This window comes from Pedobacter montanisoli, assembly GCF_022809115.1.
Classification (GTDB): Bacteria; Bacteroidota; Bacteroidia; order Sphingobacteriales; family Sphingobacteriaceae; genus Pedobacter; species Pedobacter montanisoli.
Genome location: NZ_JALGBH010000001.1, coordinates 1267765 through 1498450, shown reverse-complemented (window position 1 = coordinate 1498450; position 230686 = coordinate 1267765). Strand labels below are relative to the sequence as shown.

Annotated in this window: 214 protein-coding genes and 8 tRNA genes (2 of these 222 running past the window's edge); 78 read left to right on the top strand and 144 right to left on the bottom strand. The window is 36.1% G+C overall.

Annotated elements, in window-relative coordinates; all coding sequences use genetic code 11:
- A protein-coding gene (locus MMF97_RS06665; protein WP_243360787.1) for a DNA topoisomerase IV subunit B crosses the window boundary here: on the bottom strand, positions 1–223 show its 5' portion. The gene continues 1658 nt to the left of window position 1, outside the view; the window shows 223 of its 1881 coding nt (coding positions 1–223); it begins with the start codon at positions 221–223; its stop codon lies beyond the left edge, outside the window.
- A gap of 181 nt (positions 224–404) precedes the next feature.
- Between MMF97_RS06665 and MMF97_RS06660 the strand changes: the two genes are divergently transcribed.
- From MMF97_RS06660 to MMF97_RS06630, 7 genes are all read left to right on the top strand, one after another.
- The gene (locus tag MMF97_RS06660; protein ID WP_243360786.1) at positions 405–1751 is read left to right on the top strand and encodes an APC family permease; all 1347 of its coding nucleotides are present in this window, start codon (positions 405–407) and stop codon (positions 1749–1751) included.
- A gap of 41 nt (positions 1752–1792) precedes the next feature.
- Positions 1793–2953, top strand: a complete 1161-nt coding sequence (locus MMF97_RS06655) for a trans-sulfuration enzyme family protein (protein ID WP_243360784.1) — start codon at positions 1793–1795, stop codon at positions 2951–2953.
- A gap of 35 nt (positions 2954–2988) precedes the next feature.
- The gene (locus MMF97_RS06650; protein WP_243360782.1) at positions 2989–3456 is read left to right on the top strand and encodes a CYTH domain-containing protein; all 468 of its coding nucleotides are present in this window, start codon (positions 2989–2991) and stop codon (positions 3454–3456) included.
- Positions 3457–3893: 437 nt separating this feature from the next.
- Positions 3894–4886: a phosphotransferase gene (locus MMF97_RS06645; RefSeq protein ID WP_243360780.1), complete on the top strand. Its 993-nt coding sequence runs from the start codon at positions 3894–3896 to the stop codon at positions 4884–4886.
- A gap of 312 nt (positions 4887–5198) precedes the next feature.
- Positions 5199–6455, top strand: coding sequence for a DEAD/DEAH box helicase (locus tag MMF97_RS06640; RefSeq protein ID WP_243360778.1), 1257 nt, complete (start codon positions 5199–5201; stop codon positions 6453–6455).
- A gap of 1 nt (position 6456) precedes the next feature.
- The gene (locus MMF97_RS06635) at positions 6457–6867 is read left to right on the top strand and encodes a hypothetical protein (RefSeq protein WP_243360776.1); all 411 of its coding nucleotides are present in this window, start codon (positions 6457–6459) and stop codon (positions 6865–6867) included.
- A complete protein-coding gene (locus MMF97_RS06630) occupies positions 6864–7151 on the top strand; it encodes an FkbM family methyltransferase (RefSeq protein WP_243360774.1) in 288 nt (95 codons plus the stop codon). The genes MMF97_RS06635 and MMF97_RS06630 overlap by 4 nt, the downstream gene beginning before the upstream one ends.
- Before the next feature lie 58 nt (positions 7152–7209).
- Here MMF97_RS06630 and MMF97_RS06625 read toward each other — a convergent pair whose 3' ends face one another.
- Together MMF97_RS06625 and MMF97_RS06620 are read right to left on the bottom strand one after the other, a co-directional pair.
- A complete protein-coding gene (locus tag MMF97_RS06625; protein WP_243360772.1) occupies positions 7210–8403 on the bottom strand; it encodes a metallophosphoesterase in 1194 nt (397 codons plus the stop codon).
- Positions 8336–8830: a cupin domain-containing protein gene (locus MMF97_RS06620; RefSeq protein ID WP_243360770.1), complete on the bottom strand. Its 495-nt coding sequence runs from the start codon at positions 8828–8830 to the stop codon at positions 8336–8338. Before MMF97_RS06620 ends, MMF97_RS06625 begins: the two co-directional genes overlap by 68 nt.
- Before the next feature lie 335 nt (positions 8831–9165).
- On the opposite strand from MMF97_RS06620, the gene mgtE reads away from it, so the two are divergent.
- Positions 9166–10545, top strand: a complete 1380-nt coding sequence (mgtE, locus tag MMF97_RS06615; RefSeq protein WP_243360769.1) for a magnesium transporter — start codon at positions 9166–9168, stop codon at positions 10543–10545.
- Positions 10546–10603: 58 nt separating this feature from the next.
- On the opposite strand, the gene MMF97_RS06610 is transcribed toward mgtE, so the two are convergent.
- The 19 genes from MMF97_RS06610 to rpsU form a co-directional block, all read right to left on the bottom strand.
- Positions 10604–10677 (bottom strand) — tRNA-Ala (locus MMF97_RS06610).
- A gap of 68 nt (positions 10678–10745) precedes the next feature.
- Positions 10746–11060: a DUF3467 domain-containing protein gene (locus MMF97_RS06605; RefSeq protein ID WP_243360767.1), complete on the bottom strand. Its 315-nt coding sequence runs from the start codon at positions 11058–11060 to the stop codon at positions 10746–10748.
- Positions 11061–11165: 105 nt separating this feature from the next.
- The gene (gene rpoC, locus MMF97_RS06600) at positions 11166–15449 is read right to left on the bottom strand and encodes a DNA-directed RNA polymerase subunit beta' (protein ID WP_243360765.1); all 4284 of its coding nucleotides are present in this window, start codon (positions 15447–15449) and stop codon (positions 11166–11168) included.
- A gap of 81 nt (positions 15450–15530) precedes the next feature.
- Positions 15531–19334: a DNA-directed RNA polymerase subunit beta gene (gene rpoB, locus MMF97_RS06595; protein WP_243360763.1), complete on the bottom strand. Its 3804-nt coding sequence runs from the start codon at positions 19332–19334 to the stop codon at positions 15531–15533.
- A gap of 152 nt (positions 19335–19486) precedes the next feature.
- Positions 19487–19864, bottom strand: coding sequence for a 50S ribosomal protein L7/L12 (rplL, locus tag MMF97_RS06590; RefSeq protein WP_113638764.1), 378 nt, complete (start codon positions 19862–19864; stop codon positions 19487–19489).
- 66 nt (positions 19865–19930) lie between these two features.
- The gene (gene rplJ / locus MMF97_RS06585) at positions 19931–20449 is read right to left on the bottom strand and encodes a 50S ribosomal protein L10 (RefSeq protein WP_243360762.1); all 519 of its coding nucleotides are present in this window, start codon (positions 20447–20449) and stop codon (positions 19931–19933) included.
- Positions 20450–20451: 2 nt separating this feature from the next.
- A complete protein-coding gene (rplA, locus tag MMF97_RS06580) occupies positions 20452–21150 on the bottom strand; it encodes a 50S ribosomal protein L1 (RefSeq protein WP_243360760.1) in 699 nt (232 codons plus the stop codon).
- 24 nt (positions 21151–21174) lie between these two features.
- Complete coding sequence (gene rplK / locus MMF97_RS06575; protein WP_243360758.1) at positions 21175–21618, bottom strand: 50S ribosomal protein L11; 444 nt, start codon at positions 21616–21618, stop codon at positions 21175–21177.
- Between the two features lie 140 nt (positions 21619–21758).
- Positions 21759–22301 carry a transcription termination/antitermination protein NusG gene (gene nusG / locus MMF97_RS06570; RefSeq protein ID WP_243360756.1) on the bottom strand — a complete coding sequence of 181 codons (543 nt, stop codon included), beginning with the start codon at positions 22299–22301 and terminating at the stop codon, positions 21759–21761.
- 14 nt (positions 22302–22315) lie between these two features.
- Positions 22316–22504: a preprotein translocase subunit SecE gene (gene secE / locus MMF97_RS06565; protein WP_243360754.1), complete on the bottom strand. Its 189-nt coding sequence runs from the start codon at positions 22502–22504 to the stop codon at positions 22316–22318.
- 17 nt (positions 22505–22521) lie between these two features.
- Positions 22522–22592 (bottom strand) — tRNA-Trp (locus MMF97_RS06560).
- 54 nt (positions 22593–22646) lie between these two features.
- Complete coding sequence (tuf, locus tag MMF97_RS06555; protein ID WP_243360752.1) at positions 22647–23834, bottom strand: elongation factor Tu; 1188 nt, start codon at positions 23832–23834, stop codon at positions 22647–22649.
- A gap of 118 nt (positions 23835–23952) precedes the next feature.
- A tRNA-Thr gene (locus tag MMF97_RS06550) sits at positions 23953–24024 on the bottom strand.
- 77 nt (positions 24025–24101) lie between these two features.
- Positions 24102–24174 (bottom strand) — tRNA-Gly (locus tag MMF97_RS06545).
- A gap of 66 nt (positions 24175–24240) precedes the next feature.
- A tRNA-Tyr gene (locus MMF97_RS06540) sits at positions 24241–24326 on the bottom strand.
- A gap of 36 nt (positions 24327–24362) precedes the next feature.
- Positions 24363–24435, bottom strand: a tRNA-Thr gene (locus MMF97_RS06535).
- A 233-nt stretch (positions 24436–24668) separates the two neighbouring features.
- Positions 24669–25016, bottom strand: a complete 348-nt coding sequence (gene hpf / locus MMF97_RS06530) for a ribosome hibernation-promoting factor, HPF/YfiA family (RefSeq protein ID WP_243360750.1) — start codon at positions 25014–25016, stop codon at positions 24669–24671.
- Between the two features lie 14 nt (positions 25017–25030).
- Positions 25031–25918 carry a tyrosine-type recombinase/integrase gene (locus MMF97_RS06525; protein ID WP_317228599.1) on the bottom strand — a complete coding sequence of 296 codons (888 nt, stop codon included), beginning with the start codon at positions 25916–25918 and terminating at the stop codon, positions 25031–25033.
- 120 nt (positions 25919–26038) lie between these two features.
- Complete coding sequence (gene rpsU / locus MMF97_RS06520; protein WP_243360748.1) at positions 26039–26233, bottom strand: 30S ribosomal protein S21; 195 nt, start codon at positions 26231–26233, stop codon at positions 26039–26041.
- Between the two features lie 259 nt (positions 26234–26492).
- Between rpsU and MMF97_RS06515 the strand changes: the two genes are divergently transcribed.
- Complete coding sequence (locus tag MMF97_RS06515) at positions 26493–26870, top strand: response regulator (RefSeq protein ID WP_243360745.1); 378 nt, start codon at positions 26493–26495, stop codon at positions 26868–26870.
- On the opposite strand, the gene MMF97_RS06510 is transcribed toward MMF97_RS06515, so the two are convergent.
- Together MMF97_RS06510 and MMF97_RS06505 are read right to left on the bottom strand one after the other, a co-directional pair.
- On the bottom strand, positions 26867–27100 hold the full coding sequence (locus MMF97_RS06510; RefSeq protein WP_243360743.1) for a DUF1456 family protein: 234 nt from the start codon (positions 27098–27100) through the stop codon (positions 26867–26869). The genes MMF97_RS06515 and MMF97_RS06510 overlap by 4 nt on opposite strands.
- Before the next feature lie 32 nt (positions 27101–27132).
- Positions 27133–28440: a DEAD/DEAH box helicase gene (locus MMF97_RS06505; RefSeq protein ID WP_243360741.1), complete on the bottom strand. Its 1308-nt coding sequence runs from the start codon at positions 28438–28440 to the stop codon at positions 27133–27135.
- Between the two features lie 218 nt (positions 28441–28658).
- Here MMF97_RS06505 and MMF97_RS06500 point away from each other — a divergent pair, with 218 nt between their 5' ends.
- Positions 28659–29132, top strand: a complete 474-nt coding sequence (locus tag MMF97_RS06500) for a ribonuclease H-like YkuK family protein (protein WP_243360739.1) — start codon at positions 28659–28661, stop codon at positions 29130–29132.
- Positions 29133–29149: 17 nt separating this feature from the next.
- On the opposite strand, the gene MMF97_RS06495 is transcribed toward MMF97_RS06500, so the two are convergent.
- Positions 29150–30103: a TIGR01212 family radical SAM protein gene (locus tag MMF97_RS06495; RefSeq protein WP_243360737.1), complete on the bottom strand. Its 954-nt coding sequence runs from the start codon at positions 30101–30103 to the stop codon at positions 29150–29152.
- A 104-nt stretch (positions 30104–30207) separates the two neighbouring features.
- Between MMF97_RS06495 and MMF97_RS06490 the strand changes: the two genes are divergently transcribed.
- The 4 genes from MMF97_RS06490 to MMF97_RS06475 all read left to right on the top strand — a co-directional run bounded on the left by MMF97_RS06490 (position 30208) and on the right by MMF97_RS06475 (position 34273).
- Entirely contained in the window at positions 30208–31830 is a 1623-nt protein-coding gene (locus tag MMF97_RS06490) for an ABC-F family ATP-binding cassette domain-containing protein (protein WP_243360736.1), read from the top strand.
- 148 nt (positions 31831–31978) lie between these two features.
- Positions 31979–32608, top strand: coding sequence for an ABC transporter ATP-binding protein (locus tag MMF97_RS06485; protein ID WP_243360734.1), 630 nt, complete (start codon positions 31979–31981; stop codon positions 32606–32608).
- Positions 32605–33825: an ABC transporter permease gene (locus tag MMF97_RS06480; protein WP_243360732.1), complete on the top strand. Its 1221-nt coding sequence runs from the start codon at positions 32605–32607 to the stop codon at positions 33823–33825. Before MMF97_RS06485 ends, MMF97_RS06480 begins: the two co-directional genes overlap by 4 nt.
- Before the next feature lie 4 nt (positions 33826–33829).
- Positions 33830–34273, top strand: coding sequence for a hypothetical protein (locus MMF97_RS06475; protein WP_243360729.1), 444 nt, complete (start codon positions 33830–33832; stop codon positions 34271–34273).
- Between the two features lie 70 nt (positions 34274–34343).
- On the opposite strand, the gene MMF97_RS06470 is transcribed toward MMF97_RS06475, so the two are convergent.
- Together MMF97_RS06470 and MMF97_RS06465 are read right to left on the bottom strand one after the other, a co-directional pair.
- Positions 34344–34850 (bottom strand): FKBP-type peptidyl-prolyl cis-trans isomerase, encoded by a 507-nt coding sequence (locus MMF97_RS06470; protein ID WP_243360727.1) that lies wholly within the window; start codon positions 34848–34850, stop codon positions 34344–34346.
- A 10-nt stretch (positions 34851–34860) separates the two neighbouring features.
- Positions 34861–36873: a thioredoxin domain-containing protein gene (locus MMF97_RS06465; protein ID WP_243360726.1), complete on the bottom strand. Its 2013-nt coding sequence runs from the start codon at positions 36871–36873 to the stop codon at positions 34861–34863.
- A 114-nt stretch (positions 36874–36987) separates the two neighbouring features.
- On the opposite strand from MMF97_RS06465, the gene MMF97_RS06460 reads away from it, so the two are divergent.
- A complete protein-coding gene (locus tag MMF97_RS06460; protein ID WP_243360724.1) occupies positions 36988–38085 on the top strand; it encodes a mandelate racemase/muconate lactonizing enzyme family protein in 1098 nt (365 codons plus the stop codon).
- Between the two features lie 110 nt (positions 38086–38195).
- Entirely contained in the window at positions 38196–39677 is a 1482-nt protein-coding gene (locus MMF97_RS06455; RefSeq protein WP_243360722.1) for a glycine--tRNA ligase, read from the top strand.
- Between the two features lie 116 nt (positions 39678–39793).
- On the opposite strand, the gene MMF97_RS06450 is transcribed toward MMF97_RS06455, so the two are convergent.
- Positions 39794–40990 (bottom strand): C40 family peptidase, encoded by a 1197-nt coding sequence (locus tag MMF97_RS06450; RefSeq protein WP_243360721.1) that lies wholly within the window; start codon positions 40988–40990, stop codon positions 39794–39796.
- A gap of 123 nt (positions 40991–41113) precedes the next feature.
- Here MMF97_RS06450 and MMF97_RS06445 point away from each other — a divergent pair, with 123 nt between their 5' ends.
- From MMF97_RS06445 to MMF97_RS06435, 3 genes are all read left to right on the top strand, one after another.
- Positions 41114–42196, top strand: a complete 1083-nt coding sequence (locus MMF97_RS06445; RefSeq protein ID WP_243360719.1) for a calcium:proton antiporter — start codon at positions 41114–41116, stop codon at positions 42194–42196.
- 65 nt (positions 42197–42261) lie between these two features.
- Positions 42262–44190 (top strand): LTA synthase family protein, encoded by a 1929-nt coding sequence (locus MMF97_RS06440; RefSeq protein ID WP_243360717.1) that lies wholly within the window; start codon positions 42262–42264, stop codon positions 44188–44190.
- A complete protein-coding gene (locus MMF97_RS06435) occupies positions 44191–44664 on the top strand; it encodes a GtrA family protein (protein ID WP_243360715.1) in 474 nt (157 codons plus the stop codon).
- Between the two features lie 238 nt (positions 44665–44902).
- Here MMF97_RS06435 and lpxB read toward each other — a convergent pair whose 3' ends face one another.
- From lpxB to surE, 3 genes are read right to left on the bottom strand one after another with little or no spacing between them, the layout of a single operon-like run.
- Positions 44903–46021: a lipid-A-disaccharide synthase gene (gene lpxB / locus MMF97_RS06430; protein WP_243360713.1), complete on the bottom strand. Its 1119-nt coding sequence runs from the start codon at positions 46019–46021 to the stop codon at positions 44903–44905.
- Between the two features lie 10 nt (positions 46022–46031).
- On the bottom strand, positions 46032–46322 hold the full coding sequence (locus MMF97_RS06425) for a stationary phase survival protein SurE (RefSeq protein ID WP_243360712.1): 291 nt from the start codon (positions 46320–46322) through the stop codon (positions 46032–46034).
- Position 46323: 1 nt separating this feature from the next.
- Complete coding sequence (surE, locus tag MMF97_RS06420; RefSeq protein ID WP_243360710.1) at positions 46324–47151, bottom strand: 5'/3'-nucleotidase SurE; 828 nt, start codon at positions 47149–47151, stop codon at positions 46324–46326.
- Positions 47152–47315: 164 nt separating this feature from the next.
- On the opposite strand from surE, the gene MMF97_RS06415 reads away from it, so the two are divergent.
- Positions 47316–50249 (top strand): M16 family metallopeptidase, encoded by a 2934-nt coding sequence (locus MMF97_RS06415; RefSeq protein WP_243360709.1) that lies wholly within the window; start codon positions 47316–47318, stop codon positions 50247–50249.
- A 98-nt stretch (positions 50250–50347) separates the two neighbouring features.
- Positions 50348–52717, top strand: coding sequence for a hypothetical protein (locus MMF97_RS14690; protein WP_243360707.1), 2370 nt, complete (start codon positions 50348–50350; stop codon positions 52715–52717).
- 47 nt (positions 52718–52764) lie between these two features.
- On the opposite strand, the gene acs is transcribed toward MMF97_RS14690, so the two are convergent.
- The gene (acs, locus tag MMF97_RS06405) at positions 52765–54663 is read right to left on the bottom strand and encodes an acetate--CoA ligase (RefSeq protein ID WP_243360705.1); all 1899 of its coding nucleotides are present in this window, start codon (positions 54661–54663) and stop codon (positions 52765–52767) included.
- A 445-nt stretch (positions 54664–55108) separates the two neighbouring features.
- Between acs and MMF97_RS06400 the strand changes: the two genes are divergently transcribed.
- From MMF97_RS06400 to MMF97_RS06365, 8 genes are all read left to right on the top strand, one after another.
- A complete protein-coding gene (locus MMF97_RS06400; RefSeq protein ID WP_243360703.1) occupies positions 55109–55591 on the top strand; it encodes a hypothetical protein in 483 nt (160 codons plus the stop codon).
- 91 nt (positions 55592–55682) lie between these two features.
- Positions 55683–55916, top strand: a complete 234-nt coding sequence (gene rpmB / locus MMF97_RS06395; protein WP_243360702.1) for a 50S ribosomal protein L28 — start codon at positions 55683–55685, stop codon at positions 55914–55916.
- Positions 55917–55957: 41 nt separating this feature from the next.
- Positions 55958–56140 carry a 50S ribosomal protein L33 gene (gene rpmG / locus MMF97_RS06390; protein WP_243360699.1) on the top strand — a complete coding sequence of 61 codons (183 nt, stop codon included), beginning with the start codon at positions 55958–55960 and terminating at the stop codon, positions 56138–56140.
- 70 nt (positions 56141–56210) lie between these two features.
- Positions 56211–56375 carry a DUF4295 domain-containing protein gene (locus MMF97_RS06385; protein WP_243360698.1) on the top strand — a complete coding sequence of 55 codons (165 nt, stop codon included), beginning with the start codon at positions 56211–56213 and terminating at the stop codon, positions 56373–56375.
- A gap of 66 nt (positions 56376–56441) precedes the next feature.
- Entirely contained in the window at positions 56442–57404 is a 963-nt protein-coding gene (gene ftsY / locus MMF97_RS06380; RefSeq protein ID WP_243360696.1) for a signal recognition particle-docking protein FtsY, read from the top strand.
- A 5-nt stretch (positions 57405–57409) separates the two neighbouring features.
- The gene (gene rimO / locus MMF97_RS06375) at positions 57410–58747 is read left to right on the top strand and encodes a 30S ribosomal protein S12 methylthiotransferase RimO (protein WP_243360694.1); all 1338 of its coding nucleotides are present in this window, start codon (positions 57410–57412) and stop codon (positions 58745–58747) included.
- Between the two features lie 143 nt (positions 58748–58890).
- Positions 58891–60477, top strand: a complete 1587-nt coding sequence (gene bshC, locus MMF97_RS06370; protein WP_243360692.1) for a bacillithiol biosynthesis cysteine-adding enzyme BshC — start codon at positions 58891–58893, stop codon at positions 60475–60477.
- An 11-nt stretch (positions 60478–60488) separates the two neighbouring features.
- Positions 60489–61571, top strand: coding sequence for an Ldh family oxidoreductase (locus MMF97_RS06365; RefSeq protein ID WP_243360690.1), 1083 nt, complete (start codon positions 60489–60491; stop codon positions 61569–61571).
- Positions 61572–61624: 53 nt separating this feature from the next.
- On the opposite strand, the gene lepB is transcribed toward MMF97_RS06365, so the two are convergent.
- From lepB to MMF97_RS06340, 5 genes are read right to left on the bottom strand one after another with little or no spacing between them, the layout of a single operon-like run.
- A complete protein-coding gene (lepB, locus tag MMF97_RS06360) occupies positions 61625–63151 on the bottom strand; it encodes a signal peptidase I (protein WP_262916095.1) in 1527 nt (508 codons plus the stop codon).
- Positions 63152–63153: 2 nt separating this feature from the next.
- On the bottom strand, positions 63154–63903 hold the full coding sequence (gene dapB / locus MMF97_RS06355) for a 4-hydroxy-tetrahydrodipicolinate reductase (RefSeq protein WP_243360687.1): 750 nt from the start codon (positions 63901–63903) through the stop codon (positions 63154–63156).
- Positions 63904–63922: 19 nt separating this feature from the next.
- A complete protein-coding gene (locus tag MMF97_RS06350) occupies positions 63923–64603 on the bottom strand; it encodes a DUF5683 domain-containing protein (RefSeq protein ID WP_243360685.1) in 681 nt (226 codons plus the stop codon).
- Complete coding sequence (locus MMF97_RS06345) at positions 64603–65499, bottom strand: ParB/RepB/Spo0J family partition protein (protein ID WP_243360683.1); 897 nt, start codon at positions 65497–65499, stop codon at positions 64603–64605. Before MMF97_RS06345 ends, MMF97_RS06350 begins: the two co-directional genes overlap by 1 nt.
- Before the next feature lie 9 nt (positions 65500–65508).
- Positions 65509–66312, bottom strand: coding sequence for a ParA family protein (locus MMF97_RS06340; protein WP_243360681.1), 804 nt, complete (start codon positions 66310–66312; stop codon positions 65509–65511).
- A 174-nt stretch (positions 66313–66486) separates the two neighbouring features.
- Here MMF97_RS06340 and MMF97_RS06335 point away from each other — a divergent pair, with 174 nt between their 5' ends.
- On the top strand, positions 66487–67008 hold the full coding sequence (locus MMF97_RS06335; RefSeq protein ID WP_243360679.1) for an NADPH-dependent FMN reductase: 522 nt from the start codon (positions 66487–66489) through the stop codon (positions 67006–67008).
- On the opposite strand, the gene MMF97_RS06330 is transcribed toward MMF97_RS06335, so the two are convergent.
- Entirely contained in the window at positions 67005–67457 is a 453-nt protein-coding gene (locus MMF97_RS06330) for a hypothetical protein (protein ID WP_243360677.1), read from the bottom strand. The genes MMF97_RS06335 and MMF97_RS06330 overlap by 4 nt on opposite strands.
- Before the next feature lie 44 nt (positions 67458–67501).
- Between MMF97_RS06330 and MMF97_RS06325 the strand changes: the two genes are divergently transcribed.
- Complete coding sequence (locus MMF97_RS06325; protein WP_243360674.1) at positions 67502–69139, top strand: ABC transporter substrate-binding protein; 1638 nt, start codon at positions 67502–67504, stop codon at positions 69137–69139.
- A gap of 123 nt (positions 69140–69262) precedes the next feature.
- Here the strand turns inward: MMF97_RS06325 and MMF97_RS06320 are convergent, their stop codons facing one another.
- The 9 genes from MMF97_RS06320 to truA all read right to left on the bottom strand — a co-directional run bounded on the left by MMF97_RS06320 (position 69263) and on the right by truA (position 82123).
- Positions 69263–70801 carry a RagB/SusD family nutrient uptake outer membrane protein gene (locus tag MMF97_RS06320; protein ID WP_243360673.1) on the bottom strand — a complete coding sequence of 513 codons (1539 nt, stop codon included), beginning with the start codon at positions 70799–70801 and terminating at the stop codon, positions 69263–69265.
- A 12-nt stretch (positions 70802–70813) separates the two neighbouring features.
- The gene (locus MMF97_RS06315; RefSeq protein ID WP_243360671.1) at positions 70814–74176 is read right to left on the bottom strand and encodes a TonB-dependent receptor; all 3363 of its coding nucleotides are present in this window, start codon (positions 74174–74176) and stop codon (positions 70814–70816) included.
- 351 nt (positions 74177–74527) lie between these two features.
- Positions 74528–75730 carry a FecR family protein gene (locus MMF97_RS06310; RefSeq protein ID WP_243360668.1) on the bottom strand — a complete coding sequence of 401 codons (1203 nt, stop codon included), beginning with the start codon at positions 75728–75730 and terminating at the stop codon, positions 74528–74530.
- A gap of 107 nt (positions 75731–75837) precedes the next feature.
- Positions 75838–76446, bottom strand: coding sequence for an RNA polymerase sigma factor (locus MMF97_RS06305; protein WP_243360667.1), 609 nt, complete (start codon positions 76444–76446; stop codon positions 75838–75840).
- A 300-nt stretch (positions 76447–76746) separates the two neighbouring features.
- On the bottom strand, positions 76747–76959 hold the full coding sequence (locus MMF97_RS06300) for a cysteine-rich CWC family protein (RefSeq protein ID WP_262916094.1): 213 nt from the start codon (positions 76957–76959) through the stop codon (positions 76747–76749).
- Between the two features lie 89 nt (positions 76960–77048).
- On the bottom strand, positions 77049–79427 hold the full coding sequence (locus MMF97_RS06295; protein WP_243360664.1) for a ribonucleoside-diphosphate reductase subunit alpha: 2379 nt from the start codon (positions 79425–79427) through the stop codon (positions 77049–77051).
- Positions 79428–79559: 132 nt separating this feature from the next.
- Complete coding sequence (locus MMF97_RS06290) at positions 79560–80534, bottom strand: ribonucleoside-diphosphate reductase small subunit (protein ID WP_243360662.1); 975 nt, start codon at positions 80532–80534, stop codon at positions 79560–79562.
- A gap of 400 nt (positions 80535–80934) precedes the next feature.
- Positions 80935–81306, bottom strand: a complete 372-nt coding sequence (locus tag MMF97_RS06285) for a septal ring lytic transglycosylase RlpA family protein (RefSeq protein ID WP_243360660.1) — start codon at positions 81304–81306, stop codon at positions 80935–80937.
- 49 nt (positions 81307–81355) lie between these two features.
- The gene (gene truA / locus MMF97_RS06280) at positions 81356–82123 is read right to left on the bottom strand and encodes a tRNA pseudouridine(38-40) synthase TruA (protein ID WP_243360658.1); all 768 of its coding nucleotides are present in this window, start codon (positions 82121–82123) and stop codon (positions 81356–81358) included.
- Between the two features lie 100 nt (positions 82124–82223).
- Between truA and MMF97_RS06275 the strand changes: the two genes are divergently transcribed.
- Positions 82224–82679, top strand: a complete 456-nt coding sequence (locus tag MMF97_RS06275) for a DUF4293 domain-containing protein (RefSeq protein WP_243360656.1) — start codon at positions 82224–82226, stop codon at positions 82677–82679.
- A gap of 239 nt (positions 82680–82918) precedes the next feature.
- Here MMF97_RS06275 and rlmH read toward each other — a convergent pair whose 3' ends face one another.
- Positions 82919–83392: a 23S rRNA (pseudouridine(1915)-N(3))-methyltransferase RlmH gene (gene rlmH, locus MMF97_RS06270; RefSeq protein WP_243360655.1), complete on the bottom strand. Its 474-nt coding sequence runs from the start codon at positions 83390–83392 to the stop codon at positions 82919–82921.
- Positions 83393–83481: 89 nt separating this feature from the next.
- On the opposite strand from rlmH, the gene MMF97_RS06265 reads away from it, so the two are divergent.
- The 3 genes from MMF97_RS06265 (at position 83482) to MMF97_RS06255 (ending at position 86960) form a co-directional block, all read left to right on the top strand.
- Positions 83482–85296, top strand: a complete 1815-nt coding sequence (locus tag MMF97_RS06265) for a MutS-related protein (protein WP_243360653.1) — start codon at positions 83482–83484, stop codon at positions 85294–85296.
- A 72-nt stretch (positions 85297–85368) separates the two neighbouring features.
- A complete protein-coding gene (locus MMF97_RS06260; RefSeq protein ID WP_243360652.1) occupies positions 85369–86703 on the top strand; it encodes a GH1 family beta-glucosidase in 1335 nt (444 codons plus the stop codon).
- 23 nt (positions 86704–86726) lie between these two features.
- Complete coding sequence (locus MMF97_RS06255; protein ID WP_243360650.1) at positions 86727–86960, top strand: DUF2007 domain-containing protein; 234 nt, start codon at positions 86727–86729, stop codon at positions 86958–86960.
- Positions 86961–87008: 48 nt separating this feature from the next.
- Here MMF97_RS06255 and MMF97_RS06250 read toward each other — a convergent pair whose 3' ends face one another.
- The 3 genes from MMF97_RS06250 to MMF97_RS06240 all read right to left on the bottom strand — a co-directional run bounded on the left by MMF97_RS06250 (position 87009) and on the right by MMF97_RS06240 (position 90891).
- On the bottom strand, positions 87009–87533 hold the full coding sequence (locus tag MMF97_RS06250) for a DUF3575 domain-containing protein (RefSeq protein WP_243360649.1): 525 nt from the start codon (positions 87531–87533) through the stop codon (positions 87009–87011).
- Between the two features lie 161 nt (positions 87534–87694).
- The gene (locus MMF97_RS06245) at positions 87695–89974 is read right to left on the bottom strand and encodes an aconitate hydratase (protein WP_243360647.1); all 2280 of its coding nucleotides are present in this window, start codon (positions 89972–89974) and stop codon (positions 87695–87697) included.
- Positions 89975–90273: 299 nt separating this feature from the next.
- Positions 90274–90891: a polysaccharide deacetylase family protein gene (locus MMF97_RS06240; RefSeq protein WP_243360645.1), complete on the bottom strand. Its 618-nt coding sequence runs from the start codon at positions 90889–90891 to the stop codon at positions 90274–90276.
- 85 nt (positions 90892–90976) lie between these two features.
- Between MMF97_RS06240 and MMF97_RS06235 the strand changes: the two genes are divergently transcribed.
- The 4 genes from MMF97_RS06235 (at position 90977) to MMF97_RS06220 (ending at position 95306) form a co-directional block, all read left to right on the top strand.
- Positions 90977–92323 (top strand): TolC family protein, encoded by a 1347-nt coding sequence (locus tag MMF97_RS06235; protein ID WP_243360643.1) that lies wholly within the window; start codon positions 90977–90979, stop codon positions 92321–92323.
- 28 nt (positions 92324–92351) lie between these two features.
- Positions 92352–93713 (top strand): efflux RND transporter periplasmic adaptor subunit, encoded by a 1362-nt coding sequence (locus MMF97_RS06230; RefSeq protein ID WP_243360641.1) that lies wholly within the window; start codon positions 92352–92354, stop codon positions 93711–93713.
- 160 nt (positions 93714–93873) lie between these two features.
- A complete protein-coding gene (locus MMF97_RS06225; RefSeq protein WP_243360640.1) occupies positions 93874–94872 on the top strand; it encodes an NAD(P)H-dependent glycerol-3-phosphate dehydrogenase in 999 nt (332 codons plus the stop codon).
- 74 nt (positions 94873–94946) lie between these two features.
- A complete protein-coding gene (locus MMF97_RS06220; RefSeq protein WP_243360638.1) occupies positions 94947–95306 on the top strand; it encodes a hypothetical protein in 360 nt (119 codons plus the stop codon).
- Between the two features lie 39 nt (positions 95307–95345).
- On the opposite strand, the gene MMF97_RS06215 is transcribed toward MMF97_RS06220, so the two are convergent.
- From MMF97_RS06215 to MMF97_RS06195, 5 genes are all read right to left on the bottom strand, one after another.
- On the bottom strand, positions 95346–97196 hold the full coding sequence (locus tag MMF97_RS06215) for a DEAD/DEAH box helicase (RefSeq protein WP_243360636.1): 1851 nt from the start codon (positions 97194–97196) through the stop codon (positions 95346–95348).
- Positions 97197–97411: 215 nt separating this feature from the next.
- On the bottom strand, positions 97412–97855 hold the full coding sequence (rplI, locus tag MMF97_RS06210; protein WP_243360634.1) for a 50S ribosomal protein L9: 444 nt from the start codon (positions 97853–97855) through the stop codon (positions 97412–97414).
- Between the two features lie 10 nt (positions 97856–97865).
- Complete coding sequence (gene rpsR / locus MMF97_RS06205) at positions 97866–98129, bottom strand: 30S ribosomal protein S18 (RefSeq protein WP_243360632.1); 264 nt, start codon at positions 98127–98129, stop codon at positions 97866–97868.
- Positions 98129–98491, bottom strand: coding sequence for a 30S ribosomal protein S6 (gene rpsF, locus MMF97_RS06200; protein ID WP_243360631.1), 363 nt, complete (start codon positions 98489–98491; stop codon positions 98129–98131). The genes rpsR and rpsF overlap by 1 nt, the downstream gene beginning before the upstream one ends.
- Positions 98492–98590: 99 nt before the next feature.
- Entirely contained in the window at positions 98591–99337 is a 747-nt protein-coding gene (locus MMF97_RS06195) for a DUF3108 domain-containing protein (RefSeq protein WP_243360629.1), read from the bottom strand.
- A gap of 343 nt (positions 99338–99680) precedes the next feature.
- On the opposite strand from MMF97_RS06195, the gene MMF97_RS06190 reads away from it, so the two are divergent.
- Positions 99681–101570, top strand: coding sequence for a DNA polymerase III subunit gamma/tau (locus MMF97_RS06190; protein ID WP_243360627.1), 1890 nt, complete (start codon positions 99681–99683; stop codon positions 101568–101570).
- 9 nt (positions 101571–101579) lie between these two features.
- Here the strand turns inward: MMF97_RS06190 and MMF97_RS06185 are convergent, their stop codons facing one another.
- The 4 genes from MMF97_RS06185 to MMF97_RS06170 all read right to left on the bottom strand — a co-directional run bounded on the left by MMF97_RS06185 (position 101580) and on the right by MMF97_RS06170 (position 106332).
- The gene (locus MMF97_RS06185) at positions 101580–101981 is read right to left on the bottom strand and encodes a hypothetical protein (RefSeq protein ID WP_243360626.1); all 402 of its coding nucleotides are present in this window, start codon (positions 101979–101981) and stop codon (positions 101580–101582) included.
- Positions 101982–102741: 760 nt separating this feature from the next.
- A complete protein-coding gene (locus tag MMF97_RS06180) occupies positions 102742–103086 on the bottom strand; it encodes a hypothetical protein (protein WP_243360625.1) in 345 nt (114 codons plus the stop codon).
- A gap of 11 nt (positions 103087–103097) precedes the next feature.
- Positions 103098–103889: a type II toxin-antitoxin system antitoxin SocA domain-containing protein gene (locus MMF97_RS06175; protein WP_243360622.1), complete on the bottom strand. Its 792-nt coding sequence runs from the start codon at positions 103887–103889 to the stop codon at positions 103098–103100.
- Positions 103890–104112: 223 nt separating this feature from the next.
- Complete coding sequence (locus MMF97_RS06170) at positions 104113–106332, bottom strand: NADP-dependent isocitrate dehydrogenase (RefSeq protein WP_243360620.1); 2220 nt, start codon at positions 106330–106332, stop codon at positions 104113–104115.
- A gap of 291 nt (positions 106333–106623) precedes the next feature.
- Here MMF97_RS06170 and MMF97_RS06165 point away from each other — a divergent pair, with 291 nt between their 5' ends.
- Genes MMF97_RS06165 through MMF97_RS06150 form a run of 4 tightly spaced genes read left to right on the top strand, consistent with a single transcriptional unit; the run spans position 106624 to position 110887 of the window.
- A complete protein-coding gene (locus tag MMF97_RS06165) occupies positions 106624–108171 on the top strand; it encodes a helicase HerA-like domain-containing protein (RefSeq protein WP_243360618.1) in 1548 nt (515 codons plus the stop codon).
- A gap of 52 nt (positions 108172–108223) precedes the next feature.
- Complete coding sequence (locus tag MMF97_RS06160; RefSeq protein WP_243360616.1) at positions 108224–109123, top strand: nucleotidyltransferase family protein; 900 nt, start codon at positions 108224–108226, stop codon at positions 109121–109123.
- A complete protein-coding gene (locus MMF97_RS06155) occupies positions 109114–110184 on the top strand; it encodes a phosphotransferase enzyme family protein (protein ID WP_243360614.1) in 1071 nt (356 codons plus the stop codon). Before MMF97_RS06160 ends, MMF97_RS06155 begins: the two co-directional genes overlap by 10 nt.
- A gap of 7 nt (positions 110185–110191) precedes the next feature.
- Positions 110192–110887 (top strand): TMEM175 family protein, encoded by a 696-nt coding sequence (locus MMF97_RS06150; RefSeq protein WP_243360611.1) that lies wholly within the window; start codon positions 110192–110194, stop codon positions 110885–110887.
- Between the two features lie 78 nt (positions 110888–110965).
- Here the strand turns inward: MMF97_RS06150 and dnaK are convergent, their stop codons facing one another.
- The gene (gene dnaK, locus MMF97_RS06145; protein WP_243360609.1) at positions 110966–112879 is read right to left on the bottom strand and encodes a molecular chaperone DnaK; all 1914 of its coding nucleotides are present in this window, start codon (positions 112877–112879) and stop codon (positions 110966–110968) included.
- Positions 112880–113087: 208 nt separating this feature from the next.
- On the opposite strand from dnaK, the gene MMF97_RS06140 reads away from it, so the two are divergent.
- Entirely contained in the window at positions 113088–113648 is a 561-nt protein-coding gene (locus tag MMF97_RS06140) for a murein L,D-transpeptidase catalytic domain-containing protein (protein ID WP_243360608.1), read from the top strand.
- Here MMF97_RS06140 and MMF97_RS06135 read toward each other — a convergent pair.
- The 32 genes from MMF97_RS06135 to MMF97_RS05980 form a co-directional block, all read right to left on the bottom strand.
- A complete protein-coding gene (locus MMF97_RS06135; RefSeq protein WP_243360606.1) occupies positions 113645–114847 on the bottom strand; it encodes a class I SAM-dependent methyltransferase in 1203 nt (400 codons plus the stop codon). The two genes, MMF97_RS06140 and MMF97_RS06135, sit on opposite strands and share 4 nt — an antisense overlap.
- A gap of 81 nt (positions 114848–114928) precedes the next feature.
- Positions 114929–115456 (bottom strand): 50S ribosomal protein L17, encoded by a 528-nt coding sequence (gene rplQ, locus MMF97_RS06130; protein WP_243360604.1) that lies wholly within the window; start codon positions 115454–115456, stop codon positions 114929–114931.
- Between the two features lie 150 nt (positions 115457–115606).
- Positions 115607–116599: a DNA-directed RNA polymerase subunit alpha gene (locus MMF97_RS06125; protein ID WP_243360602.1), complete on the bottom strand. Its 993-nt coding sequence runs from the start codon at positions 116597–116599 to the stop codon at positions 115607–115609.
- Between the two features lie 77 nt (positions 116600–116676).
- Positions 116677–117285: a 30S ribosomal protein S4 gene (rpsD, locus tag MMF97_RS06120; RefSeq protein ID WP_243360600.1), complete on the bottom strand. Its 609-nt coding sequence runs from the start codon at positions 117283–117285 to the stop codon at positions 116677–116679.
- A gap of 66 nt (positions 117286–117351) precedes the next feature.
- On the bottom strand, positions 117352–117741 hold the full coding sequence (gene rpsK, locus MMF97_RS06115) for a 30S ribosomal protein S11 (RefSeq protein WP_243360598.1): 390 nt from the start codon (positions 117739–117741) through the stop codon (positions 117352–117354).
- Positions 117742–117890: 149 nt separating this feature from the next.
- Positions 117891–118268, bottom strand: a complete 378-nt coding sequence (gene rpsM, locus MMF97_RS06110) for a 30S ribosomal protein S13 (protein ID WP_243360595.1) — start codon at positions 118266–118268, stop codon at positions 117891–117893.
- Positions 118269–118343: 75 nt separating this feature from the next.
- The gene (gene rpmJ / locus MMF97_RS06105; RefSeq protein ID WP_107214554.1) at positions 118344–118460 is read right to left on the bottom strand and encodes a 50S ribosomal protein L36; all 117 of its coding nucleotides are present in this window, start codon (positions 118458–118460) and stop codon (positions 118344–118346) included.
- 1 nt (position 118461) lies between these two features.
- Positions 118462–118680: a translation initiation factor IF-1 gene (infA, locus tag MMF97_RS06100; RefSeq protein ID WP_079643278.1), complete on the bottom strand. Its 219-nt coding sequence runs from the start codon at positions 118678–118680 to the stop codon at positions 118462–118464.
- A gap of 71 nt (positions 118681–118751) precedes the next feature.
- A complete protein-coding gene (map, locus tag MMF97_RS06095) occupies positions 118752–119537 on the bottom strand; it encodes a type I methionyl aminopeptidase (RefSeq protein ID WP_243360593.1) in 786 nt (261 codons plus the stop codon).
- A gap of 7 nt (positions 119538–119544) precedes the next feature.
- Positions 119545–120885, bottom strand: coding sequence for a preprotein translocase subunit SecY (gene secY / locus MMF97_RS06090; RefSeq protein WP_243360592.1), 1341 nt, complete (start codon positions 120883–120885; stop codon positions 119545–119547).
- Between the two features lie 8 nt (positions 120886–120893).
- Positions 120894–121340, bottom strand: a complete 447-nt coding sequence (gene rplO / locus MMF97_RS06085; RefSeq protein ID WP_243360590.1) for a 50S ribosomal protein L15 — start codon at positions 121338–121340, stop codon at positions 120894–120896.
- A 101-nt stretch (positions 121341–121441) separates the two neighbouring features.
- Entirely contained in the window at positions 121442–121621 is a 180-nt protein-coding gene (gene rpmD, locus MMF97_RS06080) for a 50S ribosomal protein L30 (protein ID WP_243360588.1), read from the bottom strand.
- Between the two features lie 4 nt (positions 121622–121625).
- On the bottom strand, positions 121626–122144 hold the full coding sequence (gene rpsE / locus MMF97_RS06075; protein ID WP_243360586.1) for a 30S ribosomal protein S5: 519 nt from the start codon (positions 122142–122144) through the stop codon (positions 121626–121628).
- 17 nt (positions 122145–122161) lie between these two features.
- A complete protein-coding gene (gene rplR / locus MMF97_RS06070; protein WP_243360584.1) occupies positions 122162–122515 on the bottom strand; it encodes a 50S ribosomal protein L18 in 354 nt (117 codons plus the stop codon).
- A gap of 5 nt (positions 122516–122520) precedes the next feature.
- The gene (rplF, locus tag MMF97_RS06065) at positions 122521–123078 is read right to left on the bottom strand and encodes a 50S ribosomal protein L6 (RefSeq protein WP_243360582.1); all 558 of its coding nucleotides are present in this window, start codon (positions 123076–123078) and stop codon (positions 122521–122523) included.
- An 18-nt stretch (positions 123079–123096) separates the two neighbouring features.
- Positions 123097–123495: a 30S ribosomal protein S8 gene (gene rpsH, locus MMF97_RS06060; RefSeq protein ID WP_262916093.1), complete on the bottom strand. Its 399-nt coding sequence runs from the start codon at positions 123493–123495 to the stop codon at positions 123097–123099.
- A gap of 165 nt (positions 123496–123660) precedes the next feature.
- A complete protein-coding gene (gene rpsN, locus MMF97_RS06055; RefSeq protein WP_243360580.1) occupies positions 123661–123930 on the bottom strand; it encodes a 30S ribosomal protein S14 in 270 nt (89 codons plus the stop codon).
- A complete protein-coding gene (rplE, locus tag MMF97_RS06050; RefSeq protein WP_243360578.1) occupies positions 123930–124496 on the bottom strand; it encodes a 50S ribosomal protein L5 in 567 nt (188 codons plus the stop codon). Before rplE ends, rpsN begins: the two co-directional genes overlap by 1 nt.
- Positions 124496–124837 (bottom strand): 50S ribosomal protein L24, encoded by a 342-nt coding sequence (gene rplX, locus MMF97_RS06045; protein ID WP_243360576.1) that lies wholly within the window; start codon positions 124835–124837, stop codon positions 124496–124498. The genes rplE and rplX overlap by 1 nt, the downstream gene beginning before the upstream one ends.
- Before the next feature lies 1 nt (position 124838).
- On the bottom strand, positions 124839–125207 hold the full coding sequence (rplN, locus tag MMF97_RS06040) for a 50S ribosomal protein L14 (protein ID WP_199132375.1): 369 nt from the start codon (positions 125205–125207) through the stop codon (positions 124839–124841).
- Position 125208: 1 nt separating this feature from the next.
- Positions 125209–125463 (bottom strand): 30S ribosomal protein S17, encoded by a 255-nt coding sequence (gene rpsQ / locus MMF97_RS06035; RefSeq protein ID WP_113638059.1) that lies wholly within the window; start codon positions 125461–125463, stop codon positions 125209–125211.
- Between the two features lie 13 nt (positions 125464–125476).
- Positions 125477–125689, bottom strand: a complete 213-nt coding sequence (rpmC, locus tag MMF97_RS06030; protein WP_243360575.1) for a 50S ribosomal protein L29 — start codon at positions 125687–125689, stop codon at positions 125477–125479.
- Between the two features lie 71 nt (positions 125690–125760).
- A complete protein-coding gene (gene rplP / locus MMF97_RS06025; RefSeq protein ID WP_243360573.1) occupies positions 125761–126183 on the bottom strand; it encodes a 50S ribosomal protein L16 in 423 nt (140 codons plus the stop codon).
- 33 nt (positions 126184–126216) lie between these two features.
- Positions 126217–127032, bottom strand: coding sequence for a 30S ribosomal protein S3 (rpsC, locus tag MMF97_RS06020; RefSeq protein WP_243360572.1), 816 nt, complete (start codon positions 127030–127032; stop codon positions 126217–126219).
- A 5-nt stretch (positions 127033–127037) separates the two neighbouring features.
- Complete coding sequence (gene rplV, locus MMF97_RS06015) at positions 127038–127400, bottom strand: 50S ribosomal protein L22 (RefSeq protein WP_243360570.1); 363 nt, start codon at positions 127398–127400, stop codon at positions 127038–127040.
- A 7-nt stretch (positions 127401–127407) separates the two neighbouring features.
- The gene (gene rpsS, locus MMF97_RS06010) at positions 127408–127674 is read right to left on the bottom strand and encodes a 30S ribosomal protein S19 (protein ID WP_097132819.1); all 267 of its coding nucleotides are present in this window, start codon (positions 127672–127674) and stop codon (positions 127408–127410) included.
- Complete coding sequence (gene rplB / locus MMF97_RS06005) at positions 127674–128498, bottom strand: 50S ribosomal protein L2 (protein WP_243360567.1); 825 nt, start codon at positions 128496–128498, stop codon at positions 127674–127676. The genes rpsS and rplB overlap by 1 nt, the downstream gene beginning before the upstream one ends.
- A 24-nt stretch (positions 128499–128522) precedes the next feature.
- Positions 128523–128813, bottom strand: a complete 291-nt coding sequence (gene rplW / locus MMF97_RS06000; RefSeq protein WP_243360566.1) for a 50S ribosomal protein L23 — start codon at positions 128811–128813, stop codon at positions 128523–128525.
- A gap of 1 nt (position 128814) precedes the next feature.
- Entirely contained in the window at positions 128815–129444 is a 630-nt protein-coding gene (rplD, locus tag MMF97_RS05995; RefSeq protein ID WP_243360565.1) for a 50S ribosomal protein L4, read from the bottom strand.
- 4 nt (positions 129445–129448) lie between these two features.
- The gene (gene rplC / locus MMF97_RS05990) at positions 129449–130066 is read right to left on the bottom strand and encodes a 50S ribosomal protein L3 (protein ID WP_243360563.1); all 618 of its coding nucleotides are present in this window, start codon (positions 130064–130066) and stop codon (positions 129449–129451) included.
- A 169-nt stretch (positions 130067–130235) separates the two neighbouring features.
- Positions 130236–130616 (bottom strand): DUF1634 domain-containing protein, encoded by a 381-nt coding sequence (locus tag MMF97_RS05985; RefSeq protein ID WP_243360561.1) that lies wholly within the window; start codon positions 130614–130616, stop codon positions 130236–130238.
- Position 130617: 1 nt separating this feature from the next.
- Complete coding sequence (locus tag MMF97_RS05980) at positions 130618–131460, bottom strand: sulfite exporter TauE/SafE family protein (protein ID WP_243360559.1); 843 nt, start codon at positions 131458–131460, stop codon at positions 130618–130620.
- A gap of 229 nt (positions 131461–131689) precedes the next feature.
- On the opposite strand from MMF97_RS05980, the gene MMF97_RS05975 reads away from it, so the two are divergent.
- Entirely contained in the window at positions 131690–132373 is a 684-nt protein-coding gene (locus MMF97_RS05975) for a hypothetical protein (protein WP_243360558.1), read from the top strand.
- Between the two features lies 1 nt (position 132374).
- On the opposite strand, the gene MMF97_RS05970 is transcribed toward MMF97_RS05975, so the two are convergent.
- The 5 genes from MMF97_RS05970 to rpsL form a co-directional block, all read right to left on the bottom strand.
- Positions 132375–133595 (bottom strand): M14 family metallopeptidase, encoded by a 1221-nt coding sequence (locus MMF97_RS05970; RefSeq protein ID WP_243360556.1) that lies wholly within the window; start codon positions 133593–133595, stop codon positions 132375–132377.
- A gap of 202 nt (positions 133596–133797) precedes the next feature.
- Positions 133798–134103 (bottom strand): 30S ribosomal protein S10, encoded by a 306-nt coding sequence (rpsJ, locus tag MMF97_RS05965; protein ID WP_008244591.1) that lies wholly within the window; start codon positions 134101–134103, stop codon positions 133798–133800.
- 128 nt (positions 134104–134231) lie between these two features.
- On the bottom strand, positions 134232–136355 hold the full coding sequence (fusA, locus tag MMF97_RS05960) for an elongation factor G (protein WP_243360554.1): 2124 nt from the start codon (positions 136353–136355) through the stop codon (positions 134232–134234).
- A 56-nt stretch (positions 136356–136411) separates the two neighbouring features.
- Complete coding sequence (gene rpsG / locus MMF97_RS05955) at positions 136412–136879, bottom strand: 30S ribosomal protein S7 (RefSeq protein ID WP_243360552.1); 468 nt, start codon at positions 136877–136879, stop codon at positions 136412–136414.
- An 18-nt stretch (positions 136880–136897) separates the two neighbouring features.
- Positions 136898–137311, bottom strand: a complete 414-nt coding sequence (gene rpsL, locus MMF97_RS05950) for a 30S ribosomal protein S12 (RefSeq protein WP_109926363.1) — start codon at positions 137309–137311, stop codon at positions 136898–136900.
- A 407-nt stretch (positions 137312–137718) separates the two neighbouring features.
- Between rpsL and MMF97_RS05945 the strand changes: the two genes are divergently transcribed.
- From MMF97_RS05945 to MMF97_RS05935, 3 genes are all read left to right on the top strand, one after another.
- The gene (locus MMF97_RS05945; RefSeq protein ID WP_243360550.1) at positions 137719–139128 is read left to right on the top strand and encodes a sensor histidine kinase; all 1410 of its coding nucleotides are present in this window, start codon (positions 137719–137721) and stop codon (positions 139126–139128) included.
- Between the two features lie 92 nt (positions 139129–139220).
- Entirely contained in the window at positions 139221–139646 is a 426-nt protein-coding gene (locus MMF97_RS05940; protein WP_243360548.1) for a MarR family winged helix-turn-helix transcriptional regulator, read from the top strand.
- An 11-nt stretch (positions 139647–139657) separates the two neighbouring features.
- Positions 139658–140878 (top strand): MFS transporter, encoded by a 1221-nt coding sequence (locus MMF97_RS05935; protein WP_243360546.1) that lies wholly within the window; start codon positions 139658–139660, stop codon positions 140876–140878.
- On the opposite strand, the gene MMF97_RS05930 is transcribed toward MMF97_RS05935, so the two are convergent.
- The 6 genes from MMF97_RS05930 to MMF97_RS05905 form a co-directional block, all read right to left on the bottom strand.
- On the bottom strand, positions 140875–141057 hold the full coding sequence (locus tag MMF97_RS05930; RefSeq protein ID WP_243360544.1) for a hypothetical protein: 183 nt from the start codon (positions 141055–141057) through the stop codon (positions 140875–140877). The genes MMF97_RS05935 and MMF97_RS05930 overlap by 4 nt on opposite strands.
- 3 nt (positions 141058–141060) lie before the next feature.
- The gene (locus MMF97_RS05925) at positions 141061–142170 is read right to left on the bottom strand and encodes an acyloxyacyl hydrolase (protein WP_243360543.1); all 1110 of its coding nucleotides are present in this window, start codon (positions 142168–142170) and stop codon (positions 141061–141063) included.
- 125 nt (positions 142171–142295) lie between these two features.
- On the bottom strand, positions 142296–142529 hold the full coding sequence (locus tag MMF97_RS05920; RefSeq protein WP_243360541.1) for a hypothetical protein: 234 nt from the start codon (positions 142527–142529) through the stop codon (positions 142296–142298).
- Positions 142530–142672: 143 nt separating this feature from the next.
- Entirely contained in the window at positions 142673–144649 is a 1977-nt protein-coding gene (locus MMF97_RS05915; RefSeq protein WP_243360540.1) for a M1 family metallopeptidase, read from the bottom strand.
- Between the two features lie 80 nt (positions 144650–144729).
- Complete coding sequence (locus tag MMF97_RS05910; RefSeq protein WP_243360538.1) at positions 144730–145446, bottom strand: peptidase associated/transthyretin-like domain-containing protein; 717 nt, start codon at positions 145444–145446, stop codon at positions 144730–144732.
- 55 nt (positions 145447–145501) lie between these two features.
- Entirely contained in the window at positions 145502–145852 is a 351-nt protein-coding gene (locus tag MMF97_RS05905) for a Spx/MgsR family RNA polymerase-binding regulatory protein (protein ID WP_243360536.1), read from the bottom strand.
- 125 nt (positions 145853–145977) lie between these two features.
- On the opposite strand from MMF97_RS05905, the gene MMF97_RS05900 reads away from it, so the two are divergent.
- From MMF97_RS05900 to MMF97_RS05890, 3 genes are read left to right on the top strand one after another with little or no spacing between them, the layout of a single operon-like run.
- Entirely contained in the window at positions 145978–149466 is a 3489-nt protein-coding gene (locus MMF97_RS05900; protein ID WP_243360534.1) for a hybrid sensor histidine kinase/response regulator, read from the top strand.
- 22 nt (positions 149467–149488) lie between these two features.
- A complete protein-coding gene (locus MMF97_RS05895) occupies positions 149489–150325 on the top strand; it encodes a CheR family methyltransferase (RefSeq protein WP_243360532.1) in 837 nt (278 codons plus the stop codon).
- 11 nt (positions 150326–150336) lie between these two features.
- On the top strand, positions 150337–151929 hold the full coding sequence (locus tag MMF97_RS05890) for a response regulator (protein WP_243360530.1): 1593 nt from the start codon (positions 150337–150339) through the stop codon (positions 151927–151929).
- Positions 151930–152007: 78 nt separating this feature from the next.
- Here MMF97_RS05890 and pth read toward each other — a convergent pair whose 3' ends face one another.
- The 3 genes from pth to MMF97_RS05875 all read right to left on the bottom strand — a co-directional run bounded on the left by pth (position 152008) and on the right by MMF97_RS05875 (position 154264).
- Positions 152008–152568, bottom strand: a complete 561-nt coding sequence (gene pth / locus MMF97_RS05885) for an aminoacyl-tRNA hydrolase (protein WP_243360528.1) — start codon at positions 152566–152568, stop codon at positions 152008–152010.
- A gap of 88 nt (positions 152569–152656) precedes the next feature.
- The gene (locus MMF97_RS05880; protein WP_243360526.1) at positions 152657–153235 is read right to left on the bottom strand and encodes a 50S ribosomal protein L25/general stress protein Ctc; all 579 of its coding nucleotides are present in this window, start codon (positions 153233–153235) and stop codon (positions 152657–152659) included.
- Between the two features lie 87 nt (positions 153236–153322).
- Entirely contained in the window at positions 153323–154264 is a 942-nt protein-coding gene (locus tag MMF97_RS05875; protein WP_243360524.1) for a ribose-phosphate pyrophosphokinase, read from the bottom strand.
- 365 nt (positions 154265–154629) lie between these two features.
- Between MMF97_RS05875 and MMF97_RS05870 the strand changes: the two genes are divergently transcribed.
- A complete protein-coding gene (locus tag MMF97_RS05870) occupies positions 154630–157728 on the top strand; it encodes a glycosyltransferase family 117 protein (protein ID WP_243360522.1) in 3099 nt (1032 codons plus the stop codon).
- A gap of 284 nt (positions 157729–158012) precedes the next feature.
- Here MMF97_RS05870 and MMF97_RS05865 read toward each other — a convergent pair whose 3' ends face one another.
- The 6 genes from MMF97_RS05865 to MMF97_RS05840 form a co-directional block, all read right to left on the bottom strand.
- Complete coding sequence (locus MMF97_RS05865) at positions 158013–158978, bottom strand: acetyl-CoA carboxylase carboxyltransferase subunit alpha (RefSeq protein ID WP_243360521.1); 966 nt, start codon at positions 158976–158978, stop codon at positions 158013–158015.
- A 119-nt stretch (positions 158979–159097) separates the two neighbouring features.
- On the bottom strand, positions 159098–160678 hold the full coding sequence (locus MMF97_RS05860) for a S10 family peptidase (RefSeq protein ID WP_243360519.1): 1581 nt from the start codon (positions 160676–160678) through the stop codon (positions 159098–159100).
- 101 nt (positions 160679–160779) lie between these two features.
- Entirely contained in the window at positions 160780–162045 is a 1266-nt protein-coding gene (locus MMF97_RS05855; RefSeq protein ID WP_243360516.1) for an alkaline phosphatase family protein, read from the bottom strand.
- A 135-nt stretch (positions 162046–162180) separates the two neighbouring features.
- Positions 162181–163449: a DUF1501 domain-containing protein gene (locus MMF97_RS05850; protein ID WP_243360514.1), complete on the bottom strand. Its 1269-nt coding sequence runs from the start codon at positions 163447–163449 to the stop codon at positions 162181–162183.
- Between the two features lie 8 nt (positions 163450–163457).
- Positions 163458–165422 (bottom strand): DUF1800 domain-containing protein, encoded by a 1965-nt coding sequence (locus MMF97_RS05845; RefSeq protein ID WP_243360512.1) that lies wholly within the window; start codon positions 165420–165422, stop codon positions 163458–163460.
- Positions 165423–165635: 213 nt separating this feature from the next.
- Entirely contained in the window at positions 165636–166556 is a 921-nt protein-coding gene (locus MMF97_RS05840; RefSeq protein WP_243360510.1) for a hypothetical protein, read from the bottom strand.
- 347 nt (positions 166557–166903) lie between these two features.
- Between MMF97_RS05840 and MMF97_RS05835 the strand changes: the two genes are divergently transcribed.
- The 6 genes from MMF97_RS05835 (at position 166904) to MMF97_RS05810 (ending at position 172348) form a co-directional block, all read left to right on the top strand.
- On the top strand, positions 166904–167101 hold the full coding sequence (locus tag MMF97_RS05835; protein ID WP_243360509.1) for a hypothetical protein: 198 nt from the start codon (positions 166904–166906) through the stop codon (positions 167099–167101).
- A 107-nt stretch (positions 167102–167208) separates the two neighbouring features.
- Positions 167209–168897 carry a tetratricopeptide repeat-containing sensor histidine kinase gene (locus tag MMF97_RS05830; RefSeq protein WP_243360506.1) on the top strand — a complete coding sequence of 563 codons (1689 nt, stop codon included), beginning with the start codon at positions 167209–167211 and terminating at the stop codon, positions 168895–168897.
- Positions 168898–168905: 8 nt separating this feature from the next.
- The gene (locus tag MMF97_RS05825) at positions 168906–169571 is read left to right on the top strand and encodes a response regulator transcription factor (protein ID WP_243360504.1); all 666 of its coding nucleotides are present in this window, start codon (positions 168906–168908) and stop codon (positions 169569–169571) included.
- A 194-nt stretch (positions 169572–169765) separates the two neighbouring features.
- Complete coding sequence (locus MMF97_RS05820) at positions 169766–170167, top strand: hypothetical protein (protein ID WP_243360502.1); 402 nt, start codon at positions 169766–169768, stop codon at positions 170165–170167.
- A gap of 2 nt (positions 170168–170169) precedes the next feature.
- The gene (locus MMF97_RS05815; protein WP_243360500.1) at positions 170170–171441 is read left to right on the top strand and encodes a hypothetical protein; all 1272 of its coding nucleotides are present in this window, start codon (positions 170170–170172) and stop codon (positions 171439–171441) included.
- Position 171442: 1 nt separating this feature from the next.
- On the top strand, positions 171443–172348 hold the full coding sequence (locus MMF97_RS05810; RefSeq protein WP_243360498.1) for a hypothetical protein: 906 nt from the start codon (positions 171443–171445) through the stop codon (positions 172346–172348).
- 269 nt (positions 172349–172617) lie between these two features.
- On the opposite strand, the gene MMF97_RS05805 is transcribed toward MMF97_RS05810, so the two are convergent.
- The 6 genes from MMF97_RS05805 to MMF97_RS05780 form a co-directional block, all read right to left on the bottom strand.
- On the bottom strand, positions 172618–173997 hold the full coding sequence (locus MMF97_RS05805; protein ID WP_243360496.1) for a thioredoxin family protein: 1380 nt from the start codon (positions 173995–173997) through the stop codon (positions 172618–172620).
- An 89-nt stretch (positions 173998–174086) separates the two neighbouring features.
- Positions 174087–174434 (bottom strand): hypothetical protein, encoded by a 348-nt coding sequence (locus tag MMF97_RS05800; RefSeq protein ID WP_243360494.1) that lies wholly within the window; start codon positions 174432–174434, stop codon positions 174087–174089.
- Position 174435: 1 nt separating this feature from the next.
- The gene (locus MMF97_RS05795) at positions 174436–174984 is read right to left on the bottom strand and encodes an RNA polymerase sigma factor (RefSeq protein WP_243360492.1); all 549 of its coding nucleotides are present in this window, start codon (positions 174982–174984) and stop codon (positions 174436–174438) included.
- 10 nt (positions 174985–174994) lie between these two features.
- Complete coding sequence (locus MMF97_RS05790) at positions 174995–175336, bottom strand: DUF6249 domain-containing protein (protein WP_243360491.1); 342 nt, start codon at positions 175334–175336, stop codon at positions 174995–174997.
- A 355-nt stretch (positions 175337–175691) separates the two neighbouring features.
- Positions 175692–175765, bottom strand: a tRNA-Asn gene (locus tag MMF97_RS05785).
- A gap of 71 nt (positions 175766–175836) precedes the next feature.
- A tRNA-Asn gene (locus tag MMF97_RS05780) sits at positions 175837–175910 on the bottom strand.
- A gap of 142 nt (positions 175911–176052) precedes the next feature.
- On the opposite strand from MMF97_RS05780, the gene MMF97_RS05775 reads away from it, so the two are divergent.
- Complete coding sequence (locus MMF97_RS05775; RefSeq protein WP_243360489.1) at positions 176053–176976, top strand: PfkB family carbohydrate kinase; 924 nt, start codon at positions 176053–176055, stop codon at positions 176974–176976.
- Here MMF97_RS05775 and MMF97_RS05770 read toward each other — a convergent pair.
- Together MMF97_RS05770 and MMF97_RS05765 are read right to left on the bottom strand one after the other, a co-directional pair.
- Positions 176973–177548 carry a hypothetical protein gene (locus MMF97_RS05770; RefSeq protein WP_243360487.1) on the bottom strand — a complete coding sequence of 192 codons (576 nt, stop codon included), beginning with the start codon at positions 177546–177548 and terminating at the stop codon, positions 176973–176975. The two genes, MMF97_RS05775 and MMF97_RS05770, sit on opposite strands and share 4 nt — an antisense overlap.
- A gap of 4 nt (positions 177549–177552) precedes the next feature.
- The gene (locus tag MMF97_RS05765) at positions 177553–178113 is read right to left on the bottom strand and encodes an RNA polymerase sigma factor (protein WP_243360486.1); all 561 of its coding nucleotides are present in this window, start codon (positions 178111–178113) and stop codon (positions 177553–177555) included.
- Positions 178114–178248: 135 nt separating this feature from the next.
- On the opposite strand from MMF97_RS05765, the gene MMF97_RS05760 reads away from it, so the two are divergent.
- Positions 178249–179688 carry a TlpA family protein disulfide reductase gene (locus MMF97_RS05760; protein WP_243360484.1) on the top strand — a complete coding sequence of 480 codons (1440 nt, stop codon included), beginning with the start codon at positions 178249–178251 and terminating at the stop codon, positions 179686–179688.
- Position 179689: 1 nt separating this feature from the next.
- Here the strand turns inward: MMF97_RS05760 and MMF97_RS05755 are convergent, their stop codons facing one another.
- The 4 genes from MMF97_RS05755 to murB form a co-directional block, all read right to left on the bottom strand.
- Complete coding sequence (locus tag MMF97_RS05755; RefSeq protein ID WP_243360482.1) at positions 179690–179929, bottom strand: cytochrome b5 domain-containing protein; 240 nt, start codon at positions 179927–179929, stop codon at positions 179690–179692.
- Complete coding sequence (locus MMF97_RS05750; protein ID WP_243360480.1) at positions 179922–180605, bottom strand: lycopene cyclase domain-containing protein; 684 nt, start codon at positions 180603–180605, stop codon at positions 179922–179924. The genes MMF97_RS05755 and MMF97_RS05750 overlap by 8 nt, the downstream gene beginning before the upstream one ends.
- 135 nt (positions 180606–180740) lie before the next feature.
- On the bottom strand, positions 180741–181259 hold the full coding sequence (locus tag MMF97_RS05745) for an RNA polymerase sigma factor (RefSeq protein WP_243360478.1): 519 nt from the start codon (positions 181257–181259) through the stop codon (positions 180741–180743).
- 139 nt (positions 181260–181398) lie between these two features.
- Complete coding sequence (murB, locus tag MMF97_RS05740; protein WP_243360476.1) at positions 181399–182412, bottom strand: UDP-N-acetylmuramate dehydrogenase; 1014 nt, start codon at positions 182410–182412, stop codon at positions 181399–181401.
- 260 nt (positions 182413–182672) lie between these two features.
- Between murB and MMF97_RS05735 the strand changes: the two genes are divergently transcribed.
- The 4 genes from MMF97_RS05735 (at position 182673) to MMF97_RS05720 (ending at position 188998) form a co-directional block, all read left to right on the top strand.
- Positions 182673–183302 (top strand): TetR/AcrR family transcriptional regulator, encoded by a 630-nt coding sequence (locus tag MMF97_RS05735; protein ID WP_243360474.1) that lies wholly within the window; start codon positions 182673–182675, stop codon positions 183300–183302.
- Between the two features lie 11 nt (positions 183303–183313).
- The gene (locus tag MMF97_RS05730) at positions 183314–184642 is read left to right on the top strand and encodes a TolC family protein (RefSeq protein ID WP_243360472.1); all 1329 of its coding nucleotides are present in this window, start codon (positions 183314–183316) and stop codon (positions 184640–184642) included.
- Between the two features lie 31 nt (positions 184643–184673).
- Positions 184674–185738 carry an efflux RND transporter periplasmic adaptor subunit gene (locus MMF97_RS05725; protein WP_243360469.1) on the top strand — a complete coding sequence of 355 codons (1065 nt, stop codon included), beginning with the start codon at positions 184674–184676 and terminating at the stop codon, positions 185736–185738.
- Between the two features lie 95 nt (positions 185739–185833).
- A complete protein-coding gene (locus MMF97_RS05720; RefSeq protein WP_243360468.1) occupies positions 185834–188998 on the top strand; it encodes an efflux RND transporter permease subunit in 3165 nt (1054 codons plus the stop codon).
- A gap of 476 nt (positions 188999–189474) precedes the next feature.
- Here MMF97_RS05720 and MMF97_RS05715 read toward each other — a convergent pair whose 3' ends face one another.
- Positions 189475–190665 carry an MFS transporter gene (locus MMF97_RS05715; protein WP_243360466.1) on the bottom strand — a complete coding sequence of 397 codons (1191 nt, stop codon included), beginning with the start codon at positions 190663–190665 and terminating at the stop codon, positions 189475–189477.
- A 121-nt stretch (positions 190666–190786) separates the two neighbouring features.
- On the bottom strand, positions 190787–192193 hold the full coding sequence (gene lpdA / locus MMF97_RS05710; protein WP_243360465.1) for a dihydrolipoyl dehydrogenase: 1407 nt from the start codon (positions 192191–192193) through the stop codon (positions 190787–190789).
- 343 nt (positions 192194–192536) lie between these two features.
- On the opposite strand from lpdA, the gene MMF97_RS05705 reads away from it, so the two are divergent.
- From MMF97_RS05705 to MMF97_RS05690, 4 genes are all read left to right on the top strand, one after another.
- Positions 192537–197348, top strand: a complete 4812-nt coding sequence (locus tag MMF97_RS05705) for a RecQ family ATP-dependent DNA helicase (protein ID WP_243360463.1) — start codon at positions 192537–192539, stop codon at positions 197346–197348.
- Between the two features lie 120 nt (positions 197349–197468).
- Complete coding sequence (locus tag MMF97_RS05700) at positions 197469–199340, top strand: CocE/NonD family hydrolase (protein WP_243360461.1); 1872 nt, start codon at positions 197469–197471, stop codon at positions 199338–199340.
- A 9-nt stretch (positions 199341–199349) separates the two neighbouring features.
- Positions 199350–201014, top strand: a complete 1665-nt coding sequence (locus MMF97_RS05695; RefSeq protein ID WP_243360459.1) for a M1 family metallopeptidase — start codon at positions 199350–199352, stop codon at positions 201012–201014.
- A gap of 58 nt (positions 201015–201072) precedes the next feature.
- A complete protein-coding gene (locus MMF97_RS05690; RefSeq protein WP_243360457.1) occupies positions 201073–201819 on the top strand; it encodes a head GIN domain-containing protein in 747 nt (248 codons plus the stop codon).
- A 205-nt stretch (positions 201820–202024) separates the two neighbouring features.
- Here MMF97_RS05690 and MMF97_RS05685 read toward each other — a convergent pair whose 3' ends face one another.
- The 10 genes from MMF97_RS05685 to MMF97_RS05640 form a co-directional block, all read right to left on the bottom strand.
- On the bottom strand, positions 202025–202903 hold the full coding sequence (locus tag MMF97_RS05685; RefSeq protein ID WP_243360456.1) for a hypothetical protein: 879 nt from the start codon (positions 202901–202903) through the stop codon (positions 202025–202027).
- Between the two features lie 82 nt (positions 202904–202985).
- Positions 202986–203690 (bottom strand): DUF2490 domain-containing protein, encoded by a 705-nt coding sequence (locus MMF97_RS05680; protein ID WP_243360454.1) that lies wholly within the window; start codon positions 203688–203690, stop codon positions 202986–202988.
- 86 nt (positions 203691–203776) lie between these two features.
- Positions 203777–205006 carry a 2-oxoglutarate dehydrogenase complex dihydrolipoyllysine-residue succinyltransferase gene (gene odhB / locus MMF97_RS05675; protein ID WP_243360452.1) on the bottom strand — a complete coding sequence of 410 codons (1230 nt, stop codon included), beginning with the start codon at positions 205004–205006 and terminating at the stop codon, positions 203777–203779.
- A 65-nt stretch (positions 205007–205071) separates the two neighbouring features.
- Positions 205072–207867, bottom strand: a complete 2796-nt coding sequence (locus MMF97_RS05670) for a 2-oxoglutarate dehydrogenase E1 component (protein WP_243360451.1) — start codon at positions 207865–207867, stop codon at positions 205072–205074.
- A 117-nt stretch (positions 207868–207984) separates the two neighbouring features.
- On the bottom strand, positions 207985–209280 hold the full coding sequence (locus MMF97_RS05665; RefSeq protein ID WP_243360449.1) for a DASH family cryptochrome: 1296 nt from the start codon (positions 209278–209280) through the stop codon (positions 207985–207987).
- A gap of 139 nt (positions 209281–209419) precedes the next feature.
- Positions 209420–210325 carry an alpha/beta hydrolase gene (locus MMF97_RS05660; RefSeq protein ID WP_243360448.1) on the bottom strand — a complete coding sequence of 302 codons (906 nt, stop codon included), beginning with the start codon at positions 210323–210325 and terminating at the stop codon, positions 209420–209422.
- Between the two features lie 12 nt (positions 210326–210337).
- Positions 210338–211412 (bottom strand): peptide chain release factor 2 gene (gene prfB / locus MMF97_RS05655; RefSeq protein ID WP_243360446.1). Its coding sequence is split into 2 segments (ribosomal slippage): positions 210338–211351 and positions 211353–211412, totalling 1074 coding nucleotides; the frame shifts between segments, so codons are not numbered across the junction.
- A 67-nt stretch (positions 211413–211479) separates the two neighbouring features.
- A complete protein-coding gene (locus tag MMF97_RS05650) occupies positions 211480–212682 on the bottom strand; it encodes a PepSY-associated TM helix domain-containing protein (protein ID WP_243360444.1) in 1203 nt (400 codons plus the stop codon).
- A gap of 32 nt (positions 212683–212714) precedes the next feature.
- Positions 212715–213335: a hypothetical protein gene (locus MMF97_RS05645; protein ID WP_243360442.1), complete on the bottom strand. Its 621-nt coding sequence runs from the start codon at positions 213333–213335 to the stop codon at positions 212715–212717.
- 70 nt (positions 213336–213405) lie between these two features.
- Positions 213406–214269: a helix-turn-helix domain-containing protein gene (locus tag MMF97_RS05640; protein ID WP_243360440.1), complete on the bottom strand. Its 864-nt coding sequence runs from the start codon at positions 214267–214269 to the stop codon at positions 213406–213408.
- Between the two features lie 134 nt (positions 214270–214403).
- On the opposite strand from MMF97_RS05640, the gene MMF97_RS05635 reads away from it, so the two are divergent.
- Positions 214404–216875, top strand: a complete 2472-nt coding sequence (locus MMF97_RS05635) for a TonB-dependent receptor (RefSeq protein WP_243360438.1) — start codon at positions 214404–214406, stop codon at positions 216873–216875.
- Positions 216876–216924: 49 nt separating this feature from the next.
- Here the strand turns inward: MMF97_RS05635 and MMF97_RS05630 are convergent, their stop codons facing one another.
- The gene (locus MMF97_RS05630) at positions 216925–217422 is read right to left on the bottom strand and encodes a hypothetical protein (RefSeq protein WP_243360436.1); all 498 of its coding nucleotides are present in this window, start codon (positions 217420–217422) and stop codon (positions 216925–216927) included.
- A 125-nt stretch (positions 217423–217547) separates the two neighbouring features.
- Here MMF97_RS05630 and pgi point away from each other — a divergent pair, with 125 nt between their 5' ends.
- The 7 genes from pgi to MMF97_RS05595 all read left to right on the top strand — a co-directional run bounded on the left by pgi (position 217548) and on the right by MMF97_RS05595 (position 223844).
- On the top strand, positions 217548–219197 hold the full coding sequence (gene pgi, locus MMF97_RS05625) for a glucose-6-phosphate isomerase (RefSeq protein WP_243360433.1): 1650 nt from the start codon (positions 217548–217550) through the stop codon (positions 219195–219197).
- A gap of 280 nt (positions 219198–219477) precedes the next feature.
- The gene (locus tag MMF97_RS05620) at positions 219478–220026 is read left to right on the top strand and encodes an RNA polymerase sigma factor (protein WP_243360431.1); all 549 of its coding nucleotides are present in this window, start codon (positions 219478–219480) and stop codon (positions 220024–220026) included.
- Between the two features lie 3 nt (positions 220027–220029).
- Positions 220030–221220: an outer membrane beta-barrel protein gene (locus tag MMF97_RS05615; RefSeq protein WP_243360429.1), complete on the top strand. Its 1191-nt coding sequence runs from the start codon at positions 220030–220032 to the stop codon at positions 221218–221220.
- Entirely contained in the window at positions 221201–221761 is a 561-nt protein-coding gene (locus MMF97_RS05610) for a YceI family protein (protein ID WP_243360428.1), read from the top strand. Before MMF97_RS05615 ends, MMF97_RS05610 begins: the two co-directional genes overlap by 20 nt.
- A gap of 2 nt (positions 221762–221763) precedes the next feature.
- Entirely contained in the window at positions 221764–222699 is a 936-nt protein-coding gene (locus tag MMF97_RS05605) for a DUF5777 family beta-barrel protein (protein WP_243360426.1), read from the top strand.
- A gap of 12 nt (positions 222700–222711) precedes the next feature.
- Entirely contained in the window at positions 222712–223173 is a 462-nt protein-coding gene (locus MMF97_RS05600; protein ID WP_243360424.1) for a QcrA and Rieske domain-containing protein, read from the top strand.
- 137 nt (positions 223174–223310) lie between these two features.
- Positions 223311–223844 carry a DUF4251 domain-containing protein gene (locus tag MMF97_RS05595; protein ID WP_243360423.1) on the top strand — a complete coding sequence of 178 codons (534 nt, stop codon included), beginning with the start codon at positions 223311–223313 and terminating at the stop codon, positions 223842–223844.
- A 4-nt stretch (positions 223845–223848) separates the two neighbouring features.
- Here MMF97_RS05595 and MMF97_RS05590 read toward each other — a convergent pair whose 3' ends face one another.
- Genes MMF97_RS05590 through MMF97_RS05575 form a run of 4 tightly spaced genes read right to left on the bottom strand, consistent with a single transcriptional unit; the run spans position 223849 to position 227848 of the window.
- On the bottom strand, positions 223849–224919 hold the full coding sequence (locus MMF97_RS05590) for a glutaminyl-peptide cyclotransferase (protein WP_243360421.1): 1071 nt from the start codon (positions 224917–224919) through the stop codon (positions 223849–223851).
- Positions 224900–225262, bottom strand: a complete 363-nt coding sequence (locus MMF97_RS05585; RefSeq protein WP_243360420.1) for a YraN family protein — start codon at positions 225260–225262, stop codon at positions 224900–224902. The genes MMF97_RS05590 and MMF97_RS05585 overlap by 20 nt, the downstream gene beginning before the upstream one ends.
- Position 225263: 1 nt before the next feature.
- Entirely contained in the window at positions 225264–227195 is a 1932-nt protein-coding gene (dnaG, locus tag MMF97_RS05580; RefSeq protein ID WP_243360418.1) for a DNA primase, read from the bottom strand.
- Positions 227196–227251: 56 nt separating this feature from the next.
- Positions 227252–227848, bottom strand: coding sequence for an SGNH/GDSL hydrolase family protein (locus MMF97_RS05575; RefSeq protein ID WP_243360416.1), 597 nt, complete (start codon positions 227846–227848; stop codon positions 227252–227254).
- Positions 227849–227947: 99 nt separating this feature from the next.
- Between MMF97_RS05575 and MMF97_RS05570 the strand changes: the two genes are divergently transcribed.
- Complete coding sequence (locus MMF97_RS05570) at positions 227948–228427, top strand: hypothetical protein (RefSeq protein ID WP_243360413.1); 480 nt, start codon at positions 227948–227950, stop codon at positions 228425–228427.
- Positions 228428–228590: 163 nt separating this feature from the next.
- On the opposite strand, the gene MMF97_RS05565 is transcribed toward MMF97_RS05570, so the two are convergent.
- Both MMF97_RS05565 and MMF97_RS05560 read right to left on the bottom strand, forming a co-directional pair.
- Positions 228591–230141 (bottom strand): serine hydrolase, encoded by a 1551-nt coding sequence (locus MMF97_RS05565; RefSeq protein ID WP_243360412.1) that lies wholly within the window; start codon positions 230139–230141, stop codon positions 228591–228593.
- Between the two features lie 118 nt (positions 230142–230259).
- On the bottom strand, positions 230260–230686 hold the 3' end of the coding sequence (locus tag MMF97_RS05560) for a hypothetical protein (protein WP_243360410.1). It continues 518 nt past the right edge of the window; 427 of the gene's 945 nt are visible here — the last part of the coding sequence; its start codon lies off the right edge, out of view; the stop codon is at positions 230260–230262.

Below are 230686 nucleotides of genomic sequence, written 5' to 3'. Positions count from 1 at the left end.
CATTTACTTTATGATCAGATACAGTAATATCTATTGTACGTCCTGCACCCATCATAAACTCATCAATGGAGTTATCCAGAATTTCTTTCAGCAAAACATAGATACCATCATCCTGTGCAGAACCATCTCCCAGCTTGCCTATGTACATACCCGGCCTACGGCGAATATGTTCTTGCCAGTCGAGTGATTTGATACTATCTTCGTTATATGCAGGATTAGCCATTATGTTTTGATTTTATAGTTTGATGAAAAACTAAAGATTTAACCATTATAAGCAAAAATAACTGTTTATTCTGTCTTTTGTTAGCAGAAATATCAACATTTATACATTTTTACCATATAGTGAGGGCTTATGCCAATAATTGTTAAATTGCAGATTGAAACCTAAAACTAAACTATAAATAATGGAAGAAAAGAAGCAACTTTCCCTCTTCGACTTATCGATGATCGTGGTAAGCCTGGTAATAGGCATGGGAATTTTTAGAACCCCTGTTAACGTAGCTGCCAAAGCCCAAATACCCGAGCTGTTCTTTCTAGCATGGATAGTTGGAGGTTTTGTAGCGCTTTGTGGAGCTTTGACTTATGCAGAAATTGGTTCGCGCTACCCCGTAACCGGTGGTTATTATAAGATTTTTTCAGTTTGCTACCACCCTTCCATTGCTTTTGCTATCAACTGTATTATTGTTGTGAGTAATGCAGCTTCGGTAGCAGGCGTTTCGTTAATAGGCGCAGAATATCTCAACAAAGCACTTTTCCCTGTAGAAATGCAAACCAATGATCACCGTATCCTCATCGGTTTAGTGAGCATTATCATATTTTACACCATCAACCTTTTAGGATTGAGAACCAGTTCCAGAACGCAAAACGTACTAACCATTATCAAACTGGTAATGGTCATCACTTTAATTTGTGCCATATTTTTTGGCGGACAAACCCAACAATTGCCATCGGTTTTTAGTACAGAAAGCGGTTTACCTGCTACTTGGAGCGATTATGGAAAGGCGCTCGGAATTTGTTTAATTGCTGTTTCATTTAGCTTTGGGGGCTACCAGCAAACCATCAACTTTGGTGGCGAAGCTAAAGAGGCAAAAACAGTTATTCCTCGTTCAATTTTAGTGGGGTTGGGAATCATCATCACTCTATATATGGCTATTAACTATGCCTATGTGAGAGTAATTGGTTTTGAGCAGCTAAAAACAGCACAAAGTATTGCAGCCATTTTAGCAGGACAGATATTTGGTCCAACCGGCTTTACCATACTTTCGGTATTGATATTCTTGTCTGTACTGGGCTACGTAAATGTAAATCTGTTGAGCAATCCAAGAGCCATGTATGCCATGGGCGAAGAAGGTGCGCTACCCAAAATATTTACTAAAAAAACCAAAAAGAACGATGTGATGGTGGTAAGCTTAACCCTTTTTACCATCTTGTCTATCTTCACCTTATTTTATGCCAAAACCTTCGACAAAATTTTAAACTACACCATTTTTATGGATGGTGCAGGCATGATTTTCTCTGCGGCTACCATTTTTTATCTGCGTAAAAAAACTGCGCATCTGGATAAGAACACCATTTATACGATGAAATTATATCCTTTAATGCCAATCATTTTCATAGCAGCCTATTTATTTGTTGCCATCAGCATTTACAACGATGATCCAAATGCCGCATTAAATGGTATTTATATTTTCTTGGCTTTTGTGGCGATCTATTTTATCAATAAGTTTTTAAATAGGCGTAAAACGACCTAATCCAATTTTAACTTTTGGTTTTTAACTTTTAACTTAACAAAGTGGATATTTCTTACATATTGAACGAACTAGGCGAAGAAAGGGAAAACTATTTCAACGCCATTGCTCCGCCCATTATACAAACAAGCAATTTTAAGTTCGATACAGTAGAAGCTTTTAGACAAGCCCTTTCGGATGAATATCAGGGTAATTTATATTCGAGAGGTTTTAACCCTACCATTGATATACTGAGGAAGAAATTGGCTGCATTAGACGGAGCAGAAGATGCCTTAGTCTTTGGGAGTGGCATTGCCGCTGTAACCATACCTGTACTGGCTTTACTGCAAAATGGCGACGAGGTTGTTTGTGTTGAAAATCCATATAGCTGGACCATAAAACTGTTCAATGATTTTCTCCCGAAATTTGGAATTAAAACCACTTTTGTTGACGGTAGCCATACTGAAGCCATTGAACAGGCAATTAATTCACAAACCAAGTTGATTTACTTAGAATCGCCCAATACGTTTAGTTTTGATGTACAGGATCTGGAAGCCATTGCCAAAATTGCCAAAAAACATGGTATTTATACCATGATTGACAATAGCTACTGCACTCCCTTATATCAGCAGCCCATTAGCTATGGCATTGATCTGGTAGCGCAATCTGCCACTAAATACTTAAGCGGACACAGTGATGTTGTAGCTGGAGTAGTTACGGGTACAAAGAGCTTAATCAAACAAATCTTTGAAAAAGAATACATGAATATAGGCGCTTCTATGTCGCCTCAAAATGCCTGGCTCATCTTACGCGGATTGAGAACCCTTCCTATCAGGTTGGAGCAAAGCAGTTCAACAGCCGAAAAAGTAATTCATTTCTTAAACTCTCATCCTAAAATAGATCAGGTTATTCATCCTTTTAATCCAGATAATGTAACCGTTGAGCTCGCAAAAAAACAGATGAAGAAATGCGGGGGATTGTTCAGTTTTACCTTAAAAGAAAGTAGCCTTAACCAAATTGAAGCTTTTTGCAATGAGCTGAAACATTTCTCTATGGCGGTATCATGGGGCGGCTATGAAAGTTTAATAATTCCAGCTTGTGCCGGGATTAGCAAAGCTGATTTTAATTCTGAAAACCAAAGGCATATCCTGATCAGAGTGTATATTGGTCTGGAAGATTCTGAATATTTAATTAAGGATTTACAACAGGCTTTGGAGAAAATATAAAAAATGAGAGCAAAACAATAAGTTAGCAATAATTTATGGCGATAGAAATAGAACACAAGTATTTGGTAAATCTAGACATTTGGAAAAATATCATTCCAGACAAAAGTGTTGAAATCAGGCAAGCATATTTACAAACTGATCCTGAGAAAACAATTCGTATTAGAACAAAAGACAAGTCAGGTTTCATTACGATTAAAGGTAAGACTGTTGGTGCCAGTAGACTTGAATTCGAATATGAAATACCAATTGCAGACGCAAATGAATTAATCAATGCATTTTGTTCAAATCTAATTGAAAAGACAAGACACATTGTAACTCATGATAGTAACATTTGGGAAGTTGATGAGTTTAAAGGGTTAAACGAAGGACTTATTGTTGCAGAAATAGAATTGACAAGCGAAGACGAAAAATATTCAATACCAAATTGGCTAGACAAAAATGTAACAGACGACCCTAGATATACTAACTCTAATTTAACAATCAAACCTTTTAAGGCCTGGTAAAATAAGCTGTCGCTAAAAAGACAATCTACAATATTTACTTACACCTGAGCTGGTTCTTTTGACCATACTAATTATCAAAAGGACATTTATACATTAATAGATTTATTAAGCAAACCTTAATTAATATGAAAAAGAAAATAAGCTTTAACTTTGGTTTTGCTTTACTCGCATTTCCACTTGGATAGACATTGCTCCGGGAATTTGACTTCGACACTTTCACATTTAGAAAAACAGCGCTAGGTATTCTTTATCTAATTACGTTCATGGTAATGATTTATCTGACATTTAAAAAGAAAACAAAATCAACAGAATAACAACTCGAACCAAGATATTATCAAAAAGGTACTCTTCGACTGAACTTTTATGCTAAAATCCCGTCTCAGATAATACCAAAACATAAGCGGTCATTGTAAAAATGACTTCTAAACAAAGAATTAATGACAGAGAAATTTCCGACAATAAATAGTACGCTTTCACCAAAGGAACTTAGTAAACTTATTCAACAAAAATATGGACTAAGCGATAAAACCAAGTGCAGTATATTTCGACTTGCAATGAACCATTTATACATTGTTCACGATGACGAAGTAAAATACGTTTTTAGAGTTTACACTCATAATTGGCGAAACAAATTAGAAATTGAAGAAGAACTAAGACTTTTACTTCATTTAAAAGAAACCGAACGACAAGTTGCTTTTCCAATTGCGGATAAATCAAAGGAATATATTCAAGAAATTGAAGCACCAGAAGGAAAAAGATTTGGTGTTTTATTCTCATATGCAAAAGGCAAAAAAACAGCCATATTTTCGGATCAAACAAGTTTTTTAATTGGGCAATCGTTAGCAAAAGTTCATCAAGCGACAGAAAATTTTGAACTAAAAAGAATATCTTATCATGCTCAAAACTTACTTAAAGATTCTGTTTTAAGAACACAAGAATTCTTTGGTAAAAACATCAGCGAAATTGACTTTTTAGAGAAACTGTCAGCATTTTTAATGCCTAAAATCGAAAACATTGACAAACAAAAAATCAGGTATGGAAGTGTTCATCTTGATGTTTGGTTTGACAATCTGCATATTGATGGTGAAAAAGAAATAACATTTTTTGACTTCGATTTTTGTGGAAACGGGTATTTATGTTTTGACATTTCTTATTTTCTATTTCAGTTATTTGCTACAAATTTAAACACAGAAGAATATCAAATAAAAGCAGAAAGCTTTTTAAAAGGTTACGAAACCGTAACAGAAATTAGTAGTGAAGAAAGAAAACTTTTACCTTTTGCCTGCTTAGCAATTATGATATATTACATTAGTGTTCAGTGCGATAGATTTGAATATTGGACAAATATTTTCTTAAATGAAGATCATTTAAAAAGAATGGTTGGAAATTTGAAGCGGTGGATTGCTTATAACGAAATTAAAATAGAATAACCAGAGAAAAGCACTCAGATTATGAACAACAACTGAAATAGTGGTATCAAGAAGCCATAAGGAATTTGAAAAAATTAAATGAAATAAATTTAAAAAACAGGGTTATCCAACAATACTTTTTAGCTATAACTAATAAAAACAACTCTCAACAAAATTTTCCATACCTTTACTATTCGAAGCAGAATTTCTTTAATCATTTAAAGCAACTCGCAAGTTAGTCCTTCAAATAAATGATTGTTCTGGCTTCTTCGAATTTTAAAAAGCGGTATATCCTCTTTTTAATTTTGACTTTTAACTTTTTCACTTAACAAAATGTTATTCACACAATTAAATCTAATTGACCCTATATTAAAGGCTGTTGAAGCCGAAGGATATGAAAAGCCAACCCCTATACAGGAAAAAGCCATTCCAAGCATTTTAAAGATCAAAGACCTTTTGGGTTGTGCACAAACTGGAACAGGTAAAACGGCAGCTTTCGCTATTCCCATGTTGCAGATTTTGCACATGAGGCACTTAAAAACCAATAAAAAGGCGATTAAAGCTTTGGTATTGACTCCTACAAGAGAATTAGCTATTCAGATACAGGAAAGCTTCAATGCTTACGGCAAAAATCTTCCTGTTAAAAATACCGTTGTTTATGGTGGTGTTGGACAACAACCGCAGGTAGATGCACTGAAAAAAGGTATTGATATTCTTGTAGCTACACCAGGCAGATTATTAGATCTGATGAATCAAGGTTACATTAGCTTAAATGACATCGAGATTTTTGTATTGGATGAAGCCGACCGTATGTTAGATATGGGTTTTATTCATGATGTTAAAAAAATTGTAGCCAAACTGCCTGCAAAAAGACAAACGCTGTTTTTCTCGGCTACTATGCCTCCAGAAATACAGAAGCTGGCCAACACCATTTTAAAAGATCCTGTTACCGTAGAAGTTACTCCGGTATCTTCTACCGCCGAAACCATTAATCAATCTGTTTATTTTGTAGATAAGCCCGATAAAAAGAAGCTTTTTAAACACCTTTTAACTGAACTTAAGATTGATCATACTTTGGTTTTTACACGTACAAAGCATGGAGCTGACCGTATAGCCAAAGATCTGGCCAGAGAAGGCATTAAGGCTGCGGCCATACATGGCGACAAATCGCAGGGTGCAAGACAAAGAGCATTAACCGATTTCAAAGACAGAAAAATCAATGTATTAGTAGCTACAGATATTGCTGCCCGCGGCATTGATATTGATGACCTCACCCATGTTTTCAATTTTGACCTACCCAATGTTCCTGAAACTTATGTGCATAGAATAGGCAGAACGGGTAGAGCCGGGATAAATGGAAATGCCATTTCTTTTGTTGATGCAGAGGAGAACGAATATCTGATTGCTATTCATAAATTGATTAAAAGAGTAATCCCTATTGTAGAGCAACACCCTTACCCGTTAAGCTGGCAAAAAATGATAGCCCAGAAAGAAGTAAGCAGAAAGCCTCAGAAAGATAGCAAAGGCAACGCAGCCGCGGCAAAAAACAAGCAAAAGAAATTTCACCGCAAAGGACAAAGACATAAATAACATGGGTTTACGGCGTCTCATCAAAAATATAATAAATAAAAATCTACCTAATTCTTTCGAATATTTAAATGAAGCATATTCACAAGAGGGAGAAGATTTAGTTTTAGCCAGAATTTTTGAACATCAACAAAAAGGTTTTTATGTTGATGTTGGGGCGCTCCATCCAAAACGTTTCTCTAACACTTTTAAATTTTATAAACAGGGGTGGAGGGGTATAAATATTGATGCTATGCCAGGAAGCATGTTAGAATTTGATAAAGTACGACCTTTGGATATCAATATTGAAACTCCTATTTCAAATAAAAATGAAACATTAAATTATTATATTTTCAATGAACCCGCTCTGAACACATTTTCAAAGGAATTAGCAGAAGAACGTTCTAATAAAGCTATTTATAAAATAGAAAAGTGATTCCCGTAGTCACTAGAACTTTATCCAGTATTCTTGACGAACACTTACCAAAAGGGCAATCTATTGACTTTCTAACAATTGATGCAGAAGGCTTAGATTTTCAGGTATTAGAGTCTAATAACTGGTCAAAATATTGCCCAAAGATAGTGTTAGTTGAAAATGAATTAAGCATTCAAGAAATTATAAAAGCTGATATAGATGCTTTTATGGAAAAGCAGGGCTATCAATTATATGCTAAAACTGTTAAGACCTATTTTTATAAGCATACACAATTCATCATATAACTTAAAAGCCTTTTAAATTAATTAAAAGGCTTTTTTTATATCCACTTCCTTTAAGGCGTTACTTCAGTTGATTTTTACTCCCTGTTAAATCAAGTTTATACCACTGCTTATTTTCATACAATACAGCCTGATGATCTCCTTCATGCTGGTTCACATCTACAGCCAACACTTTACCATTGTAATAAAAACTAATATTATTTTTTAAAATGGTATGTCCAACAATTATACGTTTTACCTGGTACATCTTTAAAGTCTGAACTACAACGCTTTCTTCTAAAGGAGGTTCCTTAAAATATCCTCTGTACCAAAACAAGCCTATTGTACTGCTAAATATATCCAGTATTTTTTTATCGGTAACCGTATTTTTTAGATCCTTCCATCCTATATAAGGTTTAGATAGCCTGTTTAATTCTGGTACACTTAACTTCAGGTCATTTACTTCTGGTGATAGGCCTCCATGAAGACATAAGTTATCTCCAATTTTTTCAATCAGATTTTTGCTTCTTAACCATCTGCCCAGCTCTGTATTTTCATCATACAGATTATTGTAAGAAACGTTCATCAACTCAGCACTTTTCAGGTATTTTTTATCCAGATATTTAAGATTACCTGCTAAATTCATGATATCATGATTGCCTAAAATGGTATGCACATAGCCTCCTTTGGTCTTTGCTGCATCTTCCAGTTTGTACAATAACCAGAGTGTTGCCGGAACTTCTTTTCCTCTGTCAAATAAATCACCACAAACCACTACATGACCTTTCCCAAACGTCCATTCGTATTTTTCGTTGATAATCTTATTAGCTAGTAACAGATTCCTAAAAGCATCAAATTCACCTTCAATATCAGAAATCACAAACATTTTTTCTGGTTGCTTCCACACAGAGGGTTCATTAGTGATATTCTTTCTTAAATCTACCTGAAAATTCTTATCTGGAAAATCAGAAAACTTAACTTCAATTTTAATATTTCCCTTATTTTTCTGAGCATAAGACCTTACCTGAACAGGTGCATTTACAGATTTATAATCTACTGATTTAACTAGAATACTGTCGCCTTGATAGATCAGATAAGGACCATCAAATTCATTATTATTTTTTTCTATCTTTTGAGCAATCGCATCAATAGTCATTAAGAAGAAAAAAATAAGAGATAAAGGTTTAAGATATGTAGGCATTAAGAATTTAATCTTGTCTTCCGAAATCATCCTGAACTCTAACAATATCATCTTCATCTGAAGGATGATCAGCATCAGTATGTTGCCAAATCTCGGCTACAATTGCCCAATCATCTAAGCCCACCAAACGATGACGCGTACCACAATCTATTTTAACTTGCTCCCCTTCATTTAAAGTTACTTGAGGGCCTGCCTCATCTGTTGGACTCGTTATAATAGCCACCTTGCCTTTTACTACCTGCCAGATTTCAGCTCTGCGATGATGATACTGCCACGATAAACGTGTATAGGGAGCCACAATTAACATCTTAGGGCTTAATTTGCCGCTTATCTTAAGTAAATCAACATCTAGGCCTTTAAAATAAGTATCTGCGAATTTCTGAGCCTGAGCTTCATCAATATAAAAAAAACCACCCCATGGCCGATTTTCTTCATAACCTGTTACCCTAAATCCTTGTGCTTGTAAATTTTCTGAAACTTCTTTAAATAATTGGGACTTCATCATGCAGAAATATTATTTAAAGACTAATATATCATTTTTTTCTCTTACGAAAAAATCCTGACCGTAAAGCTTACGATACTAAAAAAGCTTTTAATATGCTAAATCTGGATGAATCACAGCTTAACACCTTAGGTAAATATCATTAAAATTTAAAGAAAACTATATCAAGATTATAGTGTTTATATGCTTAGCAGTTACGGTTCTCTCTTAACTGTCTTAAGGGTAATTTTGATGTGATTTTGAGTGCTGATTTGTCAAAAAAACAGATCATTAAAACTCAGTACATCTATTTTTCCCTACTAGTTGAGGAAATGATGAGATAAAAACGTTAAGATATGCATCAGGAATTAGAATGGAAAGACTTAGCAAAAAGATTAGATGCTTTACTAGCCGATAAAAATAAGATTAACCTAGAAGAAGAATTAAAAGATGTATTGGAGGGACAGGCGACTGCCAATATAGCTCTTGCTATGGAAGAGTTATCACCTGAACATTCATGTCAGGTGATCGAGGCACTTGATGTTTCTACAGCAACCGAAGTACTCGCAAAACTAGAACCCGAAAGAACAAATAAAATTCTTGAATTACACCCTGAAAGATTACCAGATCTCATTAAATCATTGCCGCCACGTGAAGCTGCTGCAATTATCACGGATATTCCTTCTCAATTGAGAAAGGCACAACAAAAAATAGTAGATGTAGAAGCAGTTGAAGATGCTCAAAACAGGCTCTGCTATCCCAGAGGTTCTGTAGGAAGATTGATGACTACTCAATTTGTGCGTTTGGAGAAAGGCACTTCAATAGCAAAAGCAATAAATATCATTAAAAGTACAGATCCTGCTATAGACATACCTGATGATGTATATGTTGTGGAAGAACTTCAAGATTCTGCCCGTTATCATCTGTTGGGCGTAATTTCCATCAGAGAAATACTGATGAGCAATCCGCATTCAATTATAGATGATGTAATGGCTACAGATGTGATTTCTGTTGCTGCAGTTGTGGATGAAACTGATGCAGCGGCTATTCTTTCAAAATATAAGTTTATGAGTTTGCCAGTAACAGATCAGGATGGTTATCTGGTTGGAGTTGTACCTGCAGATGATCTCATGCCCATCATTGTAAACAGGTTACGTCAGTTATACACTCAGGCCGTAGGTACCGACGCAGAAAATATGGAAAAGCTAAGTCCATTACAGGCAGCAAAGATACGAGTGCCCTGGCTTTTAGGCACAATGCTGATAGAACTTATCGCAGGTATGATCATTTCTCATTTTGATTCTGTACTTCAGAAGATTATCCTGCTTACCTCATTTATGCCAGTAATATCAGCAATATCGGGTAATGTAGGATTACAGGCTGCCGCTATTACCGTTAGAGCATTGGATATGAAGTCAACCAAAAAAAATATCTGGATATCCCTAAAAAAAGAAGGCTTAACAACTTTACTAATGGCCGTTGCCTGTGGTCTGGTGTTAGGTACCATAGGAGCCATATGGGCAAAACATATCCCATTTGGTATTGTAATTGGCATAGCGCTTACCTGCTCTATGCTTACAGCTGGTTTAATGGGTACCGTTATTCCTTCAGTTTCTAAAAAATTAGGCTTTGATCCGGCTACTACGGCAGGCCCATTTGAAACGGCATTTCAGGACATTATAGGTTTTGGTGTGTTTCTTGGCTTAGCTACTTTTCTGCAGCATTGGATAATCTAAAATCTGCTTATACAAATAAAAAAGCGTAAAAGATAATGATTATCCTTTACGCTTTAAGTGGAGATTGCCGGATTCGAACCGGCCACCTCTTGCCTGCCAGGCAAGCGCTCTAGCCAAATGAGCTAAACCCCCATTGCGACGGCAAATCTAAATATTTTTAACAATTTAACAATTGTTTATTGAAAATATTTTAGCCAAGATTAGGCTTGCGCTGTTGGTCCGCCAAAACCCATCGGGAAGCCTGAGTTGTCGTCAAAAGTTTTAATTCTTCCGTTGGCTTGTTCAAACTTATCTATATTATCCTGTAATGCCTGTGCTAAACGTTTGGCATGTTCTGGGGTTAAAATAATTCTCGATTTTACTTTAGCTTTAGGTATTCCCGGCATAACCCTAATAAAATCCAGAACAAATTCTGTATTAGAATGAGTAATAATCGCCAGATTAGAAAAAATACCCTCTGCTATTTCTTCAGATAGTTCTATGTTTAATTGATTGTCATTTTGTTGCTCTTCCATCTCACAAAGCTAATTATTTTATTGAAAAAGGGATTGGCTACACATAAAAAAATCCCTAGCGTTTTCGCTAGGGATTTTGGTCAAACCTTACGGTCTGTTATATGATTAGGCTTCAACTTCTTCTTTAGAAGCCAATAATTTATCATATTCTTCCTGAGAACCTACAATGATGCGCTCGTAGCCACGTAAACCTGTTCCCGAAGGAATTAAGTGACCTACAATTACATTCTCTTTCAGTCCCAGCATACTGTCTTTTTTACCTGCAATAGCAGCTTCGTTCAACACCTTAGTGGTTTCCTGGAATGAAGCAGCAGAGATAAACGACTTAGTACCTAATGAAGCTCTGGTGATACCTTGTAAGATAGAACTTGCCGTAGCTGGTCTTGCATCACGTACTTCAATCTGAGCTAAATCCTGACGTTTTAATTGAGAATTTTCGTCTCTTAATTTACGTAAAGAAATAATTTGACCAGGTTTTACAGTAGTTGAATCGCCAGCTTCAACAACAACTTTCTTATCAAAGATGTCATCATTCTCATCCATAAAGTCCCAACGATCTACCGCATCATTTTCTAAGAAACGGGTATCTCCCGGATCTTCGATATGAACTTTCTGCATCATCTGGTGTACAATTACCTCAAAGTGTTTATCATTGATTTTTACACCTTGTAAACGGTAAACCTCTTGAATACCATTCACTAGATATTCTTGTACAGCAGCAGGTCCTTTAATAGCTAAGATATCCGCAGGAGAAATAGAGCCATCTGATAAAGGCATACCCGCTTTAACAAAGTCATTGTCCTGAACCAGGATATGTTTAGAAAGTGGAACAAGATATTTCTTCATTTCACCATCTCTTGATTCTATCGTAATCTCACGGTTACCACGTTTGATACCACCTAAAGTTACCACACCATCAATCTCAGTAACAACTGCAGGATTTGAAGGGTTACGCGCTTCGAATAGCTCAGTTACACGAGGTAAACCACCCGTAATATCTCGGGTTTTACCAGTAGCACGAGGTATTTTAACTAGCACCTGACCGCTTTGAACGTTTTCACCATCATCAACAGCAATGTGTGCGCCTACAGGAATATTATAAGATCTGATCAGTTCACCTTTTTTATCCAATACCTTGATAGAAGGGTTTTTCGTTTTATCACGGGTATCGATAATTACTTTTTCACGGTGACCAGTTTGTTCGTCAGATTCTTCACGGAAAGTTACACCTTCAATAATTGCATCGAATTCAATCTTACCGGCAAATTCTGAGATGATAACCGCGTTATATGGATCCCAAGAAACAATTTTATCGCCTTTAGCTACTTTATCACCTTCCTTAACAAATAAGAATGCTCCGTAAGGGATGTTGTTATTAACGATAACTTTGTTAGTTCCCGGTTCAACAATTCTGAACTCACCAGAACGACCTAATACTACCTCAACTTCTCCATCTTCAGTTTTAGTTGGTACAGTACGTAAGTTCTCAAATTCTATAACACCATCAAATTTTGCAGTAATTTGAGACTCAGCAGCAATGTTACTTGCAGTACCACCCACGTGGAAAGTACGAAGTGTTAACTGTGTACCCGGCTCACCGATTGACTGTGCAGCAATTACACCAACAGCCTCACCTTTTTGAACACGTTTACCTGTTGCTAAGTTACGACCGTAACATAATGCACAAACACCACGTTTATTTTCACAAGTTAATACCGAACGAATTTCGATACCTTCTAACGGAGATTCTTCAATTGCTTTGGCAATATCCTCGTCAATATCCTGACCTGCACCTACCAATAACTCACCGTTTAATGGGTTATACACATCATGTAATGACGTACGTCCCAAAATACGCTCGTATAAAGGCTCTACAATATCTTCGTTATCTTTCAACGCTGTAGTGTACATACCTCTTAAAGTACCACAATCTACATCGTTCACAATCATATCTTGCGCTACGTCATGCAAACGACGGGTCAAGTAACCCGCATCCGCAGTTTTTAACGCCGTATCCGCCAAACCTTTACGGGCACCGTGGGTAGAGATAAAGTACTCTAATACAGATAAACCTTCTTTAAAGTTTGAAAGGATCGGGTTTTCAATAATATCACCACCTGAACCAGATTTCTGAGGTTTAGCCATTAAGCCCCTCATACCTGCTAACTGACGAATCTGCTCTTTAGAACCACGGGCTCCAGAGTCAAGCATCATGTAAACAGAGTTGAAACCTTGATTATCTGATGATAACTGGTTCATTACAAACGTAGTTAAACGGTTGTTGATACGAGTCCAGATATCGATAATTTGGTTGTAACGCTCGTTGTTGGTAATGAAACCCATATTATAGTTGTTTCTTACCTCTTCAACTTCGTTAGCAGCTTGTTCTAATAAAGTATGTTTTTCAACCGGAATGTTTACGTCTTGTAAGTTGAACGATAAACCTCCGCGGAATGCACTTTGGAAACCTAATTCTTTGATATCATCCAAGAATTTAGATGAACGGGCCATACCAGTCATTTTTACTACTTCACCAATAATATCTCTTAAAGATTTTTTGGTTAATAGTTCATTGATATAACCTACTTCTTCAGGTACTAATTGATTAAATAACACACGACCTACAGTAGTATCAATTAACTTGTTTACGATAGTTCCGTCTGCTTCTTTAACGTTTGCTTTTACCTTGATCCAAGCATGAAGATCAACTTTTTGCTCATTGTAAGCAATAATTACCTCTTCTGCCGAATAGAAGTTCATTCCCTGACCTTTTACTACTCTCTTATCATCTGTTTTACGGCCTTTAGTGATATAGTAAAGACCCAAAACCATGTCTTGAGAAGGTACAGTAATAGGCGTACCGTTAGCAGGGTTTAAGATATTGTGAGCAGCTAACATCAACACTTGGGCTTCCAAAATTGCAGCATTACCCAATGGTAAGTGAACTGCCATCTGGTCACCGTCAAAGTCGGCGTTGAACGCTGTACACACTAACGGGTGTAACTGGATAGCTTTACCCTCAACTAATTTAGGTTGGAAAGCCTGAATACCTAAACGGTGTAATGTAGGTGCACGGTTTAACAATACCGGGTGTCCTTTTAATACGTTTTCAAGGATATCCCAAACAATAGGATCTTTTCTATCAACAATTTTCTTCGCTGATTTTACGGTTTTCACCACACCACGCTCAATCATCTTACGAATGATGAACGGTTTGTAAAGCTCAGCAGCCATATCTTTTGGTAAACCGCACTCGTGTAATTTAAGGTTTGGACCTACAACAATTACCGAACGAGCAGAGTAATCCACACGTTTACCTAATAAGTTTTGACGGAAACGACCTTGTTTACCTTTCAAAATATCTGAAAGTGATTTTAAGGCACGGTTACCTTCAGTTTTAACAGCGTTTACTTTACGTGAGTTATCAAATAACGAATCTACAGCTTCCTGTAACATACGTTTCTCGTTACGTAAAATAACCTCTGGTGCTTTGATTTCGATCAAACGTTTCAAACGGTTGTTACGGATAATCACACGACGATATAAATCGTTCAAATCTGAAGTAGCGAAACGACCACCTTCCAATGGAACTAATGGACGTAACTCTGGTGGAATAACCGGAACAATCTTGATGATCATCCACTCTGGATTATTCTCGATATTTTTTCTTGAACCACGGAAAGCTTCAACAACCTGTAAACGTTTTAACGCTTCATTTTTACGTTGCTGAGAAGTTTCGTTAGCTGCTTGGTGACGTAAATTGTAAGATAAGCTATCTAAATCAATACGTTTCAATAAATCTTCTAACGCCTCTGCACCCATTTTGGCAACAAATTTATTAGGATCTTTATCGTCTAAATATTGATTTTCTTTAGGTAATTTATCCAAGATATCAAGGTACTCTTCTTCAGTTAAGAAATCCATGAACTGGATACCCTGCTCTGCCATTAAACCAGCTTGAATTACTACATAACGTTCGTAGTAAATAATCAAATCTAGTTTTTTGGTTGGCAAGCCTAAAAGATAACCGATTTTGTTAGGTAAAGAACGGAAATACCAGATATGCGCAACGGGAACCACTAAGTTAATGTGTCCCATACGCTCTCTACGTACTTTCTTTTCAGTTACTTCAACACCACAACGGTCACAAACAATACCTTTATAACGGATACGCTTATATTTACCGCAATGACATTCGTAATCTTTTACCGGACCAAAAATACGCTCGCAGAACAAACCATCACGTTCTGGTTTGTAAGTACGGTAGTTAATGGTTTCAGGCTTTAAAACTTCACCGCTAGAACGCTCCAGGATATTCTCTGGAGAAGCCAAGCTAATGGTAATTGAAGTGAAGTTACTTTTTAATTTATTATCCTTTTTGTAAGACATATTCTTTTTTGAGTTTTAAGTAGTAAGTTTTTAGGTGATACGTTGCTTTACTTACAACGTACCACTTATAACTTAAAACTTTTAGTCTAACGTAATATCTAAACCTAAGCCGCGTAACTCGTGTACCAATACGTTGAACGATTCTGGAACACCAGGAGTTGGTAGGTTTTCGCCTTTAACAATGGCTTCGTAAGTTTTGGCTCTTCCAATAACATCATCCGATTTAACGGTTAAGATCTCTTGAAGGATATTAGCAGCACCGAATGCCTCTAATGCCCAAACCTCCATCTCACCAAAACGCTGACCACCAAACTGAGCTTTACCACCCAATGGTTGTTGTGTAATTAATGAGTATGGTCCGATAGAACGGGCGTGCATCTTATCATCAACCATGTGACCTAATTTCAGCATATAAATAATACCTACAGTAGTTGGTTGGTCAAATTTATCACCAGTTAAACCATTGTTTAAGTAAGTTCTACCAGAAGCTGGCAAGCCTGCTTTAGCAATCCAGTCTTCAACCTCATCGCTCTTAGCACCGTCAAAAATTGGAGTAGCAAATTTAACCCCTAATTCTTTACCAGCCCAAGCCAATACGGTTTCGTAGATCTGGCCTAAGTTCATACGTGAAGGTACACCTAGTGGGTTCAACACAATATCAACCGGAGTTCCGTCATCTAAGAAAGGCATATCTTCATCACGTACAATACGGGCAACAATACCCTTATTACCGTGACGACCCGCCATCTTATCACCTACTTTTAACTTACGTTTCTTAGCGATATAAACTTTAGCCATCTGCACAATTCCTGATGGTAACTCATCACCAACACTAATTGCAAATTTTTCACGTTTATATGCACCTAATTCCTCATTAACTCTGATACCGTAGTTATGTAACAAAATCTTGATCTGCTCATTTTTATCCTCATCAGTAGTCCATTTAAATGGATTAATGTGATTGTAATCAATATCAGATAATAATTTTTGCGTAAACTTAGCACCTTTAGCAATAAGCATTTCCTTGTACACATTAAATACACCCTGAGATGTTTTACCGTTTACGATCTGGAACAACTTATCAACTAATTCGTTTTTAAGGTTTTCAGTTATGATGTTATATTTCTTATCTAATTTCTCAATAGCAGCTTTTTCTTCTGCTTTAGAAGTTTTCTTTGCTCTTGAGAACAATTTAGTATCGATAACTACACCTTTGATTGATGGAGGTGTTTTTAAAGATGCATCTTTTACATCACCAGCTTTGTCACCAAAGATTGCACGAAGTAATTTCTCTTCTGGTGAAGGATCTGACTCTCCTTTTGGTGTAATTTTACCGATAAGGATATCGCCTTCTTTAACTTCGGCACCAATACGGATGATACCGTTTTCATCAAGGTCTTTAGTAGCCTCTTCAGAAACGTTAGGGATATCCGGAGTTAACTCCTCTTCGCCACGTTTGGTATCACGCACTTCAAGCTCAAACTCTTCGATGTGTAAAGAGGTAAAGATATCTTCTCTAACAATACGCTCATTAATTACGATCGCATCCTCAAAGTTATATCCTTGCCAAGGCATGAAAGCAACTTTTAAGTTTCTTCCTAATGCCAATTCACCATCTTGAGTTGCATAACCTTCACAAAGTACTTGCCCTTTAGTAACTTTTTGGCCTTTCTTAACAATAGGTTTTAAGTTGATACAAGTATTTTGGTTGGTCTTTTTGAACTTGGTTAATTTATAAGTTCTGCTATCACCTTCAAAAGAAATCAAACGATCTATTTCGTTTCTTTCATATTTAATAGTGATCTCATTTGCATCTACATATTCTACAACACCATTTCCTTCTGCATTGATCAACGTTCTTGAGTCACGGGCTACGCGACCCTCTAAACCTGTACCTACAATTGGAGCTTCAGGACGTAACAATGGTACGGCCTGACGTTGCATGTTCGATCCCATCAACGCACGGTTCGCATCATCATGTTCTAAGAACGGAATTAACGAAGCTGCAATTGAAGTAATCTGGTTAGGTGCAATATCCATCAAGTCTAATTTCTCAGGCTCAATGATCGGGAAGTCACCCTCGTAACGTGCTTTAACACGTGGCGTAGCAAAATTACCTTTTTCATCATACTGAGCGTTAGCCTGAGCAATGGTCTTACCATCTTCATCCTCTGCAGAAAGGTAAATCACATCTTCATTAACTACAACTTTACCATCAACTACTTTTTTGTAAGGCGTTTCGATAAAACCTAAGTTATTGATCTTTGCGTGAACGCAAAGTGATGAAATTAAACCAATGTTTGGTCCCTCCGGAGTTTCGATAGTACACAAACGACCGTAGTGCGTATAGTGAACGTCACGAACCTCGAAACCTGCACGCTCACGAGATAGACCACCTGGGCCTAAAGCCGAAAGACGACGCTTGTGCGTAATCTCTGCCAATGGGTTGGTTTGATCCATGAACTGTGAAAGCTGGTTGGTACCAAAGAAAGAGTTGATCACAGATGATAATGTACGAGCATTGATTAAATCTGTTGGTGTAAACACCTCGTTATCGCGGATGTTCATACGCTCACGGATAGTTCTAGCCATACGAGCTAAACCTACACCAAATTGTGCGTACAACTGCTCACCTACGGTACGTACACGACGGTTAGACAAGTGATCGATATCATCTACCTCTTCTTTAGAGTTGATTAATTTGATCAAATATTTAACAATCGCAATGATATCTGCCTTTGTTAAAACTTTAACATCTTCAGGCGTATCCATTTTTAATTTACGGTTAATGCGGTAACGACCTACATCACCTAAATCATAACGTTTGTCTGAGAAGAACAAACGTTCAATGATACCTCTTGCTGTTTCCTCATCAGGTGGTTCTGCATTACGCAAAGCACGGTAGATGTTCTCCACAGCCTCTTTTTCAGAGTTTGAAGTATCTTTCTGTAAGGTATTATATATAATGGTGTAATCAGCTTGCGATGCACCGTCATCTTTAGATAAGATAATGGTTTTAACACCAGCATCGATGATTAAATCAATATGCTCGTCTTCTAAAATAGTATCCCTATCTAAAATTACTTCGTTACGGTCAATTGAAACTACCTCACCAGTATCTTCATCTACGAAATCCTCAACCCACTTTCTTAAAACTCTGGCAGCTAGTTTACGTCCGATATATTTCTTTAAACCAGATTTGCTCACTTTTACTTCGTCAGCTAAATCAAAAAGTTCCAAGATGTCTTTATCAGAATCGTAACCGATAGCTCTCAATAATGTAGTTACAGGGAATTTTTTCTTACGGTCAATGTAAGCGTACATTACGTTGTTAACGTCTGTAGCAAACTCGATCCAAGAACCTTTAAACGGAATTACACGGGCCGAATAAAGTTTTGTTCCGTTAGTGTGGCGGCTTTGGCCAAAGAACACACCTGGCGATCTGTGTAACTGCGATACAATTACACGTTCTGCTCCGTTAATCACAAAAGTACCTTTAGGAGTCATATAAGGGATGGTTCCTAAGTATACATCTTGGATAATCGTTTCAAAATCTTCGTGTTCTGCATCGTTACAAGAAAGCTTAAGCTTAGCTTTTAACGGTACACTGTACGTTAATCCGCGGTCTATACATTCAGGGATGTCATAACGTGGCGGATCAATAAAATAATCTAAGAACTCTAGAACAAAGATGTTTCTAGAATCTGTAATTGGGAAATTTTCGGCAAAAACCTTAAATAAACCTTCTGTATGACGGTTATCTGAAGTGGTTTCTATCTGAAAAAATTCTCTAAATGATTGCAACTGCACATCCAGAAAATCTGGATAATCGATAATGTGCTTACTACGTGCAAAATTTACTCTTTGGTCTACTTTGTTTGCCAAGGGACTAAATTTTTTAGTTTAAGAATTAAACTATTTTTTGGTTTTAAAAAGGGGACATTCCATCAACCAAACAAATGAAATGTTTATAAACGGGAATAGACTCCGACTTTGCAGTCGGAGTCTTTTCTTAGAGTTTCGCTATAATTAAGTGATTACTTAATCTCAACTACAGCTCCAGCTTCTTCTAATTGTTTTTTAAGAGCTTCTGCTTCGTCTTTAGCAACACCAGCTTTTAATTCTTTAGGTGCACCGTCAACTAGATCTTTAGCTTCTTTTAAACCTAAACCAGTTAAGTCTTTAACTAATTTAACAACTGCTAATTTCTGACCACCAGCATCTTTTAAGATTACATCAAAAGATGTTTTCTCTTCAGCAGCTGGAGCATCGCCACCAGCAGCAGGAGCAGCAACAGCTACAGCTGCAGCAGCAGGCTCGATGCCATACTCGTCTTTTAAAATTTGAGCTAACTCATTAACTTCTTTAACTGTTAAGTTTACTAATTGCTCAGCAAACGCTTTTAAATCTGCCATTTTATTAAGATTTTAAAAATTTACGTAAAAATATTTTGTTTAAATTTTGCGAACTTAAGGTGTTCGTTAACCTCTTTCTTGTAATGTTTTAACAATACCTGCAAGTTTACCACCGCTTGATTGCAATGCCGATAGAACATTTTTAGCTGGCGATTGTAATAGACCAATGATTTCTCCAACAAGCTCTTCTTTAGATTTCAAGCTTACTAAAGCATCTAATTGATTATCTCCAACAAAGATTGCTGTATCAACATAAGCTGCTTTTAAAAGAGGTTTATCAGATGTTTTTCTCAAGGCTTTGATCAGCTTAGCTGGTCCGTTACCTACTTTTGAAAACAATAATGCTGATTGCCCTTTTAAAGCAGGGAAGATCTCTTCTGTATTGCCATCCAATCCTTCGATCGCTAATTTGATCAAAGTATTTTTAGCAACCTTCATCTCGATCCCGCTTTCGAAACATTTGCGGCGGATATTATTTACATTCTCAACAGATAAGTTAGCAGTATCAGCAATATAGAAATTGCCATACTCCTTAATTTTCTCTTGAAGTGTTAAAACTACTTCTTGTTTTTCTTCTCTGTTCATAATTAGATCCCCACTACTGTTTTAGTTTCAATTGCAATGCCAGGACTCATTGTCGAAGAAACGTGAATGCTCTTGAAATAAGTTCCTTTAGCAGCAGATGGTTTTAATTTTGAGATGGTTTGAAGAACCTCCAAAGCATTCTCATATATTTTCTCTGCCGAGAATGATACTTTTCCGATTGAAGCGTGGATGATACCAGTTTTGTCAACTTTAAAATCAATCTTACCACCTTTTACATCAGTTACAGCTTTACCAACTTCGTTAGTTACCGTACCTGATTTAGGGTTTGGCATTAAGTTACGAGGTCCTAAAACACGTCCTAACTTACCTACCTTTGCCATACATGCAGGAGTAGTGATTATAATGTCAACATCTGTCCAACCGCCTTCAATTTTAGCCACATACTCGTCTAAACCTACGTAATCTGCTCCTGCTGCCTTAGCTTCTTCTTCCTTGTCAGGAGTTACCAAAGCCAAAACACGAACAGTCTTACCAGTACCGTGAGGTAAAGTAGCAATACCTCTAACCATTTGATTTGCTTTACGAGGATCAACACCTAAAGCTACATCAATATCAACTGATGCATCAAACTTAGTCATGGTAATTTCTTTCACCAAATCAGCTGCTTCTTTTAAAGAATACAACTTACCGGTTTCTAGTTTAGCGTGTGCTATTTTTTGATTTTTTGTTAACTTAGCCACTGTTGTAAACTGTTTTTTTGTGAATTAATTAGTCCAAGGCGCATCACCGCTAACAGTGATACCCATACTGCGAGCTGTTCCAGCTACCATTCTCATAGCAGCTTCAACGGTAAATGAGTTTAAATCGCTCATTTTATCTTCAGCAATCGCCTTAACTTGATCCCAAGTCACCGACCCTACCTTTTTACGGTTAGGCTCAGCAGAACCACTCTGTAATTTAGTAGCTTCTTTTAATTGAATAGCTACCGGAGGGGTTTTGATGATAAAATCGAAAGACTTGTCAGTATATACAGTAATCACAACCGGCAATACCTTACCAGGCTTATCTTGGGTACGAGCATTAAATTGCTTGCAAAACTCCATAATGTTAACACCTTTAGCACCTAATGCAGGTCCTACCGGTGGTGATGGGTTTGCCGCTCCACCTTTGATTTGTAATTTAACAAGTGCACCGACTTCTTTTGCCATTTTCTAATTTGTTAATTGTAATACTCAATGTTAAATTTGGAAGCATGTAACATTTAAGACTTTTTATTTCTATAAATAAAAAGGACTGCAAAGATATAAATTATCTTGCAGTCCCACAATACTTTCTGAAAATTTTATTTTTATTCTTTTTCTACTTGCATATAGTTAAGTTCAAGTGGTGTCTTTCTACCAAAAATCTTAACCATAACTTTCAATTTCTTCTTCTCTTCGTTCACCTCTTCAATGATACCACTAAAACCATTGAAAGGTCCATCCATTACTTTTACGTTTTCACCAACATAATAAGCAACGCTCATAGTTTCACTTTGCTGGCTCATTTCATCAACCTTACCTAAAATACGGTTAACTTCTGCTTGACGCATTGGTATTGGGTTTCCTGCATTGTCGCCTAAGAAACCGATAACACTATTGATACCTTTAATTACGTGCTCTAATTCTCCATCTAAAGCTGCTTCTATTAAAACATATCCCGGATAATAGTTACGCTCTTTTGCGATCTTTTTACCATCTTTCATTTGGTAATATTTTTCCATAGGGATTAAAACCTGCGGAACCAAATGTGTAATGCCCAAACGATTGATCTCAGCATCGATGTATTGCTTTACCTTCTTTTCCTTACCACTTACAGCTCTAACTACGTACCATTTTAACTGATCGTTCATTTGCCGAAATAAATTTAAATTGATTTATAAAAAGTATCTAACACATAGTGCGAACCTTTATCCATTGCAAAGATAACAAGTGCAATAATTAAAGAGGCAACTAAAACGAGTACTGCAGAGTTTTGTAGCTCACCCCAAGTAGGCCAGGTAACCTTTTGGGTCATTTCTTCGTATGATTCTTTAATAAACTGAACTACTTTCATATTTATTTGATTATTTGCACGGGAACAAGGATTCGAACCCTGATCAAAGGTTTTGGAGACCTCTATTCTACCATTGAACTATTCCCGTGTATAAAAAAGAGCTAGCCTTAACCAGCTCTTTTTGTATGTTTATAGCTTAAGATTAAGCTAAGATTTCAGTTACCTGACCAGCACCTACTGTTCTACCACCTTCACGGATAGCGAAACGTAGACCTTTTTCCATCGCGATAGCGTTGATCAATTTTACTGTAATTGTAACGTTATCACCTGGCATTACCATTTCAGTACCTTCAGCTAGTGAAATTTCACCAGTTACGTCTGTAGTACGGAAATAGAATTGAGGACGGTATTTGTTGAAGAATGGAGTGTGACGACCACCTTCTGCTTTTGATAATACATAAACCTCAGCTTTGAAAGTAGTGTGAGGAGTTACTGAACCTGGTTTACAGATAACCATACCACGACGGATATCAGTTTTTTCAATACCACGTAACAATAAACCTACGTTATCACCAGCCTCACCGTAATCTAAGATTTTACGGAACATTTCAACACCTGTTACTGTAGATTTTAAGTTCTCAGCACCCATACCTAAGATCTCTACTGGATCACCAGAGTTGATCACACCACGCTCGATACGGCCAGTTGCTACTGTACCACGACCAGTGATTGAGAATACGTCCTCAACTGGCATCAAGAATGGAAGGTCTGTTAAACGTGGAGGGATTGGAATGTAGTTATCTACAGCGTCCATAAGCTCCATAATTGAATCTACCCATTTAGGCTCACCGTTTAATGCACCTAAAGCAGATCCTTTAATTACAGGGATATCATCTCCAGGGAATTCGTAGAATGATAATAATTCACGAACTTCCATTTCAACAAGCTCTAATAACTCAGGGTCATCAACCATGTCAACTTTGTTCAAGAAAACTACCAACGCTGGTACACCTACCTGACGAGCTAAAAGGATGTGCTCACGAGTTTGTGGCATAGGACCATCAGTTGCAGCAACTACAATGATAGCTCCGTCCATCTGAGCAGCACCTGTAACCATGTTTTTCACGTAATCCGCGTGACCTGGACAGTCAACGTGCGCATAGTGACGGTTAGCAGTCTGGTATTCTACGTGTGAAGTGTTAATTGTGATACCACGCTCTTTTTCTTCAGGAGCAGAGTCAATTGAGTCAAATGAACGAACTTCTGATAAACCTTTATCAGCTAAAACTTTAGTAATAGCTGCAGTTGTAGTTGTTTTACCGTGGTCAACGTGACCGATTGTACCGATGTTTAAGTGCGGTTTGCTACGGTCAAATTTCTCTTTTGCCATTTTTGTATACTATTAGTAGGTTAAATTTTTTATTTATTATTGTTAAAACACAATCTTAACACAAAAAACCTTGTTTAGTCTGTACATTCTTTACAGATTAACAAAGCTGTTTTTATTGAGCCAAAGATGGGACTTGAACCCACGACCTCTTCCTTACCAAGGAAGTGCTCTACCGCTGAGCTACTTCGGCTTTTTTCTCTTCTAAGCAGCAGCATTTAACCGTGGTTAAACTTACCGCTACAAGTGCCAACTGCCCATCTTTATTTGAGCGGAAGACGAGGTTCGAACTCGCGACCTATAGCTTGGAAGGCTATCGCTCTACCAACTGAGCTACTTCCGCTTTTTGATTTATGATTAAAAAGAGTTCCGGTTATTCTAAAATCGTCAATCTACAATCTAAATCTATTGGTGGGGAGAGAAGGATTCGAACCTTCGAAGTCTTGCGACAACAGAGTTACAGTCTGTCCCATTTGGCCACTCTGGTATCTCCCCCCTTTTACTCCAAAACTAACATCCTGAAATAAAAAGAGCCTCCTATCGGAATCGAACCAATGACCTACTGATTACAAGTCAGTTGCTCTACCAGCTGAGCTAAGGAGGCTTTTATTTTATGTGGCGCAAAGATATAAATAAATTGTTAATTACAAACTTCGCTCACATTTTTTTCACTTTTTTTCTCTTCAGAGAACAAACTCGTTTCTTTTAAAGGCAAAGCCCTTTCGGAAACGGATTGCAAATGTACACAAATATTTTTTTGTTAAAAATTTATTTTAAAAAAAAGTTGATGGATTTTCATCCATCAACCTTGTTTAACCGTATTTAAACAGCATTTATCTAATAATCAGCTATTTGATCTGGGCTCAATATCGCTTTATGTTCACTTAATTTTGATCTGGTTTTATCTTTATGTTTGTTAATCTGTTTTCTTAACGATTCGATTGCTAAATCTGTTGCTTCCTCAAAGCTTTTGCATTGTTCCTTTGCAAACATGGTCATCCCGGGCACTATTAACTTAATTTCGGTAATTTTATTCGCTTCGTCTTCTACGTTTTCCAGCTTTAAATAAACCTCACCTCCTATAATCTGATCAAAAAACAAATCTAATTTGTCTACTTTCTTCTGAATAAACTCTAATAATTTTTTGTCAGCATTGAAATGAATTGATTGAACTCTGATTTTCATTTTTCCTCCCTTTTTTATGCCTTTGGATGGGCTTGTTTATATATAGATTTTAATCGCTCTATTGAATTATGGGTATAAACCTGGGTTGCAGCCAGATTGGCGTGCCCCAGCAACTCCTTTATTGCATTTAAATCTGCTCCCCTGTTTAACAGGCTGGTAGCAAAACTGTGTCTTAAAACATGGGGACTTTTTTTAGATTGTGTGGAAACCAAGCTTAAACATGCATTTACAATCCGGTAAATTAACTGCGGGTAGGCTTTTGCACCTTTGTTGGTTACGATTAACCATTCATGACGAACCGGAAATTCTTGCATGTTTTTAGCTTTATTATAATCTGCTATCGCATTCAATATATTTATATTTAACGGCACAATCCTTTCTTTGTTTCGCTTACCTAATATTTTTACAGTATGGTTATAATGATCTATATCTTGATCTTTTAGCGAGATCAGTTCTGCCAACCTTAAGCCGGTTCCAAAAAGTATTTCAATAACTACTTTATTACGAAACCCTACAAAAGTATCGTCAAAAGCCAGCCCTTGATCTAAAAGCATTTCCATTTTGCCTTCTTCTACAAAAACAGGTAATTTAACAGATTGTTTCGGTGCTTTTAAAAGCTGAACTGGGTTGTGTTCTATCCTATTTTCTCTTAATAAGAATTTATAATACGAACGCAGAGTTGAGAGTTTTCTGGCTACAGTTGATGAAGAGTTCCCTTCATCTATTAAAGTTGCCATATAAGTTCTAATATGCTGCCCTTTTACTTCTAACAAAGAAACAGCAAAAGCATTTGTTATGAAGTCTGCGAACTGGATAAGATCTGTATGATAAGATTGCGAGGTATGAGATGAGTATCTTTTCTCATGTATCAAATATTTTAAAAAATCTTCTACATACATCATCTCTCACGCAGATTTGGTTCAAGAGTGAATATACAAAATTTTTAATCAAAGTCAATAAAAACAAAAAAGCCTTTAGATTTTAAAAATCTAAAGGCTTTTAAAAATTTTATGCTGTAATAATTACGCGTTAACGTCTTTATTCATACCCTGTACATAAATTGCATGTTTAACTTCGGTACGACGAGTTACAGATTTTTTTTCAAACGCCTGACGGCTACGTAGTTCTCTTAAAACTCCTGTTTTTTCGAATTTCTTTTTAAAACGTTTTAACGCTTTATCTAATGATTCACCGTCTTTAATATTAATAATAATCATATCGTTGAAAATACCTCCTCTCGTTTTTTTTATTTTTCTTGGGGCTGCAAATATATAAAAAAGAAATCAAAAATTAAATTAGACAGAAAAAAATTATTGAATATCTTATAGTTACATCCACATTTCTAGGAATTATAGTTTCAGCAAAAAGATTTTGTTTCTCAGAAAGCGTATTTTCAAATTTTAAAAAAATAAATTAAACTGATTTTTTTTTACGTTGTTATTAATACCATGAAACAAACTATATATTTGCTGCCGTATGAAAAAAATACTTGTTGTTGACGACGATGAAGATGTTTTAGAAACGATACAGTTAGTGCTTGAGATTGGAGGATACGATGTTGAACCCCTTGACAATGCCGAACGTATTTTTGAAGCTATAAGCGACTTTGAACCTGACCTGATCTTATTGGATGTAGTTTTAGGTAAAATTGACGGTCGTTCTCTTACACACCAGCTTAAATCCAGCTCAGTGTATAAACATATACCTATACTCCTGATGTCTGCTTTATATAATGAGCAGGAAATTTTAGCTTCTACCGAAACAGCTCCTGATGATTTTTTACCTAAACCCTTTAAACTGGATAATTTCTTAAGTAAGATTGACCGTCTTACGCATCAGGAAAACCACAATTAAACTTGTTTTTCCTCTTTAACCCCGCGTTTATAAATTACCAAACCATTTAAAAAGTTACGTAAAATCTGATCTCCACATTTTTTAAAGTTAGGGTGATCTTCTTTTCTGAAAATATCGCCCAACTCACTTTTGGTAACTTTAAAGTTTACCAGATTACATATTTCAATAATTTGTTCTGAAGTTAAGGAGAGTGCTACTCTCAACTTTTTCATAATCTCGTTATTACTCATCTTACATTAGATAATATATATATGATCTTAATTTAAATAGCCGATTCAATTCTGATCTTTTTTTGCTTGATTTTTTCATCAGCTACAGATCGCAAAACTTCGCCAACCTTATCTCTTTTTACAGCAACATAGGCATCATAATCTTTAACTTCAATCAAACCAATATCATCTTTATTAAGGCTGGCCTTGTTTATCAATAAACCAACAATGTCTATTTTGTTTACTTTATTTTTTTTACCGGCATTAATATAGAGTGTTTTCCAGTAAGGATCTTGCGGCATCCCATAGTGTCCATCCAGATTTTCCTGTTTTATATCAGGTTTCAGATAATCAACCTGCTCATTAGTATCTAAAAAAAGATAAGCATTACCATCAGCCTGCATACGTGCCGTTCTTCCGTTACGGTGTATAAAGGCTTCTTCTGTTTTGGGCATCTGATAATGAATTACATGCTTAATTTCGGGTATATCTATACCTCTTGCCGCAAGGTCTGTAGTGATCAAAACCTGATTGCTCCCATTTCGTACTTTAAGCAGAGCTCTTTCTCTTTCATACTGTTCCATTCCGCCATGAAAAATATCATGCACCAGATTTTTATCAATCAGATAATCGCTTACCTTATTTACTTCATCTCTGTAATTGCAAAATATAATAGTGGTCTGGTTGCCAATCTTGCATAGCAGTTTAAACAACTTTTCATCTTTATCAATCTCATGATGAAAAATAACTTTCTGGTCTAATCTAGAATTTGAATTCTTATCACCTAAAAAATTTAATTCTTTTGGCTCTGAAAGTTTAACAAAATCGGGGATGTGATCAATTCCAGTTGCAGAGGTTAATAAGCTTTGCTTGTTTTCTGGCAATCTTAACAAGATATATGACATGTCGTCTGCAAAACCGTATTCCAAAGATTTATCAAACTCATCAAGCACCAACAAGCGTATATTAAATGCTTTAAAATTACCGCTGCTCAAATGATCCGCTATTCGTCCGGGAGTACCCACAATTACTGCCGGTGCATGAGAAAGATTATTTCGTTCTGTTTTATAAGCATGCCCTCCATAGCAACTGTTGATCTTAAAATCTGTAGTAATTTGCTTAAACACTGTTTCTATCTGTAATGCAAGCTCACGGGTAGGTACCAAGATCAATGCCTGTACGCCTGAAATTCCATGCTGCAATTGCTTAATAAGAGGTAGTAAAAATGCTAATGTTTTGCCACTACCTGTGGGCGAAAGTAAACACACATCATTACCTTTATCAAACACCTCCATTACTTTTAACTGCATGGTGTTTAATTGCTCTATTTTTAATTTGGATAAAATCTGAGGCAAATTCATATTACATCAGCAAAGGTAATGCTTTACTAGCATAAGCTTGCATCTTACGTTTCAAATCGTTGAAGGCAGGAACAGCAAGAACTTCACAGACATATCTTGTTGAAAAACAAGATATTGTTAAAAAATAAACCGCATTAAATTAATATATGTTTAACAACAACCCCTTATTTTTATGATATGCAGGTATAAGATATCATCAATTTTAAACTTATATGATTATGACTTGGAAAAAATTTAGTGGAGAACTTATCCATTCAAGCATTTTAGAAGAAGTAGAACAGGCCATTATTCGTGAAACCCAAAACGGCTACAAATTGAAAGTTTGCATAGGTACAGATTCGCAGGTTAAAAGTAATCACATTGATTTTGCAACCGTGATCGTGTTACTGAGAGAGCACCATGGCGGTTTTATGTATATTAGCCAGGACAAGGCAACCACCAACATGGGCATTAAAGAGCGTATGCTTCTAGAAGTACAAAAATCAATAGAAACAGCTTATTCTATCTGCGATCTGTTAGACATTTATGATGTAGCTCTTGAGGTGCATGCAGACATCAATACAAACCCTATGTTTAAATCAAACAAAGCCTTGAATGATGCAATGGGATATATTTTAAGCATGGGTTTTATTTTTAAAGCAAAACCAGAAGCTTTTGCCAGCTCTACCTGCGCCGACAAAATGGTTCACTAAACTTTAGAAATAATCTTTTAAGTCTTACTTGTATAAGCAGAGCCTTGTACTACACCTCTGCGCTCAATTTCTTTATCTATGTAGGTTTGTATAGCCGATTTGTTTAGACCCCAATTTGGTGCAATTAACAAATCCCAATCAGAAATACCAAATAAACGCTGTATCACAATATCCGGGCGCAGTAAAGGAATAAGCTCACACAACAGATCCGTATATTCTTCGAGCGTAAACAATTTAAAAGGCTCTCTTTTATATTTAACACCCATAATAGAACCCTCTACAATATGCAAGTGATGAAATTTCACAAATTTAATTTGAGGGAAACGATTGATTTCATGGATATAACCTTTCATCATTTCGCGGGTCTCCCACGGAAATCCGAAGATGGTATGGACACACAAATCCAGTTTACTGTCTTTTAGCAGTTCAACCGCAGTTACAAATTCTTCGTGGCTACAGCCTCTGTTTATCTTTTCAAGTGTTTCATTGTAGATCGACTCCATCCCCATTTCCAGATCCACATCATACTTATCTGCATAACTTTCTAACAATGCTACCTTTTCGGCATCAAGGCAATCTGGACGGGTACCAACGGCAAAACCTACCACATCTTCTTTATTTACAGACAAGGCCTCATCGTACATCATTTTTAAATAATGTGCAGGTGCATAAGTATTGGTGTTGGGCTGGAAATAAACAATAAATTTATCTGCACGGTACGAAGTTTTTGCCCGTCTAATGCCTTCTTCCAGTTGTTCTTTTATGGTTGGCAGTTTTCTCGACGGCTCGGGTGTAAAACTATCTACATTACAATAGGTACATCCACCATACCCTTTACTACCATCCCGGTTAGGGCATGTAAAACCTCCGTCAACAATCACTTTAAACACGCGCTGCCCTTTATATTTCTCGCGTAAGTAATTGCCGTAATTCTTATATCCTTTAATTCCGCTATCTACCAGTGTTGCCATTGCTGCAAAAATACAAATGATTTGGCATATAATTATAAGTGGTTTTCTTTAAGGCTTTTATCCCTCAACCTTTTTCCGTACCTTTGCACTTTATTTTTTCAAGCATGATTTCAGTTTCAAATTTATCTTTGCGTTACGGAAAACGCACTCTTTTTGAGGAAGTTAACCTTAAATTTACACATGGCAATTGCTATGGTATTATTGGTGCAAACGGTGCAGGTAAATCTACTTTCCTAAAAATTTTAAGTGGCGATGTTGCCCAGACAGGTGGCTCAGTAGCCATTACACCTGGTGAGCGTATGGCTGTTTTAAAACAAAACCACTACGAATTTGATGAATTTACCGTAATTGAAACCGTAATGATGGGGCATAAACAGCTTTATGATATCATGAAGGAAAAAGATGCCATTTACATGAAAGAGGATTTTACGGAAAAAGATGGTGAACGTGCCGGAGAACTGGAAAATCTTTTTGCAGAAATGGATGGCTGGAACATGGAAAGCAACGCTGCTACCCTATTAAGCAATCTAGGTATTAAAGAAGAATTTCATTATAAAACCGTAAAAGAATTGGACGGTAACCAAAAAGTACGTGTGTTATTGGCACAAGCTTTATTTGGTAACCCAGATATATTAATTCTGGATGAGCCTACCAACGACTTAGATATTGATACCATTGCCTGGTTAGAAAACTTTTTAGCGGATTACCAAAGCATTGTTTTGGTAGTGAGTCACGACCGTCACTTTTTAGATGCGGTATGTACGCATATTGTTGATATTGATTTTGGTAAAATGAGCATTTATACCGGTAACTACACTTTCTGGTATGAAAGTAGCCAATTGGCATTAAAACAACGTGCCGACCAGAATAAGAAACTTGAAGATAAAGTAAAAGAATTACAGGAGTTTATCCGCAGATTTAGCGCTAATGCCAGTAAATCAAAACAGGCAACTTCACGTAAAAAAGCTTTAGAGAAAATAGATATCAGCGAAATTAAAGCTTCTAACCGTAAATATCCTGCCATTATGTTTAACAATGGCGCCAGAGAAGCGGGCGACCAGATTTTACAGGCTGAGAACTTAACCAAAGTAGTAAATGGCGAAACTTTGTTCAAAAACATTACTTTTATGGTTAACAAAGGCGATAAGATTGCCGTTATTTCTCAAAACAGCTTAGCCACTACTGCATTCTATGAAATCTTAAACGGTAATGACAAAGATTACAGTGGCGAATTTAAATTTGGTGTAACCATCAGTTCGGCTGATATTCCAAATGATAACGCTAAGTTTTTTGAAGGTAAAGACGAAAATCTAATAGATTGGTTAAGAGAATATTCAGGTACTGAAGCCGACGAGCAATTTGTGCGTAGCTTTTTAGGCCGTATGTTATTTAGTGGAGAAGAAGTACTTAAAAACGTGAAAGTACTTTCAGGAGGAGAAAAAATGCGTTGTATGTTCTCTAAAATGATGCTGCAACAAGCTAATTTCTTAATGTTTGATGAACCTACCAACCATTTAGATCTAGAATCTATTACAGCATTAAACAATGGCATGAAAGATTTTAAAGGCACCATCTTATTTACCTCACGAGATCATGCCCTAACAGAATCTGTTGCCAATAGAATAATCGAAATTACGCCAAACGGAGTAATCGATAAACTGATGACTTACGATGACTACATCAGCAGTGAAGAGATTGCCAAACAAAGGGCTGAAATGTATAAATAATAAAAAGGCTGTCTAAATTCTTTAGACAGCCTTTTTTCATTAAACCTTATTTTATCGCAGTATTTAAGCACAGAAGTAGCAAATACTTTACACGCCTTACATTTTTTACTTTAACGCAATAAATTATTTTTGTGACAAGGCTAAAAAAATGATCGAAATAAAAGATATAAAGCATCAATACAACAACAATCAGGAGATTGTTTTTAAAGACTGGCAAATCGAAAATAACCAGCAGTGGTTGCTTTTAGGTGAATCGGGCAGTGGAAAAACCACACTCTTACATATCCTAACAGGCATTTTAAAGCCAACACAAGGCAGTGTCAAAATCAATAGTACTGAAATTTACCAGCTCTCGCCTAAAGCCTTAGACCGATTTAGAGGTCAGCATGTAGGCATTGTTTTTCAAAGACCTCATCTCTTAAAAAGCCTTAGCATTACAGAAAATCTTCAGCTTACACAGAGCTTAGCCGGTTTAGAGGTAAACACCAATCGTATAGATGAAGTGCTGTATTCATTAAATATCCTATCTAAAAAAAATAACAAACCCGATCAGTTAAGTCAAGGGCAGTTGCAACGCGCTTCTATTGCCCGTGCCGTATTAAACAAGCCTACCTTGCTCATAGCCGATGAACCGACTTCAAGTTTAGATGATAAAAATGCACAGGCTGTACTTAATCTACTCTTAGAACAATCTCAATTGAATCATACAACTTTGGTTATCGCCACGCATGATCAAAGAATTAAAGAAGCATTTACCAATACTTACAGTTTATCATGAACCCTTTTAAATTAAGCTGGAAAAATTTATGGTCTAAACCCTTAAATGCTACGCTGAATATTCTTTTAATCACGTTCGGAACCTGTATTTTAACCGTACTTCTGCTGGCATCTAATCAAATAGAGCAAAAATTAGAAAACAACTCAAAAGATATAGATCTAGTTGTAGGAGCTAAAGGCAGTCCTTTACAACTTATTCTCAGCAGTATCTATTATATTGATTTTCCTACCGGAAATATTCCTTTGAAAGAAGCAAATGAACTGGCCAGAAATCCATTTGTAAAACGGGCTGTGCCTCTTGCTTTGGGCGATAATTATAATGGTATTCGTATTGTAGGAACTGATACAAACTATATAGGTCTTTACAAACTCAAAATTAAAGAAGGTAAATTCTGGCAACAGGATATGGATGCTACCATTGGTGCTACAGTAGCTAAAGAGCAAAACCTTAAAGTTGGCGATACTTTTTACGGAGGTCACGGACTTACAGAAATGAGTGATCAGCATAAAGAACATGCTTATAAAGTAGTAGGCATTCTGGCTCCTCAAAGAAATGTAACCGATCACCTGATCTTAACCAATGTAGCCAGCATCTGGCATATGCATGATGATGGAGAAGCACATGCTCATGAAGGACATAATCATACTGATTTTAAAAATGAGCAGGAAACAGAAGGTAAAGAAATTACTTCTTTACTTATCCAGTACCGTTCACCTATGTCGGTAGCCATGTTTCCACGTATGGTAAACCAGATGACCAGTTTACAATCTGCCAGCCCGGCTATGGAAAGCACACGTTTATTTTCTTTAATAGGCGTAGGCGTTGATACTTTGCAATGGTTTGCCGTATTGATCATGTTGGTTGCCGGTATAAGTGTATTTGTGAACTTATACAATTCTTTAAAAGAACGCACTTATGATTTGGCTGTAATGCGTACTTTAGGCGCATCAAGATTAAAATTATTTATCATTATTATTTTAGAGGGATTGATCTTAACTGTTATAGGTTCTCTGATTGGACTGGCAGTTGGACATGGAATTTTACAGGTTATAGGTGCTTATCAGGAAAGTAGTCAGGCTCGCTTAACCGGACTGATCTTTTTACCACAAGAGGTTTATCTTTTGTTAATTGGATTAGCCATTGGTATATTCGCTGCCATTATCCCAGCCATACAGGCTTATCGTTCTAACATTTCAAAAATTTTAGCAAAAAACTAATATCATGAAAAAACTCGCTTTTTTATTTTTAGCCTTTATCGGCCTTGGCATACAGGCAAAGGCACAGCACGACCCAAGTGACCAGATTATGTCTACAAACTGGGATGTTATTGGTTCGGTTGATTTTAAAACCGTTAAAGAAACAGAAATGTATGCCATATTTAACAATGAAATAAAAAAATATGCGAACAAACCTTTCGAACTTGAAGGTTATATTGTTCCTATAAAAGACGGCATGAAACAAACTAAATTTATGCTTTCTACCCTACCGATAAACCAATGTTTTTATTGCGGTAAGAACGGCGTACCTATTATGGTACAGGTAGATTTAGTTGAACCGGTAAAGTTTACCTACCAAACGATTAAGGTTAAAGGTATATTAAAACTAAGCACAGCCAATGCCATGGATCAGCCTCCGGTAAGTTTAGTGAGTGGTAAAGTACTTTAGATTAAAGTCCATATCATAAAAAAAGCATCCCTAAAAAGTGATGCTTTTTTTTATTTATAAGTAAATTGAATTAATGTCCAGAATGACCGTCTATACCGTGTGCATGACCGTGACTTAATTCATCTTCTGTTGCTTGTCTTACATTTAGAATTTTACCAGAGAAAATCAGGTTTTTACCTGCCATAGGGTGATTTAAATCTACAGAAATAAATTCTTCGTGAACTCCGGTTACACCTGCACGGAATTGGTTCCCTTGATTATCTTGCAAAGGAATAACATCACCAACATTTGGCAGCTCACCTCCTGCTTCTTTAAACATTGTAATGGGCAGATCAACATGTGCAGCTGGATCTATTTCTCCGTAACCTTCTGATGGCGATAATTCAAAACTATATTCATCACCTGCTTTAAGGCCTGTTAAATGCTCTTCAAATTTAGGCAGCATCATGCCTACTCCATATAAAAACACTAACGGGTTTTCATCGTTTGCTTTTTCTACAAAGACCTGGTTCCCCTCAGGGGTGGTAGTATGCAGCTCATAAGTTAAAGCCACAACGCTGTTTGAACTAATATTCATTCTTTTTGATTTAATTGATATAATTAACCGCCTCTTCTACTGTTTCTACAGGAAGCTGACAGGTCTTATTTCGGCAAATATAGATTTTTGTTTCGTCGCTTTGCTTATCTTTTAACAAAGGAAGTGTAGAATTTGTTCCTCCCATCATAATTTTGTTAGGAATATAAACCTCTGAAAATTCAGCTCTTACCCCCTCAATATCTTTACCTGCAATAGCTATTTCATTAATACCATATATTTCATTTAAAAGCTGTATGCACCAGTTTGAATAGCCCGAACCATAATTTTTTATACGTGGCAGTACAGATTTAACCATGGCCACAGCTTTTTCCGCATATTCAGTTTGGTCAAAATACAAGGCCAGTTTTTGGAGATTTTGTGCCATAACAGAATTAGATGCCGGTATTACATTATCCATAACCTCATGTTTACGTGCAATCAGTGCTTCTTCCATTTTATCAGTATAAAAGAACATTTCGGTTTCATCATCTGAAAAATGCTCCGTCACATAAGCGGTAAACATCAATGCTTTTTGTAACCATTTTTCGTTGAAGTCATATTCATACAGCGCAATCAATGCTTCTATGGTAAAAGCGTAATCATCTAAAAATCCGTTGATACTTACTTTCCCTTGTTTATAATTTCTGTATAATCCACCTTTGTCGGTAACCAAACTCTCCAAAATAAATTCCATTGCGCATTTAGCCCAACCATAATATACCGGGTAATTGAACACGTATGCAGCATCGGTCAGGGCTTTTATCGTCATTGCATTCCAAGCTGTAAGACATTTATCATCTAATCCCGGTCTTACTCTTTTGTTACGAACACTCAGTAGTTTTGCTTTTGCCAGCCCTACTTTATCATTCAGGGTTTCTTCATCTATACCAAATTGCGCCATTATAGCTTCGTCAGCGATCATCCTACGTAGTATATTGGTTTCTTCTTCTTCCCAGTTCCCCTGCTCCGTTACATTAAAATAAGCTGACATGAGTTCAGCATCTTCGCCCACTACTTGATCAAATTCTTTTTTATCCCACACATAAAATTTTCCTTCTATGCCTTCGCTGTCTGCATCCAGTGCCGAGTAGAACAAGCCACTCTCATCCATCATTTCATTAAACAACCAGTCTATGGTTTCAATAGCAATCTGCCTAAAAGGTTTATGTTTAACACATTGATAAGCTTCTGTATAAAGACTTAATAATTGGGCATTATCGTACAACATTTTTTCGAAATGAGGCACATGCCACTTATCGTCAACAGAGTATCGGGCAAAACCACCTGCAAGATGGTCGTAAATACCACCCATCATCATTTTTTCTAAAGTATGCAGGGTAGCATTAAATACAGATTGGTTCTCTGCTAAGAAACTATAACGCAATAAGAAAGCCCAGTTGTTGGGTAAAGGAAATTTAGGGGCTCTGTTATAACCTCCGTCTGTTACATCAAAACTACGCTGCCAAGGGGCTACAATTTCTTCTATTTGAGCAAGTTCAAAAGTGATATCTTCTTTAACTGGAATAATTTTTTCTGCCTGCTGCACGCCTTCTATTAGCTTTTCAGCGTACGACATTGCTTTTCCCGGCTGTTCTTCCCACATTTGAGCCAGGTTTAGTAAAATATTTATCCAGTCGTTCTTTCTAAAATAAGTACCTCCGTAAACAGGTTTCTGATCGGGCAGACAAATGGCATTTAAAGGCCATCCCCCATTACCATTCATAAGCTGAACAGCTAACATATAAACCTGGTCTATATCGGGTCGCTCTTCCCTATCCACTTTTATGCATACAAAATGCTTGTTCATTACCTCAGCCACTTCATAATTTTCAAAACTTTCACGCTCCATTACATGGCACCAATGGCACGCAGAGTAACCTATACTTACAATAATAAGCTTGTTTTCATCTTTAGCTTTTTGTAAAGCTTCTTGCCCCCATTCATACCACTCAACCGGGTTATGAGCATGTTGCAATAGATAAGGAGAAGACGCGTGAATAAGGTTATTGGCCTGTTTTGACATGCAATAAAGGTAGGATTTTATGTTTTAGATAAAAACTTTTGTTATTTTACTTATTTTCTTGATTAATAAACAAAGTCGCAATACCTTTAGGTTTGCCAAATTACAATTTATACGATGAAAATTACGAATACCGAGATTTACCGCTTTAGTATTCCGATGGAGCCTTTTGTAATTGCAACAGGTACCATGGAATTTGCCCAGAATGTTTTTATAAGAGTACACACCGATGCCGGAATTTATGGTGTAGGCGAATGTTCTGCCTTTCCAATGATTGTAGGTGAAACTCAGGAAACCTGTTTAGCCATGGCCAAAGACTTCGCAGGGATCTGGAAAGGGAAAAATCCCTTAGAAATACCAGAACGTATGCAGGATCTACTGGCTTATGCAGATCACAATGCTACCATTAAAAGTGCATTTGATATGGCTTTGTTTGATATTTCAGCAAAGCATGCTCAAAAACCTTTGTACCAGTTTTTAGGAGGCAATAAAAAGGTAATCGAAACCGATATGACCATTGGCATAGATACACCTGAAGGAATGGCCAATACAGCACTCAAATACAAAGAAAATGGCTGCAGGATTATCAAGATTAAATTAGGCAAGAAAGTTCATGAAGATATAGAGCGTGTAAGACAAATTAGAAAGGCCGTAGGCAATGAGCTTACTTTACGCTTAGATGCCAATCAGGGGTGGAGCTTTGATGATGCGGTTTTTGCACTAGGCGAATTAGCTGATCAGGATATTGAATTTTGTGAGCAACCTATGCGTACTTGGTTTGACGATAGATTACCTGAGTTGGCTTTGAACTCGCCCATAAAAATTATGGCTGATGAAAGCTGCTACAACCATCATGATGCCAGAAAACTATTGAATTCAAAATCGTGCGAATACATCAACATCAAGTTTGCCAAATCTGGAGGTATTCTCGAAGCACAAAAAATACATGAAGAAGCCCTGCAACGCGGTGTAAAATGTATGATCGGTAGCATGATGGAAAGCAAAATTGCTTTAACAGCCAACCTACACTTTGCTTTAGCCAGTCCCAATGTCGTATTCTTCGATTTAGATACTTGTTTGCTTGGTCATTTGGTTGATCCAACTACAGGTGGTTTATCTTATGATGGTTATATTTTAGATGTACCCGATACCATTGGAATTGGAGCCGATGCCAAAGAAGATTTTCTTGCAGGTTGCGAAAAATGGGTGATTTAATCTTCATTTTAAGCAGCATATCTCTTTAAATTTTATTGATCAAATTCAAATCATTATTGCTGATCAGGCTAAATATTTAGTATCAGCTTATTTACTATCTTTGTGGCATTATGGCGCAGAAAAATAACGACGAACAATTTAAAAATGTAATCTCACACGCTAAGGAATACGGTTTTGTTTTTCCAAGTAGCGAAATATATGACGGGTTAAGTGCAGTATATGATTATGGTCAGCTTGGGGCTGAACTTAAAAACAACATTAAAACCTATTGGTGGAAAGCCATGGTGCAAATGCATGAAAATATTGTGGGTATTGATGCTGCAATTTTTATGCACCCTAAAGTGTGGAAAGCCAGCGGACACGTAGATGGTTTTAACGATCCGATGATTGACAACAAGGATTCGAAAAAACGCTACCGTGCCGATCAATTATTAGAAGATAAGATTGCCAAATACGAAAAAGATGGCAAAACAGATAAAGCTGCCAAATTACAGGCAGACATGGATGATGCCTTAAAAGCTGAAGACCTGCCTCGTTTAAAAGTATTGATTGAGGAAAATGAGATCGTATGCCCTATTAGCGGCACACGTAACTGGACAGATGTACGCCAGTTCAATCTGATGTTTAACACCCAGTTTGGGGCTATGGCAGAGGGCAGTGATATAGTCTATCTGCGTCCTGAAACGGCACAGGGTATTTTTGTAAATTTCCTGAACGTACAGAAAACCGGTCGCATGAAAATTCCTTTTGGTATTGCGCAAATTGGTAAAGCTTTCAGAAATGAGGTTATTGCTCGCCAGTTCATTATGCGTATGCGCGAATTTGAGCAAATGGAAATGCAGTTCTTTGTTCGCCCTGGAGAAGATAAAAAATGGTTTGAATACTGGAAAGAAGCTCGTTTAAAATGGCACCGAGCCTTAGGTACAGCATCTGAAAAATACCGTTATCATGATCATACCAAATTAGCGCATTATGCCAATGCGGCTACCGATATCGAGTTCGAATTCCCATTTGGATTTAAAGAGGTTGAAGGTATTCACAGCAGAACAGATTTTGACTTAACTCAACATCAGGAATATAGTGGTAAAAAAATGCAGTATTTTGATGCCGAATTGGATGAGAACGGCAAACCTTATGGCAATTATGTTCCTTATGTAATTGAAACTTCTATTGGTTTAGACAGAATGTTCTTATTAACCATGATCAATGCTTTAGTTGAAGAAGACCTGAGTACAGAAGAAAAACAAGATAGCAGAACCGTATTGAAGCTACATCCGGCACTTGCGCCTTACAAAGTAGCTGTTTTCCCGCTTACCAAGAAAGATGGTTTACCTGAAAAAGCCCGTGAAATCATGGATAAGCTGAAAATTGATTTCAACTGTATGTATGAAGAGAAAGATGCTATTGGTAAACGTTACCGCAGGCAAGATGCCGTAGGAACGCCTTTCTGTATCACGGTTGATCACCAGACTTTGGAAGATGATACCGTAACAATACGCCACAGAGACACTATGGAGCAACAGCGTATAGCCATAAAAGACTTACATTTTACAATAGACAGTAAAGTAAACTGGAGAACCTTGTTGGGTTAATCACCATTAACTTACGTCATCTGCAAAAGATGCTGAAACAAGTTCAGCAAGACGTATGGTCAAAAATAAATTAAAGTATTTAAAAAAATCCCTGTGTAAGAAACACAGGGATTTTTTTATTTATACCATTCTTGTTGATCTATTCTTGTAATTTTTGGTGTACCTATTTCAGTAAGCATTCTGCGGGCACTCACTAAAGTTCTGGTCTGGCCTTCATCGTAATTTGGTGCGTCAGGTAAAATACTGCTGATCTTAACCATTCCTGCCGACTGGATAAATTCTCCTTTGCCTATATAAATAGCTGTATGTGTTATTCTTCCTCCATTCATACCTCTCCGCTTTGAAGCAGAAAAGAACATCAGATCGCCCGGCTGTAAATTTTGCAGACATTTATTAACACTGATGGTATCATTTTCCATTACATCTACAGCTTTGCCTACCAAAGCTTGCTGAGAAGCATCTCTTGGTATAATAATTCCATTCAGGAAGAAAGCTGTTTTGGTAAAACCACTGCAATCTACTCCTTTTATAGAAGTACCACCCCATAAATACGGCACACCTATTAAGGTTTCGGCAGCCTGTAAAATATCTGTAGCTTTTGGATTAGGTCGTTTTACCCATTCAATATAATCAGTAGCTTGATTTTTCTGTATATAGGCTTCACGATGATCTGGATAAGCCACTTTGAGAAATGCGCCTTCAGTACCCACTAGCTTTAAAATATCTCCTTTAACCAGATCAGATACTCTTCTTGATTTCAGATCTTTTTCTGCATAACTATGTCCGTAATCATCTGTAAAAACAATTTTCTTTGCTTTCTGCCAGTCATTAAATTCGGTAGCAGTCATACTGGCCACACCACCTCCATCGGTCCAGGCTAAATAACCATCTGGCGATTTTACCAGATAAAATCCACCCTGTTTTTTTAGAACTTGTAGAGGGGTACCCAATAGAGTCTGGGTCATCAGCTCTGCACCATGCACAGGCTGACTGCGATGATTGGCAACAGAAATTGTAGTTACACCGTATATCTTCCCACCTAACTGAGTTCCTGGTAACAACTCTGTTCTTAATTTCGTCTGATTTAAAGCAGCTATCTGTTGTTTAAAAACTTCTAAAGCTTCAGCAGAACTGCTTTCGGCAATAACAGAATCTCTCTTAAACTGAATATTAAAATAAATATCTCTTTTATCTGGTGCATATTGTTTTTGCACTTTTTTAAAAATATCATGATAAGCAGTAGTATCATTTTGGGCAAAAACAGGGTATCCAAAACATACAAGTAATAAAGCTGCGAAAGAAAATGATTTCATAAAATCAAAGCTGGGTAAAAATATGTTAGTAACAAATCGGGTAATTAAATATTTACATTTATGGTAAATGAATTGCTAAATTTAAAAATTGGTTTTTCTATTTTTAAGAGTTAAAACATTTTTATGCTAAAAAAACTCCCTCTTCCCCTCTGGACGATTATCCTTCCTGTATTAGCATGGATTACATATATGCTTCCTCTGGCCGAAGCCGGTGGTTTTGCCATAGCTTTAAAAACCTTACTGCTTATTGGTAGTGTTTTAGCAGCGGTACATCATGCAGAGGTGGTTGCGCATCGTGTTGGCGAACCTTTTGGAACGCTTTTACTGGCGCTGGCGGTAACTGTTATCGAAGTATCTTTAATTGTTTCATTAATGCTTACAGGTGGTCCGGAAACTGCAGCTTTGGCTCGAGATACAGTTTTTGCAGCAGTAATGATCATTTTAACAGGCATGATTGGGATTTGTCTTTTAGTGGGTGGCGTTAAATACCGTGAACAATTATTTACATCAAGCGGTGTAAAAGCAGCTTTGGTAACCTTAATGGCTATTCTGACCCTAACTTTAATTTTACCCAATTATACCACAAGTATCCCTGGCCCTTATTATAATAATGCTCAATTAGTTTTCGTAGCTGTGATATCACTTATTTTATATGGTGCATTTGTAATGGTACAGGCCGTAAGACACCGTGATTTTTTTCTTCCTCCAGACGATGATGGTAATGAAGATCACCATGCTACGCCACCCACAACAAAAGTGGCTTTACTAAGTGGTTTATTATTATTGGTATGTTTGGGTATAGTAGTGCTTTTAGCTAAGGCTTTAGCACCCGATATTGAAAATGCAGTCGTGAATATAGGTGCCCCAAAATCATTGGTGGGTGTAATTATCGCAACGGTTGTATTATTACCTGAAGGTTTAGCGGCTTACCGTGCTGCTAAAAAAAACCGCTTGCAAACCTCTTTAAATTTAGCTTTAGGTTCTGCGCTGGCCAGCATCGGTTTGACCATTCCAGCGGTTGCTATTGTTGCTCTTATTACCGGAATGACCATTACTTTGGGTATCGATATGAAATCTATGGTGTTATTATTACTGGCCCAACTGAGTATCATTATTTCATTTGGCAGTGGTAAAACCAACATTTTACAGGGCATTGTTTTGTTAACCATTTTTGTGGCCTATTTATTTACCATTATTGCGCCATAAAGTATGGCCGCCTTTTGTTTCATTTAAAGCTGGGTTTAATTAAATTTGCGCCCTATTAAAATTAAATGTCCCGTTTACAAGAAAGAACTGCTAACCTCTATCCTGCTTTAATCTACAGGATTTTTTTAGTGTTATTATGCTATACCCTGTGTCGATTGGGTTTTTATTTAAGCAATTATTCCTTATTTAAGCATCTGTCTGCAAAAGAATTAGGTTTTATTTTTTTGGGGGGGCTTAAGTTTGATATTGTTGCTGTTCTTTATATCAATTCCTTATTCATTGTTTTACAGGCACTGCCTTTTAAAATAAAATACCGACAAGGTTACCAGATTTTTTGTAAATGGTTGTTTATCCTTACAAACACTATAGGTTTTATCGCCAATTTCTCTGATTTCGCCTATTACAAATTCACTTTAAAGCGTACAACAGCAAGTGTTTTCTCTCAATTCAGTAATGAACAAAACAAGGCCAAACTTTTGTTCGATTTTTTACTGGATTACTGGTACCTTCTTATTATTCTTATTTTATTCATTTACGGTTTTATCAAACTATATGATCTTGTAAAAGTTAAAAAATGCTACAGTTATCGCTTAAAAACATTCCTTTGGCAGACCTTTGCTTTGGTATTGATTGCCGGATTATTTGTTATAGGCGTTAGAGGCGGTTGGAGACATAGTACAAGACCCATTACATTAAGTAATGCCGGCGATTTTGTAAAAGTACCTGCAGATATGAGCCTGGTGCTTAATACCCCTTTTAGTATCTTAAAAACTTTAAAAGCCGCCAATTTAAAACCTGTACATTATTTCAGCGAAAGCGAATTGGATTCACTCTATAATCCTGTACATCAGCCACAACATAAAGGTGAGTTTAAAAAACTGAATGTTGTTTTTTTAATTATAGAAAGTCTGGGCAAAGAGCATATTGGAGCATTGAATAAAGATTTGCTCAATGGTACATATAAAGGTTATACGCCCTTCATAGATAGCCTGGCAGAGCAGAGTTTTACCTCTTCAAGAACTTATGCCAATGGCCGTAAATCTATTGATGCATTGCCTTCTGTTATTACAGGCATCCCTTCTATAAGAGAGCCTTTTGTACTGTCTAGTTATTCAAACAACAATACCACCAGTATTGCCAAACTTTTAGGAGATGAGGGTTATGAGACTGCCTTTTTCCATGGCGCACCAAATGGCTCTATGGGATTTTCGGCCTATGTTAATTTAGCGGGCATCAAACATTATTACGGTAAAACCGAATACAATAACGATAAAGATTTTGACGGTATCTGGGGTATTTGGGACGAACCTTTTATGCAGTATATGGCTAAGACCATGAATACTTTTAAGCCTCCTTTTTTTACTGCTTTTTTTTCGGTTTCTTCTCATCATCCTTTTAAAGTTCCCGAAAAATATCAGGGAAAATTTAAGAAGGGTCCATTACCGGTGCAGGAGCCTTTGGGTTATACCGACATGGCATTGCGAAAATTCTTTGAAACTGCAAAAAAAATGCCTTGGTTTAACAATACGCTTTTTGTGCTTTGCGCAGATCATGCTACCGTATCTTATTTACCCGAATATCAAACCATACCGGGTTATTTTTCTATTCCTATTCTTTTTTATTACCCGGGCGGCGATTTAAAAGGCAGAACAGATAAACTGATACAGCAGATTGACATTATGCCTACTGTATTAAATTACATGAATTATGATAAGCCGTACTTTGCTTTCGGTTTTGATGCGATAGATAAAACACAGAACAACTTTGTGGTAAACAATAATGATGGCAATTTTAACTTCTATAAAGGCGATTACCTGTTAATTAATGATGGTAAACAATCTCAATCTCTATATAACCTTAAGCAAGACCGTTTGTTAAAAAATAACCTGCTAAACTCAGAACCTGATACGGTTTTAAATATGGAGAAGTACCTCAAAGCTTTTATACAACAATACAATAACCGTATGATTGCCAATAAACTTACTGCCAAATAAATGAGAAAAGCTATTTTAAAGTGTATTGATTTCTTTTATCCGCCTTTTAAGAACTGGTTCAGCTTACACACGTTCAGATATATTGCCAGCGGAGGTTTTACAGCAGTTAGTGGTATTGTAGCCTATTTTATTATTTATAATTACATCCTTCATCAAACAGATATACGAATTGCAGAATACTTGATTACAGCTCCTGTTGCTGCCTTGGCATTAGAGTCTGTTTTTACTTTTTGTCTGGGTTTTGTGCTAAATAAATACCTTGTATTTACACAATCTAATTTAAAAGGGAGAATACAGCTGTTTAGATATGGAACCGTTGTGATTACCAATATATTACTCAATTATGCTTTATTAAAGATATTAGTTGAGGGTTTTGGTTTTTATCCTTCTGTATCAAAAGCTATTATCACCATATTATTAGCCATTTTCAGTTATTTTTCGCAGAAGCATTTTTCCTTTAAAGTGAAGAAATAAAAAAGGGAAAGCCATCCAGCTCTCCCACACACAACTTATTTAATAGCTAAACAAACTTTATTTGTTTTTGCCAAAAATAAGTCCATGTTAAATATTTACCAATACCCAGTACTGGGTATTTTGATTTAAACCAAACCTTATTTTCAGCCTGCCTGTTTATTCAAATTACTGTCGGAAACAGGCTATAACTAAATATGCCGTAATTTAAACAAATTTGTTACAATTCAAAAATCTCAATCTAAATCTTTTTATTTTCTATTAAAAAAAGACGTATCAGTTCAGCTGTTTTTTCTGATGCTCCTGCACTTCCCATTTTCAGTAACAACTCATTATAGTTGTTCAACATAGTAATTCTGCCTTCACCTTCAACAATATCTTTCAGTTCGCTGGTGATATTTGCAGTATTACATTTCTCTTGTATAAGTTCGGTTACCACTTTCCTATCCATAATTAAATTTACAAGTGATATGAATTTAATCTTAACCAAGAGTCTGGCAATGGCTATAGAAATTGATCCTCCTTTGTAAACCACTACCTGCGGAACTTTGAAAAGAGCTGTTTCTAAAGTTGCTGTACCCGAAGCCACTATAGCGGCATGAGCAACATTTAAAAGATTATAAGTATCTGCAAAGACAAGGCTCACCTGTTCATCTTTAATAAACGTCTGGTAATATTCTTTGCTAAAAGTAGGTGCCGCAGCTATAACAAACTGATAATTTTCAAATTGGGGCATAACCGAAAGCATAGGCAATAACAGGCGTTCTATTTCCTGTTTGCGGCTGCCCGGTAATAAAGCAATAATAGGTTTATTGGTAAGTTTATTGCGTTCTATGAAAGTTTGATCTGGTTTAAACCTGCTGATTTCATCTAATAAAGGATTGCCTACATAATCAACTTCCATACCCCATGTTTTGTAAAAATCTACCTCAAAAGGTAAAATACAAAACATCTTATCTACGATCCTTTTAATTTTTAAAACCCGTTTTTGATTCCATGCCCACACTTTAGGCGAGATGTAGTAGCATACTTTTATGCCATGCTGTTTCGCAAACTCTGCAATTTTCAGGTTAAATCCCGGAAAATCAATCAGGATTAAAACATCAGGTTGATAATTCAGTATATCGGCTTTGCATTGTTTCAGGTTTTTAAATATGGTGCGAAGGTTTATCAACACTTCCGTAAATCCCATAAAAGCCATTTCGGCATAGTGCTTTACAAGCGTACCACCTTCGGCAAGCATTTTATCTCCACCAAAAAACCTGAAATCAGCATTTTGATCGGTAGCTTTTAAAGCTTTAATCAAATTAGCGCCATGTAAATCTCCTGAGGCTTCTCCTGCTACCAAATAATACTTCATTTAAAAAAATTTAAGACGCAACGTTGATCTCCTGCATCAGTTTATAAATAAAAAAAGCAAAAGCCCACAGAAAAGTAACGGCCAATATTCCCCTTGCGACATGTTCTTTATTGACTTTAAAAAAATAATTCATCAAAAAAGCATTTACTGCAACACATCCAATGAGTAGTAAATCAGCTTCTTTTAATGCTTTAACATGATGCATTAAATACCAGGCTATACTAACCAACACACAAGGTATGGCAAAGCCAACTCCCAAGCCAATCCATACAGAATTTTTAAGCTTTGCAATCAAGCTCATACTAACCTAAGTTTGTACCGTCGGGTCCTGATATTCTTTCTATTTCCGGCTCTCCATTACCAAGGTCCCAGCTGTTAAGAATAGGTATTACATGATGAGCTGTTAAATCAAATTGTACCGGAACCACACTGGCATAGCCATGATTTAAAGCCCACACATCTGTATCTTCACCTTTATCATAATTTTCGAATACTCCTGTAAGCCAATAATAAGGTCTGTTATAAGGATCTTTTCTTTCATCAAAATCTTCGGCCCATTTAGCGTTAGCCTGCCTGCAGATTTTAATCCCTTTAATCTGATCGCCTTTAGGAAAATTTACATTCAGTAAAGTGGCCTCAGGTAAGCCTTTTTCCAACACCTGTAATGCAATTTGTTTAATAAACTTTTTGCAGTGTGAAAAATCTGCATCAGAATCAAAATCATCTAAAGAGAAACCAATCGATGGAATTTTCTCTATAGCTCCTTCTACCGCAGCAGACATGGTACCCGAATAAATTACATTAATAGAATTATTTAATCCATGGTTAATTCCTGAAACACACAGATCGGGTTTCTTACCTTTGAAAACCTTATTTACTGCTAGTTTAACACAATCAACAGGTGTACCTGAGCATTTATACATTTCCACTCCCTCGTACAAATCAACCTTGCTAAAACGTAAAGGCTTACCAATAGTAATGGCATGTCCCATACCCGATTGCGGACCATCGGGAGCAACTACGGTTACTGTTCCTATTTCCTGCATAACCTCTAACAGGGCTTTAATACCCGTTGCTGTTATACCATCATCGTTTACAACCAATATGGTGGGTTTGCTGTGCTTTTTCATGAAGGTAAAAATACGAGAAATAAATTGAAGCTAATGCCATCTATTTTTAACAGTTTGTGTAACTATTTATTTTGATAAGCATTATATTTGAGCTGTAGCTTTGTTGTTACATACAAAGTCTTATAATTAATATCACCAAATAACTTGAAAAAATCCAAGAACGAATGAAAATTAAACTTTTACTGTTTGTATGCCTATTATTTTTAGGCTCAAATCTGTTAGCCCAAACCTCATATCAATGGAAAACGGCAACCTCTGGCGGTTATACCTATAAATATGTAACTAACGACCCATCTAAAACCCGCTTTTACACTTTAAAAAATGGTTTAACAGTTATTTTATCTCCTAATTATGTTGAGCCAAAAATTGAATTCAGAATGAGTGTTAGGGCCGGAAGTAACACTGACCCAAAAAATGCTACCGGTTTAGCGCATTATCTTGAACATTTGTTATTTAAAGGCACTGATAAATTCGGAACGGTAGATTTCGCTAAAGAAAAACCTTATCTGGATAAAATTGATGCGCTTTATGAGAAATACAATAAAACCACAGACGCTGCTCAACGTAAAGAAATTTATAAAGAAATTGATAAAACATCTGGTGAGGCATCAAATTATTCTATTGCAAACGAATATGATAAAATGATGCAAAGCATAGGTGGTAAATCTACAAATGCCCATACATGGTATGAAGAAACCGTTTATAATGAAGATTTCCCATCTAATGCCGTTGATAAATTTTTAGCTATCCAGGCTGAGCGTTTCCGTCAACCTATTTTCCGTATTTTCCATACAGAGCTTGAAGCCGTTTATGAAGAAAAAAACAGAGGATTAGATAATGACGGTAATAAATTAGATGAGGCCATGATGGATAAATTGTTTCCAACGCATAACTACGGCCAGCAAACTACCATAGGTACTATTGAGCACCTGAAAAACCCTTCGTTAATCGAGATCAAAAAATACTATAACAAGTATTATGTTCCTAATAATATGGCAGCCATTTTCGCAGGTGATTTTAATCCAGATGAAATGATTAAAAAGATAGACAAATCATTTAGCTATATGGTTCCTAAACCTGTTACCTTATATAACCCTGCCCCGGAAAAACCACTTACACAAATACAAAAAGTAGAGGTATATGGTCCAAGTGCAGAAATGGTAGATATCTATTATCGTGGATTTGCGCAAAACACAAAAGAGGCATTAATGCTTTCTTTGATACGCAGCATTCTTACAAATGGCAAAGCAGGTCTAATCGACATCAATCTAAACAAGCAACAAAAGGTATTGAGAGCAAGTGCCGGATATCAACAAATGAAAGACTATGGCGTGTTTAATTTATCTGCACAACCTAAACAAGGCCAATCTTTAGAAGACGCTGCAAAACTTCTTTTAGAGCAGATTGATTTATTAAAACAAGGAAAATTTGATGATGATTTATTAAAAGCTATTGTAGCCAATAAAAAATTAAGTTTCTTACAAGCCTTCGATAACAATAACAGCCGTGCTGAATACCTTTCTACTGAATTCATTATGAATCGTGGTACTGAATGGGAGAAAAGCCTGAACGAAAATAATGACCTTGCTAAAATAACCAAGGCACAGGTAGTTGCTTTTGCCAAAACATTCTTTAAAGACAATTATGTAATTGGCTTTAAACATAAAGGAGAAGACAAAAATGTGATAAAAGTTGAAAAACCGGCCATTACACCTATTAATCCTAACAGTGATTTAAGTTCTCCATTTGTTAAAAACATCATCAATGCCCCGATAAAACCCCTTGCGCCTAAATTCTTGGATTATCAGAAAGATATTTCTTTCGGTAAATCTGGTATAGCAGAAGTAATGACAATCAAAAATACTGAAAATCCAATTTTCAGAATGTCATACAGATTTAATATAGGTGCTAATAACTATAAATTATTACCTTATGCCTCTTCTTACTTAACTTACCTAAGCACCAACAAATATTCTGCAGAACAGTTAAGTAAACAATTTTATGATATAGCATGTTCTTACAGCCTTAATGTAGGTAGCGATGTAACCACTATTAACATTAGCGGCTTACAGGAAAACTTTGAAAAAGCTGTAGGATTGGTAGAGCATATTTTCAATAATATTCAGGTTAATGAAAAAGCGCTTGCTGAGCTAAAAAGTAATATTTTAAAATCAAGAGAAAACAGCAAACTGAATAAAGGTGCAATCATGAATGCATTAACTTCTTACGCTCAGTTTGGATCATTAAACCCTTATAATAATGTTCTGAGCAATGATGAGGTAAAAAACATCAAAGCTGAAGACCTGATCAACCTGCTGAAAAACTTAAATAATTATGAGCATGTAGTTACTTATTACGGGCCAAAAGATCTTAATGCTTTCTCTGCTGATATTGCTAAATTACATACCCTACCAAAAGAATTTACACCTGCTGCTCCTGCTCATCAGTATAAATATACTTCTCAAACCGAGAACCAGGTATATTTTGCTAACTATGACATGGTACAATCAGAAATTCGCTGGTTAAGAAATACAGGTGTATATAATAAAAATGACGGTGGAACCATCGAAGTTTTTAATAGCTATTTTGGTGGTGGAATGGGTTCTATCGTATTCCAAACCATCAGAGAATCTAAAGCCTTAGCTTATTCTACTTTTGCAAGCTATGTAACTCCTGACAGATCAGATAAGGATTATAGTATGATTGCTTATGTAGGTAGCCAGGCCGACAAAATGAACGAAGCAGTTGCGGGTATGAACGAGTTATTGAACACGCTTCCTCGCAATGAAAAAACTTTTGAGGGTGCTAAAACCAATGTGTTAACCGGTTACGAATCTGCAAGAATTGTAAAAGACGCTATCTTTAATTACTATTTCGCTGATAAGAAATTGGGTTATAATTATGATTCAAGAATGGATCGTTATAAAGCTGCAAAGCCAATTACTTTCGACAATATCAATACCTTCCATGAGCAAAAAATTGCGCATAAACCTTATACATATCTGATCGTTGCATCAGATAAACGTGTAAAACAAGAAGATATGCAGAAATTTGGCAAGGTTACGACTTTAACTTTAGAACAGTTATTCGGTTATTAAGCAATAGTCTCATTGTAAAAAATGAGAAAACTGGGAGTATGACCACTCCCAGTTTTTTTATGAGAAAATTTTTAGAATCACTACTTTTAGAGCTATAAATGCGTAAACTATTTTTCTTCCTCTTTCTTTTTATCTTACACAGCTCATTAAAAGCTCAGGATCCTTTACAGCATAATTTTGCATGGTATAAAAAAGCCATTAACAGTGGAAGCTTATTTGTTCACTTTGATAAGAATGTATATGCAGGTAACGAGCAGATTTATTTTACTGCCTATATTCTAAAAGCAAAAGATCTTAACCAGCATCAGGTTTTATCTGTTGCATTGGTAAGAGATGCAGATAGCACAGTTATTAAACAGGAAAAGTTTGTAGCCGGTAATGGTCTGTCATTTGGGCAATTTGCAGTACCTGATTCTATTATTCCGGGTAATTATCACTTAAATGCCTTTACCAATGTTTTGTTGAACAACCAGCCTGAGTTATTTTTTTCTCAGCCTGTTACCATAAAATCTGCTTTAGATCCTAATTTTAAAGTAAACATGCAGTTCCTGTCTAAAGAAAATGGTTTTAACAATGTTTTAGTTTCTGTTCTTTCTGCCAAAAATACATTTCTACCTAAGCCTGCATCAGTTATTTATACGTATAATAACAAAATAAATAAGGCACAGACCAGTCCTTCAGGGCAATTGATCTTAAAAATACCAGAAACTATTAATCAGACAGATCCTAATTTATATGCTAAGGTAAAATACCTGAAAGATAGCACTTTTATCCATATGCCCTTACCTCAACCTAAAGGAAACGCATCGGTTAAATTTTATCCTGAAGGAGGTGATTTAATTGCTGGGCATAAAAATAAAGTGGGCTGGGAAGTTAAAGACCTGCACAAACGCCCTTTATCTACAAAAGCCATTTTATATCAAAATAACATTCCTATAGATACCATTGAGACTAGCGATTATGGAATCGGACATTTTTTTATCGTTCCTGATATAAGCAGCTCTTATCAATTAAAACTTTTGCATTCTGATGTAAAAGACAGTTTATATAAACTACCCGTTCCTTTAAAGAAAGGCTTAAATGTAATCATAAGAAATGCACTTCCTAATGATACTTTGAAATTTGTCGCAAATTCTACACATTCGCAAAAGATCATAATCAGGGTTCATAATTTTAAAGATGTTTTCGCTTATTTTCCTTACCAGGTCAATAAAGGAAGTACTTCTTTTAGTATACCATTAGATGAAGTTCCAAAGGGAATAAAAGCGATTACTATAACCGATAGTCTTGAAAGACCATTAGCCGAACGTTTATTCTTTGCACATTATAATAAAGAAAAGGAAGACATCCACATAGCAACAGATAAACCAAGTTACAATACCAGAGAAAAAATAACCTTAGACTTAGATTTAGCAGAAACAACTTTACCTTCCTTTGCTTCTATTGCATGCGTACAGGAAAACCGGGTAGAAACAAAAAACAAATTAGACATAGAAACCTATGCGTATCTGCAGAATGAGCTTGAAAATTTACCGGTAAGTTTGAACGGAACGGGTTATAAAAACGCTAATTATGCCGAACAGTTCTTGTTAGTTAAGGGATGGCGTAAATATAACTGGGATAAGCTTACTCATATTAAAGCAACAGACACTCTGGTAAAAACAAGTAATATGATTTTAAATGGCAGAGCTACACGCAACAATAAACCCTTAATCAAACCTGTGACACTTGGTACAATGGGTGCTGCTACCCTTAGTATAATTACAACTCAGAACAACGGAAATTTCAGTTTAAACAATGACCAGTTAGTTATGGCTTCGGGCAAGAAACTTTATCTTTTTGTAAATGGAAAAGATAATACGAACTATGACCTTATTATTGATGATGAAATGCTTAATGAAGGTATTCACACCAGTAAAAACTGGAAAAATCAGGACGGCATGTTACCTTCTGCCTTGATCAATAATTCTGAGCTTCTTTTAAAAGCCAATGAAAAAATCATTCAGCTTAAAGAAGTGGTCATAAAAACCAATAAAGACAATACATTTTATGGCGGCGGGCCAAATGCCTGCGGAGATTATGTATGTAGATATAATATTTTAAATTGTAGAAATCATATTGGTGATCCCGCAAACCGCGCTCCCGAGCAAGGTAAAAGCTACATGTTAGATGGGCGTACTACGTTATACACGGGTTGCTCCGTACCTGATAAAAAAACATTTCTTGAAATAAAAGGCATACAGGAAGCCAAAGAGTTTTATGTAAATGACTACAAAGACCCAATGGAACCAGCCTTCTTTTCTACTTTATACTGGAACCACGGTATATTTTTAAAACCTCAGGAAAAACAACAAATCAGCTTTTATGCCGGTGATATTTCCGGAAGATTCAAAGTCATTGTACAAGGAATAAATGCTAAAGGCGTCATTTATAAAGAATACACTTTTACTGTAAATAATAAGAAATAGAAAAGGCCTTTAACAAGGCCCTTTTCTTATTATAATATTTATAAATTTTATTTCAGTTTAGCTGCTGCTGCTGTAATCTCTTCAACTACAGCAGGGTCTAACAAGGTTGAAATATCTCCTAAGTTTGAAGTATCTCCTTCAGCAATTTTCCTTAAAATCCGACGCATAATTTTACCTGAACGGGTTTTTGGTAATCCTGAAACAAACAAAATCTTATCCGGCTTTGCAATAGCCCCTATCACACGACTTACAGTCTGAAGAATATCTTTCTTTGTCAGATCATCATCATGATGATGGTTAGGGTAAATAACAAAAGCATAAATTCCCTGCCCCTTAACATCATGCGGATAGCCTACAACTGCACTTTCTATTACTCCGGCATGCATATTAATGGCATTTTCTACTTCTGCGGTACCAATTCTGTGACCCGAAACATTTAATACATCATCTACCCTTCCGGTAATTCTGTAGTATCCGTCTTCATCACGTAAACAGCCATCTCCTGTAAAATATAAACCAGGATAAGCAGAGAAGTAAGTCTGACGGCAACGTTCATGGTCTCCATAAGTTGTTCTCAACATACCTGGCCAAGGAAACTTAATACATAAATTCCCACTTACATCGTTTCCTTCAATTTCTTTTCCATTCTCATCAACCAATATAGGTTGTACCCCTGGCAAAGGTAAAGTCGCAAAACTTGGTTTGGTTTGGGTCACCGTAGCAATTGGGGAGATCATAATGCCTCCTGTTTCTGTCTGCCACCAGGTATCAACAATCGGAGCCTGTTTATACCCTACTTTTTCATTAAACCAGTGCCATGCCTCCTCATTAATAGGTTCACCAACAGATCCTAAAACTCTCAAAGTACTTAAATCTTTACCCTGTAAAGGTTCTTCTCCAAATCCCATTAAGCTTCTTATCGCTGTCGGAGCGGTGTACAAAATATTAACCTTATGCTTTTCAACAATATCCCAGAAACGTGATGGAGTTGGATATGTTGGTACCCCTTCAAAAAGTAGCGTAGTTGCACCTTGAGATAAAGGTCCATATACAATATACGAATGACCTGTAATCCACCCGATGTCTGCTGTACAGAAATAAACCTCTTCTGGTTGATAGTTAAATACATTGGTAAAAGTATAACCTGCATATACCATATACCCACCGCAGGTATGTACCACACCTTTAGGCTTGCCTGTTGAACCCGATGTATACAAGATAAAAAGCATATCTTCTGCATCCATTTCTTCGGCTTCACATACGGCATCCACATGTTTTACCTCATCTTCCCACCATACATCTCTTCCTTTAAGCATACTTACCGGTGTTCTTACATGTGTAAGCACAATAACTTTCTCAACTGAAGGGCACGCGATCAAAGCATCATCTATCACTTCTTTCAAAGGAATAGGTTTTGCACCACGGTATACGCCATCTGCAGTTATTACCAGTTTACACTGCGCATCATTTATTCTGTCGGCAATAGATTTGGCAGAGAAGCCTCCAAAAACTACAGAATGTACAGCACCAATACGGGCACAAGCCAGTACCGCTATAGCTAACTCAGGCACCATAGGCATGTAAATACATATCCTGTCTCCTTTTTTGGCACCATTCCTTTTCAATACGTTGGCAAATCTGCAAACACGCTCATGCAGCATTTTATAGGTTAAAGTAATGCTTTCTTCTTCAGGATTATTAGGTTCCCATATAATTGCAGGCTTATCTCCATTTTTAGCTAAATGGCGATCCAGACAGTTTTCTGTAATGTTTAATTTAGCCCCTTCAAACCATTTTATATTGGGTTCTTCAAAGTTCCAAGACAGAACTTTATACCAGGGCTTTCTCCATGTAAAATTTTGAGCGATCTCGCCCCAGAATTGCTCCGGGTTTTCAACGCTTTTTTTATAGTTTTCCTGATACTGCTCAAAAGATGTGATCTGCATAATATTAAATCATTGTTTTAGTATCTGCTAAATTAATAATTTAATACTTAAACAATATGCTTTTTACTTTTAAAACAGAATAAAAAACATCCCTTTAGCATAGCCGTTTCGCTATATTGTAAAGGGATGCAAGAAGGTTAATTTCGCCTCTTCGTACTCAAATAAAGAGCACAAGCGTAAAGATGACGAGACTTTAAAAAGAACTTATTCAATTCTTTTTGAAAGCATTAATCCAGATTGTATATCACAAATGTAAGGCATATCGATTCCCTAAAGAATACCCAATTGTGGGTATTTTATCCAAAAAATTGAATGTCTATCACAAAAAATTATAAAATTTCAACAAAAACATCGTGTTAATTTCTCTGAGAATTTAAACCTTTTTATCAGTAAATACATTTCAATATGATTATATTTGATATTCAGGAACTAAAATCATATTAACATGAAGAGAAAAGTATTTTTATTATTTATTGTAGGGCTTAGCATTGCCAACATCAAGACTTTTGCATCTATTAGTTTACAAACAGATTCGGTTAAACCTTATACTGTAATTAATAAATCAGGCAATATAGAAGGCGTTTTAATTAGCAAGAAGAAAAAAGGTGATAATAAGATTTTTCTGATGGTAGGCAGCAGAGAAATTAAAAATAAAAATGAGCATGCTGCTTCGCTTGGCATATCAGGAACAACCGAATCTCAGGAAAGGAAAGACCAGACAGGCCCTATTTTCAATAAGATTGATATCTTAAGTGGCAATTATAGTGACATTAGCGTAGTTAAACAAACCACAACGCAAAACTTATATACCTTAAAAGACGTGGTATTCCCTTTACATCTGAAAATGCGAGATGGTAAAAATTTTATTGAATTTGAAATAAAGGAAAAAGGTACCTGGGATATAAATGTGATTTATAAAAATAATTAATTAATATCTGTTGCTATTTATAATTATTATTCAGATATTTGCACACTCTTAAAAAAATTAAGCGACAATAATTAAATAACAAAATAAAGTCATGTCAAGAGTTTGTGATTTAACCGGAAAGACTGCCATGAAAGGCCATAACGTTTCGCACTCGAACGTTAAAACCAAACGTAAGTTTTATCCGAACCTACAACTTCAGAAGTTTTATATCCCTGAAGAAGATCGTTGGATAACACTAAAGGTATCTACTTCTGCTATTAAAACTATTAATAAAATTGGAGTTTCTGAAGCGATCAATCGTTTCTTGAAAAAAGGATATTTGTAAAAACATTGGCCTGCTAAATAGCGGCTGTAATTATTATTAAAATGGCAAAAAAAGGTAATAGAGTACAAGTTATTTTAGAATGTACAGAGCATAAAGCTAGCGGAATGCCAGGTATGTCTAGATACATTTCTACAAAAAACCGTAAAAACACTACAGAGCGTTTGGAGTTGAAAAAATACAACCCGGTTTTAAAGAAAGTAACCGTACACAAGGAAATAAAATAATTAGATGGTTAAAATGAATAAATAAGTTTTCAATTGATAGCTTTTTATTCAATCATTAATTTTAAACAACATGGCAAAGAAAGTAGTTGCGACCTTAAAAACAGGTACTGGTAAAGAGTATTCAAAAGTGATCACTATGGTTAGATCACCTAAAACTGGCGCATATTCATTTAAAGAATCTATCGTTCATAACGATCACGTTAAAGATGCTATTGCTGCTGCAAACAGCAAATAGGTATAGTCTAAAATAACTTTAGAGCCGTTCCGTTACTTATGGAAGGGCTTTTTTATTTTTAAAATTATGGGTTTATTCGATTTTTTTAAGAAAAAGGAAACTGCTCCTGAAGCACAGGAAGCTTTAGATAAGGGTCTTGAAAAAACAAAAGAAGGTTTCTTTTCAAAACTAACTAAAGCTGTAGCAGGTAAATCAACCGTTGATGATGATGTGCTAGATAATTTAGAGGAAGTACTCGTAACCTCAGATGTAGGTGTTAGTACGACCTTAAAAATTATAGAACGCATTCAGGAGAGAGTGGCTAAAGATAAGTATCTTTCTACTTCCGAATTAAATCACCTATTGCGAGATGAGATACAGCTCCTACTAGCCGAAAATAACAGCAATGATTTCAGAAATTTTGAATATGGCAACCATAAACCTTATGTGATCATGGTTGTTGGTGTTAACGGTGTAGGTAAAACTACCACAATTGGCAAATTGGCTCATAAACTTAAAAAAGAAGGACTTAATGTGGTTCTTGGGGCTGCCGATACTTTCAGGGCTGCTGCCGTGGATCAGATCAAATTATGGGGAGAACGCGTAGATGTACGGGTAGTTGCTCAGGCAATGGGTTCTGATCCTGCTTCAGTTGCGTTTGATACGCTTCAATCGGCTGTAGCCAATCAGGAAGACGTAGTAATTATCGATACAGCCGGCCGCTTGCATAATAAAGTAGGCTTAATGAATGAATTAAGTAAAATCAAAAAAGTGATGCAAAAAGTTGTACCTGATGCTCCACATGAAATTTTACTTGTTCTGGATGGTTCAACGGGTCAAAATGCGTTTGAACAATGCAAGCAATTTACAGAAGCTACTGATGTAAATGCTTTAGCCATTACTAAACTAGACGGAACTGCTAAAGGTGGTGTGGTGATAGGTATTTCAGATCAATTCAAAATACCTGTTAAATATATTGGTGTAGGGGAAAAAATGGACGATTTACAATTATTCGATAAGAAAGATTTTGTGAATTCGTTATTCAAATAATATTCATGATTACTAAAAATAAATCTGCAAAGATAAAAGCAAGTGCTCAACCTAAAATAAACGTAATTACTTTAGGCTGCTCAAAAAATACTTATGATTCTGAAGTGTTAATGGGACAGCTAAAAGGAAACAATCTCAATGTAGAGCACGAATCTGATAAAGTAGGAAAAAATGATATTGTAGTAATTAACACCTGTGGTTTTATTGATAATGCCAAGCAGGAATCTATTGATACCATTTTACAGTACAGCCAGTTAAAAGAACAGGGAAAAGTAGGGAAAGTAATTGTTACAGGTTGTTTGTCTGAACGCTATAAACCAGAATTAGAATCAGAAATTACTAATGTTGATGCTTTTTATGGCACTAATGACCTGCAGAATATACTGCATAATTTAGGAGCAGATTATAAACATGAATTAATTGGAGAACGTTTACTTACTACGCCTTCTCATTTTGCTTATTTTAAAATAGCAGAGGGATGTAATCGTCCCTGCTCTTTTTGCGCCATCCCGCTAATGCGTGGCAAACATTTATCACGCGATATGAATGAGCTGGTAAATGAAGCAAAAATTTTAGCTGCCAATGGCACAAAAGAATTGATTTTAATTGCACAGGATCTAACCTATTATGGCCTAGATCTGTATGGCAAACGCAATTTAGATGAGTTGTTGAGGCGTTTATCTGATGTTAATGGAATAGAATGGATCAGGTTACAATACGCCTATCCTTCGGGTTTTCCGATGGAAATATTAGATGCCATGAACGAGCGTGAGAATATTTGCAAATATTTAGACATGCCTTTGCAACATATTACCGATAATATGTTAAAATCAATGCGAAGAGGCATCACTAAGCAAAAAACCATAGATCTGGTTAACGAGATAAGAGCTAAGGTTCCAAATATAGCTATGCGTACCACATTAATTTGCGGATATCCAGGCGAAACTGAAGTTGATTTCGAAGAAATGTATAACTGGGTAGAACAAACCCGTTTTGATCGCTTGGGTTGCTTCACTTATTCGCATGAAGAAAAAACCCATGCCCACACTTTAATTGATGATGTACCTGAAGAAATAAAACAGGAACGTGTAGATGCCATCATGGAACTGCAACAAGGCATTTCTTATGAGATTAATCAGGAAAAGGTAGGACATACATATAAAGTACTTATTGACAGAAAAGAGGGAGATTTCTTTATAGGCAGAACTGAATTCGATTCGCCAGAAGTAGATAATGAAGTTTTAATAGATGCTGCCACAGGTTATGCAGCAGTAGGTAGCTTTGTAAATGTTAAAGTTGACCGGGCAGAAGATTTTGATCTTTATGGTCATATTATACAATAAGCAATCGTTTTAAATTTCAAGATACTGTAAAAGCCGAAGCAAATGCTTCGGCTTTATTTGTAACTTACCTACCTGTGTACAGAATGTAAAATAACTTGACTTAATTATTTCATTTAGTAATTTCATTTAAATTAGCTGAACATATGAAGGCAAAATATATTGCATATCACGAAACACATTCATTTTCTAATCTTGTAATAGATTATGTTAACGATAACCCTTCTTTAAAGCCTTTTTATAGCTTCAGACCCGATATTGAAGGAATTAAAGAAGCCGTTAATAAAAGAAATTTTAAAGGCAACAGGCAAAAGCTTGTAGAAGTATTGCAAAGTCAGTATGCTAACATCAATATTAAACCTGCGGTTAGCAACAATATCAAACTTTTGCTCAATGAAAATACATTTACAGTAACCACGGGGCATCAGCTCAATTTGTTTACAGGCCCCCTCTATTTTATTTATAAAATTGTAAGTACTATTAATCTGGCACTTGAGTTAAAGATTGCTTATCCTGAAAAGAATTTTGTACCCGTATATTGGATGGCTACAGAAGATCATGATTTTGAGGAGATCAATCATATCAGCGTTGATGAAAAAAATATCAGCTGGATACAACAAACCAATGGTGCTACAGGCAGGCTTAGTACAAAAACGGTTACCGCAGCAGTACAGGCATATAAAGCTTATTTAGGTATAAGTGAAAACGGCAAGAAACTGGCCAGAATAGTTGAAGATGCTTACCTCAAAAACAGCAATTTAGCTGATGCTACAAGATCATTGGTAAACCAGCTTTTTGAAAAATACGGATTGGTAATTATAGATGCTGACCATGCTGTATTCAAACATGAATTTGCGGAAATTATTAAACAGGATATTTTACAGGAGAACAGCTCTGCTTTAGTTGATAAAGCCAGTACCGAATTGGCAAACCTAGGTTATAAAAACCAGGTTAATAGCAGAGACATTAATTTCTTCTACCTTAAAGAAAATCTGAGAGAACGTATTGTCAAAAACGGTGAAAAATACGAGGTTAACCATACGGATATTTCTTTTTCTGAGGATGAATTAATAAACGAAGTCAATACACACCCTGAAAGATTTAGTCCCAACGTAATTATGAGGCCACTCTATCAGGAAGTAATCCTACCTAATATTGCTTATATAGGCGGAGGAGCCGAAGTTGCCTACTGGATGCAGCTGAAAGAAAATTTTGATTTTTATAAAACCGATTTCCCAGTTTTGTTGCTAAGGAATTCTGCATTGCTTATAGATGAACGTAGCATGAGTAATATCCATTCTTTGGGTTTTAATCTTGAAGACATTTTCTTATCTGTAAACAAGCTCCAGGAGAAATGGATTAAAGAAAATAGTCAGGAAAAACTTAGTTTGGCAGACGAAGCGGCAATTATCAATGCAGGTTTCGACCGAATAAAGCTAAATGCATTTAAAATAGATAAAACATTAGAACATTCTGCCGAAGCAGCAAAAATCAAAACCAATAAGCTATTAGCCCAATTGGAAAAGAAAATATATAAAGCTGAGAAACATAAACATGAGGTATCTATAACACAGATTGAAAATCTGAAAAAACGTTTATTTCCTAATGGAGTTTTGCAGGAACGGATAACAAACATCGCTCCTATGTATGTAAATTATGGTGATGACTTTATTTCTACGTTAATAGAAAATTTTGAGCCTCTAGGTGGCGATTTTACGGTTATCATCCCCTAACATTAAGTTAAATGAATTACATCAATTTTACTGAAGATAAACTAAGAACATTTACTTACCATATTTTTAAACATATGGGCTGTTCTAACGAACATGCCAAATTAGCTACAGATGTTTTAATTAGGGCCGATTTGCGAGGCATCGATTCGCATGGTGTTGCCCGTTTGAGTGGTTATGTACGTTTGTGGGAGAAAAAAAGAATTAATACAACACCAAATATAAAGATTGTACACGAAACTGCTACCACTGCTACCATTGACGGTGATGCTGGTTTAGGTTTAGTTGTAGCTCCTTTTGCCATGCGGGTTGCCATTGAAAAAGCAGAAAAATACGGAAGTGGCTGGATTGCTGTTAAAAATTCAAATCACTTTGGCATAGCTGGCTACCACGCCTTAATGGCAGTAGAAAAAGATATGATAGGTATCAGTATGACCAATGCCAGCCCTTTAGTTGCCCCTACTTTTTCTAAAGAACGCATGTTAGGTACCAATCCAATGTGTTATGCTTTTCCTGCTTCTAAATATCCGCCTGTAATTGTTGATATGGCAACCGCTGCTGCTGCAAACGGGAAACTGGAAATTGCACAAAGAGCAAAAAAACACATTCCTTCCGGATGGGTGCAAAACCAAGCAGGAGAACCTTCTGTAAACGCCAGTGAGTTAAAAGAAGGCGGTTCTTTATTGCCATTAGGTAGTGACAAAGACCATGGCAGCCATAAAGGTTATGGTCTTGGTGCAACAGTAGATATTTTATCTGCTGTTTTATCAGGTGCTAATTACGGCCCTTGGGCCCCTCCTTTTGTTGCATTTTTAGAACCTTCAGCTAATCCTGTTGGACAAGGCTTAGGGCATTTTTTTGGTGCTTTAAGTGTAAATGGTTTCCGTCCGGCGCAAGAATTTAAGGATCACATGGACAACTGGATTAAACGCTTCAAAAATGCCGAAACCATTCATCCGGAGCAGCGTGTTATCATACCCGGCGAACCTGAATTTGAATTTGAACAGGAACGTAAAGCAGCTGGTATTCCATTAATAGATGTTGTGGTAAACGACCTTAACCAACTGGCAGAAAAACTGGGTGTAGAAAAGCTTTAAGAAATACACTTAAAACAAGAAAGCATTACCTTAAGGTAATGCTTTCTTGTTTTTTAATGAATGCCTTTCAATATTCTGCTCCACCTTATCTTACTAAAGAAGGAAGCATCGCTATCTATGCTCAACCAAATAAACAAGGCTTTGCCTACAATATGATCTTCAGGTACAAACCCCCAGTATCTTGAATCTGCAGACTGATGGCGATTATCACCCATCATCCAGTAATAGTTCATTTTAAAAGTATAGGAAGTTGCTTTTTTACCATTTAATAGCCAGTCATTACCAATTTTCTGTAATGTATTTCCTTCATAAACTCGTATTGCACGTTCATAAAGTGGCATATTTAAGCTATCCAGACTTACAGTCCATCCCTTTTTAGGAACAATAAAAGGACCAAAATTATCTAAATTCCAGGCACGTTTATCATCATGAGGAAAAATTAGTTTATCGTAATAACCTTTTTCTTCTATATTCTCTTGTATACTCTTTACAAATTCAGATTTCTTTAACTCTGCGATCATATCAGGTGTTCCATCCATTTGGTACATGTTGGGCAGAGCAGTTGGCGCTATTTTAAGACCTAAATCTTCAAATAATTTCAGGTTAATATCTGATGTTTTAAATTCTACTACATAAGAAAACCACCCTGTACCTTTTAGAGGTTCTTTTTTACCATTAACAATGGCCATGCCTCTATCCATACTTATGGTATCACCTGCAATAGCAATACAACGTTTGATAAAGTTTTCTCTTTTATCTACTGGTCTGCTTACCACTGTAAAATGAGATCTGATAGACTGAGGTGTTTCTCCTCTTAACTGCATCTGATAATAATTATCATCAGGTGCTTCAATCATGGCGGTGTCTCCTTCAGGAAAATTAAATACCACTACATCATTGCGCTTAATATCCTGAAAACTAGGCAATCTCCTGTATTTCCATTGTATGCCATCATAATAAGCTTTTGTGCCAATTATAGGCATGGTATGATGGGCAAATGGGAAAGCAACTGGTGTCATCGGAATACGGGCACCATAATTAACTTTACTTACAAATAAAAAGTCGCCCACTAAAAGCGAACGCTCCATAGATCCCGAAGGAATGGTATAAGCTTCAATGAAAAATACCCTGATTATAGTAGCGGCAATAACTGCAAAAACAATTGCATCTACCCACTCTCTGGTTTTAGTTTTTTTAAGTTTATATTTTTTGTTAAATTCTGGTGAGGCAGATTCTCCTAGGTATTCTAATTTTTTATCAAATCCCCATTTAGGAAAAAAATAAAAAGATAGAATTATAGCACCTACATGTTCTCCGAACGTAAATTTACCAAATGACTTAACAAAATCAATTGTTATTCCAATAGCTACAAAAAAGTTAACACCTGGAATAAAAAGTAAGAAAAACCACCAGGCTGGTCTGCCTGAAGCTTCTATCATTATATAATAATTATAAAACGGTATTAAAGATTTCCATCCAGGATAACCTGCTTTTTCAAATAATTTCCAAAGACCAATTTGATATAATATTATAATTGGTGATAAAAATAATAAGGTGATTAAATAAGCATGTAACTCCATTTTTAGTCTATTAATTTAAAATTAAAAACATCGGCTATATTGTAAAAGCCTTGTTTATTTTGCAGCCATTCTGCTGCTATTACTGCTCCTAAGGCAAAGCCTGCCCGGTTATGTGCAGTGTGTTTAATTTCTATATCATCTACTTCCGAACTGTAAAGTACAGAATGCGTACCCGGAACGTTTTCAATGCGATGAGATTCTATCAATAACTGGTCATTCTTTACCACTTCTAATTCCTGACTTCCTATCAGTTCATTAACCCACTCGTTTTTACGCTCCAATTGATCTATAATACCTTCTGCTATGGTCATTGCAGTTCCACTTGGTGCATCCAGTTTTTGGGTATGGTGAATTTCTTCTACCTGTACATCATATTCAGGATACTTATTCATTAACCTGGCTAAAAATTTATTAAGGTGAAAGAACAGATTAACACCCACACTAAAATTAGAGCCATATAATAAAGTATTGTTACTGGCCAGGCAATCATTTTTAATGTTCTGTAGTTCTCCATACCATCCTGTAGTTCCTACTACTATAGGCAAATTTACTTCAAAACATTTATATATATTATTGATTACGGCATCGGGAGTGCTAAAGTCTATGGCAACATCTGCTTTACTTAAATTTTCTTTAGTCAGATCATCCAGGTTATTCACTGTAATTTTAAGCACAATGTCATGACCGCGTTGCATTGCCATACGCTCTATCATTTGCCCCATTTTACCATAACCTAAAAGTGCTATTTTCATGTTTGTTTTAAATTTAGGGTTAAAAACGTAAAGTGAGTTTCATAGCCGGTACAGACTGATATCCATACATGGTAGCCGTGCCTGTTGAAATTACCGACGGAGATATCTTAAAAGACAATGTTTCATCTACACTAAAATACTTTAACCGAGCCGTAATATAAGCATCTAAAACATTTAAACCATATAAACCCACTAATGAAATGAGCACAACTTCTCTGTTCCGCTTATATATATTCTTAGCTACAATTAAAGCATCTGTATTAGGGTAATTCTGTAAATTACCTTCAGGATCGGGTTGGTTATTATGAGATTGTCTGTACTGAAGTTCGCGTAAAAACCGCTTATAGCTATTGTTGTTATCTATGTAGGAACTTACAAGTAAGGTTCCTCCCCCATAAATTGCAGCAATTTTGCCAATAATATATATTTTCTGACCTATCCTTTTAGTCTGTACTCTGCCACTTTTTATATCATCCACAATCAGACCATAATTATAAGCCTGACCTAAGCCCGGAAAAATCAATGAGCGGTAAACAGCTTTTTTACCAGCAATTTTACCTTGATTTACATATTTAGGTGCATTGAGTGTATCTAAAGTTCTTTCATTTTTTATACTATCTGTTACTTTTCCCTTATTCTGCTGGCCTTTTGCATAATAAAAAGTTAAAGTGAGTAAAAAAAATGTGAGCAGGTTTCGCATTACCAGTCTAATAATTCTAAAATTCGGTTAAGATCATTACTATTAACAAAAGGTATTTCTATGCTTCCTTTTCCGTTGTCTTTTACTTTTAACTTAACTTTAGTTGAAAATTTAGAGGATAAATCGTTTTGTAATTTCTGGTATTCAAAAGATACAGGTTCTGGCGTAGTTTGTGGTTTTACAACAACATGATTGATGCCACGAACCATTTCTTCTACTTTACGAACAGAAAGTCCTTTATCAATAATTTCATGGTGAATATAAAGTTGTTTGTCTGTTTCTTCAACACTGATCAAAGCACGGGCATGTCCCATAGAGATTTTTCCATCGCGAATGGAAGCTTGAATTACAGGAGGTAATTTAAGTAAACGCAAATAATTACTTACCGTAGTTCTGTTCTTACCTACACGCTCTCCTAATTGCTCTGCTTTAAGATTACATTCATCTATCATCTGCTGAAAACTTAAAGCCACTTCAATAGCATTAAGATTTTCTCTCTGAATATTTTCAATAAGTGCCATTTCCAGCATCTGCTGGTTATCTGCAGTACGGATATAAGCTGGTATTTCAGTAAGTCCGGCAAGTTTTGAAGCTCTAAATCTTCGTTCTCCAGAAATTAACTGGTATTTATCACCGTTTTTACGAACGGTTATAGGTTGTATAAGTCCTTGTACTTTGATAGAATCAGACAATTCATTTAATGCAACCTGATCAAATTCTGTACGTGGCTGATAAGGATTAGTTTCTATATCCTCTATTTTGATAAAACTGATGCTACCCACAGCAGGAGCCACAGCAACCTCTGCACCGGTTTTGGTGGCATTTACAGTTTCATTATCATCTAAAAGTGCACTTAATCCTTTTCCTAATCCTGTTTTTCGCTGAAATGAAGTCATTTAAATAATTTAAATTGTTGCGGTTTTAATCTCCTCATCTTCTGTTACCAGACCATTTTTACGCACAATTTCTCTGGCAAGATTTAAATAATTGATAGCACCTTTACAGCTTGCATCGTGCATAATTACCGATACGCCATAACTCGGAGCTTCACTTAAACGGGTATTACGTTGTATAATGGTATCAAATACCAAGTCTTGGAAATGCGTTTTTACTTCTTCTACTACCTGGTTAGATAAGCGTAACCTTACATCATACATCGTCAGTAAAATACCTTCAATCTCTAACGAAGTATTTAACCTGTTTTGTACAATTTTAATGGTATTTAACAATTTACCTAATCCTTCTAATGCAAAATACTCGCATTGTACCGGTATGATAACAGAATCAGCTGCAGTTAACGAGTTAATGGTAATTAAACCCAAAGAAGGAGAGCAATCAATAATGATAAAATCATATTGATCTTTTACTTTATCCAACACCGCTTTCATTTTATATTCACGCTCGGCCATGTTGATCATTTCTATTTCAGCTCCTACTAAATCTATATGAGCCGGTAAAAGATCAAGGTTAGGCGTATCTGTTTTGATAATGGCTTCAGTAGCCTCAATACCGTTTATGATACATTCATAAATACTGTTTTTGATGTTGCGGGGATCAAAACCTATTCCTGAAGTAGAGTTGGCCTGTGGATCGGCATCAACCAATAGAGTTCTATATTCTAAAACCGCTAAACTGGCAGCTAAATTAATAGATGAAGTTGTTTTTCCAACTCCTCCTTTTTGGTTGGCTAAAGCTATTATTTTACTCATTTGCTTTTATGAACAAAGCCATGGAAGGCCACGACTTATTTTAAAAATATTTTTTAAAAATGCTATTTTTGTAAGGTATACTGCACATTTTAACAGTTAGCTAAGATACGAAGTAAAACTAAAAATACGCACTTTACCTATAAGTGTTTTTCACATGTTATTAACATTTTTTGCATGAATACCATCATTGTTGGCACCAATCGCCCGAACAGTTTTTCCTTAAAAGTTGCCAATTTTTATCAAAAAGAATTGGCTAAAAAGGGGTTAGAAACCAATCTCTTTAACTTACAGGATTTACCAGATAATTTTATTGCCAACGACCTGTACGGAAAAAAAAGTGCAGAATTTGAGAAAATACAACTTATGGTTACACAAACCGATAAGTTTTTATTTATTATACCAGAGTACAATGGCAGTTATCCGGGTGTACTTAAAGCATTTATAGATGCCTGTGTTTTTCCTGAAAGCTTCTACAATAAAAAAGCATGTTTAACAGGAATCTCATCTGGCAGGTATGGAAATATAAGGGGTGTAGAACACTTTAACGGGGTTTGTGCTTATTTACACCTTAATGTAATGCCATTACGCATTCATATCTCTCAAATTAAGCAGGAACTTAATGAGAATGGCGATTTTTACAAAGAGGATACTTTAAAGTTCGTAAATGAGCAGATGGATAAATTTGTAAGCTATTAGAGTGTAAACTTTATCCACTTATCTCCCTCAAAACCAAAAATAAAATGCCCCGGATGTATCATTTCTGCAATATCTTCGGTTAAAGCAACCGCATCTGCAGGTTTGGCAGCCTGGTAAGCATCTGCCAATAAATAAACTCGGTTATATTTAACTGCAGACCAGTTTTCATCCAATAATGTTGGTACCAGCCGCATCAGTTCCTCAAGCGTTTTTCCTTCCTCATAAAAGATCAGAAAAGCGGCTTCACCTGCACTGGTAGTTAAAGCTGCTCCAGCGCCTTCAGCATAATCCATTAAGGTTAAACCCGGATGAGCAAGTGTGTCTAAAATACAAACCGGAACCTTATCCATAAACTTAATTTTATGCTCAACAATAGCCAAACGCTCTTCTAATTCTTCCCTCAGATTTGAATCAATTTCGCTTTTTATAAGTTTATTTAAACCAGACATGAGATTTTATTTATTAATTTGGCAAAAATACTATTCTAATTCCGATGCGAACAATAAAACCGTACTTATTTTGGCTTTTAAGTGTTGTTCTTTTTATTTCATGTAGCCGAAAAGCAGACCATGACAATAAAAAGGTTTTTAATATCAATCTAGATCAAAATCTTACCTCCTTAGATCCGGCCTTTGCACGTAACCAAAATGCAATATGGATGATCAATCAGGTTTTTAACGGATTGGTACAAATAGATAAAGATTTAAATACTGTTCCTTGCATCGCTAAATCATGGTCAGTTGATGAAGATGGTCTTACCTATACTTTTAATCTACGTAACGATGTGTATTTTCACGATGATCCACTTTTTAAAGACGGAAAAGGAAGAAAGGTAGTCGCCTCAGATTTTGCATACAGTTTTTACCGTTTAATAGATCCTAAAGTTGCTTCTTCTGGTGGTTGGATCTTTAGTGACAAGGTTAAAGATCAAAATAGTTTTACTGCAATTAACGACAGTACTTTTCAGATTAAATTAACCAAACCTTTTCCTGCTTTCCTTAATCTTTTAACTGCCCAATATTGTTCTGTAGTACCCAAAGAAGTGGTAGAGCATTATGGAAAAGATTTCAGGAATCACCCGGTTGGCACCGGCCCTTTTAGGTTTAAATACTGGAAAGAAGATGAAATCTTAGTTTTATTAAAAAACGACAATTACTGGGAAAAAGATTCTGCCAATAACAGACTACCCTTTTTAGACGCTGTAAAAGTTACTTTCATTAGCGATAAGCAAAACGCTTTCATGAATTTCATCAAAAAAGAACTCGACTTTTTTTATAGTGTTGATGGAAGTTACCGGGACGACATTTTAACCAAAAGCGGAAAAATGACCCATAAATATGAAGGTAAATTCCAGCTTTTTAAAGGGTCATATTTGTGTACGGAATATGTGGGTATTTTAGTAGATCCCAACAATGCACTGGTTAAAGGTTCTCCCTTGTCATTAAAAAAAGTACGTCAGGCCATTAACTATGCCATAGATAAACCTAAATTAATTAAATATTTACGAAACAGCATTGGCATACCGGCAACTTCCGGTTTCATACCTGAAGGAATGCCTGGCTTTGACAGCACTAAAGTTAAGGGTTATGTTTACGACTTAAGTAAAGCCGAGCAATTATTAGCTGAAGCAGGTTTTCCGCATGGTAAAGGAATGCCTGTGGTTACGCTTACCACCTCAACTACTTATAAAGATCTCATTGAATTTATACAAGGTGAGCTTACCAATATTGGCATGAAAGTAAAAGTAGATGTAATGCCCGCAGCTGGTTTGCGTGACCTGATGTCAAAAAATGAGGTTGCGTTTTTCAGAGGTTCATGGATATCTGATTATCCAGACGGCGAGAATTACCTTTCTGTTTTTTATTCAAAGAATAAGGTTCCTTTTGGCCCTAATTATACAGGTTATTTCAATAAAGATTTTGACCGCTTATTTGAGCAGAGTTATTATGAAAAGGATACTCAGAAACGATATGATCTCTACCATAAAATGGAAAATATGATTGTGGAAGATGCACCGGTTGTACCTTTGTTATATGACCAGTGCGTAGTAATGGTACAGAACAATATATCTGGTTATCAGATCAATCCTTTAGCTTTAATGATACTGAAAAATGTAAAAAAACAACAGTAAAAAAGAGGCTGTCTGATTTTTTCTTAGTGTCATTCCGTATTTAATACAGAATCCTCTACTCATTAGATCCTGAAACGAGTTCAGGATGACGAATAAGAAAGGTTTTCAAACAGCCTCTCACCATTATGGGTTTTGGTCAGTAGGCTTCATCGCCTTATTGGTATTTAACTCATCTTGAGGTATTTTATATTCCCATAAGTCATTCTTTGAAGCCTTTTCTTTAAACAAGGTAAAGGCAATAGTAAGATAGCTTACAGAACTTACTCTCGGATTATCCATTCCATTTCTGTCCATATCAGAATCCGTTCTCTTCAAATCGTAAAATCTAAATCCTTCTCCCCACAATTCTACTCTACGTTGAAACATAATCTCATCTATAAGAGCTGCCCCTGTCTTAGTAGAAAGTGTATAATTAGCATCCCTGTTTTTAGCCAGAATATAAAGTACCTGTGCTGCGTCTGCATCTCTACCTCCCATTCTTGCCAATGCCTCAGCCTCAATCAATATTAATTCTGCAGTTCTCATCAAAGGAATATCTCCTGCTCTGCTTTTAATATCAGGCACCATGAATTTTCTGTTCATGTATTTAACGTAAGCCGTACCACTTGGCGGATTTCCTGTATTTCCGTCTCTAACACCGAAATATTGTTTGTCACCAGCAGAACCATCCCACCATAACTTTTTCCGGATATCGGTTGAAGTTAGTCGGTTAAACAGAATGGAATTGATCATTTTGGGTTCAACCCTGCTAAAAGAAGAAGCGTAATTACCTGCTATGTAAGAATAAAATGCGCCGTAATTAGGTAACTGATCTCCTAGTTGGTTAATACTCCAAAGCCATTCTTTGTTATCCATTGTGGTAAACTTATCAACGTATTCTGTACCGGTCATCAAAGCTTTACCTGCTCTGGCTTCGCTGGCGTATTTAACAGCATTTGGCCAATCCTGCATGGTTAAGGCCACACGTGCTTTAATGCCTTTTGCCACATTTACATTAATGTGTGTATTAATTGTAGTATTGGCATGCCCCAGTAAAGAAATAGCCAAATCTAAATCTTTATTAATCTGAGTATAAACTGCCTCCACCGATGATCTTGGCTGATCTACTCCATCTGATGAAATTACGATAGGAATACCGGGCTGGGTATTTTGCTTACCAGCTTCATAGCGTTTGCCATACAATTGCACCAAGTTAAAGTGACACCATGCTCTCATAGCAAGGGCTTCGCCTTTAATTGTGTTTTTATCTGTTTCTGCTCCTTCTATCCCGTCTATATTATCAATAATCATGTTAGCATTACTGTTAATACGATAGTAAAGCATATAAGGATATTTAGCCAGCGCACTGGCAGCATTCCTGTGATCTTCCCAACGTAAAGCAGGCTTATGATAAGTATAGGTATTTCCAGACCATACCAGATCTTCTCCCATTGCATCCATATTAATCATCATGGCTGCATGCCCATCCTGCGACTGGTTACTGATTTGAAGATAAAGCAAACGGTACATACCGTTTACAGCTAATTTAGCATTGGTGATGTTTTCAAAAACGGTAGTTTGAGCCACCTGATCTGTTGGGAATGTATTTAAAAATTCTTTTTTGCAGCCAACAGAAGCCATTAAACTTCCGGCCAGCATAAATATATATATCTTATTTTTCATGTTACTCAAAAATTATAGTGTCAAATTAAGGCCAAGAGAGATTATTCTTACCGGAGCGTAGGTGTAAGAGCTGTTACCATTAAACGCCTGAGACGGATCAAATCCTTTACGTTTAGATAACATGAACATATTTTCTCCTGTGAGGTAAACTTTGGTTGGACCAATATTTAATTTTTGGATGAATGATTTTGGCAGATCATAGCTCAGACTTGCCGATCTTAAATATAGATATGATGCATCTACTAACCATTTATTGCTATCGTACATGGTTGTACCAGTTATCCTTTTAGGGATATCGGTAACATCTCCTGGATTTCTCCAAGGATTTAGAGCATCAACATGTAAATTACGCCCATAAGTACCGCTGTACATTAACGATTGATAATCCTTATCCATAGCAACACCACCGATCTGATAAATAAATCTAAAATCTAAGCTGAAGTTCTTATAGGTTAAGGTATTGTTTAAGCTCCCGTAAAAATCTGGTATTGACTGCCCTGAATAATCAAATTTGGCATCTGTCCCGTTTGGTGTTACTATCGTACCATCGGGCATTGTTTTTGCACCAGCCACGGTTGGACTGCTAGCCACATAGAGTTCACTTCCGGTGGCTGGGTCAACACCGTACCATTGCCTTAACCAATAATCATAGCGTGATTTACCTACCATGTATTTTTTGGTTCCATCGATATACTCATCAAAAGGAAGTTTGGCAATAACGTTCTTGAAAGAAGTAAGATTTACGCCTACATTCCATTTAAAGTTAGGGCTTTGTATAGCTACTCCATCCAATTGAATTTCTATCCCACTATTTTCTAAGCGCCCAAAATTTTGATATTGGTAATTCAGACCAGAAGATACTGCCAGTGGAACACTAAAAAGCAGATTATCTGTATGACGTTTAAATACCTCAACGGCACCGTTAATACGATTTTTAAAGAGACCAAATTCAAGCGCTATATCCATATTCTTATTGGTTTCCCAGATCAGGTTTTCGTTACCTAATGTTAAAGACTGTTTTAAACCAGGTTCATTACCATTTTTAAAGCCTGTATCATAAAAAGTTTGGTATAAATAATAGCTTCCCAGATCATCAGAACCTACTAAACCATAAGAAGCTCTCAATTTTAAGTTATTAATCGCTTTTACATCAAAAAACTTCTCGTTACTAATAGTCCAGCCAGCACCTACAGACCAGAAATTACCCCATCTTGAACTTGGCGAGAATCTTGAGGAACCGTCTCTCCTGAAAGAGGTAGAGAAGAAATACTTATTATCAAACGAGTATTCTGCACGGCCAAAATATGATTCTAGATTATAATTGTCTTGGTATGAATAAAGATTAGTTATGGTATTAAAGTTCTTTAATTCAGTAGAGCCACTTACGATTTGTCCTGTAGCACGACCATAACTGTAATCATATCTTTTCTGATAGGTTTCATGGCCAACAAGTACATCAATATTATGCTTGTCTATGCTTTTATTGTAATTTAATAACTGGTTAACGTTAATGGTTCTGGTAGTAGATATTGATCTTACCGAAAGACCTCCATTGGCTACACCATCACCAATTATCGGGTTATCAAAAATGTTGTATCTGTAATTATTCAGATCAATACTGAAGTTCGTCGTAAATTTAAAGCTCTTCAAAAATCTTGCTTCCAGATATGTTTTACCACTAAACAAGGTTCTTTCTGTAAAGTTGTCGTTAAAAGTAGTTTCGGCCAAAACATTTTTACCAGGAGCAATCGCTCTTGTAAGTCCATCATCAAAGATTTTTTCTCCTGTGGCATCCAGTTTATAAGATCCATCGGCATTAAGTTTGTAAACCGGATAGATAGGTGCAAATATCATATCTACATAAAATGGATTTTCCCATGTGCCACTATCTTCATTTCCTATTCTGGTTTTCTGAAAAGTACCGTATAAATTAGCACCGGTTTTTAACCATTCTTTGATCTGGCTGTTTATATTTACCCTGCCGTTAAAACGACTAAAATCTGTTAGTACTGAATAACCCTCATCTTTTAAGTAACCTGCCGAAGCAAAAAAATCACTCTTATCGCTTCCGCCTTTATAGTTCAAATTGTACTCACTACGTAACCCTGTTTTTCTGATGTTCTTTTTCCAGTCCAGAGCGTCGGGATTTAGCAATTTGGCATTAGGATTAATTGTTCCATTTTCCAATACCACCTGATTATCGGGAACATTAAAAGGGTTGTAACCTAAAGCAGCAACAATTTCATTGGTAGCTTTATTTGCCGCTACACTGCCTGTATTACCAGCTGCGAGGTAAGTATTTCGCATTGATTCCCATAGCAAAGGATAATACTGATAAGCGCTAACGGTCTCGTAATCTTGTAATCCTCTTGAGTTTAACCCTTGCGTTACTTTGGCCGTAAGTACAGGCTCTCCCTTTTTACCTTTTTTTGTGGTAATCAATACAATACCATTAGATGCTCTTGAGCCATACAAAGCTGTAGCTGAGGCATCTTTAAGAATAGAAATAGTTTCTATATCATCAGGATTAATGTGATTTAAAGTACCATCAAAAGGTGCTCCATCAACTACGTATAAAGGATCTACTCCTCCATTAATACTTCCGAAACCTCTGATCCTTATAGCAGGTCCTTCGCCAGGTTGCCCACTTCCGGTTGTGGTCTGTATGCCAGGTGCGGCTCCTACCAATGCAGTAGTCACATTAGAAATCTGTCTATTCTCAATTTCTTTTACTGAAATGGTAGAAACAGCATTAGTTAACGATTTCTTTTTTGTTACTCCATAAGCCTGCACTACAATTTCTTCCAGCTCATTGTTCACCTCTTTTAAAACAATGGTTCCCATATTTGCATTAGCAGTAAGCTCTTTGGTTTGGTAGCCCAAAAAAGAAATAACAAGGATATCTCCTTCTGATACATTTTTAAGAGTGAATTCCCCCTGTGTATCTGCTGACGTCCCGATTTTTTTCCCTTTAACACTTACATTGGCGCCGGGTAAAGGCAGACCTTTTTCATCCACTATCTTGCCCTTTATATCAATAGCAGAAAGAGACATAGAACTGTTAATTAATTCCTGTATATCTCCAGTCTTGGTTATCACTATTGTTTTTTCATCTATAGTGTATTTTACCGGCTGATCTTGCAGACAGGCTTTCATCACTTCATCAAGTGAAGCATCTTTAAAGTTCGCATTGATCTTTTTACTGGTATTTAAGATTTTAGGTAGATAGAACACATCATAACCGGTTTGTTTCTTGATTTCATCAAACACCAGACTAATATTTGCACCTTTTTGCTTTAATGTTAGTTTTTGTGCATAGCCGGCTGCGCTAACCTGTATGATGGTAACGATTAATAATAAAGTCGTTAGTTTCATTATAAGCAGGAGTTTAGGTATAAAGCATGTTTTTGGATAATTTTTATTCATTTCGTAATTAGTTGTAGAACAGAGCTTAGCAGCCTACGAAAAGCTTTTCATATCACCCTACCCTAGACCAGGTCCAGGGTAGTTTATTCCGGCAATATTTCCTAAGTTTGTCTGTCTTGTTGTTGGTCAAAAAATAGTTTACACATTTGTTTAATCAGGCAGGACATCTACCGGACTCCGATGGCCGTCGGAGTTTCGGTTTTTTCTACCTACAGACATTTGGTTAAGGATAGTTTCTCTTTTCTTTCATGTTTCATTTAGGTTTGGTTAATATGTTAATCAGTTTATTTATCTTTTTAATTACTCTACAATAATCTCTCTTGATTTAACCGTAAAGCGGAAAGCGCCTGTAAGCTCCATCTTTTTTAATACCTGTGTAATACTGCTGTATTTACTGATTGTACCAGCCAAAGGCTCATTTCTCAAAGCCGGATCTTTATACTGCACATCTACATTGTACCAACGGGCAATTTCTTTCATAGCCATGCCTAACGTTTTATCATTAAAACGGAAATAACCATCTTTCCAAGCCACAGCGTATTCTGCATTTACTTCAGTAACCTGCAAGGCATTATTTTTATTTACCGATTGCTGACCCGGGCTGAGTTGTATGGTTGAAGCAGAAGGCAGACTTACTTTTATACTTCCTTCCAGTAAAGTTGTTTTAATGGTATTATCATCATGATAAGCATTAATATTAAAATGAGTCCCTAATACTTCAACATCTTGCTCTTTTTTATCACCATTTACTGAATGCACACTTACCACAAAAGGAAGGCTTTTATTTTTAGCCACTTCAAAATACGCCTCACCCTTAAGTTGCACATGACGTTGTTTTTTTTTCGAAAAACTGACTGGATATTTTAAACTCGAAGCAGCGTTAAGCCATACAACCGTACCATCGGGTAGCTGTAATTGATATTGACCTCCGCTTGGTGTTTCTATGGTATTATAGCCATCATTTTTTTCTACAGTATTGCCCTGTACATGATGAGCGGTATAAATCAGCTGACCGTTTGTTGTCTTACTAATGGTAACTCCTGCTTGTTTTGCTATGTTTCCATTAGCAGCATCAGTAAGCGAAATGCGACTTCCATCAGCCAGCGTTAAAAAGGCTCTGTTTCCTCCCGGAATGATAACTTGATTTTGGGTAAGCTGTTTAGTATTCGCACGCTTAATCTCTGAACGGTAAAAGAGTAATCCGCTACAACTAATAATCGCTATCATAGCTGCCCACATTACCCTACGGAGCATACGATTACTTTGGGATTGTTTAACGGGTACCGCCTCCAGATAAATCTGCTTGTTGATGTTATGAAGCATTTTATCTTTAGCCAACAGCTTTTCAGATGAAGGCATCCCTTCAGCATATCTTTCAAATGACGGAAAATGATTATACCAGTTATCCAGCTCCTGTTTATCAACTTCAGATGCTTCGCCTTTTGCAAAGCGTTCCATAACCTCTAGAATATGTGCTTTATATTTTTCTTCGTCAAAATTCATATATGCGTATATATAATGTATTCGAAGAAAAGCTTATATGGTTCTATCCAAAATAGAAAATATTCTGAACAAAAACACAAAACACTGATTATCAGAATGATATTTTATCAGAAAGGAGAAATTATTTTTACAAGTACAATTTTAATCAGGAACAGGTTAAACAGGTTATTCTTAAACGTAGTTCTTAAAGTTAAAAGCGCTTTATGAATATGTTTTTTAACCGTACTTACAGAGGTCCCCGTCCGATCAGCAATTTCCTGGTTTGAAAGTTGCTCAAAACGACTCAGAATAAACACCTCCTTACATTTATCAGGAAGCTTATGGGTTGCTAACAATACCTGTTCTTTAATTTGTTTTACTTCTACCTGTTCATGAGGTGTAGAAGAACTACGGAGGTTATGTTCTGCTATTAATCCATCCAGATGTCGATAATACAATTGCTGAGAACGGTAAGCATCTATTACTTTATATTTCAGAGAAGCCTTTAAATAAGCTTCCAATGTAGATTTAGGAAAAAAATCCTGTCTGCGTGTGTACAGGCTTACAAATACGCTTTGCACCACTTCTTCCGCATCTTCACGAGAACGTAAACGTTGATATGCTGCATCCGCCAACATCTCCCAGTACCTATTGTATATTTCAGTAAATGCGGCATGATCGCCCATCCGTAAAAAGGCAATTAACTGGTCTTCGCTATAGCTGTGATAAGCCGACATTCTTGTTTATTAATTAAGACTAATATAAATTATTGTTATATAATCATCAATAAATAGTAAAGAGCGATTTTTTTGACCTTTCTTTAATCAGAAATGATTTGTATGAATATAAGCCTACAGATAATAGGTGGCCTGATACCCCTTAAATATTTGGTCTGGTTTTTTAGAAAGCATATATATAATACAGCCTTCTTATTACAAACCTAACATTCCTAAACACAAAAGAATATACTGTATTGTAACAATTTAGATAATAAAACTTATAAGAAGAGGTTTAATATAAAGATATGCCAGCCACGATCAGCCCTTATAATCTTCATTAAATTCCTCTTTTAAAGAAAATAAACACGCAGCACATAAACAGCCGTCATATAATTCGCTAATGTATTGTGTTTCATTAAGATTTAACGGTACCACACTGCATTGGCATTTAGTATACGCGTTGGCTTTACATACCATAGCTGTACCGCAGCGTTCGCAACTGATTGTTTCATGTTTTTCATGAGCTGACATAATGTAAAAATACAGACAAAAAATAAGGTTTTGCATTTTGTTGCAAAACCTTACATTATAACGATTTGTTAAAATTAATCTTTAAGATATTATCCTGAACAACTGATACATCCTTCTTCCATTGTACAAACCGGACCTGAGATGATTTCCTCAGCTGCGTTTTCAATTACTTCAGGAATAACCGCCTCCATAGCTTTACCAGCCTGGTTCTCTACCGTAAACTTAACTGCCTGTCCGGCTGCTTGTGTACGTAGATAATACATACCGGTTTTTAAACCTTTTTTCCATGCATAGAAGTGCATTGAAGTTAGTTTTGAAGTATTTGGCGAGTTCACGAATAAATTCAATGATTGCGATTGACAGATATAAGCACCTCTATCAGCTGCCATATCTATAATATTACGCATCTTGATCTCCCAAACTGTTTTATACAATTCTTTGATATAATCTGGAATTTCAGGTATATCTTGAATAGAACCGTTAGCTAAGATAATTCTATCTTTCATTTGCGGGCTCCATAAACCTAAAGCTACCAAATCTTTTAATAAATGTTTGTTTACCACAATAAACTCACCGCTTAATACACGACGTGTGTAAATGTTAGAAGTATATGGCTCAAAACATTCATTGTTACCTAAAATTTGTGAAGTTGAAGCTGTAGGCATCGGAGCTACTAACAACGAGTTGTAAACACCTTTTTTCACCACGCGTTTCCTTAAGCTTTCCCAATCCCAACGATTGCTGTCTGGTGTTACATTCCATAAATCAAACTGGAATTGTCCTTTTGATAAAGGAGAACCTTTAAAGGTTTTGTAAGCACCATGTTTCTCTGCTAAATCTGCTGAAGCAGTCATTGCAGCAAAATAAATCGTTTCAAAGATATCTTTATTCAATCTTTTAGCGGCATCGCTTTCAAAAGGATAACGCATTAAAATAAACGCATCAGCTAATCCTTGTACACCTAAACCAACCGGACGGTGACGCAAATTTGAATTCTCTGCTTCTTTAACCGGATAATAGTTATGGTCGATAATTCTATTCAGGTTCAAAGTAGCCTGATAAGTTACATCATATAATTTCTGATGGTCAAATTCTCCATTGATTACAAAGCGAGGTAATGCCAACGAAGCCAGATTACAAACCGCCACCTCGTCTTTAGAAGTGTATTCAATAATTTCAGTACATAAGTTTGAAGACTTAATCGTACCTAAATTTTGCTGGTTAGATTTACTGTTTGCGGCATCTTTATACAACAAATATGGCGTACCTGTCTCAATCTGAGCATCTAAAATAGCAAACCATAACTCTTGTGCTTTAACTGTTTTACGGGCTCTGCCTTCCTGCTCGTATTTAACATATAATTTGTTAAATTCTTCACTATGGCAATCTGCTAAGCCTGGTGCCTCATCTGGAGAGAATAGGCTCCAATCTCCATTTTCTTCTACACGTTGCATAAACAAATCGTTGATCCAAAGTGCATAGAATAAATCACGGGCACGCATTTCTTCTTTACCATGGTTTTTACGCAGGTCTAAGAATTCAAAAATATCAGCATGCCAAGGCTCTAAATAAATAGCAAACGCACCTTTACGTTTACCACCACCCTGATCTACATAGCGGGCAGTGTCATTGAAAACACGTAACATAGGTACAATACCATTACTTGTTCCGTTTGTACCGCCAATATAAGCACCTGTAGCACGGATATTGTGTATGCTTAAACCAATACCACCTGCACTTTGAGAAATCTTAGCCGTTTGTTTCAATGTATCATAAATACCCTCAATACTGTCATCCTGCATAGTTAACAAGAAGCATGAAGACATTTGCGGTTTTGGTGTTGCAGCATTGAACAAAGTAGGTGTTGCATGCGTAAACCAACGCTCACTCATTAAATTATAAGTAGCAATTGCACTATCAATATCTTCTTTATGAATACCAACAGCAACACGCATAAATAAATGTTGAGGACGCTCAACAATTTTACCATTAACTTTTAGTAAATATGATTTTTCTAAAGTTTTAAAACCAAAATAATCGAAGCCGAAGTCTCTGTCATAAATAATGGTACTATCCAAAATTTCTGCATTCTCTTCGATAACTTTCCATACATCGTCAGCAATTAAAGCCGAATCTTTTCCTGTTTTTGGATCCACATAGTTATAAAGCATCTCCATGGTTTTAGAGAAAGACTTTAAGGTATTCTTATGTAAGTTAGAAACAGCAATACGGGATGCCAGCAATGCATAATCAGGATGTTTGGTTGTTAAAGATGCTGCTGTTTCTGCTGCCAGGTTATCCAGTTCAGATGTGGTTACGCCATCATATAAACCTTCAATTACTTTTCTGGCTACATCGATAGGATCTACCAGATCAGCATTAAAACCATAGCACAGCTTCTCTATACGAGCTGTAATTTTATCAAATTTTACCGCTTCTTTGCGGCCGTCTCTTTTTATTACAAACATCCTTTAAAAATTTATGATGCATATTTTAAATAGCGGCATCAGTTTTAAAATATATTATTATAAGTATCGAGATATGAGATTTGAGATAAGAAACTTAACCTATATCTAAAACCTTATACCTTTTGCCTTAATTTAAAAATCTTCATCTAAAGAAAAAGCCTGAGCTTTATCTTCTGAAGCGGTTAACACACCACTTTTTTGGTAATCTCCCACACGTTTCTCAAAGAAATTGGTTTTCCCTTGTAAAGAAATCATTTCCATAAAATCAAACGGATTAGTAGAGTTATAGATTTTTGCATAGCCCAGTTCAGTTAACCATCTATCGGCTACAAATTCTATATACTGGCTCATTAATTTGGCATTCATACCAATTAACGCTACTGGTAAAGCATCGGTAATGAACATTTTTTCAATCTCTACTGCATCTTTAATAAGCGTATGTACTTGTTCCTGACTCAGTTTGTTTTTCAACATACTATATAATAAACAAGCAAACTCACAGTGAGATCCTTCATCTCTCGAAATCAATTCGTTACTAAAAGTTAATCCTGGCATCAGCCCACGCTTTTTAAGCCAGAAAATAGAGCAGAAACTACCGCTAAAGAAAATACCTTCCACTGCTGCGAAAGCAACCAGACGTTCAGCAAAAGAACCGTTCTCTATCCATCTTAAAGCCCATTCTGCTTTTCTCTTTACAGCCGGAACGGTTTCTATGGCGTGGAATAAGCGATCTTTTTCTTCCGGATCTTTAACATAAGTATCTATTAACAAAGCATAGGTTTCTGAGTGGATATTCTCCATCATAATCTGAAATCCGTAATAACAACGGGCTTCAGGAATCTGTACCTCACTCATAAAGTTAACAGCAAGATTCTCATTCACAATACCATCGCTAGCAGCAAAAAATGCTAGAATATGCGAAATGAAATGACGCTCACCGCTGTTCAGATTCTCCCAATGTTTAAGGTCATCAGACAGGTCAATTTCTTCGGCCGTCCAAAAACTTGCTTCAGCTTTTTTATACATTTCCCAAACTGCCGGGTACTTAATGGGTAATAAAACAAAGCGGTCTTTATTTTCTCTTAGTAGTAACTCATCTTGCTCCATATGTATAAATTTTTTAACGTTTAGAAATAGCTATTTTCAGAAAGCGGACATGAAGTTTATTTCATGATCACTTTTATTTACCTTATCGCAGCTTTATAGCGCATCGAAGCAGGCACATTCAACCGGATTTAAAAAGTTTAAATCGCTAAACTTTGTAACCTGTTAATGCCTAAATATTTATAAAATAAATGGGATGCTTTCTATTAAAGAACTCTGCTTAACAAATATAAAACTTACCTTACTGAATAACTTTTAAAGTTGTTAACATGACTCTGGCGAAGTGTTGATTTTAGCGCTTTTTAGAGTGAAGACCTGCGCAAAAAAATACTAATTAATTAATTTTAAGTACTTAGCATTTTTTTTAGGGTGTTAATAATTTTGAGAAGGCAGTTTAAGCATGTTATTTTGTCACATAAGAGATCTCTACCCTGGCATAACCTAAATTGAAAATACCTAGGGCTTTAGCTGCTGCTTTTGAGATATCTAAAGCAAATTTTTTGCTGAAAGGGCCGCGGTCATTAACACGTACTTCTACTGTTTTACCATTATGTAAGTTTTTCACTTTTATGATGGTTCCAAATGGCAGGGTTCGGTGTGCTGCGGTAAATTTAGAAGATCTGTACCGTTCTCCGCTTGTAGTTTTTCTACCTTCAAATTTTTTAGCATAATAAGTAGTAAAAATGGTTTGAACTACTGTATCAGGCTGTTTTGTTTGTATATCCTGGGCATAAGCACCAAAGCTAAACAAACAAAATAAAAGTATTAACCTCATAACATGATATTGGGTAAACGAACAAATATACAAAAAAGGAGATTTGTATCTATATTTCTGCTTCTTCTGTTGAGGGGTAAGCTATGTTAATAAGATATAGTCCACATGCCGGAACCGATTGCCCTGCATTACTCCTGCTTTTGCTTTCTACAATTTTTCTAACTTCATCAATTCCAATATCTCCTTTACCTACCATAATTAAAGTTCCTACAATTGCTCTTACCATATTGCGCAAAAAACGATCGGCTTTTATGGTAAAGACCAATCCTCCATCTGTTTCTTCAAATTTTGCATGCATTAATTTGCAGTTATTGGTAAATGTTTGCGTTTTACTTTTACTGAAACAGGAAAAATCTGTATACTCCATCAAAGTGGCAGCTGCTTCGTTCATCTTAGGCAAATCTAACAACGACCACTTATACAGCCAGGATCTGTTAACCTTAAAAGGATCTTTATTAAAATGGATATAATATTTATAGGTTCTTGAAACCGCATCAAAGCGTGAATTGGCACCTAAATCAACCTCAAAAACATTTTTAACTGCAATACTAAAAGGTAATAAAGCGTTAATGCCCGTAACTGCAGCCTCAGATTTAAACTCAGGGGTTTCTTTCAGATCAAAATGCGCAAAAAATTGTGTCGCGTGTACTCCTGTATCTGTACGCCCGCAACCTACAGTGATTACTTCTTGCCTAAAAAATGTACTTAAAGCCTTATCTAAACAAGATTGTACGGTAATTGCATTGGGCTGTATTTGCCAGCCATGAAAATCAGTTCCATCATAACTGATCTCTATAAAAAACCTTTTGAGTAACACTCTGCAAAGTTAAAAGTTATTTATCTAAAAACATTTTTACATATTAAGCTTGTTAATCAAACAGCTTATTTTGATTACTTTTGAAGAAAAAAGAAACTCTATGATACAAAGAATACAGTCTGTATGGCTTCTTATGGCCGCCATCACACTAGCATGCTTATGCTTTGCTCCTCTTTTTACAGCAATAACTACCGATGCCACTTATGTTGTAATGGTTAAAAGCATAGAAAAACACGTAGGCAATACAACTGAAAGTACAACTAATATTCTGCTCCTTGCCAGTACCGTATTAGCTGGATTAATTAACCTTGTAAACATTTTTAATTATAGGAACCGTACTTTGCAAAAAAGGATTATTTTTCTGAATATTTTTTTAATTGTTGTTCTTTCTTTTTGGTTTTCGCAATTAACCAAACAGATTCCAGGCACTTTAACCAGTATTAATCTAGGGATTGGTATAGGATTGCCTTTAATTGCCATTATTTTTAATTTCTTAGCCATCAGAGGGATTAATCACGATGAAAAATTGATCAGATCTGCTGACAGATTAAGATAACAACTCTATAAAAAAAGGAGGCCTTATATAAAAATAAGGCCTCCTTTTTATTCAATAAAGATTTTATTTCATTAAATACCATAAAACTGCCAGAACTATAACGGTAACATATAATACGGCTTTCATATATTTTCTTTCATTCGCAGTATCAGTTCTAAACCTATACTTACGTTTATAATCGCTTGGTAACATAAAAACGGCTTTTGTTTAAAGATGCTAATTTTTTATAATTTCCATAATTACTCATGGTGATAGGGCTCATTTTTTAAAATGGTAAAAGCTCTATACAACTGTTCTATAAAAAACAATCTTACCATTTGATGAGAGAAAGTCATATCCGATAAAGACAAATTTCCGTTAGCCCGCTGGTAAATGCTTTGGTCAAAACCATAAGGCCCGCCAATAATAAAAACCAGATGCTGAATACTACCTACCATCTGTTTATTCAGGTAATCGGCAAATTTTACAGAAGTATACTTTTTACCTTTCTCATCCAATAGCACTACTGTATCACTATTACTTAATTGCTTTAAGATAAGCTCGGCCTCTTTTGCCTTTTGTTGAGCTTGTGTTAGGTTTTTAGTATTCTTAATATCAGGAATAATAACCAGTGTAAAGTTGATATAGTGCTTTAATCGGGTTAAATATTTCTCCATACCTTCAATCAGGTATTTATCTTCTGTTTTACCAATTGCTATTAAAGTGATCTTCATTAAAATTAATTACAAGTAACAATAAGCCCTTTTAAAAATCAAATTTGAGGTTATTGTTTATCTTTATCCTAAAACAATTCAAATATATAATGTTTAAAACGCAGTCTGAAGTATTAGCCTATTATAAAGAACAGATTAATCAGTGTACACAACAAATCGGATTATTAAAAAAACAAATTAACCGGCATTCTGTAGCCCGTTTAATAGCAATGGGTATAGAAATACTCTTCTTTGTGCTTTTGCTAAGTTCAAAAAATAATACAGTTATTGTATTTTGGAGTATAACGTTATTATTTCCTGTTATTGGGTTTATCCTAATTGTAAAAAAGCAAAATAAGTTAATTAGCCAAGAAGAATATGAAAGGCACCTTAAATGGGTTTTTGAGAATGAAATTAATGTTTTAACCGCTCAAGGTAATGGTTATGGAAATGGGCAGGATTATAATAATGAGCATCATCCTTACAGTTCAGATCTCGATATTTTCGGGCCAGGTTCATTATACCAGCTCATTAACCGTTGTGCAACCCAAAAAGGCAAAGACGAGTTAGCACGGAATCTGGATACAGAAAAAAATAAGCGCGAGATTATAGAAAGGCAAGAAGCTATAGCCGAAATGAATGGTGTCATTAAAAAAACATTTGAATTCAGGGCAAAATTAAAAGAACATGATGGCAATAAGATCAAACTGATCAAGCAAAAGCTCAATCATTCTTTACAGGAGCAGTTACAATTTACTAAAAACATCTACCTGCGCTTCTATTTAAACATCATTCCGTTTCTTTCATTTGGCATCCTACTTATTGCTATCGTATTTGGAGGCAAGTTCTGGTCTTTGCTAAGTCTTATCGCCATTTTAAATGCTTCGCTCATTTTCGGCTTTATGAAGAAAATCAATCAGGTTTATTTTGGTTTCAGCGGCAGCTCAGGCCTCATCAGTAATTATGCTGATGTAATTAACTGGACAGAAGAAAAAGAATGGCAAAGCCCTTATCTGGCTCGATATCTCTCAAGAAAAAACAAATTAAGCGTGCAAATCAAAGATTTATCAAAGATCATTCAGGCTTTTGATGCCCGTCTAAATATGGTAATGGTTATCATCCTGAACTACTTTTTTCTCTGGGATATAAAGTGCTGCATTGATTTACAAAAATGGTGTGATAAAGCTTCGGATAATGTCGTTGAAGGGCTCGAATCAATCAGCCATTGCGAAGAAATCATTGCTTTTGCTACCTTACATTTTAACCATCCTGAATGGAAAACTCCTCAGATTGAGGATGATTTCATCTTTAAAGCTAAAGCTGTAGGTCACCCGCTAATTGCACCTGAAAAATGTATTAAAAACGATTACGAATTTGAAACACATCCAACTACTGATATCATTACCGGTTCTAATATGGCCGGTAAAAGTACTTTTTTGAGAACGATAGGCATCAACATGGTTTTAGCTTATGCAGGTGCAAATGTATGTGCAGGCCAAATGCAAATCAGCATATTTAAAATATTAACCTATATGCGCATAAAAGACAATTTAAATGAGAATACTTCTACTTTTAAAGCAGAGCTTAACCGCTTAAAAATGATTTTGGCTAATGTAATAGAACATGGCAATGCTTTAGTATTGATAGATGAAATGTTAAGAGGAACAAATAGCAAAGACAAATTCTCAGGTTCAAAAGTGTTCATTGAAAAAATGATTACTCTTAAAACCCCTACTCTTTTTGCTACCCACGACTTACAGCTTTCTGAACTTGAAGATCAATATCCGCAATCTGTACGCAATTACCATTTTGATATCCAGATTTCACATGATGAAATGGAATTTGATTATTTAATTAAAAAGGGACCATGTAAAACCTTTAATGCTGCTGTATTGTTAAAACAGATTGGATTAGATTTAAGTTAACTTTCGAAAATTTCACAAATAGTTAACATCACATTAACTTAGTTATGGCAAATTGTCGATCTAAGAATACATATGCATTCATCAGATTTTGGCCCGGATTTTACATGGGGTATAGCAACCGCAGCCACACAAATTGAAGGCGCTGCCAACAATTATGGTAAAGGATTATCCATTTGGGATACTTTTGCAGGAAAACTAGGCAAAATCAAAAACGGCGGAAATCCAAAAATTGCCTGTGACTTTTACCATAAATATTCCGAAGATCTGGCTCTCGTCAAATTACTGGGGTTTAAAGCCTTCAGATTTTCAATAGCCTGGTCGCGTGTTTTACCTTTAGGAAGAGGAAAGATCAACAAAGAAGGTTTAAAGTTTTACCATGATGTAATTGATGCTTGCCTTGCCTTAGACCTTACACCATATGTTACACTATACCATTGGGATTTACCCGAAGCCCTTTCTAAAGAAGGAGGCTGGACTGTTTATTCTATAAACGAAGCTTTTAACGAGTTTGTAAGGCTTTGCGCTGTAGAATACGGCTACAAAGTAAAAAACTGGATTGTGCTGAATGAACCTTTCGGTTATACTTCTTTAGGTTATATGCTGGGCGTGCACGCACCGGGATTAACTGGTCTCGATAATTTTTTGAATGCGGTTAAACATACTGCAATTGCGCAGGCCGAAGGTGGAAAAATATTACGTTCAGAAGTTATCAATGCAAATATTAGCACCACTTTTTCTTGTTCTAAAATAATTCCTTATACCGATAAGCAGGCAGACCTCATGGCTGCAGAGCGGGTAAACTGTCTAATGAACAGGCTTTTTATCGAACCTGCTTTAGGACTGGATTTTCCTACGGCAAATTGGGATATTCTCGAAAAGTTTGCAATTAGTAATTCAATCTGGCGCTACAAAGAAAAAATGGCCTTCGATTTTGATTTCATTGGCTTACAAAATTATTTTCCCTTGGTAATCAAGTACAATACGTTTGTGCCCGTTGTTAATGCCTGGGAAGTAAAAGCCAAAAGCAGGCATAAACCTTATACTGCCATGGGTTGGGAAATTAATGCTGACAGCTTTTATGATATCATTATGCAGTTTGCTTCCTACCCTGCGATAAAGAACATCATCATTACAGAAAATGGCGCTGCGTTTAACGACAAAATGATGAATGGTGCAATTCATGATCAGGAACGTATCAATTACTTTAAAGCTTATTTAGCAGCTTTATTAAAAGCCAAAAAAGACGGAGCCCCTGTAACAGGGTATCTTGTCTGGACTCTTATTGATAACTTTGAATGGGCTGAAGGCTATAAGGCTAAATTCGGATTGGTTCACAATGATTTTAAAACTCAAAAAAGAACCATAAAAAACTCGGGATACTGGTGGCAGAATTTTTTGAAAAAGTAAAATAAAACGTTATTTTAGAATTTATGGGAGCAGATAAAATAATAATATATAAAAATTATGAAAACCCGATTGAAGCGCAGATGACCCTTACCCGTTTGCGGGATGCGGGTTTCGAATGTTTTCTTTCAGGAGAAAATACAGCCTGGTTACGTCCTATGTTAGACGCTTCAATAAGCGGCATACAATTGCATGTATTTGAAAAAGATGTGTCTGAGATTAGCAGATTTTTGCAGGAAGATCTTCCTTTAGAAGATTAAACAAAAAAGGAGGCAATTGCCTCCTTTTTTGTTTAATCTATTGTTTTTTTAAAAACCAAAACCTAATGCAATACCAGTTCTGATACCCATTCCATCAATTCCAGCTTTAAATTCAGGTTCTGTTCCGCTTTTTACCTTATAATTTCCACTGTTATAAGATGGTCCAAAGAATAAGTCTAAAGTAAAGCCACTACCATATACCCATTGGCGACCAATAAGAGCTCCCCCACCTACAGATGAGTAAGAACCTTCATCATCACCACTTTTTACATTATAGTTCTGATATCTTAAATAAGGCGCTGCATATACTCCGCTAATTGCTTTTTGTTTAAAATAGAATCTGTACTCGGGTGTAATCGCTATCCCTGTAAATTTAACATCATCCAGTTTTAAGCCGGTGTAAGCAACACCTAATTGTAGAGAACTATTATCATCTAATTTTCTTTCATAAAAAACAGATCCCACTCTGATAAGTGCACTTAAAGGATTGATTTTGATAGTGTTTTGAGCATCTTGTGCTTTAGCGTTCGTTAAGATCAATAAAGAGAACGCAACTAATAAAAGTTTCTTCATATAATTTGTAATTTCTGGTTAACCGGCAAAGCTACTGATATTTTTAATTAATACAACAAAAAAGAGTAGCTAACACTCTTTAAATCAATAACAAGCCTTATACAAAATAAAAAATCCCTCTCAGTTCAAAACCAAGAGGGATTTATCCAGAAAAATTATTTTTATTTCCCTGCTTTAGCAGCAGCTTCTCTTCTGATGATATTTAAAGCGCCTCCTGCTTTAAACCATTCTATCTGTTGATCATTATAACTATGGTTCACCACAATTGTATCTTCTGAGCCATCAGTGTGGTGCAATACCACATTTAAAGGTTTGTTAGGAGCAAATTCTGTTAAACCGATAATATCAATGATATCATCTTCTTTGATCTTATTGTAATCGTCTTTATCAGCAAAGGTTAATGCTAACATACCTTGTTTTTTAAGGTTAGTTTCGTGAATACGGGCAAAAGATTTTACCAATACCGCACGTACACCTAAATGACGAGGCTCCATAGCTGCATGTTCACGTGAAGATCCCTCTCCATAATTTTCATCACCCACCACAATTGAACCAATACCTACAGCTTTATAAGCACGTTGTGTAGCCGGAACTGCACCGTATTCTCCTGTCAATTGGTTTTTAACGCTGTCTGTTTTATCATTAAAGAAGTTTACAGCTCCAATTAACATGTTATTAGAGATATTATCTAAGTGACCACGGAATTTTAACCAAGGGCCTGCCATTGAAATATGATCGGTAGTACATTTACCTTTAGCTTTAATTAATAATTTTAAGCCTTTAAGATCTGTACCTTCCCATGCTGCAAACGGATCTAATAATTGTAAACGATGTGAAGTTGGAGAAACCAATACCTCTACTTTAGAGCCATCTTCTGCCGGTGCCTGATAACCTGCATCTTCTACGGCATATCCTTTTACAGGTAATTCATCACCTACTGGCGGATCTAATTTTACCTGTTCACCTTTATCGTTAGTTAAAGTATCTGTAATTGGGTTAAAACCTAAATCACCTGCAATTGCTAAAGCCGCCACCAGTTCAGGTGAAGTTACAAAAGCGTAAGTATTAGGATTACCGTCTGCACGTTTAGCGAAGTTGCGGTTAAATGAATGTACAATTGTATTCTTCTCTTGTTTCTCAGCCCCTACACGATCCCACATACCGATACAAGGACCACAGGCATTGGTAAAAATAGTCGCATCTAAATCTTCAAAAGTTTCAAGCAGGCCATCTCTGTTGGCCGTATAACGCACTTGCTCAGAACCTGGGTTAATACCAAATTCTGCTTTTTTACCCAAACCTTTAGCTATAGCTTGTTTAGCAACAGATGCTGCACGTGATAAATCTTCGTAAGAAGAGTTGGTACACGAACCAATTAAACCCCATTCTACTTTAGATGGCCATCCGTTAGCTGCAGCAATCTCTTTCATTTTAGAAATAGGCGTAGCCAGATCAGGTGTAAACGGACCATTCAAATAAGGTTCTAATTCATTAAGGTCAATTTCTATAACCTGATCAAAATATTGCTCTGGGTTTGCATAAACTTCTGGATCGCCTGTTAAGTGACCTTTAATTGCATTTGCCGCATCTGCTACATCTGCACGATTGGTAGCACGCAAGTAACGCTCCATACTATCATCATATCCAAAAGTTGAAGTAGTAGCACCAATCTCTGCTCCCATGTTACAGATTGTGCCTTTACCTGTACAGCTCAGGTTTTTTGCACCCTCTCCAAAATATTCTACAATAGAACCGGTACCACCTTTTACAGTTAAAATACCAGCTACTTTTAAGATCACATCTTTAGCTGAAGTCCAACCGTTTAGTTTACCGGTTAATTTAACACCAATTAGTTTAGGAAATTTAAGTTCCCAAGGTAAGCCAGCCATTACGTCGCAGGCATCTGCACCACCAACGCCAATAGCAACCATACCTAAACCTCCTGCGTTTACCGTATGACTATCTGTACCTATCATCATTCCGCCTGGGAATGCATAATTTTCAAGAACTACCTGGTGTATAATACCTGCACCCGGTTTCCAGAAACCAATTCCGTATTTATTAGATACCGATGATAAAAAATCAAATACTTCGGCACTTTCTGTTTTTGCTCTTGGCAAATCAATATCAGCACCTTCTTTTGCAGTAATCAAGTGATCGCAATGAACAGTAGAAGGAACTGCAACCTTAGGTCTGCCAGCTTGCATAAATTGTAGTAAAGCCATTTGCGCAGTTGCATCCTGCATGGCTACTCTGTCTGGGGCAAAATCTACATAATCCGTTCCTCTTACAAATGCCTTAGTAGCATTTCCGTCCCATAAGTGAGCATATAAAATTTTCTCTGCAAGTGTTAAAGGTTTACCAACTACATTACGAGCCGCATCTACACGACTGCTAAAGTTTGCATAAACCTTTTTAATCATTTCTATATCAAATGCCATTGATCGTCTTTTTATTAAAAGGTTATAAAATCTTATTTCCGAGCGAATTTACAAAAAAAATAGGGCTATGAAGATAATCTTAATCTCATTATATTATTTGGAATAATTCCAAACAACTCTAATGAAAGGCCTACAAGCATAGTAAAGAGCTTATTCTATCTATTTCTTACCCACATCAAATTGTACAAAAACGAACACCTTAGTACAAAAACGGACAGCCATATTTATAACGAATAACATTTACATACAGTTTGAGAATTAATTAACTTTTTGGCATAGCAATAGCTCAAAAGGCAACGTTATAACGTTTCAAACTGATAACCCTTATTGATGAGTGTTTCAATAGCTTTAGGCAATGCATATTCTAACCTGTCCCAGGCTTTCAAACTATCATGAAAAACAATGATGGATCCGTTTCTAACATTTTTAACAACGTTCTGGTAACATTTTTCTGGTGATAGGGAAAGATCAAAATCGCCACTTAGCACATCCCACATTATGATATGGAGTTTGGGTATATGTGATTTAAGTTCTGCGATTTGAGATTTCCTGATTCTGCCATATGGCGGACGAAATAAATGGCTTTGGGTAAACTCCTGACATTTTAAAAAATTTTCCAGGTAAGCCTGGTTATCTGTTTTCCATCCTTTTAAATGATTAAAGGTATGATTACCAACAGCATGCCCCTCTGTTTTTAAACGTTCATAAATATGCGGATGTTTGCTAATATTATCACCAATACAGAAAAAAGTTGCCTTGATGTTAAACCTTTTTAAGGTATTTAATACAAAATCTGTAACATTTGGTATAGGGCCATCGTCAAATGTTAAGTAGATTGTTTTTTTAGTGGTATCTTTATTCCAGACTAAACTTGAATAGTACCATTTTAAAAAGAAAGGTGGCCTGACTAAGTACATGGCATAAAAGTAAAAATTTTAGTGCTGTGCTTTAAAAATTTATGAAAACCTGAGGGTTTTATTTTACATGGTACAACAGTAATTTATGAAAAAAAACAAAAAATTTATTTATCTGGCGCAATTATGTTTATTAACCGGCATGCCTTTATTTGGCTTTATCGGACAATCCAAAGCGCAGGAAGTTATTACCATTCAGCAGGCTATTGACAGTACATTAAAAAACAATTTACAGATCAAACAAGCACAGTTTAATTATGCATTAAGCGATGAAAATTTAAAACAATCCAAAAATGCTTTATTACCTACTTTAAATGCCAGCAGCGGTTTCAATAAAAACTTTGGTAGAAGTATTGACCCTTCAACAAATCAGTACATCAGTCAACAGTTTAACTCACTAAACGGAAATTTATCTGCCGGTGTAGATTTATTTTCAGGATGGCAAAAATTAAATCAGATTAAACAGAATAAGCTGTTATTAGATGTAGATAAAACGAATGTAGATAAAATCAAAAATGATTTAATTCTTCAGGTTGTTACAGCGTATATGCAGGTTTTGTACAACAAAGATCTACTAAAAGTAGCCAAAGATCAGCTTGGTGTGGCTAAACAACAACTCAACCAACAGCAACAATTGCTTGAAGTTGGCAATAAAACTTTAGCTGATATCTCTCAGGCAAAATCTCAGGTTGCAACTTCAGAGCTTAACGTTACAAATGCAGAGAACAATCTGAATATATCTTTCCTTTCATTAACTCAGTTAATGGAAAAACCTGCAAGTTATACTTTTGAAGTTCAGGCTCCTTTGGTAGATCAACTCTCGGTGTTAAATGCTTATTCTGCCACCGAAGTATATAATACTGCCGCAGGTAATTTCCCTGATGTGAAATTAGCTTCTTTTAGAACCCTTGCAGCAGCTAAAGCAATTGATGTTGCCAAAGGTTCATATTTCCCACGCTTATCAATGGGTGGAGGTTTAGGAAGTAATTATTCAAGTAGTTTTACAAGTCAGAGTTTCTCATCCCAAATAAAAGACAACTTTGGTCAATATGTAGGTCTTAGCCTTTCTGTCCCTATTTTCAATGGTTTTAATGCAAGATCAAGTGTTAGAAAAGCAAGAATAAGCTATGAAAACACACGTATACAGGAGCAATTAACCAAAAACAATCTAAGCAAAGTAATCCATCAGGCTGTTGCCGATCTAAAAGCAGCCGAAAGTCGCTATACCTCAACAAAGAATGCATTTGATGCACAAAAAGATGCTTTTTATGTAATAGATCAGCGCTACCAGGTAGGTTTAGTAAATTCTTTGGACTACAGCACGGCATTAACCAATAAAAATAAGGCTGAAATTGACATGATACAGGCTAAATATGATCTGTTGTTTAAGGCTAAGGTTATTGATTATTATTTAGGCAAACAAATAGTATTTTAAACGAAACAAAATATCCATATCATTTAACATGAAATTAAAGCACATTTTGATAGCAATTGGCGCCATACTGGTGTTATTAATTGTACTTAAAGTAACGGGTGTAATAGGCAAAGAGCAGCTCGAAAAAGTTACCGTTGATAAAGTAACAGAGAACAAAATTACTGAAACTGTTACTGCCAGTGGTAAAATACAACCTGAAACAGAAGTAAAATTAAGTTCCGAAGTATCGGGCGAGGTGATTGAGCTTTTAGTAAAAGAAGGCGATGTAGTTAAAAAAGGCCAGTTGCTTTGTAAAGTGCGTCCGGATGTATTACAATCGGGTTACGAAAGAGCAGTTGCCTCATATAATGCACAAAAAGCCAGTGTAGCATCTGCAGAACAGCAGTTAATACAGGCTCAGGCAAATTATGATAACGCCAACGCTACCTATAAACGTAATGTGGAATTATATAACAGAAAAGTGATATCGGCTTCAGAATTTGATGCCGCAAAAGCTGCCTATTTAACTTCAAAATCATCTTTAGCGAGCGCTAAAGAAAATGTTGTGGGCACAAAATTTGGATTAGAGCAAACGGGTGCAAATGTTAAAGAGGCAGGTGCTAATTTAGCTAAGACCACCATTTACGCTCCTGTTAATGGTGTGGTTTCAAAACTATCTATTGAACTTGGTGATCGTATATTAGGTACCGCACAAATGGCTGGAACTGAAATTATGCGTATTTCTAATCTGAGCAATATGGAAGCAAATGTGGATGTTAATGAGAATGATATTAATCGTGTAAGTATTGGCGATAGCGCTACTGTTGAGATTGACGCTTTCAGTGATAAAAAATTCAGAGGTGTAGTAACTGAAATTGCAAGCTCATCAAATGCAGTTGGTTCAGCTACAACATCCGTTGATCAGGTTACCAATTTCTCTGTAAAAGTTAGACTTTCAGCAGATTCATATGAAAAAGTAAAAGGTGGTGCCAAAGATCTTCCCTCTCCTTTCAGACCAGGTTTATCTGCTACCGTAGATATCGAAACTGAAAGCGTAAAAGGCTTGGCCGTTCCTATTCAGGCGGTATTTACAGGCAATGATAAACCTGAAACAAATTCTTCTGGCAATAACAACACCAACTCTAATAACGAAAAGCAGAAAAGCAGATTAACTGATAAGAAAGTAAAACAATATGTATATCTTTTTGATGCCAAAACCAGTACCGTGAAAAAACAGGAAGTAACTACCGGTATTCAAAACGATCAGTTTATTATTGTTAAATCTGGTTTAAAAGCAAATCAGGAAATTGTATCTGGCCCTTACTCGGCAATTCAGAATAAATTAAAAGATGGTGCTAAAGTAGAGAAAACAACAAAAGACAAACTGTTTACTTCAGACAATAAAAAGTAATCTTACTTTATCTTAAATATTTAATTAATTTTGGAAAGGTTTAAATTGACTGTTAACAAATGGTTAATTTAAACCTTTTCGCTTTTTTAAAGTTGTTAATAAGCAGCTTGCTTTAACCAGACAAAAGAAACAAATCTGGTTAAAAGAATTAATTAAAGACATGACTAACAAAATAGCCGTTATAGGTGGTGGCAGCTGGGCCACCGCAATTATAAAAATGCTTTCAGATAATACTTCACCAAAAGAAATTTTTTGGTGGATGCGTGATACTGAAGCCATATCTTACATTAAAAATTTCAAACATAATCCTAAATACTTAAGCGCAGTAGAGATTAGTATTCCTTCTTCAAATGTTTCAGCTGATTTAAATTTTATAGTTGATCATGCAGACTATATCATCCTTAATGTTCCTGCTGCCTTTTTAAGGAGTACTCTTTCTGATTTAAAACCTGAGCAGTTAAAAGGTAAAAAAATCATTTCTGCTATCAAAGGAATGGTACCTGAATATAATCAGATCATTGCTACTTTTCTAAATGAAAATTTTGATGTTCCGTATCATAATATTTTAGTAATCAGCGGGCCTTGCCATGCCGAAGAAGTAGCTCTTGAAAAACTATCCTATCTTACTATTGCAGGAACAGATAAAAAATTGGCTGCTGTTTTCTCTGATTTTTTAAGCAACCGCTATATCAAGACAATTACATCTGATGACATATTCGGAACAGAATACGCAGCAGTACTCAAAAATATTTATGCTGTTGCCAGTGGCATTTGTCATGGCTTAGGTTATGGAGATAATTTTCAAGCTGTTTTAATTTCTAATGCTATCAGAGAAATCAAAGATTTTGTAGATGCTGTACACCCTATTGAAAGAGACATTAAAGAATCTGCTTATCTGGGCGATTTGCTCGTAACAGCTTATTCACAATTTAGCAGGAACCGTACTTTTGGCAATATGATTGGCAAAGGCTATACCGTGAAATCTGCACAGTTAGAAATGAACATGATTGCAGAAGGTTATTATGCTACGCATAGCATGTACCAGATCAACAAAAATTTCGGAGTAAATATGCCTATACTCAGCGCCGTATATAGTATTCTTTATGAAAAAGAAATTCCTCAGCAAAGCATTAAACTTTTAACTGAAAAATTAAGCTAAATTGCTTACAAACTTTTTGTTTTATAGCTTGTTATATAGGGTAAATTAAGGTTTCAATTCTAAAATCTAACCCTATGAAAAGGAAATATTTAATGAGCATCATAGCTGCTGTTATGATTTGCAGTGTTTCTTCTGCCTCTTATGCTCAGGAAAAAAAACAGGAAAAGAAAAAGACAGAGGTAGGTAAGGCTTTACAAAAAACAGGTAATGCGATTGAAAAAGGTGCCAAAGCCGTGGGCGATAAAACTGCAGAAGTAGCTGTAAAAGGAACAGCAAAAGTAGCAGATAAAGTATGGGAAGGCAAAATGGCTCCTGATGGTAGTGATGTTTATATAGACAGTAAAAACAGAAAGTATTATGTAAACAAGAAAGGTGCTAAAATCTATTTAAAATCAAGCCAGATTAAAAACAGACCTAAAAAAGATAACAATTAAAAGAAAATAAAAAAGCGAAGTTAAACTTCGCTTTTTTATTTATGATCTTCTTTTTCTATCGTTACCGCCTTCTCTCCTGCCACCTCCACTTCTCTCTTCACGTTTACGACCTGAAAAATCTCTAAATCCACCTCCGCTGTTACCACCTTCACGTCTTCCACTGCTACGTCTGTCGGTTCTTCTTTCTCCGCTGCCTTCTCTTCTGCGTTCAGATCCAAAACCTCCGCTGCCTCTTCTACGATCTCCACTACCTCTGCTTGTGCTTGGCTCTCCGCTCACTTCAATCCTTACCTCTCTGCCATTGTAGCTAACATCTTTAAAGTTAGTGAACAAGGTATCTACCTGGCTGTTTTCTACTTCAACAAAAGAAAATACGCCTTTTAAGTCTATCTTACCAATGGTTTTACCACTGATTTTACCATTATTGCACACAAAGCCCAATAAATCTCCTCTGGTAAAGTCATCTACAGATCCAACATTAATAAATAAACGGGTATAACCACCATTGTTTTCAAAAGTTCTTGATCCATTACGGCTGTTTCGCTCAAATTTTTCATCTTCTCTGATATTCAGATCAGGAGCATTTTGATAATATTCTAAAAAGCGGTTAAATTCAAGTGAAGCAAATTTCTTGATTACTTCTTCTTTGGTCAGATCAGCAAATTCATCATTAATACGAGACATGTACTTATCAATCTGCTCTTCATTTACCTCTACATTATGTACACGATGAATCAAGCCAAATAACTGTTTTTCACAAACATCAAAACCAGTTGGCAATTCAGCTTTAGTAAACTTTTTACCAATTATTTTCTCAATTTGTCTGATCTTACCGATTTCTTTTGAGTTGATGATACAAATTGAAGTACCGGTTTTTCCTGCACGGGCAGTACGGCCACTTCTATGGGTGTAACTTTCTATCTCATCAGGCAGTGCAAAGTTAATTACGTGTGTTACGTCATTAACATCAATTCCTCTTGCCGCTACATCCGTAGCAATTAAAAGTTGCATACTGCGCTCACGGAAACGCTTCATTACTTTATCACGTTGTTGTTGAGATAAATCTCCATGTAAAGCATCTGCATTATAACCGTCTTTAATTAAGTGTTCGGCAACATCCTGTGTATCCATTTTGGTTTTACAAAAAACCACACCAAAAATATCAGGATTGTAATCAACAATGCGTTTCAAAGCAGCATATTTATCACGGGCTCTTACCACATAATATTCATGCTCAATATTTGCATTACCTGTATTTTTGGTTCCCATGGTTAACTCCGTAGGGTTTTCCATGTAATTTTTGGCTATCCTGCGTACTTCAGGCGGCATAGTTGCCGAAAATAACCAGGTTTTTTTATCATCTGGTGTTGTTGATAAAATGCTGTTGATGTCTTCCTGGAAACCCATGTTTAACATCTCATCAGCCTCATCTAACACCACATAATTTACATTAGAAAAATCGATAGCTTTTCTATCAATAATATCTAACATACGGCCCGGAGTAGCAACTACAATCTGTACTCCGTTTCTGATTTCACGTAATTGCTGTACAATACTGGCTCCGCCGTATACTGCAACCACATGCGCATTGGCTAGGTTTTTAGAGAAATTTCTAATATCGTTAGCTATCTGCAAGCAAAGTTCACGCGTAGGGCATAAAATCAATGCCTGCGGTTTATTAACTTTAAAATTGATTAATTCTAACAGCGGCAATCCGAAAGCGGCTGTTTTTCCTGTTCCTGTTTGGGCCAAACCAACAAAATCGTTACTACCCTCTAACAGTACAGGAATGGCTTGTTCCTGAATCGGCGTTGGGTTTTCGAAACCTAACGCTTTAACGGCATTAACGACATCATCACTTATCCCCAATTTACTAAATGGGTTCGTCATTCTATTTTTTTGAAATTAAGGTGCAAAGGTACGGTTATTTTTCCAGATTTTAAGCGCAACCCATAAATAAAAACAAGATATAGTTTATTGATTATGAATTATTTAGCAAAAAGCCCTCCCCAGACTAAATACACCGCAATTCACCTTGCTCTTTATAAAAAACAAAAAGCCCTTCAGAATATTTCCTGAAGGGCTCTCATGTATATTAAACTGAATTACTCAGCAACAACCTCAAAAGGTACTTTAACTTTAACTTCTTTGTGTAAGTTTAAGTTAGCTACATATTCACCTAAAGTTTTAGGCTCAGTTTCAAAAGTGATACGACGACGATCTACTTCAAAACCTTTAGCTTTTAAAGCGTCAGAAATCATAATAGTGTTTACTGCACCAAAAATCTTTCCTGTTTCACCTGCTTTAGCACCAATAGTTAATTTTACCTCCGCTAATTGTGTAGCAATAGCTTCAGCATCTTTCTTAACTTTCTCCTGTTTGAAAGCTGCTTGTTTCAAGTTTTCTGCTAATACTTTTTTTGCAGATGGAGTTGCTAAAATAGCAAAACCTTGCGGGATTAAATAGTTACGACCATAACCAGGCTTCACCGTAACGATATCATCTTTCTCACCTAGTGATTTGATATCTTGTTTTAAAATAACTTCCATTGCTCAACTCCTATTTTAATTGGTCTGTAACAAAAGGTAATAAACCGATATGACGAGCACGTTTTACAGCTTGAGCCACTTTACGTTGGAACTTTAAAGAAGTACCGGTTAAGCGACGAGGTAAAATTTTACCTTGCTCATTAACAAACTTTAATAAAAAGTTTGCGTCTTTATAATCAATGTATTTGATACCGTTCTTTTTAAAACGGCAATATTTTTTTCTGTTATCGTCCACTTTTGGAGCAGTAACATATTGAATTTGTTCTTTTGCCATTATGCTGTAGCCTCCTCTTTCTTAGGTTTTTTGTTAAAGGCCCCACTACGTTTTTTCTCGTTGTAGGCAACCGCATGACGATCTAATTTTACAGTTAAGAAACGTAAAACACGCTCATCGCGTTTTAATTCTAGCTCTAACTTACTTATTAATTCACCACCAGTTTTGTATTCTGTAAGGTGAAAATATCCATTAACTTTTTTGTCAATCGGATATGCTAATTTTCTCAAACCCCAATTATCTTCTGCGATAATTTCGGCTCCGCCATCAGTAAGAATGCTTTTAAATTTAGCAAGTGCTTCTTTTGCAGCATCTTCTGACAACAACGGGGTAAGAACGATAACAGTTTCGTACTGATTCATTGTTGTTATTTAATTGATTTTTAATTTATTATCCGCCACTTAAAACGGGTTGCAAATTTAGATAATAATTTTCTATTTAACAAGCACTTAAAACAAGTTTTAGTACAATTTAACTTTAAACCTGTACTTTCCGTTAAAATATTCTTTCATCTTTAACACCTCCAGATCATTTTCATGCAGCCAGAACAAAGCATAATTGCCCTTTCCATAATCAATTTTTAAAATCCAGCATTTAGCTTTAATTCCTTGCCCAATAGTAAGATCTTCCTTAGCATATACCTCATAAGTATGATAAGAAGGACTTTGCTCATTTGGATCAAAAAAAGCAATATTAAACTTCTGACCAACTTTGGTAATAGGCAATAACGGATAGGTTTCCATATCTTGTTCCCAGCTTATTACAGGAATAGTAAGATTAACAGGTACACGCTTTAACGCCCCATTATGCGCAACAGTATCTGCAGGTTTCATTTGTGCACCTTCAAAATTGTATGCCACTACTCCTTTGCCATAAACTTGCGCAACATGATAAATTGGCGCTAATGTTTCAAGATCACAATAATTAACTGTATGTATTAACAGACTATCTTTATGATATCGTATAAAATCAAATTTTACTGCTTCTTTGCCATGAAACATGGCTTTTGAAGTTTTCCGCTTCCAGATTTCACTATTACCTATACGATTAAAGTTCGTATCTGTGAGATAAACCAGATACTCTGTCTCTCCGTATTTTAAACGATTTATTTTTAATTGTTTGTTTTGAGCATTAACGGGTGTAATCCTTTCCTGAGCATGGCTTAAATAGCTACAAATAATCAGGGCTAAAAAGAGGTATTTTTTCATTTGTTGTGATTTTAATTATTAGATCAACAAAGAAAACTCCAGTTACAATAAATTTAGAGAAAATAAATTGAGCAGATGATCTTGGTTAAACTATAAAGATAGGTTAGGAAACCTCCTACAAATTTCGAAAATTCAGCTATTTTTTTCATCCTGAGCGCTCTTGCTTTGAAGCGGCAAAGGTAGAAATATATTCCTGCTTATAAAACTATTTGTTGTATCTGATTGTTTTAAAGCGAGAAACATTTCTTCCTTGAGTCAAAGAGTAAGCTTACTCAAAAATTATTTTTCAACAGATTTCCGTTATTTTTAGCTTCCCGCTAAATTTTCCTTATTTTCGTGCCTGATGGAAAATTTTATTGTTTCGGCCAGAAAATACAGACCAGCTACATTTGAAACCGTAGTTGGCCAGCAACATATTACCGGAACTCTTAAAAATGCTATCAAAAACAATCAATTGGCTCAAGCCTTTTTATTTTGTGGACCTCGTGGAGTAGGCAAAACTACCTGCGCAAGGATTTTAGCAAAAACCATAAACTGTACCAATTTAACTCCTGAACAGGAAGCTTGCGGTACCTGCGAATCATGTGTTTCTTTTCAAAGTGGGCATTCTTTTAATTTCCATGAATTGGATGCGGCTTCTAATAACTCGGTTGACGATATTAGAAGTTTGATAGAGCAAGTACGCATACCGCCTCAGGCAGGTAAGTTTAAAACGTATATCATAGATGAGGTGCATATGCTTTCTGCAAGTGCATTTAATGCTTTTCTAAAAACCTTAGAAGAACCGCCTTCATATGCTATTTTTATTTTAGCTACTACCGAAAAGCATAAAATACTCCCTACTATCTTATCCCGTTGTCAGATATTTGATTTTAATCGCATTCAGGTTGATGATATTTCAGGACATCTGGCTAAGATTGCGGGTCGTGAAAACATCAGTTTTGACAATGATGGTTTACATATCATTGCACAAAAAGCTGATGGAGGCTTACGTGATGCCCTCTCTATGTTTGATCAGATTGTAAGTTATACTAACCGTAACGTTACCTACAAATCTGTAATCGATAACCTTAATATTTTAGATTACGACTATTATTTCAAACTGACAGATTACCTGATCAAAGGCGATGTAAGCAATACTTTGCTATTATTCAACGAGATCTTAAATAATGGTTTTGATGGAAATAATTTCATTAACGGATTAGCCAGCCATTTTAGGAACCTATTGGTAGCCAAAGACAAGCAGACCATCAGCCTGTTGGAAGTTAGCGAAACCATCAAACAAAATTACCTTGCACAAAGTAACAGCATTGAGCTGGGTTTTGTGTTAACAGCACTTAATTTGGCCAATCAATGCGATCTGAACTACAAAAACAGTAAAAATCAGCGTTTACAGGTGGAGCTTGCGCTCATCAAAATGTGCCACATTCCTTCGGTCATACAATTAGCGAATACGATTAAAGCAACTGACGAAGATCAGGATAAAAAAAAAACTTTAATTAAATCGCCGGAACCTGTTGTACATGATCTTATCACTAATACCAAACCGATAACCCCAAATCATACTGAGCAGCCCGGGCCCAAAAAAAATACAGATAATACCTCTGTCGAAAAAAACAAAACACAGGATTTACCCAATCCTATCTCTTTAAACAAAACTGTACCTGTTGAAGAGAGAGAAAAGCCTGAACCTGTGAATTATCTTTCGTCTATAGATATCAGTCATATACCCGTAAGCAATTCTATTAAGCTTAGCACAGGCACAAATACCAAAGCCACCGCACTAGTTCCTTCTTTAACAGATTTAGACCGAGCAGTAAACGGACAAGAAGTAAATGAACCTCAGTATATATATGGAACAGATCGCGAACACTTTACGGAAGAGCAGTTTTATTTTTACTGGGAGCAACTAAGTATTAAGGCTAAAAATGAAGATAAGATTAACCTCTTCACTTTATTAAGCTCAAATAAGCCTTTAATTGAAGGTACTGAAATCACCATATTGGTAGAAAATCTTGCTTTGGAAGGCACCTTTCATGATGAAAAAATTGATTTATTAAACTTTCTAAGAGCCAGCCTAAAAAATTTCGATCTGCAAATCCAAGCCAAAAGGATTGCAAGCAAGCAAAGCAACAGGATTTATACTAATAAAGATAAGTACAATTACATGGTAGAAAAAAATCCGCAACTTGAAGAATTGCGCCGCAGATTTAACTTAGACCTCTTGCCTTAAGGCTAATTTCTATTGAGTATCTTTTTTAGGATAACCTTCTTCATCTAGGTCATCTCTCAGGTCTTCATCTGTTCGGCCTAAAATTTTATCTTCCATGTTTAAATTTACACTTTCGCCTGTTTCATCTATATGCATAGCGTTCTCCTCCAACTCATCATGTATTAAAGCATCATTATCATCATATTCATCTCCTACATAAGGATTGGCTTCATCGTAGCTTGAATCGTCATTTACCGCTCCTGTTGAAACCGTATCATAATCTAAGGGATGTCGATATGTATCATCAGTACTTTCAGTATCGTACTCAAAACTTTGCTTCTCTTCATTAAAAGCCAGATTATCTATATCCTGCGATGCGCGAAGCTCATCATGCAATTTATCTTTTGCATCTTTGTTTGCTTTGTTATCCATGTCTCTACTCTTTTCGTTTAAAACGACTTAAAGCATTCTTTTGTTTTTAAAAGATATTAAGTTAAATTAACTAAAAATATAGTTTAATGAAACGCTTATATCCATACTTAATTATAATAGCCACAAGTGTATTTTATATAGCGTTTATCCCGTATATTTTTGGTGATAACGATTTAATAAAAATTAAAGGTAGTCTTCTCAAGACAAACAGCTATACCCGATTCGAAAAAAATAACAACAAGGATTCTACCAAATATGCTTGTTTAAGTTTCATATTAAAGAACAGTAATAAGTACTATCTCTTAAAATTAGATATCACTAATGTATATCAAGGTTTCAATATTTTGCAGGGTGTTAATTCAGATATGCATTACGCAGGTATAATTTACGTCTGGATCAAAAAATCAGATTTTAATAAGGTAAAGCCAAAAGTGTACCGCATTAGTGCAGATGACAAGATTGTTTATGAACGTATAAACAAACCTTTTAACTTTTCGGTATTCATATTTATTTACATCATTGCTCTTCTTCTAGGTTTTATCATTTCAAGACTTATCTTACTAAAACAAAACTATAAAAACACAAAAAAAGTCCGGTCATTTTAATTTACCCGAACTAGACAAAGCTGCATTAAAGATTTTATATAATAAATCAATTAAGGCAGGTATGAACAAAAAGCAAATAGAAGATTTATTAATCGTATATGTAAATGTTAAAATCCTGTGTAGTTTTAATGCTTTTTCTATTGTTTCATTTTTCCCTATCTGAAATGATCTGTTATTCTTCTCTTGTCTTCACTTTCCTTATCGTTCTTATGATACAATTCAATGAACGTAATTTTCTTTTCCTCAGGAAAATGAGCATAAATTAATCTCAATCCCGAATTTATCCCTTTTCCTTTTAACGCCTTACAAGCTATTTTCTTAACCTTTATGATACAGGTTTCTAAACCTAAGTTATCGATACGAAAACTAAATGGAGGTCTTTCATCCGGAGTAACTTCCAACACTTGTTTTACGACCTCTAAATCATCATTTAGTGTTCTGTATTTTTTTAAAAGGTATTTCAGATCTTTTTTAAACTCGATTAATTCGTTAAAGGTCATTACGCTTCAATTTAATCACCATAGTTTCTTACAGAAAAAGGAGCATCCCTATAAAAAGCCAATTCATAATTTATTTCCTCTCCTTCTTTTGAAGCCAGCCAAGGCATATCCTTATGAGAATAGTCGCTGATCGAAGCAGCAGACCAGTCGCTCATCTGTTCAACAACCTTATCGATGACTTCCTTTTCACTTGCCAGTAGGTCAGTCAAATCAGCTTTCTCTAATGGCAAATAACGTGTTTGGATAAAATCATGGTACTTTGTTTTTACCTTTTGTAATTGTCCATCCTCAATCATTTGTAAAATAATAGCATCTAAATTTTGTGGCACAGGTCCATAAGGCAGTTTTCGATATTTAGCCCCGGTTAGATGTTCTTCATACAATTCATAATAATTGAAATCAGAAAAATAGAGCAATTTGTAAAGAACCGTTTCACCAACATTGGGCTTGCCTGCACATCGTTCAAGGATATATAACAAAACATTTTTAAACTTATTGATCTGTAAGGTTGGCACGGAAACACGTTCTTCTACTTCTTTCTTTACTTTCTTTTCTTCTTGTACACCAACAACTTCCTTTATAAGAAAATCCTTAGACATAAAATCATCAACTGAAAATTTCAAGATCATTGACAGTTTTTGCAATTCAAGAACATCAAGACTTCTGTTTCCCAACTCAATTTGAGCTAAAACCGGACGGGAAACTTCAATGCTCTTGGCCAAATCTTCCTGAGACAAGCCTTTCGCTTTACGAAGGGCAGCTATTCTCTGACCAATTACGCTTTTCGACAATTCTAAACTCATATTCACTTCTGTTTCGGTATTATTCTACAAAGATAACATTTGCTTCAAAATAAAACAATATATTGTTACAAAACAAAACATATATCTCACGCTCTTTATGGTAGTAGCTAGCTTATTTTGATAAAGTTTCTTTATGGGTGAAAGCGAATAAGCATAATCAAAAAACATAAAAAAAGTCCGGCCATTTTAAAATAACCGGACTTTAACTAACAGCTAATTTCTGTTAAAAATTAGCTAAAGCATTATTTAATGTTTCACTTGGTCGCATTGCTTTGCTGGCCAATGTATTATCAGGATTATAATAACCTCCAATGTTTTGAGGTTTTCCTTGTGCACCTATTAATTCATCATTAATTTTAGCTTCATTATCGCCCAAAGAACTGGCTAAAGTTGAGAACTTACCTGCTAATTCTTGGTTTTTAGTTTGTGCAGCTAGAGCTTCTGCCCAATATAAAGCCAGGTAATAATGAGAACCACGATTATCAATCTGCCCTACTTTACGTGCTGGCGATTTATCATTAGCCAGGAATTTTTCAGTAGCCACATCAAGAGTCTCAGCTAATACCTGCGCTTTAGGATTATTTTGAGTTTGTGCTAAATGTTCTAACGATGCTCCCAAAGCCAGGAACTCACCTAATGAATCCCAACGTAAGTAGCCTTCCTGTAAGAATTGCTCGATGTGCTTAGGTGCAGAACCTCCTGCTCCGGTTTCAAACAATCCTCCTCCATTCATTAAAGGAACGATAGATAACATTTTAGCAGAAGTGCCTAATTCTAAAATAGGAAACAAATCTGTTAGGTAATCACGCAATACGTTACCTGTAACAGAAATAGTGTCTTCGCCTTTTCTGATTCTTTCTAGTGAAAATTTACAAGCTTCTATTGGTGAAAGAATACGGATATCTAAACCTTTGGTATCAAAATCAGGTAAATATTTGTTCACTTTTTTAATAATCTCTCTGTCATGCGCTCTGTTTTCATCTAACCAGAACACAGCCGGTGTATTTGATAAACGAGCTCTGTTAACAGCCAGTTTTACCCAATCTTGTATTGGCGCATCTTTAGTTTGGCACATACGGAAAATATCTCCTGCCTCAACCTGCTGCTCCATTAATACATTTCCGTTAGCCTCTGTTACACGAATAACGCCATTGGCAACTGCCTGGAAAGTTTTATCATGTGATCCATACTCCTCAGCCTTTTGCGCCATTAAACCAACGTTAGGCACAGAACCCATTGTACGTGGATCTAAAGCTCCGTTAGCTTTGCAATCATCAATTACTGCAGTATAAATACCAGCATAGCAACGATCCGGAATAATAGCAATGGTATCTTGTTGTTTACCTTCTGCATTCCACATTTGCCCTGAAGTACGGATCATAGCCGGCATAGATGCATCTACGATCACATCAGAAGGAACATGGAGGTTGGTAATTCCTTTATCAGAATTTACCATAGCCAAAGCAGGTCCGTTTGCAATTACTGCTTCAATGGCCGATTTTACTTCCGTTTCTTGCGGTGTACCTGCAATTTTAGCATAAACCTCACCTAAACCATTATTTTTGTTGATTCCTAAAGACTTGAATAATTCACCATATTTAGCAAAAACATCAGCAAAATATACCTCTACAATAGCTCCAAAAATAATAGGATCCGAAACTTTCATCATCGTAGCTTTAAGATGAGCCGACAATAAAACACCTTCTGCTTTTGCTTCTTCTTTTGCTTTAGCAACAAAAGTTTTTAACGCTGCCAAATTCATTACAGAAGAATCGATCACTTCGCCTGCTTTAAGATTTGCCAAACCTTTAAGTTCGGTAACTGTACCATTTTCTGCAACAAACTCTATTTTAAATTGGGTAGCATTTTCAACAGTCAGAGATTTTTCTGATCCGTAAAAATCACCTTTGTCCATAGAGGCTACTTTTGTTTTTGATTGTGCAGACCAAGCTCCCATTGAATGCGGGTTTGCTTTTGCATAATTCTTAACCGCTTTTGGTGCTCTACGATCTGAATTACCTTCGCGTAAAACCGGGTTAACAGCCGAACCTAAAACTTTTGCATATTTTGCTTTGATTGCTTTTTCTTCTTCTGTCTGAGCTTCATCCGGATAAGCTGGTAAAGCAAAACCCTGTGCCTGCAATTCGGCAATTGCAGCTTTTAACTGAGGAATAGAAGCCGAAATATTAGGAAGTTTGATAATGTTAGCTTCTGGAGTAGTAGCTAAATTGCCAAGCTCTGTTAAAGCATCTCCAATTTTCTGACTGTCATTTAAAAACTCAGGAAAGTTAGCTAAAATTCTCCCGGCCAGGGATATATCCCTAAGTTCTACCTCTATATCAGCACAAGCTGTAAAAGCCTGTATAATAGGCAATAGAGAATAGGTTGCCAGCATTGGAGCTTCGTCTGTTTTAGTATAGAAAATTTTTGATGAATTTGACATTTGTTATTTATGGTATTAAACGTTAAAGAATTAGCGCTAAACTTTTAGCAGCTTATATTAAAACTCGCTAAAGATAAAATAAAGCAATTAAATTTAGGGCATATTAGCATCATAATTACAGTAAAATTAATCCATTATTAATGTAGCCAAAACACTAAATGCTTTTTTGGCATAAAGCTTGTCAACTTGTGGGAATACAAAAGTTTTTGTTGAAATACTTAAAAATTTAACCATTTAATAGCTTATTTACCACATTTCTTTACTAACTTAAAACCCTGAAAACTTTAGCTTATGAGTAGCAACAAAGAAAATTTTACCCAAAAAATAAAAGCTTCTTATGCACCTTCTGGTGAGTTCATTTATTTAGGCGCAGGTATTCTTGATGGCGAAGTAATTGCTGAGGCAGAAATCAATCTGCCCTTACGTATGATGAACCGTCATGGACTGGTTGCCGGAGCAACCGGAACCGGAAAAACCCGTACTTTACAGCTTTTAGCAGAGCAACTTTCTGATGCTGGCGTACCTGTTTTTATGCTTGATGTTAAGGGAGATCTATCGGGTTTAAACCAGGAAGGCTCTTCTAATCCTAAGCTTGAAGATCGTGCCACACAGTTGAATAAACCTTTTACACCTAGTAGTTACCCTGTTGAACTATATTCTCTAAGTGGTAAACTTGGCGCGCAGATGCGGGCAACGGTAACAGAGTTTGGCCCAATCTTATTAGCTAAAATTCTCGAATTAAATGATACGCAAACAGGTGTTTTGGCTGTTATTTTTAAATATGCAGATGACAATCAAATGCCTGTTGTTGATTTAGGCGACCTTAAAAAATTACTTTCCTATTTATCTGAAGGTGATGGCGCAGCCGAAATAAAAGCCAGTTATGGTTCTATATCTCCTGCTACGGCAAGTACTATTTTACGTAAAATCGTAGCAATCGAACAACAGGGCCTGGGCGCTATGTTTGGCGAAAAATCTTTTGATATAGATGATTTATTTAACAAAGTTGATGGAAAAGGTCTGATCAGTCTATTGAACATATCAGATGTTCAGAATCAGCCTGTTCTCTATTCAACTTTCTTATTAAGTCTTTTGGCAGAAATCTTCCAGTCGATGCCTGAAGTAGGTGATTTGGATAAACCTAAATTGGTATTTTTCTTTGATGAGGCCCACTTGTTATTTAACGGTGCCTCAAAAGCATTCTTAGATCAGGTAAACACCATTATTCGATTGATCAGGTCTAAAGGTATCGGTGTATTTTTCTGTACCCAATCACCTATAGATGTTCCTGAGAGTGTTCTGGCCCAATTAGGTAATCGTGTACAACATGCTTTACGTGCTTTTACGCCAAATGATGTTGATGCACTTAAAAAAACCGTTAATACTTACCCACACTCAGAATTCTATCAGATAGATAAGGTATTAACTTCTTTAGGTACAGGTCAGGCATTAATCACAGTATTGAATGAAAAAGGTGCACCTACCGAAGTTTCTGCAACTATGCTGGCTTCACCTAAATCTATAATGGGTCCTATGACCAGTGCAGATTGTGAAAAGCTTTTCATGGCCAGTCCACTTTATAAAAAATACCAGGAAAAAATAGATCCGGTAAGTGCTTTTGAAATTTTAACAGATAAAATCAATCAGAAACAGGCAGAAGACAATCAGATCAAAGCCCAGCAGGAAGAAGCAAAACGCGAAGAACAGGAAAGCAAACGTAAACCGGGCGAAAAAACATTTATTGAACAGGTTATGAATTCTACAATGACACGTCAGATAGGTCGTGAAATTGTAAGAGGAATATTCGGTATGCTTACGGGTAAAAAACCAAGAAGCTAAGCAATATTACAAATCAAACTAATTAACGAATTTTAAATTATTATATCTTTTAATGAAACCCACCTTATTAATTTTAGCTGCGGGAATGGCCAGCAGGTATGGTAGCATGAAACAAATTGATGGTTTTGGCCCCAATAATGAAACTATTATAGATTATTCTATTTACGATGCCATCAAAGCAGGCTTTGGTAAAGTTGTATTTATCATTAAAGAAGAATTTGCAGATAGTTTTAAAGAACGTTTTAATGCTAAATTAAATGGAAAAATAGAGGTTGATTATGTTTTTCAGAATTTTGATCTGAAACAATTCGGCATTGACGAAGAAATTTATAGAGAAAAACCATGGGGAACCGCCCACGCCATACTCTCTGCACGAAATGTAATCAAAGAACCTTTTTGTGTAATCAATGCAGATGATTTTTATGGTTATGATTCATTTAAAAAAATGATGACATTTTTAACCACTGAAGCCAATGACGAGAATTATGCAATCATCGGTTATCAGTTAGGCAAGACCTTATCTGAATATGGATCAGTATCAAGAGGTGTATGTGAGGTAGATCAGGCCCAAAACCTGACCAATATTACCGAACGTACAAAAATCTACAAAAAAGACGCTGCTATCGTTTTTGAAGAAAATGAAACAGAAACCCCTCTTACATTTGACACACCTGTATCTATGAATTTTTGGGGATTTACACCTGCTGTTTTTAAAACAACCGAAGAACTATTCAGGGCTTTTGCTATCGAAAACAAAGATAAACCTAAGGCTGAATTCTTTATTCCTTTAATCGGTGAAAATCTAATCAAAACAGATGCAGCCAAATTTAAAGTAATTCCAACCAACAGTCAGTGGTTTGGCGTTACCTATAAAGAAGATAAACCTTTAGTGCAGGAAAGTATCAACAAATTAATTAATAACGGCGAATACCCTACCAGTTTATGGAGTTAGAAATTGCTGAAAATATTTTAAAAGAATACGGATTTTCTACAGCTGATGTACAAATCCATCAAATAGGTTCTGGACACATCAACAGAACCTATTTACTTAGTACCTCTGATCAAAAATATATCCTTCAGAATATCAATCCTGAAGTCTTTAAACAACCCGAAGCAATAGCGCACAATATTAGTGTTGTTGCCCAATATCTACATACGCATTATCCCGAGTATCTTTTCCCTTCTTCTATAAAAACAGCACAAGATCAGGAAATGGTTCAATATGAAAATGAATATTGGCGTTTAATGCCTTATGTACCTCATACTGTAGCTTTAGATACATTAAGTGATCCTAAACAGGCCTACGAAGCAGCAAAGCAATTTGGGAAATTAAGCAGATTACTTAATCATTTTGATAGCAGCCAACTTCAGCTTACCATACCAGGTTTTCATGATCTCGAATTAAGGTATGTGCAGTTCACGCAGGCTTTAGATCTTGCTCCTACTTTCTTAAAGCAAAGTTGTGAAAAAGAAATTGAGCAGGCCCTTCATCATCATTATATCCTAAATTATTTCAATTCATATCAAAACAATCCCGATTTTCAGGATAGGGTTATGCACCACGATACCAAGATCAGCAATGTTCTGCTTGATGCGCAAACTTTTAATGGTGTATGTGTAATAGATTTGGATACGCTTATGCCAGGGAAATTTATTTCTGATCTGGGAGATATGATGCGAACTTATCTATGCGCTTTTTCTGAGAATGAAACCGATCTAGATAAAATCAATATCAGATTACCTTATTTTTCAGCAATGATAGAAGGTTATTTATCAGAAATGAAAGACATTTTAACTTCTGTAGAGAAAGAATTAATCTTATTTAGTGGCAAGTATATTATCTATATGCAGGCACTCAGATTTTTAACCGATTATTTAAACGGAAACATTTATTATCCGATAAAATATGCTACACAAAATTTAGACAGAGCGAAAAATCAATTCAGGCTTTTACACGAACTGAATATTAATGAAAAAGAATTACAAGATATTATAGAAAGTTATCTAATATAAATACAAAATGTCGCAAGCCGGTAACGAATTAAAAAAAGAGTTCCAAATCGAAAGGATGATCCTATTTACAGATGCTGTTTTTGCCATCGCCATTACCCTTTTAATTATAGAAATCAAATCGCCTGAAGTTCACAAGGGCATGACCATCGCCGAAATGGCAGATCAGCTACTAATACTAACTCCTAAATTTATTGGCTTTTTTATCAGCTTTTTTGTTATTGCCATTTATTGGCGTTCACATCATCGTCTTTTTTCTTTTGTAAAAGACTACGACGACAAACTAATCTGGCAAAATTTCGCTTTTTTATTTTCAATTATTTTAATGCCTTTTAGTTCTGCATATTATAGTGATAATACCAGTTACAGCTTACCTTTTTGGTTTTACTCGTTTAATATCGCTTTAACGGGCTTTTTAAATTACCGGATGCTTGCCTATATTATTAAACACAAAGGAAGAATTTCAAATGGATTTGATGATCTAAAAGCACGGCAACTGGCCCGTTCACGAACCTTGATTGTACCTGTAATCTTTCTTTTAGGCGCTCTTATTGATATGGTATTACCTAAACAAAATGGCTTAAATATGCTGAGCAGGTTTACTCCGGCTCTGATATGGCCGGCCATTTTTATGCTCAACCACTATTTTGGTAAAGCAAACCACTTAGAGTATCATGAAAAGCCTAAAACACGGCACAGGAAATAGAAAAGTTGCATTTAACTAAATAAAAAAGCCCCAGTGATATCACCGGGGGCTTTTTTATTCTCTTAGAAACAGTTATGATTACTTCTTATCGTCATCTTTAACTTCTTCAAAATCTACGTCGGTTACGCTATCACCACTTCCTTGTTGAGGCTCTGCCTGAGAAGCATCACCCTGAGGTTGCTGAGCATCCTGTCCGGCTTTATACATTTCTTCAGAAGCTGCATTCCATGCATTTTGTAATTCAGTTTGTGCCGCTTCGATATCTGCAAAATTACGGGCTGCATGTGCATCTTTTAATTTTTTCAAACCTTCTTCAATCGGAGCTTTTTTATCAGCAGATAACTTATCTCCAAACTCTTTCAATTGTTTTTCGGTTGAGAAAATCAATGCATCAGCGCTGTTTATTTTATCTGCTTCTTCTTTAGCTTTAGCATCTGCTTCAGCATTTGCTTCAGCTTCTTGTTTCATTTTCTGAATCTCCGCATCAGTTAAACCTGAAGAAGCTTCGATACGGATTTTTTGTTCTTTGCCAGTAGCTTTATCTTTTGCACTTACATGTAAAATACCGTTAGCATCGATATCAAAAGCCACTTCAATTTGAGGCACACCGCGAGGTGCTGGTGGAATACCATCTAACATGAAACGTCCAATTGTACGGTTTTGAGCTGCCATCGGACGCTCACCTTGTAAAATATGGATCTCTACAGAAGGTTGGTTATCAGCCGCAGTAGAGAAAGTTTCTGTTTTTTTAGTTGGGATAGTTGTATTAGCCTCGATTAATTTAGTCATTACACCACCCATAGTTTCAATACCTAATGAAAGTGGGGTAACATCTAACAATAACACATCTTTAACATCTCCTGTTAATACGCCACCTTGAATAGCTGCGCCAATAGCAACAACCTCATCAGGGTTTACACCTTTAGAAGGCTCTTTTCCAAAGAAGTTTTTAACTGCTTCCTGTATAGCAGGAATACGGGTAGAACCACCTACTAAAATAATTTCATCAATATCACCAACTGATAAACCTGCATTTTTTAATGCTGATTTACAAGGATCTATAGTACGTTTAACTAGATCAGATACCAATTGCTCAAATTTGGCTCTGCTTAAAGTTCTAACCAAGTGTTTTGGACCGCTGGCATCAGCAGTGATGTAAGGTAAATTGATTTCTGTAGAAGTAGTGCTTGAAAGCTCAATTTTAGCTTTTTCAGCAGCTTCTTTTAAACGTTGTAACGCCATAGGATCTTTATGTAAATCCATGCCGTTCTCGTTTTTAAATTCTTCTGCCAACCACTCGATAATTACATGGTCAAAGTCGTCACCACCTAAGTGTGTATCACCATCAGTTGATTTTACTTCAAAAACGCCATCACCTAATTCTAACACTGATACGTCATGTGTACCACCACCACAGTCAAACACCACAATTTTCATGTCTTTATGGGCCTTATCTAAGCCGTAAGCCAAAGCTGCTGCTGTAGGCTCATTGATGATACGTTTTACTTGTAATCCGGCAATTTCTCCGGCTTCTTTAGTTGCCTGACGTTGGGCATCATTAAAATATGCAGGAACGGTAATTACAGCTTCTGTTACTTCCTGACCTAAGAAATCTTCGGCAGTTTTCTTCATCTTCTGTAAAATCATTGCTGAAATTTCCTGAGGTGTATATTTACGGTCATCAATTTCAACACGAGGAGTATTATTATCTCCTTTTACAACTTTATAAGGAACGCGAGAAATTTCTTTCTCAACTTCAGCATAGCTGCTTCCCATAAAGCGTTTAATAGAATATATAGTTTTAGTTGGGTTTGTAATTGCCTGGCGTTTTGCAGGCTCCCCAACTTTACGCTCGCCATTTTCTGCAAAAGCAACAATAGATGGCGTTGTACGTTTACCTTCTGCGTTAGCAATAACAACAGGTTCGTTACCCTCCATTACTGCAACACAAGAGTTTGTTGTACCTAAGTCAATACCAATTATTTTTCCCATATGATTTTAATATTTTTTACTTTTTATTGATTGTTATACAAGATTAACAAGCAATGTGCCAATTGGGTTTTGGCAGATTTTCAGTCAAAAACCCTGTTAAAATGTAAAATTTGACTTATTAACAAATGACAGCTTGGCAGAAATTAAAAGAGCAGTAGAGCTATAATTTGTGTAAAAAATAAAGAAACAATAGTTACCTTTAAAAGTGATGAATCTTAAATTACTGCTACTTTTCTTAAATATTTGGGCATCTCCAACAGCCATTAAAAGTGAAAAGCTTGAAGAAGCTTATATCTTTTGCAAGAAAAACCAATTAGATACAGCCATTTGCATCATGGTAGATATGAGCATTCCTTCAGGGAAGAACAGATTATTTGTTTACGATTTTAAACAAAAGAAAGTTATCATTTCGGGTTTATGTGCACATGGAGTTGGTGGTGGTAGTACTCCTACAAAACCTGTTTTTAGTAACAAAGTAGGTAGTAATTGCACGTCTTTAGGGAAGTATAAGGTAAATAACAGAGCTTATAGTAACTGGGGTATTAACATCCACTACAAAATGTATGGTTTGGAAAAAACGAATAGCAATGCTTTTAAACGAATAGTCGTACTACATTCTTACACTCCGGTTCCAAACTATGAAATCCATCCACAAACTTTATTCGGCCAAAGTGCAGGTTGTCCGGTCATATCGGATGATACCATGTCAAAAATCGACAAATTACTTATTAGAAAAAGAAAAGCGGTCCTACTTTGGATATATAATTAAAGTCCCAATAAACGTTCTAAATGATGATAACCTATACCAAAATAAGCCTTTGTTGCTTTAATCTTCTGCAAGATCTCATCTTTAGTTTTGATATTTTGGTTTTTAGTCTTAATTCCTACTATCAATACATTTTTAGGCGTATGCACGTCAGATACAAATTCAAAAACCTTTGTTTTATAACCAAAGTACTCGAGAATTAAAGCACGTAAACCATCAGTAACCATTTCAGACTGTCTTTCCAAAAATATACCATGCTTGGTTAGAAAGTTTAACTCGTTTTTTGCCTTACCCTTTTCTATTTCTCTACGTATTTGCTTGTGACAGCAAGGGGCAACTACAATCAAATCAGCACTGGTTTTTATACCTTTATAAATAGCATCGTCAGTGGCCGTATCGCAGGCGTGCAGAGCAATCAGTAAATTTATATTGGAACTATGATAGTTTTCAATAGTCCCCTGCACAAAAGAAAGTTGGTTAAAGCCTGCATTAATGGCAATATCATTACATAAATCAACCATATCCTTTCTAAACTCTACTCCAGTTACCTTAGCCTTTTGTTGATGGTTCAATAAATAATCATATAATGCAAAGGTTAAATAACCTTTTCCTGACCCCATATCCACTACATTTTTAATTGTTCCAAGTGGAAATTCCTTAATCAAGCTACTTAAGATCTCAATGTACTGATTAATCTGTCGATACTTGTCTTGCGCATTTTTAAAAACATTACCTTCCTTGCCTGTAAGTCCTAAAGCCTGTAAATAGCTGCTTTTTCTTTCAATCATCCGCTTCTTTTCTTTATCATGGGATAAGCTGGCCGTAAGAACTTTATCTAAAATTTTATTTCTGATCTTAAAAAGATACTTGTTATTGTATTCTCCTATGATTTCTTCCTGTAAAGTAAATATAGTAGCTATTCTGAAACCATTTTGCAGATAATCGGCTATTAAATTTACACCTTCATTCAGATCATAATTCTTAACGATATCTTTTGTTTTATAACGATAAGTAAAAGACAATTTCTCTATCTTCTTAATCAAAACTGGTTTAACATAGATATTTTTAAGATAATCTTCTTGGCCTTTATAATTTCCTAGCGACAGCTTAACAAAATGCTTATTAGCTAGAGCCTGTTCAAGCTGTTGTATAAAGGATATCAAATTAGGGTCATTTGTCATATTAAATACAAAATTGGTCATTCGCTTCTTTAAAAGCAAAAGCCCCTTAGTAAAACTAAAGGGCTTTTTTGTATAAAAATTTTTCTACTAATAGCTGAAAAATTATTTTGCTTCTTCCTCAGTAGCATCAGCTGCAGGAGCTTCTTCAACAGCAGGAGTTTCTTCAACTTTTGCTTCAGCAACAGGGGCATCAGCTTTTTTTGCTGTAGATTTGCTTCTACCTCTACGAGTAGTTTTCTTCTCTTCTGTTGAAGCATTTTTACCGTAAACTTCGTTGTAATCAACAAGTTCGATTAAAGCCATTTCAGCATTATCACCTAAACGATTGTTTAATTTGATGATACGGGTGTAACCACCTGGGCGGTTTGCAACTTTAGCTGCTACATCACGGAACAATTCTGTTACTACTTCTTTGTCTTGTAAGTAAGCAAAAACTGTACGACGTGAGTGAGTAGTATCGTTTTTAGATTTTGTAATGATCGGCTCTACATAAACACGTAAAGCTTTTGCTTTAGCTAATGTAGTAGTAATTCTTTTGTGTTTAATTAACGAAGAGGCCATGTTTGCTAACATCGCTTTTCTGTGCGATGCAGTTCTGCCTAAATGGTTAACTTTTTTTCCGTGTCTCATTTTTTAATTTTTAAAGTGCATACCGTCTCTTTGAACTTAATCTGAGGGAATTATGCACAGTGAATATTGAATTGTTTATATTCTAAGCCTTAAGATGCAGTTTCACAACCGTAAGCTTAAAGCTTTAAATTCCTTTACAGGAACTTAATTTTATTCTTCGTCTAACTTATATTTAGAAAGGTTCATTCCAAACGATAATTGTTTAGATTTAACCAGTTCCTGAATTTCAGTTAAAGATTTCTTACCAAAGTTTCTGAATTTTAACATATCAGCAACATCATAAGAAACAAGATCAGCTAAAGTACGGATATCAGCTGCTTTTAAGCAGTTTAATGCACGTACAGAAAGATCTAAATCAACTAATTCTGTTTTAAGGATTTTACGCATATGTAAGATTTCCTCATCAACTTCTTTAGTCTCTTCTTTAGCTTGAGATTCTAACACTAAATTCTCATCAGAGAATAGCATAAAGTGTTGTATCAAAATTTTAGCTGCCTCTTTTAAAGCTTCTTCAGGGTGAATAGAACCGTCTGTAGAAATATCTAAGATTAATTTCTCGTAGTCCGTTTTTTGTTCAACACGATAGTTTTCAATCGTATATTTAACGTTCTTCATTGGCGTGAAGATCGAATCGATAGCGATCACACCTACTACAGAATCATTAACTTTATTTTCTTCTGCAGGAACATAACCACGTCCTTTATTGATAGTTAATTCTACCTCTAAAGTAACTGATTTTTCCATATTGCAAACCACTAATTCAGGATTTAAAACCTCAAAATTATTTGAGAATTTAGTGATATCACCGGCCAAAAACTGCTCCTGGCCATTAATTACGATAAACACTTTTTCTGAATCACCTGATTCACCTACTTTTTTAAAACGAACTTGTTTTAAGTTAAGGATAATCTCAGTTAAATCTTCAACTACACCTTTAATTGTAGAAAACTCATGTGAAACGCCTGAAAAACGAATGCTTGTAATAGCAAAACCTTCTAATGAAGAAAGTAAAATTCTTCTTAGGGCATTACCAATTGTTACACCGAAACCGGGCTCTAAAGGACGAAATTCAAATTGACCATCGAAATCAGTTGATTTCTGCATGATTACCTTATCTGGTTTCTGAAATGCTAAAATTGCCATTTATAATGTTTTTAGATCGTTTATTAATGTTGTGTAACTAAAAAAGTTAAAGCCTTTACAGGCTTTAACCAATATGATTACTTAGAGTACAACTCTACTATAAGGTTTTCCTTAATGTTTTCTGGTATCTCATCACGGTTAGGGTAATTTAAAAATTTACCGCTTAACTCGCTAGCGTTCCACTCTAACCAAGTGTGTTTGTTGATCGCTTTACCACCTACTGAGTTTGTAATTGCTTCTAATGATTTAGATTTCTCACGAACAGCAATCACATCTCCAGATTTTAATTGATATGAGGGAATGTTTACAACTTCACCGTTAACTGTAATGTGCTTATGGCTAACTAATTGACGAGCACCAGAACGGCTAGGCGCAATACCTAATCTGTAAACTGTATTGTCTAAACGTGCTTCTAATAATTTCAACAAGTTATCACCTGTGATACCTTGACGAGCTGAAGCTCTTGTAAATAAGTTACGGAATTGTTTTTCTAATACACCATAAGTATATTTTACTTTTTGTTTTTCCTGTAACTGAATAGCGTATTCAGATTGTTTTCCTCTTCTTTTAGAAGCGCCATGTTGGCCTGGAGGATAATTTTTTCTTTCTAATACTTTATCAGGACCAAAAATAGGTTCTCTGAATTTACGGGCGATTTTGGACTTTGGTCCGGTATATCTTGCCATTTGTTGTTGATTTTAAAGTATCATCCCAACGCATTGGGAGACTCTTAGCTTTAAAAAATTAATTGATTAAACTCTTCTCTTTTTAGGAGGACGACATCCGTTGTGAGGAAGTGGAGTAATATCTTTAATAGATGTCACTTCTAATCCTGCAACTTGTAAAGTTCTGATAGCAGATTCACGACCTGAACCAGGACCTTTTACAAATACTTCAACTTTACGTAAACCTAAATCATAAGCTACTTTACCACAATCCTGAGCAGCTTGTCCTGCAGCATATGGAGTGTTCTTTTTAGAACCTTTAAAACCCATTTTACCTGCAGAAGACCATGAGATGGTTTGCCCATTGTTATTAGTTAAAGTAACAATGATGTTGTTGAACGTAGCATTAATATGCGCCTGACCAACAGGTTCAATATTAACAATACGTTTTTTTGTAACTTTTTTACTTTTAGCCATTTTTTCTTTTAGATTTTAGATATGAGAAGTGAGATTTGAGAATTTCGCATCTCGGCACTCTATATCTTAATTTTCTTTTTCTATTCCAAATCTGAGCAGATTAAAAGATATGAACTCATATCTCAAATCTATCATCTCAAATCTATCTACTATTTAGATGCTTTTTTCTTGTTAGCAACTGTTTTTCTCTTTCCTTTACGTGTACGAGAGTTGTTTTTAGTACGTTGACCACGAGAAGGTAAACCTTTTCTGTGACGTAAACCTCTGTAACAGCCAATATCCATTAAACGTTTAATGTTCAATTGAACTTCCGAACGTAAAGCACCTTCAACTTTGATAGTGTCATTAATGATAGTACGGATAGCAGCCAACTCATCATCAGACCATTCCTGTACTTTTTTATCAAGGCTGATACCCGCCTGAGTTAATATACTTTGAGCAGTTGATCTACCTATACCATAGATATAGGTTAATCCAATCTCGCCTCTTTTGTTTCTTGGTAAATCAATACCTGAAATCCTTGCCATATTTATAAATTGTTTTTAAATGAACGACCGAACGGCGGGCCACCGTTGTACGGAATTTCGTTCCAAATGTTTTAATTATCCCTGACGTTGCTTGTATTTAGGGTTTTTCTTGTTGATAACGTAAAGTTTTCCTTTACGACGAATAACCTTGCAATCAGCGCTACGTTTTTTAATTGATGACCTAACTTTCATTTTATTTGTATCTATAAGTGATTCTTCCTTTCGTTAAATCGTAAGGAGACATCTCTAATTTAACTTTATCACCAGGTAAAATTTTAATGTAGTGCATTCTCATTTTACCCGAAATGTGCGCAATTATCTCATGTCCATTTTCAAGTTCTACCCTAAACATGGCATTAGATAATGCTTCTTTTATTACTCCGTCTTGTTCAATTGAGGCTTGTTTAGCCATATAATCTTGATTTTTACTTAATTAGCTTCTACACAACAAGGCTGCAAAATTAAGTAAAAATTTTTATTTTTTTACTTTTTTTCTTTTAAAACTTCTTCAATCAGAGAAAAAGATGATAAAACGTCTGCTTTGCCTTTTTTTACTGCCACTGTGTGCTCAAAATGAGCAGAAGGGCGGTTATCTTTAGAGGTTACGGTCCAACCATCAGCCCAGAATTTAACCGCTGCAGTACCAGCATTAATCATTGGTTCAATGGCAATTACCATTCCTTCTTCCAATTTAATACCACTACCTCTGCGGCCATAATTTGGCACTTCCGGTTTTTCGTGCAGTTTTACCCCCACACCATGTCCTACTAATTCTCTTACTACACCAAAACCATGTTGTTCCGCATGATATTGTACAGCAAATCCTATATCTCCAATTCGCATACCAACCACAGCTTTCTCAATGGCTAATGCCAAACACTCTTGTGTTACTTTGCATAACTTTTGCTTTTCTTCGTTAATTTCTCCGATTGCAAAAGTGTATGCAGAATCACCGTAGTAATTATTTTTAATTACCCCACAATCAACAGATATTAGATCTCCCTCTTTAATTACATAGTCATTTGGAAAACCGTGTACTACCTGCTCGTTAGGTGAAATACATAAAGAATTGGGAAAACCACCATAATTTAAGAAAGCTGGCACTGCGCCATGATCTTGTATGAACTCATATGCCAGCTTATCTAATGATAGTGTTGTTATTCCTGGTTTAATTACTTTAGCAACTTCTGCCAAAGTTTTTGAAACCAAAAGCGAACTTTCTCTAATTAATTCAATCTCTTCCTGAGACTTGTAATGAATTTTAGACATTCCTGATTTATAATGCAGCGCCTGTGGTTCCAGTAGCAGCAGGGATTCCTGTACGGCCAGTTACACGACCTGTTTTCATTAAACCATCATAGTGGCGCATTAACAGATAACTTTCTATTTGTTGTAAAGTATCTAAAACAACACCTACTAAAATCAATAACGAAGTTCCTCCAAAGAAATGTGCAAATTCTTGCTGAACACCTACTTTAATAGCTAAAGAAGGTAATATTGCAATAATTGCAAGAAATAATGCTCCCGGGAAAGTAATTTTAGAAATCACCTCATCAATGAAATTCGAAGTAGCCAGACCTGGTTTAATACCCGGGATAAAGCCTCCGTTCTTCTTCATATCATCCGACATTTGCATAGGGTTAACTGTTATAGCAGTATAGAAAAATGTAAATGCTATAATTAAAAATGCGAATGTTAAATTATAAGTCAATGAAGTAATATCTACATATTGGTGTAACCAGCTATCTTGTAGCTTAGGAAATACGCCTATTAATGCACTTGGAACAAACATTAAAGCCTGTGCAAAAATAATCGGCATTACACCTGCAGCATTCACTTTTAAAGGAATGTACTGTCTTACGCCACCAACTTGTCTGTTACCTACTACCCTTTTTGCATATTGTACAGGAACTTTACGCACACCTTGAACGATAAGAATAGTAAACATCACTACAGCATATAATGCTACAATTTCTAATACTAATCTTATCAAACCTCCATCATTACCGGCAAATACAGAGTTAACCTCTTGTTGAATTGCCAATGGCAAACGGGCAATAATACCCACCATGATAATTAACGATGTTCCGTTTCCTATACCTTTATCTGTAATTTTTTCACCCAACCACATTACAAATAATGTACCTGCGGTTAATACAAAAGCAGATATGATATAGAAAGTAGCAGGATCTATCACGATTGCGTTTTGGGGAACCTGTGTTTTTACATAACCAATTGCCTGAACAATTGTAATGGCTACTGTTAAATAACGTGTATACTGTGTTAATTTCTTTCTACCACTCTCACCTTCTTTTTGCATTTTTTGAAAAGAAGGAACTGCAATACCCAACAACTGAACCACGATAGATGCAGAAATATAAGGCATAACACCCAATGCTACAATTGATGCTTTTGAAAATGCACCACCTGCAAACATATCTAACAGGCCTAAAAGACCAGATTTTTCAGTATGTGCTAATTGATTTGGATCTACCCCTGGTAGTACTACCTGACAAACCACGCGATAGATGATAAGAATCGAAAGCGTAAATAAAATACGCTTCTTCAATTCTTCTATTTTCCAAATATTACTTAAAGTAGTAAATAGCTTCTTCATTTAATTTATTACAGTTTTACGATTGAGCCTCCGGCAGCTTCAATAGCTTTTTGTGCACTTGCAGAAAAAGCATGAGCTGTTACATTTAATTTTGCTTTAACTTCACCACGACCTAAAATTTTTACTAAATCGTTTTTAGAAGCTAAACCATGCTGTTGCAATGTAGCAAAATCAATTGTATTTAAGCTAAATTTTTCTGCTAAACCTTGTAATACATCTAAATTGATACCAACGTATTCAACACGGTTAATAGGTTTAAAACCAACTTTAGGTACACGACGTTGTAAAGGCATTTGACCACCTTCGAAACCTACTTTTGTAGATGTACCAGAACGTGAACCAGCACCCTTATGTCCGCGGGTTGAAGTACCACCACGTCCAGAACCTTGACCACGACCTATTCTTTTGTTAGTTTTAACAGAACCTTTTGCAGGTTTTAAATTACTTAAGTTCATTTTAAAAAAATTGTGTTGTCCCTTCGCTCTCACTAATCAGGAAACAACGTTAAACAAATAAAAATCTGTTTACCTCAAAAGGCAAACAGATCTTATAATAATTAAATAGATTCAATAGCTACTAAGTGATTAACTTTTCTTACCATCCCAATAATGGCAGCATTAGCCTCAACCTCTACACTTTGGTTTAATTTAGTTAAACCTAAAGCTTTCATGGTTCTTTTTTGGCGTTCGCTTCTATCGATCACGCTTTTTATTTGGGTAATTTTAATTTTAGCCATGATATTATCCGTTAAAAACTTTGTTTAAATCCACACCGCGGTTTTGAGCTACTGTATAAGCATCACGCATTTTAGTTAATGCATCAACAGTTGCTTTTACCACGTTGTGTGGGTTTGATGAACCTTTTGACTTTGCCAATACATTGTGTATACCGGCACTTTCTAATACAGCACGCATTGCACCACCAGCAATTACTCCGGTACCTTCTGCAGCTGGTTTTACCAAAACAAAACCTCCAGAGAATTTACCGATTTGCTCATGAGGTACGGTGCCATTTAAAATTGGAACTTTAACCAAGTTCTTTTTAGCATCATCCACACCTTTAGCAATTGCTTCGGTAACCTCTTTAGCTTTACCTAAACCGTAACCTACAACGCCGTTTTCATCACCTACAACTACGATAGCTGAAAAGCTGAAAGTACGACCTCCTTTGGTTACTTTAGCAACACGCTGTATGCTAACTAAACGATCTTTTAATTCAATTTCGCTAGTTTTTACTCTTTTTATATTGATAGTTGACATTATCTCTTATTTAATGATTAAAACACTAGACCACCTTCGCGGGCACCTTCTGCCAACGATTTAACACGTCCATGGTACAAGTAACCATTTCTGTCGAAAACAACTTCTTTAACACCAGCAGCGATTGCCTTTTCAGCAACCAACTTACCTACTGCTACAGATTGTTCGATTTTGGTTCCTTTAGCACTGAAATCTTTAGATAAAGATGATGCCGAAGCTATTGTGTTACCAGTTTCATCGTTAATGATTTGAGCATAAATACCTTTATTGCTTCTATAAACTGATAAACGTGGACGGTTTTCAGAACCAGTAAGTCTTTTTCTGATACCTTTTTTAATACGCTCTCTGCGTGATAATTTTTTTCCTGCCATTTTAATTATTTTTTAGAAGCTGATTTACCTGCTTTTCTTCTTAACACTTCACCAACAAACTTGATACCTTTACCTTTGTATGGCTCTGGTGCACGTAACGAACGGATTTTCGCTGCTACCTGACCTAGTAATTGTTTGTCGATACCTTCTAACACAATTTTAGGGTTTTGACCTTTCTCTGATACAGTAGTTACTTTAACTTCTTGAGGTAACTGGAACACATAGTGGTGAGAATAACCTAATACTAAATCTAAGGTTTGACCTTGATTTGAAGCACGGTAACCAACACCTACTAATTCTTGCTCAATTTTGTAACCACTTGTAACGCCAACAACCATGTTGTTGATTAAAGAACGATAAAGACCGTGTAAGGCTTTATGTCTTTTTTGATCTGACGGACGAACTACTGTTAAAACACCTTCTTCTTGAGAAATAGTGATATCGCCTTCTAAAACTTGGTTTAACTCTCCTTTAGGACCTTTTACAGTAACCACATTATCTTTTGATAAAGTAACGGTAACACCTGCTGGAATGTTAATTGGGTTTTTTCCTATTCTTGACATTGTACTGATCTCCTTTAATTAATAAACGTGACACAATACCTCACCGCCAATGTTTAATTTGGCTGCTTCTTTATCAGTCATTACACCTTTAGAAGTAGATAAGATTGCGATACCTAAACCATTTAATACTCTTGGCATGTTTTCTACACCAGCATATTGTCTTAAACCTGGTTTACTGATACGGGTTAAAGTACGGATTGCTGGAACTTTAGTAATAGCGTTATATTTTAACGCGATTTTAATTACGCCTTGAGCTGTAGTGTCTTCAAACTTGTAGTTTGCGATGTAACCTTTGTCAAAAAGAACCTTAGTAATTTCTTTTTTAAGGTTAGAAGCGGGAACTTCTACGATTCTGTGATTTGCTTTAATAGCATTTCTCAATCTTGTAAGATAGTCCGCTATTGGATCTGTATTCATTATAATTGAGTTGTGATAGTGGTATCCGTACGCGTCACCCGACTTCTGGACCTGCTATCGGTTAATATTCTGTTTTGCTGCTATATGTCAATGAGCCATAAGCTGTAAGGGCTGCAAAAATACAACTTACAACTTATAACTCAAAAACTTATATAGAATTATTGCTTACCAGCTAGCTTTTCTAACTCCCGGTATCTTACCTTCTAAAGCCATTTCACGAAATGTTACCCTTGAGATACCAAAAGTACGCATATAACCGCGAGGACGACCTGTTAACTTGCAACGGTTGTGTAAACGCACAGCCGAAGAGTTTTTAGGTAATTTATCTAATGCTTCATAATCGCCGGCCGCTTTTAATGCTGCACGTTTCTCAGCATATTTAGCTACCAATTTTTGGCGTTTAATTTCGCGAGCTTTTACTCCTTCTTTTGCCATTATTGTTCTGCTTTTTGATTTTTAAATGGTAATCCAAATTGTTTTAAAAGTTCCAATGCCTCAACATCGTTGGTAGCTGAAGTTACAAAAGTAATATCCATACCTAAAATCTTGTTGATTTTATCGATGTTGATCTCAGGGAAAATGATTTGTTCTGTAACGCCTAAAGTATAATTACCTTTTCCGTCAAAGCCTTTATCATTGATACCTTTAAAATCACGGATACGAGGCAAAGCCACAGCAATTAATCTATCTAAGAACTCATACATGTTGTTGTCACGTAAAGTTACACGTACACCAATTGGCATACCTTTACGTAATTTAAAGTTAGAGATATCTTTTTTAGATTTTGCAGGTACAGCCTGTTGTCCGGCTATGGTTGATAATTCTGCAATAGCGCTGTCAATAACTTTTTTATCAGCTACTGAAAAACGACCTACACCTTGGTTGATAGAGATTTTTTTCAACTTAGGCACTTGCATGGCAGATTTGTAGTTGAACTTTTCTTTAAGAGCGCCTACAATCTCCTCTTTATATTTGCTTTTTAATCTTGGTACGTATGCCATTATTTAATTTCCTCCCCTGAAATTTTAGCAACTCTAACTAATTTTCCGTCGGCATTTAATTTACGGCCAACACGAGTAGTTTTACCAGATTTTGGATCAACCAACTGAACGTTTGAAATATGAAGAGCAGCTTCTTTTTTAATTATACCGCCGTTAGGTGCGGCAGCACTTGGCTTAGTGTGTTTTGATACAAGGTTTACACCTTCTACCACCACTCTGCTTTTAGATACAAGTACTTCTTGTACTTTACCTTGTTGTCCTTTAGAATCACCTGCAATTACTTTTACAAGGTCTCCTTTACGGATCTTTAATTTTGCCGGTTTGTTAACTTTGTTTCCCATTTTATAATACCTCCGGTGCTAATGATACAATTTTCATGAATTGTTTTTCACGCAGTTCTCTTGCTACCGGGCCAAAGATACGTGTGCCACGAGGCTCATCTTGGTTGTTTAACAACACGGCTGCATTGTCGTCAAAACGAATGTATGAACCATCTTTACGACGGATTTCTTTTTTCGTTCTTACAACAACTGCTTTAGAAACAGTTCCTTTTTTAATGTTACCAGAAGGCAATGCGCTTTTTACGGTTACAACAACTTTGTCACCAATCGAAGCATATCTTTTGCCGGTTCCACCAAGTACACGGATAACCAATACTTGTTTTGCGCCGCTATTATCGGCTACGTTTAATCTTGATTCCTGTTGTACCATCTTATTTAGCTCTTTCTAAAATTTGTACTAATCTCCAGTTCTTGTTTTTACTCAGCGGACGAGTTTCCATGATTAATACTGTATCTCCGATACCGCATTCGTTTTTCTCGTCATGAGCCATAAATTTGGTAGTTTTCTTAACGAACTTACCATAAATCGGGTGTTTCACTTTACGCTCTACCGCTACAACAACAGATTTATCCATCTTATTGCTTACTACCAACCCGGTTCTCGTTTTTCTTAATTGTCTTTCCATTTCGACTCTAAAGTTATTTAGTTTCAGTAGCTGACTGAGCTTTTTTAACGCTAGTCAATTCAGTGTTTAATCGAGCTATTTCCTTTCTGATCGCTTTAATACGACTAGGATTTTCAATAGCCGAAATTGTATGCGCAAATTTTAATTTAGTTAAATTTTGCTTTTCTTCTGCAATCTTAGCTACTAGTTCTTCTTGAGAAAGCCCTTTGATTTCTGAGTTTTTCATTTTATTAAATTTTATGTTAGGTCTAGCGGTTGTAATAACAAGTTACTTACAACATTGATCCTAATCCTATTTTATGCTTCTACGTAATCTCTACGTACTACAAATTTTGTTTGAACTGGTAATTTTTGAGCAGCAAGTCTTAATGCTTCTTTAGCAATTGCCAATGGCACGCCTTCTGCTTCAAAAATGATACGTCCGGGTCTAACAACGGCAACCCAATATTCTGGAGCACCTTTACCTTTACCCATACGTACTTCAGCAGGTTTTTTAGTTACCGGTTTATCCGGAAAAATTCTAATCCAAACCTGACCTTCACGTTTCATATAACGAGTTACTGCAATACGGGCAGCCTCTATCTGACGACTTGTAATCCAAGTTGCCTCTAAAGACTTAATCCCGAAAGACCCGAATGATAATTCTGAACCACGAGTGGCCAGGCCTTTCATTCTGCCTTTTTGCATCTTTCTGAACTTGGTTCTTTTTGGCTGTAACATCTTATTTTATTATTATCGTTGAACGACTGTTAATTATTTACGTGGACCTCTGTTGTTTCCACCTTTATTATCTCTTCCATGACGACCGCCACCACGTTTATCGTTTCTTCTGTCGCCACCTCTGTTGTCTCTGCCACCATCACGACCACCGAAGTTACCTTCTGGTCTGCCACCTTTGCCTGGAGCATTGTTGGCTGCACCGATGTTTGGAGAAAGATCACGTTTACCGTAAACTTCGCCTTTACAGATCCAAACTTTGATACCTATTTTACCATAAGTAGTTAAAGCTTCTGCTAAAGCGTAGTCGATATCGGCACGGAAAGTATGCAAAGGAATTCTTCCTTCTTTATACTGTTCTGTACGAGCCATCTCTGCACCACCTAAACGGCCAGAAGTCATGATTTTGATACCTTCTGCTCCCATTCTCATGGTTGATGCGATAGATGATTTCATTGCTCTACGGAAAGAAATCCTAGCTTCTAATTGTTTTGCAACACCTTCTGCTACTAATTGCGCATCAAGTTCAGGACGTTTAATTTCGAAGATATTGATCTGAACTTCTTTTTTAGTCAGTTTCTTTAACTCTTCTTTAATTTTATCAACCTCTTGACCCGCTTTACCGATTACGATTCCCGGACGTGCTGTATGGATAGTAACAGTAATACGTTTCAACGTACGCTCAATCACTACTTTAGAAACACCGCCCTTAGCAATACGTGCTGAAAGGTATTTTCTTATTTTTTCGTCCTCAACTAATTTGTCAGCATAGTTGTTGCCTCCGAACCAGTTAGAATCCCAACCTCTGATGATTCCTAACCTGTTACCTATTGGATGTGCTTTTTGTCCCATTTCTGTTAATTAGTTTGAGTTTCAACGTTTTTACTATCTACTACTAAGGTTACGTGATTAGAACGTTTACGAATTCTATAACCACGACCTTGTGGAGCTGGTCTTAGTCTTTTTAACTGACGACCACCGCCTACCATTACCGATTTAACGAATAATTGGCTTTCCTCAGGGCGAGAACCTGCATTTTTTTGTTCCCAGTTATTGATAGCAGATAATAAAAGTTTCTCAACTCTGATTGCTGCTTCTTTATTGGTATATTTTAAAATATGTAATGCTTTCTCAACACGCTCACCTCTGATCAGATCTACAACCAAACGCATCTTACGAGGCGAGGTTGGACAATTGTTCAATTTTGCTACTGCTTCCATCTCTTAATTATTTTTTCTTTTCAGAGTGACCTCTAAATGTTCTAGTTGGAGCGAACTCCCCTAATTTATGGCCAACCATGTTTTCTGTTACGTATACTGGTATAAATTTATTGCCGTTATGCACTGCAAATGTGTGACCTACGAAATCTGGTGAAATCATTGATCTACGAGACCAAGTTTTGATTACAGTCCTTTTGCCTGAATCATTCATAGAGTTTACTTTTTTCTCTACGTTATGGTCAATATAAGGTCCTTTTTTAATTGAACGAGCCATTATTTCTTCCTTTTCTCTATGATGAAACGATTTGAATATTTTGTACGTGAACGGGTTTTGTAGCCTTTAGCTAATACACCGTTTCTTGAACGTGGGTGACCTCCTGAAGCGCGGCCTTCACCACCACCCATTGGGTGATCAACAGGGTTCATCGCTACCGGACGTGTACGAGGACGACGACCGATCCAACGGTTACGACCTGCTTTACCTAACACCTCATTTGCATGATCTGAGTTAGAAACAGCACCAATAGTAGCTAAACAAGTAACTAAGATTAATCTGGTTTCACCCGATGGCATTTTAATCGTTGCATATTTTCCGTCTCTGGCCGCTAATTGCGCATAAGAACCTGCGCTACGAGCTAACTGAGCTCCTTTACCTGGATGAATTTCCAAGTTGTGGATAATAGATCCTAACGGAATATTAGCTAATTTCAAAGTGTTACCTACTTCTGGAGTAGCTTTATCACCCGAAATTACTGTTTGTCCTACTTGCAATCCTTCTGGAGCAATAATGTAGCGCTTCTCACCATCTGCATAATGTAATAATGCGATGCGTGCAGTACGGTTTGGATCGTATTCAACAGTAGCAACTGTTGCAGGGATATCAAATTTATCACGTTTAAAATCAATCAAACGGAAAGATTTTTTGTGACCACCGCCCATATAGCGCATAGTCATTTTACCTGTATTGTTACGACCTCCCGATTTTTTAGAAGATACAACCAATGATTTTTCGGGCTTGGTTGCGGTAATCTCCGTAAAGCTTGCGCCTACTCTGAAACGAGTACCCGGAGTAACTGGTTTAAATTTTCTTAAGCCCATAGTTATTATTATATTCTATTTAAATTAAATATTTGCGTAATAATCTATTGTTTCTCCGTCTTTAAGAGTTACAATAGCTTTTTTATATTTAGGGCTACGACCGCTAACTAGACCACTTTTAGTGTTTCTGGTTTTAGTCTTACCAACAACAACCATTGTGTTTAATGATACGATGTTAACACCATACATTTGCTCAATAGCTTGTTTAATCTGCAACTTATTTGCCTTAGGGTTTACCTTGAAGGTAAAACGATTAGTCTTTTCGGTTAATAAAGATGCTTTCTCGGTTAATATTGGTTTTTGTAAGATTTCCATATTACTTAGCGAATGCTTCCTCCAAAGTTTTAAGCGAACTAGCAGTTACTAAAAGTTTACCAGCGTTTAATACGTCATAAGTATTTAAATCACCAGCAGTAGTTACTTTAGCTTTCTGAATGTTTCTGCTTGATAAATAGATATTATTATTTTGTGCAGGTAGAACTAATAACGTTTTCTCTCCAGTTAAATTTAACGCATTAACTAAATTGATATAGTTTTTAGTTTTTATAGTATCAAAAGTAAAATCTTCTAAAACCACGATGTTATTATCCTGAGCTTTATATGCTAAAGCAGATTTACGTGCTAATGATTTTAATTTTTTGTTTAATTTGAAACTATAGTCTCTTGGTTGAGGACCAAAAACACGACCTCCACCATTGAATAATGGAGATTTAATGCTTCCGGCACGTGCACCACCTGTACCTTTTTGTTTGTATAATTTACGAGTTGAACCCGCAATCTCATTACGCTGTTTAGATTTGTGAGTACCTTGACGTTGGTTAGCCAGGTATTGTTTCACATCTAAATAAATCGCATGGTCGTTTGGCGTAACACCAAAAACCGACTCAGGAAGTTGCACCTTGGCACCTGTCTCTTTTCCTGAAATATTTACTACTTTAACTTCCATCTGCTTACTTATCTAAGATTACGTAAGATCCTTTAGCTCCTGGTACGGAACCACTAACTACTAATAAGTTTTGCTCAGCATAAACTTTCAAAATCTGTAAGTTCTGAATTTTTACGCGATCTCCACCTGTTCTACCTGCCATGCGCATTCCTTTGAATACACGTGAAGGCCAAGATGAAGCTCCTAATGAACCCGGTGCACGCATTCTGTTGTGCTGACCGTGGGTCTGACCACCAACACCCGCGAAACCATGACGTTTTACCACACCTTGAAAACCTTTACCTTTTGAAGTTCCCACAACATCAACATAGTCACCTTCGTTGAAGATATCTACAGTGATGGTGTCACCAAGGTTTAAAGCATCTTCAAAGCCTTTAAACTCTACCAACTTACGTTTTGGAGTTGTGCTTGCTTTAGCAAAATGGCCTTTTAATGGTTGGTTTGTGTTTTTTTCTTTGGCATCATCATAACCCAACTGGATTGATGAATAACCATCGTTTTCTTCGGTTTTAACTTGCGTAACTACACAAGGCCCAGCTTCGATTACTGTACAAGGAATGTTTCTTCCTTCCGCATCGAAAATACTGGTCATTCCTACTTTTTTTCCAATAATTCCTGACATTTTCTTAATTAAATTAACACCCATCGAAGCAGTAGGGCTTCGTTCAAGGTGGATATACAATCCCGCTAAGGGACCGCAAAATTAGAAAATAAATATTAATTTTCAAATAGTTAGCTAAAATTTTTTAAAAATATTTCAGCTTCTTTGAGGAAGGGTTGAGATAGAGATTTTAATGAGCAAATCCCCCACTTAAACTCATCGCGATAATCAACAATACGATGATACATATAAGTACGTAAAGATAGTCTTTTTCTATAAAAAAACTAACAGCAGCCATAACTATTCTGGCAATTGGAGTAAATATAAGCATGAGCAATCCCAGCTGTATGATGGTAATACCTTCTAATGCAGGAAGGTTAGTAAAAATAGATTTGATGCTTTTGAGATGTACTTTTGCATCGTCAAACGTATGATACTCTACTGTTTTGCCCGCATTTCCAAATAAATAAATAACAGCGCCTATTAAAACCGTTGCCATAGATAAAACAACCCCTATTCGTAGCAAGTTTCCTATAACAGTTTGAATATCTTTATCTGTAACTCTATTCATATTAGCCTCCAAAACCTCCGGTTAATCCCTTATAGATCATTTGTATGGCTAATAGGGTAACAACTACAGCAAATACCATTTTAAGTTTGGTTGTATTTGCATTAACCAAAACCTTTGCACCTACAGTGGCTCCGCACAATACGCCTAAACAAACAGGCATTGCAATTGTAGGATCTATTTGCCCTCTGTGTAAGTAAACAATGGCACTTGCAGCAGCAGTAACACCCATCATAAAATTACTGGTTGTGGTTGATACCTTAAAAGGTAAACGCATAATATTATCCATCGCTACTACTTTTAACGCTCCACTGCCTATACCTAACAATCCTGATAAGGTACCAGCAAAAAGCATCATAAAAAAGCCTCCCCCCACATTTCTTACGGCATAAGGGGTTTCTACGCCCTGATTTGGGTAAGAGCTGTTCAATCTAAAGAACTTGGCTAACTTACTGCTATAATCCTGATTAACATGATCTACCTTTTTCCTTAAGGTCATAGCAGATGAAAAGATTAAAATCAATCCAAATATTACAGCTACATAAGATGCATTTAAATAAACCGCTATCACGGCCCCTAATATAGCCCCTATAGTGGTTGCGATTTCTAATAACATTCCTATACGCATATTGGTTAAACCTTCTTTCACATACGCTGCTGCAGAACCGGTTGATGTTGCAATTACAGATATAATGGAGGCACCAATAGCATAATGTATATCTACACCCAAACCTAAAGTAAGTAAAGGAATGATAATTACTCCTCCACCCAATCCTGTTAAAGAGCCTAAAAAACCAGCCAAGAATGAGCCAAGCAAAACTATTATTGTGAATAACAATGCGGTCATAAGATCAAATATACAATTATGATTCCTCGCTGTTTTAAAAATCAGTAAAATAACAAAGTTCTTACTTTAACATATACTAAAATACCGTTCGTTTTGTTTAAAATAGTGACATAATATTTTGTAGTTTATAAAAAACGCCTATATTGAGCAAGCTTTATTTAAGGTTGCCTGGTTTTACACAGGCTTCAATTGCTGGCTAATACAATTGTTTAACCGAGAATCATTAAGTATGAAGACCAAGAATTTCTTAGCTATCTTTTTAGTAACATTTACCCTGACAGGTATTCAAGCCAAAGCCCAAACTACCCCTGTTCCTATTCAGACTAAACCTGCAACAACAGCTCCTGCTAAAAGAAGTTACAGTTTAAAGAATGATACCATTTTAAATAAAGATAACAGTCTTAACGGGCAGTACCAGTTTATGCTCTCAAGATCTATAGGTACGGCAGATGGTTACAGAATGATCAATCCAAACAGGTTAACTACGCTTTGGAAAAACGTTACAGATAGTATAAGGAAAGAGAAAGATGAAAATAAAAGATTAAAAATAAAAATTGCCGACAGCGAAAAAACCATTAGTTATTTAAAAACTGAGATATCGGGCAAAGAAGCTTCTCTGAACGAGAACGTTGACAAAATAAACGAAATAAAGCTTTTAGGATTATCTTTTAATAAGAGTAGTTACAGCATTTTGGTATGGAGTATTATAGGCATATTAATTCTGGCTTTGGTCATCGTAATAACCCGCTCTGGAAAAAACATTACAGAAGCCAAACACCGTACGCAACTCTATAATGAAATAGCTGAAGAATATCAGAATTTTAAAAGTAAGGCTAATGAGAAAGAACGTAAGCTCGCACGCGAATTGCAAGATGAACGCAATAAACTTGACGAGCTGTTAAATCGTAAATAAATTATTTATTTAATTCGTTCATTAAAACCTCTGCAACTTTCTTGGCTTTCTGTTTTAAATAAAGCCTTGGGGTATTATCACCTACTTCATAGGTCAATGCCTCGGCGTTTAAAACTCTACCTAACCAGGCTTTCGAAACATTTCCCCCATTACCTGAAGGTTTTACCTCAGTCTTTTTTGAGCCTTCAAAATCATGCAATCCTTTTATCCAGTTATTAACTAACCCAGGCTTATTAGTATCCTTTCTATACTCATTAGTATAAAGAACATCATTATAAGTAGAATGAAAATCAAGTGCAAAATAAACTTTTGCATTTTGTTGTTTTACTTTATTTAATAAATATTCCTTAACAGCTTTTGTTTCCGGCTGTTTAAAATCTGTCCAGTCCCTATTCAGATCAACTCCGGCAAAGCTATGACGCCAGTTTCCTTCATCTACACCATCGGGATTAACCATTGGAATAATAACAAGTTCATAATTCTTTAAAAAATTGCGAGCTTCTTCTGTGTTGCCAGTTAAAGTTTCTACAAATTCAACCATTGCCATATAACCAGAAACTTCAGGCGGATGTTGCCTACTTAAAACAACTATGATCTTTTTACCATCGCTTTTGATTGTATTTAAAGCTACAATAGGTTTGCCACCTATACTATATCCTATTACCTGCTTATTTAAAGATCTTTCTTCTGCAAACTTATCCATCCATTGGTAAGATTGGGCAGCAGAAATAATTTCCTGAGCAGCTATAATTAATGTATCTGTTGAAAGCTGTACTTTAAAGTTAGCCTGCTTTTTATCAGTGCTCAATTTAACATTGGTAATATTTTTCCAATCCACGTAGTTTGTTGTAACCTTTGGCTCATACCTGTGTTTATCTTCAGGATATTTTAAATTGATATAAACATTTTTATGAGGGGTGCCCCAAACTTTAAATGCAAACCATGGACTAGGATTTATAGGTCTGTTTTCAGATTTGATAGTAATTGAATAAGTACTGTCATTCTCTTTTTCCAGCTGATTGATACGGGCAGAAGGAAAATTATTACTAAAATAAACACCCTGATCTTTAAATGTAAAAATCTGTTTTTGCTGGCGTGCTATTTTAATAGCAGCCTCATCAATTTTAGCTGTTTTTACCTCACCTGTCTGCCTTTTTACGGCACAGGATGAAATTACAAATGGAATGAGCGTCAGATAGAAAAAAGAATGTTTGATCTTCATTGCTTTCTGCTTATTTATTTAAGTTTCTTAATTTTTACCTGTTTTATTGCAAATCTCAGGAATAGGAATAATTAAGTCGTCAATATATAAAACCTTTTATTCTCCTGTTGTAACAATTTAACTTCTGAAGAAAACCAAAAGCTTATTCAACAAAAAAGGGTATCAAATTATTTGATACCCTTTTCGAATATTTTAAAAATCATTAAACTTTGATTTCTACTTCTACTCCACTTGGTAATTCAAGTTTCATTAAAGCATCAACAGTTTTTGAGTTTGAGCTATAAATATCTAAAAGACGTTTATAAGCACACAATTGAAACTGCTCACGAGCTTTTTTGTTTACGTGTGGCGAACGCAATACAGTAAAGATTTTCTTTTCTGTTGGTAATGGAATAGGTCCGCTTACAACTGCTCCTGTAGGTTTTACAGTTTTTACGATTTTCTCAGCAGATTTATCTACCAAGTTGTAATCGTAAGATTTTAATTTAATTCTAATTCTTTGGCTCATCGTATTTATTTAATTAATGTCGAAAGTTAGAGCTATTAATAACCAACGACGGATTTATTTTGGTATTGCGTTAAGCGTTTTGCGTATGACAGAAATATCACACGCAAAACGCTATCCGCTAAACATTATTAGTCTTCAATTCCTTTAACTTTTCCTTTTGATTTAGCTATAACCTCTTCTTGAACGTTACGAGGTGCTTCAGCATAGTGATCAAATTCCATTGTAGAAGTTGCACGACCTGAAGTGATTGTACGTAATTGAGTTACATAACCAAACATTTCTGATAGAGGAACGATTGCTTTGATTACCTGTGCACCATTACGTGTATCTAAACCTTGCATTTGTCCACGACGACGGTTTAAGTCACCCATTACATCACCCATGTTTTCTTCAGGAGTTAATACTTCTACCTTCATGATAGGCTCCATTAATACAGGACGACATTTTGGTAATGCTTCACGGTAAGCCATTTTAGCAGCTAATTCGAAAGATAACGCATCAGAGTCAACTGCGTGGAATGATCCATCAATCAAACGAACTTTCATTCCAGATAATGGATAACCCGCTAATACACCATTGCTCAATGAAGCTTCGAAACCTTTTTGAACTGAAGGAATGTATTCTTTTGGAATAGCACCACCCACAATTTCATTCACAAATTGAAGTGCAGATTTAGATGTATCAAAATCTTCATCAATTGGAGAAATCACAACTTTGATGTCTGCAAACTTACCACGACCACCTGATTGTTTTTTGTAAACCTCACGGTGCTCAGTGCTTCCATTGATAGACTCTTTGTAAGCTACCTGAGGAGCTCCTTGGTTAACCTCTACCTTAAATTCACGTCTTAAACGGTCAATTAAGATATCTAAGTGAAGCTCACCCATACCTGAGATTACTGTTTGGCCAGTTTCTTCGTCAGTTTTAACTACGAAAGTTGGATCTTCTTCAGCTAATTTACCTAAAGCAATACCTAATTTATCTACGTCGGCCTGAGTTTTTGGCTCAATCGCTAAACCGATTACCGGCTCAGGGAATGTCATAGACTCAAGAACGATTGGATGTTTCTCATCACAAAGAGTATCTCCAGTTTTGATATCTTTAAAACCAACTACTGCACCAATATCACCTGCTTCGATAAAAGGAATAGGGTTTTGTTTGTTAGCGTGCATTTGGAAGATACGAGAGATACGTTCTTTATTACCAGAACGGGTATTTAACACGTAAGAACCAGCATCTAATTTACCAGAATAAGCGCGGATAAAGCATAAACGACCTACGAATGGGTCAGTTGCAATTTTAAATCCTAATGCAGCAAATGGCTCTTTTACATCTGGTTTACGAGAAATTTCTTCACCAGTATCAGGGTTAGTACCTTTTACAGCTTCCTGATCTAATGGCGAAGGCAATAACTCCATTACTAAATCCAGCATAGTTTGTACACCTTTGTTTTTGAAAGATGAACCACAAACCATAGGAACAATAGAATTATCTAATACTGCTTTACGTAAAGCGTCTAAGATTTCACGCTCAGTTAATGAATTAGGATCATCAAAGAATTTCTCCATTAATGACTCATCATAACCCGCAACAGCTTCTAATAATTTTTCACGGTATTCAGCAACTTCATCAAGCATATCATCAGGAATTGGCACTTCAGTAAAGGTCATACCTTTATCATGCTCATTCCAAACAATACCACGGTTGTTGATCAAATCAACTACACCTTTAAAGCTGTCTTCAGATCCGATAGGTAACTGTAAAGCTACTGCTTCAGAACCTAACATATCTTTAACTTGTTTAACTACTTTTAAGAAGTCAGCACCAGAACGGTCCATTTTATTAACGAAACCGATACGAGGTACTTTGTAGTTATCAGCTAATCTCCAGTTTGTTTCAGACTGAGGCTCAACACCATCAACAGCCGAAAATAAGAATACTAATCCGTCTAAAACACGTAACGAACGGTTTACCTCTACGGTAAAGTCAACGTGTCCGGGAGTATCAATAACGTTAACATTATACTTATCACCACGGTAGTTCCAGAAAACGGTAGTAGCAGCAGAAGTAATGGTTATACCACGCTCAGCTTCCTGTACCATCCAGTCCATAGTAGAAGCACCTTCGTGTACCTCTCCTAATTTATGGTTAACTCCGGCATAATAAAGAATACGCTCAGTAGTAGTAGTTTTACCAGCATCGATGTGTGCAGCGATACCAATATTTCTTGTAAATTTTAAATCTCTTGACATCTTTTTATAATTAGCTGATCAGCTAATTTACATCAGCTGATCAGTTATATTTTATCTTAGAATCTGAAGTGTGAGAACGCTTTGTTAGCCTCAGCCATTTTATGCGTATCTTCTTTTTTCTTAACTGCTGCACCTTCACCTTTAGCTGCCGATACCATCTCAGCTGCTAATTTTTCTTTCATGGTTTTTTCTCCACGCTTACGAGCGTAAGTGATTAACCATTTCATACCTAATGCCATTTTACGATCAGGTCTAACCTCAGTAGGAACCTGGAAGTTTGCTCCACCTACACGACGAGATTTAACCTCTACAGAAGGGCTGATATTTGCTAATGCACGTTTGAAAACTTCTAAACCATTTTCGCCAGCTTTTTTCTCTGCAATTTCAACTGCATCATAGAAAATAGTGTAAGCGATAGATTTTTTTCCATCGTACATCATGTTATTTACAAATCTTGTAACCTGAACATCATTAAATTTAGGATCAGGAAGAATGATTCTCTTTTTTGGTTTTGATTTTCTCATTTCTATTGTCCTCCTAAATTATTTCTTTTTACCTTTTGTTGGTGCTGCAGCTGCCTGTCCTGGTTTAGGGCGCTTAGTACCATATTTACTACGACGTTGGTTACGACCTGCTACGCCAGATGTATCTAATGCACCACGGATGATGTGGTAACGTACACCTGGTAAGTCTTTAACACGACCACCACGGATTAACACGATTGAGTGCTCCTGTAAGTTGTGACCTTCTCCTGGAATGTAGGCATTCACCTCTTTACCATTGGTTAAACGTACACGGGCAACTTTACGCATTGCAGAGTTTGGTTTCTTAGGGGTAGTGGTGTATACACGGGTACACACGCCTCTTCGCTGTGGACAGCTGTCCAACGCTGGAGATTTACTCTTAAACTCCAGTGCTACTCTACCTTTTCTAACTAATTGTTGAATGGTTGGCATTTCTTGCTTTTTGTTTCAAATATTTATTTAATTTCCTTGTTGTTAGCAGTTTGCAACTAGCCTACATTAAGGGACTGCAAAATTAGAACAATTTCTTTTAACTATCAAGAGGTTACAATAAAAATTTTATAAGTTAAAAATAGCTTAACACAAGAGGGATTTATTACCTAAACTAGGAACGATCTGCTGAATAAAAAAGCCGCTATTCAAAATAACCTTTTAAAGTTTCATTACGCTAATACCTCAAGTCATTTTTCAGAATATCTAAATATCAGCGAGATAACCTATAAATAAAATCAACTTTTCTTATTACTTTAGTTTATAGCATTGTTGATTAATTGAAACAATAGACCAAAAAAGCAATTTTGGTTTGTTATCAACGCTCAATATGCCACAGAACCAGAAGAATGCATAAAAAAAGTTTCCTAGTTTCTTACATAGTTGTTATTATAACCACTATAATAACCATTATTACTATAAATTATTTTGCGCTTAAGATATTAGATGGAACGAGAGCATTTACTGCTGGTGAATCTTCTTTTACTAAGGGACAACAAGAAGCAACCAGATGTCTGACGCTTTATATATTTACTAAAAACGAAGATTATTTTAAAAAGTTCAATACAAACCTCCATATTCCTATTTCTGACAGCCTAGCAAGAATTAATTTAGATCAAAAAGGACCCGAAGAAATTAGCCGCAAACATTTTATTAACGGTGGGAACAGTTCTTATGATGTAGAAAAAATGATCTGGATTTATAAGAACTTTAAAGATGCCGCAGCCTTCAAATCTGCTGTTGATATCTGGAAAGAAGCCGATCTGTTAATTATGGATTTAGAAAAAACAGGCAATGATATACACCAGAAAATATTAAAACAGAAATTAATACAAGATCAGGAAGAAAAGAATCTGGCTTTACAGGTTAATTCAATCAGTGATCAGCTTACCAAAAAAGGAAAAGAGTTTGATGCTGTTTTGGCTAAAAGTATCAGATACATTAATAATGTAACCTTGTATTTTATAACTATAGGAGCTATCTTAATGATTTTATGTATAGTTCTTTACTCTGCTTTTTTTATTAAGAAATTAAGCGCTTTACAAAAAAAGACCAATAGTCAAAATCAGTTCCTAACCCAGATTAACAATGAACTGGACATGTTCACTTATAGTGTATCTCATGATCTGAGAGCTCCCATTACTTCCCTGAAAGGATTAATTAAACTTGCTGAAACAGAGAAAAAGCCAGAGGTTTTAAAAGAATATTATACCATGATGCATACGCTTACCTCAAGACAGGATGCTTTTATACAGGAAATTATTAACTTTTCTAAAAACAAAAGGATAGAAGTTATCAATGAAGACATTGAACTGATTCCTTTCTTTAATCATATCATTAGCGATCTTCAGTTTATGGTTGAGGATAAGGAAGTTGATTTTAGTATGGATATTAGTATAAATAAGATCTATTCAAATTTATTTAGGTTAAATATTATTTTTTCAAATCTGGTTTCTAATGCCATTAAATATTACGATTCTGAAAAGAAACTGATCAAAATTAAAATCAAAGCTTATCAGGAAGGGCAGTTTAACATATTTACCGTCGAGGATAACGGATCTGGGATAGAAGAACAGCATCAAGCAAAAATATTTGATATGTTTTTTGTAACCAATCATCATGAAAAAGGTACTGGTATAGGCCTTTATCTTGTTAAAGAAATCGTCACTAAACTCAATGGAACAATAGATGTTTATTCTATCTATAAACAAGGCACCTGTTTTACCATCAAACTTCCCCTAAACAATCAACTTGGTTAACTTCATCTTGTGAGATAGGGTTTTTATAATAATTGACATAAGGCTTACAAGTAGTAAAGTTACTTTATTAAGTTAATTTAGTAAATTTGTGTATGAAAATTGAAATCCAAGATATTTCTAAGTTAAGGGCCTATATTTTTAAAATCACCAGGCTAATTAAAAAGCAAAACCAGGATTTATTGTTCTCTGCAACCGAGATGAATATTATAGGACATTTAGATCGTAATCCACAAAGCCTGCCCTCAGATTTAGCTGCTTTAGAACAGGTATCTGCACAGGCGATATCACAATGTTTAAACAATCTTGAACAGCAAGAGTTTATCTTAAGAACCACCGATCCTAAAGATAAACGCAAGTCTTTAATATCTCTTTCTAAAAACGGACAGTTAAAGTTAAGCCAGCTTAAACATACCAGAGATATGTGGCTGCAAAAAATAATAAAAGAGAAATTGAATGAGAAAGAAATCGAATTGTTAAACCAAATCGTTCCCGTATTTGAAAAAATGACCAACCAGTAAAAGCCTTTCCTATGAAATCGATGTTCAGATCTTTTAATTACTACAATTACCGATTGCATTTTACAGGTCAATCCATATCATTAATTGGTACATGGATGCAGCGTGTTGCTGTAAGCTGGTTAGTGTACCGAATTACAGGTTCTGCTTTTATGTTAGGTTTAATCAGTTTCCTTGCTCTGATACCTGCTTTGTTACTGGGCCCTATTGCCGGTAATTTTGTAGATAAACGTAATAAATACAAAACGGTATTGGTTTGTCAGGTTATCTTTATGCTACAGGCGGGTGTACTTGCTCTTCTGGTATGGTTAAAACATTACAATATCACGCTTATAGCTATTTTAAGTTTGATACAGGGCATAGTTGCTACTTTTGAAACTACTGCCCGTCAATCTTTAGTGGTAGAGTTTGTAGATAACAAAGACGACCTCTCTAATGCAGTAGCTTTAAATTCATCTGCATTTAATGCAGCAAGGCTTATAGGTCCTGCTCTTGCCGGCATTATCTTAAGCACATATGGAGAAGATGCTTGTTTTATCCTCAATTTTTTGAGCTTTATCCCGGTAATTATCTGCCTGTTATTAATGAAATTAAACCTTAAAAGCAATAATGCATTAAATGAGGATATATGGACAGGCTTAAAAAAGGGTTATCATTATCTGGAAGATTCGCCTGATATTTCTTCTCTTATTATTGTGCTGGCTTTTTCCAGTCTTCTGGTTATTCCATTTTCTACACTATTACCCGTATTTGCAAAAACCGTATTCAATGGCGATGCAACTACATTTAGCTGGTTTGAAAGTGCTGGAGGTTTGGGTGCTCTTTTGGGAGCGATATATATGGCATCGTTAAAATCAGGAAAGGATCTGAGCAGAATTGTTATTTTATCCGCCATTATATTTGGTGCTGGATTAATTTTATTATCTGTTGCTCCAACTGTATGGATGGCGCTAATCAGCACAAGTTTGGCTTGTATAGGTATGATGATGCTCACTTCTGCAATTAACACTTACATACAAACCCACTCTGCAAACGAATTAAGAGGAAGAGCTATCAGTTATTATTTAATGGCATACCAAGGTATATTACCTATCGGGACTTTAGCCATAGGTTACTTTGCCCATGTTTTGAGTGCAAAAACTATTGTACTTATAGAAGGCATTTTAGCTTTTATTATTATTGTGTGCTATTATTTTTATAATCAGGGCAAAAAATACAATCAGCTACAAGACTAGCGTTTAACGGTAATGATTCTGCCGGTTACCAACGTAAATTCAAAAATCTGATAAAGGCCATCGTCGGTTATGTTAATATGATCTACCAATCCGGTTTTACTGAAAGTATCCGTTACCAAATCTCCCTTTTTAATATTAACAAGAATCTCTACAGGAGTATCATTTGTAAGCCTGATCATACTTTATTGCGTTATTAAAAATCCAAAGCCTAAATAATCTGCTTCTGTTTTATGCACGTATATTTTAGCCTGTAAAGCAAACCAATTGTTAGTTTTGTATTTAAAGCCGGTAGTCCAGTAGGTTTTCATCGGTTTTAAACTGTCATAATAAATATAATAACCATATTTAAACATAGCTGCCAAATTTCCCATCCAAAAATCGGGCCCCACGGCTATACCTACTCGCCAACGTTTAAATGATGACGCATTAGATTGATAGGTTTCCAGATTCCTGTTAGGGTCATAAATCGTATGGTAATATACAGCATCAATTCCAGTGCTTAATGCCCAAACATGTGATACTCTGTAATTGTATCCCGCATACAGACCTGTTTTATATAAACCGTCTTTACTCTCATAAACACCTCTTCTGCCTATGTTTGCACCCAGATCAAACTGATGCTTTTTAATAACATCTGTTTTTGTGGTAACAGTATCTATTCCAGGTCTGTTAAAATTATATTTGATCCCTAACCCGGCACTTACTACATTCATTCCATTATTAGGTACTCTTGTTCCGGCATTAGAATAATGCAGAATATCTATACCTCCCGTAAGATCTGTTTTATTATTAAGTGCAACACCTGTTTTTAATGCTATTCTCGATGCAAAGTTCAAATGCGCTCCTATAATTGGATTTTTGTTGGTAAACCATGTTTGGCTTGCATAAAGACCTCCAAATGAAGGAGCTACATCTATATAGAAATGGTTAGAACTGATCAAAGGAATGGTTATGCCTGCTAATAAGCCATAGCTATCACCAAATTCATTTTCAATAGGCTGATAAACCCGCTTTACCTTACTCATATTCTTATAATTGAAAATAACATCTATACTTTTGAGGTTCAGCTCACGCATCCAGCCAGCGGGATTGGTAGTGGTATATTTATGGTAAACCAGCTCAGCACCATAAACAGAACCTGTTAGCTTATTAATAGGATTAGCTGAGAAACGGGTTAAGCTTACTTGCGGAGTAAACTCTATTGATGCGTTATTTTGGGCATTTGCATCCGAAGTATGAATACAAAAAATGATCAATAGTATGAAAAGAAATCTGCCTGCTATTTTCATCATTGTAATTTGGCAACTAAGATATAAAAACCTGTATAATAAAATCTATCATCCGGAAACAAACAAAAAATCCCGAACAAAATATGCTCAGGATTTACTAAAAGAAAACTACTATTTTTTATTATTTTTTACTTTTTTGGAGTAGCTGGTTTTTCAGCTTTTTTCACTTCTTTCTTTGCTTCTTTTTTAGCCTCAGGTTTTTCAGCTTTTTTAGGCTCAGCTTTTTTCTCTTCTTTTTTAGCCGCTGGAGCTGTAGTAGTTGCCGGAGCTGTTTTTGCTGCTTTTGGTGAAGTTTGTGCGCTTACTGTGCTAACTGCGAATAATGCTACTAATGCAAATCCAAATAATTTCAAGTTTTTCATTTTTAATTTTTTTATGTTGATTAATTAATTTAATAACACTAAGTAAGCGCACACAAATGAAGAAACTATGAAGTTTTATTTTTCATAAAAAAGGCTCCAGCAGAATTGCTGGAGCCTTTTTGTTTTTAAAGATTCGAATTATCTTAATTCGCCGCTTTCCATTTATTATTATCAGGGTTACTATCTGGTAAAACTTTGTTAGGATCTAATGTAATTTCTGTAACCTGTTCTTTTGAGGTATAGTTAACAGTCCATGATACATTTTTCATCCACACATCAACAGGCAACCTTACGATCTCTGTTTTTCCGCTTGCAGTTTTAAACTCAACAATAATCGGCATCGGCATTTTTTCTAAATTATCAATACGAACTGCATAATGATAACCTTGATCATCTTTAGTTTCTTTAACATCTCCGATTGCCTGATCCATCTTCCAGCTGTTTAAGAACCAGCTTTTCCAGAACCAGCTTAAATCTTCACCTGCTCCGTTCTCCATTGCTCTGAAAAAATCAAAAGGTGTTGGATGCTTATATGCCCAGGCTTTAATATATTCTTTGAAAGCATAATCAAAACGATCTTTACCTAAAATCTCGTTTCTCAATAAGTGTAAACCCCACCCTGGTTTAGAATAAAGGTTAACACCAATGTTAGCCTCACGCATAGCATCAGGCATTAACATAATATTTTCATATCGGGGATTACCAATAACCGCTTTACCTATAGCATTCATATCAGCTTTACGTGGTTTGTACTCACCATTGTTAAAAGCCTCGCTCGATAGGTCATTAATAAAGGTATTGAAACCTTCATCCATCCAGCCAAATTTACGTTCGTTAGAACCTACAATCATTGGGAACCAAATGTGGCCAAATTCATGATCAATTACGCCCCATGCACTTCCTTTTTTAGCATTCCATCCGCAGAAAACAATACCCGGATACTCCATACCACCAATATTGGTGGCTACGTTTACAGCCATTGGATAAGGATATTCATACAATTGTTTTGAATAGAATTCTATTGCTCCTTTCACATATTCAACACCACGGCCATAACTGTCCATACCTGCGCTTTCTACCGGATGTGCTGAAACAGCTAAAGATTTTTTACCACTTGGCAAATTGATACGTGCTGCATCTAATACAAAAGCTTTAGAACTTGCCCATGCTGCATCTCTGGTATTAACCATTTTAAATTTCCAGGTAAGGAAATCTTTAGCCGGACGAGATTTCGGATCGGTAACTTCTTCTTCTGATCTGATGTGAATAGTTTTATCGCTTAATTTTGCGTCGTTCCATCTTTTTAACTGCTCGGCGGTAAATACTTCCTGAGGGTTTAATAATTCTCCCGAACCCATTACAATATGGCTTGCAGGTGCAGTGATGGTATAATTGATGTCACCGTACTCGCAATAGAACTCTCCTCCACCCCAATAAGGTAAAGTATTCCATCCTAATACATCATCATACACACACATTCTTGGAAACCATTGTGCAACGGCAAAAATTTCACCGTTTTTAGTGGTTAAATGCCCTGTTCTGTCTGAACCTAATTTTGGAATTACATAGTTGTAGTCTATTTTAATAGTAACTACATCGCCATTGGCAGCCATTGGTTCATTAAGTCTAATCTGCATTCTGGTATCTTCTACAATTGAAGAGAACTTAACTGCTGCATTTTTTTGACTTACACTTACATTTTTGATTTTGTAACCGCCGTCAATTTTATCTCCTTTTGCGCCATAACGGCTGTTATTTGGAGTAACTTGTTTACCTCTTGAGTTTTCTGCAAAAGAGTTTTGGTCTAACTGTAACCATAAAAATGGCAGCTTATCAGGACTGTTATTTTTATAAGTAATTGTAACTGAAGCCGTAACTCCATTACCAGCTTCATCTAATTTGGCTGTAATGTTATAGTCAACCCTATTTTGCCAGTATTTTGGCCCTGGATAACCACTTGCAGAACGAAATTCGTTACCGTTCTGGGTATAGAATAGCGGTCCGAAAGCATCTGCTGTACTGTAATTTGATGAAACAGCATTTGGTTGTTGTGCACCTGCTTTTAATGCAAATGTACCCACCAAAGCCATTACAAAAATTTTGGATATAAATTTATTCATAGCTGTTTTAATTTGCGTTAAATCTAGCTTTTCTGAAAATCATTTTCAAATAAATGGTTACATTGTTACCAATGTTGCATTTAGTTGGCTTTAAGCTTAGGAAGCGCAGGTAATTTCCTCGCCTCTGGAGGTAACTTTAACCATTCGTGAAAAGATTTAACGATATAATAAGGATAGTTGAATGGGTGTTCTGCTTTGATTTGTTCTGGTGTTGGACGGTATAGACCAATAAAGTCTTTGATGTCTTTTCCTTTATATTTAGTCAGGTCCAGTATTACCTTTTCATTAAAATTATCGTTGATCTCAGTAAGGAGTTCATCCTGTTCTTCAAGCTCTCTTACTTTGGCTTGCTGACGTTTGTATTTACCATAACCTAAATTAAAACCAATTCCTCCTTTTTCTTTTGAATAATCTATTCTTCTGGCAGGAGTGGCATTAGGATCTTTTGTATCTAAAAATGGAGATATTTTAGCCGTAGTAACATTTACTGTGTTTAATGTATTTACACTTGCTCTTAAGTAAATGTTTTTGGGAAAGAGATTGATCAGATAAACGGTATCGGTTTCATATCCCATCATACCAAAAGTAATCAGGTCGCCTGTTTTTGCTCCGATGGCAAAATGTCCATCTTTATCGCTAAAAACAAAGGCCTTAGTGCTTAAATTTCTAACGCTTACTCCTTCTAATGGAACACTTCGTTTTTCGTTATCAAAGATATTACCTGTAAGATAAGTCTGCTGCGCCATTGAAAAGAAAGGAGCAAAAGTCAACAATATGAATAGGAGCTTTCTAAGCATAATCAAATTTAACAGGTAATGCGATTTAATATACAGGTTTAACAATTTTTAACAGCTACTTTGCCAGTTTCGCTGTGTATGTATTTTCATCAAACCCTATAAGAACAGGTTCATTATTAATCTCAACCACAGGCCTTTTAATGGCACTTGTATTTTGCTTTAGATAAGCAATAATTGCATTTTCATTATTTAAAGCAGACTGCTCTTCTTTGCTTAGTTTTTTATAAGTAAGACCTTTCTTATTTAGAACGGTTTCTGCTCCAAAAGTTTTAAACCAGATTTTAAGTTTTTCGTTTGTAATTCCTTTTTTCTTAAAATCATGAAATTCAAACGCAATATTTTTTTCTTTAAGCCAGTCTTGCGCTTTTTTTACTGTATTACAATTTGGTATGCCGTATAAGATCATTGCAGTTTATTAAGATGTTGCATGTAAAGTTAGCAACTTTAAATTATTTTAAGCGGCATAATAACTGATGATTCTCTAAAATAATTATTGCATTAAATCCTATCTTAGCTTTATAATTTCAACCAATGATCAAACTTTCCTTTAAACAGCAAATATTTACCGGCTTTGCCGTATCACTAATATTTGTTTTGGTATCGGCAATGATGTCTTATTTTAGCATTACTTCTTTAACAGAAAGCGCTGCACTTGTTGAGCATACTCAGTCTGTTATTAAAAAAGCTGAAGAAGTTGAGGTCGAAATTATCAATGCCGAAGCCGGGCTAAGGGGTTTTGTCATTACCTTAAAAGATGAATACAAGCAACCTTATAACCAAAGCATAGATAAAATCATTCCTTCTATTGAGGAGCTTAAAAAGATAATAGGAGAAGAGAACTCAAATGCAGAACTTGTTGATAGTTTACAACATTATGCTGCCTTAAAAGTATATGATCTTAAACAGGTTATGGCTAAGGCCAATACTTTAGGCGATGACGCTGCCAAAAAACAAATTGCTACTGATAAAGGCCGAATATACAAAGAGCAGTTCTTAAAATTTAATGCCCAACTTATAAGATATCAATATAATCTCCTTGCTCAGAAAAAAATCGTTAATGAACAGCGTGCTCATAGAACCATTCTGATAGTCACCATAAGTTCCTTTATTATTTTCGGGTTGATATTGTTTTTATTCTCTTATATCAAAAGAACTTTTGATCAGCAGAAAGAGACTGAAAAGCTCATTAGAAATACCAATGATGAACTGGCTTTGCTCTCAGCTAAAAATGAACACAACAACTGGATGCTGCTGGGCGAAACCAAATTAAATGAGGTAATGCATGGTGAGCAATCTATGGATGAACTAACCACTAGGATTGTAACCCAGATCTGCACGTACCTATCTTTACCCGTAGGTTTATTTTTCCTTGTAAACAAAAAAGAACAAACCTTAAAAAGCAAAGGTGGTTACGCCTGTAAAGAAAAACCTGGCTTTTTTGAAGTTAAATTTGGTGAAACATTAGTAGGTCAGGCTGCCTTTGAAAAGAAAATAAAAATATTAGACAACGTTCCTAATGATTACATTAAGATTGAAACCGCTTTGGGCAATACATTACCTGCTCAGATTGTCTGCATACCTGTTTTATTTGAAAATGAAACAATTGCTATTATTGAATTAGGCTTCAGATCAAAAATAACCGAAGAACAAATTGCATATCTCGAAGCTGTGAGCCCAAATATAGGTATTGCCGTAAATGCAGTTATGGCAAAGGCAAAATTACAGGCTTTATTTGAACAGACACAACAACAGGCTGAAGAACTTGCCAGTCAGCAGGAAGAACTCAGAGTAACCAACGAAGATTTAATTCATAAAACAGAAGAACTACAAGCTTCAGAAGAAGAGTTACGGGTGCAGCAGGAAGAATTACAGCAGGCCAACGCAGAACTCGAAGAAAAGGCACAGTTACTTGAAGAAAAAAATGTTTCATTAAATCAGGCTAAAGAAGCTATTAGTTTAAAGGCCGAAGAACTAGAACTGAGCAGCAAATACAAATCTGAATTTTTGGCCAACATGAGCCACGAATTAAGAACTCCACTAAACAGTATTTTAATTTTAGCCAAAATATTAAAGGAGAACAAACCTTTAAATCTTAACGAAGAACAGATTAAATATGCCGGAGTAATACACAATGCCGGAACAGATCTGCTATCTCTTATCAATGACATTTTAGACCTGTCAAAAATCGAATCGGGCAATGTAGATCTGGTTGTGGAGCGAGTAGCTTTAGAAGCAATCAAAGAGCAAACCGATGCCTTATTTACTGAGGTAGCGAATCAGAAAAACATCAATTATCAGTTCAAACTAGCTGATGATCTCCCTGAGTTCATACAAACCGATGAAACCAGACTTACACAGATCATTAAAAACCTGTTGTCAAATGCTTTCAAATTCACCTCAGATAGTGGTAGTGTTACCGTTAATGCAGGTATAGCAGGAAAAGATCAAAAATTTTATCATAAAAATCTGAATAATGAAGCCTCGGCAGGCATACTTTATTTCTCTATAAAAGATACTGGAATAGGTATTGCAGCAGACAAACAACAAATCATTTTTGAAGCCTTTCAACAAGAAGATGGTTCTACCAGCAGAAAATACGGAGGTACAGGTTTAGGACTTTCTATCAGCAGAGAATTAGCAAATTTACTTGGTGGCGAAATCCAATTAGAAAGTCAGGCAGGATTAGGCAGTACTTTTACCTTATTTATACCATTACATACAGAAACCGCTAAACAAGAAATAAAACAAGAGAATGAAAGTACAGATATCCCTGTAGAATTGCCTGCAAAACCGGTCGCTGCCGAAGAAAGTGAAACTGATAAAAAACATACAAGGCTTCTTATTGTTGAAGATGATGAGAATTTTGCCGAGATTTTGAAAAATTATGCAATAGAAAAAGGATTTGAACCTGTTTTGGCCTATAGTGGCGACAAAGGGCTTGAGCTGGCTCAAACTCTAAAACCTGATGCCATTATATTAGATATCATGCTGCCTGTTATGGATGGATGGACCATTCTCAAAAAACTAAAAGCAGATCCTGATACACAGCATATTCCTGTGCACATGATGTCGGCCGGTGATGAAAAAGTAAAACAGGCTCAAAAAGAAGGTGCTATTGGTTTTTTAAAGAAACCAATAGAAAAAGAGCAGTTAGATAAGGCTTTTCGTTTATTATCAGAGCATAACGAATATCAGTTTAATAATGTTCTGGTTATAGAAGATCAGGTTCTACAAAGTAACGAGCTGAGTGCTCAATTAATTGAAAAAGGTGCCAAAGTAGCACAGGCCTATACAGGTGCAGAAGCACGGCAAATACTTGAGCATAATCATTTTGACTGCATTGTTCTAGACTTGAAATTACCAGATGTGTCAGGCTTTGATCTCCTTGATGAGATTAAACTGAACCCTAAATGGGCATCAACACCAGTAATTATCAATACTGCCATGGAGCTAGACAAAGAACAAATGGCCCATATTATGCGACACACACAAGCCATGGTACTTAAAAACAATAAATCTAATGACCGGCTACTGGACGAAGTAAATCTTTTTGTGAATAAAATCAAGAAAGAAGAACCTCAAAAGAAAAATTATAGTGACGGTAAAACACAGAAAGTTAAAAACGCATCTGTTACCATTGAAAAAGCATTAGAGAATAAAAATATCCTGATTACTGATGATGATATGCGTAACATATTTGCTTTATCATCAGCATTACAATCTTATAATATCAATGTAATTATTGCTACAAATGGCAGGGAAGCTTTAGAAAAATTAGAAGAACATCCGGAAATAGATTTGGTATTAATGGATATTATGATGCCTGAAATGGATGGATATGAAGCCATGAAAGCCATAAGACAACAAACCAAACTGGCTAAACTACCAGTTATAGCCCTAACGGCTAAAGCCATGAAAAACGACAAAGAAAAATGTATAGAGGCTGGTGCCAATGACTATATCGCTAAACCAATTGACACAGATAAACTATTGTCTATGTTAAGAGTTTGGCTCAGTTAACAATTAAATCTATATATACCTTATGCAAATTCATACTCCGGGAAATTCAGCTATTTCAGACAAACAGCTTCATGAACTGATCAGTCTGGTATTGAATGTACATGGATTTGATTTCAGTGATTATTCAGAAGCATCCTTAAAAAGACGTATCGTAAGATTAATGATCTTAAAAGGTTATACTTTCTTTGAGCTTTGCAATGCATTAATTAATCAACCCGATTTTTTTCAGGAATTTCTAGTGGAGGTTACGGTAAATGTTACCGAAATGTTCAGAGATCCGGGTTTTTATAAAGTTATCAACAAAGTTATTGTTCCTTATCTGAGCACTTATCAGCATATCAAAATTTGGAGTGCAGGTTGCTCAAGCGGGGAAGAACTTTATTCTTTAGCCATCCTGTTTGATAAAGCAGGTTTATACAAAAGAAGCTTTATATATGGCACCGATATCAATACCAGAGAGCTGGAAACCGCTAAGGAAGGTATTTACGACTTGCAAAAAATAAAACGATATTCTGAAAATCTTTCGCAGGTAGATAGTGGCTTATCTCTATCAGATTATTATACCGCTAAGTATGATGCAGCGTTAATTTCTCGGTCGTTAAAGAAAAATATCTTATTTTCGACTCATAATTTAGTTTCAGATGGTCCGTTCAATGAGTTTCAGCTGATAACCTGCCGGAATGTATTGATTTACTTTAATGCTGAACTGCAAAAAAAAGTAATCAATCTGTTTTATAATAGCTTAGCGAATTTAGGTTTTCTATGTTTAGGTAGTAAAGAAACCATTAGAGATACTGATATATTAAAAAAACTTAAAGTAATAGATAAGAAGTTTAACGTATATCAAAAAATAGCATAAACATCAATTGCATGAAAACAATCAACCTGTTAATTATAGACGACAAGCAGGAAAATATCATTGCACTGGAAGCACTCATTAAGAGAAGTGATATTAATATCATTAGTACTACCTCGCCTAATGATGCACTGCGTATCTGCTGGGAAAAAGATATTGCAATTGCATTGGTTGATGTACAAATGCCCAAAATGAATGGCTTTGAGCTGGTTGAGATCTTAAAGAACAATGTTCGTACAAAAGATATTATGGTAATTTTTGTAACGGCTATCTCTACTGAAGCAAAATATGCCATTAAAGGATTAAACGCCGGAGCCGTAGATTACCTGTATAAACCTTTAGACCCTTATATTACATCTGCAAAAGTAGATGCTTTTATACAACTTGTACGTACACAACGAGAGATCAAAAAAAAGAACGAACAGCTTGAAAAAATACAGCATGACCTGATCAAAGCCAAAGAAGATGCCGAACAGGGAAAAAGAGCCAAAGAAAATTTTATGGCTAATATGAGTCATGAAATCAGAACACCCATAAATGGTATTATTGGTTTATTACACCTGCTCAAGCAAAGTAGCTTAGACGAAAGCCAGCTTGAAATAGTTAACCTCATTGATGTATCATCAAGTTCATTGTTAGGTGTAATCAATGATATTCTGGATCTATCAAAAATAGAAGCTGGTAAGTTCAAGATCAGTCTGGCTAAAACCAACATATACGATATTGTAACACAGGCTGCCAATTTATTAAGTGTAAAAGCCAAAGAAAAAAACATAGCCCTCAATTTAGATATAGATCCTCAGTTACCCAAGATCATTATGGCCGATTCATTAAGACTAAGCCAGATCTTTATGAATTTATTGAGCAATGCCATTAAATTTACCAATCAAGGCGAAGTAACATTTAAAATTGAGGTACCTGAAAAGAACAATAATCTGGTACATATTAAGTTCATCATTTCTGATACAGGCATAGGCATTTCAAAAGAAAATATAGATACCATTTTTAACACTTTTGAACAGGCAGATAACATCAGCACCAAAGTTTATGAAGGCACTGGTTTAGGACTTTCTATTGTAAAGAAATTAATTGAACTTAAAGGAGGCTCTCTGGAGGTAAGCAGCGAATTAGGTAAGGGAAGTACTTTTATTTTTAGCAAATGGTACAAATTTGTGGACGATAACGAGAGTGAAAAAACAGAGCAGGAACCTCAAACACTCCAGAAATTTGATGGATTAAAAATTCTTATAGCGGAAGATAATTCTATAAATGTTTTCCTGATCGTTAAAATATTAAACAACTGGAATATAGAAACCCATGTGGTAACCAACGGGCAGGAAGCCATAGATGCTCTCGCTCAAGATCAATTTGATCTTATTTTAATGGACACTTATATGCCGGTAATGAATGGCCTCGAAGCCATTAAAAAAATAAGAGAAGGCTATGCCCCTGGTAAAGAAACTATTCCTATTATTACTTTTTCTGCCGGAGTATTAGATTCTGATAATGAAACCGCTTATAAAGCCGGCGCCAATGATATTATTGGCAAACCATTTAAAGTAAATGTTCTTCATGAAAAAATAGCCAAATTAACCCAAAAAAATTAATAGATTAATATTTACAGCTAAGATGCTGAAGCCTGTTTGGCCTGATCATTAAATTAATTTATTCAGTATTGATAGCATTTACTGATTAAACTGAGTCATAGTCATCGCTGGTCCAATAGTAGCAAAACTCTTAACAATAGTTATTGCACGGTTAATCAGAACCGGTAAATCTTTTTGTTCATTTTTATCAAATTTTCCCAGTACAAAATCTACCTGTCTTCCCTTCGGAAAATCATCGCCTATACCAAAACGTAAACGGGCATAATTCTGACCTCCACAAACTTCTTCTATACTTTTTAACCCGTTATGTCCTGCACTGCTTCCCTTCAGTTTTAAACGCATTTTACCAAAAGGCAGAGCCAGATCATCAACCAGTACCAAAACATTTTCAGGAGCAATTTTCAACTCTTTCATCCAGTAATTAACCGCTTTACCACTTAAATTCATATAAGTGGTGGGTTTAATTACGTGTATCTTTTTGCCTTTATGACTTACTTCTGCATGATAGGCTAATCTGCCAAACTCAAAATTACCCTCAAGGGCTGCAACAAGTCCATCGGCAATATCAAACCCAATATTGTGCCTTGTGCTCGCATATTCTGCACCTATATTACCTAAACCTACAATCAGAAATTTCATGGCGTAAAGTTATAAAATTTGATATCCTTTTATAAAAACAAAAACGGCGTAGAAAATCCACGCCGTTCTTTTTTAGAAGCTTTTTAAATTATTTTCCTTTAGCAGCGTTTTCAGCTTGTTTTAAAGCTCTTGACATACCTACAGAAACAATCGTATCTTCCGGAGTATTGGTTACCACGTAGTTATCTGTTTTAAGATCACGTACACGGAATAAGTTACCCACTTCTAATTTCTCAATGCTTACTTCTACTACCTGAGGCATATTTTTAGGTAATGCTTTAACACGTAGTTTACGTAATTTTTGAACTAATTTACCCCCCATTTTTACACCTGGAGAAGTTCCGGTTAATCTAACTGGGATCTCCATAGTGATTTCCTTATCGTCAAATAATTCAAGAAAATCAACGTGAACCAATAGGTCAGTTAAAGGATGGAATTGTAAATCTTTTACGATAGCTTTTGAAGTTTTTCCACCTACATTGATTTCAACGAAGCTGGCTTCTGGTGAATAAATAGCATCGTTTAGTTCAGTACTGGTAAAAGCAAAATGCACCTGCTCTTTACCTCCGTATAATACGGCTGGAACTTTACCTTGGTAACGAAGCTCTTTAGCATCGCGTTTCCCTACGTTCTCTCTAGGAGAACCGCTAATAGCGATAGTTTTCATTTTTATTTATTTTTAATTGTTAAATGCTCTCAAAAGCGTTTGACGAAAGGCGATTAGCGTTTTTCGCTCACCGCTTAACGCAAAGCGCTAAACTTTAAAAAGGTCGCTAATTGAACCATGTTCATTCACATTAGCAATTGCTTTTGCAAATAAAGGGGCTGTACTCAGCACTTTAATTTTACTACATTCTTGTTTTAACGGAATGGTATCGGTTACGATCAGTTCTTCAAGCATTGAGTTTTCTATAGTCTCATAAGCTTTACCTGATAGAACCGGGTGTGTACACACCGCTCTTACACTCTTCGCACCATTCTCCATGATCAACGCGGCTGCTTTAGCTAAAGTACCTGCGGTATCACATATATCATCAATTAAAACAATATCCTGCCCTGTTACATCACCAATAATAGACATCGATTCTATTTCATTGGCACGTTTACGTCTTTTATCGCAAATCACCACCTCTGCATTAAAGAATTTAGCAAAAGTTCTTGCTCTGTATGAACCGCCCATATCCGGAGAAGCAATGGTCAGGTTTTCCAGACCCAGAGCTTTAATATAAGGCACAAAAATTACAGAAGCATCCAAGTGATCTACCGGGATATCAAAAAAACCCTGTATCTGCGCCGCATGTAAATCCATGGTCATGATACGGTTAATTCCTGCTGCTTTTAGTAAGTTAGCAACCAATTTAGCACCAATAGCTACACGAGGTTTATCTTTACGATCCTGACGTGCCAAACCATAATAAGGAACTACTGCTGTAATGTAATGTGCTGATGCTCTGCGAGCGGCATCAACCATTAACAAAAGCTCCATTAGATTGTCTGTTGGTTGGTTGGTAGATTGAACGATGAAAACATCGCAACCTCTTATAGACTCATTAAAAGAAGGCTGAAACTCGCCATCGCTAAATTTACTAATGGTTACATCACCAAGAGGTCTGCCGTATTCTTCGGCTATTTTTGCAGCAACAGCCTGTGTGCCGCTTCCTGCAAAAATTTTAACTGGGTTAAACTGCAATGGCATGATTTATCGATATCAATGCGGGTTAAAAAAAATCGGATTGTGAATATTCACAATCCGAAACGTTTGTTGTCCGACCTGGATTCGAACCAAGACTAAATGAACCAAAATCACTTGTACTACCCTTATACTATCGGACAATCAATTTCAAAACCTTCGTCCCGAAATGGAATGCAAATGTACGTACTTTTTTATTTTATGCAAATAATATTAACAAAATTTTTCACCGCTTTTTCTAATCCATTTATAATCACCTTTATTTCTCGTTAATATTTGTTAAAAAGGGTTTGGCATAACCCGTATGTCAATCTATTTTTTTATTTTCGGCAGCATTTATAATTACCAACAAAGTATTTTACTTCAAAAGTATGAACTATTCAAAAGTAAATAATATAGTAGGCTGGATATGCTTTGCTATTGCAGCTATTTGCTACACATTAACACTCGAACCGTCTAGCAGTTTCTGGGATTGCGGTGAGTTTATCGCTTCTGCTTTCAAAATGCAGATTGTACACCAACCCGGAGCTCCTCTGTTTTTAATGATCGAAAGGTTTTTCTCTTTACTAGCTTTTGGCGACGTAAAGAAAATTGCTTATTTCATGAACTTTGGCTCTGGAATAGCTAGCGCAGCAACTATCTTATTTTTATTCTGGACCATCACCGCCTTGGTTAAAAAAGTACTCATCAAAAAAGGTGAAGAAATCAGTAAAGCAAATTTAATTACCATTATGGGCGCAGGTGCAGTAGGTGCACTGGCTTATGCTTTCTCTGATAGCTTCTGGTTTTCGGCAGTTGAGGCAGAGGTGTATGCACTTTCATCTCTTTTTACAGCAATTGTATTCTGGGCAATTCTAAAGTGGGAAGCCATTGCTGATGAGCCGAGAGCCGATAGATGGTTACTATTCATTGCTTACACCATGGGCCTTTCAATAGGCATTCACTTGTTAAACTTATTAACCATACCAGCCATAGCTTTTGTTTATTATTTCAAAAAAACAGAAAAACCTACCACGTCAGGTATATTCAAAACTTTGGTTGTTGGTATATTAATTTTAGCCTTTGTACAATACGGCATTATCCAGTACCTCGTTAAATTTGGAGCTTATTTCGATTTATTCTTTGTAAATACTTTAGGTTTAGGTTTTGGCAGTGGCGTACTTGTCTTTTCAGCGCTTCTTATCGGTAGTTTGGTTTGGGGCATACTTTACTCGATCAAACACAGCAAAAAAGTATTGAATTTGGCTTTACTTTCTGTAGTACTGATTATTTTCGGTTACGGATCTTTTGCCATGATCTTAATCAGAGCACAGGCAAAACCAAATTTAAATAACAGTGATCCTGATAATGCATTCTCTTTTTTAGGATACCTGAACCGTGAACAGTATGGCGATCAGCCTTTACTTTTTGGCCCTAACTATAATTCAATACCTCAATATGAAGAAGACGGAAGCCGTCCTATTTATAAAGATACGGGTAAAAGCTATCGTAAAGGAGAGAAAAAATACGAAGTTTCAGGTATTAAAAGAAAAACTATCTATGGCGAAAACACCAATTTCCCTGATAGTATCCGTCGCTTACAACATGAAGTATTATTCCCTAGAATGTACAGCGATGAGCAAAGACATATCAATTATTATAAGGATTTAATGGGCTTTGACGACCAGCATTTCCCTTCTTTCTTTGATAACTTAAGCTTCTTTATACGTCATCAGGTTGGTTTTATGTATATGCGTTATTTCTTATGGAATTTTGCCGGTCGCCAAAATGAAATACAAGGTCAGGGTAGCTTATATGAGGGCCAGTGGATTAGCGGCATCAAACCTATAGATTCAATGCTTTATGGCGATCAAACCAATCTTCCACCGTCCATAAAAGAAAGTAATGCTTATAACAGGTATTTCTTTTTACCTCTTATTTTAGGAGTATTGGGTGCGGTATGGCACTTTAAACGTAAACCAGGAGATGCTGGTATTATTGGTCTTTTGTTTTTCTTTACGGGTATTGCTATTGTAATGTACCTGAACCAAAAACCTTTAGAACCCCGTGAAAGGGATTACGCTTATGTAGGATCTTTCTATGCTTTTGCCATCTGGATTGGTATTGGCGTAGTGGCCGTTAAGGAATGGATATTTAAAAAGTTAAATGCAAAAAATGCGGCTATAGCGGCTATTGTGGTTTCGATGTTTGCGGCACCTATACTTATGGCTCAGCAGGGTTGGAAAAGTCATGACCGCTCTACTAAAATGGTAGCTCATGATATTGCAGTAAGTTATTTGCAATCCTGTGCTCCTAACGCCATCTTATTTACTTATGGCGATAATGATACTTATCCGCTTTGGTACGCACAGGAAGTAGAAAATATCAGGCCTGATATCAGATTAGTAAACCTTAGTTTATTTGACACAGACTGGTATATTAATAATTTACAGAGAAAAGTACACGAGTCTGAAGCATTACCTTTATCGATGAAAGAGGCTCAGTATGTGAGTGGGGTAAGGGATGTAATGTACCATAAAGATATGGGCATTAAAGATCCTGTTGAACTTAAACAGATTGTTGATCTGTTATTATCAGACGATCCTAATGATATGCTACCTCTAAGCGATGGCAGCAAGTCAAATTTCATTCCGACAAAAAATTTCAAATTAACGGTTAATGCTGATGATGTGATCAAAACACAAACACTACCGGAAAGTGAAAGAAATAAAATTGTTCCTGCTATAGAATGGACCTTTAACAAACCTTATGTAACCAAAGGTACTTTGGCCATGTTTGATATCCTGGCTCATAACAACTGGAAACGCCCAATTTATTTCTGCAGTACAGTTCCTAGTGAGCAGTTCAATGGTTTAGATAAATATTTATATAGCGAAGGTTTAGCATTAAGATTATTGCCTTTACAGCCTGATACCAGTGCTTTAGAAAGAGGAGAAACTCAGGTAAATGTAAACCCTATGTATGACCATGTAATGAACAAATTCTTGTGGGGTAATATTAAAAATGCAAAATATTTAGATGAACAGTCGGCAGATGATATTGCCATTTTCAATAACATTTTCAACAATCTTACTTCTGAATTAATTAAAGCAGGTCGTTTAGAAGAAGCTAAAAAGGTGATGAAAAAATATGACGAGGTAATGCCTACCCGTATTTATGGTTTAAGAAATGTGATGGCTGTACCAACCATGGCTCAGAACCTGTATATTTTAGGTGAAACCAGTCGTGCCAATAAGCTTATTGAGAGATATGCTGATTATGTACAGAAAGAAATTACCTATTTGGCAGACGTTTCTGCAAGTAAGAAAACCATTATAGGCGGTCAGAACATACAGATTGGCTTAATGTATGGTTTAGATCCTATGGAGAAAGTTGCCGCTCAGTATAAACAAACTCAGTTAGCTGATAAATTGAAAAAACAATACGAAGCTTTATACGGAAGATTTAACCAGTTCTTCTCTAATCAATAAGCTAAAATCAGTTCAATATAAAAAAAGCCCGGTTCAAATGAAATGAACTGGGCTTTTTGTTTATAATGAGTTTAAAGATTCTGTATTACAGAAAGCTATATAATAAATTCATAACTACCATCCCGATTAGTTCGAAATATAATACAATAGCATAAATTTTCTCTTAAGATATTGAAACGAGTTCAGCATCACGTTATAGAAATAAGAAATCAGAAAGCACAGGCATAAAAAAACTGCCTCAAATACTTTAATCTGAGGCAGTCTAATATATTTTACAGTTTAACTTAACCTTCGTTAACTACGCCCATTGCGCAGAACTTATCAATACGTTTAGAAACCAATTTCTCTACTGACATAGATTTAAGTTCTTTAAGATCAGAAACAATATGTTGTTTAAGGTTAGCTGCCATCCATTCAGGATCTTGGTGCGCACCTCCCAATGGCTCTTTTACTACTCCGTCAATTAATCCGTTTTTAAACATATCCTCCGAAGTTAATTTCAGGCATTCAGCCGCTCTTTCTTTAAAATCCCAGCTGCGCCATAAAATAGAAGAACATGATTCTGGAGAAATTACCGAATACCAGGTATGCTCAAGCATATATACCTTATCACCGATACCAATGCCTAAAGCACCACCAGATGCACCCTCTCCTACAATAAAACAAAGGATTGGCACTTTTAAAACCGACATTTCTAACAAGTTACGGGCAATAGCTTCTCCTTGTCCTCTTTCTTCTGCCTCCAAACCCGGATAAGCTCCCATCGTATCGATGAAAGTAATAACCGGTTTATTAAACTTCTCAGCTAAGCGCATTAAACGCAAAGCTTTACGGTAGCCTTCAGGATTGGCCATACCAAAATTATGAAACTGACGTTCTTTGGTATTTTTTCCTTTCTGGTGACCAATAATCATTACCGTTTGTCCGGCAATAGTAGCAAAGCCACCTACAATAGCCTTATCATCTTTAACAGTTCTGTCGCCGTGCAACTCAATAAAGTCATCGCAAATCATTTTGATATAATCTAAAGTTTGCGGGCGTTCTGGATGACGTGACATTTGAACTTTCTGCCACCCTGTTAAATTGTTATATAGCGATTGGCTTGTGTCTGCTACCTTTTTATTCAGTTCATCTATAGTTGCCGACATATCAACTTTGGTTTTTTCTGCAATCTGCTTTACCTTATCTATTTGCTGAATTAAATCAGTTAAAGGCTTTTCAAAATCAAAAGATGTTTTTATCTGTTCCATATTGGGGCTGTAAAAGTAAGCATTTATCAGCAAAGATGTTGCAATAAATTTATTCTTAAACAGTCTGAATTGTAATTCAAGCCAATCGCTTATATATTAAATCAGTTCTTAAGCTTAAATTAGAACTTTGCTGACTGGTTAGGTGCTGGCAAAGAATCTTTAATAAACTCACGGATATGATCGTTAGCGGCAGCTAAATCAGGTTTACGTAAATACATCATGTGTCCGCTCTCATAACCTTTCCAGCTCATGCGATCTTTTAACTTACCGTTTAAATCCATTTGCCACATATTGTATTTGGCGTTAAAATAATCGCAGGCACCATCATAATAGCCAGATTGTACCATTAAATGTAAATAAGGATTTTGTGCCATTGCTGCTCGTAAATTCTCTCCAGTCCTGTTGCCTGTGTTATCCCATGGATATACCGGGCCAAACATGTTATATTTTAAATCGGTTTTATAATTAAGTGCATTACGCAGATACATATTAATAGCCGGCGTAAATGAGTGCAACCATGAAGTAAGCTCGGCATTATAATCTGGTCTTTCACCACCATCAGATTTATCAATACCTCTGTATCTTGAATCTAACCTACCTACGGTGTAACCTTTATCTCTCAATAATTCTTTCCAGAACAAATTGGTAGAAACATCTAGGTTATTTTGTAAAATAACTTTTTCGCTCAGGCCAGAGTATCTCGCCATTTTAGCTGCTATTTTCTGTTTATCTGCTGCTGATAAAAGCCCACCTTTTGCAATAGCCGGTAATAATTCATCAATCGTAAATTTTTCTACCTCAGGCAACATGTCTGTTAATTTTTTATTCTGCAAATCAGCAGCTAAAGCTTTATGGTACCATGCTGTTGCAGCAAAGTAAGGTAAACGTAGTGCAGCATCTGTAGTTACGCCTCGTTCTATACCCAATTCTGTAGGCGACACCAAAATTACACCATTAAGGTACATCCAATGGTTGCTCTGTAATTCTAAAGCCAATCCAGATACCCTTGTGGTTCCGTAACTTTCACCTATTAAGTATTTTGGAGAAGCCCATCTGTTAACACGGGTTACAAATGTATTGATCCACTCAGCTAAATATTTAATGTCTTGTCTTACACCAAAAAACTGGCTGGTTGGAACGTCTTTGCTTACTGTTCTTGAATAACCCGTATTTACCGGGTCTATGTACACGATATCGGCAACATCTAAAATAGAATTTGGATTATCTTTATATCCGTACGGTTGTACCGGATAACCTTCATCATCGATATTTAAAACTACCGGCCCTGTATAAGCAATATGCATCCACACTGAAGCGGATCCTGGCCCACCGTTAAACGATATGATTAAAGGACGACTATCTTTATTTTGAACATCAGTTCTTTCATAATAAGTATAGAAAAGTCCGGCAACTGGTTTACCTTCTTCATTCCACACTGGCAATGTACCAGCCGTTGCCTTATAAGGAATAGATTTACCCTTTATAGTTACCGTATGTTGTGTAACAACGGAACTTTCAGGCACTATAGTTCTTGAGTTTACATTTTGATTGGTACGTGGAGCATCTTCTTTTTGCTCTGTAGCAGCAGGTGCAGCAGTATTTGCAGGTCTTGACTGTTGAGGTCTGGCCCCTTGTTGTGCATTTACGACAGCCACATTTGCAGCCATTGCAAAGATCATAATTTTGAAAATCTTCTTCATTGTTCAGTCTTAGTCATTTAAGTTAATGAAGTTAAATTTATCAAAATGAAAGTCTGAATCTGTTTACGCACGAAAATTTTACGAAACGCAATCGCAATTATCTACTTCAGCACATCTTTAAGCACCTGGATATTACCGTCTATTTGATGGTAATAAGGCAACCCTAATATCCTAGCAATTAAAGGATAAACGTTTACATTTTCAAATGGAGGGATCTTTATCCCTTCTTTAAAAGCAGGTCCCCAGGCATAAAAAGTAGCTCTCATTTGAGGTAGGTCATTATCATAGCCATGTTTTCCGATGGTTATTTTCTTACCTATATCAAATACCTGCGGATAATGAGGCACTAAAATAATATCGCCAATACGGGCTAATTTATCTTCTTTACTAGAGAAATGCCATTTCCCAGGCGTATTGCCAGCCAGGTACACGTCAAAATTCTTCGCTTCTTTTTTTAGTTTTTGATAAGTGGGTTCTACGTCTTTCTTGTCTTTTGCATACAAATGCAGCAATACGCCATCATCCAGGGGAATAATAAATTTAGCAGTATCAATAGCGACTGGGATAGGGATTGCATTTTGTGTATCTACTGTAGCCATTCCATGATCAGAAACCAAGATGAAATTGATGGGCAAACCAGATTGTTTTCCAATATCGGCCATTTTACCAACGGTTTCATCAATCAGTTTTACGGCTTCTTCACTTTCTTTAGATTCAGGTCCAAAATGATGTCCGGCAAAATCTACCTGAGGAAAATACCAGGTAATGAGATGCGGCCTTTTATCTTCTGGCAAAGCCAGCCATTCTGCAAAAGCTTTCAGTCGATCATCCATTGTTATCTTCTCATTGTACATATACCAATAGGTAGGTCGATAGCCAGCTATGGCACTTTCAGAACCTGTCCAGTAGAAACTCGCCGAAAGCATATGATTTTTTTCTGCCAGAGACCATATCGGAATGCCATTATACCAGGTACTGTCCTGAACAGCGTTTTTATATCGTTTGTTATAAACCTGCTTTTTTTGAGGGTCAAAAAAACTGTTATTTACTAAACCGTGATGCGAAGGATACATACCTGTAACCAAAGTATAATGATTGGGAAAGGTTAAAGTTGGAAATGAAGGTTTCATGTACTCAGCTTGTACACCTGTTGCTCTTAATTCTTTCAAATGTGAAGCATTAAACCTATCTACCAAATCCCAACGCAAACCATCAACCGATATATAAACTACATAAGGTTTTTTCTGTTGATCAATTGCATTTTTTCTATTGGACTCTACCTGTTGGGTGAGTTCCTGTGCATGGCATATCGTAAATGAAAACAATATGGATAGCAGAACCAAACTTCTTAAAAAAATTTTCTTCATGGTATAAAAACTGGAAGGCTAAAATACGTTACCTGCCAAACAATAACGCAATAAAAATATAAAATGCAATGATGGATTACCGTCATTCGTAAAAATAACTGTAAAACTCATTGCATTAGTTTCTAAAACAGAATCTTAAATTTTCATCATGCCTATGTGGCTACCCGAAAAATCAGGGAAAAGAATTTTATCATTATTAATTCCTAAATGCAAGTCGGCCACCTCGCTAAAAACACTCCTGAAATCGGTGGTCACAGCTAGGTCTCTTCCATCTTCAAGGTTTTCTTTGGCCAACGGATTTACAGTACCGTGTACCATTCCTCCTTTTACATCATTACCTAAAATAAAATTACATGATGCTCTTCCATGATCTGTTCCACCTGTTCCATTTTGCGCTACTGTACGTCCAAATTCGGTCATGGTCATTACGGTAACCTGATCCTGGTATTTTTCAAGATCGTTCCAAAAAGCCATAATACTATTACTCAAATCATTTACATTTCTGGCAAAAATACCGGTATCTGTGCCTTGGTTAAAATGGGTATCCCAACCACCTGATTCTGCAAATGCAACTTCCATCCCCACATCCATTTTAATTAACTGTGCAATCTGTTTTAATGAATTTCCTAAGGCAGATGTTGGATATACCACATTATTTTCGGGTTTGTATGCAGCTACATTGGTTTTGTTCAACATATTGATTGCCTCAAAGCTTTCTTTTCCGGTAGTCTTTAACAAACCTGATGAAGTCTGGTCATATAAATCTTCAAAACTTTTTGATGCCAGATTTGCACCCTTAGGATTACCTCTTAACTGGATATTAAATTCGGAGAGGTTCCTAATGGCTACCGCAGCATTATCTCCATAAAAAGAACGCGGTAAAGAAGAAGTTAAGCTCACTGCCTGAAAAGGTGTAACCGCCTCGTGTCCCAACAAACCTACTGCCCTGTTCAACCATCCAGATGTAGTTCCTTTTTTAAATGGTGTACCAGATTCCATAAAATCCTGCGCATCAAAATGCGAACGGGTATTATTTGGTGATCCTATGCCATGAACTATAGCCAGCCTTTTATCTTTAAACACTTGTTCAAATGCACTCATTGAAGGGTGTAATCCATATTTTCCGTCCAGGTCAATCAGCGATTTTCCTTTTGCATTACTCGCAGCAGACATGAACAATGTAGGGCGAACAGCCTGCAGATACTGATCATTGAAAGGTGTTACCGCCATTAAGCCATCCATTGCTCCTCTTTGAAAAATACATACCAGTATTTTTTTCTTTTTAAACAACAAAGGACGGGTTGTAGCCGCAACGGCTTCTGCTAAAAATCCGGGAATACCGCCCAGGCTTATGCCAAATAATGCTAAGCCTCCGGCTTTTATAAATCCTCTTCTGGTAACCATAATTTAAATTATTTACGTTGAAATTCTGGAGAGCCGATAATTACCCCTACCACCTGTGCCAGTATCGTACTGTTTCCTGCCTGTTGTCTTACTACCGGATTTTCTATCGCTTTTTTGCCTTTTCCGGATTTCATCTTATCCGTATCAGCTGTATTCTGCATACTAACAGTATTATTCTGGTTATTCTGATTATTTTTTGCAGCAGCATCAGCTACTTTTTGCTGAAGCTCCGGATCATTTAACATCGGTTTTAAACGATCTATGGTTTTATCTAAATCTCTTTCGGGCATGATGAGCTTACTATAAGTTTCTAAAGCAGAAACTGCACTTTCGGGCTCATGATTGTCATTTAAAGCCAGTAAATTAATATTAATCCCTGGTATCTTTTGTGAGGCAAAAGCCAGACCAAAATTCATCCGGTTTAACAAAGATCCGGTATTAATCCAGTACTGTCCCCTATCAGGAAAACCGGTAGGCGCCTGGTAATAATACATTTGTTGTCCCATTCTGTTGATCCAGGTATAAAGCTGATAAGGTTGAGAAATATCTGCATTTAAGCTTCGTACTGTACTAATAGCTAACTCAAACGGCGATTTGGTTTTTTCTCTTAAGGCTTCTTTAGACCAGAATTCAGGAGAGTTTACCATGGTAATGATCACATCTTTAATATTACCATTTTTAGCCAGAAAGGTCTTAGCCAATTTATCTACCAAACTTTGTGGCGGATTATCGTTTACAAATCTCGTTGCAATTTTTTTAGAGATAAAGTTAGCTGTTGATTTATGATGGGCCAGCATTTCTAAAAGTGCTTTACCTTCTTCATATCCTCCGCCTGCTTCAAATTTCCTTCCTAAAACTGTTTTTTCCCCGTTATCATGTCTGTTCATGGCAAAGAAAAAATCGCCATCAATTACAAAACCCTTGTTACGCAAATTATTTTCACCAATACGATCTATGATTTTTTGTGTTGCTGCACCATATCCTTCATTACCCATAGGCGCAACGGTCCAACCTGTTAAAATTCTGGCCGCTTCTGTTACATCATTTTGGGTATATCCGCCATCAACACCTAAAGTGTGCAGCTCCATAACCTCACGGGCATAATTTTCATTTAAGCCTCCGTTACCTTTCCGCTGCTGTCGCACCTGTAAAAAGCGTTTTTGAATATTCTCTTTTATTTTTTGTCGCTGCTCAAGACTTACTGTATTTGCATTCTCGGTTCCGGGTACAGGTACATTTATGCCAGAACTTGAAAAATTATCCAGATACATCAGCATGGCAGGAGATTTTGCTGTTTTTAGCAGTAACTGATCAAAATCACCAAATACGTTCGGACGTATCACATCCCGCTCATAAGCAGGTACAAAAATGGCACATTGATTTTTGTTTAAAGCAACATTAAAATGATTGAACCAGAAATCGGTCATGATCTCACGAAACTGGTTTTTAGTATAAGCCGCTCTTAAAATTTTCTGATTAATCAACTGGCGGAATAATTCGCCTTGCGGACGATAACCTTTATCTTTCATAAAGGCAGCTACAGCTTCTCTCTGATATTTATTATTGCCGTTATTAACTGAATCTTTATTTACATAGCCCTGATTTATGGCCATTCTGTTAACCCTTGCTGGTTGCGGAAAAGCATCTTCTGCTTCTTTATTCGTTAAATTAATAGCATCATAAGAGTTTAACAGTCCGTTCAGTTCTTCATCTTTGGCATCGCCTTCTAATTGTTCTTTTAACCATTTATCCAGACCTTTTTTAACTACCTCTTCTACTTCTCCAACTTTAGCTCCATAAGTAAAGCGACTAAGCAAATGCGCCGCAGCTTCTTCTTTGGTTAAACCAGCTGCTTTGTAAGGCATATTTAATTTATTATCTGCATTTGATTCTGCTCTTACAAAGGAACAAAAGGCAATAACCAGTGCAAATAGAGAGAGCACAAGAGAAGGGGTTCGGTTATAGGTTGTCATAATGTATTGTTTATACTGAACTATAGACAATTAACAAGACGTAAAGATTAATGAAATAGTACTTTTTTTATTATTTTTTTTGAAGACAAAAAAGGATAAAAAAATTAAAAGAGATTTATGGTTTTAAGGAGTAGCCAAAATAAGACATGTAATGTCCTTAAAAACTGTATAAGTTTCACAATTTACTACAAAATAAATAAAGCAAATAATTAATTATTCTGCTGTTTTCAAAGGTTTTATTTCATTATCATAGATGATTTTACTTAAACGACTTAGTTTTCTTTTGTGAATAGGATGAACACCTTTGGCAGTAAAAAAATCAAAAGATTTTTGGTGTTTCAGGTACCAAATCTTTCCTATTGATCTTTCTGTTATTGTATCTACTCTTGTAATTTTTTTAAAATTCTTCAATAAGAATGTATCCAATGCAATTTTGTCAATATCAGCAGCTAACTTAATGTCACACTCTATTGCTTCATAATGATCTCCTTTCCAGTACATACATTGTTTACCAGTAATTTTGTCATCAGTTAAATGACTAACAACAAATCCTAAGGAACCAAAAAGCAACACTAGAAGCAAAGTGAATACAGATTTCTTTTTGTTAATGGTCTTTAAAAAAAACGGTCTTCTGACCTTAATATCCTCATTCTCTCCCATTTCTTCAGGCTCCTTAACTGGATTCTTTCCGTCTGTTTCCTCTACCTCTGGATCTCCATCCTTAGATTCAATATTCTCTTCATTTTCTGCTATCGGATCATTTTCCTCTTCCAAACTATACTCTTTCCCAAATTCATAAGGTCTTTCTCTAAAGTCTATCAATAAAGCAGCAAGATGTACCTGCTTATCATCAGGGTTATCCGTTAGTCCTTTTAAGAATTTAATCACTGGTCTAAACTTATCAATCTCAACTCTCCTTACAACTTTTGCATAAGCCGCTGCACTCTCATGATGACCAAAAAAAAGCTCCAGTGTTTGTTCATCTTTTTTAGGATCAAATCTTTCATTCAAATATTGAGTTAATTCTTCTTTTATACCTGCAGGAGTAGGTTCCAGCAACCGAAATGACAAAGATCCTGCAGCTTTCTTTCTGAGATAAGTTTGCAAGACAACTTGCTTATAAGTTGAAAACATAAAATAGGGTTTTGAACGAAAATACTCCGGAATATAAAGATTTTATTACGGTTTTCCGGATTCCTATCGGAAATATTAACACCATCGGAACCACTTACCAGTCAAGCGCTTAACACATCACAATTTTGTTTTCGAAATCTGAAGCGAGGGTATATGTATTACCCGAACCTAAGAAATCACCCGAGCAGTAACAAGCAGAAAAATTTGGTTGACCTGGGAAGCAAACAAATCTTTCCGCTCAAGCTGCTCAAAAACCTTCCCAACAAAGCGGCGCCGCTTAAAACTGCAGCAAGCTACCGATAGGGTTCGGTACGCCCTGCCATTAAGCAAAAATTATTTCTAAAATTATGTTACCATTAATAATTGCCATTTTATTGGGATTGGCATCCCCTTTACAAAATTCTTGCAGAAACCATCATGGTTCTAGTTCAGTAGCTACCACTAATGATACACCGCCTCCATCAGAAGATGACGGAACCGACGGTGACGGAAAAAGTGGAGGTCACAATGGCGATAATGGTCAAATTCCACCACCAAGACCATAATTATTTTTTACTAACCGGGTGCGCTATAAGTTGCACCCGGTTTTTATATAGCGGCTTAATTTAAATTAATGCATTGTTTTTTCTTATTTTAGGCAAAAACAAAAACATTGAGACGCATCTTAACATATTTTTTATTCTTAGTTGGCTTATTATTACTAGCCTGCTCTCCAGAAAAGAAAAGCCCCAAAGAAAAGCCCAACTTATCTAAGCCCCATCCATTAACTGAAAAAGCATACCTGTTATTTGATTCAAAAAAGACAGATAGTGCATTTAAGGTTTTTAATGAAGTTAAAGACATCTATCTTAAAAAGAGAGATAGTTTTAGGATTGCTAGTTCATTAACCTATATGGCGATCATTGCTACTGAATCTGGAGATAGTTTTGATGGACAGGAATTAAGCATAGAGGCGCTAAATTTTTTGAACAAGAAAAATAAGGAGCATCATCCTTTCATTATTTCTAATTTAAATAACCTAGGAGTCGCATCCTATGATCTTAAGAAATATAAAGAGTCTATCGACTTTTATTCACAATCTCTGCCCCTAATTAAAGATAGCTCAAACCTACATACAGCAAAAAACAACATTGCAAATGCATATAGAGAAGAAGGAAATTATGCACCTGCCATTAAGCTTTATCAAGAAATTCTGGTAAGAAACCCAAAAGATGAAACCAAGGCCAAAGTACTCACTAATCTCGCGAATGCACAATGGTTGCAACAACCCAACTTTAACCCTGTTCCCAGTTATTTAATAGCTCTAGCCATTCGTAAACGAATTGGGAACCAATGGGGTGTGAACTCCAGCTACTCTCATTTATCAGATTATTACCTTAAAACAAAACCCGACTCTGCTTTATACTATAGCAGATTAATGTACAAACTAGCCTTAATATTAGGAAATCCAGATAATGAACTGGAGGCCTTAAGAAAACTGATTGAATTAGATGCACAAAAAAGATTGATTTATTTTAAACGTTATAGACAATTAGATGATAGCTTATATAGCATACGAAATGCTGCTAAAAATCAGTTTGCTCTGATAAAGTATGAAACTGAAAAGCATAAATCAGAGAAAGTACGATTGGAAAAAGAAAATATCCAAAAAAAATATGAAATAGCTCGTAAAACTACAGCTTTATGGATAGCAATTTTAATTGCAGTAGTTACTGTAATTGGTGGCGTTATTTTTTACCGAAAACGCAAACAACGGTTGGCAGAACAGGCAGAAAAATCTATTCGGGAAAATAAATTAAAAGTATCTAAAGAAATTCATGATGTAGTAGCTAATGGCCTGTATCGCATGATGTCAGACGTTGAATATGGAGATGAGATTAATAAAGAACAGTTGGTTGGACAAATGGAAGATCTTTATCATAAATCACGAGATATCTCTCATGCCGTAGTAGCTAAACCTGATGATTATCTAGAGCGTTTAACCGGATTGATTTCTTCATTCTCAAATACTGAAAGGAAAATTGTTACGGTTGGATTAGACGAAAGTATCAATAAAATAAGTGAGTCTGTTAAAGATGAAATCTTTCTAGTCTTACAGGAGTTATTGGTTAACATGACTAAACATAGCCAGGCCAGCCATGTAGTATTACGTTTTGTATTACAAAGTAAAAACCTGGAAATAAATTACCGCGATAATGGAATTGGCATTCATAAAAATCCTGTCGAGGGCACGGGTTTACGCAATACGGAAACCCGTATCACAAGTTTAAAAGGAGTATTTACTTTTGAAAATCATGAGAGTGGCGGACTTAAAGTTAAGGTTCTCATTCCATTAAGCTAATTTAGATTATGTTTGAAAAAGTACTCGTTGCAGAAGATCATCAGATGAGCAGCAGAGCTGTTGCCAAGACGGTTATAGATTTACAGATACCTGTTTGCCACTATGTCTATTACTGTGATGATGGCTTAACAAGAATCAAAAAAGAACTGGAAACCCATGAGCCTTATGAATTATTGATTACGGATATTTCTTTTGTTGAAGATCATCGCACGCAAAAGTTAAAAAGTGGTTTAGATCTTATTCAAGAAGCTAGAAGAATCTGTCCGCAACTCAAAGTCATTATTTTTTCAGTAGAAGACCGCCCTGCCCTAATACAATCTTATTTTAAGGATTTACAAATCAATGGCTTTGTACATAAAGGGCGTCTTGATGCCTATGAATTAGAACAAGCTGTTAAAGCTGTTGCCAAAGGACAAAACTACATATCGCCAACAATCAACGAAAAAATCAGGCCAAGCAATAGTCATAAATTTACTTCTTACGATCTTACTATATTATCTCTCCTGGCAGAAGGTGCTTTGCTCAAAGAAATCCCCAAAAAGCTTGAAGAAATGAACATTACACCAAGCGGTATGAGCACTATGGAAAAACGTTTAAATCATATCAAAACAGTGCTCAATTTCAAAAAAAATGAACAGTTGATAGCCTTTTGTAAGGATATGGGAATCATTTAAAATCCTGCTATAAATTTTCTTTTCCTATTAAATATAATTGCTGGATTAAGTCAGTCAAGCACTTCCATTTTAGTCTTTTTAAGGGTACGGTTTTCCGTATAGAATGCTTATGTGTATGCTTTAGTTTTGGTAAAAATAGAATTATTAAAAAACCAATACGACTTTAAATCGTAAGCTAAAATCCAAACAAAAAAATGGAAAATCAGATTACCGCTGCATTACAAAGCCGTTTCTTAAGGCTTTATCAAATGGCATGTGCAGATGAAGATTTCGACACTCCTGAAATGAAACAACTTTATCTGTTTGCTGAACAACGGGGTGTAGAAACAAGCCAACTTGAAAAAATTTTAACAAATCCTCTTGCAAGGATTTCAATTCCCGAAACAAGAGATGAAAGAGTCGAATACCTTTATGATTTAGCGGTAATGACTTGGGCAGATAAAGAAGTAACAGATGATGAATACAATACTTTACAGAAATTTTGCCGTCGCTTTCAATTCGAAGACACCAACATTGACAGTATTTGTTCTTTCTTATTAAACTGCGCAGAACAAGAAATGACACTCTCACAGGTATTAACTAAAATTAATGGATAACTATGGAATCAATTAACAAAATATTTTCCTTAAAGAAACAAACTATTCCAGCTGTTAATTCAGATGCAGAATCAAATCATGATGAGGTTCAAGTTCGTATCACATATTATCAGAGTGGATATGGTGCCTCCCAAAAAGCTTCTGGGCAAGCACTTACTTTAAAAGCATGCCTTCAAAATGTTTACAGCAGCTTTGAAGAACAATGTCGCAAACTAAAAGAAGAGCAGCAAAAGTTAAAGCAGCCTTATATTGAAGATAAGATCAGACAGGAAAGCGAATTGAGAAATGCTGAAACAGCTTTATCTATTCATCAAGATAAGTTAGAGCAAAATGATCAGAAAGCAGAACTAATTAAGCAAGCTATCGAAACTGTAAAAAGTAATCCCGAGAAACATGGCGTAACAGATACAAAACAACCTCATGCTTTATTTTATATTGGTTTATTACTATTAATTCCAATATCTATCTACTTATTTGTTTTTTACATCTCTGCCACCTATTCTGCACTCTTTAAAACATTTTCAGATGATAGTTTAAGTACGGCCATTTTCGATGCACAAGCCCTCAACAATGCAAAGAGAGAAGGTTGGCTGGAAGGTGTTCTGGTTTTAACCATTCCAACTGTATTCTTAGGCCTCGGTTATATTATTCATATGATGCAAAAAGGAAAGGGTCTTAAAAATTTCTTCAGATTAGCTGCCCTTTTTCTAATAACATTTCTTTTTGATGGGCTCTTGGCTTATCAGATTGAAAAGAAGATATATGATTTTAGTAAAACTCCTACCACGCCACCATATAACCTCAAAGTAGCAATAGGAGAAGCAGAATTCTGGATGATCATCTTTGCAGGTTTTGTAGTTTATATCATATGGGGTTTAGTATTTGATTTTGTAATGAAGGAATTTGAAAATATTGATAAAATCAAAGCATTTATTCGAAACAAACAGCAAGAACTGAACAGACTTAACGATACGCGTTCACAAATTATAAAGGATATGGAAGATACCAAACAGTTAATCAGTACAATCAAAGGTAGAATTGAGGTGTTACAAAATAAAATTGACGGATTTATTCTCAATATAAAACAATATCTCCACTATCATAACCAATATGTAGAAGGGTGGTTTCAGGCTATCAATGCAGAACTAGCATTGCCAGAGGCTAAAAAAAATTCAATTCTTGCAGAATGCGAAGCTGTAGCTAACGAGCATTTAGAAAGCTTGGATCTTATTAAGCCAAAACACCAACATGTTATTTATTCTAAAGTTTCCTAATATGAAAAAGTTATACTTATTAATAATCATGATGGTCACGATCTTCATGTTTCAAACTGGTTGTGTAAGCAATGAGCCATCATCTGCTAATGAAAAAGTTAATTCACAAAAAAAGAAGTCTGATAAAAATTTAAATCTAAGTATCTTCTTAGACTTATCAGACCGGATAGACCTCAAAAAATACCCCAACCAAACGATGGAAATTTACCAACGTGACTTAGGGTATATCAAAAGTTTGGGTGAAGCTTTTCAGGAACATTTAAGCAATAGCAGAATTAGTGGTATGGACGATCAAATTCAGCTTTTCTTTGAGCCTGAACCAAAAGATGCTCAAATTAATGATTTGGCCAAACAAATGAGGTTTGTATTTAACAAAGCCACCGTCACTCCAAAAGCAATATCAAGCGTTACACCAACATATGTTTCATGTTCTAACAAGATCTATCAGATAGCGTTAAAAGAAAACAAATATATCGGTGCTGATATCTGGACATTTTTTAAGAATAAGGTTAAAGATCAATGTATCAAATCTAATCATCGTAATATACTGGTAATTCTTACAGACGGTTACATGTTTCACCAAGACAACAAGCTGAAAGTAAAAAATCAGACTTCTTACCTCACTCCAGAATTAATAAAAGATTTCAAATTAAACACCACCGACTTTGCCAATAACATGGAAAGTAAAAGAATAGGTTTTTTACCTGCTACATCAGGATTACAAGATCTTAAAGTTTTGGTTATTGGTATTAACCCACAAAAAGGAAAAAACTTTGAAGAGGATGTGATTAAAAAATATTGGGGCGATTGGTTGAAAAAAATGGGTGTACAGGATTATGAAATAAAAGGAATTGATTTACCAACCTACATGGATATAATCATCAAAAAAGCAGTCTTAACTAAATAAAAATATGGGCTGGATATTTTGCTTATGGTGATATTGAATTAAAAACCACAACAGGTTTAAACGAACGTTATTTATTCAGTTGTCAAAAGTATGCAGAGCTATTATACAAAGGGTTTTTAGCGTATCAAATCCGTTGATTAAAGTTAGATTATCTACCTGAAGCAAAACTGATTAATTAGAACTAACATATTTTAGCTTTTTACGCAGATACAAAAAGAGGTTAATTTTAAAAGTTGACCTCTTTTTTCATATACTAAACAAAAAACCAATTAAACTTCTTCACCCATCTTCATTTTATCTAAAAGTTCACTTAAAATGGCTTTTGCCTTTGGGTTTTCTGAATTTGTATCAAGAAGCTGTGTAATTGCGGTAATAGCCTTTTCTTTCAATCCATTTTTATAAAGGGCTTTTGCATAAACCATTTGATAAAATGGCGCAGCGTTTTTGTAAAAATCGATATCAGTTGCTGCAATTTGAACTGCAATTCCTGCCCATGTAACAGCTTCATTAGATTCTGCCTTATTTAATGGGATTTTTAAAAGATTTTCAACTGTAGTTGCCAAAAAATTACAAAGCTGTATAGATTGCGTGTGTTTATAACTATCAATATACTCCTTACTATTATATTTTTGATCGGCAGCGGATTGAATTTTCTTTTTCATTTTTTCATAAAATACCTGATCATGTTTGAGCAAAGTATCAAGTGGTATTTTAAGTAAATAGTTATTGATAAAAGTCCTGTTTTCGCTTTTAAACCTCACATAATCCCGTGTTTCATAACTAAACTTCAAGGCGATTGTTTGCTTATTATCAAACATGTTTTTAGAAAAATCTTCTTTAAGGGCCATTACTTTACGTAATAGAGCTTCGTTCTTTTCGGTAATTGCTTTCCTCAAAGTAACGGTCATCGCATTATCTTTTATGCTCGACAATGTTTCTCCATGTACCAGATTTTTTGCTGCCAAATCATTAAACAATCCCTGATTATTTTCAAGTGTAGTCATTGCAATCCCTAACTGCATTTTTCTGTTAAGCCAAGTGCCATTATCAACCAAAAGCTGAATGGTACTGTATGTTGATCTTTCGGTATCGCTTAACATGGAAATATAGTCATCCAATAAATCGCTTGTATTCATTTTAAGTCGGGTTAACTTCAATAAATAACTAAGTAAAAACGTCTTATCCTTTTTATGCGCTGGATATAACTTTTCCATGTCTAAGAGACTTAAAGGTTGCTGGGCTTCATCTATAGCATTTTTTGCATGTCTTATCAGCTCCGATGCTTCCATAGATCCGCCTGTACGATAAATAAGCGTACCTTCTCCATTGATAAAAAGATAGCTTGGATAAGATTGAATAACATATTTTTTCGCAAAAGCAGGGCCTTCACCTTTTTCGGCATCAATCTTATAATTGATAAAAGACTTATTGTACACGCTACCCACTTCTGTTAAAGGGAAAACTGCTTCATCCATCAGTTTACATGGACCGCACCAATCTGTAAATACATCTACAAATATGAGCTTATTCGTCCTTTTTGCTTCAAAAAGAACTTCTGACCATTTCTTGTTATTAAATTCAATCCCTTTTTGTTGGGCATAACTCGCCTGTACGGTAATCATGATTACCATAAGAATAATTCTTTTCATGTTTTGATTAATTTATATTTTAGAGAAAATACTTATTTAAGATGATGGAGGATTACAGATTAATTTTTAAACCTCAGCTATCTTGGTTTTTAATTATTTTCAGTCTTTCTTGAGAACAGTTTGATGATATGCTCTAATTGAGTTAGAATAAGGATAACGTAGCATATTTGAAAAACAAGAACTAGCGTTTTCACATCAATACCAGCTACTGTATCACCTAACATTGGCAATAGATGAGAAACTAATAAGCCAAAACCAGTTCCCAGGATAAAGAACACCAGTGATATTTTTGCATTATTAGTTAAAGATCTTGCTTTTTGAGCCTCCTTTTTTATATGATACATCACATTATCATCAAAATCTTTACTCGGAGCTTCAATCAGGCTTTTTTTGATTAAGCCGGCAAGCTGCTGATCTGTTAAAGGTGTTTTAGGCATCTTATGAATTATTTGATTTTTTTAGTAAACTTTTAATTGCAGCATGCATGTTTTTTCTTGCCCTATGCAATGTGACTTTTATGTAGATTTCTGTCCAACCCGTAATGGCAGCAACTTCTTTAATACTTTCTTCCTGAAGATAGAAAAGTCTTAGCACCAAACTTTCACGGGCGGGAAGAAGCTTTAATGCTTCATTAATAAGATGAACCTGTTCATTTTGTTGCAGAGTAAGCACCTCACTTTCATCAGCAATCTCTTCATCATAGCTGTGGCGAAAGTCCACAATCTCCTTTTGCATTTTTTTTAAGCGTCTAAACGCCTCATTTAATACGATTCTGTAAAACCAGCTGCTAAATTTTGATTTGAACTTGAAGTTTTTGATGCCCCTAAAAGCGTTGATAAATGCATCTTGAACCACTTCCTCTGCCACGAACTCATCTTTAACCACAGAAACAGCCAATGAAATAGATAATGCTTTATACTGTTCAACAAAATACCTGAAAGCTTCTGTATCGCCTGCACAAACTTTTCTTACATAAATGTCATCCATTCTGTAATGCTTAATTTCTTCGGTTTTCTATATAGTTTGCAAAAATCAGTGCACCTCCGCCACTTAGAGCAAGTATGGCTATGGGCATGGCATCTGATCTTCCTAATATGCCGAAGTTAGCCAAAAAAGCAATGACAGCTAAGCCAAAACCTAATCCTAAAATGACCAAGCCCAACTTCATGCTAAGAGATTGTACATTTTTATTCTTTTTCCCTTCTTCTGTAGGATTTAAACCTTTTTCAATCATCAACATTCTTTCTCGGTGTTTTGCTCTATGTGAAAAGAACCAAGCCAGAAATAAACAGATGCAGAATGATAACCATGCAATAACCCAAATAGCAAACTTTTCCATAATTTTTTTCTTTGTTTACTTATTAGAGGATGCTTTTTTCAAGAAGGTTACAAATTTTGAAATTTGTTGGTCAAATAATCTAACTTTCCAGCATTAGGACAATGGCTGTAACCCTTTAGTCTTCATTCACTCCCATTCATAGCTTCTTTCTTCAACGTAAGTCCTTAGTACCAAAACCACACACCAATCCACACTTGTACTTAGCTACGCCAATCCAAAAAGATATCCAGCAGAATTAATAAGTGCAAATTAGCTCACACTCAAAACTAGACCTCAAGATTTCGTCAAATGAAAAAACCCCATCCTATGAGCTAGAAATGGGGTTTTATTTGTCTGCAGACATGCAGACCAGCAGCTCCCGAAGCTGGGCTCGAACCAGCGACCCTCTGATTAACAGTCAGATGCTCTAACCAGCTGAGCTATTCGGGAATTTCCATAATGGAAAAATATTATCGGTTATCAATCTTTCAAATAAAAAGCCCTACTATTGTAAGGCTTTGCTCCCGAAGCTGGGCTCGAACCAGCGACCCTCTGATTAACAGTCAGATGCTCTAACCAGCTGAGCTATTCGGGAGTGCTGGTATTGCTAAAACGCCTTTAGATGCTCTGTTATGCAAAACACCCTCGTTCGTTTTGGGAATGCAATATTAGGGCTTTTAAATTATTTATGCAATATTTGTAGCGAAAAAAAATTTAAAATTTATAAAACTTAACGTATGAGCCTGATAATCATAGGTACAGTAGCTTTTGATGCCATTGAAACACCTTTTGGCAAAACCGATAAAATAGTAGGAGGAGCAGCAACATTTGCCAGTTTAGCTGCTTCGTACCTGTATGATAAAACAAAAATTGTTGCTGTTGTAGGTGATGATTTTAAAAAAGAAGATATCCAGACTTTAAATAACAGAGGAATTGATACCGAAGGGCTTCAAATAAAAGAAGGGGAAAAATCATTTTTCTGGAGCGGAAAATATCACAATGATATGAACAGCCGCGATACTTTGATTACAGAACTTAATGTACTGGAGAATTTTGATCCGATTATTCCTGATAGTTACCAGGATTGCGAATACCTGATGTTAGGCAATCTTACACCTCAAATACAACAGACCGTAATTAAGAGATTAAAGAACCGTCCGAAACTGATTGTATTAGATACCATGAATTTCTGGATGGACATTATGATGGGCGACTTGTTAGACACTTTGAAAATGATCGACGTGCTAACCATTAACGATTCTGAAGCTCGTCAGTTATCAGGCGAGTATTCTTTAGTTAAAGCAGCCAACAAGATCTTAACCATGGGGCCTAAATACCTGATCATTAAAAAAGGTGAACATGGTGCACTTCTTTTCCATGAAGATAAAATCTTCTCGGCTCCGGCTTTACCTTTAGCAGATGTATTTGACCCTACCGGAGCAGGTGATACTTTTGCCGGCGGATTTATCGGTTATCTGGCTAAAGTAGGCACCATCAATTTCAACAATATGAAAAATGCATTGATATATGGTTCTGCCTTAGCGTCTTTCTGTGTAGAGAAATTTGGAACCGAACGTTTAAAAGAATTATCTCAACAAGAAATCAACAACAGGATACAACAATTTGTGGCATTAAGCAGTTTTGAAATTATTCAGGATTAATTTCTTTTGCGTGCCCTGTTATTAGATTTTACCTCAGTATTTTCAGTGCTCCTCACATTGTTTGGAGCACTTTTACGATATCTTGATATGATTTCCTGTACCGAGCTATCTGTTTCTTTTTCATTCAAAACCTCTTCTTGCAAATGCTGAATTTTACCAGAACGAATGCGCATAGATGGTATCTTATTTTGAGGTATAGTATCTATCAAAATACTCTTTGAGTTCTCATTAGCTCGTATAAGACTATCCTTTTTAAGATTAGTATCTTTCTTTACCGGTAAATCAACTTTTCTTTTCTTAGACATCTGAGAAGGAAGAGGTAAGGTCTTTTCATTATCCTTAGTAGGAATAATCATGTATGTTCCAACGGTTACCATAGCTGCAGCGGGCAGTACATATCCCAACATACTAAAAAGCTTCGTCATAACGATCTTTAATACTCCCCCAGTCCTCACCGGTTCAGTAACCGGATAGTGGGTATTTAACAAAGCCTCCATATCTTCCCATGCCTGATCTGAATTTTCAGGTAGCGGAATGGAATCAATCTTCGTTTGCCATATATTTTCTTGCATTTGTCTATCCCTGTCTTTCATTTTCCCTTGATTGATTGTTTTCAGAAAGTATTTCCCTAAGTTGTTTTTTAGCCGATGATAAGTGCCACCTGGAAGTACTCTCCCCAATACCTAATAACTCTCCTATTTCTTTATGAGAATAACCATCTATTACTGATAAATTAAAGACCACCTGACTTGCTGTAGGCAATTTCCTGATAGCATACAATATATCCTGAGCATAAAGTTTTTCGAGGATAGCAGGTGTTATTGCGACTTCTCTCTCCTGATATTGCTGCATGCGTGTAAACCTAAACTCTTTCCTTTCCAAATCTATACAGGTTCTAATCAATATGGTTCTTATCCATGACATCAGATTTCCTTTTTCAGGATTGTATTCTCCTATATTATTGAATATCTTTAAGAAACCACTATTTAGGGCTTCTTTAGCAAGATCATGGGTTTTAAGATAGCGCATACACAACCTCATCATCTCTTCGTAACACATTTTATAAAGCGCTTTTTGCGCATCCCGACGATTCAGAATACATCCCTCAATTAATGTTTCGTAGTGTAGTTTATCCAATTATGAAATGATTGTTTTTAACAATACGCTTCAATTTACTTATTCGTTGGGTCTGTATATTATTTTATTTTTTGTTTTAACTGCTCCCAACATATAGTGCATTTAAAACGTATACTAAATTATAAAACGAACATTATGAAAATTAACTTAAAAAGGATTGGCATTGTATTTTTATTGATTTCATGTCTGTTAACATTTATATTAACCAGCTCGGCACAGATACCTGCTACTCTACAAATAAATATATCCCAATCTGGCACAGATACTCTTACGATCCAACTGACACAAAACAGCATAACCCGTTCATATAGTAAATATGACCTCCTGCTTGAAAAAAATGTTCTTATCCGCCAATGGCAAATTGAAACTCCTGCATGGCTATATATTAAAAGAGGCAATCAGATACTTTCAGGCCTTATTGAACCTGAAGAACGACTAATTCTAGATCCCGATTCGTTTCTCATTAGCAATATAGCTAGAGCAAAATTTATTGTCGCTACCAATTTATCAGACTTTAAAAACAGGCTATATCAAAACAAAAATGCAGGATTGAAAGCAAAAATAGCTAATGCAAAAATTAGCAAATACCCTCTCGATTATCTGTTCCGCTTTGCCGATTCAGCTATGAATGCAAATCTTGCATTGTTGCAAAGCCAACGGCACTATATGAGTGAACAAGCACACACACTATTAAAAGCTGATATTATGGGTACTTTCATGCTCTTAAAGTATAATATTCCCAGTTACATTTATCATGAAACCAATCAGCAAATCTTAGCGACGAAAAAAAATATACTATCTCCTAAAACAATAAAAACTATTGAAAATAATCTGACTTTTTATTTTGATGATTCTTTTTCATCTTCAGATCGATATGCCGAAAGTGTATATACAGTGCTATTTAAGGAATATCAATCGATGGTAATGAATAATAACACACATCAACTGTTGGATAAATACATATTTCTAAACAGTTTGCTCTCTGAAAAATTAAAATTACCAGTACTCACCTTATTTTTAGAGGGAGATCTTAGTCGGCTCAATCAGGGCGAAGATCTGGAAAAAATTATTGCACAAACAATGAAAGATAAGGAAAGTACCGTGTATGGCAGATACATTTTTCAAAGAGTGAATAATTTGTTTAAGCAGGGGATTTCAGCTCCAGCATTGGCACTCAATGATTCAAAAGGAAATATACTTAAACTAAGTGATCTTGCTGGAAAAGTAGTACTGCTAGATTTTTGGTTCAAGGATTGCGTTCCCTGTCATACTCTTTTTCAAAAACTAAAACCTGTAAAAGAGTATTTTAAAAATTATCCTGAGGTTGTTTTTCTAAATGTTTCCATTGATTCAAAACAAAACTGGCTAGAGGCACTTCAGCAATTTGACATTCAGGGAATTCATGTATATACTCAAGGGTTAGGAACTAAACACCCTATAATATCTGATTATAAAGTAGCAGCCTACCCAACTACAACATTAATTGATAAAAAGGGCAGGATATTTATGGCTACTCCATCCGACCAGCCTGAAGAACTTATTACACAGATCAATGCTGCATTAAAAAAAGAATAAACTATATGGTCAGCATTCCTATAATTTCGAATTTTTCAAACACTACCTCCGTATGCGGTGCATCGGCCAGTTCTTCGGTAAGGTCCTGCCCTGCCCAATGCTCATAATGTTTGCCGCTTTTCCACAAACGGCTTTCTGTAACATCGTATATCTTTCCCTTATAAGCAACCCAAACCTGAGGTTTATCCTGCCCATTTCTTAAGGCCAATTGCTGTTTTGTATAATGAGGCAGGTTATCCATTCAATTCTTTTTTATGCTTTACAGCTTCATAAGTATAAATACAAATCAAAAACATGGCAAAGAATAACACAATATTTTCTGTAGCTCCTCCAAATATGGCTACCTTTAGTGCATCACTATAAGGATATTTTACAATAGGTAACATCTTTAGCAAACCAAATACCGCAATAGCAGGGACCAGCATCAGCAAAAAGCTTCTGTAAAATTTATACATAAACCTTTGCTTGCCTACATATTCAACCAAAAATAAAATAAGCAGCATTAAGCTAAATGCAATTAAGGTAAAAGAGTACTTATGTGCAAAGAAAATAAAAGCCACACATACACCCAACAATAAATTACTAAATGCCAGGCTGTATTTCTGTAGATTATTATTGTTAAATTTTTGATTAACATAGCTATAAACCATAGCACCGCTAAAACATAAGGCAAAATTGAGCAAGTAATGTTCTACAGGAACATGTAAGACAAATATTTTAATTAGATATTGATCTTCATAAACCCACGAGCCTGCTGAAACAAAAAACACGGTAAGCAAACTATAAGGTACAAATGCAGCTACAGATGCCCATAAAACAGGTTTTCGCAAACCCTTAAATGTAACTTTTTTATCGGCCAAAAATAAAACCGGGAATATTAAGGCAACCAGACCAATAAAGAGGAAATAAAACTTCATGAATAGCAATATTAAGCAGCCCAAAAATAGAATTTTAATGCTGATTGCTATGATTAAAAAATAAAGAAAGCGCTTAAACAGTTAAAATAGCTCTAATCTGTTCAAACGCTTTTTATAATTAGGTATTTAAAAATGTTACTGTTGCATTTCTGTAGCGTAAGTTTTCAGGTATTTTTTTAAAATACCTCTTGCTACATGGATACGGGTTTTAACCGTTCCTATAGGAATATTGAGTTCATCTGCGATCTCATGATATTTAAAACCTTCAAAATATTTCACAAATGGCACCTGGTACTCAGGTTGTAAAGTAGCTAGCGCTTTATGAATATCTCCTAAAACAAACTTTCTTTCTGCCGTGTTCTTTGATGCACTGTAATAAAGATGCGCTGATGATATATCGTCGCTTTGCGTAATAATAGCATTGGTTTTAATGGTGCGTCTGTAGTTGTTAATAAACGTATTACGCATTATGGTAAAAAGCCATCCTTTTAAATTGGTACCCTCTTTAAATTTGTTATAATAGGTTACCGCTTTTAATAGAGTGTCTTGCACTAAATCATTAGCGTCTTCAATATCTTTTGTAAAATTCAAGGCGAATGACTGCAGAGAGCCTGAATATTCATTCAACTGGTTGTTAAACTGTACTTGTGTCATAGTGTAGGGTTTAGAATTAGAAAAAGACAGAATACTAAGTAAATAGTGTACTGTAATTAGTTACATAAAACCTAACAACTATGATACCAAAAGTTAAAAACCTAGTGAAATTATTACTCCCTGCGTTTTAGCTAAGTATTTAAAACACATTCACTTCGCGTTCTAAACATACGCCAAATTTAGTGTACACTTCTGTGATGATTTTTTCCGAAAAATTATACACTTCCTGTCCTGTAGCATTACCGTGGTTTACCAGAACCAGAGCCTGATTTTTCCAGGTTCCTGTATGACCATCTGTTATACCTTTAAATCCGCACTGTTCAATCAACCACCCCGCTGCAATTTTCACCTGATCATCAGGCACATCAAAATGTACCACATCCGGAAAATTAACAATCAATTGGTTAAATTGTGTTTTTGAAATCACAGGATTTTTAAAGAAACTACCTGCATTACCTATGGTTGTAGGATCTGGCAATTTACTCACTCTAATCTTAGCCACAACTTTTGATACATCTGCAATGGTAGGCTTCGTAATTTGCTGTGCTTCTAATTCTGCATTGATGGCACCATAATGCGTTTTTAAATGGGCTTCGGTACTTAAATTAAATGTTACAGATGTAACAATGTATTTGCCCTTATATTCATTTTTAAATACGCTGTCGCGATAACCAAATTTGCAGTCTTCGTAGCTAAAAGTCAGAAACCGGCCTGTTGCTATTTCAAAAACTCTACATTGCTTAAAAGCATCTTTAAGCTCTACTCCATAAGCTCCTATATTTTGTATGGGCGATGCTCCTACCGTACCTGGAATTAAAGTAAGATTTTCCAGTCCAGCAAAATTATTCGTTACGCAAAACATTACCAGGTCATTCCATACCACACCTGCACCTGCAATTAGTTCAACCACATTGCCGTTAAGTGCATAAGATATACCCTCTATAGCCATTTTAACCACAAGTCCCTTAAAATCTTGCGTAAACAGCATGTTGCTCCCTCCGCCTAAAATTAAAAGCTTTTCTTCTTTGGCTTCCCTGCTCATGAACAGTTCTTCCAGATCCTGTTCATTTTTAATTTCAGCAAAGTATTTAGCTTTAACATCTATACCAAAGGTATTGTAAGGCTTAAGTGAGATCTCTTGTTTTATTAGCATAACGAAGTGAAAATACAAAAGTATAAAATACAGCTCTACTAATTTTAAACCTTTCTGCTTTTTACAACATTTTTTAATGTTGTTCACCTGTTATTTCCGGCATTTCGCCGATACCAGTTAAAAGAGTATCATTATTTTAATTCTCTTTGTAAGAAGGAATAAAAATATAAACACTAAGATGACAAAATTTTAAACAAGGAAACTCTGGAATTAAAAAAAGTTTCCTTAGTTTTGCGCCCGGTTTATTTTAGGAGACAAGTTTGGATATTAAAGCACATATTATTAAAGAAGCAGATGGATTGTTTTGTCAATTTGGATTTAAAAGTGTTACCATGGATGACATTGCCAAACACTTAGGAATTTCAAAAAAAACAATTTATCAGCATTTTAAAGATAAAGACGAATTGGTAAATACCTTGATGACAGAAAAGATCGCAAATCACAAATGTGAAATACAGTATCAGATCAATAATTCTGCTAATGCTGTTGAAGAGGTTCTTTTTACTTTACAAAATGTAGATAGTATGCTTTCTACCATGAATCAGAAATTATTTTATGATTTACAGAAATACCATACCAAGGCATGGCTGATCTTTAAAGAGTTTAAACAACATCATATTAGTGAAGCCGTATATAGCAATTTACAAAGAGGTATTCACGAAGGGCTTTACCGAGAAGAGTTAAATATTGACATTATTGCACAACTACGCTTAGATCAGATAGATATAATTTTTGGACCACATGAGAGATATACTAAAAACAGATATAACCTTGCAAATGTTATCATAGAAATAACCAAACATTTTTTGCACGGTATTTGTAACGAGAAAGGACTCGCTTTAATCAAAAAGTACGAAAAAACAACAAACAAAAACTACACTCATAATTAATTAACAATAAGATGCTTAAAAATAAGATAGCGAAACTCACCTGTCTTTTGATTTTAGCGGGATGGCTTCCGCAATTTGCAAAGGCACAGCAACCCCTTACGCTTAAAGACGCCCTTAATTACGCTCTGGATAACAACTCCAACATTAAAAAGGCACTTTTAGATATAGATAAAGGAAAATATAAAACTGAAGAAGTAAGAGCTCAGGCACTTCCACAAATTTCTGGAAACACTGGTTTAACCTACAACCCTATTATCGGACAGATTGTGTTTGGTAATCAAGCCATTAAATTAGGAAAAACCTGGAATTCGCAAGCAGGTGTGCAGCTTCAACAGCAATTGTTTAACCAGCAGGTTTTTACGGGTCTGCAAGCAGCAAAATCCAGTGAAGCTTATTATGCATTGAACTCACAACTAACCCAGGAACAGGTAATAGAACAGGTAGCCAATAACTACTATCAAATTTTGGTAAACCGTTTACAGCTTAGCGTTATTGATACCAATATCAAAAATGTAAAAGTAGTTGAAAAAATCATCAACAACCAGTACAGTAATGGCTTAGCCAGAAAGATTGATGTTGATCGCATAAGTGTAAACTTAACTAATCTTAATACCAGCAGAACAGAGATTTTAAACGCAATTACGTTGCTTGAAAACCAGTTAAAATTATCTATGGGTATGCCTGTGGCAACCCCTATTTCATTGCCTGAAAAAGAGCTTACAGAAGTAACTGCCTTACCGGTTTTACCAGACACATTGAATCTTGCCAATCGTACAGAATTTAAATTGTTAGATGTGCAGAAACGCTTGCTAACCTTACAACGTAAAGCTTATGTTGCTGAGTATTATCCAAGCCTGGCTTTATCCGCTAATTATACTTATGCTAGTCAGTCTGATAGTTTCGACTTTCTGAGAAGTAGCAAAGATGCCATTGGTTTTGGATCTTCTGCCATAGGTGTTACTTTACATGTACCTATTTTTAACGGCTTCTTAACCAGATCAAAAGTTCGTCAGGCAGATATAGATCTTAAGCAGGCAGATGAAGACATCGTTTTAACTAAAAACTCATTGAACTTTGCTTATGAAAATGCAAAAATCCAATTGAGAAACAGCATCAACACCATTAAATCTCAAAAGAAAAATGCGGAATTAGCTAAAGAAATTTACACAAGTACCCAAAACAACTACAACAACGGATTGGCTTCTTTAACTGATCTTTTAGATACTGAAAATGCTTTAACACAAGCTCAAAATAGCTACACACAAGCATTATTAAATTATAAAATAGCAGAAATACAATTAATTAAAGCTAAAGGCGACATCAGAACCTTGGTACAATAAATCAAATACAGAAGAAATAACATCAGATAAAATGAAAAGAGTAATAACCATCATTCTCGTAGTAATTGTAGTATTGGCTGCAATTGGCTATGTATTGAACAACAATAAAAAGAAAGCACAAGAAACTACTGATTTTATTGCCAAAGGCAGTGGTGCAATTGCGGTAAAAGTAGCTAATGTTGAACGTAAAGAGATTAACTTAGACTTTACTGTAAACGGAACTTTTGCGCCAAATCAAGAATTGAATTTTAGTGCTGAAAACTCTGGTCGTGTAACCAAAATATTTGTAGAGGAAGGTAGTCGCGTAAGCAAAGGAACAGTTTTAGCTAGAATTGATGCTGAAATTTTAAACACAGACAGAGAAACTGCAGAAGCTACTTATCAAAATGCAGTGAGAGACCTGGCTCGTTATGAAAGTTCTTTCAAAACTGGTGGTGTAACTCAACAACAATTAGATCAGGCCAGACTTGCTGCAGAAAATGCTAAATTACGCCTGCAACAACAACAACGTAAATTAAGCGACGCCAATATCCGTTCATCTATCAACGGTGTTGTAAACAAGAAAATGATTGAAGTAGGAGCAGTAGTATCTCCTGGTACACCATTATTTGAACTGGTTGATGTTTCTAAATTGAAATTGAAAGTAAACGTTAACGAGGGGCAAGTGGCTAACTTGAAAATTGGTGATGCTGTTCAAATTCAATCTTCGGTTTTCCCTAACGAAAGTTTTTCGGGCAAAGTAACTTTTATTGCAGCAAAAGCTGATCAAACGTTAAACTTCCCTATAGAAGTTGAGGTAACCAATAATGTTAAAAACAGCTTAAGAGCAGGTATGTATGGCACAGCTTTATTCAAATTCCCTAAACAGGCACCGGCTATTTTAGTTCCACGTACTTCTTTTGTAGGCAGTGTGAGCAGTAATGAAGTTTATGTGCTAAACACCTCTAAAAACGTAGCTGAGTTACGTAAAGTAGTTTCAGGTCGTATTTTAGGAGAGTCTGTAGAAATTTTAGATGGCCTAAAAGAAGGAGAAACTGTAATTACAAGTGGCCAGATTAACCTAACCGAAGGTGCTCCTGTTACTGTAATTAAGTAAAAAAGTTAAAAACGAAAAGCTTAAGCAAAAGCAGAGTGCTAAAACTAGCAAATGCCAAATGCTAATCGTGATACGCCAAACGCAATACAAAAAAGATGAAAATTACTGATATATCTATAAAAAGACCTTCGCTGGTAATTGTGGTATTTACCGCACTCACCCTGCTAGGTTTATTGAGTTATTTCTCGCTAGGATATGAGCTTTTACCTAAGTTCTCTCCAAACGTGGTATCTATCTCTACTATTTATCCGGGTGCTTCGCCAAATGAGGTAGAAAGTACCGTTACTAAAAAAATTGAAGATGCAGTTTCTTCGATGGAAAACATCAAGAAAATTAACGCAAACTCTTATGAAGGCCTATCGGTGGTAATTATTACCCTTAACGAAAACGCACAAATAGATATTGCCTTAAATGATGCACAAAGAAAAGTAAATGCTATTTTGGCCACCTTGCCAGATGACGTGAAACAGCCTTCGTTGAGTAAATTCTCTTTAGACGATTTCCCTGTGATTACCATGTCTGCATCCGCCAAAATGGACGATATTTCGTTCTACGACTTGATGGATAAGCGTATTGCACCTATCATTTCTCGTGTATCGGGTGTAGCACAGGTAAACTTAATTGGTGGTTCTGAACGTGAAATTAAAGTAGCTTTAGATGCAAAAGCCATGCAAGGATATGGTTTATCTGTACCTGCGGTACAACAGGCCATTTTAGCTTCCAACTTAGATTTCCCTACAGGTAGCGTAAAAACTAAAGCCCAAGACATTTTGGTGCGTTTATCAGGTAAATACGCCAACGTAGAAGAAATGCGCAACTTGGTAGTAAGTACCAGCAAAGATGGTGCACAAGTGCGTTTGAGAGATATTGCCGATGTTCAGGATACACAAAAAGAAACTGAAAAAATTGCTCGTATCAACAGAGCCAACTCCATTGCTCTACAAATTATTAAGCAGAGCGATGCTAATGCGGTAACCGTAAGTGAAGGCACTAAAGCGATCATTGAAAAGCTTAAAAATGATTACAAAGACATCAATTTAGATATCAAGATTGTAAATGACAGTTCGGTTTATACCCTGCAATCTGCCGATGCAGTAATCCACGATTTAATGCTGGCGGTTGTATTGGTAGCTGTGGTAATGCTTTTCTTCTTACATAGCTTGCGTAACGCAGTAATTGTAATGATTTCTATTCCTGCGTCGTTAATCGCTACGTTTATTGGTATCTCACTATTTGGCTATACCTTAAACCTGATGTCTTTACTGGGTTTATCTCTGGTAGTAGGTATTCTAGTGGATGATGCAATCGTAGTTCTGGAGAACATCCAGCGTCACATGGAGATGGGCAAAAACAAAGTACGTGCAGCAACAGATGCTACTCGCGAAATTGGTTTCACCGTAGTTTCCATCACTTTCGTAATTGTGGTGGTGTTCTTCCCTATTGCGGTAAGTACCGGTATGGTGGCCAACATCTTACGCCAATTCTGTGTGGTGGTAATTATTTCTACCTTATTATCTTTGGTTGCGTCGTTTACCATTGTACCGCTAATTTTCTCTCGTTTTGGTAAATTAGAACGTATTGAAGGTAAAAGCTTCTTTGGTAAGTTCATTCTCTGGTTCGAAAAACAATTACATAGATTTACGCAGTGGGTAACCAGAGTGTTAGAATGGACTCTTAAACACAAAGCCATCACATTAATTACCATGGTGGTATTATTCCTTTCTTCTTGTGGTTTACTGGGAGCGGGCTACATTGGTTTTGAGTTTTTCCCTAAATCTGATAAAGGTGAGTTCTTACTGCAAATAGAGTTGCCTAAAGATGCTTCTTTAGAGCAAACTAACCTCTATACCCAAAAAGCTGAAAACTATTTAAGCACTAAAAAAGAGGTTGTTCAGATGATCACTACCGTTGGACAATCGAGTGAAGGCATGGGTGGTACTACAGCTACCGCTTATAAATCTGAGATTAACGTGAAATTGGTAGATAAACCAGAGCGCAACAATGTATCCTCTGATATCATCTCTACTACCTATACTCGTGATTTACAAAAAGTATTGGTGGGTGCTAAAATTAAAACGGTTCCTATCGGTATTTTAGGTACAGCAGATAATGCGCCTATTCAGTTGGTTGTAATGGGTTCAGAGTTAGACACAGTTTTAGCATTTGCTCAAAAAGCAGAGAAAGTATTGGCGAAAATTCCCGGAGCTACACAAACTAAACTTTCAGTAGAGAAAGGAACGCCAGAGATCAACGTTAAGGTGGACCGTGATAAAATGGCAGCCTTAGGATTAAACTTATCTACTGTAGGTACCACTATGCAAACTGCTTTTGCAGGTAACACAGATGGTAAATTCCGTCAGGGTGAGTACGAGTACGATATCAATATTCAATATCAGGATTTTGACCGTAAGGACATTGATGATGTTCGTAATCTGATATTCGTAAATTCTGCTGGCCAACAGATCAAACTTTCACAATTTGCTGATATTAAAGAAGGTTCTGGACCAAGTTTACTGGAGCGTTTAAATAAATCGACTTCGGTTACTGTACAATCGCAAACCGTAGGCAGACCTACAGGTTCGGTGGTTGCAGATTTCCAAAAAGAACTAGATAAAATGCAAAAACCTGCTGGCATTAGCTTCTTCTGGTCTGGTGATCAGGAAAACCAAAGTGAAGGTTTCGGTACTTTAGGTATTGCCTTATTAGCCGCAATTATCTTGGTTTACCTTATTATGGTGGCACTATATGATAGTTTTGTTTATCCTTTTGTGGTAATGTTCTCTTTACCACTGGCTTTAATTGGAGCTTTACTAGCGCTGGCATTAACCAATAATGCTTTAGGTATCTTTACTATCTTAGGTTTCATCATGCTAATGGGTCTGGTAGCCAAGAACGCGATTATTCTGGTTGACTTTACCAACCACATGAAAGCGCAAGGCAAATCTACTCACGAAGCCTTGATTTTAGCCAATCATGCTCGTTTACGTCCCATCTTAATGACCACCATTGCCATGGTTATCGGTATGTTGCCTATTGCATTAGCAAGTGGTGCAGGTGCCGACTGGAAAAATGGTTTGGCCTGGGTAATTATTGGAGGTTTAACGAGTTCGCTCTTCTTAACTCTGGTGGTTGTACCGGTGATGTATCAGATTTTTGATAACCTGTTACACAAGTTCGGTTTCGATAAGAAAGGGAAAACTATTGAAGAATTGATGGTTGAGCCTTATGACCATAAAGATGTAAATGAGTGGGAACATTAATTTCACATACAAATAAATCCAAAAAGGGGACCTGTTACAGGATCCCCTTTTTATTTTTATTGCCATCCTGAACTCGTTTCAGGATCTATATCCCTATAGATAAAGATGCCGAAATAAATTCAGCATGACGGGTTTATTTTTATTTATGACCTCGTAGCTAATCGTAGTCAGCATAACGGGCTTTCTTTTAACGTCACTCTGGATTTATTTCAGAGTCTATATTCTTCAAGTAATATGTTGAAATAGTTTTTGCCTCGAAGCCAATCGGAAAGTTCAGTATAACGGTTTATTTTTTATTTATGACCTTATGGCTATCTTCGTGGTTAGCATGACGCATTATATTAATTCAGTATAGCGTCATCCCTGCTTCTTCGTCGTCCTGAACTTGTTTCAGGATCTATATGGCCAATGGATAAAGATGCTCGAAATAGCTTTCCCCAACACTTCAGGAAGTTCAGCATAACGAAATAGCTTTTTTACCTAATCGCACTCAGTTTAGATACCATAGCCGTAATTAAGATGCCAAAACAACCTATCAAAGCATAAGAATACTTTAAGCTCGACAGCTCTGAAATATAACCAATAAGTGGCGGCCCCATTAAAAAGCCAAAATAGGCTATACTGGATACCATAGCAATGGCCACACTCGAAGGTACTTTCTGGTGGTTGCCTGCAATGCTATAAATCATCGGTATAATTACCGAAACCCCGATACCTACCAACATAAAACCTATAGTTGCCGAAATGAGATAAGGAAAAGCAACGGATATAGCCATGCCTACAGAAATAATAATACCACTAACCTGCAACATGCGTTTTCGTCCATAATTAGCAATGGCCCTGTCTCCCAGAAAACGACCAAAAGTCATGGTAGCCGCATAAGAAGCATAGCCTAGAATTACCCAACGGGCAGGAGCCTGAACAATTTCTTTAAAATAAACGCCACTCCAATCCATCATGGCTCCTTCTGTAGCCATACTACAAAATGCAATAATTCCCAGCTGTACCAGTACCGAAGGAGGTTTCACAAATATTTTGGTTTTCTTCTCAGCGGTAGGTTTGCTTCCTTTTACTAAAAATTTATGGTTAATGCTGATATGCAGCCATGTTAATGCAGCTACTACCGCAAAATGTGTAAATAAGCCGGCTTGTAAATTCATCATCAGTAAGCCAATCAAAGCTCCGCTAAACATGCCTAAGCTCCATGAACCGTGAAAAGAAGACATGATAGGTTTACCATAAAAATTTTCGGCCGCCACTGCCTGTGTATTTAATGAGATATTACACAAGTTACCCGATATGCCAAAAAACAATAAGGCTACAGGCAATTGCCAGCCTGCATTTACAAAAGCAATGGATACAAGGGCCAAAGCATAAAACGGAGTTGCAAACGTGAGTATTTTTTTACTACCATAGGTTGCCGTAAGCTTGCCCGATAAGGGCATGGTAATTAATTGACCTAAAGGTAAGGCCAGTAAAATACTTCCTAAAAGCGCATCAGATAAATGTAAGTTCGATTTAATATCAGCTATACGGCTGGCCCAGCTTGCAAAACAAACACCCTGCCCGTAATAAAATAAAGAAACCGCCAATCTGGTTCTTTTCTTCCCATAAGGATGATTTATTTCAGCATTTTGCGGTACGGTTTCATTCATTTTCTGCGACATTAAAGTAATATTTAAGCATAAGTCAACCGCAATAACCAAGCCGATAATCGGGTTAATTCCTTGTAAATAAAAATCCCCCAAGCTATGCTCAGGGGATTTAATTTATAATCAATTGATCAAATTAAATGTGTATTGCCCTGTTTGCAGTAGCTGCCAAAGCGGCTTCTTTCATCGCCTCTGTAAAAGTTGGGTGCGCATGGCATATTCTTGCAACATCTTCTGCTGCAGCTCTGAACTCCATGGCTACAACTGCTTCAGCAATCATATCGGCGGCACGTGGGCCAATCATATGTACACCTAAAATTTCGTCTGTTTGCTCATCAGCCAATACTTTAACAAAACCATCTGTATCCATACTTGCTTTTGCACGTCCGCTGGCTTTGAAAGGGAAAGAGCCTACTTTATATTTAACACCAGCTGTTTTCAATTGCTCTTCTGTTTGACCAACAGAAGCAACTTCTGGCCAAGTATAAACTACACCGGGAATTAAGTTATAATTGATATGTGGCTTTTGTCCGGCTATACGCTCAGCCACATAAACACCTTCTTCTTCAGCTTTATGCGCTAACATAGCACCCTTAACCACATCACCAATAGCGTAAACACCTGGTACAGTAGTTTCAAGATGATCATTTACCGGTACTTTTTTACCTCTTTCATCAAGCGCAACACCAATTTTTTCTAAACCTAATCCTTCAGTATATGCCGTTCTGCCTACAGCTACAATGCAATAATCTGCTTCTAATTTAACAGGTTCACCCTTAGCGTTATCAGCAGTTACGGTTACTGTTTTACCTTTAGCAGCAGCTCCGGTTACTTTATGGTTCAATAAGAATTCCATTCCTAAGGTTTTCTTAAGCACCCTTTGCAATTCTTTGCCTAAACCACCATCCATGGTGCTGATAATTGATCCCGCAAATTCAACCACAGTAACTTTTGTTCCTAAACGGGCATATACAGAACCTAATTCTAAACCAATTACTCCACCACCAATTACAATCATTGTTTTAGGCACCTCTTTTAAATTTAAGGCTTCTGTTGAAGTAATGATCCGTTTTTTATCTACTGGTAAAAATGGCAATGCTGTAGGTTTAGAACCCGTTGCAATAATTACGTTTTTAGCTGTTATTTTCTCTGTAGTTCCGTCAGCCTTGGTTACTACGATCGTGTTTTTATCTTCGAAAGAGCCTACACCTTCAAACGCATCGATTTTGTTCTTTTTAAACAGATAAGTAATACCTGCAGTATTTTGCGCCACTACATCATCTTTACGGGCAATCATCTGCTTCATATCAACTTTTAAGTCTTTTAAGTTGATACCATGTGTAGTAAAAGTATGTGCTGCATTATGGTAATGCTCTGAAGAATCTAATAATGCTTTTGAAGGAATACATCCTACATTTAAGCAGGTACCTCCATAGGTTTTATATTTTTCAACTATTGCTGTTTTTAAACCCAATTGTGCACAACGGATGGCACCTACATAACCGCCCGGGCCCGAGCCTATAACAACTACATCGTATTGCATAAGATTTTATTTTTTTATTAAGGCAAATGTACGTTTTAGCACTTAAACACCAAAAGTTAAGTGTTTTAATGTTGTAAAAACTTAGTTGTGGTCCTGAAACTACCGATAATACATTTTATAAAGTTCTTTTTTGAAAAGCAACATTAACTGCCCAAGCCAGGCTTTACTGCTGTTAAAAATTCAACTTCATGTCAATCTAGCAGGACATTGCTAAAAGTAAATATCTAAACAAAGAATAACCAAATACCAGAGCTATATATAACAAAGTTCTTTCTACTAAAACTTGAATGTTGTAGCGATATAAAAAAAAAGTATATTTATCAATCATATTTTCTGAATTCGCTTGAAAACAATTGCATTTATTGATACAGAGATTGAGCCCAAAAGTGGTAAAATTCTTGATATTGGAAGTATCAGGGATAATGGAGCTCTTTTTCACAAAACCTCAGTAGCTGAATTTACACAGTTCCTCAATGGAACGCAATTTATTTGCGGGCATAATATTTTCAATCATGATATCAAATACATTAGACAAGCACTTCAAGATGTAGGAATAAACTCAGCTAACATCATTGACACTTTGTTTCTTTCGCCTCTTATTTTTCCAACAAATCCTTATCACTCATTACTTAAAGACGATAAGTTACAATCTGAAGACAATAACAATCCGCTAAATGATTCAATCAAAGCTCGAGATTTGTTAAATGACGAAATCGCTGCTTTCAAACAAATTGATGATACCTTTCAGCAAATTCTCTACTTATTGTTGCATAGCAAAAAAGAGTTTCAGGCTTTTTTTCGCTTTATCGGATATTTCAGCTCCAGCACAGAAACTGAAAAACTAATCCGATTAAAATTTAAAAATGAAATTTGCGAGCAAGTTTCTTTAGAAAAAGAAACTTCAGAAAATCCAATTGAACTTGCATACTGTTTATCATTAGTCAATTCTTTCATTCAGCATAAAAAAATACATTCGATAACTCCTCCCTGGGTTTTAAAAAATTATCCAGAAGTTGAACGGATAATGTTTCGTTTACGGAACAACCCTTGCCTTAGCGGCTGTAATTATTGCAACGAAGTTTTAGACGCAAATAAGGGACTAAAAAGATTTTTTGGTTTTGATTCTTATAGAAAATACGGAGACGAGCCATTACAAGAAAAAGCTGTTAAAGCTGCGATTGATAACAAATCTATTCTTGCCGTTTTTCCTACAGGAGGAGGAAAGTCAATTACGTTTCAAGTTCCAGCGTTAATGAGTGGAGAGAATTCAAAAGCTTTGACCATCGTTATCTCACCCTTGCAATCGTTAATGAAAGACCAAGTTGACAATCTTGAAAAAATTGGTATTACAGATGCGGTTACCATTAATGGTCTACTTGACCCGATTGAAAGAGCAAAATCTTTTGAGAGAGTTGAAAATGGTTCAGCTTCCCTTCTTTACATATCACCAGAATCATTGCGCTCAAAAACTATTGAGCGTTTAGTTCTGGGAAGAAAAATTTCACGTTTTGTTATCGACGAAGCGCACTGCTTTTCTTCATGGGGACAAGACTTTAGGGTAGATTATTTATACATCGGGGATTTCATTAAATCAATTCAAGAAAAGAAAAATCTTGAAGACAGCATTCCTGTTTCTTGTTTCACTGCTACTGCAAAGCAAAAAGTCATTGAAGACATTCAAGATTATTTTCGAGAAAAACTTTCCATTAATCTGGAATTGTTTACTTCAAAAGCGTCACGAACAAATCTCCAGTATAAAGTTTATGCAAAAGGAGACGAAGAAGATAAATATCAGACAGTTCGCGATTTAATTGAGCTAAAAAATTGCCCTACCATTATTTATGTTTCAAGAACACGAAAGGCATTTTTACTTGCCGAAAGACTATTCAAAGACGGTTTCAGTGTAAAAGCTTATCATGGAAAAATGGATAAGGCTGAAAAGTCTGAAAATCAAAACTCATTTATCAACGGTGATACTCAAATAATGGTAGCAACATCTGCTTTTGGAATGGGCGTTGATAAAAAAGATGTGGGAATGGTTATTCACTTTGAAATTTCCGATTCACTAGAAAATTACGTTCAGGAAGCTGGCAGAGCAGGACGAGATGAAAGCATTACCGCCGAGTGCTTTGTATTATTTAACGAAGAAGATTTAAGCAAACACTTTATCCTTTTAAATCAAACTAAATTATCTATCAAAGAAATTCAGCAGATTTGGAAAGCAATAAAAGAAATAACAAAATTTCGTGCAAAGGTTTCAAATTCTGCTTTGGAAATTGCAAGAATAGCTGGTTGGGATGATAATGTTGCCGAGATTGAAACAAGGGTAACAACAGCCATTGCTGCGCTAGAAGATGCAGGATATTTGAAGCGGGGGCAGAATATGCCAAGAGTTTTTGCCAATAGTATTCTTTCAAAAAATGCCCAAGAAGCGATTGATAAGATCAATGTTTCGGAAAAATTTGCCGATAACAAAAAAGCAAAGGCCATTAGAATTATCAAAAAGCTTTTTTCTAGCAAGAGTAGAAAACATTTAAATGATGAAAGTGCAGAATCAAGAATTGATTACATTAGCGACCATTTAGGAATTGTTAAAGAAGAAGTAATAAACATTATAAACCTTTTACGTGAAGAAAAAATTTTAGCAGATGCAAAGGATTTAACTGCTTTCATAAAAAAAGGAGAAAACAAAAATCGCTCCTTCAATATTCTCGAAGCATTCAGTAAAATTGAAAACTTTTTGCTCCCTATTTTTGAAGAACAAGAAAAAGTACTTCATATTAAAGAATTGAATGGACAAGCAGAAGAAAAAGGACTGGTCGATATCAGTACTAACAAAATTAAAACCATTATCAATTTTTGGGCGATTAAAAATTGGATTAAACGAAAAAACCTAGAATCAAAAAACCACATTGCTGCTGCTTCTCTACACTCAAAAGAATTCTTAATTGATAAATTACAGAAACGACATGCGTTAGCAAAATTCATTGTTGAATTTCTCTACGAAAAAAGTAATGTAAATGCGTCGAAAGACGATTTGAGTAGAGACGAAGTATTGGTTGAATTTTCTGTTCATGAATTAAAAAAAACCTACGATACAAGTTCTAATCTATTTAAAGTAGATATCAATCTTGATGATGTCGAAGACACTTTATTTTATTTATCAAGAATTGAAGCTATAAAAATTGAAGGCGGCTTCTTAGTGGTATATAATCGTTTAACCATTGAACGAACAGAGCAAAACAATAAAAAACAGTACACAAAAGAAGATTATCAAAAACTTCATCAGTTTTACGAAAGCAAAATCCAGCAAATTCACATTGTGGGCGAGTATGCCACCAAAATGATTGACGACTACAAAAATGCTTTACAATTTGTAGAAGATTATTTTCAATTAAATTACTCTTCATTCCTCAACAAGTATTTTAAAGGAAGTAGACAAAACGAAATCAAGCGGAATATCACACCTTCAAAATTCAAACAACTTTTTGGAGAACTCTCTCCAACACAATTAAAAATCATCAATGACAATGAGACCAAGCACATTGCTATTGCTGCTGGCCCTGGAAGTGGAAAAACACGAGTTTTGGTTCACAAACTGGCTTCTTTGCTTTTAATGGAAGACGTAAAACACGAGCAATTGCTAATGATTACGTTTTCAAGGGCAGCAGCAACCGAATTTAAAAAGCGGCTGCTTAAATTAATTGGAAATGCTGCGAATTACATCGAAATAAAAACCTTCCACTCTTATTGTTTTGATTTGTTGGGTAAAGTTGGCAGTTTGGAAAAATCTAGTGAAATAGTAAAAAAGACTATTCAAAAAATAAAAAACAATGAAGTTGAAGCAAGTCGGATAACAAAAACTGTTTTGGTAATTGACGAAGCACAAGATATGGATGAGGACGAGTTTGGATTGATAAGCGCTTTAATGGAACAAAATGAAGAAATGAGAGTGATTGCAGTAGGCGATGATGACCAAAATATTTATGAATTTAGAGGCGCAAGCTCAAAGCATCTTGAACAATTTATTAATTCAAATAACGCAGCTAAACATGAATTAATAGAAAACTACAGAAGTAAAAGTAATCTTGTCGATCTTACAAACCAATTTGTCAAACGAATTTCTCACCGGCTCAAACAAATCCCAATTATTGCGAAACAAAACGATAATGGACAAATAAAAATAGTACGTCATCACAGCGAACACCTCATCAATCCACTTGTACAAGATATTCTTAAAACAGAACTTTCAGGTACAACTTGTGTACTAACAAAAATAAATGAAGATGCATTACAAATTGCTGGATTGCTTTTAAAAAATAATACACAGGCAAAATTAATTCAGTCAAATGATGGTTTCAACTTATATAATCTTAACGAAGTCCGATATTTTTTAAGTCACTTAAATTTGGCTAACGATGTTTATGTTATTAATGATGAAACTTGGCAAACTGCAAAACTAGAAGTAGTAAGCAAATATCGACATAGTACCAAATTGGAAATCCTTGGAAACATTATCAAAGAATTTGAAGCATCAAACCCAACAAGAAAATACAAGTCAGATTTAGAAGTTTTCATAAGGGAATCGAAACTTGAAGATTTCTACAACGAAAATGGTGAAACTATTTTTGTTTCAACAATGCATAAAGCTAAAGGAAGAGAGTTTGACAATGTTTTTTTAATGCTTGAAAACTTCAACCCAACGACAGACGAAGACAAACGACTTTTATATGTTGCAATGACAAGAGCAAAAAGAAACATGACAATTCACTTTAACTCAAATTTTCTTGACAACCTTGTAGCAGAGAACTTAGAACGTATAGAAAACGAAGAAATTCATTTACAACCTAATGAATTAGTAATGCACTTATCTTTAAAAGATGTTTGGCTAGACTATTTCATAAATAAGCAACATTTAATTGTCCAAATCACAAGCGGAGACGAACTTATTTTAAATGGAGATGAATGCTTAGATAAAAACAGAAAATCTATCTTGAAATTCTCTAAACAGTTTGTTGAACAAATTGAAAAAATGAAAGCTAAAAACTATAAGTTGAAAAGCGCAAAAGTAAATTTCATCGTTTACTGGAAAAAAGAAGAAACAGAAGTAGAAATAAAAATTATTTTACCCGAACTTCTATTTCAAAGAAATTAATCTCTCAAAATCTTCATCTATTGCCAAGCTCTAGTTGTTTTGACCTAACCCTCTTTAACAAAGCTTTTACTTTTAACTTTATTGATATTGCCTATATTTAAAAAACAATTATAACTGATCATGAAACTATTCAAGTCTCTTCTTTTTATTTCCTTTATTGTTTTATCCATTTCTGCATTTGCACAACAAACAGATTCTGCCTATGTAAGAGATAATTACACCAAAATAGAACGTTTAATTCCCATGCGTGATGGGGTAAAACTCTTTACCTCTATCTATATCCCTAAAGATCAGGGCAAGAAATATCCTTTCTTGATTAATCGCACACCCTATACCGTTGCCCCTTATGGTGAAAACGAGTATAAAAAATCATTGGGCAATTTTCCGGCTATGATGCGTGAGGGCTTTATTTTTGTTTATCAGGATGTAAGAGGACGCTGGATGAGCGAAGGTAATTTTGAAGATATCAGACCTCAAACCACCGAAAAAGGCAAAAAAGCAATAGACGAAAGTACCGATACGTACGATACCATTGATTGGTTGGTAAAGAATATTAAAAACAATAACGGAAAAGCGGGTATATACGGAATTTCATATCCGGGTTTTTATTCGACCACCTCTTTACCTAATGCACATCCTGCTTTAAAAGCCGTATCACCACAGGCTCCGGTTACCGATTGGTTCATTGGTGATGATTTTCATCATGGCGGCGCATTATTTTTAATGGATGCCTTTAAATTTATGAGCTCTTTTGGCGTTCCAAGACCAAAACCTATTACACCAGACCAGGGACCTAAACCGTTTAAGTTCCCGGTAAAAGATAGCTATCAGTTTTATTTACAGGCAGGTTCGGTAAAAAACTTAAAAGACAAATACTTTGCAGACAGTATCAAATTTTGGAACAATTTATTTAAACATCCTAATCTGGATACTTTCTGGCGAGCCAGACAAATTACCAGGCATTTAACCAATGTTAAACCTGCTGTAATGACTGTAGGTGGCTTTTTTGATGCAGAAGATGCATACGGCGCTTTTACTACTTATAAAACCATTGAGAAACAAAGTCCTGGTGCAAACAATATCCTTGTGGCTGGCCCATGGTTTCATGGTGGCTGGGTAAGAGGTGAAGGCAGCAGCTTTGGCGACATTAATTTTGGCACACCAACCAGTTTGTATTATCAGGAAAATTTAGAGCTACCTTTCTTTAAATTTTACTTAAAGGGTGAAGGCAGTTTCAATGCAGCAGAGGCCAATATATTTATTTCAGGCAGTAACCAATGGAAAAAATTTGACACCTGGCCACCTAAAGAAGCAGAAAACAGAAACCTTTATTTATGGCCTAACGGAAAACTTTCTTTTGAAAAGCCTTCGGCCAAAAACAGCTTTGACGAATATGTAAGCGATCCGGCAAAACCGGTTCCTTTCCAGGCAGGGATTTATGAAAACCGTTCAAGAGAGTATATGATAGATGATCAACGTTTTGCAGCTCAACGCCCTGATGTAATGGTGTATCAAACAGATGTTTTACAGGAAGATATTACACTTACCGGGCCAGTTATTGCCAATCTGATTGTAGCAACTACGGGTACTGATGCGGATTATGTTGTAAAACTGATTGATGTTCTTCCTGAAAATTCACCTAATCCTAAACCAAATCCTAAGAATTTAATTATGGGTGGTTACCAGATGCTGGTAAGAGGCGAAATTTTAAGAGGCAAGTATCGCAACAGTTTTGAAAATCCTGAACCTTTTACCCCTAATATGCCAACCAAAGTGAACTATGCTTTACCTGATGTGGGCCACACCTTTAAAAAAGGACACAGAATAATGATCCAGATTCAAAACTCATGGTTCCCACTGGCCGACAGAAATCCGCAAAAATTCATGAATATCTATGAAGCACAGCCATCTGATTTCCAAAAAGCGACGCATAAAATCTATCACGACGATCAGAACGCCTCATATATTGTATTACCAATCCTAAAACACTAATAACACACAATGAAGAAAACCTGTTTAACCATAGCATTAGCTTTCATCTTAATGCTTTCGTTCCAGGCCAATGCCCAGCTTTTGAGGGGCAATAGGCAATTTACAAAAGCAGATACTTTAAGGGGCATGCTAACTCCGTTGCGTACCTGCTATGATATCAATTATTATCACTTAGATGTTAAAATCGATATAGACAACCAATCTGTAAGCGGCTCTAACCTATTTGCATTTACAGCCACACAGGATTTTAATAAATTACAATTCGATCTTTTTGAAAACCTTAAAGTAGAAAGAGTAGAATATAAAGGTAAATCCGTTCCTTTTACCCGCGAAGCCAATGCTGTTTTTGTAACCTTCCCTTCTACGCTAAAAAAAGGAAGCAAAGACAATTTTACGGTTTTTTATAGCGGCAAACCCCGAGTGGCCAAAAATCCGCCATGGGATGGAGGTTTTATTTTCGAAAAAGACAAATCAGGCAATCCTTTTGTATCTGTTGCCTGCCAGGGTTTAGGCGCAAGCGTATGGTGGCCTAACAAAGACCATCAAAGTGATGAGGTTGACAGCATGTTGATCAGCGTTAGTGCACCTAAAGATCTTGACATTATAGCCAACGGTCGTTTACGTTCTATAAAACCACAAAAAGATGGCTATAAACAAGCCAACTGGTTTGTATCTAACCCAATTAACAATTACAACGTTGCTTTTTACATTGGTAAATATGCACATTGGACAGACACTTATGATGGCGAGAAAGGGAAATTAAGCCTTGATTTCTGGTCGCTTAAAGAAGATAGCGCAAAAGCACGCCCGCATTGGGATGCTGATGTAAAAACCATGCTGAAAGCATTTGAGTACTGGTTTGGCCCGTATCCATGGTATAAAGATGGCTATAAGCTGGTACAGGCACCACATTTAGGGATGGAGCACCAAAGTGCCGTTGCTTATGGCAATGAGTTCAAAAAAGGCTATAGAGGTGGAGACCTTAGCAGAACCGGCCATGGCTTAAGCTGGGATTATATCATTGTACATGAATCTGGCCACGAATGGTTTGGCAATAATATTACCTCTAAAGACATTGCCGATATGTGGGTACATGAAGGGTTTACCGATTATTCTGAAACCCTATTTGTAGATTATACACAGGGTAAAAAAGCTGGAAACGAATATGTAATAGGCTTAAGAAGAGGTATTGGTAACCGTTCCCCTATTATCGGTCCTTATAATGTGAATCAGGAAGGTTCTCAGGATATGTACAACAAAGGATCTAATATTATTCATACCATCAGACAACTTGTTGATAACGATGAAAAATTCAGACAGATCCTAAGAGGATTAGGTTCGACTTTTTATCACCAGACTGTAACCACCAAACAGATTGAAGATTATATTGCCCAAAAAAGTGGTTTAAAACTGGATAAAGTATTTGATCAGTACTTGCGTTACAGCAAAATCCCTACGTTGGAATACAAGATCAGTGATGGTAAATTAGCTTATCGCTGGGTAACCGATGTGAAGGATTTTGATATGCCCGTTAAGGTTTCATTGAAAGCTGATACCTACAGTTTAATATATCCAACCAACGAATGGAAATCTATTGCTGTTGATCCGTCTGTTAACAATGATAATTTTAAAGCCGAACAGAATTTCTACATTAATATTAAAAAGGCTGAATAATTTTTTTTATTCATGCAACTTTTAGATTAGAAAACCGTCTTATAGAAAAAACCGAATTATGATACATAAGTCTCTTAAACCACTATGGATATCGGCAATTGCTATAGGACTGGCTTTTTCTTCCTACTCTGTTTCTGCATTGCCTTTCAATACAAAATTTACCCAGAATGCTTCGGGTGATGAAAGAAAGGTGAAAAACTTTGAAGGCGTTGCCTCTGGCGGACCTTTACAGGTTGTGATTACCTTAGGCAATACTGAAAGCCTAAGATTTGAGGGCGATCAGGAAGCCATATCAACCCTGGTGAGTGAAATTAAAGGTTCTACTCTGATCATCAGACCTCAGATCAGCTGGACCAGTTGGGCAAGAAAATACCAAGGCAAGAAAATCGTTGCTTATATAACTGCTAAAAAGATCAGAAACTTAGTGATGAGTGGCGATGGTAGCATAACAGTTAATGGAACTATTAACGAAGATGCTTTAAATGCTACATTGAGCGGTTCTGGAAACATGAATGTAAAAGTAAATGTAAATAAACTGAATGCTGTAGTAAGTGGTTCGGGTACTTTAAATGTAACCGGAAAAGCTGATGATGCTTCTGTTACTTTAAGTGGATCGGGTTCTTTACCTAAATCCGGCTTTGAGGTAGGCGATTTGTCTGCTGTTATCAGCGGTTCGGGTAATGTAAATGTAACCACAAATGGCAACATTGATGCTTTAATTAGCGGTTCAGGCAGTGTAAACTATAAAGGGAATGCCAGTGTTACACAAAAAACATTTGGCAGTGGTAAAGTAAAAAGAATTTAATTTTTGAATACACACAAGTTTAATATCAATAATTGATACCAAACACCTGATAGATTTTAATAAGTTTTACAATTTAAAAGAGGGTGTCTAAAAACTTCACGTCATTCCGTACTTGATACGGAATCTTTAAGATCCTGAAACGAGTTCAGGATGACGGGGATTCACTTTTTAGACATCCTCTTTTTATTTTGTGATTTAATCTTTCTTAAAACTGAAAACCGATAGCGGTATAATTCTCCAGAAAACGAATGGTTTGTTGTGCTCCATCAATACTGTTACGGCCTGTAGTATGAATCTTATCAAGATCTATAAAGCCTGCTTTGGTTACATTCTGGAAGTACAGTTTTTTAGTTACATTAAATTTTAGCCCTGCCTTTACTGAAATTCCATAGCCTGCAAAATTCCAGAAATTATTCTCGCCCACATCAAAAAATTTCACATCAGATCTAGGGATAACAAAGCCCAACCCGGCTCCTGTTTCCATTGTTAGCATCTGCTTTTTGTTCCTGGCAACCCAGATATCATCATAACGTTCCAACTCTGCACTTACATAATTCAATCCATCGGTATGTTCAAAAGTTAGCATTTCTGGTTGTACGGTAATTTCCTGATTATGGTAAACACCAGCATATTTACCGGTAGCAATCTGTGGATCAGAAACCATAGGGTTTATATAACCATCTATCACAACTTTTTGGGGAATGTTCATCACATATTTCATATGATCCCACCCTAACGAAATGCTATAGGTATCGTTGATAAAATAACCAAACCTAAAATCAAACTGCGGCGTAGTCAGTTCCATGGGATTGATATAATCAAAACCGAGTTTAGACGGCCTGTCTTTAGCACTTACATTCTTTAAAGTGAAATCATATCCCGGACCTTTAAAGGTGATGTTACTTTTATCATACCATGAGAAATTCCATCCCCAATGTACGTACCAGTTACCTTTTCGTGAAAAATCTCTTGTGCTTTCTTTATTAAAAATGCTTTCACCGATTTTTTTATTTTGAGGAGCTTCTTGTGCATAGATTTTTCTGCCAAAAATCAGCACCATTAACAACATGAACGTTCTTTTCATCGCGCAAATTTGCGAAATAGAGACGTCCTATTTCTAAAAATGAGTTTTTATGACTTTATGCAAACTTTTACACTTCCGGGTTTTAAAAACGGGTATTTATACTTAGTTGCGCTACGTGATTATACGTCACATTTGAACTACCTTTTATATACTGATTAAGATAACCGGCCTCTACATCTACTTTAGGAGAAATACGGTAACCTAAAGCCAGAAAAACCCGGTTCTGGTCAAATAACCGGCCGTTTACCTGCTCTTTATGCTGAACGTTAAAAAATACTTCATCCTGTAAGGCCGCATATATCCCTTGATTAAATGCACCCTTGTTTTTGCTTAAAGGTTGCAGTACTCTAAAGAAGTATCTGAAACGCTGCATAAAAAAATCATCTGCATTAGAGCGCTCCATAAATCGCTGTTCTAATCTGAATCTATGTGTAACAGCCGCAGCTTGAAATTTGTGGGTAATGAGATATTGTTCCCAAATGGTATTTTCAGTTAATGTGCTATTAGATGCTCCTATTACTCTGCTGTAAGTTGGATTATATAAATATCCTGCCGTTACCCTTTGATTTTTATTGATAGAATAAGTTATACCTGGCCTTACCAAAATACGCCTCACGTATTCCCAGTTATCGGCCGATTGCATCTGAAAATCAAAGTGCAATGACCATTTATCGTTTATTTTAGTACTATTTAAAAACATTAGCCAACCTGCATGCTGGTTAACGGTTTGTGCAAAACCACATAGGGTAACTAGAGAAAGTATTAAGAAAAGTAAAAGTTTCTTCATCAATAACCGGTTATGAAAAAGGTTGTCTTAAATCCATTGGATTTTCTAAGACAACCTTTCTTTCCTTAAGAAAAAATAAAATTATTTTATACGCCCAATAATAATCTGGCCGGATCTTCTAATAATTGTTTAACTCTAACCAGGAAGCCAACAGACTCACGTCCATCAATAATTCTGTGATCATATGATAAAGCGATGTACATCATTGGTCTGATTACCACCTCTCCTTTTTCTGCCACCGGACGCTCTACAATATTATGCATACCTAAAATAGCTGATTGTGGTGAGTTAATGATCGGGGTTGACATCATTGAACCAAATACACCACCATTAGTAATGGTAAATGTTCCGCCTGTCATCTCTTCAATGGTCAATTTATTTTCGCGTGCTTTTAAAGCCAGTTCTAAAACTGATTTTTCCAACTCAGCTAAAGATTTGCTTTCTGCATTTCTGATTACCGGAACCACCAATCCTTTTGGTGCAGATACAGCAATAGAAACATCTGCAAAATTGTTGTAAACAATTTCTTCTCCTTCTATACGTGCATTAACCGCAGGGAAATCTTTTAACGCTTCTGTTACAGCTTTGGTAAAGAAACTCATAAAGCCTAAACCAACACCATATTTTTCTTTGAACTGATCTTTGTACTTAGAACGAAGATCCATAATTGGTTTCATGTTAACCTCATTAAAAGTAGTTAACATTGCTGTTTCGGCTTTAACAGCAACCAAACGTTTAGCAACTGTTTTTCTTAAAGGCGACATTTTTTCTCTGCGCTCATCGCGAGAACCCGTCATTGCTGATACCGATTGTGCTGCCTTAGACGCCTCTGCTTTAGCCGGAGCTTTACCTGCTTCTGCTTTCATGGCATCAGCTTTAGTAATACGGCCATCAACACCAGTACCTTTTACACTACCTGTATCCACTCCTTTTTCGGCCAATATTTTAGCTGCTGCCGGTGATGGTGTACCTGTAGCATAGTTCTCTGCCGATTTTTCGGCAACAGGAGCTTGAGCCGAAGCTTCAGCTTTAACTTCTGCCGGTTTTTCTGCTGCTGTTTCTTTAGCTGCCGGAGCTGCTCCACCTTCTTCTATAGTACAAACTACTGCACCTATTTCTAATGTATCACCTTCCTGAGCAACAATTTTTAAAGTTCCTGCTTTTTCTGCAGTTAATTCAAATGTAGCCTTATCAGATTCTAATTCGGCAATGATTTCGTCCATTTCAACAAAATCGCCATCATTTTTAACCCATCTTGATAATACTACCTCGGTAATTGATTCTCCTACCGCCGGAACTTTTATTTCTAAACTCATAATTTTAAAGTATGTTTTGTTCGCGTATAATCTATTAACCCGGAAACAAATCCTAACTAATTATACTAATCTATATTTACTGTTTTTTTAGTTGCTTTTGCTACTGTTTTTTTAATGTCGCTGTTTACAGGAATTTCAAAAGTTGTTGAAATGATGTAAGCCTGCTGTGTAGCATGCTGTTTAGCATAACCTGTTGCCGTACTGCTGCTTTCTTTTCTTGAAATTACATCGATACCAGACAGGGCTGTTTTTCTTAATCTGCGTAGCAAATAAGGCCATGCGCCCATGTTCTCTGGTTCTTCCTGCACCCAAACCACATCTTCTGCATTGGTGTATTTTTTATATACAGCTTCCATTTGTGCAACCGGAGTTGGATATAACTGTTCAACTCTTACTAAAGCCACTTCTTCATTCTTGTTATTTTTTTGTGCTTCAAGTAAGTCATAATAGATTTTACCAGAACAGAAAACCACGCGTTTTACTTTTGCCGTTTTAACATTTACATCATCGATCACTTCTCTAAAACCGCCGCTGGTAAACTCATCAAGCGGACTTACACAAAGTGGGTGACGCAATAAGCTCTTAGGACTAAATACCACCAAAGGCTTACGGAAATCGCGTTTAAACTGACGGCGTAAAGCATGGAAAAAGTTTGCAGGTGTTGTACAGTTGGTAATCTGCATATTGTAATCTGCACAAAGTTCCATAAAGCGCTCTATACGTGCTGATGAGTGCTCAGGCCCCTGTCCTTCATAACCATGAGGTAACAACATTACCAAACCGTTTTCTCTTTGCCATTTGGTTTCGGCGCTGGCTACATACTGATCTACCACAATCTGTGCTCCGTTAAAGAAATCGCCAAACTGTGCTTCCCAAATAGTTAGTGCATTAGGGTTAGCCATAGCATAACCATATTCAAAACCTAATACGCCATACTCAGACAAGTGCGAATTGTAAATATCAAAAGGTGCCTGTTGATCTGAGATATGGTTTAACGGTGTGTATTCTTCTTCTGAGTCTTCTAACGTTAATACCGCATGACGGTGCGAGAAAGTACCACGTTTTACATCCTGACCGCTAACGCGTACACGTTTACCTTCTGAAAGTAAGGTGCCGTATGCCAATTGCTCGCCCATTGCCCAATCAAAAACATGGGTAGAAGTAGCCATTTTAAGACGTTCTTCAAATAACTTTTCAATTTTTCTAAAGAACTTCTTGTTACTTGGAAGTGTAGCAATACGTTTAGCTATTTCAAGTAAGGTGGTTTTCTTAACTGAAGTATCTGGCGATTGATCAAAATCTTTAGCTGTAGCCAATCTCATATCTGCCCAGGCGCCACCAAATTTAACGTCGCTTAAACTGGCTGAATATTCCTTAGCTTCATCCAAACATTTTTGCAAGTGTGCTTTAAATTCTTTCTCTAAATTCTTGGCCCCATCTGCATCTAATTTTCCTTCTTTGATCAATTGCTCTACATAGATTTTTAAAGGGTTTGGATGTTTTTCTATGGCTTTGTATAATAAGGGCTGCGTGAATTTTGGTTCATCAGACTCATTGTGGCCATAACGACGGTAGCATAAAATATCAATGAATACATCATTCCTGTATTTCTGACGGTATTCCATTGCTAAATTAATGGCATACACCAAAGCTTCAACATCATCTCCGTTTACGTGGAAAACAGGTGAAAGTGTAACCTTGGCAATATCTGTACAGTAAGTACTTGAACGGGCATCTTTATAGTTGGTGGTAAAACCAATCTGGTTATTGATTACCAAATGGATCGTACCTCCGGTTTTATACCCGTCTAAGCCTGCCATTTGAATCACTTCATATACGATACCTTGACCGGCAACAGATGCGTCACCATGAATCAATATAGGAGCAAGACGACTGTTATCGCCTCCATATTTAAAATCTATTTTAGAACGCGACATCCCCTCTACCACACCGTTTACAGTTTCTAAGTGAGAAGGATTTGGACATAAACTTAAATGTACATTTTTACCTTTATCGGTAGTTACATCTGTAGAATATCCCAAGTGGTATTTTACGTCGCCGCCAAAAGGTGTTTCAGGGTTATAGCTTTTCCCCTCAAACTCGGCAAAAATATCTTTATAGCTTTTTTGCATGATATTGGCCAACACATTTAATCTTCCTCTGTGCGCCATACCCAATACAAATTCTTCGATACCTAAATCGGCTCCTTTTTCAATAACAGAATCTAAAGCTGGAATTAAAGCTTCTGCTCCTTCTAAAGAGAAACGCTTTTGTCCTAAGAATTTAGTCCCTAAAAAGCTTTCAAAAACAACAGCCTCATTTAATTTCTTTAAAACTCTTTTCTTTTCGTCTAAAGATAATTTAGGTGCGTTGCGATCAGCTTCCATTTTTTGCTCAAGCCATGACAACACTTCTGGTGTACGTAAATATTTGTACTCTACACCAATTGGGCCACAGTAGGTTTGCTCTAAAAAGGCAACAATATCTTTCAATTTGGCCGGACCTATGCCTAACTCTACGCTTGAGTTAAAAACAGTTTCCAGATCATTTTCTGCCAAACCAAAATTCTCTATAGCTAGAGTTGGTAAGTGCTTACGTCTTTCTCTTACTGGATTGGTCTTTGTGAATAAATGCCCTCTCTGACGATAGCCGTTAATTAAGTTTAATACGTTAATTTCTTTTAAAAAGTGCTCCGGTGCTTCGCTGGCAATATTTCCAGCATCTGCACCACGTCCAAAATCAAAGCCTTCAAAAAATTTTTGCCAGCCAAAATCTACTGAATTAGGATCTTGCTGATAGCTTTGATATAATGCTTCTACATACTCGGCATTTGTGCCATTGAGATAAGACAAACTATCCATTTATTTTTTTATATTCTGTTACTACAAGTAATGCAAAATTAGAATTTTACCTTTACAAAAGACAAGAAACTTAACATTTATTCAATATGTAAGAAAACTTATACTTTTATGCTCTAATTACGAGTCTGCAAGTAAAGAAAAAGTGCGTTTAGGCACAAGATTTTTCAGCTGTTTTTCGAAGTCAAAGTTCCCGTTCAATTTTGCATCATTCCCTACTCCGGCAATGCTGGCCCAATTGCCCCAATTGCTGGCCGGGCAATAATCAACCAATACCTCTTCAAAATACCAGGCGCCCAATATCCATAATACGTTAAGTTCATGGATAAGATAAGTGGCTACAAGCTGTCGGCCCTGGTTGCTGATAAAACCTGTATTTTTAAGCTCTTGCATGTATTCATTCACCAAAGGCTGATCTGTTTTGCCTTCTTTCCAGTTCTGTAGAGCTATACTATCGTTAACCTGTACCGGTGGCGTATCAACTTCTTCTTTACCGAAACCTCCGGTTCTAAAAAAAGCATTTCCATACTTTTTGAACATAAAGCGATAATAATCTCTCCACAGTAAACCTAATACAATCTGACTGTAAAAAGGTTTTGATCCGTGGATACGTTCTGCCTCTTTAATTTTCCAGTAAACTTCTCTTGGCGATAAACAGCCTAAAGAAAGCCAGGGCGATAGCGTAGAAATTACATCTACTTTTTTTGCCATAGCGGCAGTCAATTCTAAATTTTCGCTGGTATGTAGATAATTGTAAAGATGAGTTAGTCCCTCTTGCTCGCCGCCTTTAAAATCGTTACCTTTTGCAAGTAGCGAAAAATCTGCTAATGGTAAAAGTTCTTCGGCCTCCGGAATTTGACCCCAATCGGCCACCTCTACAAATTGAATGCTTTGCGGTGTAAGAAAGCAAGGTTTTACAACTGCATCTCGTTCTGTTTTTTTCTTGAACTGCGTAAATACATCAGGAATATCTTTAACCGGAAATGGAAGATCTTCTTTGTTGTAAAGCGTGTGGCCTATAAAATGCTTTAGGTTAAGTTTCTGCTTCCATAAAAGGTCTTCTACTTTAGAGCTCAGCAGGGTTTCTTCGCTGGCAACCTCGCGATGGTGGTACACTTCTGCAATGTCATATCTCAAAGCTAGCTCAGGCAACAACTCTTCGGGTTTACCTGTAAGCACCAAAATATTGCCATTTAGTTTTTTAAAGGAATCTCTTAAAGAAGTAACACTCTCTACCAAAAACCTGGTTCTGAGTAAACCTGTTTTGCTGGTAAAATAAGCTGTTTTTTCAAAGTGGCGTGGGTCAAAAAAATAAACCGGTAAAATCTCATCCGACTTCGCAATTGCTTCTGTTAACATTTCGTTATCATGCAAACGAAGGTCGTTTCTAAACCAAACCAAAATCCTTTTGCCCATATCCTTAAGCTATTGAAATAATAACTTGCAATTTGCTAAAAATTAGCACGAAAACCGGATTTACAGCACCATTTTTACATAGCATTAACATTACGTTAATCATATTATTGGGCTTAGCCGTAAATTAGAATGAGCAGTACTAAATCAGCTTGTTTATTTTTAGCCAGTTGGTAAGCCGCTCAAACCAGTTATCTGGTAAATTTTTATTACCTAAACCAAATCCATGACCTCCGGTAGCGTAAATATGCATTTCTGATGGTACACCTTTTTTGGTTAACGCTTCATTGTAAGCTATACTGTTTTTTACCGGAACCGTAGCATCATTATTGGCATGCACCAAAAATGTAGGTGGGGTTTGTTCTGTAACCTGCAATTCGGCAGAAAAATATCGCTTTTGTTCTAAGGCCGGTTCTTCACCCAGTAAATTATTCAGCGACCCTGCATGTGTAGGTAATACAAAACTGATCAAAGGATAGATCAGTATGGTAAAATCTGGTCTTAAGCTAATGTTTCCACTGTTTTCAATTTTAGCATCACGGTAATGAACGCTCAGGTTAGCTGCAAGATGACCTCCGGCAGAAAAACCTATAACCCCTATTTTTTCAGGATTAACACCCCAAATTGTTGCATTTTTTCTAACCAGGTACATGGCCTGCAAAGCATCTTGCAAAGGCCCGGCGGTTTTATCCTGCATAATGGCACTATTAGGCAAACGGTACTTTAAGACAAAAGCTGTTATACCCAATTCATTCAATTTCTTTGCAACGGCATAACCTTCTTTTTCTATGGAAAGAAAACCATAACCTCCACCCGGGCAAATGATTACGGCTGTACCATTAGCCTTAGCTGGCTGATACACCACTAATTCAGGCTTACTCACCCTGCTTAATTTCAATACTCCATTATTATCGGTAAGCGTTTCTTCCGTATAATTGGCGGGAACAGGTCTTGCTCCAGGCACCGCTGCGCCATACAAGGGTAATCTTTGTTGCGCTTTTACGCCTATCATAACTGAAAATAAAATCAATAGTGCAATTTTTTTCATGGCCTGTTACCGTTAAAATTCCATTAAGTATGCTTTGAGAAATTCGTTTATTTCGCCGTTCAATACGGCATCAGGATTAGAAGTCTGGTAATTGGTTCTATGGTCTTTTACCCTTCTGTCATCAAGCACATAACTTCTGATCTGCGAACCCCATTCTATTTTTTTCTTGCTGCCTTCTATGGCCGCAGTAGCTTCCATGCGTTTACGCATCTCTATTTCATATAATTGAGATTTCAACAAGCGTATAGCATTTTCTTTATTTTGTAATTGCGATCTCGATTCCTGGTTTTTAATAATGATACCCGAAGGTTTATGGTATAAACGCACTGCTGTTTCTACTTTGTTTACATTTTGACCACCTGCACCACCCGATCTGAAGGTTTCAAATTCAATATCCGAAGGGTTTACTTCTATTTCTATCGTATCATCAACCAAGGGATAAACATAAACCGAAGCAAAAGAGGTATGACGACGGGCATTTGAATCAAAAGGCGAGATACGTACCAAACGATGCACACCATTTTCGCCCTTTAAATAACCATAAGCAAACTCGCCGCTAATTTCTAAAGTAACTGTTTTTACGCCGGCTACATCTCCTTCCTGGTAATCCTGCTCTGAAACTTTATATCCGTTTTTTTCTGCCCACATGATGTACATGCGCATAAGCATGCTTGCCCAATCGCAACTTTCGGTACCGCCAGCGCCTGCCGTAATCTGCAAAACAGCATTGAGCTGATCTTCTTTGCTATTGAGCATATTTTTAAGCTCAAGCTCTTCAGTAACAGCTAAAGCAATTTTATATTGTTCCTCTACTTCTTCTTCAGAAGCATCGCCACTTTGCATAAAATCATACAACACGGCTGTATCTTCTATAGCATTATTTGCTTCAGCATATCCGGTAGTCCATTTTTTCTTCAGGGCAATTTCTGCTAATATTTGCTCGGCACGTTTAGGATTATCCCAGAAATTGGGATCAAGTGTTATTTTTTCTTCTTCGCTGATCTGATAAAGTAATTCATCAACGTCAAAGATGCCTCCTCAGAGAAGCCAGTCTATCTCTTAAATCTTGTAACTGTTCTTTAGTCATAGCTACAAATATAAGTCAATATGGCAATTAGTTGCGTATTTAGTTGAAATGATGCCTATTAAGGCAATTATACGGCTTTTTTATACCAGATAATGAAACCCGTAAGAGGTAGCGAACAACCAATTAGGCATACAATAAAATAGAAAATGATACCTTTTAATCCAAAAATCTCGCCGGTATGGAGGGGTTTAGCCAGTTCAGTAAATTGTTTGTTCAAAGGTTTTTGCGTAAAAAGATGTAAGGTTTTAAAGTTGCCTTCTTTATCAAAAGATATTTCATCTGGCAATAAAGCTCCTAGCCAGTTTTGGCTGTTGTTCTTCTGCACCACATACCTCGGATTTTTATCATCGGGCAATTGTAATGACAGTGTACCTTCATGTGGGAGCTTTTCTTGCGTAAGATTTATAATTTGATCCAAAGACACCGGCCTTACATCCTTTAAGGTATGGATTTCATTTTGCCGATCCAGCATATCTTTTAGAATGTCATTAAAAGCAGTTTCATCTGCCTTGCTTGCAGCACCATTCGCGTTACCAATAGATTGACCTCCTAAACTTACAATTAAACTGTTTTTTACCCAGGGATAGGTAACATACAAGCCCGTTAAGGCTATAAATAACAGAAAAATGGTACTGTAAAAACCTAATGTATTGTGCAAATCGTAATTAACCCGGTAAAATCTGGCTTTCCATTTTACGGTCAATGCTTGCTTAAGCTGCTTCCATTTTTTTGGCCACCATAATACCAAGCCTGAGAACAGTAAAAAGACAAACATCAATACCGCAGCACCTACTATTTGCCTGCCTGCATCGCCAAGTAATAGGTTTCTGTGCAACTCCAGAACGGTTTCAAAAAAAGTATTAAAACTATGGCTTGCAGTGCCAAGTTCTTTACCATTATAAGGATGGATATAAATTGTACGGACTTGTTGTTTGTTATTGACATTGCTGTAAGCAACAATGTAGCTTCTCTTTCTGCTTTCAGGAATGATAACAGACCTCAACACTTTTTCTTCAGTTTTGAGGCGATTATTTATTTGATCGAGAGAAATTTTGGGAGTTCCAGTCTCTGCATGTACAAAAACTTTATCTCGATTGTACAGATCAAAAAACTGATTTTTAAAAGCATAAATGCATCCGGTAAAGCATACCAGCATTACAACTATACCCGATAGCAGGCCCAGCCATAAATGCAAAATGCCCATTGCGTATTTAAAGAATGATTCGTTTTTGCGTTTACGCCGTAATAACGACCTGAACAATTTCTTCATTTCTATTTCTACTCAATGGGCTATGATCAATTTTATTTTTTATCCTCAAACGGTGGTGTTACCGCTTTTACAATTTCTTGGTATTTGGCAAACTGTTCATCGCTAAGTACTTTTTTTAATGCTTCTTTACGCTGATCATCGTATTTAAACCAGTATTCTCTTGCCAGTCCATTGTTGCCATGGTAAACATCGTGTGCATCTGAGAAAGATTTTTCAAAAGCATTGTTTACCGCTTCCAAAGCCTGGTACTGCTGATCGTTTAAAGCCAATTCTGTTTTAAGCTGTGCTAACAGTTCATCTGTATAACGAGGTCTTTTTCGTGAATTCTTATCTACATAAGTATTGAATTTGATCAGATCCTCGGCACTTAAGAATGCCGACATTTCTTCGCTTTGCTGCTTACGCAATGCCTCTAGCTTAGTTAAAAAACCTATTCTGTCAAACTGTGCGCCTTCTCCTCCGCTTGCAGTTCTGGCCTCAGCTGATAGCTTTTTATACTTATCAGCAACTTCATCAAATCGTTTTGATTGTTCGGCAGTTAAAGTGAGCTCACTTTTGATCTGGTTGTAATCAAGACCTTTGCCTTGTTTCTTTTCTTTACACGAAACCATTAACACGGATCCGATCAATAATGCAAATAATATTTTCTTCATGGTTGTATCTTTTAGTGTGGGCAAATATATATTTATTATTTTTAATTATTCTAAATAAAAATAATATCAGCTAGAATACCACTAAACTTCTACGCACTTTATGCGGATTAATGCCATAATAAGATTTATACGCTGTGGAGAAATGCGTGGCATATTTAAAGCCTACTTTAGCGGCTATTTCTGCTAAGCTACAATCAGAGTTGTGCAACATTTCTTTGGCCTTATTCATTCTCAGTTTAAAAAAATAACTGATTACTGATGTGCCATAGATCTGTTTAAAATATACTTTCAGATAAGTTGGATTGCTGTTTATACATTGCGCCAGTTCTTTTAGGGTAAAAGGATGTGCCAGGTTATTTTCTAATAATAATCTTACTTCTTCCATTTTTTCTGCTATACTACTTTGCTTTGGTTCCTGGTTATTTAGCCTAAGCAGTGTTTCATTAAAAAGATGGTAGATAAATTCTTCGCTTTTTAAATAAAGGAGTTTTTCCTTAAAGCAGGTATTGCTCTGGTAATAGTTGATAAAATCTGTCAGGATAAATTTAGTCTGCTTTGAAAGCTGTTTCATTAAACCATTAAAAGAAAATTGATGTGTTAAGTCTTGGTTCATCTTGAAAATTTCCTTATTCAGTTTAATCACAAGCACAGATACATTTTCGTGATGTGCCTTAATTTGTATCTCCGAAGGTTTGCCTGCACAATAGGCTTCCAGAAAACCTAATCTTTCTTCTCTTTCGGTATCATTAAAAAGTAGGGAAATACGACTTACAGTTAGGTTAATGATAAAACAGCATTCTTTTTCAGTTACCTGAATAACCTCATCAATCCGGTAATTTGCATGCAATACTTCATAGTTAACCCATAAGTGATATGGGCCTGTACTGTAAGTATTCTTTTGTTTTGTCTTGCTTTTAACCAGATCTGTATCCATTCTTATCCCATTTATCAAAAAAGACCGATTTCGTAATTTTTTCGTCCGCATGCGTTACCAATGCTACATATAAACGTTATACTTTTGTCGCAAATCTAGTCTTATTTTTATTTAATCTAAACAAAAATAACATCATGTTTAAAAAATTACTGTTTATATTTTCTTTGATGTGCGCTTTAACTGCTTCTGCGCAACAGCAATCCAATATCGAAGGTTTGGTTAAAGATCTTGATGGAAAACCTGTGGCCGGTGCAACGGTTAACCTAGCGCATCACAATATGGCCACCTCAACCAACGCCAATGGTGAGTTTAGCTTAAGCGGAGTAAATTATGGCCGCCAGACCCTTATTGTATCAAGTATTGGCTTTATTAGCGAACAGGTTGTGGTTAATGTTAGCGCAAATACCAGAAAGGTGTTTGTAAACCTTCGTTCTAAAGAATCAGACCTGAACTCGGTAGAGGTTTTTGGCAAAAGAAATGCTCAGCCCAAAGGTTTGGAATCAATTACCCGTTTACCTTTAAAACCCTCAGATCAGATACAGAGTATTTCTGTGATTTCTAATAAGGTAATTGAAGAGCAGGGGGCATTAACACTTACAGATGCTGTAAGAAATATTCCGGGCGTTACACTTTTTGGCAGCTACGGTGGGGTAAAAGAATCGATGTCAACTCGTGGCTTTAGGGGTGTTCCAGTACTTAAGAACGGGGTACGCATGGATTCGCAATTTCAAACCGCTTCGGGCGTGGTAGATATGCAAGGTGTTGAATCTATACAAATGATCAAAGGTTCTGCCGCCATTACACAGGGTGTAATTACAGATCTTGGTAACGCTGGTGGTGTGATCAATGTAGCTACCAAAACACCAGACTTTATCAATGCTGGTCAGGTAGGCATACGTGCCGGAAGCTGGGGACAATTTCGCCCTACTTTTGACATACAATCTAACCTGAATATCGACAATACCGTAGCTATCCGTTTAAACGGCGCTTATGAGCGTGCCGACAGTTACCGCAAAGGTTTAAGCAGCAATCGCGTGTATTTTAACCCTTCATTGGCCTGGAGAGCTTCTGAAAAAACCTTGATTACTATTGAAGGCGATTATTTTAATGAAGACCGTACACCAGTTACTTCGGCTGTTAATCTTAATCCATCGCAAGGTGTTAACGCACTCTATGTATTACCCAATGATAAGTTCTTAGGTTTCAGCTCTGACAATACCAATACCAAAATGAATAGTTTTATGGCAAGAGTAGATCATCAGCTGGATAATAACTTTAAGTTACGTGCTGCCTTCGCAACTTCTAACTATATGGTAGATAATCTTTCTACTTCTGTTTCTCTTTTGAGCAAATACACCGATTACGACATGTTCTCAAGATCCATGTCTAGGAGTGCCAGAAAAGACAAGAACACCACCTTACAGTTAGACCTGATCGGGCAGCAGTTATATACCGGACAGATCAAACACACTATACAAACGGGTATAGATTACCGTATAGCTGATGCCAATACCACCAGTTATACAGGTACCCTAAAAGCACTTGCAAATGGCGTAACTCTAGCCAATACAAGCGTTATCGATACCATCAATGTATTTGGAAATTACACTAATGATCTTAAATCTGTGGTATATAAAGATAAATCAGACCTTATAAGAACGGGTAAAAGCATAGGTTTTGTAGCGCAAAACCCGGTAGCTGCCAATTACAATGCTTTTGGTGCTATGTTTCAGGATGTAATAGAGTTTAACAAATACCTTAAAGCAGTTATAGGCTTAAGATATTCGCAGATCATTACGCCAGATTATACCTCAAACGGACAGAAAACAGGCTCGGCATGGAATCCAAGCGCAGGTGTAATTATAACGCCTAAAGAAAACTTTAATGTTTTTGCTTCTTATACTAACTCTACAAGTTTACGTTCTGAAGCCAATTTAATGAGCAATGGCGAAAAAATTGGCCCTTCTGCTACGCAACAGTTTGAAGGCGGGATTAAATCAGACTGGCTCAATAACCGTTTAAGATTTAACCTTACTTATTTCCATATTTATACCTCAAACTTATCTAATACCGAATATGTACCGGGAACCAATCAAACTACAGGTTATTATTTTAAAGCAGGTGATCTTGTACGCGATGGTATAGAAGCAGAGCTGAACGGACGTGTATTAGAAAATTTAACAGTGATGCTGGGTTATGCTTACTTAGATGCCCGTTATAAAAATTCACCCTCATATGTAAATGGATCAGCACCGATGAATGCACCAAAACATACCGGAAACGCATGGATCCAATATGTATTCAATGAAGGGAATTTAAAAAATCTGAGCTTAAGTGCTGGTTTCTATTATGTAGGCAAACGCCCGGTAAATGAATTTAGTTTAACGCCAGACGGGCATGGTAATTACGGAGGTACAGCACCTTTTGATATGCCAGCTTATTCTACTTTAAATGCTCAATTAGGTTATAAAATGAAGCGTTTTGATGTTAAACTGTTCTTAAACAATTTGACCGATGAAGTAGGTCTTAATTCTTATTTCAGAGGTGGGTACATCAATCAGATCGATCCAAGAAACTATGCTGCAGCGCTTTCGTATAGGTTTTAGTTAATGTGTTAATGGAGAAGGCTGCCCGGATCGGGCAGCCTTTCTTTTTTTAAAAAATGTCTTTCAGCTTGTCCATTAAGCCACCACCCTGCTGTTCGCCAGAATTGTCATCTTTCTTCCCAAACATTCCCAGTACATCGTTCATATCAAATTTTCCATCTGCCCCACCTGCTACTTTACCTAATATATCCTGAAAATTAAAGCCTCCGCCATTTGAACTGGCAGCACCGCTAAAAAATTTAGATACGATCATAGGAATTAAGGAAGCGCCTATATTCTTTGCGGTATCACTATTGATACCCAGAGCGCCTAACTTATCCGTAAAATTTGATGTAGCATTTTGCACTACTGAACTTGCCCCTCCCTGACTAAGCGATTGTATCATTTCTGAAATATTACCTCCGCTTAACTGGCTTTGCAAACTATCGATAATTGAGCCCGAAGCTGCTTTAATTACGGCTTCATTTTTTTCATCAGGTACGGCATTATTGTTAACTACCAGCTCCTGAGCATTATCTCTAACCAATTGTTCCAGATTTTCAAACATACTTTTAATTAATTTTAAAAAATTAAACCCTTATTTTAATTATACCAAACAATAAACCAATAGTGGTTTATAATTGTTTGTAAGATGGTAAATTGTATTTTTGTTTAAAGCAAATCTAAAGTCTTATGCTACCTAAAGTTAATTTTACCAAAACACAGGCCTATAAGTATCTAACCAGTCATTTTCTGACCTTAACCCATGATCACACCATCAAAAGCCTTTTTGAGAATGATCCGGACAGATTCAGTAAATTTTCAATCACATTTGAGGATATCTTATTTGATTATTCTAAAAATCTGGTCAATGCCGAAACTATAGCTTTGCTTATACAGCTTGCTCGTGAGTGCAAATTAGATGCCGCGATAAAAGCCATGTATGAGGGAGAAAAAATTAACGAAACAGAAAACAGGTCTGTTTTGCATATTGCTTTAAGAAATACAACCAATACACCCATATATGTTGACGGTAAAGATGTAATGCCTGAAGTAAATGCCGTACTGGCAAAAATGGAAAAGTTTTGCCATACAATTATTTCAGGAATCTGGAAAGGTTATACCGGTAAAGCAATTACCGATGTGGTAAACATTGGCATAGGTGGATCTGACTTAGGACCTGTAATGGTTACAGAAGCTTTAAAGCATTATAAAAATCATTTAAATATACATTTTATCTCTAATGTAGATGGTACCCAACTGGTTGAAACCTTAAAAAGCTTAAATCCTGAAACAACTTTATTTTTGGTAGCCAGTAAAACATTTACCACTCAGGAAACCATGACCAATGCCCATAGCGCACGCAATTGGTTCTTGGAAAATGGTGCAAAAGAGGCAGATATTGCCAAACATTTTGCAGCCCTGAGCACTAATGAAAAAGCTGTCGCCGCTTTTGGTATCGATATTGAGAATATGTTCGAGTTTTGGGATTGGGTGGGCGGACGCTACTCTTTATGGAGCGCCATAGGTTTATCTATTGCGCTAAGCATTGGCTTTGATCATTTTAAACAATTACTGGCAGGCGCACACGCCACAGATCAGCATTTTAAAACCACACCTTTTGAAGAGAATATTCCTGTTCTAATGGCACTCTGCGGTGTTTGGTATATCAATTTCTTTAATGCCGAGACGCATGCTATATTGCCTTATGACCAATACCTACATCGCTTTGCAGCCTATTTTCAGCAAGGTGATATGGAAAGCAATGGCAAACATGTTGATCGTAACGGCGAGGTAGTTTATTATGAAACCGGACCGGTAATTTGGGGAGAACCCGGCACCAATGGCCAGCACGCTTTTTATCAACTGATACATCAAGGTACTCGTATCATCCCTGCCGATTTTATTGCTCCGGCACAAACTTTAAATCCTGTGGGCGATCATCATCGCATTTTGCTTTCTAACTTTTTTGCGCAGACCGAAGCTTTAATGAATGGCAAGAGTGAAAAAGAAGTACGTAAAGAGCTTAAAAAAGCCGGACATACAGATGAAGAAACAGAACGTTTGGTTCCTTTTAAAGTTTTTGAAGGAAACCGACCAACCAATTCTATCTTATTAAAGAAAATTACCCCTCATAGTTTGGGCAGTCTGATTGCTTTATATGAGCACAAAATATTTGTACAGGGCATTATCTGGAATATTTTCAGTTTCGACCAATGGGGTGTGGAACTGGGTAAACAACTGGCACAGAAAATACAGCCTGAGCTGAAAGATAATTCGCTTGTAACCTCGCATGATTCTTCTACCAATGGTTTAATTAATCAGTATAAAGATTGGAGGTAATTTTAATAGCCGAATTGTTAAGTTGTTTGTAGCTAAATCTGCAAGTCTAAACGCAAAGCCAACAGTTTTCTCCTGCTTACTGCAGAAATGTTGTTTACAAAATAAGAGTGACAACTATATCTTGCCCCAGCACGCTTAATTTTTAATCGCCAATAGTTGATTTAGAGCCAACTATTGGCGATTTTTATTTATATCATATTTTTCATTTTATTTTTTTTCAAGACCAGGCAACCTTAATCGAAAAAACAACGTAATCGTTATCAAAAAATAATTTAAAATTTTGCTTACACCCGAAATAATTAATGGCTGTATAAGAGGTAATAGAAGATCTCAAAAAGATCTCTACAAGCTCTATTATGGTTATGCCATACGCATTTGTTTGCGGTATGCAAAAAACAAGGATGAAGCAATTGAGTTGGTTAACGATGGTTTTATGAAAGTTTTCATCAACATTAAACATTACGATACCGGCAAATCTTTTAATGCCTGGATTAGCACAATAATGATAAACACATCTGTAGACCATTATAGAAAACAAATAAAAAAAATAAGAATGGAAGAGCTTAACCCTAACCATGACTTGTTGGAAACAGACAATATTCTTTCGCACTTAAACTATGCCGATCTCATAAAATTAGTGCAACAATTATCATATGCCTACAGAACGGTCTTCAATCTTTTTGCCATTGACGGCTATTCTCATGAAGAAATTTCATCTATGCTATCTATATCAGTTGGCACATCAAAATCCAATTTATTTAAGGCCAGGGAGCACCTCAAAAAAATGATAGCCGATACTTTACCCACAGCACAACAAAAAATAAACTAAAAAATGAAAGAACTGGATGACAAAGACTTTGATAGAATCTTCAGATCGAGAATAAATGACCAGTTTCCCGATTTTGAGGAAGAATCATGGCTGAAGATGGAGAGAAAGCTACGCAAAAGAGATCGGGGTATTTTCTTTCGATATGCCAGTGTCATCCTTCTTTTTATTTCTTTTGGAATTGCAGTGTATTACCGAAACAGCAAATCGCCGGAAATGTCTGATATTGCCAAAAACAAAATCCAATCTTCTAAGCATAACAATTACACTAACCTTAATAGTATTGGTCAATCTCCTGTTTTGCCACCTAAATCAGATTCAGATCATACAAATAGGCTCTATACTTCAAAAAAATCAAACCAATTAGAAAACAATATTATCAACTATTCTATTCCTACTCAAACTAAACCAAGCGCTAACACAGCAATCGGTGAAGATTATACCATACAGAACATAATAGTTAATAACAATCAGATTATACCTAATGTAACCCAGTCCTCGACCAGCTTAGTTTTAGATACCACGCAACATTCTGCAAGTATAGTCACAGCGCCTCAAGAAAAAACAAGTCAAAACGAAGAAACACCTATAAAAAACCAGTTAAAGCTACCCCTTACTTTGGCCTTTACCGCAGGGCCAGATTTTAGTTCGACCAGTACGATGATTGGCGGGAAATCCGGGGTTTTTGCAGGCTTAAGCATCGGTGTTCAGTTAACCAAAAAATTGGCTGTTCAAACGGGTTTAGTCTATGGTTCTAAAAATTATGATGCCAGAAGCTTTGATTATACCTTTAACAATCCCAATACACAAAACATCATATCAAACATTAAAGCTGCTTGTAAAGTGCTCGAGATTCCGCTAAGAGCTTCCTACTCGGTTACAGATAATGCTAAAAGAAATATTACCATAAACGCAGGTTTGTCCAGTTATATAATGCTTAATGAAAAGTATATTTTTAAATATACCCCTGAATCTAACAGAGCCGATAGGATAAGCTCTGTAAACAATGCCAACCAACACTTATTAAATGTACTGGATATTTCAGCTACCTACAATATTAAGCTAGAAAATAAAAGATTTAGTGTAGGCATTGAACCTTACTTTAAAATTCCTTTAACGGGAATCGGACAAGGCAGTGTTCCACTTAAATCAAATGGTATATCATTAAAATTGAATTATGACTTTAGTAAAAATTAAAACAATAGCCCTTTTAGGCTTAATGTTGGGCATTAGCTATTTGTCGTATGCACAAACCTATATAGGCAAAGGCTTAAAAGTTAGCCTATTTTCATCAACACCTATTGAAGATATCAGGGCATCTAGCAATGCAGCCAATGCTGTTATGCTTTTACCAAAACAGGAACTAAACATCCAAATTCCCATAAAAAGTTTTGAATTTGAAAAAAAGCTGATGCAGGAACATTTCAATGAAAACTATATGGAAAGTGACAAATACCCGATTGCCAAGTTTAAGGGAAGTATAGAACCTTTAATAGATTGGACAAAAGATGGCGATTATACGGTAAGTGCCAAGGGAATTTTATCTGTACATGGAGTAGATGTAGCCAGAACCATTGCAGGAAAAATCAACATTAAAAACGGGGTTATCTCAATCAGTTCTAATTTTGATGTTACCTGCGCAGTCCACCATATTGAAATACCCAAGCTGGTATTTACCAAAATAGCCGAAATCATAAAAGTTAGCTTTCAGGGAACATTAAGCCCTCTAAAAAAATAATCATGAAAAAATCTAAACTCATTGTCTATTTAATTTTGCTGACACTGATATTAGCTTTAAGAGCTGCCGCCCAAAATACCGATTCTTTATTAAATACTTTAAACAGTTCAATGAAGTTTAATAAGGTTGAGGCAACTTTTAAATCTCCCAGATTAGTGCTATCGCAATCTACCGAAACACAAAAGAAGCATGATTTGGATCTTGTTATTACTCATCGCTTTGGCGATATTGGTGGTAACTTTGGTAGTTCACATACTTTATATGGATTAGATGTAGCTACAGATTTATACATTGGTTTTGATTATGGCATAACCAACAATCTAACCGTAGGTATTGGCCGTAGCAAGCATGATGAGTTATACAATTTGTTTATCAAACACAAAATATTACAGCAAACTAATGACGGCATACCTCTAAATATAACCCTACTGTTACAAGGTGCAGTTGCTACCAGAACACCATTTGCTAATGAGTTTATAAGTTTTAATCACAGAACCAGCTACCTGATTCAGCCCATCATTTCTAGAAAATTTTCTGAGCGTTTATCATTGCAGGCCATACCCTCTTATTTAATAAGATATATGACTACTGATATTTTAGATAGCAAGAATTTATTTACTATAGGCTTTGCTGGGCGTTTTAAAATCACCAAACGTTTATCTTTCATTGTAGATTATACTTTAATTAATGGTCTTTCGAGACCAACTCGCTTAAGCGTAGCTCAATACAATCCCCTGGGGGTTGGTCTCGAAATAGAAACGGGTGGTCACGTGTTCTCTTTAAATTTTATAAACGCCGAATATATTAACGAGAATAATTTTTTAACCGATACCAAAAAATCCTGGAAGAATGGAGGTGTAAGGTTTGGGTTCAGTATCTCAAGAAATTTTAGTCTTTTCAAATCTAAAAATCCAGATATAAAATCTACAATTTACTAAAAAGAAAAAGTTATGGAACGTAATGAATTTATCAAATCGCTAGGGCTTGGTATAGCCGTAGTATGCGCTGGAAGTTGCCTATCGGGCTGTGGAAGTAAATCTAATGACCCTAGTCCTGCTGGTGGTGGAACTCCGGGTGGAGGAGGAACATCGGGCACCAAAGTAAATGTTGATCTGAGCACGCAATTGTTAACCGTAGGCTCGTTTCTATCGTCTGGAGGTGTATTGTTTGTACGTACAGCCACAGGCAATACCACGTCATCATTTATTGCAACACAGGCAACCTGCCCACATCAAGGTGGCGCATTAAACTGGATACAGGCAAACAATTTAATTCAATGCAGCCTACACAGTTCACAATACAGTGCTTCTGGAAGCGTAATTACACAGCCCAATGATGGCGGTACCACCCAGGCTTTAAAGATATATAGTACAGCTATTTCGGGCAATACATTAACTGCAACAATTTCATAGTTTTCAAAAAGTTGACCAGAAACATTTTGTTCTCTGGCCAGCTTTTATTTATTTAAGCTTATGGATTTTATACTAAAATATTATCTTAATGAAACAAAACCCATAGTTTGAACGTATTATATTTAAAAGATTTTATCATGAAATCGCTCAAGTTTTTATTTGTTAGCCTGATAAGCATTTTTATTACTGCCCATACTTTTGCTCAAAAACCCGATGAGGCTATGATAGCCAAAATAGTTGAAGCTAAAAATTTCATTTTTATAGCAGACAATGCTACCCCTTCTAACTCAACAGAGCTTAATCGTATTATGAGCAAAATAGGTAATGGAATGGCAACTGGTTCTATTAATCTGAACGGACAGGGTTACACTCTTAAAATTGCTCCCGATAGTGTAATTGCATACCTGCCTTATTATGGACGTTCTTATAACGCTCCAATAGGACAAAATGAAGGTGGCGTAAAGTTTAAATCAAAAGACTTTAAATATAAAAGCAAAAAGAACAAGAAAGGCTCATGGGATATTGAGATAAACATTAACGATGTAAATGAGAATTACCGTATGAGTTTAAACATTGGCAAAACTGGTTATGCGTCTTTATCTTTAAGCAGTAATAACAAACAAAACATAACTTATAACGGCTATATAAGAGAAACCACAGGTAAAGATTAAGTTTTTAATTGGCTATTTTAATTTGATACAGCCAAGGCCATTTTTTGCCGGTTACATACAATGTTTGGGTAGCCGGATCATAAGCGATACCGTTAAGTACATTGTTATTTCGATCATCCTCTGTTTTGAAGTAGTTTTTAGGCACAAGATCTTTTAAGTCCAAGTATGCTTCTACAACTCCTGTTAAGGGGTCAATGATTATGATTTTAGTACTGGTATAAACATTGGCATAAATTTTACCATTGATGTATTCCAATTCATTAAGTTCATTTACAGGACCTGTATTGTCATAAACTTCTATATAGCCCTCTTCCTTATAATTCTGTGCATTTAATCGCCATATTTTGTTAGAGCCATCACTTTTAAGCAAGTTTTTACCGTCAAAGGTAAGCCCCCAGCCTTCTTTGCTTGCTCCATAAAGAAATGAACCTTTTTGTTTTAAGCTTTCGGCATCATAGATCAATCCCCTATCTTCCTGCCAGGTCAGCACAATAATTTCATTGCCAATTTTAACAGAACCTTCTCCAAAATACTGGGCATCGAGACTGGTTTCTTTGATCGCTTTTCCTGTTTGTATGTTTACGTATTTAAGTTTGGAAGAACCTTTTCTACCCGTGCTTTCTATCAAATAACCTTTATCAAAACTTAGCCCCTGCGTATAATCATCTGTATTGTGCGGAAATTTATTTAGCACTTTATAGCTCAGTTTTTTAGGTTCTATTGCCGATGTAATTACCACATTGGTTGCAATGGTATCTCGCATATTTTTCAATTTAACGATAGCATTGATCAATCTGAAACCTAATTTCATCTGATGTGTTTTTATAGTTAACGTATCAGCTCCCGATATGGTTTCATGGTATAAATTCCCATCCACAAAATAGCTTATGGTATCTGCAGTTAAATTTTTGGGCAGATCTAATTTTACTTTGATATCTGTTCCCGATTTAATGTTCTGTCCCTGATAAGGTGAGCTAAAACCTATATATCTTGAAGTACCTGCATTACAAGCACAAACCAGGAATAAACCCAGAAAAAAACATGAACTGATTAAATTAATACGGCCAAAATGCATCTTCAATATGATTTAGGGTTGCTTTACCCGAATGATCAAATACCACTGAAATGATATCGAACCGAATTTCACCATTATGCTCCATGATTTCTAGATAAGCCTGTGCCGCATTTTCTAACAGCTTTTCTTTAGCTTTTGTTACAAAATCTTCAGGCAGGCCAAAATCAAGATTGGTGCGGGTTTTAACTTCTACAAAAACAATAATCTTGTTAAGATAGGCAATAATATCTATTTCTGCTTTTTCTGTGTTCCAGTTGGTATCTAATATTTCATAACCCTTTTGCAGTAAGAATTCTGCGGCAAGTTGTTCTCCTTTTTTCCCTATTTGGTTATGAACGGCCATGCTATTTTACGATTACAGAGCCTAAAAAACGTGAAATGTCTCGTTCTACATTTTTAATATACGCATACCTCGTCATCAGGATTTCCTGGTTTGCCGGATCTTTTTCTTCTTTGATCTCTTTTAACAGATCTAATAGCATTTTATCTACTTTTCGTTTCTTAAGGTGGTATAAACCTCCCAAAACCGTATTCTTTAAATGATCACTTTCACTACGCACCAAAATCTGATGCCGGTTGTACCAATTATCGCTTAAAGTATAAGGAGAAGTAGATAAAGTAATTGCCAGATCAGCGATATCACGGTCGTTGGTTTTTAGGAATTGATTTGCAGTAGGCAAACTTCCGCCTTCTATCTCTGTCTTATAATGCGTAATGATTTTATTGCAAGTGGCATCTTCAAAACTTACATCGCTCAGGTTCTGAATAATGAAAGACCCCACGTACATATTGTCTATGCCGTCCCAGCTTACTAATTCATGCCCGTAAGCCAGTAACAAACGTACAATTTCCTGTTCTTGTATAACATCTGATGCAACCTGTGCAGTTTCTTTAATTTCATCATCTGCAAACAAATCATCAGGTGGCAAATCAGGATGTGCAGGAGCTTTAGGGGTATACGCTTTCTTTTGCTTAGCTGATTTAATGGTATTGAGTTCGCTCAATAAAATACGTTCTTCTATAGCCAATAAGTGACTGCACTCTCGTATAAAAACCGAAGCCTTGATGTTATCGGGTATTTTTGCGATACTTTCTACAATATCCCTGATAATTTCTGCACGTTTTATCGGGTCGTTCCCTGCTTCGGCCAATAAGATATTAGCCTTGTATAGAATAAAATCCTGACGGTTGTTTTCTATATAGTGCTTAAACTCAGAAGCACCCACATGATGCATGTATGAATCGGGGTCGTGCCCATCGGGAAAAGAAACCACTTTTACATTTAGTCCTTCTTCCAGGATCATATCCAGACCACGCAAAGATGCTTTTACTCCCGCAGCATCTCCATCATAAAGAATCGTGATATTTTGCGTAAAACGGCTTATTAATTTTATTTGCTCTATGGTAAGCGATGTTCCGGATGAGGCCACAACGTTTTCTACACCTGCCTGATGAACCGAAAGCACATCGGCGTAACCTTCTACCAGGTAACAGTTATCTAGATCTCTGGTTGCTTTCTTTGCATGATACAAACCATAAAGCACATTGGATTTATGGTAAATATCACTTTCGGGCGAGTTTACATATTTAGGAACATTCTTATCGGTTTTTAGCGTACGCCCGCCAAAGCCAATGATCCTGCCCGTAAAATTATGGATAGGAAACATGACCCGACCTCTAAATCTGTCGTATAATTTACCTTTATCATTTCTTATGGATAATCCTGTTTTTTCCAGAAATGTTTCGACATGTTGCTGGTTAACGGCTTCCAATGTAAGTGCATCCCATACATCGGGCGAATAGCCCAGGTTGAACTTGCGGATAATGTCTTCTCTAAAACCTCTTTCCTTAAAATAGCTTAAGCCAATGGCTCTTCCATCTTCGCTTTCCCAAAGTTGCTTTTCGAAATAATTTGCCGCAAACTGTGATACCACATAAAGGCTTTCTCTGGCGTTCTGTGCCTCTATGTTTTCTTTGGTTTCAACCGTTTCTTCTACTTCTATATTGTATCTGTTGGCCAAATATTTCAGGGCTTCAGGATATGAATACTTTTCATGATCCATTATAAAACGCACTGAATCTCCTCCCTTACCACAGCCAAAACATTTATAAATGCCCTTGCTTACAGAAACGTGAAATGAAGGTGTTTTTTCGCCATGAAACGGACAATTACCAATTAAACTGGTACCTCGTTTTTTTAAATGCACAAAATCGCCAACCACCTCTTCTATACGGGCGGTTTCCATTATCTTATCTATGGTTTCGCGATTGATCATTTGGATTACAAAGATATATAGAAAATAAAAGAAGCAGGCAGTAATGCTACTCCTTTTTATAAGGATTTTTCCAGCATAAAAGGTAAGATCGTTTCTGCTACCAAAGCATTGCCTTGCGCATTAAGGTGTACTCCATCTACTGTTAACAGACCTTCATTTCTTAATTCGGGATTGTATTCTTGTTCAAATTCCAGAAAAACTTTTCTTAAATCACACAACCGAAGCTGATTTTGTTTTGCAAGATCACGTATAGCATCGGCATATTGATCCAGTTCTTCATTTACCTTTGGTGCTTCTTTCAGATTTTCGCCGATAAGTGAGGGTGTGCATAAAATTATTTTGCTTCCTGCCTGTTGTATTTTATCAATAATGGCCTGATAAAATTTAATGAACTTATAATAGTCTGTACCTGTGCCTGAACTTTGTTTATGCCAAACATCATTAATACCGATATAGATTAATACCAGATCGGGCCTTTTGGCAATAACATCTGTTTCGAGACGCAGAAACAGGTCATAAACTTTATTGCCATTTATACCTGCTCCAATAAGTTCAAACGTATTGGTATCCAGTTTATTTTTAAGCAGGTTAATGTAGCCTGTTTTACTTATAGCCTGTTGAGTAATAGAATCGCCAAAAAAGATTATACGCATAGGGTTAACGATCAAAACTTTAACTAAGGTAATGAACTTAGTTTTTTATTAAGATTGGTAATAATATTTTTATCTTTAACTACAATTTAAACTTCATCAATGAAATTGCCATTTAAATCGTTTTTTGTTTTAGTATTTGTCTTATCTTTTTCATTACCGGTTCTAGCTCAGAAAAAAGTTATCTTTATTACTAAAGCTTATCTGAATAATCATGAAATCATAAAAGGCAAGCTTTCTAATGTGAATGATACTGCTATTTTTATTACAGACAGACAAGGGCAGGTTAAACATGCTTTGTTTAAAGATCTGACTAAGATTAAAGTATTAAAACGTCATAACGATTTAGGTTATGGCTTAATAACCGGAGCTTTAGCTGTAGGTACTGTAGCTTTGGCGCAAACAACCGATGATGGTGGTAAAGCAGCATTAATAGGCGTTGGTGGTACTATAGCCGTGGTAGGCTTAAGCGTTGCCCTGCATAATGTGTTTCACCCTGCTGTTTTCAAGGTTGATTCTAAACAAGAAGCGCTCACTTTTACCAATACAGGAAATAAGCTGAGTGCTTATATAACCAAATAAAGGCGAAGAAACTGCTTATTTTCTATGCGTCACCCTGAACTCGTTTCAGGGTCTTTTAACGAATGCTGAAATAAATTACCTTCGGTGAACTCACTTAGGTTTGCTTTGCAGCTACTTCATAGTCTATCTTCGAATCTTAAGCAGTTTCTCCTCTATTTCATATTTATTTCCTTAATTGAAAATCCAGATCCTGGAAATCAAAGCTAAAATCGGTTAGAGGTGAGATAGCTGCTATTTTAAAGCCGTTTGCCTTACCTTCATTATTGAGCGTAAAATTCACGTAAGCATCTGCGTCCAAACTTCTGTCGTACCATTTAACGATAAAAGTATTGCCTTTATAATAAGTCATATCTCCTCTTAACTTAGGTGAATTTTTGGCCTGAAAATGCATCTTGCCATTAAGGTTGGTGATCATCACATCTCCAAACCAGGTATCTGTATAAGTTCCCAGATAACCGCTAAAATCTATTTTAGTTGCGTTTTTCTGAGTTGCTGCAATATCTGCCCAAACTTTATCTGTAATTTCTTTAGCTTCTTTCTCGTTTTTTAAACGGTTATCGTTATAAGCTTTGATCCGGTCCATCCCTTTAATGCCTAAATAACCATCGCGTATTGAACTGGTAATGGCATTAAATGCTGCACCAGATTGCTGGTTGGTCAGTACAATGATTCCTAATTTTAGCTCAGGAATGATTGTTACCTGTGTTACGATACCTGATAATCCACCAGTGTGGGTAGCCTGAAATTTCCCATTGTACGAACTTAAGAACCAACCTAAACCATAGCTGCTAAAAGCTGTAGGATTACCACCGGCTATAAGGGTTTGTGGCGTCCATAATTCGCGTGCAACCGCCGGACTGAATAAAGTTTTTTCTAAGTTGTCTCCATATTTTCCGCCGTTGATCATGCAGTTTACCCATTTGCTCATATCAACCACGTTAGAGTAAACTCCGCCTGCAGCATTGGCAATCTGTCCAAAGCTTAAACCTACAGGCAACAGCTTTCCTTCATAAGGTGCATGTCCGTCTATTACATTAGATTTATCTTTTAACCTGTACCATGAAGCAGCTGTTTTGCTCATGTTCAAAGGTTTAAATATTCTGCTTTCAAGAAATTCATCATAACTCATACCCGATACCCTGGCAATAACCTCACCCGCCACGATGTACAATAAATTATCGTAATCGTATTTGGTTCTGAAAGATGATACGGGTTTTAAGTAACGTAAGTTATGAATAAGCTGACTTTTGGTTACGGTTGAAGAATCTGGCCAGATCATTAAATCACCTGCACCTAATCCTAAACCACTTCTGTGTGTAAGCAAATCTCTTATGGTAAACTCTGAGGTTACATATGGGTCGTGCATTTTAAACTCAGGTATGACATCTGTAACTTTGGTATCCCAGGTAATTTTCTTTTCATCAACCAGCATCCCTAAAAGTGCCGCCGTCATGGCTTTTGTATTTGATGCTACACCGAAAAGGGTATTTTCATCTGTTTTTAGATTGGTTTTGATTGAGCGTACACCATAACCTTTGGCATGAATCAGTTTACCGTCTTTAATTACGGCTACAGAAATGCCGGGGACATCAAATGTAGTGAGTGTTTTTTCTACCACACTGTCTATCTGTTTACTGCTCAATACCTGAGCATAAGAATTAAAGGCAAAAGCCAGACCCAATGTGGTTACTAAAAATGATTTTATAGTTTTCATTGTTTTATACGATCTTTTATTAATGATAAGGCATGACGTTTTCTCTCAGGTTTATCCTGCTAACAACACGCTCTTAATTAAGATCTGAAAACTAAATTACAAAAGAAATGGGAAAAGCCTATTTAGATTTAGCCAATCTGTAATCTTTATGTACAATCAGGAAACTTGCCCGTTCTTCTTTTTTGAAAGGATAGTCCCAGTTACCTTGATAAGTTATTTTGGTTGGCAGTTTTTCTTCTCCGAAATAACTCATTTCTATATTCATCTGCACATCAAAGTTAAAAAGCATATTGCTGTACTTCATATCTACATAGCGGCCCAGTATTTCAAAGTTGCGCTTGTCAAAAATGGTAACCAGTTCTTTGATCATTAAACCATCTTTGGTCCAATTGCTCAGATCGGGTTTAACGGCTACTTTAAAACGATATACAGGAATAGAATCTAAATAGGTACCGCTGTAAAATGTATAATCATAATACTGCCGCATATTGGCTGTAAAGATCTGTGTTTTGCTGCCTATAAAAGGAACACCCTTTATAGGACGA

Excerpts from the sequence above, each read along its gene's own strand:
- MMF97_RS05920 (WP_243360541.1), bottom strand. The coding sequence starts at position 142,529 with ATGAAAAACTTGAAATTATTTGGATTTGCATTAGTAGCATTATTCGCA.
- MMF97_RS05730 (WP_243360472.1), top strand. The coding sequence starts at position 183,314 with ATGCTTAAAAATAAGATAGCGAAACTCACCTGTCTTTTGATTTTAGCG.
- MMF97_RS06260 (WP_243360652.1), top strand. The coding sequence starts at position 85,369 with ATGCATTCATCAGATTTTGGCCCGGATTTTACATGGGGTATAGCAACC.
- MMF97_RS06235 (WP_243360643.1), top strand. The coding sequence starts at position 90,977 with ATGAAAAAAAACAAAAAATTTATTTATCTGGCGCAATTATGTTTATTA.
- MMF97_RS06345 (WP_243360683.1), bottom strand. The coding sequence starts at position 65,499 with ATGACTTCATTTCAGCGAAAAACAGGATTAGGAAAAGGATTAAGTGCA.
- rpsQ (WP_113638059.1), bottom strand. The coding sequence starts at position 125,463 with ATGGAAAGACAATTAAGAAAAACGAGAACCGGGTTGGTAGTAAGCAAT.
- MMF97_RS06635 (WP_243360776.1), top strand. The coding sequence starts at position 6,457 with ATGGGTTTACGGCGTCTCATCAAAAATATAATAAATAAAAATCTACCT.
- MMF97_RS06305 (WP_243360667.1), bottom strand. The coding sequence starts at position 76,446 with ATGTCGGCTTATCACAGCTATAGCGAAGACCAGTTAATTGCCTTTTTA.
- MMF97_RS05630 (WP_243360436.1), bottom strand. The coding sequence starts at position 217,422 with ATGTTTGAAAATCTGGAACAATTGGTTAGAGATAATGCTCAGGAGCTG.
- rplF (WP_243360582.1), bottom strand. The coding sequence starts at position 123,078 with ATGTCAAGAATAGGAAAAAACCCAATTAACATTCCAGCAGGTGTTACC.
- MMF97_RS06220 (WP_243360638.1), top strand. The coding sequence starts at position 94,947 with ATGAAAAGGAAATATTTAATGAGCATCATAGCTGCTGTTATGATTTGC.
- MMF97_RS05810 (WP_243360498.1), top strand. The coding sequence starts at position 171,443 with ATGAAAAAGTTATACTTATTAATAATCATGATGGTCACGATCTTCATG.
- MMF97_RS05870 (WP_243360522.1), top strand. The coding sequence starts at position 154,630 with ATGAACTATTCAAAAGTAAATAATATAGTAGGCTGGATATGCTTTGCT.
- MMF97_RS05915 (WP_243360540.1), bottom strand. The coding sequence starts at position 144,649 with ATGAATAAATTTATATCCAAAATTTTTGTAATGGCTTTGGTGGGTACA.
- MMF97_RS05670 (WP_243360451.1), bottom strand. The coding sequence starts at position 207,867 with ATGGATAGTTTGTCTTATCTCAATGGCACAAATGCCGAGTATGTAGAA.
- MMF97_RS05850 (WP_243360514.1), bottom strand. The coding sequence starts at position 163,449 with ATGGTTACCAGAAGAGGATTTATAAAAGCCGGAGGCTTAGCATTATTT.
- MMF97_RS05570 (WP_243360413.1), top strand. The coding sequence starts at position 227,948 with ATGAAATTGCCATTTAAATCGTTTTTTGTTTTAGTATTTGTCTTATCT.
- MMF97_RS06150 (WP_243360611.1), top strand. The coding sequence starts at position 110,192 with ATGTCGCAAGCCGGTAACGAATTAAAAAAAGAGTTCCAAATCGAAAGG.
- rplI (WP_243360634.1), bottom strand. The coding sequence starts at position 97,855 with ATGGAAGTTATTTTAAAACAAGATATCAAATCACTAGGTGAGAAAGAT.
- MMF97_RS06495 (WP_243360737.1), bottom strand. The coding sequence starts at position 30,103 with ATGGCAACACTGGTAGATAGCGGAATTAAAGGATATAAGAATTACGGC.
- MMF97_RS06465 (WP_243360726.1), bottom strand. The coding sequence starts at position 36,873 with ATGTCAAAACAGGCCAATAACCTTATTCACGCGTCTTCTCCTTATCTA.
- MMF97_RS06325 (WP_243360674.1), top strand. The coding sequence starts at position 67,502 with ATGCGAACAATAAAACCGTACTTATTTTGGCTTTTAAGTGTTGTTCTT.
- MMF97_RS06620 (WP_243360770.1), bottom strand. The coding sequence starts at position 8,830 with ATGAAGTCCCAATTATTTAAAGAAGTTTCAGAAAATTTACAAGCACAA.
- rplV (WP_243360570.1), bottom strand. The coding sequence starts at position 127,400 with ATGGAAGCAGTAGCAAAATTGAACAATTGTCCAACCTCGCCTCGTAAG.
- MMF97_RS06435 (WP_243360715.1), top strand. The coding sequence starts at position 44,191 with ATGAGAAAAGCTATTTTAAAGTGTATTGATTTCTTTTATCCGCCTTTT.
- MMF97_RS06485 (WP_243360734.1), top strand. The coding sequence starts at position 31,979 with ATGATCGAAATAAAAGATATAAAGCATCAATACAACAACAATCAGGAG.
- rpsF (WP_243360631.1), bottom strand. The coding sequence starts at position 98,491 with ATGAATCAGTACGAAACTGTTATCGTTCTTACCCCGTTGTTGTCAGAA.
- MMF97_RS06480 (WP_243360732.1), top strand. The coding sequence starts at position 32,605 with ATGAACCCTTTTAAATTAAGCTGGAAAAATTTATGGTCTAAACCCTTA.
- MMF97_RS05905 (WP_243360536.1), bottom strand. The coding sequence starts at position 145,852 with ATGATCTTATACGGCATACCAAATTGTAATACAGTAAAAAAAGCGCAA.
- MMF97_RS05725 (WP_243360469.1), top strand. The coding sequence starts at position 184,674 with ATGAAAAGAGTAATAACCATCATTCTCGTAGTAATTGTAGTATTGGCT.
- MMF97_RS05650 (WP_243360444.1), bottom strand. The coding sequence starts at position 212,682 with ATGAAGAAATTGTTCAGGTCGTTATTACGGCGTAAACGCAAAAACGAA.
- rplR (WP_243360584.1), bottom strand. The coding sequence starts at position 122,515 with ATGGCAGGAAAAAAATTATCACGCAGAGAGCGTATTAAAAAAGGTATC.
- MMF97_RS05880 (WP_243360526.1), bottom strand. The coding sequence starts at position 153,235 with ATGAAAACTATCGCTATTAGCGGTTCTCCTAGAGAGAACGTAGGGAAA.
- MMF97_RS06455 (WP_243360722.1), top strand. The coding sequence starts at position 38,196 with ATGGCGCAGAAAAATAACGACGAACAATTTAAAAATGTAATCTCACAC.
- mgtE (WP_243360769.1), top strand. The coding sequence starts at position 9,166 with ATGCATCAGGAATTAGAATGGAAAGACTTAGCAAAAAGATTAGATGCT.
- rlmH (WP_243360655.1), bottom strand. The coding sequence starts at position 83,392 with ATGAAGATCACTTTAATAGCAATTGGTAAAACAGAAGATAAATACCTG.
- rplW (WP_243360566.1), bottom strand. The coding sequence starts at position 128,813 with ATGGAAATCTTACAAAAACCAATATTAACCGAGAAAGCATCTTTATTA.
- MMF97_RS06255 (WP_243360650.1), top strand. The coding sequence starts at position 86,727 with ATGGGAGCAGATAAAATAATAATATATAAAAATTATGAAAACCCGATT.
- MMF97_RS05755 (WP_243360482.1), bottom strand. The coding sequence starts at position 179,929 with ATGGATAACCTGCCTCATTATACAAAACAGCAATTGGCCTTAAGAAAT.
- secE (WP_243360754.1), bottom strand. The coding sequence starts at position 22,504 with ATGAAAGTAGTTCAGTTTATTAAAGAATCATACGAAGAAATGACCCAA.
- rpoC (WP_243360765.1), bottom strand. The coding sequence starts at position 15,449 with ATGTCTTACAAAAAGGATAATAAATTAAAAAGTAACTTCACTTCAATT.
- MMF97_RS05890 (WP_243360530.1), top strand. The coding sequence starts at position 150,337 with ATGAAAACAATCAACCTGTTAATTATAGACGACAAGCAGGAAAATATC.
- MMF97_RS06140 (WP_243360608.1), top strand. The coding sequence starts at position 113,088 with ATGAATCTTAAATTACTGCTACTTTTCTTAAATATTTGGGCATCTCCA.
- rpmB (WP_243360702.1), top strand. The coding sequence starts at position 55,683 with ATGTCAAGAGTTTGTGATTTAACCGGAAAGACTGCCATGAAAGGCCAT.
- MMF97_RS06425 (WP_243360712.1), bottom strand. The coding sequence starts at position 46,322 with ATGAGCTTGATTGCAAAGCTTAAAAATTCTGTATGGATTGGCTTGGGA.
- MMF97_RS06605 (WP_243360767.1), bottom strand. The coding sequence starts at position 11,060 with ATGGAAGAGCAACAAAATGACAATCAATTAAACATAGAACTATCTGAA.
- bshC (WP_243360692.1), top strand. The coding sequence starts at position 58,891 with ATGAAGGCAAAATATATTGCATATCACGAAACACATTCATTTTCTAAT.
- rplK (WP_243360758.1), bottom strand. The coding sequence starts at position 21,618 with ATGGCAAAAGAAGTCGGTGCACTTGTTAAATTACAAATCAAAGGTGGA.
- MMF97_RS05610 (WP_243360428.1), top strand. The coding sequence starts at position 221,201 with ATGACTTTAGTAAAAATTAAAACAATAGCCCTTTTAGGCTTAATGTTG.
- MMF97_RS06265 (WP_243360653.1), top strand. The coding sequence starts at position 83,482 with ATGTTTAAAACGCAGTCTGAAGTATTAGCCTATTATAAAGAACAGATT.
- rpmD (WP_243360588.1), bottom strand. The coding sequence starts at position 121,621 with ATGGCTAAAATTAAAATTACCCAAATAAAAAGCGTGATCGATAGAAGC.
- lpxB (WP_243360713.1), bottom strand. The coding sequence starts at position 46,021 with ATGAAGTATTATTTGGTAGCAGGAGAAGCCTCAGGAGATTTACATGGC.
- MMF97_RS06440 (WP_243360717.1), top strand. The coding sequence starts at position 42,262 with ATGTCCCGTTTACAAGAAAGAACTGCTAACCTCTATCCTGCTTTAATC.
- MMF97_RS05855 (WP_243360516.1), bottom strand. The coding sequence starts at position 162,045 with ATGAAGAAAATTTTTTTAAGAAGTTTGGTTCTGCTATCCATATTGTTT.
- MMF97_RS06180 (WP_243360625.1), bottom strand. The coding sequence starts at position 103,086 with ATGACCTTTAACGAATTAATCGAGTTTAAAAAAGATCTGAAATACCTT.
- MMF97_RS05635 (WP_243360438.1), top strand. The coding sequence starts at position 214,404 with ATGTTTAAAAAATTACTGTTTATATTTTCTTTGATGTGCGCTTTAACT.
- rimO (WP_243360694.1), top strand. The coding sequence starts at position 57,410 with ATGATTACTAAAAATAAATCTGCAAAGATAAAAGCAAGTGCTCAACCT.
- rplJ (WP_243360762.1), bottom strand. The coding sequence starts at position 20,449 with ATGAACAGAGAAGAAAAACAAGAAGTAGTTTTAACACTTCAAGAGAAA.
- MMF97_RS06460 (WP_243360724.1), top strand. The coding sequence starts at position 36,988 with ATGAAAATTACGAATACCGAGATTTACCGCTTTAGTATTCCGATGGAG.
- MMF97_RS06315 (WP_243360671.1), bottom strand. The coding sequence starts at position 74,176 with ATGAAACTAACGACTTTATTATTAATCGTTACCATCATACAGGTTAGC.
- infA (WP_079643278.1), bottom strand. The coding sequence starts at position 118,680 with ATGGCTAAACAAGCCTCAATTGAACAAGACGGAGTAATAAAAGAAGCA.
- MMF97_RS06510 (WP_243360743.1), bottom strand. The coding sequence starts at position 27,100 with ATGAGTAATAACGAGATTATGAAAAAGTTGAGAGTAGCACTCTCCTTA.
- MMF97_RS05815 (WP_243360500.1), top strand. The coding sequence starts at position 170,170 with ATGGAATCAATTAACAAAATATTTTCCTTAAAGAAACAAACTATTCCA.
- lepB (WP_262916095.1), bottom strand. The coding sequence starts at position 63,151 with ATGGAGTTACATGCTTATTTAATCACCTTATTATTTTTATCACCAATT.
- MMF97_RS05665 (WP_243360449.1), bottom strand. The coding sequence starts at position 209,280 with ATGGGCAAAAGGATTTTGGTTTGGTTTAGAAACGACCTTCGTTTGCAT.
- MMF97_RS06195 (WP_243360629.1), bottom strand. The coding sequence starts at position 99,337 with ATGAAAAAATACCTCTTTTTAGCCCTGATTATTTGTAGCTATTTAAGC.
- MMF97_RS06310 (WP_243360668.1), bottom strand. The coding sequence starts at position 75,730 with ATGAATTTTGACGAAGAAAAATATAAAGCACATATTCTAGAGGTTATG.
- rpsS (WP_097132819.1), bottom strand. The coding sequence starts at position 127,674 with ATGGCTCGTTCAATTAAAAAAGGACCTTATATTGACCATAACGTAGAG.
- MMF97_RS05640 (WP_243360440.1), bottom strand. The coding sequence starts at position 214,269 with ATGGATACAGATCTGGTTAAAAGCAAGACAAAACAAAAGAATACTTAC.
- MMF97_RS05750 (WP_243360480.1), bottom strand. The coding sequence starts at position 180,605 with ATGAAGTTTTATTTCCTCTTTATTGGTCTGGTTGCCTTAATATTCCCG.
- MMF97_RS06350 (WP_243360685.1), bottom strand. The coding sequence starts at position 64,603 with ATGCGAAACCTGCTCACATTTTTTTTACTCACTTTAACTTTTTATTAT.
- MMF97_RS06285 (WP_243360660.1), bottom strand. The coding sequence starts at position 81,306 with ATGAGGTTAATACTTTTATTTTGTTTGTTTAGCTTTGGTGCTTATGCC.
- rplB (WP_243360567.1), bottom strand. The coding sequence starts at position 128,498 with ATGGGCTTAAGAAAATTTAAACCAGTTACTCCGGGTACTCGTTTCAGA.
- MMF97_RS05805 (WP_243360496.1), bottom strand. The coding sequence starts at position 173,997 with ATGAAAAGAATTATTCTTATGGTAATCATGATTACCGTACAGGCGAGT.
- pth (WP_243360528.1), bottom strand. The coding sequence starts at position 152,568 with ATGAAATTTCTGATTGTAGGTTTAGGTAATATAGGTGCAGAATATGCG.
- MMF97_RS06445 (WP_243360719.1), top strand. The coding sequence starts at position 41,114 with ATGCTAAAAAAACTCCCTCTTCCCCTCTGGACGATTATCCTTCCTGTA.
- MMF97_RS06475 (WP_243360729.1), top strand. The coding sequence starts at position 33,830 with ATGAAAAAACTCGCTTTTTTATTTTTAGCCTTTATCGGCCTTGGCATA.
- MMF97_RS06160 (WP_243360616.1), top strand. The coding sequence starts at position 108,224 with ATGAAACCCACCTTATTAATTTTAGCTGCGGGAATGGCCAGCAGGTAT.
- hpf (WP_243360750.1), bottom strand. The coding sequence starts at position 25,016 with ATGAAAATCAGAGTTCAATCAATTCATTTCAATGCTGACAAAAAATTA.
- MMF97_RS06490 (WP_243360736.1), top strand. The coding sequence starts at position 30,208 with ATGATTTCAGTTTCAAATTTATCTTTGCGTTACGGAAAACGCACTCTT.
- MMF97_RS05945 (WP_243360550.1), top strand. The coding sequence starts at position 137,719 with ATGCATAAAAAAAGTTTCCTAGTTTCTTACATAGTTGTTATTATAACC.
- MMF97_RS06660 (WP_243360786.1), top strand. The coding sequence starts at position 405 with ATGGAAGAAAAGAAGCAACTTTCCCTCTTCGACTTATCGATGATCGTG.
- rpsM (WP_243360595.1), bottom strand. The coding sequence starts at position 118,268 with ATGGCAAGGATTTCAGGTATTGATTTACCAAGAAACAAAAGAGGCGAG.
- MMF97_RS06155 (WP_243360614.1), top strand. The coding sequence starts at position 109,114 with ATGGAGTTAGAAATTGCTGAAAATATTTTAAAAGAATACGGATTTTCT.
- MMF97_RS06340 (WP_243360681.1), bottom strand. The coding sequence starts at position 66,312 with ATGAGTAAAATAATAGCTTTAGCCAACCAAAAAGGAGGAGTTGGAAAA.
- MMF97_RS05935 (WP_243360546.1), top strand. The coding sequence starts at position 139,658 with ATGAAATCGATGTTCAGATCTTTTAATTACTACAATTACCGATTGCAT.
- rpmG (WP_243360699.1), top strand. The coding sequence starts at position 55,958 with ATGGCAAAAAAAGGTAATAGAGTACAAGTTATTTTAGAATGTACAGAG.
- MMF97_RS05975 (WP_243360558.1), top strand. The coding sequence starts at position 131,690 with ATGAAGACCAAGAATTTCTTAGCTATCTTTTTAGTAACATTTACCCTG.
- MMF97_RS06125 (WP_243360602.1), bottom strand. The coding sequence starts at position 116,599 with ATGGCAATTTTAGCATTTCAGAAACCAGATAAGGTAATCATGCAGAAA.
- odhB (WP_243360452.1), bottom strand. The coding sequence starts at position 205,006 with ATGAGTTTAGAAATAAAAGTTCCGGCGGTAGGAGAATCAATTACCGAG.
- MMF97_RS06525 (WP_317228599.1), bottom strand. The coding sequence starts at position 25,918 with ATGATGTATGTAGAAGATTTTTTAAAATATTTGATACATGAGAAAAGA.
- MMF97_RS05900 (WP_243360534.1), top strand. The coding sequence starts at position 145,978 with ATGATCAAACTTTCCTTTAAACAGCAAATATTTACCGGCTTTGCCGTA.
- MMF97_RS05715 (WP_243360466.1), bottom strand. The coding sequence starts at position 190,665 with ATGTCGCAGAAAATGAATGAAACCGTACCGCAAAATGCTGAAATAAAT.
- rplD (WP_243360565.1), bottom strand. The coding sequence starts at position 129,444 with ATGGAAGTTAAAGTAGTAAATATTTCAGGAAAAGAGACAGGTGCCAAG.
- MMF97_RS06240 (WP_243360645.1), bottom strand. The coding sequence starts at position 90,891 with ATGTACTTAGTCAGGCCACCTTTCTTTTTAAAATGGTACTATTCAAGT.
- acs (WP_243360705.1), bottom strand. The coding sequence starts at position 54,663 with ATGCAGATCACATCTTTTGAGCAGTATCAGGAAAACTATAAAAAAAGC.
- MMF97_RS06650 (WP_243360782.1), top strand. The coding sequence starts at position 2,989 with ATGGCGATAGAAATAGAACACAAGTATTTGGTAAATCTAGACATTTGG.
- MMF97_RS05595 (WP_243360423.1), top strand. The coding sequence starts at position 223,311 with ATGAAATCGCTCAAGTTTTTATTTGTTAGCCTGATAAGCATTTTTATT.
- MMF97_RS05575 (WP_243360416.1), bottom strand. The coding sequence starts at position 227,848 with ATGCGTATAATCTTTTTTGGCGATTCTATTACTCAACAGGCTATAAGT.
- MMF97_RS05770 (WP_243360487.1), bottom strand. The coding sequence starts at position 177,548 with ATGCAAGAAAATATATGGCAAACGAAGATTGATTCCATTCCGCTACCT.
- surE (WP_243360710.1), bottom strand. The coding sequence starts at position 47,151 with ATGAAAAAGCACAGCAAACCCACCATATTGGTTGTAAACGATGATGGT.
- MMF97_RS06335 (WP_243360679.1), top strand. The coding sequence starts at position 66,487 with ATGAATACCATCATTGTTGGCACCAATCGCCCGAACAGTTTTTCCTTA.
- MMF97_RS05790 (WP_243360491.1), bottom strand. The coding sequence starts at position 175,336 with ATGGAAAAGTTTGCTATTTGGGTTATTGCATGGTTATCATTCTGCATC.
- MMF97_RS05980 (WP_243360559.1), bottom strand. The coding sequence starts at position 131,460 with ATGACCGCATTGTTATTCACAATAATAGTTTTGCTTGGCTCATTCTTG.
- rpsJ (WP_008244591.1), bottom strand. The coding sequence starts at position 134,103 with ATGAGCCAAAGAATTAGAATTAAATTAAAATCTTACGATTACAACTTG.
- MMF97_RS06250 (WP_243360649.1), bottom strand. The coding sequence starts at position 87,533 with ATGAAGAAACTTTTATTAGTTGCGTTCTCTTTATTGATCTTAACGAAC.
- rpsE (WP_243360586.1), bottom strand. The coding sequence starts at position 122,144 with ATGTCAACTATCAATATAAAAAGAGTAAAAACTAGCGAAATTGAATTA.
- MMF97_RS06330 (WP_243360677.1), bottom strand. The coding sequence starts at position 67,457 with ATGTCTGGTTTAAATAAACTTATAAAAAGCGAAATTGATTCAAATCTG.
- MMF97_RS06295 (WP_243360664.1), bottom strand. The coding sequence starts at position 79,427 with ATGTTTGTAATAAAAAGAGACGGCCGCAAAGAAGCGGTAAAATTTGAT.
- MMF97_RS06625 (WP_243360772.1), bottom strand. The coding sequence starts at position 8,403 with ATGCTGATCATCCTTCAGATGAAGATGATATTGTTAGAGTTCAGGATG.
- MMF97_RS06450 (WP_243360721.1), bottom strand. The coding sequence starts at position 40,990 with ATGAAATCATTTTCTTTCGCAGCTTTATTACTTGTATGTTTTGGATAC.
- rplQ (WP_243360604.1), bottom strand. The coding sequence starts at position 115,456 with ATGAGACACGGAAAAAAAGTTAACCATTTAGGCAGAACTGCATCGCAC.
- MMF97_RS06385 (WP_243360698.1), top strand. The coding sequence starts at position 56,211 with ATGGCAAAGAAAGTAGTTGCGACCTTAAAAACAGGTACTGGTAAAGAG.
- MMF97_RS05825 (WP_243360504.1), top strand. The coding sequence starts at position 168,906 with ATGTTTGAAAAAGTACTCGTTGCAGAAGATCATCAGATGAGCAGCAGA.
- MMF97_RS06415 (WP_243360709.1), top strand. The coding sequence starts at position 47,316 with ATGAAAATTAAACTTTTACTGTTTGTATGCCTATTATTTTTAGGCTCA.
- MMF97_RS05910 (WP_243360538.1), bottom strand. The coding sequence starts at position 145,446 with ATGCTTAGAAAGCTCCTATTCATATTGTTGACTTTTGCTCCTTTCTTT.
- MMF97_RS06290 (WP_243360662.1), bottom strand. The coding sequence starts at position 80,534 with ATGGAGCAAGATGAGTTACTACTAAGAGAAAATAAAGACCGCTTTGTT.
- MMF97_RS05690 (WP_243360457.1), top strand. The coding sequence starts at position 201,073 with ATGATACATAAGTCTCTTAAACCACTATGGATATCGGCAATTGCTATA.
- rpsH (WP_262916093.1), bottom strand. The coding sequence starts at position 123,495 with ATGAATACAGATCCAATAGCGGACTATCTTACAAGATTGAGAAATGCT.
- rplC (WP_243360563.1), bottom strand. The coding sequence starts at position 130,066 with ATGTCAGGAATTATTGGAAAAAAAGTAGGAATGACCAGTATTTTCGAT.
- MMF97_RS06400 (WP_243360703.1), top strand. The coding sequence starts at position 55,109 with ATGAAGAGAAAAGTATTTTTATTATTTATTGTAGGGCTTAGCATTGCC.
- map (WP_243360593.1), bottom strand. The coding sequence starts at position 119,537 with ATGTCTAAAATTCATTACAAGTCTCAGGAAGAGATTGAATTAATTAGA.
- lpdA (WP_243360465.1), bottom strand. The coding sequence starts at position 192,193 with ATGCAATACGATGTAGTTGTTATAGGCTCGGGCCCGGGCGGTTATGTA.
- MMF97_RS05820 (WP_243360502.1), top strand. The coding sequence starts at position 169,766 with ATGGAAAATCAGATTACCGCTGCATTACAAAGCCGTTTCTTAAGGCTT.
- MMF97_RS06245 (WP_243360647.1), bottom strand. The coding sequence starts at position 89,974 with ATGGCATTTGATATAGAAATGATTAAAAAGGTTTATGCAAACTTTAGC.
- MMF97_RS06170 (WP_243360620.1), bottom strand. The coding sequence starts at position 106,332 with ATGTCAAATTCATCAAAAATTTTCTATACTAAAACAGACGAAGCTCCA.
- tuf (WP_243360752.1), bottom strand. The coding sequence starts at position 23,834 with ATGGCAAAAGAGAAATTTGACCGTAGCAAACCGCACTTAAACATCGGT.
- MMF97_RS05585 (WP_243360420.1), bottom strand. The coding sequence starts at position 225,262 with ATGGCCGTTCATAACCAAATAGGGAAAAAAGGAGAACAACTTGCCGCA.
- MMF97_RS06215 (WP_243360636.1), bottom strand. The coding sequence starts at position 97,196 with ATGACGAACCCATTTAGTAAATTGGGGATAAGTGATGATGTCGTTAAT.
- MMF97_RS14690 (WP_243360707.1), top strand. The coding sequence starts at position 50,348 with ATGCGTAAACTATTTTTCTTCCTCTTTCTTTTTATCTTACACAGCTCA.
- MMF97_RS05985 (WP_243360561.1), bottom strand. The coding sequence starts at position 130,616 with ATGAATAGAGTTACAGATAAAGATATTCAAACTGTTATAGGAAACTTG.
- MMF97_RS05685 (WP_243360456.1), bottom strand. The coding sequence starts at position 202,903 with ATGAAAAGAACGTTCATGTTGTTAATGGTGCTGATTTTTGGCAGAAAA.
- MMF97_RS06275 (WP_243360656.1), top strand. The coding sequence starts at position 82,224 with ATGATACAAAGAATACAGTCTGTATGGCTTCTTATGGCCGCCATCACA.
- MMF97_RS05680 (WP_243360454.1), bottom strand. The coding sequence starts at position 203,690 with ATGAAGAAACTTTTACTTTTCTTAATACTTTCTCTAGTTACCCTATGT.
- rplL (WP_113638764.1), bottom strand. The coding sequence starts at position 19,864 with ATGGCAGATTTAAAAGCGTTTGCTGAGCAATTAGTAAACTTAACAGTT.
- MMF97_RS05860 (WP_243360519.1), bottom strand. The coding sequence starts at position 160,678 with ATGAAGAAGATTTTCAAAATTATGATCTTTGCAATGGCTGCAAATGTG.
- rpmC (WP_243360575.1), bottom strand. The coding sequence starts at position 125,689 with ATGAAAAACTCAGAAATCAAAGGGCTTTCTCAAGAAGAACTAGTAGCT.
- MMF97_RS05925 (WP_243360543.1), bottom strand. The coding sequence starts at position 142,170 with ATGATGAAAATAGCAGGCAGATTTCTTTTCATACTATTGATCATTTTT.
- MMF97_RS05660 (WP_243360448.1), bottom strand. The coding sequence starts at position 210,325 with ATGAAAAAAATTGCACTATTGATTTTATTTTCAGTTATGATAGGCGTA.
- MMF97_RS05695 (WP_243360459.1), top strand. The coding sequence starts at position 199,350 with ATGAAGAAAACCTGTTTAACCATAGCATTAGCTTTCATCTTAATGCTT.
- dapB (WP_243360687.1), bottom strand. The coding sequence starts at position 63,903 with ATGAAAATAGCACTTTTAGGTTATGGTAAAATGGGGCAAATGATAGAG.
- MMF97_RS05600 (WP_243360424.1), top strand. The coding sequence starts at position 222,712 with ATGGAACGTAATGAATTTATCAAATCGCTAGGGCTTGGTATAGCCGTA.
- MMF97_RS05745 (WP_243360478.1), bottom strand. The coding sequence starts at position 181,259 with ATGACACAAGTACAGTTTAACAACCAGTTGAATGAATATTCAGGCTCT.
- rplN (WP_199132375.1), bottom strand. The coding sequence starts at position 125,207 with ATGGTACAACAGGAATCAAGATTAAACGTAGCCGATAATAGCGGCGCA.
- MMF97_RS06645 (WP_243360780.1), top strand. The coding sequence starts at position 3,894 with ATGACAGAGAAATTTCCGACAATAAATAGTACGCTTTCACCAAAGGAA.
- MMF97_RS05970 (WP_243360556.1), bottom strand. The coding sequence starts at position 133,595 with ATGAAGATCAAACATTCTTTTTTCTATCTGACGCTCATTCCATTTGTA.
- MMF97_RS06320 (WP_243360673.1), bottom strand. The coding sequence starts at position 70,801 with ATGAAAAATAAGATATATATATTTATGCTGGCCGGAAGTTTAATGGCT.
- rpsR (WP_243360632.1), bottom strand. The coding sequence starts at position 98,129 with ATGGCAAAAGAACAAATTCAATATGTTACTGCTCCAAAAGTGGACGAT.
- rplX (WP_243360576.1), bottom strand. The coding sequence starts at position 124,837 with ATGGGAAACAAAGTTAACAAACCGGCAAAATTAAAGATCCGTAAAGGA.
- MMF97_RS05775 (WP_243360489.1), top strand. The coding sequence starts at position 176,053 with ATGAGCCTGATAATCATAGGTACAGTAGCTTTTGATGCCATTGAAACA.
- MMF97_RS05865 (WP_243360521.1), bottom strand. The coding sequence starts at position 158,978 with ATGGAACAGATAAAAACATCTTTTGATTTTGAAAAGCCTTTAACTGAT.
- MMF97_RS05590 (WP_243360421.1), bottom strand. The coding sequence starts at position 224,919 with ATGCATTTTGGCCGTATTAATTTAATCAGTTCATGTTTTTTTCTGGGT.
- MMF97_RS06190 (WP_243360627.1), top strand. The coding sequence starts at position 99,681 with ATGGAAAATTTTATTGTTTCGGCCAGAAAATACAGACCAGCTACATTT.
- rplP (WP_243360573.1), bottom strand. The coding sequence starts at position 126,183 with ATGTTACAGCCAAAAAGAACCAAGTTCAGAAAGATGCAAAAAGGCAGA.
- rpsD (WP_243360600.1), bottom strand. The coding sequence starts at position 117,285 with ATGGCAAGATATACCGGACCAAAGTCCAAAATCGCCCGTAAATTCAGA.
- MMF97_RS06230 (WP_243360641.1), top strand. The coding sequence starts at position 92,352 with ATGAAATTAAAGCACATTTTGATAGCAATTGGCGCCATACTGGTGTTA.
- rpsK (WP_243360598.1), bottom strand. The coding sequence starts at position 117,741 with ATGGCTAAAAGTAAAAAAGTTACAAAAAAACGTATTGTTAATATTGAA.
- MMF97_RS05795 (WP_243360492.1), bottom strand. The coding sequence starts at position 174,984 with ATGGATGACATTTATGTAAGAAAAGTTTGTGCAGGCGATACAGAAGCT.
- MMF97_RS05895 (WP_243360532.1), top strand. The coding sequence starts at position 149,489 with ATGCAAATTCATACTCCGGGAAATTCAGCTATTTCAGACAAACAGCTT.
- MMF97_RS05845 (WP_243360512.1), bottom strand. The coding sequence starts at position 165,422 with ATGACAACCTATAACCGAACCCCTTCTCTTGTGCTCTCTCTATTTGCA.
- MMF97_RS05875 (WP_243360524.1), bottom strand. The coding sequence starts at position 154,264 with ATGCCATTGCAGTTTAACCCAGTTAAAATTTTTGCAGGAAGCGGCACA.
- pgi (WP_243360433.1), top strand. The coding sequence starts at position 217,548 with ATGCTACCTAAAGTTAATTTTACCAAAACACAGGCCTATAAGTATCTA.
- MMF97_RS06500 (WP_243360739.1), top strand. The coding sequence starts at position 28,659 with ATGACTTGGAAAAAATTTAGTGGAGAACTTATCCATTCAAGCATTTTA.
- MMF97_RS05835 (WP_243360509.1), top strand. The coding sequence starts at position 166,904 with ATGTTACCATTAATAATTGCCATTTTATTGGGATTGGCATCCCCTTTA.
- secY (WP_243360592.1), bottom strand. The coding sequence starts at position 120,885 with ATGAAGAAGCTATTTACTACTTTAAGTAATATTTGGAAAATAGAAGAA.
- fusA (WP_243360554.1), bottom strand. The coding sequence starts at position 136,355 with ATGTCAAGAGATTTAAAATTTACAAGAAATATTGGTATCGCTGCACAC.
- dnaK (WP_243360609.1), bottom strand. The coding sequence starts at position 112,879 with ATGGGAAAAATAATTGGTATTGACTTAGGTACAACAAACTCTTGTGTT.
- MMF97_RS06225 (WP_243360640.1), top strand. The coding sequence starts at position 93,874 with ATGACTAACAAAATAGCCGTTATAGGTGGTGGCAGCTGGGCCACCGCA.
- rpsL (WP_109926363.1), bottom strand. The coding sequence starts at position 137,311 with ATGCCAACCATTCAACAATTAGTTAGAAAAGGTAGAGTAGCACTGGAG.
- MMF97_RS05700 (WP_243360461.1), top strand. The coding sequence starts at position 197,469 with ATGAAACTATTCAAGTCTCTTCTTTTTATTTCCTTTATTGTTTTATCC.
- rpmJ (WP_107214554.1), bottom strand. The coding sequence starts at position 118,460 with ATGAAAGTTAGGTCATCAATTAAAAAACGTAGCGCTGATTGCAAGGTT.
- MMF97_RS06365 (WP_243360690.1), top strand. The coding sequence starts at position 60,489 with ATGAATTACATCAATTTTACTGAAGATAAACTAAGAACATTTACTTAC.
- MMF97_RS06515 (WP_243360745.1), top strand. The coding sequence starts at position 26,493 with ATGAAAAAAATACTTGTTGTTGACGACGATGAAGATGTTTTAGAAACG.
- MMF97_RS05840 (WP_243360510.1), bottom strand. The coding sequence starts at position 166,556 with ATGTTTTCAACTTATAAGCAAGTTGTCTTGCAAACTTATCTCAGAAAG.
- rpsG (WP_243360552.1), bottom strand. The coding sequence starts at position 136,879 with ATGAGAAAATCAAAACCAAAAAAGAGAATCATTCTTCCTGATCCTAAA.
- MMF97_RS05605 (WP_243360426.1), top strand. The coding sequence starts at position 221,764 with ATGAAAAAATCTAAACTCATTGTCTATTTAATTTTGCTGACACTGATA.
- ftsY (WP_243360696.1), top strand. The coding sequence starts at position 56,442 with ATGGGTTTATTCGATTTTTTTAAGAAAAAGGAAACTGCTCCTGAAGCA.
- MMF97_RS06470 (WP_243360727.1), bottom strand. The coding sequence starts at position 34,850 with ATGAATATTAGTTCAAACAGCGTTGTGGCTTTAACTTATGAGCTGCAT.
- MMF97_RS06505 (WP_243360741.1), bottom strand. The coding sequence starts at position 28,440 with ATGAATTTGCCTCAGATTTTATCCAAATTAAAAATAGAGCAATTAAAC.
- MMF97_RS05940 (WP_243360548.1), top strand. The coding sequence starts at position 139,221 with ATGAAAATTGAAATCCAAGATATTTCTAAGTTAAGGGCCTATATTTTT.
- MMF97_RS05645 (WP_243360442.1), bottom strand. The coding sequence starts at position 213,335 with ATGAAGAAAATATTATTTGCATTATTGATCGGATCCGTGTTAATGGTT.
- MMF97_RS06300 (WP_262916094.1), bottom strand. The coding sequence starts at position 76,959 with ATGTCAGCTCATGAAAAACATGAAACAATCAGTTGCGAACGCTGCGGT.
- murB (WP_243360476.1), bottom strand. The coding sequence starts at position 182,412 with ATGCTAATAAAACAAGAGATCTCACTTAAGCCTTACAATACCTTTGGT.
- MMF97_RS06135 (WP_243360606.1), bottom strand. The coding sequence starts at position 114,847 with ATGACCAATTTTGTATTTAATATGACAAATGACCCTAATTTGATATCC.
- MMF97_RS05565 (WP_243360412.1), bottom strand. The coding sequence starts at position 230,141 with ATGAAAACTATAAAATCATTTTTAGTAACCACATTGGGTCTGGCTTTT.
- dnaG (WP_243360418.1), bottom strand. The coding sequence starts at position 227,195 with ATGATCAATCGCGAAACCATAGATAAGATAATGGAAACCGCCCGTATA.
- MMF97_RS06175 (WP_243360622.1), bottom strand. The coding sequence starts at position 103,889 with ATGAGTTTAGAATTGTCGAAAAGCGTAATTGGTCAGAGAATAGCTGCC.
- nusG (WP_243360756.1), bottom strand. The coding sequence starts at position 22,301 with ATGAACGATCAGTTAAAATGGTACGTAGTTAGAGCTGTAAGTGGTAAG.
- MMF97_RS05720 (WP_243360468.1), top strand. The coding sequence starts at position 185,834 with ATGAAAATTACTGATATATCTATAAAAAGACCTTCGCTGGTAATTGTG.
- rpsC (WP_243360572.1), bottom strand. The coding sequence starts at position 127,032 with ATGGGACAAAAAGCACATCCAATAGGTAACAGGTTAGGAATCATCAGA.
- MMF97_RS05800 (WP_243360494.1), bottom strand. The coding sequence starts at position 174,434 with ATGCCTAAAACACCTTTAACAGATCAGCAGCTTGCCGGCTTAATCAAA.
- rplO (WP_243360590.1), bottom strand. The coding sequence starts at position 121,340 with ATGAACTTAAGTAATTTAAAACCTGCAAAAGGTTCTGTTAAAACTAAC.
- MMF97_RS06185 (WP_243360626.1), bottom strand. The coding sequence starts at position 101,981 with ATGGATAACAAAGCAAACAAAGATGCAAAAGATAAATTGCATGATGAG.
- MMF97_RS05930 (WP_243360544.1), bottom strand. The coding sequence starts at position 141,057 with ATGATCAGGCTTACAAATGATACTCCTGTAGAGATTCTTGTTAATATT.
- MMF97_RS06640 (WP_243360778.1), top strand. The coding sequence starts at position 5,199 with ATGTTATTCACACAATTAAATCTAATTGACCCTATATTAAAGGCTGTT.
- rpsU (WP_243360748.1), bottom strand. The coding sequence starts at position 26,233 with ATGATTATTATTAATATTAAAGACGGTGAATCATTAGATAAAGCGTTA.
- MMF97_RS05760 (WP_243360484.1), top strand. The coding sequence starts at position 178,249 with ATGAAAATTAACTTAAAAAGGATTGGCATTGTATTTTTATTGATTTCA.
- rpsN (WP_243360580.1), bottom strand. The coding sequence starts at position 123,930 with ATGGCAAAAGAAGGAGTAAAAGCTCGCGAAATTAAACGCCAAAAATTG.
- MMF97_RS05615 (WP_243360429.1), top strand. The coding sequence starts at position 220,030 with ATGAAAGAACTGGATGACAAAGACTTTGATAGAATCTTCAGATCGAGA.
- MMF97_RS06165 (WP_243360618.1), top strand. The coding sequence starts at position 106,624 with ATGAGTAGCAACAAAGAAAATTTTACCCAAAAAATAAAAGCTTCTTAT.
- rplE (WP_243360578.1), bottom strand. The coding sequence starts at position 124,496 with ATGGCATACGTACCAAGATTAAAAAGCAAATATAAAGAGGAGATTGTA.